Source organism: Mucilaginibacter sp. 21P, assembly GCF_019331605.1.
In the GTDB taxonomy this organism is placed as follows: domain Bacteria; phylum Bacteroidota; class Bacteroidia; order Sphingobacteriales; family Sphingobacteriaceae; genus Mucilaginibacter; species Mucilaginibacter achroorhodeus.
Map to the genome: position 1 here is coordinate 346,029 of NZ_CP063061.1, position 230,686 is coordinate 576,714.

Annotated in this window: 209 protein-coding genes, 2 tRNA genes, 3 rRNA genes and 1 riboswitch (1 of these 215 running past the window's edge); of the genes, 103 read left to right on the forward strand and 111 right to left on the reverse strand. The window is 43.7% G+C overall.

All coding sequences use genetic code 11. From position 1 onward, the window contains the following. Positions 1 to 553: the 5' end (the start) of a DUF5686 family protein gene (locus tag INP83_RS01335; protein ID WP_219126015.1), read on the reverse strand. 1,925 nt of this gene lie to the left of the window's left edge; only the first 553 of its 2,478 coding nucleotides appear in the window; it begins with the start codon at positions 551 to 553; its stop codon lies beyond the left edge, outside the window. A 129-nt stretch (positions 554 to 682) separates the two neighbouring features. Between INP83_RS01335 and kbl the strand changes: the two genes are divergently transcribed. From kbl to INP83_RS01365, 6 genes are read left to right on the forward strand one after another with little or no spacing between them, the layout of a single operon-like run. After that, positions 683 to 1,873, forward strand: a complete 1,191-nt coding sequence (gene kbl / locus INP83_RS01340) for a glycine C-acetyltransferase (protein WP_219126016.1) — start codon at positions 683 to 685, stop codon at positions 1,871 to 1,873. A gap of 42 nt (positions 1,874 to 1,915) precedes the next feature. Then, entirely contained in the window at positions 1,916 to 2,200 is a 285-nt protein-coding gene (locus tag INP83_RS01345) for a DUF6364 family protein (RefSeq protein ID WP_219126017.1), read from the forward strand. Further along, positions 2,190 to 2,603: a PIN domain-containing protein gene (locus INP83_RS01350; protein ID WP_219126018.1), complete on the forward strand. Its 414-nt coding sequence runs from the start codon at positions 2,190 to 2,192 to the stop codon at positions 2,601 to 2,603. The genes INP83_RS01345 and INP83_RS01350 overlap by 11 nt, the downstream gene beginning before the upstream one ends. Further along, complete coding sequence (pheS, locus tag INP83_RS01355; RefSeq protein WP_219126019.1) at positions 2,603 to 3,637, forward strand: phenylalanine--tRNA ligase subunit alpha; 1,035 nt, start codon at positions 2,603 to 2,605, stop codon at positions 3,635 to 3,637. Before INP83_RS01350 ends, pheS begins: the two co-directional genes overlap by 1 nt. Continuing rightward, the gene (locus INP83_RS01360; protein ID WP_219126020.1) at positions 3,638 to 4,051 is read left to right on the forward strand and encodes a hypothetical protein; all 414 of its coding nucleotides are present in this window, start codon (positions 3,638 to 3,640) and stop codon (positions 4,049 to 4,051) included. 3 nt (positions 4,052 to 4,054) lie between these two features. Further along, a complete protein-coding gene (locus INP83_RS01365) occupies positions 4,055 to 4,633 on the forward strand; it encodes a TetR/AcrR family transcriptional regulator (protein WP_146273267.1) in 579 nt (192 codons plus the stop codon). On the opposite strand, the gene INP83_RS01370 is transcribed toward INP83_RS01365, so the two are convergent. After that, positions 4,630 to 5,307 (reverse strand): DUF421 domain-containing protein, encoded by a 678-nt coding sequence (locus tag INP83_RS01370; RefSeq protein WP_255563226.1) that lies wholly within the window; start codon positions 5,305 to 5,307, stop codon positions 4,630 to 4,632. The genes INP83_RS01365 and INP83_RS01370 overlap by 4 nt on opposite strands. A gap of 119 nt (positions 5,308 to 5,426) precedes the next feature. Here INP83_RS01370 and INP83_RS01375 point away from each other — a divergent pair, with 119 nt between their 5' ends. From INP83_RS01375 to rlmD, 6 genes are all read left to right on the forward strand, one after another. Then, positions 5,427 to 6,059 (forward strand): hypothetical protein, encoded by a 633-nt coding sequence (locus tag INP83_RS01375; RefSeq protein WP_219126022.1) that lies wholly within the window; start codon positions 5,427 to 5,429, stop codon positions 6,057 to 6,059. Next, complete coding sequence (locus INP83_RS01380; RefSeq protein WP_233524474.1) at positions 6,056 to 6,355, forward strand: transcriptional regulator; 300 nt, start codon at positions 6,056 to 6,058, stop codon at positions 6,353 to 6,355. Before INP83_RS01375 ends, INP83_RS01380 begins: the two co-directional genes overlap by 4 nt. A 51-nt stretch (positions 6,356 to 6,406) precedes the next feature. Continuing rightward, positions 6,407 to 7,765, forward strand: a complete 1,359-nt coding sequence (gene creD / locus INP83_RS01385; protein ID WP_219126023.1) for a cell envelope integrity protein CreD — start codon at positions 6,407 to 6,409, stop codon at positions 7,763 to 7,765. Between the two features lie 15 nt (positions 7,766 to 7,780). Next, positions 7,781 to 8,512, forward strand: coding sequence for a ferritin-like domain-containing protein (locus tag INP83_RS01390; protein ID WP_219126024.1), 732 nt, complete (start codon positions 7,781 to 7,783; stop codon positions 8,510 to 8,512). A 61-nt stretch (positions 8,513 to 8,573) separates the two neighbouring features. Next, positions 8,574 to 9,002 carry a hypothetical protein gene (locus tag INP83_RS01395; RefSeq protein WP_219126025.1) on the forward strand — a complete coding sequence of 143 codons (429 nt, stop codon included), beginning with the start codon at positions 8,574 to 8,576 and terminating at the stop codon, positions 9,000 to 9,002. A gap of 232 nt (positions 9,003 to 9,234) precedes the next feature. Then, positions 9,235 to 10,662 carry a 23S rRNA (uracil(1939)-C(5))-methyltransferase RlmD gene (rlmD, locus tag INP83_RS01400; RefSeq protein WP_219126026.1) on the forward strand — a complete coding sequence of 476 codons (1,428 nt, stop codon included), beginning with the start codon at positions 9,235 to 9,237 and terminating at the stop codon, positions 10,660 to 10,662. A gap of 66 nt (positions 10,663 to 10,728) precedes the next feature. Here the strand turns inward: rlmD and INP83_RS01405 are convergent, their stop codons facing one another. The 3 genes from INP83_RS01405 to murQ all read right to left on the reverse strand — a co-directional run bounded on the left by INP83_RS01405 (position 10,729) and on the right by murQ (position 12,961). Then, a complete protein-coding gene (locus INP83_RS01405) occupies positions 10,729 to 11,466 on the reverse strand; it encodes a Bax inhibitor-1/YccA family protein (RefSeq protein WP_146273273.1) in 738 nt (245 codons plus the stop codon). A gap of 65 nt (positions 11,467 to 11,531) precedes the next feature. Next, complete coding sequence (locus INP83_RS01410) at positions 11,532 to 12,098, reverse strand: hypothetical protein (RefSeq protein ID WP_146273274.1); 567 nt, start codon at positions 12,096 to 12,098, stop codon at positions 11,532 to 11,534. Between the two features lie 53 nt (positions 12,099 to 12,151). Next, on the reverse strand, positions 12,152 to 12,961 hold the full coding sequence (murQ, locus tag INP83_RS01415) for an N-acetylmuramic acid 6-phosphate etherase (RefSeq protein ID WP_219126027.1): 810 nt from the start codon (positions 12,959 to 12,961) through the stop codon (positions 12,152 to 12,154). A 211-nt stretch (positions 12,962 to 13,172) separates the two neighbouring features. On the opposite strand from murQ, the gene INP83_RS01420 reads away from it, so the two are divergent. Then, the gene (locus INP83_RS01420; RefSeq protein WP_219126028.1) at positions 13,173 to 14,753 is read left to right on the forward strand and encodes a S41 family peptidase; all 1,581 of its coding nucleotides are present in this window, start codon (positions 13,173 to 13,175) and stop codon (positions 14,751 to 14,753) included. Positions 14,754 to 14,762: 9 nt separating this feature from the next. Here the strand turns inward: INP83_RS01420 and INP83_RS01425 are convergent, their stop codons facing one another. Then, positions 14,763 to 16,475, reverse strand: coding sequence for a glycoside hydrolase family 3 protein (locus INP83_RS01425; protein ID WP_219126029.1), 1,713 nt, complete (start codon positions 16,473 to 16,475; stop codon positions 14,763 to 14,765). Between the two features lie 173 nt (positions 16,476 to 16,648). Here INP83_RS01425 and INP83_RS01430 point away from each other — a divergent pair, with 173 nt between their 5' ends. After that, positions 16,649 to 17,335, forward strand: coding sequence for a porin family protein (locus INP83_RS01430; RefSeq protein WP_219126030.1), 687 nt, complete (start codon positions 16,649 to 16,651; stop codon positions 17,333 to 17,335). A gap of 42 nt (positions 17,336 to 17,377) precedes the next feature. Here INP83_RS01430 and INP83_RS01435 read toward each other — a convergent pair whose 3' ends face one another. Genes INP83_RS01435 through INP83_RS01455 form a run of 5 tightly spaced genes read right to left on the reverse strand, consistent with a single transcriptional unit; the run spans position 17,378 to position 22,674 of the window. Continuing rightward, complete coding sequence (locus INP83_RS01435; RefSeq protein ID WP_255563228.1) at positions 17,378 to 18,322, reverse strand: nucleotide-diphospho-sugar transferase; 945 nt, start codon at positions 18,320 to 18,322, stop codon at positions 17,378 to 17,380. Positions 18,323 to 18,337: 15 nt separating this feature from the next. Further along, positions 18,338 to 18,934, reverse strand: coding sequence for a hypothetical protein (locus tag INP83_RS01440; RefSeq protein WP_219126031.1), 597 nt, complete (start codon positions 18,932 to 18,934; stop codon positions 18,338 to 18,340). Between the two features lie 3 nt (positions 18,935 to 18,937). Beyond that, the gene (locus INP83_RS01445) at positions 18,938 to 20,761 is read right to left on the reverse strand and encodes an ABC transporter ATP-binding protein (protein WP_219126032.1); all 1,824 of its coding nucleotides are present in this window, start codon (positions 20,759 to 20,761) and stop codon (positions 18,938 to 18,940) included. A gap of 47 nt (positions 20,762 to 20,808) precedes the next feature. Further along, complete coding sequence (locus INP83_RS01450) at positions 20,809 to 21,948, reverse strand: glycosyltransferase family 9 protein (RefSeq protein ID WP_219126033.1); 1,140 nt, start codon at positions 21,946 to 21,948, stop codon at positions 20,809 to 20,811. A 6-nt stretch (positions 21,949 to 21,954) separates the two neighbouring features. Then, complete coding sequence (locus INP83_RS01455) at positions 21,955 to 22,674, reverse strand: glycosyltransferase family 2 protein (protein ID WP_219126034.1); 720 nt, start codon at positions 22,672 to 22,674, stop codon at positions 21,955 to 21,957. Between the two features lie 69 nt (positions 22,675 to 22,743). Here INP83_RS01455 and INP83_RS01460 point away from each other — a divergent pair, with 69 nt between their 5' ends. Beyond that, a complete protein-coding gene (locus tag INP83_RS01460) occupies positions 22,744 to 23,856 on the forward strand; it encodes a glycosyltransferase family A protein (protein ID WP_219126035.1) in 1,113 nt (370 codons plus the stop codon). Here INP83_RS01460 and INP83_RS01465 read toward each other — a convergent pair. Then, complete coding sequence (locus tag INP83_RS01465; RefSeq protein ID WP_146273285.1) at positions 23,841 to 24,632, reverse strand: glycosyltransferase family 2 protein; 792 nt, start codon at positions 24,630 to 24,632, stop codon at positions 23,841 to 23,843. The two genes, INP83_RS01460 and INP83_RS01465, sit on opposite strands and share 16 nt — an antisense overlap. A gap of 10 nt (positions 24,633 to 24,642) precedes the next feature. Beyond that, entirely contained in the window at positions 24,643 to 25,533 is an 891-nt protein-coding gene (locus tag INP83_RS01470; RefSeq protein ID WP_219126036.1) for a glycosyltransferase family 2 protein, read from the reverse strand. A gap of 96 nt (positions 25,534 to 25,629) precedes the next feature. Between INP83_RS01470 and meaB the strand changes: the two genes are divergently transcribed. Then, the gene (gene meaB / locus INP83_RS01475; protein WP_219126037.1) at positions 25,630 to 26,523 is read left to right on the forward strand and encodes a methylmalonyl Co-A mutase-associated GTPase MeaB; all 894 of its coding nucleotides are present in this window, start codon (positions 25,630 to 25,632) and stop codon (positions 26,521 to 26,523) included. A 40-nt stretch (positions 26,524 to 26,563) separates the two neighbouring features. On the opposite strand, the gene INP83_RS01480 is transcribed toward meaB, so the two are convergent. After that, on the reverse strand, positions 26,564 to 27,856 hold the full coding sequence (locus tag INP83_RS01480) for an aminopeptidase P family protein (RefSeq protein WP_219126038.1): 1,293 nt from the start codon (positions 27,854 to 27,856) through the stop codon (positions 26,564 to 26,566). Positions 27,857 to 28,004: 148 nt separating this feature from the next. On the opposite strand from INP83_RS01480, the gene INP83_RS01485 reads away from it, so the two are divergent. The 10 genes from INP83_RS01485 to INP83_RS01530 all read left to right on the forward strand — a co-directional run bounded on the left by INP83_RS01485 (position 28,005) and on the right by INP83_RS01530 (position 39,601). Continuing rightward, positions 28,005 to 29,375, forward strand: a complete 1,371-nt coding sequence (locus INP83_RS01485; RefSeq protein WP_146273289.1) for an OmpA family protein — start codon at positions 28,005 to 28,007, stop codon at positions 29,373 to 29,375. Positions 29,376 to 29,447: 72 nt separating this feature from the next. Then, positions 29,448 to 29,591 carry a DUF6728 family protein gene (locus INP83_RS01490; protein WP_186458823.1) on the forward strand — a complete coding sequence of 48 codons (144 nt, stop codon included), beginning with the start codon at positions 29,448 to 29,450 and terminating at the stop codon, positions 29,589 to 29,591. An 18-nt stretch (positions 29,592 to 29,609) separates the two neighbouring features. Then, positions 29,610 to 29,990: a RidA family protein gene (locus INP83_RS01495; protein WP_219126039.1), complete on the forward strand. Its 381-nt coding sequence runs from the start codon at positions 29,610 to 29,612 to the stop codon at positions 29,988 to 29,990. 10 nt (positions 29,991 to 30,000) lie between these two features. After that, positions 30,001 to 32,106 carry an ATP-dependent DNA helicase RecG gene (recG, locus tag INP83_RS01500; RefSeq protein ID WP_219126040.1) on the forward strand — a complete coding sequence of 702 codons (2,106 nt, stop codon included), beginning with the start codon at positions 30,001 to 30,003 and terminating at the stop codon, positions 32,104 to 32,106. Positions 32,107 to 32,159: 53 nt separating this feature from the next. After that, a complete protein-coding gene (locus INP83_RS01505) occupies positions 32,160 to 33,542 on the forward strand; it encodes a M20/M25/M40 family metallo-hydrolase (RefSeq protein WP_219126041.1) in 1,383 nt (460 codons plus the stop codon). A 72-nt stretch (positions 33,543 to 33,614) separates the two neighbouring features. After that, positions 33,615 to 34,931: an MFS transporter gene (locus tag INP83_RS01510; protein ID WP_219126042.1), complete on the forward strand. Its 1,317-nt coding sequence runs from the start codon at positions 33,615 to 33,617 to the stop codon at positions 34,929 to 34,931. A 110-nt stretch (positions 34,932 to 35,041) separates the two neighbouring features. Further along, positions 35,042 to 36,826 (forward strand): tetratricopeptide repeat protein, encoded by a 1,785-nt coding sequence (locus INP83_RS01515; RefSeq protein WP_219126043.1) that lies wholly within the window; start codon positions 35,042 to 35,044, stop codon positions 36,824 to 36,826. A gap of 662 nt (positions 36,827 to 37,488) precedes the next feature. Continuing rightward, positions 37,489 to 38,079 carry a TetR/AcrR family transcriptional regulator gene (locus tag INP83_RS01520; RefSeq protein WP_219126044.1) on the forward strand — a complete coding sequence of 197 codons (591 nt, stop codon included), beginning with the start codon at positions 37,489 to 37,491 and terminating at the stop codon, positions 38,077 to 38,079. Between the two features lie 11 nt (positions 38,080 to 38,090). After that, positions 38,091 to 38,315 (forward strand): hypothetical protein, encoded by a 225-nt coding sequence (locus INP83_RS01525; protein ID WP_219126045.1) that lies wholly within the window; start codon positions 38,091 to 38,093, stop codon positions 38,313 to 38,315. A 5-nt stretch (positions 38,316 to 38,320) separates the two neighbouring features. Further along, the gene (locus tag INP83_RS01530) at positions 38,321 to 39,601 is read left to right on the forward strand and encodes an MFS transporter (RefSeq protein ID WP_146273297.1); all 1,281 of its coding nucleotides are present in this window, start codon (positions 38,321 to 38,323) and stop codon (positions 39,599 to 39,601) included. 100 nt (positions 39,602 to 39,701) lie between these two features. Here the strand turns inward: INP83_RS01530 and INP83_RS01535 are convergent, their stop codons facing one another. Then, positions 39,702 to 40,832, reverse strand: coding sequence for a serine hydrolase (locus tag INP83_RS01535; protein WP_219126046.1), 1,131 nt, complete (start codon positions 40,830 to 40,832; stop codon positions 39,702 to 39,704). Positions 40,833 to 41,006: 174 nt separating this feature from the next. Between INP83_RS01535 and INP83_RS01540 the strand changes: the two genes are divergently transcribed. Further along, positions 41,007 to 43,079, forward strand: coding sequence for a prolyl oligopeptidase family protein (locus INP83_RS01540; protein WP_219126047.1), 2,073 nt, complete (start codon positions 41,007 to 41,009; stop codon positions 43,077 to 43,079). A gap of 254 nt (positions 43,080 to 43,333) precedes the next feature. Here the strand turns inward: INP83_RS01540 and INP83_RS01545 are convergent, their stop codons facing one another. Continuing rightward, positions 43,334 to 44,203 carry a PfkB family carbohydrate kinase gene (locus INP83_RS01545; RefSeq protein ID WP_255563229.1) on the reverse strand — a complete coding sequence of 290 codons (870 nt, stop codon included), beginning with the start codon at positions 44,201 to 44,203 and terminating at the stop codon, positions 43,334 to 43,336. A gap of 240 nt (positions 44,204 to 44,443) precedes the next feature. On the opposite strand from INP83_RS01545, the gene INP83_RS01550 reads away from it, so the two are divergent. Both INP83_RS01550 and INP83_RS01555 read left to right on the forward strand, forming a co-directional pair. Beyond that, positions 44,444 to 44,989: a peroxiredoxin gene (locus INP83_RS01550; RefSeq protein WP_146273301.1), complete on the forward strand. Its 546-nt coding sequence runs from the start codon at positions 44,444 to 44,446 to the stop codon at positions 44,987 to 44,989. 105 nt (positions 44,990 to 45,094) lie between these two features. After that, entirely contained in the window at positions 45,095 to 45,679 is a 585-nt protein-coding gene (locus tag INP83_RS01555) for a carboxymuconolactone decarboxylase family protein (RefSeq protein ID WP_219126048.1), read from the forward strand. Between the two features lie 216 nt (positions 45,680 to 45,895). Here INP83_RS01555 and INP83_RS01560 read toward each other — a convergent pair whose 3' ends face one another. From INP83_RS01560 to INP83_RS01575, 4 genes are read right to left on the reverse strand one after another with little or no spacing between them, the layout of a single operon-like run. Beyond that, positions 45,896 to 47,437, reverse strand: coding sequence for a DHA2 family efflux MFS transporter permease subunit (locus INP83_RS01560; protein WP_146273303.1), 1,542 nt, complete (start codon positions 47,435 to 47,437; stop codon positions 45,896 to 45,898). Between the two features lie 4 nt (positions 47,438 to 47,441). Beyond that, positions 47,442 to 48,494, reverse strand: a complete 1,053-nt coding sequence (locus INP83_RS01565; protein ID WP_146273304.1) for an HlyD family secretion protein — start codon at positions 48,492 to 48,494, stop codon at positions 47,442 to 47,444. 11 nt (positions 48,495 to 48,505) lie between these two features. Continuing rightward, the gene (locus INP83_RS01570; protein WP_186458829.1) at positions 48,506 to 49,864 is read right to left on the reverse strand and encodes a TolC family protein; all 1,359 of its coding nucleotides are present in this window, start codon (positions 49,862 to 49,864) and stop codon (positions 48,506 to 48,508) included. Continuing rightward, positions 49,851 to 50,495, reverse strand: a complete 645-nt coding sequence (locus tag INP83_RS01575) for a TetR/AcrR family transcriptional regulator (protein ID WP_219126049.1) — start codon at positions 50,493 to 50,495, stop codon at positions 49,851 to 49,853. Before INP83_RS01575 ends, INP83_RS01570 begins: the two co-directional genes overlap by 14 nt. A 618-nt stretch (positions 50,496 to 51,113) precedes the next feature. Between INP83_RS01575 and INP83_RS01580 the strand changes: the two genes are divergently transcribed. From INP83_RS01580 to INP83_RS01590, 3 genes are all read left to right on the forward strand, one after another. Beyond that, complete coding sequence (locus INP83_RS01580) at positions 51,114 to 52,217, forward strand: sorbosone dehydrogenase family protein (RefSeq protein ID WP_219126050.1); 1,104 nt, start codon at positions 51,114 to 51,116, stop codon at positions 52,215 to 52,217. A gap of 158 nt (positions 52,218 to 52,375) precedes the next feature. After that, positions 52,376 to 54,643 carry an aconitate hydratase gene (locus INP83_RS01585; RefSeq protein WP_219126051.1) on the forward strand — a complete coding sequence of 756 codons (2,268 nt, stop codon included), beginning with the start codon at positions 52,376 to 52,378 and terminating at the stop codon, positions 54,641 to 54,643. Positions 54,644 to 54,825: 182 nt separating this feature from the next. Continuing rightward, complete coding sequence (locus tag INP83_RS01590; protein WP_219126052.1) at positions 54,826 to 55,752, forward strand: energy transducer TonB; 927 nt, start codon at positions 54,826 to 54,828, stop codon at positions 55,750 to 55,752. Between the two features lie 69 nt (positions 55,753 to 55,821). Here INP83_RS01590 and uvrA read toward each other — a convergent pair whose 3' ends face one another. Further along, the gene (uvrA, locus tag INP83_RS01595) at positions 55,822 to 58,713 is read right to left on the reverse strand and encodes an excinuclease ABC subunit UvrA (RefSeq protein ID WP_219126053.1); all 2,892 of its coding nucleotides are present in this window, start codon (positions 58,711 to 58,713) and stop codon (positions 55,822 to 55,824) included. 415 nt (positions 58,714 to 59,128) lie between these two features. Here uvrA and INP83_RS01600 point away from each other — a divergent pair, with 415 nt between their 5' ends. The 4 genes from INP83_RS01600 to recA all read left to right on the forward strand — a co-directional run bounded on the left by INP83_RS01600 (position 59,129) and on the right by recA (position 62,325). Next, the gene (locus tag INP83_RS01600; protein WP_146273309.1) at positions 59,129 to 59,713 is read left to right on the forward strand and encodes an RNA polymerase sigma factor; all 585 of its coding nucleotides are present in this window, start codon (positions 59,129 to 59,131) and stop codon (positions 59,711 to 59,713) included. 225 nt (positions 59,714 to 59,938) lie between these two features. Continuing rightward, entirely contained in the window at positions 59,939 to 60,136 is a 198-nt protein-coding gene (locus INP83_RS01605) for a hypothetical protein (protein WP_219126054.1), read from the forward strand. A 216-nt stretch (positions 60,137 to 60,352) separates the two neighbouring features. Further along, positions 60,353 to 61,114 (forward strand): endonuclease III, encoded by a 762-nt coding sequence (nth, locus tag INP83_RS01610; RefSeq protein ID WP_219126055.1) that lies wholly within the window; start codon positions 60,353 to 60,355, stop codon positions 61,112 to 61,114. Between the two features lie 203 nt (positions 61,115 to 61,317). After that, positions 61,318 to 62,325: a recombinase RecA gene (recA, locus tag INP83_RS01615; RefSeq protein ID WP_146273312.1), complete on the forward strand. Its 1,008-nt coding sequence runs from the start codon at positions 61,318 to 61,320 to the stop codon at positions 62,323 to 62,325. A 185-nt stretch (positions 62,326 to 62,510) separates the two neighbouring features. On the opposite strand, the gene INP83_RS01620 is transcribed toward recA, so the two are convergent. Beyond that, positions 62,511 to 63,368: a transglutaminase-like domain-containing protein gene (locus tag INP83_RS01620; RefSeq protein ID WP_146273313.1), complete on the reverse strand. Its 858-nt coding sequence runs from the start codon at positions 63,366 to 63,368 to the stop codon at positions 62,511 to 62,513. A 44-nt stretch (positions 63,369 to 63,412) separates the two neighbouring features. On the opposite strand from INP83_RS01620, the gene INP83_RS01625 reads away from it, so the two are divergent. Continuing rightward, positions 63,413 to 64,198, forward strand: a complete 786-nt coding sequence (locus INP83_RS01625; protein WP_146273314.1) for an O-methyltransferase — start codon at positions 63,413 to 63,415, stop codon at positions 64,196 to 64,198. On the opposite strand, the gene INP83_RS01630 is transcribed toward INP83_RS01625, so the two are convergent. Together INP83_RS01630 and INP83_RS01635 are read right to left on the reverse strand one after the other, a co-directional pair. After that, positions 64,195 to 64,749 carry a dihydrofolate reductase family protein gene (locus INP83_RS01630; RefSeq protein ID WP_219126056.1) on the reverse strand — a complete coding sequence of 185 codons (555 nt, stop codon included), beginning with the start codon at positions 64,747 to 64,749 and terminating at the stop codon, positions 64,195 to 64,197. The two genes, INP83_RS01625 and INP83_RS01630, sit on opposite strands and share 4 nt — an antisense overlap. A gap of 28 nt (positions 64,750 to 64,777) precedes the next feature. Next, positions 64,778 to 65,344, reverse strand: coding sequence for a dihydrofolate reductase family protein (locus INP83_RS01635; RefSeq protein WP_219126057.1), 567 nt, complete (start codon positions 65,342 to 65,344; stop codon positions 64,778 to 64,780). 147 nt (positions 65,345 to 65,491) lie between these two features. Here INP83_RS01635 and INP83_RS01640 point away from each other — a divergent pair, with 147 nt between their 5' ends. After that, the gene (locus INP83_RS01640) at positions 65,492 to 66,472 is read left to right on the forward strand and encodes a GlxA family transcriptional regulator (RefSeq protein ID WP_146273317.1); all 981 of its coding nucleotides are present in this window, start codon (positions 65,492 to 65,494) and stop codon (positions 66,470 to 66,472) included. A gap of 6 nt (positions 66,473 to 66,478) precedes the next feature. Here the strand turns inward: INP83_RS01640 and INP83_RS01645 are convergent, their stop codons facing one another. Beyond that, positions 66,479 to 67,459: an SDR family NAD(P)-dependent oxidoreductase gene (locus tag INP83_RS01645; RefSeq protein WP_219126058.1), complete on the reverse strand. Its 981-nt coding sequence runs from the start codon at positions 67,457 to 67,459 to the stop codon at positions 66,479 to 66,481. A 176-nt stretch (positions 67,460 to 67,635) separates the two neighbouring features. On the opposite strand from INP83_RS01645, the gene INP83_RS01650 reads away from it, so the two are divergent. The 3 genes from INP83_RS01650 to INP83_RS01660 are packed head-to-tail and all read left to right on the forward strand — an operon-like array spanning position 67,636 to position 71,199. Then, on the forward strand, positions 67,636 to 68,817 hold the full coding sequence (locus INP83_RS01650; RefSeq protein WP_219126059.1) for a formimidoylglutamase: 1,182 nt from the start codon (positions 67,636 to 67,638) through the stop codon (positions 68,815 to 68,817). Positions 68,818 to 68,865: 48 nt separating this feature from the next. Beyond that, a complete protein-coding gene (locus INP83_RS01655; RefSeq protein ID WP_219126060.1) occupies positions 68,866 to 70,038 on the forward strand; it encodes a TlpA disulfide reductase family protein in 1,173 nt (390 codons plus the stop codon). A 45-nt stretch (positions 70,039 to 70,083) separates the two neighbouring features. After that, positions 70,084 to 71,199 (forward strand): TlpA disulfide reductase family protein, encoded by a 1,116-nt coding sequence (locus tag INP83_RS01660; protein ID WP_219126061.1) that lies wholly within the window; start codon positions 70,084 to 70,086, stop codon positions 71,197 to 71,199. Between the two features lie 170 nt (positions 71,200 to 71,369). On the opposite strand, the gene purD is transcribed toward INP83_RS01660, so the two are convergent. Beyond that, positions 71,370 to 72,644, reverse strand: a complete 1,275-nt coding sequence (gene purD, locus INP83_RS01665) for a phosphoribosylamine--glycine ligase (protein ID WP_219126062.1) — start codon at positions 72,642 to 72,644, stop codon at positions 71,370 to 71,372. 193 nt (positions 72,645 to 72,837) lie between these two features. On the opposite strand from purD, the gene secA reads away from it, so the two are divergent. The 5 genes from secA (at position 72,838) to INP83_RS01690 (ending at position 80,320) form a co-directional block, all read left to right on the forward strand. After that, the gene (gene secA / locus INP83_RS01670; RefSeq protein WP_219126063.1) at positions 72,838 to 76,146 is read left to right on the forward strand and encodes a preprotein translocase subunit SecA; all 3,309 of its coding nucleotides are present in this window, start codon (positions 72,838 to 72,840) and stop codon (positions 76,144 to 76,146) included. Positions 76,147 to 76,304: 158 nt separating this feature from the next. Continuing rightward, positions 76,305 to 76,772, forward strand: coding sequence for an SPOR domain-containing protein (locus INP83_RS01675; RefSeq protein WP_219126064.1), 468 nt, complete (start codon positions 76,305 to 76,307; stop codon positions 76,770 to 76,772). After that, positions 76,765 to 77,949, forward strand: coding sequence for a M20 family metallopeptidase (locus INP83_RS01680; protein WP_146273368.1), 1,185 nt, complete (start codon positions 76,765 to 76,767; stop codon positions 77,947 to 77,949). Before INP83_RS01675 ends, INP83_RS01680 begins: the two co-directional genes overlap by 8 nt. A gap of 61 nt (positions 77,950 to 78,010) precedes the next feature. Continuing rightward, on the forward strand, positions 78,011 to 78,964 hold the full coding sequence (locus tag INP83_RS01685) for a hypothetical protein (protein WP_219126065.1): 954 nt from the start codon (positions 78,011 to 78,013) through the stop codon (positions 78,962 to 78,964). 141 nt (positions 78,965 to 79,105) lie between these two features. Further along, the gene (locus INP83_RS01690; RefSeq protein WP_219126066.1) at positions 79,106 to 80,320 is read left to right on the forward strand and encodes an MFS transporter; all 1,215 of its coding nucleotides are present in this window, start codon (positions 79,106 to 79,108) and stop codon (positions 80,318 to 80,320) included. 163 nt (positions 80,321 to 80,483) lie between these two features. Here INP83_RS01690 and INP83_RS01695 read toward each other — a convergent pair whose 3' ends face one another. The 3 genes from INP83_RS01695 to INP83_RS01705 form a co-directional block, all read right to left on the reverse strand. Continuing rightward, complete coding sequence (locus INP83_RS01695; protein ID WP_255563230.1) at positions 80,484 to 80,750, reverse strand: hypothetical protein; 267 nt, start codon at positions 80,748 to 80,750, stop codon at positions 80,484 to 80,486. A 97-nt stretch (positions 80,751 to 80,847) separates the two neighbouring features. Next, the gene (asnS, locus tag INP83_RS01700; protein ID WP_219126067.1) at positions 80,848 to 82,284 is read right to left on the reverse strand and encodes an asparagine--tRNA ligase; all 1,437 of its coding nucleotides are present in this window, start codon (positions 82,282 to 82,284) and stop codon (positions 80,848 to 80,850) included. Positions 82,285 to 82,411: 127 nt separating this feature from the next. Then, positions 82,412 to 82,897, reverse strand: a complete 486-nt coding sequence (locus INP83_RS01705) for a DUF6252 family protein (protein WP_219126068.1) — start codon at positions 82,895 to 82,897, stop codon at positions 82,412 to 82,414. Between the two features lie 479 nt (positions 82,898 to 83,376). Here INP83_RS01705 and dnaG point away from each other — a divergent pair, with 479 nt between their 5' ends. The 14 genes from dnaG to INP83_RS01775 all read left to right on the forward strand — a co-directional run bounded on the left by dnaG (position 83,377) and on the right by INP83_RS01775 (position 98,975). Further along, positions 83,377 to 85,332, forward strand: coding sequence for a DNA primase (gene dnaG, locus INP83_RS01710; RefSeq protein ID WP_219126069.1), 1,956 nt, complete (start codon positions 83,377 to 83,379; stop codon positions 85,330 to 85,332). Next, complete coding sequence (locus tag INP83_RS01715) at positions 85,332 to 85,700, forward strand: YraN family protein (RefSeq protein WP_219126070.1); 369 nt, start codon at positions 85,332 to 85,334, stop codon at positions 85,698 to 85,700. The genes dnaG and INP83_RS01715 overlap by 1 nt, the downstream gene beginning before the upstream one ends. Before the next feature lie 6 nt (positions 85,701 to 85,706). After that, complete coding sequence (locus INP83_RS01720; RefSeq protein ID WP_219126071.1) at positions 85,707 to 86,792, forward strand: glutaminyl-peptide cyclotransferase; 1,086 nt, start codon at positions 85,707 to 85,709, stop codon at positions 86,790 to 86,792. Positions 86,793 to 86,916: 124 nt separating this feature from the next. Beyond that, positions 86,917 to 87,028: riboswitch (SAM riboswitch) on the forward strand. Positions 87,029 to 87,178: 150 nt separating this feature from the next. Beyond that, entirely contained in the window at positions 87,179 to 90,895 is a 3,717-nt protein-coding gene (gene metH, locus INP83_RS01725) for a methionine synthase (protein ID WP_219126072.1), read from the forward strand. 40 nt (positions 90,896 to 90,935) lie between these two features. Continuing rightward, positions 90,936 to 91,292 (forward strand): four helix bundle protein, encoded by a 357-nt coding sequence (locus INP83_RS01730; RefSeq protein ID WP_219126073.1) that lies wholly within the window; start codon positions 90,936 to 90,938, stop codon positions 91,290 to 91,292. A 39-nt stretch (positions 91,293 to 91,331) separates the two neighbouring features. Further along, complete coding sequence (gene metF / locus INP83_RS01735; RefSeq protein WP_146273335.1) at positions 91,332 to 92,288, forward strand: methylenetetrahydrofolate reductase [NAD(P)H]; 957 nt, start codon at positions 91,332 to 91,334, stop codon at positions 92,286 to 92,288. Between the two features lie 208 nt (positions 92,289 to 92,496). Next, positions 92,497 to 92,736 carry a helix-turn-helix domain-containing protein gene (locus tag INP83_RS01740; RefSeq protein ID WP_219126074.1) on the forward strand — a complete coding sequence of 80 codons (240 nt, stop codon included), beginning with the start codon at positions 92,497 to 92,499 and terminating at the stop codon, positions 92,734 to 92,736. Between the two features lie 57 nt (positions 92,737 to 92,793). Further along, entirely contained in the window at positions 92,794 to 93,438 is a 645-nt protein-coding gene (locus INP83_RS01745; protein ID WP_219126075.1) for an HD domain-containing protein, read from the forward strand. A gap of 31 nt (positions 93,439 to 93,469) precedes the next feature. Then, positions 93,470 to 94,792, forward strand: coding sequence for a carbohydrate porin (locus tag INP83_RS01750; protein ID WP_219126076.1), 1,323 nt, complete (start codon positions 93,470 to 93,472; stop codon positions 94,790 to 94,792). Positions 94,793 to 94,825: 33 nt separating this feature from the next. Then, positions 94,826 to 95,350 carry a YceI family protein gene (locus tag INP83_RS01755; RefSeq protein WP_219126077.1) on the forward strand — a complete coding sequence of 175 codons (525 nt, stop codon included), beginning with the start codon at positions 94,826 to 94,828 and terminating at the stop codon, positions 95,348 to 95,350. A gap of 50 nt (positions 95,351 to 95,400) precedes the next feature. Beyond that, positions 95,401 to 96,465 (forward strand): cell wall metabolism sensor histidine kinase WalK, encoded by a 1,065-nt coding sequence (locus tag INP83_RS01760; protein WP_146273340.1) that lies wholly within the window; start codon positions 95,401 to 95,403, stop codon positions 96,463 to 96,465. Between the two features lie 51 nt (positions 96,466 to 96,516). Beyond that, the gene (locus INP83_RS01765; protein WP_146273341.1) at positions 96,517 to 97,167 is read left to right on the forward strand and encodes a DUF47 domain-containing protein; all 651 of its coding nucleotides are present in this window, start codon (positions 96,517 to 96,519) and stop codon (positions 97,165 to 97,167) included. Between the two features lie 4 nt (positions 97,168 to 97,171). Continuing rightward, positions 97,172 to 98,179, forward strand: a complete 1,008-nt coding sequence (locus tag INP83_RS01770) for an inorganic phosphate transporter (protein WP_146273342.1) — start codon at positions 97,172 to 97,174, stop codon at positions 98,177 to 98,179. Positions 98,180 to 98,252: 73 nt separating this feature from the next. After that, a complete protein-coding gene (locus tag INP83_RS01775) occupies positions 98,253 to 98,975 on the forward strand; it encodes a DUF4197 domain-containing protein (RefSeq protein ID WP_219126078.1) in 723 nt (240 codons plus the stop codon). A gap of 229 nt (positions 98,976 to 99,204) precedes the next feature. Here INP83_RS01775 and pyrH read toward each other — a convergent pair whose 3' ends face one another. From pyrH to INP83_RS01815, 8 genes are all read right to left on the reverse strand, one after another. Next, on the reverse strand, positions 99,205 to 99,909 hold the full coding sequence (gene pyrH, locus INP83_RS01780; protein ID WP_146273344.1) for a UMP kinase: 705 nt from the start codon (positions 99,907 to 99,909) through the stop codon (positions 99,205 to 99,207). A gap of 50 nt (positions 99,910 to 99,959) precedes the next feature. Next, positions 99,960 to 101,081: an N-acetylglucosamine-6-phosphate deacetylase gene (gene nagA, locus INP83_RS01785; RefSeq protein ID WP_219126079.1), complete on the reverse strand. Its 1,122-nt coding sequence runs from the start codon at positions 101,079 to 101,081 to the stop codon at positions 99,960 to 99,962. Positions 101,082 to 101,234: 153 nt separating this feature from the next. Next, the gene (gene tsf, locus INP83_RS01790; protein WP_146273346.1) at positions 101,235 to 102,086 is read right to left on the reverse strand and encodes a translation elongation factor Ts; all 852 of its coding nucleotides are present in this window, start codon (positions 102,084 to 102,086) and stop codon (positions 101,235 to 101,237) included. A gap of 93 nt (positions 102,087 to 102,179) precedes the next feature. Further along, the gene (gene rpsB, locus INP83_RS01795; protein WP_146273347.1) at positions 102,180 to 103,016 is read right to left on the reverse strand and encodes a 30S ribosomal protein S2; all 837 of its coding nucleotides are present in this window, start codon (positions 103,014 to 103,016) and stop codon (positions 102,180 to 102,182) included. Between the two features lie 21 nt (positions 103,017 to 103,037). Then, entirely contained in the window at positions 103,038 to 103,424 is a 387-nt protein-coding gene (rpsI, locus tag INP83_RS01800) for a 30S ribosomal protein S9 (RefSeq protein ID WP_146273348.1), read from the reverse strand. A 29-nt stretch (positions 103,425 to 103,453) separates the two neighbouring features. Next, positions 103,454 to 103,891 (reverse strand): 50S ribosomal protein L13, encoded by a 438-nt coding sequence (rplM, locus tag INP83_RS01805; RefSeq protein ID WP_146273349.1) that lies wholly within the window; start codon positions 103,889 to 103,891, stop codon positions 103,454 to 103,456. A 132-nt stretch (positions 103,892 to 104,023) separates the two neighbouring features. Further along, on the reverse strand, positions 104,024 to 104,584 hold the full coding sequence (locus INP83_RS01810) for a hypothetical protein (RefSeq protein WP_219126080.1): 561 nt from the start codon (positions 104,582 to 104,584) through the stop codon (positions 104,024 to 104,026). Positions 104,585 to 104,587: 3 nt separating this feature from the next. Then, a complete protein-coding gene (locus INP83_RS01815) occupies positions 104,588 to 105,607 on the reverse strand; it encodes an aldo/keto reductase (RefSeq protein WP_219126081.1) in 1,020 nt (339 codons plus the stop codon). 115 nt (positions 105,608 to 105,722) lie between these two features. Between INP83_RS01815 and INP83_RS01820 the strand changes: the two genes are divergently transcribed. Continuing rightward, entirely contained in the window at positions 105,723 to 106,049 is a 327-nt protein-coding gene (locus INP83_RS01820; protein ID WP_219126082.1) for a hypothetical protein, read from the forward strand. Between the two features lie 297 nt (positions 106,050 to 106,346). Here the strand turns inward: INP83_RS01820 and INP83_RS01825 are convergent, their stop codons facing one another. Continuing rightward, positions 106,347 to 107,327, reverse strand: coding sequence for an acyl-ACP desaturase (locus INP83_RS01825; RefSeq protein ID WP_146273353.1), 981 nt, complete (start codon positions 107,325 to 107,327; stop codon positions 106,347 to 106,349). A 40-nt stretch (positions 107,328 to 107,367) separates the two neighbouring features. Next, positions 107,368 to 108,513, reverse strand: a complete 1,146-nt coding sequence (locus INP83_RS01830; protein WP_219126083.1) for a glycoside hydrolase family 5 protein — start codon at positions 108,511 to 108,513, stop codon at positions 107,368 to 107,370. A 45-nt stretch (positions 108,514 to 108,558) separates the two neighbouring features. Between INP83_RS01830 and INP83_RS01835 the strand changes: the two genes are divergently transcribed. From INP83_RS01835 to INP83_RS01875, 9 genes are all read left to right on the forward strand, one after another. After that, the gene (locus INP83_RS01835) at positions 108,559 to 109,908 is read left to right on the forward strand and encodes a sensor histidine kinase KdpD (protein ID WP_146273355.1); all 1,350 of its coding nucleotides are present in this window, start codon (positions 108,559 to 108,561) and stop codon (positions 109,906 to 109,908) included. 36 nt (positions 109,909 to 109,944) lie between these two features. Beyond that, positions 109,945 to 112,038: a cellulose biosynthesis cyclic di-GMP-binding regulatory protein BcsB gene (locus INP83_RS01840; protein ID WP_219126084.1), complete on the forward strand. Its 2,094-nt coding sequence runs from the start codon at positions 109,945 to 109,947 to the stop codon at positions 112,036 to 112,038. Positions 112,039 to 112,123: 85 nt separating this feature from the next. Beyond that, positions 112,124 to 113,971, forward strand: a complete 1,848-nt coding sequence (locus INP83_RS01845; RefSeq protein ID WP_219126085.1) for a glycosyltransferase — start codon at positions 112,124 to 112,126, stop codon at positions 113,969 to 113,971. Between the two features lies 1 nt (position 113,972). Beyond that, entirely contained in the window at positions 113,973 to 115,571 is a 1,599-nt protein-coding gene (locus tag INP83_RS01850; RefSeq protein WP_219126086.1) for a hypothetical protein, read from the forward strand. Between the two features lie 458 nt (positions 115,572 to 116,029). Continuing rightward, positions 116,030 to 116,569 (forward strand): ATP-binding protein, encoded by a 540-nt coding sequence (locus tag INP83_RS01855; RefSeq protein ID WP_219126087.1) that lies wholly within the window; start codon positions 116,030 to 116,032, stop codon positions 116,567 to 116,569. A 5-nt stretch (positions 116,570 to 116,574) separates the two neighbouring features. After that, positions 116,575 to 117,630 (forward strand): hypothetical protein, encoded by a 1,056-nt coding sequence (locus INP83_RS01860; protein WP_219126088.1) that lies wholly within the window; start codon positions 116,575 to 116,577, stop codon positions 117,628 to 117,630. Next, on the forward strand, positions 117,627 to 118,037 hold the full coding sequence (locus tag INP83_RS01865; protein WP_219126089.1) for a PIN domain-containing protein: 411 nt from the start codon (positions 117,627 to 117,629) through the stop codon (positions 118,035 to 118,037). Before INP83_RS01860 ends, INP83_RS01865 begins: the two co-directional genes overlap by 4 nt. A gap of 338 nt (positions 118,038 to 118,375) precedes the next feature. After that, positions 118,376 to 119,140: an EVE domain-containing protein gene (locus INP83_RS01870; protein WP_219126090.1), complete on the forward strand. Its 765-nt coding sequence runs from the start codon at positions 118,376 to 118,378 to the stop codon at positions 119,138 to 119,140. After that, complete coding sequence (locus tag INP83_RS01875; RefSeq protein ID WP_219126091.1) at positions 119,118 to 119,498, forward strand: ASCH domain-containing protein; 381 nt, start codon at positions 119,118 to 119,120, stop codon at positions 119,496 to 119,498. The genes INP83_RS01870 and INP83_RS01875 overlap by 23 nt, the downstream gene beginning before the upstream one ends. Before the next feature lie 82 nt (positions 119,499 to 119,580). Here the strand turns inward: INP83_RS01875 and INP83_RS01880 are convergent, their stop codons facing one another. The 7 genes from INP83_RS01880 to INP83_RS01910 form a co-directional block, all read right to left on the reverse strand. Continuing rightward, positions 119,581 to 120,651, reverse strand: a complete 1,071-nt coding sequence (locus tag INP83_RS01880) for an AAA family ATPase (RefSeq protein ID WP_219126092.1) — start codon at positions 120,649 to 120,651, stop codon at positions 119,581 to 119,583. Between the two features lie 239 nt (positions 120,652 to 120,890). Next, positions 120,891 to 122,015, reverse strand: coding sequence for an alpha/beta hydrolase (locus INP83_RS01885; RefSeq protein ID WP_219126093.1), 1,125 nt, complete (start codon positions 122,013 to 122,015; stop codon positions 120,891 to 120,893). Positions 122,016 to 122,150: 135 nt separating this feature from the next. After that, positions 122,151 to 122,262, reverse strand: a 5S ribosomal RNA gene (gene rrf / locus INP83_RS01890). 198 nt (positions 122,263 to 122,460) lie between these two features. Beyond that, positions 122,461 to 125,340, reverse strand: a 23S ribosomal RNA gene (locus tag INP83_RS01895). Positions 125,341 to 125,616: 276 nt separating this feature from the next. Continuing rightward, positions 125,617 to 125,693 (reverse strand) — tRNA-Ala (locus tag INP83_RS01900). Between the two features lie 90 nt (positions 125,694 to 125,783). Further along, positions 125,784 to 125,858, reverse strand: a tRNA-Ile gene (locus INP83_RS01905). Positions 125,859 to 126,011: 153 nt separating this feature from the next. Continuing rightward, positions 126,012 to 127,533: ribosomal RNA gene (locus INP83_RS01910) — 16S ribosomal RNA — on the reverse strand. Together the 16S, 23S and 5S rRNA genes with 2 tRNA genes alongside form the textbook arrangement of a ribosomal RNA operon. An 889-nt stretch (positions 127,534 to 128,422) precedes the next feature. Here INP83_RS01910 and INP83_RS01915 point away from each other — a divergent pair. Continuing rightward, positions 128,423 to 129,796, forward strand: coding sequence for an RsmB/NOP family class I SAM-dependent RNA methyltransferase (locus INP83_RS01915; protein ID WP_219126094.1), 1,374 nt, complete (start codon positions 128,423 to 128,425; stop codon positions 129,794 to 129,796). A 26-nt stretch (positions 129,797 to 129,822) separates the two neighbouring features. Here the strand turns inward: INP83_RS01915 and INP83_RS01920 are convergent, their stop codons facing one another. The 12 genes from INP83_RS01920 to INP83_RS01975 form a co-directional block, all read right to left on the reverse strand. Then, positions 129,823 to 130,224 carry a DUF4476 domain-containing protein gene (locus tag INP83_RS01920; protein WP_219126095.1) on the reverse strand — a complete coding sequence of 134 codons (402 nt, stop codon included), beginning with the start codon at positions 130,222 to 130,224 and terminating at the stop codon, positions 129,823 to 129,825. A 52-nt stretch (positions 130,225 to 130,276) separates the two neighbouring features. After that, positions 130,277 to 130,564 (reverse strand): hypothetical protein, encoded by a 288-nt coding sequence (locus INP83_RS01925; RefSeq protein ID WP_219126096.1) that lies wholly within the window; start codon positions 130,562 to 130,564, stop codon positions 130,277 to 130,279. 50 nt (positions 130,565 to 130,614) lie between these two features. After that, positions 130,615 to 131,388: an HNH endonuclease gene (locus INP83_RS01930; protein ID WP_219126097.1), complete on the reverse strand. Its 774-nt coding sequence runs from the start codon at positions 131,386 to 131,388 to the stop codon at positions 130,615 to 130,617. A gap of 36 nt (positions 131,389 to 131,424) precedes the next feature. Further along, complete coding sequence (locus INP83_RS01935; protein WP_219126098.1) at positions 131,425 to 131,904, reverse strand: nucleoside deaminase; 480 nt, start codon at positions 131,902 to 131,904, stop codon at positions 131,425 to 131,427. Beyond that, positions 131,904 to 132,299 carry an SdpI family protein gene (locus INP83_RS01940; RefSeq protein ID WP_219126099.1) on the reverse strand — a complete coding sequence of 132 codons (396 nt, stop codon included), beginning with the start codon at positions 132,297 to 132,299 and terminating at the stop codon, positions 131,904 to 131,906. Before INP83_RS01940 ends, INP83_RS01935 begins: the two co-directional genes overlap by 1 nt. Further along, the gene (locus INP83_RS01945; RefSeq protein ID WP_219126100.1) at positions 132,280 to 132,615 is read right to left on the reverse strand and encodes a tRNA-binding protein; all 336 of its coding nucleotides are present in this window, start codon (positions 132,613 to 132,615) and stop codon (positions 132,280 to 132,282) included. The genes INP83_RS01940 and INP83_RS01945 overlap by 20 nt, the downstream gene beginning before the upstream one ends. Positions 132,616 to 132,660: 45 nt before the next feature. After that, complete coding sequence (locus tag INP83_RS01950; protein WP_219126101.1) at positions 132,661 to 133,509, reverse strand: neutral zinc metallopeptidase; 849 nt, start codon at positions 133,507 to 133,509, stop codon at positions 132,661 to 132,663. Positions 133,510 to 133,588: 79 nt separating this feature from the next. Then, the gene (locus tag INP83_RS01955) at positions 133,589 to 134,884 is read right to left on the reverse strand and encodes a M20/M25/M40 family metallo-hydrolase (protein ID WP_219126102.1); all 1,296 of its coding nucleotides are present in this window, start codon (positions 134,882 to 134,884) and stop codon (positions 133,589 to 133,591) included. Further along, complete coding sequence (locus INP83_RS01960; RefSeq protein WP_219126103.1) at positions 134,885 to 136,723, reverse strand: M61 family metallopeptidase; 1,839 nt, start codon at positions 136,721 to 136,723, stop codon at positions 134,885 to 134,887. 63 nt (positions 136,724 to 136,786) lie between these two features. Continuing rightward, the gene (locus INP83_RS01965; RefSeq protein WP_146272971.1) at positions 136,787 to 137,134 is read right to left on the reverse strand and encodes a DUF86 domain-containing protein; all 348 of its coding nucleotides are present in this window, start codon (positions 137,132 to 137,134) and stop codon (positions 136,787 to 136,789) included. Continuing rightward, positions 137,124 to 137,417 carry a nucleotidyltransferase family protein gene (locus INP83_RS01970; RefSeq protein ID WP_146272972.1) on the reverse strand — a complete coding sequence of 98 codons (294 nt, stop codon included), beginning with the start codon at positions 137,415 to 137,417 and terminating at the stop codon, positions 137,124 to 137,126. Before INP83_RS01970 ends, INP83_RS01965 begins: the two co-directional genes overlap by 11 nt. A gap of 26 nt (positions 137,418 to 137,443) precedes the next feature. Then, the gene (locus tag INP83_RS01975) at positions 137,444 to 138,562 is read right to left on the reverse strand and encodes a DUF4407 domain-containing protein (RefSeq protein ID WP_219126104.1); all 1,119 of its coding nucleotides are present in this window, start codon (positions 138,560 to 138,562) and stop codon (positions 137,444 to 137,446) included. A gap of 121 nt (positions 138,563 to 138,683) precedes the next feature. Between INP83_RS01975 and INP83_RS01980 the strand changes: the two genes are divergently transcribed. Beyond that, positions 138,684 to 138,998: a rhodanese-like domain-containing protein gene (locus INP83_RS01980; protein WP_146272974.1), complete on the forward strand. Its 315-nt coding sequence runs from the start codon at positions 138,684 to 138,686 to the stop codon at positions 138,996 to 138,998. Position 138,999: 1 nt separating this feature from the next. Beyond that, complete coding sequence (locus tag INP83_RS01985) at positions 139,000 to 139,194, forward strand: DUF6358 family protein (protein WP_146272975.1); 195 nt, start codon at positions 139,000 to 139,002, stop codon at positions 139,192 to 139,194. 35 nt (positions 139,195 to 139,229) lie between these two features. Here the strand turns inward: INP83_RS01985 and INP83_RS01990 are convergent, their stop codons facing one another. Both INP83_RS01990 and INP83_RS01995 read right to left on the reverse strand, forming a co-directional pair. Next, on the reverse strand, positions 139,230 to 140,453 hold the full coding sequence (locus tag INP83_RS01990; protein WP_219126105.1) for a glycoside hydrolase family 5 protein: 1,224 nt from the start codon (positions 140,451 to 140,453) through the stop codon (positions 139,230 to 139,232). A gap of 61 nt (positions 140,454 to 140,514) precedes the next feature. After that, positions 140,515 to 142,341 carry a PAS domain-containing sensor histidine kinase gene (locus INP83_RS01995; protein ID WP_219126106.1) on the reverse strand — a complete coding sequence of 609 codons (1,827 nt, stop codon included), beginning with the start codon at positions 142,339 to 142,341 and terminating at the stop codon, positions 140,515 to 140,517. 207 nt (positions 142,342 to 142,548) lie between these two features. Here INP83_RS01995 and INP83_RS02000 point away from each other — a divergent pair, with 207 nt between their 5' ends. Next, positions 142,549 to 143,421 (forward strand): alpha/beta fold hydrolase, encoded by an 873-nt coding sequence (locus tag INP83_RS02000; RefSeq protein WP_219126107.1) that lies wholly within the window; start codon positions 142,549 to 142,551, stop codon positions 143,419 to 143,421. A gap of 10 nt (positions 143,422 to 143,431) precedes the next feature. Continuing rightward, complete coding sequence (locus INP83_RS02005; protein WP_219126108.1) at positions 143,432 to 144,007, forward strand: pentapeptide repeat-containing protein; 576 nt, start codon at positions 143,432 to 143,434, stop codon at positions 144,005 to 144,007. 7 nt (positions 144,008 to 144,014) lie between these two features. On the opposite strand, the gene INP83_RS02010 is transcribed toward INP83_RS02005, so the two are convergent. Further along, complete coding sequence (locus INP83_RS02010) at positions 144,015 to 144,479, reverse strand: DUF4920 domain-containing protein (RefSeq protein WP_219126109.1); 465 nt, start codon at positions 144,477 to 144,479, stop codon at positions 144,015 to 144,017. Positions 144,480 to 144,577: 98 nt separating this feature from the next. Between INP83_RS02010 and INP83_RS02015 the strand changes: the two genes are divergently transcribed. From INP83_RS02015 to INP83_RS02035, 5 genes are all read left to right on the forward strand, one after another. Next, positions 144,578 to 145,237: a ribonuclease HII gene (locus INP83_RS02015; protein WP_219126110.1), complete on the forward strand. Its 660-nt coding sequence runs from the start codon at positions 144,578 to 144,580 to the stop codon at positions 145,235 to 145,237. Between the two features lie 52 nt (positions 145,238 to 145,289). Next, entirely contained in the window at positions 145,290 to 146,714 is a 1,425-nt protein-coding gene (locus INP83_RS02020; protein ID WP_219126111.1) for a thioredoxin-like domain-containing protein, read from the forward strand. A 150-nt stretch (positions 146,715 to 146,864) separates the two neighbouring features. Next, complete coding sequence (locus INP83_RS02025) at positions 146,865 to 148,061, forward strand: glycosyltransferase family 4 protein (RefSeq protein WP_219126112.1); 1,197 nt, start codon at positions 146,865 to 146,867, stop codon at positions 148,059 to 148,061. Between the two features lie 50 nt (positions 148,062 to 148,111). Further along, positions 148,112 to 149,191, forward strand: coding sequence for a glycine cleavage system aminomethyltransferase GcvT (gene gcvT / locus INP83_RS02030; protein WP_219126113.1), 1,080 nt, complete (start codon positions 148,112 to 148,114; stop codon positions 149,189 to 149,191). A gap of 96 nt (positions 149,192 to 149,287) precedes the next feature. After that, positions 149,288 to 150,007, forward strand: a complete 720-nt coding sequence (locus tag INP83_RS02035; protein WP_219126114.1) for a 2-phosphosulfolactate phosphatase — start codon at positions 149,288 to 149,290, stop codon at positions 150,005 to 150,007. A 5-nt stretch (positions 150,008 to 150,012) separates the two neighbouring features. Here the strand turns inward: INP83_RS02035 and INP83_RS02040 are convergent, their stop codons facing one another. The 29 genes from INP83_RS02040 to INP83_RS02180 all read right to left on the reverse strand — a co-directional run bounded on the left by INP83_RS02040 (position 150,013) and on the right by INP83_RS02180 (position 176,911). Continuing rightward, the gene (locus INP83_RS02040) at positions 150,013 to 150,507 is read right to left on the reverse strand and encodes an acetyl-CoA carboxylase biotin carboxyl carrier protein subunit (protein ID WP_219126115.1); all 495 of its coding nucleotides are present in this window, start codon (positions 150,505 to 150,507) and stop codon (positions 150,013 to 150,015) included. A 33-nt stretch (positions 150,508 to 150,540) separates the two neighbouring features. Next, positions 150,541 to 151,203: a DUF4159 domain-containing protein gene (locus INP83_RS02045; protein ID WP_219126116.1), complete on the reverse strand. Its 663-nt coding sequence runs from the start codon at positions 151,201 to 151,203 to the stop codon at positions 150,541 to 150,543. A gap of 1 nt (position 151,204) precedes the next feature. Further along, the gene (locus tag INP83_RS02050) at positions 151,205 to 151,912 is read right to left on the reverse strand and encodes a 16S rRNA (uracil(1498)-N(3))-methyltransferase (protein WP_219126117.1); all 708 of its coding nucleotides are present in this window, start codon (positions 151,910 to 151,912) and stop codon (positions 151,205 to 151,207) included. A gap of 98 nt (positions 151,913 to 152,010) precedes the next feature. Then, the gene (locus INP83_RS02055; RefSeq protein WP_146272988.1) at positions 152,011 to 153,354 is read right to left on the reverse strand and encodes a hemolysin family protein; all 1,344 of its coding nucleotides are present in this window, start codon (positions 153,352 to 153,354) and stop codon (positions 152,011 to 152,013) included. A gap of 7 nt (positions 153,355 to 153,361) precedes the next feature. Beyond that, on the reverse strand, positions 153,362 to 153,907 hold the full coding sequence (locus INP83_RS02060; protein ID WP_146272989.1) for an inorganic diphosphatase: 546 nt from the start codon (positions 153,905 to 153,907) through the stop codon (positions 153,362 to 153,364). 20 nt (positions 153,908 to 153,927) lie between these two features. Further along, positions 153,928 to 154,566: a DedA family protein gene (locus INP83_RS02065; RefSeq protein WP_219126118.1), complete on the reverse strand. Its 639-nt coding sequence runs from the start codon at positions 154,564 to 154,566 to the stop codon at positions 153,928 to 153,930. Between the two features lie 51 nt (positions 154,567 to 154,617). Next, positions 154,618 to 156,006 (reverse strand): NADH-quinone oxidoreductase subunit N, encoded by a 1,389-nt coding sequence (locus INP83_RS02070; protein WP_219126119.1) that lies wholly within the window; start codon positions 156,004 to 156,006, stop codon positions 154,618 to 154,620. A gap of 9 nt (positions 156,007 to 156,015) precedes the next feature. Further along, positions 156,016 to 157,482 carry a NuoM family protein gene (locus tag INP83_RS02075; protein ID WP_219126120.1) on the reverse strand — a complete coding sequence of 489 codons (1,467 nt, stop codon included), beginning with the start codon at positions 157,480 to 157,482 and terminating at the stop codon, positions 156,016 to 156,018. Between the two features lie 23 nt (positions 157,483 to 157,505). Further along, positions 157,506 to 159,410 (reverse strand): NADH-quinone oxidoreductase subunit L, encoded by a 1,905-nt coding sequence (gene nuoL, locus INP83_RS02080; RefSeq protein ID WP_219126121.1) that lies wholly within the window; start codon positions 159,408 to 159,410, stop codon positions 157,506 to 157,508. Between the two features lie 95 nt (positions 159,411 to 159,505). Further along, entirely contained in the window at positions 159,506 to 159,835 is a 330-nt protein-coding gene (gene nuoK / locus INP83_RS02085) for an NADH-quinone oxidoreductase subunit NuoK (protein WP_146272994.1), read from the reverse strand. Then, positions 159,835 to 160,341 (reverse strand): NADH-quinone oxidoreductase subunit J, encoded by a 507-nt coding sequence (locus tag INP83_RS02090; protein ID WP_146272995.1) that lies wholly within the window; start codon positions 160,339 to 160,341, stop codon positions 159,835 to 159,837. The genes nuoK and INP83_RS02090 overlap by 1 nt, the downstream gene beginning before the upstream one ends. A 59-nt stretch (positions 160,342 to 160,400) precedes the next feature. Continuing rightward, positions 160,401 to 160,898, reverse strand: coding sequence for an NADH-quinone oxidoreductase subunit I (locus tag INP83_RS02095; protein ID WP_146272996.1), 498 nt, complete (start codon positions 160,896 to 160,898; stop codon positions 160,401 to 160,403). Between the two features lie 12 nt (positions 160,899 to 160,910). After that, positions 160,911 to 161,951 carry an NADH-quinone oxidoreductase subunit NuoH gene (gene nuoH, locus INP83_RS02100; RefSeq protein WP_219126122.1) on the reverse strand — a complete coding sequence of 347 codons (1,041 nt, stop codon included), beginning with the start codon at positions 161,949 to 161,951 and terminating at the stop codon, positions 160,911 to 160,913. Next, complete coding sequence (locus INP83_RS02105; protein WP_146272998.1) at positions 161,951 to 162,949, reverse strand: 2Fe-2S iron-sulfur cluster-binding protein; 999 nt, start codon at positions 162,947 to 162,949, stop codon at positions 161,951 to 161,953. The genes nuoH and INP83_RS02105 overlap by 1 nt, the downstream gene beginning before the upstream one ends. Before the next feature lie 148 nt (positions 162,950 to 163,097). After that, positions 163,098 to 164,462, reverse strand: a complete 1,365-nt coding sequence (gene nuoF / locus INP83_RS02110; protein WP_219126123.1) for an NADH-quinone oxidoreductase subunit NuoF — start codon at positions 164,460 to 164,462, stop codon at positions 163,098 to 163,100. Between the two features lies 1 nt (position 164,463). Beyond that, positions 164,464 to 164,988 carry an NAD(P)H-dependent oxidoreductase subunit E gene (gene nuoE, locus INP83_RS02115; RefSeq protein ID WP_219126124.1) on the reverse strand — a complete coding sequence of 175 codons (525 nt, stop codon included), beginning with the start codon at positions 164,986 to 164,988 and terminating at the stop codon, positions 164,464 to 164,466. After that, entirely contained in the window at positions 164,981 to 166,192 is a 1,212-nt protein-coding gene (locus INP83_RS02120) for an NADH-quinone oxidoreductase subunit D (RefSeq protein WP_219126125.1), read from the reverse strand. The genes nuoE and INP83_RS02120 overlap by 8 nt, the downstream gene beginning before the upstream one ends. Before the next feature lie 3 nt (positions 166,193 to 166,195). Continuing rightward, positions 166,196 to 166,699 carry an NADH-quinone oxidoreductase subunit C gene (locus INP83_RS02125; RefSeq protein WP_219126126.1) on the reverse strand — a complete coding sequence of 168 codons (504 nt, stop codon included), beginning with the start codon at positions 166,697 to 166,699 and terminating at the stop codon, positions 166,196 to 166,198. Positions 166,700 to 166,701: 2 nt separating this feature from the next. After that, entirely contained in the window at positions 166,702 to 167,244 is a 543-nt protein-coding gene (locus INP83_RS02130; protein ID WP_219126127.1) for an NADH-quinone oxidoreductase subunit B, read from the reverse strand. 112 nt (positions 167,245 to 167,356) lie between these two features. Next, positions 167,357 to 167,728: an NADH-quinone oxidoreductase subunit A gene (locus INP83_RS02135; protein ID WP_219126128.1), complete on the reverse strand. Its 372-nt coding sequence runs from the start codon at positions 167,726 to 167,728 to the stop codon at positions 167,357 to 167,359. A gap of 81 nt (positions 167,729 to 167,809) precedes the next feature. Next, positions 167,810 to 169,489, reverse strand: a complete 1,680-nt coding sequence (locus INP83_RS02140) for a lipopolysaccharide assembly protein LapB (RefSeq protein WP_255563231.1) — start codon at positions 169,487 to 169,489, stop codon at positions 167,810 to 167,812. Between the two features lie 34 nt (positions 169,490 to 169,523). Continuing rightward, positions 169,524 to 170,447 carry a PstS family phosphate ABC transporter substrate-binding protein gene (locus INP83_RS02145; RefSeq protein WP_219126130.1) on the reverse strand — a complete coding sequence of 308 codons (924 nt, stop codon included), beginning with the start codon at positions 170,445 to 170,447 and terminating at the stop codon, positions 169,524 to 169,526. Between the two features lie 227 nt (positions 170,448 to 170,674). Further along, positions 170,675 to 171,499 (reverse strand): energy transducer TonB, encoded by an 825-nt coding sequence (locus INP83_RS02150; RefSeq protein ID WP_146273008.1) that lies wholly within the window; start codon positions 171,497 to 171,499, stop codon positions 170,675 to 170,677. A 29-nt stretch (positions 171,500 to 171,528) separates the two neighbouring features. After that, the gene (locus INP83_RS02155) at positions 171,529 to 172,062 is read right to left on the reverse strand and encodes a biopolymer transporter ExbD (protein ID WP_146273009.1); all 534 of its coding nucleotides are present in this window, start codon (positions 172,060 to 172,062) and stop codon (positions 171,529 to 171,531) included. A 7-nt stretch (positions 172,063 to 172,069) separates the two neighbouring features. After that, on the reverse strand, positions 172,070 to 172,687 hold the full coding sequence (locus tag INP83_RS02160) for a biopolymer transporter ExbD (protein ID WP_146273010.1): 618 nt from the start codon (positions 172,685 to 172,687) through the stop codon (positions 172,070 to 172,072). Between the two features lie 98 nt (positions 172,688 to 172,785). Further along, positions 172,786 to 173,619, reverse strand: a complete 834-nt coding sequence (locus INP83_RS02165; RefSeq protein ID WP_146273011.1) for a MotA/TolQ/ExbB proton channel family protein — start codon at positions 173,617 to 173,619, stop codon at positions 172,786 to 172,788. A gap of 293 nt (positions 173,620 to 173,912) precedes the next feature. Continuing rightward, positions 173,913 to 175,517 (reverse strand): phosphoenolpyruvate carboxykinase (ATP), encoded by a 1,605-nt coding sequence (gene pckA / locus INP83_RS02170; protein ID WP_219126131.1) that lies wholly within the window; start codon positions 175,515 to 175,517, stop codon positions 173,913 to 173,915. Positions 175,518 to 175,675: 158 nt separating this feature from the next. Continuing rightward, on the reverse strand, positions 175,676 to 176,011 hold the full coding sequence (locus INP83_RS02175; protein ID WP_219126132.1) for a translation initiation factor: 336 nt from the start codon (positions 176,009 to 176,011) through the stop codon (positions 175,676 to 175,678). A 6-nt stretch (positions 176,012 to 176,017) separates the two neighbouring features. Continuing rightward, entirely contained in the window at positions 176,018 to 176,911 is an 894-nt protein-coding gene (locus INP83_RS02180) for a diacylglycerol kinase family protein (RefSeq protein WP_219126133.1), read from the reverse strand. A gap of 212 nt (positions 176,912 to 177,123) precedes the next feature. On the opposite strand from INP83_RS02180, the gene metK reads away from it, so the two are divergent. From metK to INP83_RS02195, 3 genes are all read left to right on the forward strand, one after another. Next, positions 177,124 to 178,374 carry a methionine adenosyltransferase gene (gene metK / locus INP83_RS02185; protein WP_146273015.1) on the forward strand — a complete coding sequence of 417 codons (1,251 nt, stop codon included), beginning with the start codon at positions 177,124 to 177,126 and terminating at the stop codon, positions 178,372 to 178,374. 74 nt (positions 178,375 to 178,448) lie between these two features. Next, positions 178,449 to 179,378, forward strand: a complete 930-nt coding sequence (locus tag INP83_RS02190) for an EamA family transporter (protein ID WP_219126134.1) — start codon at positions 178,449 to 178,451, stop codon at positions 179,376 to 179,378. Positions 179,379 to 179,417: 39 nt separating this feature from the next. Beyond that, a complete protein-coding gene (locus INP83_RS02195) occupies positions 179,418 to 180,275 on the forward strand; it encodes an ROK family protein (protein WP_219126135.1) in 858 nt (285 codons plus the stop codon). A 250-nt stretch (positions 180,276 to 180,525) separates the two neighbouring features. On the opposite strand, the gene INP83_RS02200 is transcribed toward INP83_RS02195, so the two are convergent. The 15 genes from INP83_RS02200 to INP83_RS02270 all read right to left on the reverse strand — a co-directional run bounded on the left by INP83_RS02200 (position 180,526) and on the right by INP83_RS02270 (position 201,962). Beyond that, positions 180,526 to 182,061, reverse strand: coding sequence for a serine hydrolase (locus INP83_RS02200; RefSeq protein WP_219126136.1), 1,536 nt, complete (start codon positions 182,059 to 182,061; stop codon positions 180,526 to 180,528). A gap of 58 nt (positions 182,062 to 182,119) precedes the next feature. Continuing rightward, positions 182,120 to 183,868: a sensor histidine kinase gene (locus INP83_RS02205; protein ID WP_219126137.1), complete on the reverse strand. Its 1,749-nt coding sequence runs from the start codon at positions 183,866 to 183,868 to the stop codon at positions 182,120 to 182,122. Then, a complete protein-coding gene (locus INP83_RS02210; RefSeq protein ID WP_146273020.1) occupies positions 183,865 to 184,998 on the reverse strand; it encodes a sensor protein KdpD in 1,134 nt (377 codons plus the stop codon). Before INP83_RS02210 ends, INP83_RS02205 begins: the two co-directional genes overlap by 4 nt. A 17-nt stretch (positions 184,999 to 185,015) precedes the next feature. Then, positions 185,016 to 186,059 carry a porin gene (locus tag INP83_RS02215; RefSeq protein ID WP_315898400.1) on the reverse strand — a complete coding sequence of 348 codons (1,044 nt, stop codon included), beginning with the start codon at positions 186,057 to 186,059 and terminating at the stop codon, positions 185,016 to 185,018. Positions 186,060 to 186,240: 181 nt separating this feature from the next. After that, positions 186,241 to 186,792 carry a K(+)-transporting ATPase subunit C gene (locus tag INP83_RS02220; protein WP_219126138.1) on the reverse strand — a complete coding sequence of 184 codons (552 nt, stop codon included), beginning with the start codon at positions 186,790 to 186,792 and terminating at the stop codon, positions 186,241 to 186,243. 70 nt (positions 186,793 to 186,862) lie between these two features. After that, complete coding sequence (gene kdpB / locus INP83_RS02225) at positions 186,863 to 188,899, reverse strand: potassium-transporting ATPase subunit KdpB (protein WP_219126139.1); 2,037 nt, start codon at positions 188,897 to 188,899, stop codon at positions 186,863 to 186,865. 46 nt (positions 188,900 to 188,945) lie between these two features. Next, positions 188,946 to 190,664 (reverse strand): potassium-transporting ATPase subunit KdpA, encoded by a 1,719-nt coding sequence (gene kdpA, locus INP83_RS02230; RefSeq protein WP_219126140.1) that lies wholly within the window; start codon positions 190,662 to 190,664, stop codon positions 188,946 to 188,948. 6 nt (positions 190,665 to 190,670) lie between these two features. Next, a complete protein-coding gene (gene kdpF / locus INP83_RS02235; RefSeq protein ID WP_146273224.1) occupies positions 190,671 to 190,748 on the reverse strand; it encodes a K(+)-transporting ATPase subunit F in 78 nt (25 codons plus the stop codon). Between the two features lie 261 nt (positions 190,749 to 191,009). Further along, positions 191,010 to 192,344 (reverse strand): sigma-54 dependent transcriptional regulator, encoded by a 1,335-nt coding sequence (locus tag INP83_RS02240; RefSeq protein ID WP_219126141.1) that lies wholly within the window; start codon positions 192,342 to 192,344, stop codon positions 191,010 to 191,012. Positions 192,345 to 192,446: 102 nt separating this feature from the next. After that, positions 192,447 to 194,441 carry an alpha-L-arabinofuranosidase C-terminal domain-containing protein gene (locus INP83_RS02245; protein WP_146273026.1) on the reverse strand — a complete coding sequence of 665 codons (1,995 nt, stop codon included), beginning with the start codon at positions 194,439 to 194,441 and terminating at the stop codon, positions 192,447 to 192,449. Positions 194,442 to 194,463: 22 nt separating this feature from the next. After that, positions 194,464 to 195,591 (reverse strand): glycoside hydrolase family 43 protein, encoded by a 1,128-nt coding sequence (locus tag INP83_RS02250; RefSeq protein WP_219126142.1) that lies wholly within the window; start codon positions 195,589 to 195,591, stop codon positions 194,464 to 194,466. 201 nt (positions 195,592 to 195,792) lie between these two features. After that, on the reverse strand, positions 195,793 to 196,884 hold the full coding sequence (locus INP83_RS02255; RefSeq protein ID WP_219126143.1) for an efflux RND transporter periplasmic adaptor subunit: 1,092 nt from the start codon (positions 196,882 to 196,884) through the stop codon (positions 195,793 to 195,795). Then, positions 196,874 to 200,131, reverse strand: coding sequence for an efflux RND transporter permease subunit (locus INP83_RS02260; protein WP_219126144.1), 3,258 nt, complete (start codon positions 200,129 to 200,131; stop codon positions 196,874 to 196,876). The genes INP83_RS02255 and INP83_RS02260 overlap by 11 nt, the downstream gene beginning before the upstream one ends. Positions 200,132 to 200,143: 12 nt before the next feature. Further along, a complete protein-coding gene (locus INP83_RS02265; protein ID WP_219126145.1) occupies positions 200,144 to 201,526 on the reverse strand; it encodes a TolC family protein in 1,383 nt (460 codons plus the stop codon). Between the two features lie 67 nt (positions 201,527 to 201,593). Next, positions 201,594 to 201,962: a hypothetical protein gene (locus INP83_RS02270; protein WP_146273031.1), complete on the reverse strand. Its 369-nt coding sequence runs from the start codon at positions 201,960 to 201,962 to the stop codon at positions 201,594 to 201,596. 173 nt (positions 201,963 to 202,135) lie between these two features. Here INP83_RS02270 and INP83_RS02275 point away from each other — a divergent pair, with 173 nt between their 5' ends. The 5 genes from INP83_RS02275 to INP83_RS02295 all read left to right on the forward strand — a co-directional run bounded on the left by INP83_RS02275 (position 202,136) and on the right by INP83_RS02295 (position 207,984). After that, positions 202,136 to 202,555: a DUF2147 domain-containing protein gene (locus tag INP83_RS02275; protein ID WP_146273032.1), complete on the forward strand. Its 420-nt coding sequence runs from the start codon at positions 202,136 to 202,138 to the stop codon at positions 202,553 to 202,555. Positions 202,556 to 202,789: 234 nt separating this feature from the next. Further along, positions 202,790 to 204,757: a KUP/HAK/KT family potassium transporter gene (locus INP83_RS02280; protein ID WP_219126146.1), complete on the forward strand. Its 1,968-nt coding sequence runs from the start codon at positions 202,790 to 202,792 to the stop codon at positions 204,755 to 204,757. A gap of 56 nt (positions 204,758 to 204,813) precedes the next feature. Next, the gene (locus INP83_RS02285) at positions 204,814 to 205,914 is read left to right on the forward strand and encodes a carbohydrate-binding family 9-like protein (protein ID WP_219126147.1); all 1,101 of its coding nucleotides are present in this window, start codon (positions 204,814 to 204,816) and stop codon (positions 205,912 to 205,914) included. A gap of 146 nt (positions 205,915 to 206,060) precedes the next feature. Then, positions 206,061 to 207,107, forward strand: a complete 1,047-nt coding sequence (locus INP83_RS02290) for a YncE family protein (protein WP_219126148.1) — start codon at positions 206,061 to 206,063, stop codon at positions 207,105 to 207,107. A 25-nt stretch (positions 207,108 to 207,132) separates the two neighbouring features. After that, positions 207,133 to 207,984 (forward strand): phosphatase PAP2 family protein, encoded by an 852-nt coding sequence (locus INP83_RS02295; protein ID WP_219126149.1) that lies wholly within the window; start codon positions 207,133 to 207,135, stop codon positions 207,982 to 207,984. An 11-nt stretch (positions 207,985 to 207,995) separates the two neighbouring features. Here INP83_RS02295 and INP83_RS02300 read toward each other — a convergent pair whose 3' ends face one another. The 6 genes from INP83_RS02300 to INP83_RS02325 all read right to left on the reverse strand — a co-directional run bounded on the left by INP83_RS02300 (position 207,996) and on the right by INP83_RS02325 (position 215,816). After that, positions 207,996 to 211,046, reverse strand: coding sequence for an efflux RND transporter permease subunit (locus INP83_RS02300; protein ID WP_219126150.1), 3,051 nt, complete (start codon positions 211,044 to 211,046; stop codon positions 207,996 to 207,998). Further along, the gene (locus tag INP83_RS02305; protein ID WP_219126151.1) at positions 211,047 to 211,979 is read right to left on the reverse strand and encodes an efflux RND transporter periplasmic adaptor subunit; all 933 of its coding nucleotides are present in this window, start codon (positions 211,977 to 211,979) and stop codon (positions 211,047 to 211,049) included. Positions 211,980 to 211,982: 3 nt separating this feature from the next. Next, positions 211,983 to 213,221, reverse strand: a complete 1,239-nt coding sequence (locus INP83_RS02310) for a TolC family protein (RefSeq protein WP_219126152.1) — start codon at positions 213,219 to 213,221, stop codon at positions 211,983 to 211,985. Between the two features lie 160 nt (positions 213,222 to 213,381). After that, complete coding sequence (locus INP83_RS02315) at positions 213,382 to 213,816, reverse strand: PepSY-like domain-containing protein (protein WP_219126153.1); 435 nt, start codon at positions 213,814 to 213,816, stop codon at positions 213,382 to 213,384. A gap of 78 nt (positions 213,817 to 213,894) precedes the next feature. Continuing rightward, positions 213,895 to 215,142 carry a HAMP domain-containing sensor histidine kinase gene (locus INP83_RS02320; protein ID WP_219126154.1) on the reverse strand — a complete coding sequence of 416 codons (1,248 nt, stop codon included), beginning with the start codon at positions 215,140 to 215,142 and terminating at the stop codon, positions 213,895 to 213,897. Further along, positions 215,139 to 215,816, reverse strand: a complete 678-nt coding sequence (locus tag INP83_RS02325) for a response regulator transcription factor (RefSeq protein ID WP_219126155.1) — start codon at positions 215,814 to 215,816, stop codon at positions 215,139 to 215,141. The genes INP83_RS02320 and INP83_RS02325 overlap by 4 nt, the downstream gene beginning before the upstream one ends. A gap of 460 nt (positions 215,817 to 216,276) precedes the next feature. Between INP83_RS02325 and INP83_RS02330 the strand changes: the two genes are divergently transcribed. From INP83_RS02330 to INP83_RS02400, 15 genes are all read left to right on the forward strand, one after another. Further along, positions 216,277 to 217,413 (forward strand): XdhC family protein, encoded by a 1,137-nt coding sequence (locus INP83_RS02330; protein WP_219126156.1) that lies wholly within the window; start codon positions 216,277 to 216,279, stop codon positions 217,411 to 217,413. A gap of 10 nt (positions 217,414 to 217,423) precedes the next feature. Next, complete coding sequence (locus INP83_RS02335; protein ID WP_146273044.1) at positions 217,424 to 218,008, forward strand: NTP transferase domain-containing protein; 585 nt, start codon at positions 217,424 to 217,426, stop codon at positions 218,006 to 218,008. 9 nt (positions 218,009 to 218,017) lie between these two features. Continuing rightward, positions 218,018 to 218,998, forward strand: a complete 981-nt coding sequence (moaA, locus tag INP83_RS02340) for a GTP 3',8-cyclase MoaA (RefSeq protein ID WP_146273045.1) — start codon at positions 218,018 to 218,020, stop codon at positions 218,996 to 218,998. 4 nt (positions 218,999 to 219,002) lie between these two features. Next, positions 219,003 to 220,181: a gephyrin-like molybdotransferase Glp gene (gene glp, locus INP83_RS02345; RefSeq protein WP_219126157.1), complete on the forward strand. Its 1,179-nt coding sequence runs from the start codon at positions 219,003 to 219,005 to the stop codon at positions 220,179 to 220,181. A gap of 5 nt (positions 220,182 to 220,186) precedes the next feature. Next, entirely contained in the window at positions 220,187 to 220,921 is a 735-nt protein-coding gene (locus INP83_RS02350) for a sulfite exporter TauE/SafE family protein (protein WP_219126158.1), read from the forward strand. Then, positions 220,914 to 221,426, forward strand: a complete 513-nt coding sequence (locus tag INP83_RS02355) for a molybdopterin-binding protein (RefSeq protein WP_255563232.1) — start codon at positions 220,914 to 220,916, stop codon at positions 221,424 to 221,426. Before INP83_RS02350 ends, INP83_RS02355 begins: the two co-directional genes overlap by 8 nt. Position 221,427: 1 nt before the next feature. Further along, on the forward strand, positions 221,428 to 221,661 hold the full coding sequence (locus tag INP83_RS02360; RefSeq protein ID WP_146273049.1) for a MoaD/ThiS family protein: 234 nt from the start codon (positions 221,428 to 221,430) through the stop codon (positions 221,659 to 221,661). 12 nt (positions 221,662 to 221,673) lie between these two features. Then, positions 221,674 to 222,771 (forward strand): HesA/MoeB/ThiF family protein, encoded by a 1,098-nt coding sequence (locus tag INP83_RS02365; protein WP_146273050.1) that lies wholly within the window; start codon positions 221,674 to 221,676, stop codon positions 222,769 to 222,771. Positions 222,772 to 222,780: 9 nt separating this feature from the next. Continuing rightward, a complete protein-coding gene (locus tag INP83_RS02370) occupies positions 222,781 to 223,224 on the forward strand; it encodes a molybdenum cofactor biosynthesis protein MoaE (RefSeq protein WP_146273051.1) in 444 nt (147 codons plus the stop codon). Beyond that, positions 223,225 to 224,133: a bifunctional molybdenum cofactor biosynthesis protein MoaC/MoaB gene (moaCB, locus tag INP83_RS02375; RefSeq protein WP_146273052.1), complete on the forward strand. Its 909-nt coding sequence runs from the start codon at positions 223,225 to 223,227 to the stop codon at positions 224,131 to 224,133. It abuts the gene before it with no gap. Positions 224,134 to 224,420: 287 nt separating this feature from the next. Next, complete coding sequence (locus tag INP83_RS02380; protein ID WP_146273053.1) at positions 224,421 to 225,209, forward strand: 2Fe-2S iron-sulfur cluster-binding protein; 789 nt, start codon at positions 224,421 to 224,423, stop codon at positions 225,207 to 225,209. 47 nt (positions 225,210 to 225,256) lie between these two features. Beyond that, positions 225,257 to 226,282 (forward strand): xanthine dehydrogenase family protein subunit M, encoded by a 1,026-nt coding sequence (locus tag INP83_RS02385; protein WP_146273054.1) that lies wholly within the window; start codon positions 225,257 to 225,259, stop codon positions 226,280 to 226,282. A gap of 10 nt (positions 226,283 to 226,292) precedes the next feature. Continuing rightward, the gene (locus tag INP83_RS02390) at positions 226,293 to 228,581 is read left to right on the forward strand and encodes a xanthine dehydrogenase family protein molybdopterin-binding subunit (protein ID WP_146273055.1); all 2,289 of its coding nucleotides are present in this window, start codon (positions 226,293 to 226,295) and stop codon (positions 228,579 to 228,581) included. 418 nt (positions 228,582 to 228,999) lie between these two features. Beyond that, positions 229,000 to 229,284 carry a hypothetical protein gene (locus INP83_RS02395; RefSeq protein WP_186458804.1) on the forward strand — a complete coding sequence of 95 codons (285 nt, stop codon included), beginning with the start codon at positions 229,000 to 229,002 and terminating at the stop codon, positions 229,282 to 229,284. Between the two features lie 24 nt (positions 229,285 to 229,308). Beyond that, a complete protein-coding gene (locus INP83_RS02400; RefSeq protein WP_146273057.1) occupies positions 229,309 to 230,043 on the forward strand; it encodes an AAA family ATPase in 735 nt (244 codons plus the stop codon). Positions 230,044 to 230,686: the final 643 nt, after the last annotated feature.

Sequence of the window (230,686 nt, forward strand, 5' to 3'; positions counted from 1 at the left end):
TAAATTCAGATAAAGATTCCGACTGGTACAAAATCCCCCTGCCCAGCGAATCAAGATCGAGCTGTTTGATGACCGGGCTGCTCATTAACGACTTAGGTGCCTTTGTTAAACGCTGCACACCCTTAATGTAAACCTGGCAGGTGTAGCTTTTAAATTCGTTCATGTGGCGCTCGCGGTTAGCCATTACCTCTCTCATGATGGCCATACCCCGGTCGGTTTTACGGTTGTAAGTTGCAGTATCATCACGACTGAATACTTCTTCGTCTAACTGCACGTTAAGGCGTTCATCCTGGTTAGATATGGCAACAGCGACTACTTTCTCACGGTAGCCCACAAAACGATATACGATATTGTAATTACCCGGCGATAACTTAAATTGATACTGGCCTAACTCGTTGGCTGTAGTGCCATAAGTAGAGTTACGGATATATACTGATGTAAAGCCAACAGGTTCACCTTTATTGCCTGTTATGCGGCCGCTCAGCATAAATTGCTGAGCATCAGCAAGCATTGCGTTTGCACACAGCATCAATAGTAGTAAGTATATTCTCATACAGGGATTTTCCTACATAATATTAAATGCACGTTAAATGTTTGTTTTGCAGCATAAATTATTAAAAGCGATGCACATAACGTCAATTGGTGCGTATTTCCTAATTTTGCAACTTTAAATACATTTATCATGTACAATACACTGCAACCGGTTTTACAAAAAGAACTTGCTGACATTGAAGCAGCTGGCCTATACAAAAAAGAGCGTATTATAACATCGCCTCAAGGTGCCGACATTACGGTACAGGGCGGTAAAGAAGTGATAAACTTCTGCGCTAACAATTACCTGGGCTTATCAGGCAATGCCAAAGTGGTGCAAGCTGCTAAAAATGCTATGGACACGCATGGTTACGGTCTGTCATCAGTGAGGTTCATCTGCGGTACGCAGGATATTCATAAACAACTGGAGCAGAAGATATCTGAGTTTTTAGGCACCGAAGACACCATCCTTTACGCGGCAGCATTTGATGCCAACGGCGGCGTGTTTGAACCTTTATTTAATGATCAGGATGCTATAATATCTGACGAGTTGAACCACGCTTCTATCATAGATGGTGTACGCCTTTGTAAAGCACAGCGCAAACGCTACAAACACGATGATATGGCCGACCTGGAAGAGCAGCTAAAAGCCACTCAGGATCTTCGTCACCGCATTATAGTTACCGATGGTGCTTTCTCTATGGATGGTACCATTGCTCAGCTTGATAAAATTTGTGCACTGGCAGAGCAATACAACGCTTTGGTGATGATAGATGAAAGCCACTGCAGCGGTTTTATGGGCAAAACCGGTCGCGGCACGCATGAGCACCATAACGTAATGGGTAAGATAGATATCATAACCGGCACTTTGGGTAAAGCGTTGGGTGGTGCATCCGGTGGTTTTACATCGGGCCGTAAAGAGATCATCGATATGTTGCGCCAGCGCTCAAGGCCTTACCTGTTCAGTAATACATTGGCCCCCGCCATTACCGGCGCTTCAATTGCTGTGCTGGATATGCTGAGCGAAACAACCGACCTGCGCGACAAACTGGAAACTAACACCAAATACTTCCGCGAAAAAATGACTGCTGCAGGTTTTGATATCAAACCCGGTGTGCATCCTATAGTACCTGTAATGCTTTACGATGCAAAACTGGCGCAGGAGTTTGCCGCTAAAATGTTGGACGAAGGTATTTACGTGATCGGTTTCTATTATCCGGTGGTCCCGCAAGGTAAGGCTCGTATACGTGTGCAAATATCTGCCGCACATGATGTAGCTCACCTGGATAAAGCCATTGCTGCCTTTACCAAGGTTGGTAATGAGTTGGGAGTGTTGAAATAGTTACGTATACTTTTATTATATTTGTACGTATAAATCGATCTTATGGAAAACACTAAGTTAACACTTAATATCAAAGCAGATTCTCTACCGGCTGTGAAAGAATATGCCAAGCGTAAACATACAAGTTTATCCAAAATGGTGCAGCAGTTTTTTGATGATATAGTGAAAAAGGAAGAGGGTTCAGACGCTTTTCTCAACAAGATCAAGCAAGAACCGATTGCTCCTGAAATAGCTGCCCTAAGAGGAATATTGAAAGGGAAGGTGCCTGATGATATTAATTTATGGGATGCCAAATATGAGTATCTAAAAGAGAAGCATGGCCTCTAAAATATTTGTTGACAGCGATGCCCTTTTAGACTTTTTGTTGGAAAGACATCCATTTGTTTATTATAGCCAATCTCTACTTAACAGAGGCAGACAAGGTGCGATAAATTTGTATACGTCAACCTTGATTTTAGCTAACGTTCATTATCTGATTTCTAAGAATATTAATAAGCAGGCCGCTAAAATTGCAATTAAGGAAATTTTAAACTTTGTTAAAATCCTTTCGTTCGACGAAGAGCATGTGAAACTGGCGTTAGGTAACGAACATGTAGATTTTGAAGATACGATACAATATTACATAGCCGATAAAAATAATTGCGACCTCATAATCACGAGAAATACTAAGCACTACAAGCGATTTGACATACCGGTATTAACTGCCGAACATTTTTTGAGACAACTATAATGCAAGAAAAAATAGATAAATATACGGCCGATATTCAAGCTTTTTCGCCGGCTAACGCCGATGAGCTGGAGGCTTTCCGCATAAAGTATTTAGGTACCAAAGGTTTGATAAAAGACCTTTTTGAGGAATTTAAGACTGTTGGCCCCGAAGAAAAACGCGTTTTTGGTAAAGTGCTTAACCAGTTTAAGCAAATGGCCGAAGCCAAATATGCAGAACTAAAAGATTCTCTGAACTCCGGACTCAAGACTCAAGACTTAGGCCTTGACCTTACTTTGCCCGGTGATGGTTTCGAAGTAGGCTCGCGCCACCCGCTGTCATTAGTGCGAAACGAGATCATCGATATTTTCAAACGTCTTGGTTTCGTAGTGGCCGAAGGCCCTGAGATCGAAGACGACTGGCATAACTTCTCGGCGCTTAACTTCCCGCAGGAACACCCGGCGCGCGATATGCAGGACACCTTTTTTATCCGCAAAGGGGATGGCAGCGATGATATTGCCTTGCGTACGCATACCTCATCGGTACAGGTGCGTATGATGGAGAATGGCAAACCGCCATTCCGCGCTATTATGCCGGGCCGTGTTTACCGTAACGAGGCTATTTCGGCACGCGCACATTGTTTCTTCCACCAGGTAGAAGGTTTGTATGTGGATGAGAACGTTTCTTTTGCAGATCTTAAACAAACGCTTTTCCACTTTGTGCAGGAGCTTTACGGCGAGGGTACCAAAGTGCGTTTCCGTCCGTCATACTTCCCGTTCACCGAGCCATCTGCAGAAATGGACATCTCTTGCACTATATGCAAAGGCGCCGGCTGTAACATGTGTAAATACACCGGTTGGGTAGAAATTTTAGGTTGCGGCATGGTTGACCCTAACGTGTTAGAGAATTGTGGCATCGATAGTAAAAAATATACCGGCTTTGCCTTTGGTATGGGTATAGAGCGTATCACTAACCTTAAATATGTGATCCGCGACCTGCGCTTGTTCTCTGAGAACGATGTGCGTTTCTTGAAACAATTCCAAACTGATATAATATAAATGAAGCAAGCGCTGATACTGGTTTTTACAAGCATACTTCTGTTTTCATGCGCTAAAAACGGCAGCGTGGTACCCAGTGTACCGGTAAACTTCAGGATAACAAAAACTGACCCTCGGGTGCAGGCTCTTACTGCAGCCGGAGGGGCGGTTACTATATCCGGCGTGGGTGTGGCAGGTATTATTATCTACCGCAGGTTTGATGGCGCCTATGTAGCTTATGACCGTTGCAGCAGTTATCAGCCCGAAAAATTATGTGCAGTAAACTTTGATGATAACGGCCTTACCGCTACCGACCCATGCAGCGGTTCTAAATTTTCTTTGGAAGATGGCAGCCCGGTAAAGGCCCCCGCGAGTAAATACCTGCGCTCATATCTTGTAAATACCACGCAATTTGAGATATTTGTTTCAAACTGATTAATGGAAGCAGACAAAATTAAAGATAGCATTAAGCGCGCCTCGCAGGATCTGTTCCGTAAGTTCGGTTACCATAAAACAAGTGTAAACGAAATTGCCAAGCGGGCAAAAATTGCCAAAGCCACCATCTACAAATATTTTGATAGCAAAGAAGCGGTATTGCACGTATTGCTAATGGACTATATTAAGGTAAGTGTTGATGAGCTTTTGGCGACAACTGCCGAGGTTGACGAGGAAACCCACCTCAGCAACCTCATCATGAAAACCTGCCGCTTGTCTTATACTGTGTGCAACGAATTTATCGGCTGGGATTTTATTCGTGAAAGTACTAACTCGCAGGAATTTTTGAAGAACCTGTCTAACGAGTTGGAAGAACTATTGGTACATTCCTTTACCGAAGGCCCCGGCATCCGCCCCAGTGAAAACTATCAGCAACGGATCCGTTTCCTTATCAAATGCAGCAAGAACATCGTGTTCAGCTTCGCGTTCACCTCTGTAAGTGACAGCGACGTGCGCAAAAATTTTGTTTCCTTCCAGAAGGAGATATTGCCATATCTGGTGAAGGCGGCTATACAGGTTTAAGAAACCCTAAGGGTGTTAATAGCCTGTAGCCACTCATTCTTATTACAGCGCCCGCATGTGCTGCTTGTTCCTTTTATAAACGTTACTTTACCACAGTATGTACAGGCATACTCGCCTTCGGCCTTAATTACGGTGCTTTTTTGGGCGTAAACCTTTGGCAGCACCGGCATACCGGGCTTTACATCTTCATCGCTGTAATAAAAAAGGCTAACGTTGCCGGTAGTTTCTAAAATACCAATGCGCACCTGGCCAAGGTGCTCAATGCTTTGCTGGCGAAGTTCTGCCAGGAATTCATCTTTTGCAAAGTTCAGGTTGTCATCATCAAGCACAAACATGCCGTCTTCTATCACATATTGCGGCTGGCCTTCCAAAATAGATTCGAAACGCTCATTTTTTGCAGCAAACCAGGTTACACTACGGTACAAGAGCAATATAGTTACCAGTACAATAACTGAGGGCACAATGGCAACATCTTTAACAAACATCGGGTCGCCGGCTGCAGAGCCAAACCCTATGATAATGGCCACCTCAAATATTGAAAGCTGCCTTACGCCCTTTTTCCCTGTCAAGCGAAGGATAACCAGGATAAGTGTGAACATGATCAATGTACGCACAACTATCTCAATAGCAAATCTAAAATCAAGATCCTTCAGGAAAACATCATACCAGCTCATATGCATTAATTAAGCTAATCAATGGGGTAAATGTTTTGGCTGATTTTATCGCATTTTTTTAAGAAATATTTGGAAGCTAATTATTTAATCACTTACTTTGAATATCAAAGTACTTTTAAGTGAAAGAAAACGATATTCAAAACGACCTGACCTCTATCCGCAGCATGATGGAGCGTTCGTCAAAATTTATTTCGCTGAGCGGCCTCTCTGGCGTGCTGGCGGGTATTTATGCGCTGATTGGTGCAGCTTGGGCTTATACCATTGTTTATGGCACAGGCGGCTTTCTCAGTTACCGGGAATATGTATTTGAAAACGCACCGACTTCTTCTGAGCGTTTGATCAAGCTCATCTGCATTGCCCTGGGCGTTTTGGTTGCATCGATATTGACAGGAATTATCCTAACGCTGCGCAAAGCCAAACAAAAAGGCCAAAACGTTTGGGGGCGCACCAGCAGGCAATTGCTATATAACATGTGTGTACCGTTGTTTACCGGCGGGGCGCTGATCCTGATACTGATCTGGCGCGGGTATTTTGGTGTGGTTGCACCGGCTTCGCTTATTTTTTACGGGCTTGCACTAATAAATGCCAGCAGTATCACTTTCAAGGATATTCATTATTTAGGTATCTCTGATATATTGTTAGGTTTGCTGGCTGCAATTATGCCGGGATACGGCTTAATATTTTGGGTGATTGGGTTTGGTTTGCTGCACATTGTTTACGGCAGCATTATGTACTTTAAATACGACCGGTGAAACTTCCATTTGAAAAACTCGATAAAGCGTTTGAGAACCGCCTGCGTTTGCAAATTATGAGCATATTGGTGGTTAACGAGCGCTACGACTTTAACTCGCTTAAAGAACTGCTGGACGTTACCGATGGTAACCTGGCATCGCACCTTAAGGCGTTAGAGAAAGAACAATATATAACTGTGCACAAATCATTTTTAGGCCGAAAGCCCAACACTAACTACGCCGCCAGCGAGCAGGGGAAGCTTGCATTTAAGCAGCATTTGGATGCCTTAGAGCAAATTATAAAACAGCAGAAATAAAGTAACTATTTTTTTGTCCTTTAACTTTGAAATACAAAGTACTTTTTAAATATGATCAACGAAGAACAACCATCCGCATTTAGGGGATTTATGAACTGGCTCCAGGAGTCGGTCACAGTTAAATTAATTTTTATTGGGTTTTTGATACTGGTGCTGTTGATACCATCAGCCTTGATAAATGATCTGATATTTGAGCGCTCGGCCAGGCAATCACAAGTGGTAAAGGAGATCGCCGATAGCTGGTCGGGCGACCAAACCATTAAAGGTCCGGTACTCGTGGTGCCTTACAAAAGGTATTTCAAAGCCATCGATAATGATAAGAAAGAGGTCACTAAAGAAGTAACGGAAAACCTTTATCTGCTGCCCGAGAACCTGAAGATGGACGCCGCTGTAAAAACTGATAAACTGCACCGGGGCATGTTTGATGCGGTGGTTTACAATTCGCAGGTTAAAGTGAGCGGAAACTTTGGCAAGCCCTATCTGGCCGCATTATCTTTAACACCCGATCAACTACTATGGGATAAGGCCCGTTTGGAATTCAGCATTTCAGACCTGAAGGGTTTAAAGAATAATCCGGTGATCAATGCGGCCGGCCAGCATCTCACTGCCGAGCCATCTTTTACCGCCCACCCTGTTTTTGATAGTGGTTTACAGGCCAACTTAAACCTTGCTACCGTTAAGGAGGCCGGTTTCACCTTCGATTTCACCCTTGATCTTAAAGGCAGCCAGGAACTTCACTTTATGCACCTGGGTAAAACTACCGATGTATCTGTAAAAGGGAACTGGAGCACCCCAAGCTTTGACGGCCGTTACCTGCCCGATGAGCGCCATATGGATAGCGCCGGGTTTAAGGCCAACTGGCGGATGCTGTATTATAACCGCCCCTATCCGCAGCAATGGGTGGTTGATAACAACCTTTTGAATGATAAGAACAAGCTGACCAATGCATCTTTCGGTTTAAAGCTTCGCTTGCCGGTAGATCAGTACCAGAAGATCACCCGCACCAGTAAATATGCCATCTTAATTGTGCTGCTTACTTTTGTTTCGCTATTCCTCACCGAAGTTATCCGCAAGCAAAGGATCCATCCGTTTAATTATGCTTTGATAGGTGCCGCATTGGTTATATACTATACGTTACTGCTTTCTTTTTCAGAGCAAATGGGATATAACCTGGCCTATATCATAGCCTCTGTCGCCACAATCGGGCTGGTGTCGGTATTTATTTCGTCACTGCTCAAGAATAAAGCCGCTGCCGCGCTGTTCGCGGTCATTCTATCAATCATTTATGTATTCATTTTCGTGATCATTCAATTAGAAGACCTCGCGCTGATGATCGGCAGTATTGCCTTGTTTATCATCGTTGCCCTGCTGATGTATTTCTCAAGGAAGATCAACTGGGATAAACATTAAAATCACACCACACCTATGCATACAAGCAATTACTGGATAAGGCATTTCAAGGAAAACGCCCGACACCAAAGAATAAACTGGGCTTTAACGCCAACCATGACTAAGGATGAGATTGCGGAAATACTGCCCTCGTTACAAGCCTGGCAGCTCGGCGAAACATCAGAAGGAGAGCACCTCATTGCGGCATCAACCAGATACGCCTATGCTTTGGGCGATCCTGATTACGTGGACGCCGTACGCCTGTTTATTAAAGAAGAGCAGAAGCATGGTAATAACCTTGGTCGTTACATTGATAAGATTGGCGAGCAACGGATAAAGAAGGACTGGGGTGATACACTGTTCCGCAAGGTGCGTTACCTCAACACCAGCATGGAGATCTGGACACTGGCCGTGATAGTGGTGGAGAGCATCGCACAGATATTTTACCAGGCCTTAAAAGATGCTACCCAATGCCGCCTGCTGAAACAGATCTGTACCGATATCCTGATAGATGAAGCACCGCACATCACCTTCCAAACCGAGCGGCTGGCCATCATCTTCGACAACAAAAGTACTTTTTCAAAAGCATGGCGTAAGGTGGTGTACAGATGGTTCTTTTACGGAGTATCGGCGCTCGTATGGTTCGGCCACAAGCGCCTATTCAAAGCCGGCGGGTTAACATTTGAACGTTATGTGCACAAGATGCGCTATAAATATTATAAAACAGTAAAGGCCATTACTGCGCCTTTAGTTGTAGAGTTTGCCTAAACCAATCACCAAGGTGCCCCCGTTAGCCATTAGCGGGGCGCCTTTTAAAAAAATAAATTTTATGATAACTCAATTAAATGCCCTTAGTTATAGTTTAAAGATCTGGCTGAGTAGTGTATTTGTCGGACCGGCTATATTCTTTATCATAGATTACTTGCGCCATGGTGGTACCAGCGCATTTAGAAATGGTATGCTTGATATTTATTTCTTGTTCGTGATATTTGGCGGGTTATTTTCGTTTGTTACATGGATAACATTCCACTTTTTAATGAGGATAGTCATAACGGCCTTTGTCAGCAGGGTCAGTAATGTCAAATATCTTATTGCTTTTTTAGGTGCATCACTTACGGTCGTAACGTTTTTGATAGTTCCTCATGATCTTATAGGTTCTGATGTTATCACAATTGCCATATCTTACGCGTTAACGATAGCCGCAGGTTCACTCATCTACAATTTTGACATTGAGTATGAGCCTGAAACAAATCTTTAACAATTATTTAATCAAAATACCAATTTGGTTTTTGGTATAAATTTATTATGTTTGCATAGTAAATTATATCAGCCATGAGTAAGGAATTAAAAGACTTTTCAGAATTGATAGATAGGCAATTCGATATTGAGATGGATATCCAGGTGGACAGTTTCTGGCAAAAGCTGCTTGATTTTTTCATTTAAAAGCAGGCGCGCTCAAAAAATCTTAAAATACTTACCTTTGCAGCCTCATGAGTAGATCTGTAAAGAAGCCAAAGTTTTTTGAGAACGTTAGCGTTATTGATATTGCCGAAGAAGGCAAAGGTGTGGGCAAAGCCGACGAGTTGGTATTGTTTATTGAGAAAGCAGTACCAGGTGATGTTGCCGATGTTGAGGTCTACCGCAGTAAAAAGAACTTCGGCGAGGCAAAGATCACTAAACTCATTACGCCATCTAAGCACCGTACGCCCGCGTTTTGCGAGCACTTTGGTACTTGCGGCGGTTGCAAATGGCAACACATGACTTACGAAGCGCAACTGCAGTTCAAACAAAAAGCTGTGCGCGATGCGCTTACCCGTTTGGCTAAAATTGAAGTTGGCCACATGGACCCCATCGTTCCCTCACCCGCAGACCGCTACTATCGCAACAAGTTGGAATTTACCTTCTCAAACAAACGCTGGTTGTTTGATGGCGAGAACCGTGATGACGAAAAATTGGATATGAACGCCCTGGGCTTTCACATTCCCGGCCGTTTTGATAAGATCCTGAACATTAATCACTGCTACCTGCAGACCGAGCCCTCAAACGATCTGCGCAACAGCATCAACGCTTTTGCCAAAGAAAATTGTATCAGCTATTATGATGTTCGCCAGCATACCGGCGCGCTGCGTAACCTCATCATCCGCACGGCATCAACCGGCGAGATCATGGTTATCGTTGTGTTTGCTCATGCTACCCAGGATGAGATAGACCTGCTGATGAACTATGTGGATGCAGCCTTCCCTCAGATCACCTCCCTGCTGTATATCGTTAACACAAAAATGAACGATACCATTTTTGACCAGGACGTAAAGGCATGGCGCGGCCCGGAGTTTATCCACGAGGAAATGCCAACGGCAAACGGTAACGTGGTACGTTTTAGGGTAGGTCCTAAATCGTTCTATCAAACCAACTCTGTACAGGCGCTGAAGCTTTATGAAATAACACGCGATTTTGCCGGCTTTAAAGGCGATGAACTGATCTATGACCTTTACACCGGTGCAGGTACCATTGCCAACTTTGTGGCAGGCCATGTGCGCGAGGTGGTTGGTGTAGAGTATGTGCCATCTGCAATTGAAGATGCCAAGGTAAACTCACAGATCAATAACATCACCAATACCAAATTCTACGCCGGTGATATGAAGGACGTGCTAACGCCAGAATTTGTAGCGGAAAACGGCAAGCCAGATGTGATCATCACCGACCCGCCACGCGCCGGTATGCACGCCGACGTAGTTGCCCGCCTCATGGAGATTGAGGCCGAGAAGATAGTTTACGTAAGCTGCAACGCCGCCACCCAGGCACGCGACCTGCTTATCCTGAAAGAAAAATACGATACCGTTAAGATACAACCTGTAGATATGTTCCCGCATACGCAACACGTAGAAAACGTTGTGTTGCTTAAGTTGAGAAGCAACTAAGTATCGATAAACAAAAAACGCCGCTGTGAAAATCACACCGGCGTTTTTTGTTAAATATGCTTTTGGTTATCTTCTGTTGCCGCCAAATATGCGCAGCAGCATCAGGAACAGGTTTACAAAATCAAGGTAAAGTGTTAGCGCACCCATTAAGGCCACTTTGCTTTTGGTAGCGCCATCAACTTCGCCGCTTGCACCAATGCGTTTTAACTTTTGCACGTCGTATGCTGTAAGGCCGGTAAACACCGCAACGCCGATGTAGCTAATGATCAGATCCATCCCGCTGCTGCGGAAAATAAGTAAATTAAGCACAGATGCTACCACAATGCCAATAAGCAGCATGATCATTATCCCGCCAAATTTGGTCAGGTCCTGATGAGTTATGTATCCACCGATGGCCATAGCACCAAAAACTACTGATGTAGTGATAAATACACCGCTGATAGTGGTAATTGGGTAAAAATAAAATATGTTACTAAGGCTGATACCCATAGCTGCTGAGAACCCGATGAATACCAGGGCAAGGGCGAAATAACTACCGCGCGAAAAAACAGCGCTTGAAACAAACACGAAAACAAGCGGTAAAAACATCGCTACGGTACCAAAAATGGTGTTCTGGCGTGTTTCACTATCGCGTAGCAAAGACGACAGTTGCGGGTTAGCGGCAAATAAAAATGCGAATGCAGCAGAGATACCCAATGCCACAAACATCCAGGCAAAAACCTTTGCAATAAACTTACGTGATGCGTCTGCATCTTCTATCTGGATAACGTTATCGTAAACGTAATCGGTTGATTTGGTTTCCATTTATAATGATATGTTAATTGTACTAATGTATAATTTTTTATTAGAATGCAACTGTTGCCAAACGTTTAATTCAAACGCCGTTGTAACTGTTCTTCAACCTTTTTAAATACCTGCAGCGGTTTTAACGAACGCCAGTTAAAATCGTCCAGTTCGCCGCCAAAATTAATATAGTAGTCGATGTTAGCATCCCTGAATTCATTGATCACATGCTCCCTAAAGTTTACTCCGGCTATCCAGCCGTCTTCCACTTCCTGAAACCACTCTTCATAATAACTGTCATCAGAGTAGTGAAAGTTGAGCACGTTCTCGCCTATCAGCACAAACTTGTTAATGCCCTGGTCTACCATCAGGTCATATAACTCGCGCTTCATCAGCATAATGTCGTTGCTAATAGCGTCGTTCCATTCGCCGATAAACTCAATTATACAGTATCCGCGGTCATAGTCAACAAATAATATCTTCAAGTACAGCGTGCTCGACCCAAACGAGTCCCATTGCGGGTGCAGCAAATAATTATACACCTGCTTATCAAACTCAAATTCGCTGTATTCAGTATTGTAAAACGGTGAATTCTCGTCCTCGGCGGCAATATAATCGTCGCGCCAGCGGTAATATGGTTCTATATCGTGCATTGTTAATATTCAAAAGTAAAAAGTAAAAATTCAAAAAGCTTAGCTATCAAATTTTACTTGTGGCTGTGCGCATCAACCGCTTTGCGTACGCTGCCGTATTGTTTCAATAGTTCCGCTGCCTCTCCTTCGGGCAGGCCGGTTTCGGCCATTACCATGCGGATACCACGATGAACCAGTTTGTTATTTGATAACTGCATATCCACCATTTTATTACCCTTTATGCGGCCCAGTTTGATCATCACACTGGTGCTTAACATGTTCAAAACAAGTTTTTGAGCTGTGCCCGCTTTCATACGCGTGCTGCCGGTAACAAACTCCGGGCCTGTTACCACCTCAACCGGGAACTGAGCCTCCGCTGCTACCGGGCTACCCGCATTGCAAACAATACAACCGGTTGCAAGTCCGTTGGCATTGGCTGCCTGCAAACCGCCTATCACATAAGGCGTAGTACCCGATGCCGCAATGCCTACCACAACATCGCCTTCGTTAATGTCAAATGCCTGCAGATCTTTCCAGGCTTGTTCCCTGTCATCCTCGGCAAACTCTACAGCTTTGCGTATGGCGGTATCGCCGCCTGCAATAATGCCAACCACCCAATCAAACGGAACGCCAAAGGTGGGCGGGCATTCTGATGCATCCACTACACCTAAGCGGCCGCTGGTACCGGCACCGATATAAAATAAGCGTCCACCATTTTGCATACGGTCGGCAACAATGTCAACCAGCTTTTCTATCTGCGGTAATGCTTTTTCCACAGCAAGCGGAACGGTCTTGTCCTCGTTATTGATATTGCGCAGCAACTCGCCTGCAGACATGTTTTCCAAGCCGTTATATCTGGAGTCTTTCTCGGTACTTATTTCCATTGTAATGTTTTATGAGGGCCTCAACCTGCCCTCTCCAAAGGAGAGGGTTCTTAAGAGCTCGTTCCAAGTCCTCTCCTTTAGAGAGGATTTAGGTGAGGCTTTTATGCCAACAATTTCACCACAAAATTGATTAAAAAACATTAAAGGAAAGAAGCGCAGATAAATTATTGCTGATGACGGCTAATTATTAGATTTGCGTGTTAAAATTTCAATGAAGCACACTGCGGGTATCATCTTCCGGACCATCCTACTTTTAACTATCGGCGCTTTAATAGGCATTTTTTTAAGCGATGGCAACCTTGGCGGCCGCAGGATGGGTTTAAGCGGTACCAACAAGATAAACCGCGTGCTCGATCTGGTGCAGAACCAATACGTAGATTCTGTTAACATCGATAGCATGGAGGGCGTTACCATTAACGACCTGCTGCAAAACCTCGACCCGCATTCGCTGTACCTGCCTGTACAGCAAGCCCGTAATATCAACGAAAAGCTGGAAGGAGGTTTCACCGGCATCGGTCTGGAATACCAGCTATTGCGCGATACATTGGTGGTTACACAGGTTACCGCAGGCGGGCCGTCTGCAAAGGCCGGTATAATGGTTGGCGATAAGGTTATTAAGGTAGATAACGCACCTTTTGCAGGGACCAAGCTTAAAACATCACGCATCAGCAAATTATTTCGTGGCGAAAAGGACACTTTCATCACGCTTAACATCCAACGCGATAACAATGCCAAGCTAAAAGATTTTAAGGTGAAGCGCGATAGGGTTACCGTAAGCAGTATTGATGCCGCTTACGTTACCGATGGCGTTGGTTACATCAAGATCAGCAAGTTTGGCACATCTACAGACACTGATTTCAGAAAGGCGCTTACCAACTTAAAGGTTGATGGCATGGAGAAACTGGTGTTAGACCTTAGAGGTAACGGCGGCGGATACCTGAACACTGCAACTGCCCTGGCTGATGAATTTTTACCAAAAGGAAAACTGATCGTTTACACTAAAGGCGTGCATGAACCGCGCACAGATTATTTTGCAACGGATTCAGGCAGTTATCAAAATGGCAAGCTTACGGTTATGATCGATGAGTATTCGGCATCGGCAAGCGAAATATTGGCCGGAGCGATGCAGGACCTGGACAGGGGTACAATTGTTGGCCGCCGTTCATTCGGAAAGGGTTTAGTGCAGCAACAGTATCCGTTTGGTGATGGAAGTGCCATCAACCTTACGGTGGCAAGATATTACACACCATCGGGCAGGTCTATCCAAAAATCTTACAAGAATGGCATAGCCAGTTATCATGACGAATTAGCGAACCGCATACGCAAAGGTGAATTGTTAAACGCAGGAAGTAATTTAAGTGATAGCGCTTTTATCGGCAGCTCGGCATTCCACACGCTTAAAGGCCGGAAGGTATTTAGTCGCGGAGGCATTATGCCTGACATTTTTATACCGGCAGATACCATCCAGAGCAACCAGTTGGTAAGCGACCTTAGCGATCACCTGCTATTTAGCGCCTATGTGATTGATAAGATGCAGCCCAGACTGGCTAAATATGCCACTGCGGATAATTTTATCAAACAATACAACATTAGCGACACCGAGCTAACAGATTTTATTTTATACGCATACCAAACCATCCCAAAAATGGACGCGCGGGAACTTTTAATATCAAAGGTTACCGTTAAAAACCTTTTGAAAGCTACGGCAGCCCGTTTGAAGTGGGGCAACAACGCCTACTTTAGAGTGGTAAACGGTATCGATGAAACTTTTAAAGTTGCGGCTAAGCAATAACAGAGGTTCCTAAAACCTCATTCCCATCCCGGTTGTAAAAAACGTGTTAATGGTTACCGGTAATTTGCCCGTAGGCTTCAACACACCTGTAATTACTTTTATCGCAGACCGTTGCATCGCATCATCCTTTTGATAACCTACAAGTAGGCCTGCACTTTTTTCAATACCCGGTAAGCCCGCAATGGTGTAAGGGTTGGCAAATACGCTGGTAACCACATTAGGCCTGGCTGCGAGCTCCGCGATCAACAATTTAACATCGCTGCTGTAATCCAGCTTACTTTGCGGGCGGGTACGCGTATCATGTATGCTCACAAAAGTTTGGTCGAACTTTTTAAGGGAGGCCAGTACCTGGCGTATCTGTGCGATAGGGGTGTTTTTGCCTACCAGGTATATCATACTGTTAGGGTACCACTTAGATAGCTCGGTCTCAAAAACCGTTGGCCTGTCAACTCCAATGCTGATGATCGCTGTTTTGCGCAAAGGGTTCTGCCTTAAAGTCGCCGCATCGCCTTTTACAACCGTTATAGCAGCATCGCACAATTGCTGTATCAACTCTGCGGCTGCAGGCCGGTTAATATCGCCTATGATTCCATAAGGTGATGTTGGCTTATATTTATCAAGCCCGGCCCAATATTTTGCGGCCAGCAACTTTTTTATTTTAGCCTCAAATTCTTCCTTGCTGATCTTGCCCTTGCGGATAGCTTTAAGAATAAGTTTGGCAGATAACTGCGAGTTTTCAGACAGCTCAATCAGATCATTACCGGCCAAAAATGCCCTTAAGTCCGCCTCTCCTTTTGGGAAGTACTTGGTAACGCCTTTCATCTCCATGGCATCAGAGGCAACAATGCCTTTAAAGCCTAACGAATCCTTAAGCAGCCCGGTTACTATCGGCCTCGATAAGGTTGATGGCAGATTTTTAGTACTGTCCAGTGCCGGGATATTAAGGTGTGCTATCATTACACCACTGATCCCAGCAGCTATGGCCTGTTTGAACGGATATTCTTCCAACGAATCTAAACGGCTGCGGCTGAATGGCAATTGCGGCAGATCAAAATGCGAATCGACGTTGGTGTCGCCATGGCCCGGGAAGTGCTTGGCAAATACAATAACACCTGCATCCTGCATGCCTTTGGCGTAAAAGATTCCCTTTTGCGCCACATTGTATTTATTATCTCCAAAAGAGCGGTAATTGATAACCGGATTATTTGGATTGTTGTTGATATCCATATCGGGCGCAAAGTTGATATGCAGGCCCAATCGTTTAAAATCATAGGCAACCATCTGCCCCATTTTATAAATGAGGTTGTTATCCTGTATGGCGCCTAAGGTCATTTGGTAGGGATATGAAACGGCCGAATCTAACCGCATGCCCAAGCCCCACTCGCCATCCATAGCCACAAGCAAGGGCACTTTAGATAGCTTTTGATAATTGTTGATGAGGTTGGCGTGCCTTACCGGCCCGCCCTGGAAAAACACCAAGCCGCCGATATGCTCGTCCTGTATCACTTTGCCTACCGAATCTTCATAGACGTGGCCCTTATTAGTATGCGCACGCACATAAAAAAGCTGCCCGATACGCTCTCTGCGGCTCATTTTTTTATAAACCGAATCAACCCATTTGTTTTGGCTGGTGATGGTTTCGATAAAACCCTGCCGCTGCGCAAAGGCCGTGCCCGATATTAAAAGCGAAAAAACGAAGGCTGAGATGTGTTTCGGTTTCATTACAGTTCAAATGTAGTTTAAAACCAATTAAGGTTAAATGGTTTTAAACAATACAAAATATAAAACCATCAACAAATAAACCTTTTGTTGCTTTTGCGTTCTATAGGATATTATTAACAATATGCTGCCCACCGGCATTTAGCCGTTAGGTTATCAACTTTAGATATGCAACCATGAAAAAACTACTATTTATTGCACTATGCCTTTTTATGGCCGGCGAAGTAAGTGCCCAGTACTACCCGCAACCACGCCGCCGCGTTGTTAGGCGTATGCCGCCACCACAGCGCTACGAGCGCCGCCAGGTTTACAACGATTACATGCGCCCATCAATTGGTGTGGCAGTGGGTGCCAACTTCTCAAATACGGTAGACTCTTACAATGCCGATTTTAGCACAAGCACCATAGCGGGCTGGCACGTGGGTTTAACATCTAACATCCCTATTTCTTACTCATTTGCCTTTGCGCCGGAGCTGTTGTTTTCGCAAAAAGGTTACCAGGCAGAAACTACAGATGGCAACTTTAAACAGCGCACCAACTACATCGATATCCCTTTATTGGCAAAGTTTAAGGTAGTGCCGGGCTTTAACTTTTTGATTGGCCCGCAGTTAACCTTCCAAACATCAACCAAAAACATTTATGATGATGGCTTTAACCGCGTGGTAGAAAATGAGTATGACAACCGCGGCGATAAGAGTTATGTTGCCGGTGTAATAGGTATAAGTGTTGATCTTAACCGCAATTTAGAACTACGCGGCCGTTACAATATTGACCTTAGCCGTAACCGCACCGATGGTGTTTCATTACTGCCTGATTACAGGAACCAGGTATTTCAACTCGGCTTAGGGTTTAAGTTTAATTAATTGCCAATCCGTTATATAAGAACAAAGCGCCCTGAAGATAAATCAGGGCGCTTGTTTTTTAAATAAGTTTTTAACCCAGCGTTTAAAACGGCGCTTGGGTTTATTATACCTTCTTCTTCGCGCCAGTACGTTAAAATCATAGATCAGCGTAGCCTCATCAGCTTTTTTCTGAGGTACCATGTATTTAGGATGGACGATATCGCCCAATGGGAGCGCAGGTACGTTGGCGTTTCTATCTTCAGCGTTGTGCGTATGTGTTGAGCTAACACCGAAGCCGATGTTGGTTATTAGATTCACATTAGGTATCACCGAAAGGCTATTATTGAAAAAATTCATGATACCTAACTGGTAATCCCAGGTATCTATTTTACCCGCCTTTACCTGCTTAAAAATGTCAACCCAGGTATCAACAATAAATGTATCCTCAAAAATATTCTCAAACTGAGATCTTACCTCTTCGGGCTCGTACCTGCTTAGCTCTTTATCGTAATGCTTCCAAACCCGGCGCCACCCTGCCCAACCCCATACATGGGTCATGTTGGAGAAATAATAACTGGCATCTCCCCATTTTTTACCAAATTGTAAATTAGCACCGCCTATGTGCCTAACGCGTTCGTCAAAACGATATCGCTCCAGCATTTCGTCCGTAAATCTGAAAAAATCGTTATTGGGTAGGCAGTCATCCTCCAGTATAATGCCTTCCTCCTCCTGTTCAAAAAACCACGTAATGGCAGATGATACCGCTTCTTTACAACCAAGGTTATGATCACGGTAAAGCGTTTTCACTTCGCAGGGCCAATTGACGTTTTGCGCTATTGCTCGGGTGTCATCACATAACTCACGCTCTCTTTCTTTATCAGCGCGAGGGCCATCTGCTGCTATGTACAATCTGGCCGGCTTCGCTTCCGCAATACATTCAAATACCCGGGCTGTTGTGTCAGGCCGGTTAAAGACAATGAATAATACTGCCGATCTGGTTTGGTACATATGCAGATGTAGTTTTTATGCGTAAAATATTTTTTCAGAATTAGCGCCCTGGTGAGCCATAATCCCTAAGCGATCTATCTCGATGTGATTATCGCGAACCATCAAAAACTCTTTAAAATCCCATTCGATGGGGCGGTTATTAGCGTCGTTAAGATCAATGCTCTCAATTACATCCAGCAGCAATCCTTTTTTAGCGTAATATAAAAAGGTATGGTATCCGTTGCCAACGTAAACATCGTTATCATTCTTAAACATACTATCATAGTCTGCCTGAAATTCAATAACCCTGTCAAAAAAGTAGCTGTCTGTCAATAAGTATTTCCCTGATATTTTAATGATAGAAATGTTATCCGGCAGTCCCGACTGTTGTAAGAAAGCTTTAAGATGGCTCACTTCATTATGGCCCTTATCATGATAAGGGTTACCAAGTTCGCTATAGTAGGTATTATAGTTGTCCAGGTAATCTTCATGATCTGAAACACATTCCAGCACCGTATACGAATCAAAATAATGGCGATAAGAAAGGCATCTCTCAATAGATTCTATATACTGCCCGCGCCGCTTATCGTACGCATCGGCAATATTGGCCGTTGTTATAATAACATGCACCATACTTTATTCGCCAAAGGTTTGCATATCTATTAGTTTACGGTACAGGCCGTTGTTACCCATTAGTTGTTGGTGGGTGCCCTGCTCAACAACCTGGCCGCTTTCTAATACTGCAATAATATCGGCGTTTTGGATGGTGCTTAAACGGTGTGCTATTACTAACGATGTACGGTTTTTCATTAAATTATTAAGGGCATCCTGTACAAGCTTTTCAGATTCGGTATCCAGGGCCGATGTAGCTTCGTCCAATAACATCAATGGCGGATTATTCAGTACTGCCCTGGCAATACAGATACGCTGCCGTTGCCCGCCCGATAGTTTTGTACCCCTGTCGCCCACGTTGGTTTCGTAACCATTTTCTGTTTCGCTGATAAAATTGTGGGCATTGGCAATGCGGGCTGCAGCTTCTACCTCTTGTTTGGTCACCCCGGTTTTACCAAAAGCTATATTATTGAATATGGTATCGTTAAAAAGGATAGATTCCTGGTTTACAATGCCCATCAGGCTCCTTAGCGATGTAGCAGTAACTTGTTTTATGTCTTTATCATCAACCGTTATTTTGCCAGATTTGGGATCCATAAAACGCGGGATAAGATCCATCATGGTTGATTTACCACCACCTGACGGACCAACTAAAGCCACGGTTTTACCTTTGGGTATGTTAAGGTTTATATTTTTTAGTACTGTTTTGTCCTGGTAGGCAAAGCTCACATCCTCAAATCTGATAGCATCGTTAAAGTTTTTAAGTTCAACAGCATCCGGAGCATCATTGATGGCAGGTTTCTCATCAATCAAGCTCAGCACACGTTCGCCCGCTGCAATACCCGAGTGGATATTGCTAAAAGAATCTGAAATAGCTTTAGCCGGGCGCATAACCTGCGAGAACAGTGCTATGAAAGTTACAAACTCGGGAGGTGTTAAGGCAGATGATTTATTCAGCACCAGATGACCGCCGTACAAAACGATACAAGCCACCATGGTAACCCCAAAAAACTCTGACACCGGCGAAGCCAATTGCTGCCTGCGAGCCATGGATTGTGTGATGCGCGAATATTTCTTATTCTCCTGATCGAACCTGTTTTTGATAAAGCCGGTTGCGTTAAATGCCTTTACTATCTTAATACCTGATAGCGCTTCATCCAGGTAACTGATCATGTTACCATAGGTTTGCTGCGAGGCAATAGCCTGGGCTTTAAGCCGTTTTACTATTTTTGATATCACAAACGCCGAAATAGGGATAACGAGGAAGGAGTATAAAGTTAAGCTTGGCGATATTAAAAACAGCGTAATCAGGTAGGCAATTAAGGTTAACGGCTCTTTAAAAATTACCTGTAAAGTTCCGGTAACAGAATATTGAACTACCTGTACATCTGATGCTATCTTGGAGATGATATCCCCCTTGCGTTCATTACTAAAAAAGCCAAGGTGAAGATTCATCACATTATCAAACACAGTGCGGCGCAGGTTAAGCAGCGTATGCACCCGCAGGTTCTCCATAGTGCGTTGCGATAAGTATCGAAATAGATTGCCTAATAACGCTGAAATTACGATAGTACCGCATACAAATTGCAAGGCTACCCATGTGCCATAGGTATTTATAGCATAGCCGATATAATAGCGAAAGCTTGCCATTACATCGTACCAGTGAGGTTCTACCTTTACTTCTTTAGTAACGCTGCTGTGTTCTGCAAATAACGTGGTAAGTAACGGCGCCAGCAACGCAATATTAAGCGTACTGAATATGATAGAAAGTACGGTTGTTATAATATAAGGTATTGCAAATTTTTCAATTGGTTTTGCAAAGGATAACAACCTGAAATATGTCTTCATTCAAAAAATTAATAAATACAAAGTTAACGGTTATTAGCCAATAACTATTATAGGGCTAAAAACGGCTTTACGGCCTGCCATACCTTTTCTACTTCTATGGCAGCAATGCAAGGATAATTATCAGGCTTCTGCGGCTTGTAGATACAATCCCAATTACAGTAGTAACAAGGCATTTTTTCAAAAACGCATAGTGGTGCAGGGTTAATATCTTGAGGATAGGGAGCAAAGCGTTCGAAATGCCCACCACCCAAGACACAAACCGAAGGTGTTTTTGTAGCTACCGCGATATGGGTAGCCCCTGTTTCATTAGAGATAAGTAACCTGCAAGCTGCAATGGTTTCTATCAGTTGTGGCAAGGTAGTAGTGTTGATAAGATTAACCACACTACCAGCAGGCAAATTTGCGTGCAGGTAATCGCCATCATCCTTTTCGCCGGGGCCTCCAATTAAGTAGACCGGTTCATCTGAAACCGCAATAAGCCTTTCAATTAATTGCAGAAACTTTTGCCTCTCCCAACCCCTGCGGTATTCGCCGGCACCGGGCAGTATGGCAATCCCTTTTTTTGCAACAGCTTGTATATCAATATATGGCTGTTTGATCTGCAATGGCTGCCCTAATACCATTTCGAAAAAGAATTTATTGCGATGAAACTCGAAGTAAACACCAGCAGGTAATTCTATTTTTTTGGTGTAAAACCTATCAGTTTTTGACTTATATCGTGGGGCAATCCCCTCATTATCGCTTATATATCCTACAATCTCCCTGGCAGCAGTCAGGGCTGCAAAACCGTCTGTGATAAAGGTGCGCGTGTAAGTTGGCTGTAACACCGTATCATAGTTATTCAGAAATAATCGCCAGCCAAAACGAAGCGTTTTCAGCGGAGCTTCATAAAAAGAATTGGGTTTAACAAAGTAGGTTTGATAAAGAAATTGCGCATCCCACGTGGCAGTTACACCATGCCATAATTGATTACCTATCAGGTCGATCTTGTAACCTTTATATTTTTCAGATTTAGCCGTTAGCTCAATAAAATTTCTGAAGAGGATATAATCGCCAATTGCATCTATTTTTATAATGAGCAGCCGTTTGGCCGGTTTACGAAAGCGTGCAAAGAATGCGAACAGCTTTGGCAGCTGTAATAAAACAAAACGAGTTAAGCGAAATAAATTGCGATTTTGGATGTGCATTGGCAGTTAAAAGAAATTGCTATCCGTTTTACGTTGTTCTTTATTCCGTTTGTAAAGAAACCTTAAATACATCAACCAACCCATGCTCTTACGAATTATAAGAGGTTTTTCTTTTTTGAATAAGTCGTCTTTGTTAGAGGCAGAGAAACCTGTAAGATCATATCTAACAATTTTTACAGGGATATATTTTTTTCTAATTGTAGCATCGCCCCAAACGATAAGATTGAGTGCATAGTCTGCAAATACTTTGTAACGGAGATTGTAAGTATGCTTTTCGAATACCTTGGCGGGATAGAAAATGGTTTGGTGGTTGATGCTGTATTTAGCCAGCCTGTATTTGGTAAAAGTACCTTTCAGCATATATCCCTCGGCCTCAGCATCGCCATAATAAAGCGTATTAGCATCAGTAAGCTGCCTGGCCATTTCACTGAAACCCGGTAATAGCCTGTCGTCTGCGCCCATAAAATACAGCCATTTGCCAGAAGCCCTTTTAACGCCTTTATTCATGGCATCGTATATACCATTGTCGGGTTCTTGAATTAATATTGTGATTATACTTTTATATCGCTCAAATATTAAAGATGTCCCGTCGGTACTCCCGCCATCAACAATTATCAGTTCTACATCTTTGTGTTGCTGGTTTTTAATTGATACTAAGGCCTGCTCTAAAACTTTTTCGGAATTAAATACCGGCATTATAATACTTATCAACGGACGCTTCTCCATAGGCTGAAGCAAAGATAAACAGATTAATTGCACCTTTCATTGTTGTGTTTTATAAGCTACTTTTGCCACATGGGTAAAAGTATTGATGTTGTTATACCATCATTCAGGCTGGATGAGCAGTATCTTTTACCTATTTTAAAACTTATTAAGCCAGCAGGTTTCGAAGTTAATTTTTACCTGGTAGCTGATAATCCCCATGCTCAACTAACGCCAACACTGCTTGCAGAGAGCGAAAGGGACGATGTACATGTTATCATCAATCAACAAAATCTCGGGTTTTCTGCTACCCGGAACAAAGGCATAGATGCGGGATGTGGCGACTGGATATTGTTGCTCGATGACGACATTACACCTAAAGACGATCTGCTTGAAGCCTATTCAAACGCCATTTCAATAAATAACGACGCCTTGGGCTTTATTGGTGTAACAAATTTCCCGCCGGTTATTAATGCTGTGACGAAAGCGCTTGAAATCAATGGTGTATCTACGCATTTTCAATTAGCGTTACATGAGCCGGAGATGTATTGGTCTGCCACTGCAAACATTATGCTCAACAGGAAGCTGTTATCATCCAGAGGATTTTTAGTTGAGTTGAAAAAAAGCACCGAGGATATGGAGTTGCTTTTCAGGAACGCGTTTGAAAATAATTTACAAAAATACATTGCTGTACCCTCTGCTGTGGTAAACCATCCGTGGTGGGATAATGGTAAAATGCAAACCAAGCGAATGTTCAGGTACGGTGCCGGTGCCGCCGAAGCGGCAAGATTGTACCCTTTAAAATTGTACACTTTTTACGACTTCACTAATACCACAGAAACACTGCTGCTCTTGGCTTTGGCTGCAATACCAGGTGCGTTCTTAAAATTACCTGTCGCAATATTTTTGGCAGCAATTATAGCCCAAGTATTGGCAGAATACCTCACTAACTATTATAAAGCTTTTAAAGTAGGTAAAACCTTAGATCCGGTTGTGGCTTTGCAAATGATGTGGCATAAAAATGTAATGGAAGCAGGCAAGCTTACCTCGGTACTATTAAACCTTCATTTTACTGATTTTAGCAAGCGAATAGACGGCAGTTTTCGCAAACAAAATCCGCAGCCTTACAGGCTAAACAGGTGGAAGATCATTAAGCTGATACTATTTGTAATAATCTTTGCTATCACACTTTACACCTGCGCATAACCATCATCGCAATAAACCAGTTTTTCATCTACTGTTCTGCGATAGATCACCTCGTTTGGATAATAATTAGCCCTTGATGTTTGCTTGTGAAACAGATGATAACATATTGCTACCATCTTTATCCTTTTTTTGTGAACGCCCAAATTGATAAGCCGCGCTGCAAATTCGTAATCCTCCCAACCCCAACCTTTAAAATCATTGTAGTAACCGTTTACTTTAATATAATCTTGCCGCCAAAAGGCCAGGTTACATCCTTTAACGTTCATGGGGTCTAACGGCTTGTTATTGTAAAATTTTGCTAAAGCCGGAACCCGATAAGCGTTAAATCGTGTATATAATCCCCTTGAAAGTGAATTGAGATTTACATCCTTTTCTCTGATCATTTGGTTTGTTTTTACCTCATTGATCATTGCGCGGCTGCCTTGTACAAAATAGCCGGTTTGTGCTTGCGAAATATGGTCTGCAATAAATCGCCTGTCCAAAACAATATCGCCATCTATTTCAATGATATAATCAGCATTAGAAAGTTTAACCGCTTTGTTTAGCACAATGCTCTTTCTAAAGCCATTATCCTCATGCCAGGCGTGCTTTACCGGTATTTTAAACTTTTCTTTGTAGCGTTCTATCAATTCAATCGTTTCCTTGCCCGAACCATCATCGGCAATCAATATCTCATCGGGCATTACAGTTTGTTTAAGCAAACTTAAAAACACAAGTTCCAGTGCACCCGGCCAGTTGTAAGTTGAAACAAGAACACCAACTGTAAAACTATTCATATCCTTAAACCTATTTCTTAATCAACGTATAATTCCTGTACTCACTTACCCGCCAGCCGGTAAGGTCTTCAATTTTTTGCAGCACTTTACGTCTAAAGGTCATTTGATTGCTCAGGGCATCAAGGTCTATGTCCAATGTCCAGTTCATGGCGTTTACGCGCTTTTGCATAACAGCCGGGTGCGTACCCTCAAAATGTACTAACCTGTCAGGATTTTTTTGGCTGTAGTCAAATGCAAAAGTTTCGGGGAGATTTTCCTGCATCCACGTATCATCGTGATAAAAATGATTAAAGTTGCGCAGCTTATTAGTTAACCCGGCCGGTGGCTTTACCCAGCCATAGTGGTATATATACGCATCAATAAGTTTTACATTTATTTTGCGGTTATCAGCCCACCTAAAGCCCTGCGCGTCCCGATAAGAGCGGATACCTTTGTTATTCCTAACTATCCTTATTTCCCTGCGGTACCAACGGCGCGAATGGCCGTAGTAATCATAAGAGCCATAAAAGTGCAGGTATTTGAAAAGCAAACCATCGATATTACTATCGGCAAGGTTATCCTCCATTTCCTTTTTAATAGTAGGCAGATATTTCTCATGTACACACTCGTCGCCTTGTATATAAAACGCCCAGTCGGCATCAGGCGATATGGCGTCAAATGCTTTATCGGTTTCTTTTGCGAATACTGATCCTCCCTCACGTAAGCCTTCGTCCCAAACGGTTTTAACAACACGTATTTTGGGTGAGTTGATGCCTTTTATTAATTGCTCGGTTTCATCATCGCTGTTTCCCAGTGCAACTACAAACTCATCACATACAGGGAGGATGGATGTGATGGCCTCAACTATCGGGTAATCATTTTTTACCGCATTGCGAATAAATGTAAAACCGGCAACTTTCATTTGGTGACAAAGATATACCTTTTTATAAGCTTTAACTCGTGATGCACCTTTACCCTCCTAACGTAGTGATGCATTTTTACTACATTTACCATCATCATGCCCGCACCGCTAAACATAAACATCAACCCAGCTTCGGGCTTCCGCGAAATTGCCCGGGCACTTACCGTGGTTGAGAATGAGCTTACCGGTTACGATGATCTCCTTAAAAATTTACCATATAGCCATACGCCTATTACCGGCATCACCGGCCCGCCTGGCGCGGGGAAAAGTACGCTGGTTAATGCAATCATATCCGGGTTGTTGGAGAAAGGCAATAAGATAGCCGTCCTTGCTATTGACCCAACATCGCCGTTTAACTTTGGTTCATTACTGGGCGATAGGATCCGGATGGCAACGCACTTTAACCATCCCAATGTTTTTATACGCTCATTGGCTACCAGGGGGTCTTTAGGTGGATTATCGGCAAAAACCATAGAGATGACCGAGGTGCTGAGGTCTGCAGGGTTTGACCATATTATTGTGGAGACTGTTGGTGTAGGCCAATCTGAAGTGGAGATAGCCGGTTTGGCCGACCAAACTTTTGTAACATTGGTACCCGAGGCCGGGGATGAAATACAGAACATCAAATCGGGGTTAATGGAAATTGCCGACGCCTTTATAATCAACAAGGCCGACCGGGATGGCGCCGACCTGTTTATCAATAACCTTAAAAAAATATTACATCACGATAGTAGCCGTAACATACCTATATTAAAAACGGTAGCTTCAAAAAACGAAGGCATTGCTGCCGTTGTTAACCTGATGTTAGCTACACCTCGCCAACAAAAAAAAAGGAAAGAACTACTGCTTACCGAAAGAGTTTACCAAATTATCCGGCAGCGCCGGATGGCTGGCATCGACAAAAAAAAGCTCCGGCAACAAATTGCCGAAGCGTTAAAAAGCGATAGCTTTAATTTGTACAAATTTGCATCAGCTTACGAAAATCAATAAGCAATAAATTCCTGATCATTGATTCCCGGTCAACTAATCTCTAATTCGAATTCATCAACTCTTCTATCTCCTCTGCTTCAATAGGTATGTGTGCCATCAGGTCGCGGTTACCATCAGCAGTTATTAAAATGTCATTTTCTAAACGTATGCCTAAACCTTCCTCCGGGATATAAATGCCTGGTTCGCAGGTAAGGATGTTACCAACTTCAAATGCCTTATAGCGGCTGGCAAAGTCATGAACATCTAAGCCCAGGTGATGCGAGGTGCCGTGCATAAAATACTTTTTATACAAAGGCATTTTAGGGTCCTGCTTTTCCACCTCGTGCTTCTTAAGCAAACTAAGGCCAATAAGCTCACTTTCCATAATACGGCCTACCTCATCCTGGTACTCTGTAAGTATGGCTCCGGCAACTATCATTTTTGAGGCCGCCCTAAATACGCGTAAAACAGCATCATAAACATCGCGCTGGCGTTTGGTAAACCTGCCGTTCACCGGTATTGAGCGGCTCATGTCTGCATTGTAATTAGCATACTCAGCAGCCCAATCAAATAAAACCACGTCGCCATCATTGCAAACCTGGTTGTTATCTATATAATGCAGCACGTTTGCGTTCTTGCCCGATGCTATAATGGGGCTGTAAGCATGCCCTGTGGCGCGCTGCCTTAAAAATTCATGGGTTATCTCAGCTTCTATCTCATATTCTGTAACGCCGGGCTTTACAAATTTCAATGTTCTTATAAAGGCATCACGGGTAATGTCACAAGCTTTTTGGGTAAGTGCTATCTCTATTTCCGACTTCACCACACGCAAGTCGCGCAGTAACGGCGCAGCACGTTCGTAATGATGTAAGGGATAACGCTCTTTAAGATCCTTTAGCATGCGCAGATCGCGGTACGGAACGCTATGCGCGTAACGGTCATTTTCGTTTGTATTGATATATATATTATCTGCGTAGTTGATAATCGTATGCAATATGGTATCATACTCGTGCAGCCAAAATATTTGTTTTATGCCTGATGCTTTGCGAGCTTCTTCCTTAGTGTACTTATGACCCTCCCATACGGCAATATGCTCACTGGTTTGTCTTAAAAATAGTACTTCTCTGTATAGTGGATTAGGACAATCGGGGTACAAAATAAGTACACTCTGTTCCTGATCTATCCCTGTCAGGTAAAAAAAATCAGGGTTTTGTTTAAAAATGAAAGTCTGGTCGCCATTACGCGGATACTCATCATTCGAGTGAAAAATAGCTATTGAGTTCGATTTTAGTCGCTGAACGAAATTTTTTCTATTAATTGTAAATAACTGTTCGTCAACAGGAAGATATTTCATAAACTAAAAAATATTGAATTTTAGAAAAACAAACTATTTGAAAGTTTGTAATAGATATTGTAAAAATTGGAACAGGATTTGGTATCCGTTTCAAACATAATTACTAATTTTGACAAAAATCACAATTAAATCGTTTAATCTTAAAACTATGAATTATTCTACATTACGAAAATCAGTAGCATTATCATTCGCTTCTCTGCTGGTTGCTGGTGTAGTTAGTGCGCAAACGGATTCTACCGCTACCACTACAACTACAACCACAATGAGCACAGACACAACAATGTCGTCTACACCCACTAACGCTAAGGTATTTGGCGGTAGAGGTCAGTACAGAACCTGGAGCATTGGCTTAAACGCTGGTGTTACTTCTCCAACAATGGCAACCGGTGGTAGCCTTAACGATTACCGTAACAACAAAGTACAATTAGGTTACGGTATCTCTTTCCGCGATCAATTAGGTCACAACTTTGGCTTACAATTAGACGTTCGCGGTGGTAAAGTTGCTGGTGACAACGCTCCGGCTACTGGTAGCTACTCAACCCGTTTCTACCAAGCTACTTTAAGCGGTGTTGTTAACGTTGCAACTATCGACTTCATCCGTCGTAAAAACTCTGTTAACTTCTTCATCAACGCTGGTGCTGGTTTGGCTATGTACAACCCAACTGGTGTTCTTCCAAACGGTCAAACTTTTAACTTCAAAGATGGTGGCCAGGCAAACGCTGGTACTGGCGAGTGGGTTAAAGAATACGTTATCCCGGTAGGTGCTGGTGTTAAGTTCCGCTTAAGCGAAGCAGTTGCTTTAAACTTAGGTTACACTCAAAACTTTATTGATGGTGGTAACTTTGACGGCCGTACAACTGGTAACAACAAAAAAGACCACTACTCTTACGGTTACGGTGGTTTAGAGTTCACCCTTGGCTCAAGCTCAAAACCAAGCTTAGAGTGGGTTAACCCAGTTGCTATGATGTATGACGAACTTTACGATGCAGCTCTTCGTCAAGAAGTTGAAGCTCTTAAAGGCCGTGTAACTAACGTTGAAAACGCTGTTAACGATCTTAAGAAAGATTCTGACGGTGACGGTGTATCTGATCAATTTGACAAATGCCCTAACACTCCTGCTGGTAGCGTTGTTGACGGTTCTGGTTGTGTTATCGTATTCCCTAAAGCAGATTCAACTGCTGCAACTGCTGGTGTAGCTTACTCTAACATCCAGTTCGAATTCGATAGCTCAGTATTACGTACTTCAGCTTACCCAGCATTAGATGCTACTTCAGCTGACCTACGTTCATCTGGTAAAACTGTTGAGATCCAAGGTTACGCTTCATCTGAAGGTACTGCAGCTCACAACATGACTTTATCTCGCGACCGTGCTAACTCTGTAAAAACTTACTTAGTTAACTCTGGTGTATCTGCTTCTAAATTGAAAGTTAAAGCTTTTGGTGAAACTAACCCAATCGCTGATAACTCAACTGAAGAAGGCCGTATCGCTAACCGTCGTGTTGCTTTCAAACAAAGATAATTTCGATTAAATAATCTTTAAGAAGCCCCCCGAATAACTCGGGGGGCTTTCTTTTTTTATTAACTTTGTGATATGTACTTTTTTAGAAAGAAAGACCCAAACAGGCCAACCAGCTTTAACCTGAAGGTAATGCATACCATCAATGCCATTGCCATCATCATGTTTTTAGCAGGTATTATCTACAAGATTGCGCAGTGGTTATTTTTCTCTAAGTAAAACACTTTCACATCGTTTATGAAAACCATCATTAAAACTGATAAAGCACCGGCACCTATAGGCCCGTATAACCAGGCCGTTACAGCAAACGGATTATTATTTGTATCTGGCCAGATCCCGGCAGACCCTTCAACCGGCGACATTGTAACTACCGGTATTACCGACGAAGCTAAGTTGGTGATGGAAAACCTTAAAGCCATTTTAACCGAAGCCGGTTTAGGCTTTGATGCAGTAGTAAAGTCAACCATTTTTTTAACCGATATGCAAACCTTTGCCCAGGTTAATGAGGTGTATGGCTCATACTTTTCTGCCGATTTCCCTGCCCGCGAAACCGTACAGGTGGCAGCCCTGCCTAAAGGTGTAAATGTTGAGATATCCGTAATTGCATTAAAGGACTGAGTAATTTGCCTTGAATAGTCAGCATCTCCAAACTCCAATTGAATATTTAAAAGGGGTAGGCCTCTCTCGCGCCGAGGTGCTTAAGAAAGAGCTGCAGATCTACACCTTTGAAGATCTGCTGAGGCATATCCCTTACAAGTATATTGACCGTACCCGCTTTTATAAGGTAAAGGACGTACAGCCCGATATGCCTTATGTACAGGTATTAGCCCGTGTTTTCAGTAAAGAAATAATGGGCGAAAAGCACACCAAGCGCCTGATAGTGCAGGCTAAGGACGATACCGGCGTTATTGAACTCGCCTGGTTCCAGGGCATAAAATGGGTGGAGAAGACAATTCAGATCGGAAAGGTTTACGTATTATTTGGTAAACCGGGTTTCTTTAACGGCAAAACCCAAATGTCGCATCCCGAGCTGGAGCTTTACGTACCCGGCGCACGCCAAAAAGGCAACCTTACCCTGCAACCGGCTTACAACTCTACAGAAAAATTAAAACAGTTTACTTTAGATAGCAAGGGCATTCAAAAACTTGTTGCTTCGATGCTTGAGCAGCATAGCCGCGACATTGAAGAAAACCTGCCTGCATATATCTTAAACCGTTTTAAGTTAATGGCCCGTGCAGAGGCCTATCGTTGTATCCATTTTCCCGGGGATGCTAACCAGTTAAAAGAAGCAGAGTACCGCTTAAAGTTTGAAGAGCTATTTTTTCTGCAGCTCAAACTTTTAAAGAATAAACTGCTGAATACGCAAAAGTTTAAGGGTAATGTTTTTGATAAGGTAGGCGATTACTTTAACGATTTCTTCCATCATAAACTCCCCTTCCCGCTAACCAACGCGCAAAAACGGGTATTAAAGGAGATCCGTTTGGACACCCAGCGTGGTGTACAAATGAACCGTTTATTACAGGGGGATGTGGGTAGCGGCAAAACCGTTGTAGCGCTGATGTGCATGTTGCTGGCAATAGATAACGGCTTTCAAACCTGCATAATGGCACCTACCGAGATTTTGGCTACACAGCATTATGAAACCATTAAAAGCCTGGTTGGCGAAGGTTTTGTTGATGTGGCCCTGCTCACCGGTTCTGTTCCGCAAAAACTACGCAAAGGTATTCATGAACGCCTGGAAGATGGCCGGCTGCACATTTTAGTAGGTACACATGCTTTAATTGAAGATAAGGTACAGTACAAAAACCTGGGACTGGTAGTTATTGATGAGCAACACCGTTTTGGTGTTGAACAAAGATCAAAACTCTGGAAGAAAGCCACTGTACCACCGCACATGCTGGTGATGACGGCTACCCCTATCCCCCGCACCCTGGCCATGACCATGTATGGTGACCTGGATATTTCTGTAATTGATGAGTTACCTGCCAACAGAAAGCCCATACAAACGCATCATTATTATGAAGCACAGCGCCTGCGTATGTTCGGTTTCATGAAACAGGAAATAGCTAAGGGGCGGCAGATCTATGTGGTTTACCCGTTGATACAGGAAAGTGAAAAACTTGACCTGAAGAACCTGCAGGATGGTGTAGAGATCATGTCGCGCGAGTTTCCGTTACCGCAATACCGCATAAGTATTGTACACGGTAAACTTAAAGCCGCCGAAAAAGATTTTGAGATGCAGCGCTTTATTAAAGGCGAAACGCAGATAATGGTGGCTACCACAGTGATAGAGGTTGGCGTAAATGTACCAAACGCATCAGTAATGATCATTGAAAATGCCGAACGCTTTGGCCTGTCGCAATTGCACCAGTTACGTGGCAGAGTTGGGCGCGGTGCCGAGCAGTCTTACTGTATTTTGATGAGTAAAGAAAAGCTAAGCAATGATGGCCGCATAAGACTGAATACCATGGTGAAAACTAACAACGGGTTTGAGATAGCGGAAATAGATATGCAGCTACGCGGCCCAGGCGATATTGCAGGTACGCAGCAAAGCGGCGTGCTCGATCTTAAGGTTGCAGATCTTACAACAGACCAGGAAGTACTGCAGCAGGCACGCAACATGGTGATAGAAATCTTTGACAAGGACCCACAGCTTGCAGCGCCCGAAAACCAAATACTCAACAGGGCATTCAATCAAAAAAAAGACGGTTTAACCTGGGATAAGATCTCCTGAGGATTGGCATTTGCGCCTGCAAATATTACATTTGCTTAAACACTCATCTTATCATGAAGAGATATTTACTGTTAGCCGCCTTGTTTTTTTCTGCAACTGCTTCTCAGGCGCAAGACTCACTATTCATCCGCAAAATTTACGACGAAGCGCTGGTTAACGGCCAGGCTTATGATAACCTTCGCTATCTGTGTAAGAACATCGGTCAGCGTTTAAGCGGGTCTGCCGGTGCAGAGAAAGCTGTTACCTGGAGCAAAAAGCTGATGGATGGTTATGGTTTTGATAAGGTGTACCTGCAAGAAGTGATGGTGCCGCATTGGGTACGCGGTGCAAAAGAGCAGGCTTACATTATTGACGGCAACAAGAAGATCGCCGTGCCTATAGCGGCTTTAGGCTCATCTGCAGCAACGCCGGCAAACGGTATAACCGCTAATATTATTGAAGTAAAAAGCATTAAAGAACTCGAAACGCTTGGTGAGAGCGTGATAAAAGGTAAAATAGTATTCTTTAACGGTGCATTTGATCAACGCTTTATTGAAACGGGTGCAGGTTACGGCGCGGCAGGCGTTCAGCGCTTTGCAGGACCATCGGCGGCTGCTAAATACGGTGCTGTTGGCGCAATAGTACGCTCCATTACGCCTGCGCTGGATGATTACCCGCATACCGGCGGTACAGTTTACGTAGACGGGGTTACAAAAATCCCGGCGGCGGCCATATCAACCCTTGCTGCCAATAAACTGAGCAATATGCTGAGGTTACGTAAGCTCCCGCTAATCAAATTTTACTTTAAACAAAACTGCCAAACCCTCCCCGATGTAAGATCATACAACGTTATCGGAGAGATAAAGGGTAGCGAGAATCCGAATAAATTTATCACAGTAGGCGGACACTTAGACTCGTGGGACCTTGCAGAGGGCGCGCATGATGATGGCACAGGGGTTATGCAATCTGTAGAGGTGCTGCGCATTTTAAAAACCACCGGTTATAAGCCAAAGAATTCCATCCGCGCAGTATTTTTTATGAATGAAGAGAACGGCCATAAAGGCGGTATCAAATATGCAGAACAAGCCGCTGCCGATAAGGAAGAGCATATTGCGGCTATTGAAACTGATGAGGGCGGTTTTACTCCACGCGGTTTCAGCTTTGAGGGTGCCTCTCCTGCTTTTATTAAACAGGTAAACGCAAAATTTAAGAACTTGCTTGAGCCTTACGAAGCCGACAGGCTGGTAGAAGGCGGAGGCGGTACAGACATCGGCCCGCTTAAAGAGACCGTACCCGCTATCAAATTGATCGGCTTCAGGCCCGATTCGCAGCGTTATTTTGACATTCACCACACCGCGAACGATGTGTTTGAAAATGTAAACAAGCGCGAATTACATTTAGGAGCTGCAGCCATTGCCAGCATGGTTTACCTGATAGACCAGCACGGCTTAAACTAATAAAAGTTTTACAATCAAACGTTTTGCACCGCGGGTAAGCTATCGTAACTTGCAGCCTTTAATCACATCATCGTGTCAACAGACGACTCCGCCCCCCAGAAAGTAGATTCATTTGCCGCATTACGCTATAAAGATTTTCGGTCGTACATCGGCATGCGCTTCTTTTTCACGTTTGCATATCAAATGCAAACCACGGTGCTGGGTTTCTACATTTACCAGCTAACGCACAGCAAAATAGCTATTGCGTTTATCGGCCTTGCCGAAGCTATACCTGCTGTAGGCATCGCCCTATATGGCGGGTATATTGCCGATAAATATGAAAAGCGAAAAATGCTGCTCATTATTTTTGCCGGCGTATTTGTGGCCGCGCTGGCCATGTTCACAGTGACGCTTGATAGTTTAAAAGTCTACATCCATCACGCCTGGATACTGCCAACCCTGTATGCCATGATTTTTTGCAACGGACTTGCCCGTGCATTTTATGGCCCTGCAACATTTGTGATATACGCCAATAGCATTCCAAAGGAATTGTACCCCAACGGCAGCACCTGGAGCAGTTCCAGCTGGCAGGTAGCATCTATATTGGGCCCGCTAACAGGCGGTGCTATTTACGGTTTTGCAGGGCATATCATTCCAGGCTTAAGCGGTATCACGGCTACCTTTGTAATTATCCTGGCATTTTTGCTGGTAGCTTTAGTGTTAGTTTACCTGCTGAGGAAATTCCCGCCTGTATTTGTGCCAAAAGAGAACATCTGGAAAAGCTTAAAAGAAGGCCTCGACTTTGTTTTCACCAACAAGATCATGTTTTACGCCATGAGCCTTGACCTATTTTCTGTTTTCTTCGGCGGCGTGGTAGCTTTGCTTCCGGTATTTGCTTTAGATATTCTTAAGGTTGGGCCCGAAGGTTTGGGCATCATGCGTATGGCAACATCATTAGGTGCAGCCCTCACCATGATAACGATGGTACGCTTCTCTCCCATGAACCGGCCATGGCGCAATTTGCTCATTGCAGTAGCGGGGTTTGGTTTAGCGATAATTGGCTTCGGTTTATCGAGGGTATTCTACCTATCGCTTGTATTCTTATTCTTGCAGGGTGCTTTTGATAGTGTAAGTGTTATCATCAGGGGTACGTTAATGCAGTTGTTAACTCCTGACCACATGCGCGGGCGCGTGTCAGCAGTTAACTCTATGTTCATCGGTTCTTCAAATGAAATAGGCGATTTTGAATCGGGTGTGGCAGCAAAACTTATGGGTACGGTCCCTGCTGTGATCTTTGGTGGCAGCATGACTATTTTGATCGTTACACTCACTTTCCTGAAAACTAAAAAATTGCTGCCGCTTTCGCTCACAGAGATACACACACCGCAAGCGGGCGAAAAAGTGGCTTAATCAGGGCGAAAAGCACTTAAATAATAGGTGAAAATCTTTTTTCGGTAATCTACACTGGTTTATTACCTTAGCGGGATAATCCCCCTGCTTAAATAAATAACTTAAACCCAGTGACCAAAAAGAGATTGCACATCTTAAAGGTCTGTATGTTTAGCGTGGCCATGCTGTGGCTGCTGCTTTACATCCCGACATTTTGCAAAGCCCAAAAGCTACTTCAAACACAAACTTATCGCCCCGGAATTTTTGAAACCCTAAAAGACTCATCTTTAGACAGGAGAGTTGAAGCTGCGCGCAAACTGAGCCGCCCTGCCAGAAAAATGACCGAGGTTGATGCCATGCGCACCATTGATGATCTCAATAAGATCGCCATCAAACTTAATGACATCCCGCTTCAATGCGCGGTATATGATCTTCGGGCCGATTATTACTCCGTTAACAATGGCTACAATGAGCTAAGCACCAAATATTACAAACAGGCCATCTCCCTTGCCGAAGAAAAAAAAGACCAAATGCTGGCCGGCATTTATCAGCATCGTATAGCCAACTACTTTGCGCTCTACAAGCAAAATATTGAGGCCGCCAAATATTATCTCCTATCCGATCGTAATTTACGGGAGGTTGGTTACAGCAAGGTACCCGGTATGGGTAATCTGTTCTCAGAGACGTCGAACTTTTATTACTCACTCGGCGATTATGAAGATGCCCGGGAAAACCTAAAAAATGCCCTTACGTATCAGCCCGAAGCATCGCGCACCCGTGTTAACGTCTTAAATACGATAGGGCTTACCTACCGCAACAGCAACAACTACCCGCTGGCCCTTAATTATTTTGACAAAGCCCTAAAACTTGCCGAGCAACTCCGGGATAGTATATGGATAGCCTTGGCAAAAGGTAATATAGGCTCGGTTTACGTTATGCAAAAACGGTATAAAGAAGCTTTACCGCTGGTTAGGGAAGATTATGAGCAATCTGTAAAGTACGATGAAGGTGGAAACTGTGCTATTGCCATGCTCAGGCTTGCGAAAATAAGCCTTCATTTTAATAACGTGAAACTTGCGGCGGGCCAGCTTGATACCGCCAACCGGGTTTTATTAACTACTAAAGAGAACGTGCTTAAAGAGCGCATTGAATATTTTGAGTTACTGGCACAGGTTAAAGAACGATCAAACAACACTACCCTTGCCGAACATTACCGACTCTTATCTGAGCAACTAAAAGATACCCTTGCCGAACGGGATAACGTTACTGCAATTGAACGCGTAAGACTTAAGTGGACAAAAGAGAAAAGTTTTGAAGATTACAAGGACCTGCAGAAAACTGCAGAATTAAATTCTTACAAACAATACACCGTCATCTTAGGCTTAATACTGATCATCATCATCGGGGTGTTCATATTTAACCACCAATGGTTAAAAACGCAAAAAGATAAAGAATTATTAGCATCTGAATTGCGACGTATTGAAGAGGAACACAAAAACGCGGAAGACGCCTTGAGCGGCTACACTGAAAACCTGAAGCAGAAAAACGAGATCATCGAAGAATTTAAAACTGAGCTCGAAAAGCTGCAAAGCAACGTAATCGACCGCGACTTTGCAGCCAACATTGAAAAGCTGATGCAGGCCCACATCATGACAGATGATAGCTGGGAGGATTTTAAAAAATTATTTATCAAGGTACACCCTGATTTTTTATACAACGTACGGCATAATCACCAGGGATTATCTGATACAGATATACGGCTGCTTGCCTTGATCAAGCTAAAACTTAATAATAAAGAAATGGCCGGCATGCTGGGCATAACGGTAGATGGAGTAAAGAAAGCTAAACAACGCCTTCGTAAAAAAATGAACCTGGATGAAGGTGATGAGATAGAAAATGTGGTAAATAAACTCTAAAAAGAACCTTTTGCTATATAAAAACGCATTTGTCGCGATTTTGTCCACCCCAAAAAATCTACAAAAATCAGTTTTACGCTGATATTTGTAATTAAATAAGCTGTTCCCCCAAATTAAATAATAGCTCTGCCATTAACACTTGATTAATAGCGGAGGTAACTTTTAAGAGTTATACGAAATAACGTATATAGAAGGTTACAAAAATATTGAATAAACTAAAAATTTTTTAAACGTTTACTGTACCCCTTATGCAGACCAAACAAACAAAGAAATGCCCGCACTGTGAGCGGGGGCGCCTATCCTTCCGGGTTAAAAGACAACCCTTAGTTAAAACACTTTTGTTTTGGCTTCCTATTAAACGCTACGAATGTAATTTGTGCCAAAGGGCCACAAATGTGTACGGTAGCGTTTGGGAAAAATCAGAAAATAAAAAGACACTAATTAATACGATTTAGAAGGGGGATTTTCTGAATCAATTGTGTGCATCATTACCTATCGGGCATTTTGCCCGATAGTGTACATGGTGCTCGCTACCCAATCGTATATCAAAATATTTCCATAACCAATAACTACCCCTACAAAGCGCAACCTCTCGGTGCGCTTTTTTTTATTTGAAAACATTTTATAAATAAATGAATATTCATTTATATTTGTAACGAAATATGCGTACAAGAGATAATAATAAAGTTGAACTGGTAAAAAAAACCGCGATAGAGCTGATCGTAAAAGACGGCCTGGAAGGGTTTAGCATGAACAAGCTGGCCCGTGCCTGCAACATATCTGTGGCAACACTTTACATTTATTATAAAGACAGGGACGACTTGATCGTCAATATAGCCAAGGAAGAAGGCCGGGGCATGAGTGATACCATTACAAAGGACTTTGATGCTTCGATGTCTTTTGAAGAAGGTTTGCGTGTGCAATGGCGTAACAGGTACCAGTACGTTAGAGATAACCCGATGATGAACGGTTTTTTTGAGCAGTTACGGAGCTCGAGCTACCAGCAGGAATTTTTGGAAAGCTTTCTTGCAGATTTTAAACTGGCCATGGGGTCGTTTATGAACAATGCTGTTGCACGCGGCGAACTGGAAGAAATGCCTTTTGAAACCTACTGGTCTATAGCTTACGGCCCGCTGTACTCGCTCATCCGCTTTGACCAGGAAGGCAAGAGCATGGGTGGCCGTCCCTTTAAAATGACGGATGAGATCTTATGGACAACGTTTGACCTGGTAATAAAGGCATTTAAGAAATAACATCAAAACTTATGGAAGGCTTTGAACATATATTACTTTTTAAAACCAACATCAACTGTGATAGCGATAAACAGTTGCTGCACACCCTGCTGGACAATGACCATGATATAGACAGTTGGAGTATAGATATGGAAGATGAAGACTGCGTGTTACGTATCATATCACCAACCATCGGCCATCGCCAAATTATTCAGTTATTAAACAAACACGGCCACCAGTGCTGTGAACTAACCTAAACAAAATGAGATCAGAACAATCGGTTCCCCTATCGGGATACCAAAAATTTGTAATATTCATCCTGGCTATCACCCAGTTTACCGTAATACTTGATTTTATGGTAATGTCGCCTCTTGGCGATATGCTGATGAAAGCACTTTCGCTTAAACCATCTGCCTTTGGGGTAGCTGTATCCGGTTATGCCATAAGCGCAGGCATCAGCGGCCTGCTAACCGCAGCATTCGCCGATAAATTTGACCGCAAAAAGCTGCTGCTTTTCTTTTATTGCGGCTTTATTGTAGGCACTATATTTTGCGGCCTCGCACATAGCTATGCGGCATTGGTGGCTGCACGTATTGTTACCGGTTTATTCGGCGGCGTTATCGGATCAATATCAATGGCTATTATTACCGATGTATTTCCGTTAGAGAAACGCGGCCAGGTAATGAGCTTTATACAAATGGGCTTTGGCGCCAGCCAGGTATTGGGTGTACCTATCGGGATATACATAGCAACGCTTTGGCAATGGGAAGCGCCGTTTTGGATGGTTGCCGGCTTAAGTATCTTAATTGCAATCACTATTGCCATGTATCTTAAACCACTTACTGCACACCTTGCCCTGCAAAAGGGTACATCGGCATTTGCGCACCTGGGTAAAACACTATCAAACAGCAACTACCGTATAGCATTTACATCAACTGCGTTACTATCTATAGGTGGTTTTATGATGATGCCGTTCGGCAGCACGTTTGCCGTTAATAACCTCGGCGTAAACTACAACCAGCTAACCATGCTGCTTATGGTATCAGGCATCAGCTCATTGGTAGTAATGCCGTTTGTAGGTAAGCTGAGCGATAAAATAGATAAGTTTAAAATATTTGTTGCAGCCTCTGTGTGGATGATGATAACCTGCGTGCTGTACACCAATTTGGGTGTAACACCTTTACCGCTAATAATGGTGTTCAACATTATGATGATGATAGGTGTAATGAGCAGGATGATCCCATCATCGGCCCTTACAAGTGCTATACCTGATGCCGCCGACCGCGGGGCCTTCATGAGTATCAACTCATCGTTACAGCAAATTGCCGGTGGTATTGCGGCAATAGCTGCGGGTAAAATAGTTACGCAGGCGGCTAAAGGCGCACCGTTACAGCATTACAATATCGTAGGCTATGTAATTGTAGTAATTTCTATTATCAGTATAGGTTTAATGTGGCGGGTTGACAAAATGACCAAAAGAAAAATGGAAGGTAGTAAGCCAAATGCTATACCCGAAGATGCCTTTTTGCCGGAAGGGGCTTAACTTAACAGGCTTTAAAATTTAACATCTGTTTTATTAATTTAAAACAGATGTTAATACTTGTCATGCTGTTGCTACCCGCACTTCTTTACCAATGATCAGTTTAGGGCTTGATTATGTTGTCGGCCAAATTGATCAAGGCGCCTTGCGCGGCTGGGTCTGCCTCATTGGTAAGCAATACTATCCCAGTCTTTTTATCCGGGTAGAAAACGATGTAACTGCTAAAGCCTAAACTTCCGCCAGTATGAGAAAACTTGCGTATGCCTTTGTCCGTCATATTTACTTTCCAATTTAATGCGATAGCGCCTTTATCCGGCGTTCCGTTAGTCGGCTGATGACTAAGCAACACATCAGGGTTTTTTTCATCCATTTGGTATGCCATATATTTTAACATATCATTAGCGGTTGAAGCAAGGCTTGCCGCCACCCGCAGATCGTCCCAAACAACAAATGGCATAATTCTTCCCTTGCCGTCGTACCCCGTTGCCAGGTTGGCCGGAAGTCTGCCTTCAGACAAAAAGGTACTGTTTTTCATCTTCAGTGGCTTTGCAAAGTACTGCTCAAACAATTTATCTATAGGGGCACCATACACACGTTCCATGACATACCCAAGTAACTGGGCTGCGGTATTACAATGCCTTGTGACCGCGCCGGGAACGGTATCCAGTTTTACGCTATGGAGGTCGCGGTAAAGCTGTGCACGGCTGTACTTCTTATGTATAGCATCCAGGATATCCGCAATAGAATCCGGGTTGGCCTTACTGAAAAGGTCTTTGTTATCGGGCATCCAATTGGGCAAGCCCGAAGTAAGATTAGCTAAATTAACCAGTTTAATGGGTATACCATTGTATGCTAAGTTGGGATATTTTCCGTCTAAATACAGCCTGATATCATCGTTAAGCTTTACCTTTTTATCTATAATTGCTTTTGCAAGCAAGGCCGAGCTGAATGTCTTAGTTATAGAGGCCAATTCATAAACTGAATTACCGGCTGGGAGTTGCTTTTTCCCTTTTACCGTTGTACCATAATTGTAAATAAGGGAGCTGCCATCTTTGATGATCCCAATGGAAATACCAACTCGTGGGCCGGCATTCATAAACGCCGAAACAAAGTTATCAACCACCGAGTCGAACTTGGTAGTCATTTTATTATCGGTAAGTTTTTCTTTGGCATTTTGGGCACTACAGGTAAATCCGAATAATACCATAAATAATACAGTGGCAACTTTTTTCATACTGCGTAGGTTTGTTTAGTAGATGATAGAAAGGCCGTAAAGGTTGCGCTGTTTATGAAATATAGTTGTGTAGATGAACATACGTGGTCTTTTATATCTTATCAATAATGGGCTGCTGTTGCCACCAACAACTTCTTTGTATATATTTAGCTCATTATCCTTATCGATATCGCAATGAAAAAAGGCCTGCTACTTACCCTAATTACTACCGCCGCTATGGCTGCACAAGCTCAAGTAAAATTCGATCCGCCAAAAACAAAATCCAAACCCGTTGTTGATACCCTGCATGGGGTCCAGCTTACCGATTACTATCGTTGGCTGGAGGATAAGAAAGACCCTGATGTAATTGAGTGGACCAAAAAGCAGCACGACTATGGTGTTGAGTATCTGAACAAGACCCAAAAAACACACCCTGATCTTAAAGCCGGCATCTCGGCATACCTGAACATGGATTACGAAGGTCCGCTTAATAATGTGGGCAAACGTGTTTTCCAAACGGTGAAAAAGAAAGGCGATAAGCAATATAAAACCTACACCATTATTGATGGTAAAAAGATATTGATATGGGATCCGGTAACGCTCGATCCTGATGGAAAGATATCTACCAGTGGCATTTCTTATACCTACGATGGCGAACGCGCTGCCATAAGCGCCCAAAAAAGCGGTGCCGAAGTAAACACAGTTTATTTTATTGATACCCGCACCGGCAAACAGATCCACGAACCATTGACCGGCACCAGCGGTTTTCAATGGTGTAAAGATCAGCAGCATGCCTATGTAACCCTGCGCACGCAGGAGGATGTGGATAAGCAGCGTCCGCTTAAAACTTACTACATAAAGGTTGGCGACCCTATTGAAAAGGCAACATTTGTAGGCACAACGGCCGATGCCAAGAACAGTTTCTTTATTTATGATAACCGCTACAGTGACGTAACTTTTAGCGGCGAGGGCGATTTTTACTCAAACAGTTTAAAGATGCGCCCGACCGGCAGCCTTAAAGATGGCAAGCTGATCTATAACAGTAAAAAATTCCAGGCCTACCCGGAAGCCATTGGCGATAAGCTTTATATCAAAACCAACGATAATGCGCCGAACAGCCGCTTAATGGTGGCTGATAAGCTTCATCCTAATTATAAGAACTGGAAAGTGCTTATCCCGGAGAGCAGCACCGTAATGGAAGATTTTGTGGTAACCAAAGGCAATAACATTATTGTACAGGATAAGAAGGACATACAAAGCCGCCTCACCATTTACGACATTAAAGGGAAGAAGCTTCGCCCGGTACCATTGCCGGAGGAAGGCAGCATTGGCAGCATGAGTTATGACCGTGAAGAGGATAAGCTTTACATTTCGCTGGTTACCTTCACCTCTACCCCAAAAACCTACGTTTGCTCGCCAAAGGATTATAAGTGGAAGCTGTTTTACCAGCGCCAACTACCGGTTGATATGAGCGACATTACCGGTGAGATCAAATTCTACACTTCCAAAGATGGCAGCCGTGTACCGGTATTTGTGGTGCACCGTAAGGACATCAAGATGGACGGCAAAAACCCGGTGTTGTTGACAGCCTATGGTGGTTTCCAGTCGGGCATTAAGCCGGGGTATCATGGTTTTTATGCGCCGTTCATCAAAGCCGGTGGTGTAGTTGTACAGCCCGGCATCCGTGGTGGCGACGAGTTTGGCGAAAAATGGCACCTGGATGGGATGCTGGCCAAAAAGCAAAACAGCTTTGACGATTTCTATGCCTGCGCAGAGTGGTTGATAAAAGAAAAATACACTACTGAAAGTAAGATTGTAGCCCTTGGTGGCAGCAACGGCGGCTTATTAATGGGTGCCGCTGCAACCCAACGCCCCGATCTGTTTAAAGCTATTGTATGTGAAGTACCATTGCTGGATATGCTGCGTTACCACAAATTCCTTATAGCACGTTACTGGATACCCGAGTATGGTTCATCAGAAGATGCAGAGCAGTTCCGCTGGTTGCTGCGTTACTCACCTTACCAAAACATCCGCATGGGTGTAAACGTGCCACCGATGCTGGTAACCGCCGGTGCCAACGATACCCGCGTGGACCCGATGAACGCCAAAAAGTTTGTAGCGGCATTGCAGAAAAACCCCGGCCAAACCAGCCCTATCATCCTCCACATGGATTTTGACAGCGGCCACGGCAGCGGCCAAAGCACCCAGCAATCCATAGATAACTGGACATTTATTTTTGAGTATGTAATGAACCAGTTAGCGATGTAAAAAACTGTGTCATTGCGAGGAACATAGCGACGCGGCAATCTCATCGCGTTTGCTTACAAGCGACGAGATTGCCACGCATCGCTCGCAATGACATATTTATAAAACGGCTCTGTATTGTTCGTAGATTGCCCCCTCACTGGTCGAAGTTTCCAACTTCGACCTAAAATGACGTAAGCTGGAAGCTTACCCAAGCAGGGTACTTGCTTGTTTCGGGGCCAGGTTACCCTGCGACAAACCTGAATCGGTTCATTCTTTTACCTCTTCATCATCGCCAGCACATCTTCCTCAGTACCCTCAAAAGGGCCGGAGGTTTCTATTTTTAAACCCGCCATGGCGGCGGCAAATTCGCCTGCTTGTTGTATATCGATGCCTTTAACGCGTTTGTAGAGGTAGCCTGCCATGTAAGTATCGCCGCAACCGGTAGCATCTACTACTTCGGTAGGTTTGTAGGCCGGTATGGTGTAAAAAATATTATCGTTAAGGATAACGGAGCCCATGCTGCCCAGCGTTACCACTACTTCTTTAACGCCCCATTCTGCTAATACTTTAGCACCTTCTTTAATATCACTGTGGCCGGTAAGTACTTCCAGTTCGTGCTCGTTTACTTTTAGTATGTCTACATATTGCAGTGCTTCGCGTTTATCGGCCCAGTCAATGGCGTGTACCTGTTGGTTCACCACCTCGCGCAGGTAACCCTGGGCATCAACAGAAACATTACCCCGCTGAAATAATGACTTGATAAAGTCGGTCGACATATCATCTGCCAACAACGCGCCCAAGTGGAAGATCACGGCTTCGGTATCCTGCAGGTCTTGGGTGGTGAACGCATCTGCCTTTTGCAAAACCCGCTGCGTACGGTTATCCTGATTATCGCCGTAAATATTTTCAAAATATACGCTATTCGCGCTCGGAACAGCTTTTACCTCGATGCCCTTATCAGTAAGCTTTTTTACGCTTGGCAATTCACTTTCGGCAACGGCGGTAACCAATTTGTATTTCACATCCATGTTGCGGATGGCATTGGAGAAATAAAAAGCAGTTCCTCCGGCCATGTGCTTCTCGGCCCTGGGGGTAACAACTTTATCGAGGGTGATATGCCCAATACAACAGATATCGTACAACATTAAAAGGATATGAATTAAATGTTACGCGGGGATACAAATGTAGCATTAAGTAGAATATTTACAATTGGTGTTTTAAACCGGCAATAAATATTGACAAAAAGCTACCGGTAAACCATAAACCTTTACAATACAAACAGTTAATATCTATAGAAAATCTTTATATCAAATAGATATTTCCAATGCGTACCCAACAGCTCAAAAAAGTATCTTTGTTGCAGTAATTTTAATAATACATCCATTATGTTAACGATAGGACAAAAATTTCCTGCTTTTAGTAAAACTGCCGTTGTTTCTTTAGAGAAAGGTAAAGAGTTTGAAACCATTACATCAGACTACCTTACGAATGATGATAACGTTTGGACAGTAATGTTCTGGTGGCCAAAAGATTTCACTTTTGTATGCCCTACAGAGATTGCTGAGTTCAACAAAAACTTCGGCGAGTTCCGCGACCGCGAGACCCGTTTGATCGGCGCTTCTACCGACAGCGAGTTTGTTCATGCTGCCTGGAGAACCCACCACGATGATCTTCGCGACCTTAAATTCCCGATGCTTGCCGATACTTCAAAATCATTGGCAGAAGACCTGGGCATTTTAGAGCCAAACGAAAAGATCGCTTACCGCGCTACTTTCATCATCGACCCACAAGGTATTATCCGTTGGGTATCAGTTAACGACCTTAATGTTGGCCGTAATGTTAAAGAAGTATTACGCGTGTTAGACGGTTTACAAACAGACGAGCTTTGCCCTTGCAACTGGGAAAAAGGCCAGGAAACTCTAACTGCATAATTATATAAATAAGTAATTATCTGATGTGCAAATTTCAGATGTGCAGATGTGCAAGTTAGTACCATCTGAGCATCCGGAGTTTGCACATTTTTATATCTACATACCATGAGCGAAAGCACCGAATTGATACAGGAAATATTAGGCAGCATTGGCCAACCGGCAGATTACCGTACGGATGCGCTGCAACTTTTAGAAACAGGCGAAAGCCGTTACCTGCGCGATTTTAAACTTAACTTCAGCAGCACACTTACATCAGAGCACGTAAGCGCTAAAGAATGCGCCCTGCTTGGTTTAAGCACCGCGGTTAACAACCAGAACAAACCGCTTATACAGTATTATACTACGGTTGCCAAACAAAACGAAGCAACCGATGCCGAAGTTGCCGAGGCTGTTGGCTGTGCATCTTTACTGGCATCAAACAACATTTTCTACCGTTTCAGGCATTTTACTCAAAAAGAAAAATATTCTCAGATACCGGCACGTATCCGCATGCAATTAATGATGAAGCCGGTGACCGGTAAAGAATTTTTTGAGCTGATGAGCCTTGCCATATCTGCAGTAAATGGCTGCGAGATGTGTGTAAACGCACATGAAGACTCGCTTATAAAATTAGGCACAACCGAAGAACGTATCTTTGATGCCGTAAGAATTGCATCATTGGTAACAGCTACGGGGAAAGTAATTTTCTAAATAATAAAAAATGTGCAAAACTATTAGCTGCACTTATTTGGCATTGTCAACAAAAAAGGCTTAATTTTAAGCCTTTAAGATAGTAATCTCCCAATGTTATACTGCTTTGTAGTAAACTTATAAAGGCAGTAGCCTCAAAGGGTTAATACAAAATTTAATTGTTGATTTTTTGGAAAAGAAGCCGTTCTGTTGAAAAACAGAACGGCTTTGTTTTTATTAGTGTGCATCTGTAACGGCTTTCAGTTTTTTGAAAGGCTGCAGGTACAATAAAGGTATTGAGAAAAGCATGATCAAACCTGATACCCAATAAGCATCATCGTAAGTAAGCAACATTGTTTGCCTTACAACCGCACCCTCAATGGCTGCATATGCCATATGGGTAGCATCAAGCATCGATTTGCCTTTTGCCATAAACCCATGCATCAGCAAATTAAAACGCTCTGTATAAGCCGGATTGTAAGGGTTGATGTTGGTGATAAGGTTTGAGCGGTGAAGGCCCTGCCTGATGTGTATTAAGGTTGTTAAAGCCGCAATACCGAATGAACCACCTAACTGCCTCATCATGTTATTTAAGCCGGATCCCTGGCCTATCTCCGGCCCTTTAAGGTCGGCCATAGCCAATGTGGTTAACGGTACAAATAACAGTGCCATACCCACACCGCGGATAAGCAAAGGTACCAGCACATCGTTCTCGCCGGTTGCCAGGGTAGAGTTGCTCAGCATCCACGTAAACACAAAGAACAGGAACATACCACCGGTAGCCAAAAATTGAGCCGGCACACCTTTATTTAGCATTTTACCTATAAACGGCATCATGGCAATGGTACATAAACCACCGGGAAATAAAAGCTCGCCGGTTTGCTGGGCGTTAAAGCCTAACAGGTTTTGACAGAACACCGGGAACACGAAGACCGAGCCGTACAAACCAAAACCAAGTATAAACGACGTAAACATCCCCACCGAAAAACTTCGGTGCCGCATAATGCTGAAGTTCACGATCGGGTGATCGGTGCTCAGCTCTCTCCATATAAACAATATAAAGCCCAGCACCGCAGCTACTGTTAACACAATGATGTATGTTTTAGCAAACCAGTCTTCAGATTCTCCTTTTTCAAGGATGGTTTGCAAACTGCCTACAGCTACAGCCAGCAGGATAATACCCCACCAGTCGATAGGTTTCTTGGCTTCTTTAGGCGTCTCATTAATATATGTATACGTAAGGAAGGCAGCCAGTGCACCAACAGGAAGGTTCACATAAAATATCCATGGCCATGAGTAATTCTCTGTTATCCAGCCGCCGATGGTTGGGCCCACTGTTGGGCCTACCACCGCACCTAAACCGAATAACGCCGTAGCCGTACCGATCTGTTCACGCGGCCAGGTTTCAAGCAGGATGGTTTGGCCCGTTGAGATCAAACCACCACCTGCAACACCCTGCAGGATCCTGAACAGCACCAGCTCATCAAGAGATGTGGCGTTACCACACAGGAACGAGGCAATAGTAAATATGATGATAGATGTAAGGAAGTAGTTTTTACGGCCGAAACGCCCGCCCAACCAGCCCGACATAGGCAGGATGATAACGTTTGCAACGGCATAACCGGTAACCACCCATGCAATATCCTCAAGGGTTGCACCAAGGTTACCTTGTATGTGTGGTATAGCTACGTTTACAATGGTCGTGTCAATCAGCTCCAGGAGCGATGCCATGATCACCGTAATGGTAATTATCCACTTTTTAAAGCCAGTTTCAGCCATTTTATTAGTCTTTTATTATTACAGAAACATCTACGCTCATACCAGGGCGTAATTTTGCGATATCTTCTTTGCTACCGCTTAGTTTAATTTTTACCGGGATACGTTGTACTACTTTAACAAAGTTACCTGTAGCGTTATCTGGTGGCAGCAATGAGAATTTAGCACCTGTTGCAGGCGAAAAATTGTATACCTGTCCATCAATTTTAAGATCAGGATAAGCATCAACTTTAACATCTACCTTTTGGCCGTTACGGATGTGCTCTAACTGCGTTTCTTTAAAGTTTGCAGTAATGTATAAGCTGTTATCGTTAACTACAGAGAACAAGGTTTGGCCTGCCTGTACCAACTGGCCAACCTGCACATTCTTTTTAGCAGCTAAACCACTTGCAGGCGATTTGATGTTGGTATAAGATAGTTGCAGTTTAGCAAAGTCAACCTCGGCCTGGCGTGCAGTAACACCTGTATTAGTTACCTTTAACTGGCTGCGGGTGGTGCCAACCTGTTGTTGTGCAGCTTTATATTGGTCAAGCGCTGCCTGGTAGTTAGCTTGTGCTACCTGCAGGTCGGCTTTGGCCTGGTCAAATTGCTGGCGGGTTACAGAACCGTCTTGAACCAGATTAGCATAACGGGCATAATCTTTACGTACTTTTTCTAAACGTGCCTTTGCAGATTCTGCCTCTGCTTTTGCACTTGCCGAGTTAGCAGCAGTGCTATAGATCTGAGATTGGCCTACGTTGATACCGGCGCTTGCACCTTGTTGTGCAGCTATCGCCTGCTCAACCTTCACTTTATAATCGCGGTCGTCAATTTTTACCAATAACTGGTCTTTTTTAACATGCGTATTTTCTTCAAAAAAGATAGAATCAACGTAACCGCCAACACGTGCTACAACCGGGCTAATGTCGCCATCTATCTGGGCATCGTCCGTATCAACGTGTTTGCTGAAGTATATATATTCTTTTATACCAAAAATAACACCGCCAATAAGTATGATCCCTAAAATGATGGGGATAACTTTATTCGGTTTCTTTTTAGTTTCGGTTTCCTGAGTTGCCATTGTGTTGTGTATTATTTGTTAAGTTTTCCTGTTGATTTTAATAATGTATAGTAAGCAAGGCCGGCATCGGCTTTTGCCAGTTCCAGGTTTATCTCTGCCTGGTAAAGTAAGGTTTGCGCATCAGCACGATCAATTGATGACGATATGTTGCTGCGGTATTTATTTTCGAGGATGCGGTTGTTCTCCTGCGCCTGGTTGATAGAGGTTTGTAATAAATTGATCTTATCAACCGCTGTTTTGTAATTCTGGTAATTCTGGTTTACCTCATTACGGATGTTGTCGCTATCGATACTTTTATTGATCGTAACTTCCTCACGTTCTAATTTGGCTTGCTTTACTTTGTTCTTATTGGTCCAAAGGGCGCCAAAATCCCACCCAAGCGTTAACCCTAATGATATAGGCGTAATAAAATTGCCGCTTTTAGGGATAGGGTTGCCTGATATGCCTACATAATAAGCGCTGCCTGATGCAGATAAACTTGGTGACAAATTAGCCTGGATGCTTTTTACATTGTAATCGGCAACCTTAGCTCTCACGTCAGCCTGCCTTAGCTCCGGGCGATTAGCCATTGCGGTGTCCAGGTAATTGGCAAGCGGCGCTACATCCCTTGTACTGTTATCTATCTGGGCAATGTTAAGCTCGGTAGTTTCAGGTAAACCAAGCAAAATATTCATGTTGTAGTTGATGATCTTGCGGTTGTTTTCCAGGTCGATACCGTTCAGCTGGATATTTGAGCGCTGTAATTGAAAACGCAGCACATCGTTCTTGGTAACCAGGCCCTGGTCAAAAAAGCGCTGGGCTTGTTTTATCTGTGCATCAATGGTAGCCAAATTCTGGTCAACCACTTTTTTGCTTTGCAGCACCTTGTACAGGTTATAGTAAGCACTGATAACTGCGTAAGCGATCTGGTCTTTGTCGTTCTCAGCATCAAGACGTGCTACCTGTGTTAACAACTCTGTGCTTTTTTGAGCATACCTTAATTTACCACCAGCCCAAATAGTTTGGTTCAATGATAGTGTACCTAACCATGCATTGGCGCTGGTTGGCAGGGTAAGGTTCTCTTCGCCAAGCTTTAAGTTGTTGGCAGGTATTTGTGCGCGGTTGTAACCAAAGCTGGCCTTACCGGTAGGCAACGCACGATCTTTAGCCTGCTCATACTGTGATACGGCCTGGTCTATACGTGATTGCGACAACTTAAGCACCTTGCTGTTTTGGATGCCAAGTTTAAGGGCCTCATCTAACGTAATGGCCCTGTCTTGCGCAAATGCGGTTGTGGCAGCCAACGTAGCCAGCATAAGCAGGGCAAAACGTGCGGCAGCCTTTAGCGCACTGCTAAATAAAGGTTTCGGAGATATGTTATTTGTTGTCATTTTCATTCATTAAATAAGCTTTAAGGAGGGTTTTCATGTAGTTTTTCAATCTTGGTTTTAGTTTATCTTCCTGCATTTTGGTATCCATTACATCATAACCCAATATGGCCGATGAGATATGCGGCGTGTTCACGATGTAGTTTTTGGTACCAAACATGGTAGCTATCAGCAATTCCTGGTCGGCATCTTTACTAAAGGCGCCTGTTTTAATGCCATCTTCAATAATGTCTTTGAAAACATGAACATTTCTCATGATGATGGTTGTAATTTTATCTGTAAGCTCGGTCTTTTTAGACTTCGATACTTCGCGGTTAAGCATAATGTGGAAACAGTTATTGTTGATCACTTTATCTAAATACTTGTCAACAAACTGGGATAACCTGGCCCATGGGTCAAGGCCGCTATCATTACTTATTCCTAAAAGGGTACTTTGAAAAGCTGATATCCTGCGCTCGAAAATGGCCAGGAAAACACCCTCTTTAGAGCCAAAATAATAGTTAAGCATAGCCATGTTTACACCAGCCTCGCCGGATATCATACGGGTTGATGCGCCATCGTATCCCTGCTCAGCAAAAACACGCTCGGCAACGTCAAGTATGTGGTCTTTTTTATCTATCTTCTCTTTTTCCATTTTCCTTTGTCCCGCACAAAATTAATCAAGCGATTGATTAATGTCGTCATCTTTTTGTCATACGTGCATAATGCACTGATTAACAGACATAAAAAATTAATCGATTGATTAAATAGTACAGTGTAAGATGTACACAGGGGCAGGGTTTCAGAAAGCAATTATTGAACCAAAATCCGGATAAACAAAAAGCCGCATCGCGCGGCTTTTTGTATCAGAGCTTATTCCAATAACACAACTGATATTACTATATTAAAACTTACTTGCACTATAAGTTTGCTATAGCCTATTATAATAAGGTTTAGATAGTTCAAATCTAAAGCAGCAGATCGGTTAAAAACCACGTAAAAACACGTGATTTTCATTTTGTTTGTTTGAACATTGTTTACAGCCACTAAACATCGAAGTATTGAAAATTGAATGTGCTGACATTTTCCCGTCAGCGTTCACGGTGTTCACGAGTGTTCATGGCGTGAACGTGAACACCTCTTATAAGCGGCTATCAGTAAGTGTATATTAAAAAAGTAAGCCATAGTAAGGGCATACTAAGCCAAAGTAGAGCCGCAAACAATATAAACCGGTTTGCGGTTACTTATATAACACCCACACAAAATCAACTTTATGAAAAAACTAACCACTTTGGCAGCACTGGTGGGTGCACTGCTATTAACCAACTGTAGTAAAGACAAGCCGTCAACAGGAAACCAACCCACTACCCCGGCAACGTTAACCGACCGTGTATTAACTGAAAACCTCACCCTGCCCTGGGAAATACTCTGGGGGCCTGATAACCAGCTTTGGATAACCGAGCGCAACGGCAAAATAAGCCGGATAGATCCTGCTACCGGGAGAGCAACAGCATTGCTTACCATAAGCGAGGTGGTTTCCCGCGGTGAGGGCGGCTTATTGGGAATGGTGTTGCACCCTGATTTTGCCACCACGCCGGAAGTATTTGTAGCCTATAACTACCTTAACGGCAACAACTATCTTAAAAAGGTGGTTAAGTATACCTCCCGTAATAATGCTTTAAGCAACCCGGTTACGCTCATTAATAATATCCCTGCTAACAATACCCACAACGGAACCAGGCTGGCCATATCGCCAGACAGGAAACTGTACATCACCAGCGGCGATGCAGCAGACGCATCCAGGGCGCAGGATAAGAACAGCCTTGCGGGCAAAATACAACGCATCAACCTTGACGGCTCCATACCCGGCGACAATCCCATTGCCGGCAGTACGCTTTGGAGCTTTGGGCACCGCAATCCGCAAGGATTGGTATTTGTGGGCGATCGCCTTTACAGTTCCGAGCACGGCAACGCTACCGACGACGAAGTGAACATCATAGAAAAAGGACGCAATTTTGGCTGGCCCAATGTTGAGGGCTATTGCAATACCGCAAACGAGCAAACCTTCTGCGGCGCTAACAACGTTGCCCAGCCCATACAAGCCTGGACACCAACCATCGCGCCATCTGGCATCGATTACTATAATAACAATGCCATCCCCCAATGGAAAAACTCTTTACTACTGGCCGTACTTAAGGACAGTGAATTATTGCAACTGCAACTTAACGCCGCCGGTACCGATGTAGAAAAGGTGAATGCATTTTTAAAGGGCAAGTATGGCCGCATGCGTGATGTAGCTATTTCGCCTGAGGGAAAGGTTTATATCATCACCAGCAATGGGAATAATGACAAGGTCATCGAAGTGAGCGGGAAGTAAGCTGGCAGATTGAAAACGGGCAAAGTCTTATTTAGAATATATCCAAATAGTATTTGTACAAACCCCTGACTGTGAATAAAGTTTATAATTTGTAAATTCGCGGCTGTTGGCCCAGAACGGGTTACAACATCTTTTTACCTCATAAAGATCAATTTATTATGGCCTTTGATATAGACATGATCAAAAAGGTTTATGATCGCTACAGCACCCGTGTGGATGCTGCCCGCAAAGCGACCGGTAAACCTCTTACTTTAACCGAAAAAATATTATACGCCCACTTATCAGAGGGAGACGCTAAAAAAGCATTTGAACGCGGTACAGACTATGTAGATTTTGCACCAGACCGTGTTGCCATGCAGGATGCAACTGCACAAATGGCGCTTTTACAATTTATGCAGGCTGGTCGCCCGCAGGTTGCAGTACCTTCTACCGTACATTGCGATCACTTGATACAAGCAAAAGTAGGCGCTACTGCCGACTTAAATACAGCTGTTGATGTTAACCGCGAGGTTTACGATTTCCTTTCATCAGTATCAGATAAATACGGTATCGGTTTCTGGAAAGCCGGTGCAGGTATCATCCACCAGGTAGTGTTAGAGAACTACGCTTTCCCGGGTGGTATGATGATAGGTACCGATTCACACACACCTAACGCAGGTGGCTTGGGTATGGTTGCCATTGGTGTTGGCGGTGCCGATGCCTGTGACGTTATGGCCGGCCTACCTTGGGAGCTAAAATTCCCTAAACTGCTGGGTGTTAAGCTAACCGGTAAATTATCTGGCTGGTCATCAGCTAAAGACGTTATTCTGCGTGTTGCAGGTATCCTTACCGTAAAAGGTGGTACCGGTTTCATTGTTGAGTATTTTGGCGAAGGCGCACGTTCATTATCTGCTACAGGTAAAGCTACTATCTGTAACATGGGTGCCGAGATAGGTGCTACTACTTCTATCTTCGGTTACGATGAAAAAGCCGGTGTTTATTTGCGCGGCACCAAACGTGCTGACATTGCTGACCTTGCTGACGACATTGCCGAGCACTTAACAGGCGATGATGAGGTTTACGCTAACCCTGAGCAATACTTTGACCAGGTTATTGAAATTAACTTAGACGAGCTTGAACCGCATGTGAATGGCCCGTTCACTCCTGACTTGGCATGGCCTATCTCTAAATTTGCACAAGCGGTTAAAGAAAACAACTGGCCTGCAATTCTTGAGGTTGGTTTGATAGGTTCATGTACCAACTCATCTTATGAGGATATTACTCGCTCTGCATCAATTGCACAGCAGGCTGTAGATAAAAACCTGAAAACCAAAGCCGAGTTCACCATCACTCCGGGTTCAGAGCAGGTACGTTATACAGTTGATCGCGATGGTTACTTAGATACTTTCGCAAAAATGGGTGGCGTTGTATTGGCTAATGCTTGCGGACCATGTATCGGCCAGTGGGCACGTCATACTGATGATCCTACACGCAAAAACTCTATTATCACTTCGTTTAACCGTAACTTCGCTAAACGCCAGGATGGTAACCCTAATACCCACGCTTTCGTAGCATCACCGGAGATCGTTACAGCATTTGCTATTGCAGGTGACTTAACTTTTAACCCGCTTACTGATACCCTAACTAATGCCAACGGCGAACAAGTAAAACTTGACGAGCCACAAGGTATTGAAATGCCTATAAACGGTTATGCGGTTGAGGATGCCGGTTACCAGGCACCTGCCGAAGATGGCAGCCAGGTACAGGTTATTGTTAGTCCGGAGTCTTCCCGTCTGCAGTTGTTGGCACCATTCTCTCCTTGGGAAGGTACCGATCTTAGCGGCTTAAAGCTCCTTATTAAAGCTAAAGGTAAATGTACTACCGACCATATTTCTATGGCAGGCCCATGGTTAAAGTTCCGTGGTCACTTAGATAACATTTCAAACAACATGCTTATCGGTGCTATCAACTACTTTAACAACACTGCAGATAGCGTTAAAAACCAACTAACCGGCGAATACGGCCCGGTACCTGCTACCCAACGCGATTACAAAGCTGCCGGCATTGGTACTGTTGTAGTTGGTGACGAGAACTACGGTGAAGGTTCATCACGCGAGCACGCGGCGATGGAACCACGCCACCTGGGTGTACGTGTTATATTGGTAAAATCGTTTGCCCGTATCCACGAAACCAACCTTAAAAAACAAGGTATGTTGGGTATCACCTTTGCTGATTCTAACGATTACGATAAAATTCAGGAAGATGATATCTTCGATATTGTAGGCCTAACTTCTTTTGCCCCTGGTAAACAGCTTACCGTTGTATTACATCATTCAAATGGCACAACAGAAAGCTTCCAGGTAAACCACACTTACAATGCACAGCAAATTGAGTGGTTTAAAGCAGGTGGTGCGCTAAACATCATCCGTAAGCAAATGGCTTCATAATAAGTAAAAAGTCAAAATTAAAAATTCAAAAAGCCTTTCCGTTTGGAGAGGCTTTTTTTGTTGGCTGCTCACCAATCCCTATTCAAAGGAGAGGGTCTTAAACACCGCATCATTGCGAGGTACGAAGCTATGACGCTTTTAGTGTAAGATTTTCCTATCTTGGCTAAGCCATTAACACTCCCATGAAAACCCTTACCGCCGTTTCATTACTCATACTTTCAGCAACCACTCTCTTTGCCCAAACCAATAAAAAACTGGCGGTTGAGATAGCCGCCATTGGCAAGGCCGATCAGCAGTACCGGGTTGCTGCTATTGCCGAAGCTAAAAAGCATGGAACAGGCTCTGAACAAGACAAGGCTTTAATGGCAAAGCAGTCGGCGGCGGATGTGGCCAATCTGGCCAAGGTAGCGCGTATCATAACCGATTATGGCTATCCGGGCAAAACACTTGTAGGCCAAAACTTGAGCGATGTTGCCTTTAACGTTATACAGCATAATGATCTGGAGGCGCAGGAAAAATATCTTCCTGTAATTATTGAGGCTGCAGATAAAGGCGAACTTTCGCCGTCGCTGATACCTTTAATGGTAGATAGGGTGCGGATAACGCAGAACCAACCACAGGTTTACGGTACACAACTGCATGAGTCAAAAAAAGGCATATTTCAATTATACCCAATTAGTGATGAAGCTTTCGTGAACGACAGGCGCAAAAAAGCAGGGTTATCTTCCTTGCAATCTTATCTCAAAAAGTGGGGAATTGACTATAAACCTGTAAGCAGCACTGCAAATCTTAATCCACCTAACCTTTACTATAAGGTAACCGAGGAAGAGCTGCCGGCCATTGAACCTGTGGGAGGCAATAAAGCCATCTACAGTCAACTTGCTTATCCGGAGCAGGCTAAGGCCGCCAACATTAATGGCTTCGTAACAGTACAACTTACCGTTACCGGATCCGGTAGCACAAAAGATATTACGGTTGTAAAAGGCTTAGGGTACGGGTGCGACGAAGAAGCCGTGCGCGTACTTAAGGAAGCCAAATTTACTAACAAAGCTGGTGAGGACAGCGAGATCAGGATGAGGTTACCGTTTCCTTATAAAGGACAAGAATAATTTCTAAAATACAAACAAAGGCGATGATAACTCATCGCCTTTGTTACATGCCTCAAAGAGGTTGTTGGGTTACTCGAATCGCTCTTTCAAAAATTTACCGGTGTAGTTATCTTTTTTCTTGATCAGATCTTCGGGTACGCCTTCAAAAACTACGTTACCGCCGCGTTCGCCTCCTTCGGGGCCAATGTCGATAACCCAGTCGGCACATTTGATCACGTCCATGTTATGTTCAATCACCAGGATGGTGTTGCCATTTTCAATCAAGGCATCAAATGATTTCAGGAGCTTTTTGATATCTGCAAAATGCAAACCAGTAGTAGGTTCATCAAATATGAACATGGTTTTGTGGGTGTTGTTCCCCTTCACCAAAAAGCTTGCGAGTTTAATACGCTGTGCCTCACCTCCTGATAGTGTGTTAGATGATTGCCCCAACTGTACATAACCCAAACCTACATCAACCAGTGGCTTTATCTTAGCGAGTATTTTTGTTTCCTTGGCGAAGAACTCTACGGCTTCATCAATGGTCATATCCAATACTTCAGATACATTCTTATCATTATAAGTAATGTCCAGAATGTGCTGTTTAAAACGCTTGCCACCGCAGGCTTCGCAGGTAAGAAAGATATCGGCCATAAACTGCATCTCTATCTTCACCTCACCCTCGCCCTGGCAAACATCACAACGGCCGCCTTCAACGTTAAAAGAGAATGCCGAAGGCTTTAAACCCCCTGCCTTTGCTGCCGGCAGTGCAGCAAACAAATTGCGGATCTCATCCCACGCTTTAACATAGGTAACAGGGTTTGAGCGTGATGAACGACCGATAGGGTTTTGATCTACTAATTCAACCTGCTCAATTTTATTGTAATCACCTTCAATGCTGTCAAACGAACCGCTTTGGTCGCCGGTGTAATTACCTAATGTTTTTTGCAGTGCAGGCGCCAGAATACGTTTAACCAAACTGGTTTTACCCGAACCGGATACGCCGGTAACTACCGTAAGCACACCTAAAGGAAACTTAGCCGAGGCATGTTTTAAGTTATTCTCCCGCGCACCTTTTATCTCGATATAGTCGTGCCATTTACGGCGGCTTTTAGGGATGGCGATCTCCTCGCGACCACTAAGATATTTACCGGTAAGGCTATCATCATCAACAATGATCTGGTCATACGTACCGGTGAAGATGAGGTTACCTCCATGGGTCCCTGCTTCCGGGCCTATATCGATAATATGGTCGGCGGCTTTCATTATCTCTTCCTCGTGTTCTACCACCAACACCGTGTTACCTACATCGCGCAGCGAACGTAAAACGGAGATCAACCTTTCGGTATCGCGCGGGTGTAAGCCAATGCTTGGCTCATCCAATACGTAAACCGAACCAACCAGGCTACTACCTAACGAGGTTGCCAGGTTGATACGCTGTGATTCTCCGCCCGACAACGTGTTAGATAAGCGGTTCAACGTCAGATAGCTCAAACCCACATCGTTAAGGAAACGCAGGCGACTGGTTATCTCCATTAACAGGCGTTTACCAATTTTTTCTTCCGTTTCGTTAAGTTTCAGCGTACTAAAAAATTCAGAAGCGGTATCAAGCGGCATCAGCACCACATCGGTTATTGATCTGCCATCTATTTTCACATAAGAAGCATCCTTACGCAGTCGGCTACCTTTGCACTCGGGGCAGGTAGTTTTTCCGCGGTAGCGTGATAACAGAACACGGTACTGGATCTTGTAGGTCTGCTCCTCCATCTCTTTAAAAAAAGCATCCAGCCCGCGAAAGTACTGGTTACCTGTCCACAGTAAACGCTGCTCCTTTTCTGTTAGCTGATTATATTGGCGGTGTATCGGGAAGTCAAACTTAAGCGCATTTTTAACCAGCACATCGTTCCACTCGCGCATCTTTTCGCCGCGCCAAGGGGCAATCGCGCCTTCGTATACGGTCTTGCTTTTATCAGGTATAACCAGGTCCTCATCAATCCCTATCACCTTACCGTAACCTTCGCAACGTTTACAAGCACCATAAGGGTTGTTAAAGCTAAAGAAGTTTGGCGTAGGCTCTTCAAAACGCATCCCGTCAAGTTCAAAGCGGTCGCAGAAGAAACGTTCGGTTTCGGAAACCGCCTCTAAATCTCCACCTTCGGGAGAGGCTTGATTATAGCGAACATAACAATCACCTTTACCTTCAAAAAAGGCGGTTTGTACAGAGTCTGCCAAACGGCTGATCGTTTCGTCTTCCATGTTCTTGGTAACACGATCGATCACAATGCGCACGTGCTCATTATAACCGTCAGACTGTTCATGGTCTTCACTGGCTTTTTTCTTTTTCTTTTCCTTAACCTCCGTATCGGCAGCAATGCTTTCGTCCTCAAGCAGGCTTTCAATACGAGCTAACTTTCCGTCTAACTCTACCCGCACAAAACCTTTTTGCATCAGCACAGCCAGTTCCTCTTTAAGGCTTCGGTTATTGTGCGGATGCAACGGACATAGGATAGTCACCTGTGTTTCATCAGGCAAGGCGGAAATAAAATTCACTACATCGGTAACCGTATCGCGTTTTACCACCTCGCCTGATACGGGCGAAATGGTTTTACCTATACGAGAGAACAGTAATTTTAAATAATCGTATATCTCGGTTGATGTACCTACCGTAGAGCGCGGGTTGCTGGTGATCACTTTTTGCTCAATGGCAATTGCGGGCGCTATACCTTTTATATAGTCAACGTCGGGCTTGTTCATACGGCCCAAAAACTGGCGGGCATATGATGATAAGCTCTCCACGTAACGACGCTGACCTTCGGCGTAGAGCGTATCAAATGCCAATGACGATTTGCCGGAACCCGACATACCGGTTACCACCACCAGTTTATTTTTGGGTATGGCTACATCAAGGTTCTTAAGATTATGAACCCTTGCACCCTTTATGATTATATGTTTCTGCGGATCTTTATCTGCTTCTTTGATCATAATTTTTAGTTCGTAGTTGATGGTTGATAGATCATGGCAGAAATTTGCATGGTGCGTTAAACCTCAAAGAAAACATGTAGTCTAACAGATAGTTTTTGTTATGAACTATGATCTATCAACCATCAACTTTTTGAGACTGCAAAAATCCTAAAATTTTTAGCCTTTTGCAAATGAGTTTAGGTTTTGAATATGATTATTAAGCAGTTATTTAAACGCTTAATTAATGGTAAGCAAACAATATTTGGCAAAACGCAACTCTCCCTGCTAAAAAATATTTGCTTTTATTTTTTAAGATGATTATATTTGAGGATAGATTATTTGATTCACCCCCTAAAACGAACGCTATAGATAGAACTCTACTTTTATTAAGTTAATAACGAACGAGAATTTAATTTAGTTTATCAGTAGTAATTCTATGGATTTTCAATTGAAAAGTGATCAGGATCTAATCCATCTCTATATTGGCGGCGAAGAAGCAGGGCTTGTTGAGTTGATACGCCGTTACCAGGCCAAAATTTACACTTCTATTTACTTACTGGTTAAAGACGAGGCGCTTGCCGAGGATATCTTCCAGGATACTTTTATCAAAGTAATTAACACCCTAAAGGCCGGCAAATACAACGAGGAAGGTAAGTTTTTACCGTGGGTTACCCGTATAGGCCATAACCTGGTTATTGACCATTTCCGCCGTGAAAAACGTGCGCCGATGGTTAGCGGCGGCGACGACTTTGACATCTTTGAAGTGCTTGGCCACTATGACGAAAGCGCCGAAGACCGCATGGTTCGCGAGCAAACTCACAAAGATCTTAAAGCTTTGATACAACTTTTACCTGCTGAGCAAAAGGAGGTTTTAATTATGCGCCACTTTGGTGATATGAGCTTTAAAGAAATAGCCGATGTTACTGATGTGAGCATCAATACCGCCCTTGGCCGTATGCGCTACGCCTTAAATAACCTGCGTAAAATGATGCAGAATAAAGAACTGAGCTTAAAAAATTAGGTTGTTAACGACAGGTTGGTTCGCTTTTCGTTAAACTAAAATATTTTATAAAATAAAAGCCTCCGGTATATAATATATCGGGGGCTTTTTAGTTTAATGGATGTTAGTTTAAACGATTTTGGAGAGGCAAAAATCAACATGAAAAAAATTTCATTTAATTTTCATCTTTCTAAAATATTAGTGAAAAACTATCGTTAATTTTATAATTATAAACTTAAAAAGCTTATGGGTGAAACCTTTACATCAACACTTAATGCGTTCACTAATAAAGCACAGGTGAAAGAATCTGATCTACATGAAAATTTAGAAGCGGACGATGTGATATTTTATCACTCCATCCGGGCGGAACTTGATCTTCTGAAGAAAAAGCCGAATCCGCAGACCATTCATCAGATACTTGATTATTCAAAAAGCCTGCGTTAATTAGTACGCAAACCACGTAACTGGTTCATAGTTCAAAACACGGATAGCGATATCTTACTTTTGAGGTATGAACCTTTCTATTTTATATAGGGTTCATTTGTTCACAGGTTCATTAGTTTATTGGTGAATAGTTTGATAATTTTACATGCAGTTTGTTGTTCTACAAATGCTCAGTACTAATGAACAACTCAACTAATGAACCATTGAACTAACCAAATGCTCAAAAAAGAACGCTACAAGCATTTTGTAGAATATTTCTCAAAGAACCAACCCAATGCAGTTACCGAACTGCATTATAATAACCCCTATCAGCTGCTTGTTGCCGTAGTGCTATCTGCCCAGTGTACTGATAAGCGTATTAACCAAGTCACCCCTGCATTATTTGAACGTTTTCCCGATGCTTTTGCCCTGGCTGCTTCTGATGCTGATGAGATATTTAATTATATCCGCAGCGTAAGCTACCCTAATAATAAGGCAAAGCACCTGGCCGGCTTGGGCAAAATGCTGGTAGAAAAATTCGACGGCGAAGTGCCATCAGGTATGGCCGACTTGCAGCAGTTGCCCGGCGTTGGCCGCAAAACAGCTAATGTGATCACCTCGGTTGTGTTTGATGCGCCGGCCATTGCGGTAGATACGCACGTTTTTAGGGTGGCCAACCGCATTGGCTTAACCAACAGGGCTACAACGCCATTGGCCGTTGAAAAACAACTGGTTGAGAATCTGCCGCAAAACACCTTATCCATTGCGCATCATTGGCTGATATTGCATGGCAGATACATCTGCGTAGCCCGGACACCCAAATGTGACATATGTCCGCTTACTTGGTTCTGCAAGTACTACGAACAGCACAATACAGAAAAAGCGCTTCTTAAAGCAGAAGCTGCACGGATAAAAAAGGCAGAAGCTGCTAAAAAGAAACGCACGCTCAACAGCATCAGCAAGGAGTTGAAGAAACGTAGTGTTGATAAGAATAGTTGATGGATTAGGGATGGTTGGGTAAGTTTACCCAACCAATATGTCATTGCGAGCTATAGCGCGGCAATCTCATCGCATGCAAACAAACGCGAAGAGATTGCCGCGTCGCTCCGCTCCTCGCAATGACAATAAACCAATAAAAAATATTTACTAAAAAAATTAGCATTTAATAAAACTTTATTATATTTGTTTCACATTAGATTAAGATGAGCAACACAGATAAATTGAAAGCATTACAGCTTACGCTTGATAAGCTGGAAAAATCATATGGTAAAGGTACCATTATGAAACTGGGCGATTCGGTTATTGAACAAACCGAAACCATTTCTACCGGTTCATTGGGCCTTGATATTGCCTTAGGTGTTAATGGTTTGCCAAAAGGCAGGGTCATCGAGATCTATGGCCCGGAATCATCTGGTAAAACCACGTTGGCTATCCATGCCATTGCAGAGTCGCAAAAGAAAGGCGGCATTGCTGCTTTTATCGATGCGGAGCACGCTTTCGACCGTTTCTACGCTAAAAAGTTAGGTGTTGATGTAGAGAACCTATTGATCTCTCAGCCGGATAACGGGGAGCAGGCTTTGGAAATTGCCGACAACCTGATCCGTTCAGGAGCTATTGATATCCTGGTTATCGACTCTGTTGCTGCCCTTGTACCAAAGGCAGAGATAGAAGGCGAAATGGGCGATTCTAAAATGGGTTTGCACGCACGTTTAATGTCGCAGGCATTGCGTAAGCTTACCGGTACCATCAGCAAAACCGGATGTTGCTGTATCTTTATTAACCAGTTGCGCGATAAGATCGGTGTAATGTTTGGTAACCCTGAAACAACTACCGGTGGTAATGCACTAAAATTCTACGCTTCGGTACGTTTGGATGTTCGCCGTATATCGCAAATTAAAGATACCGACGAAGTGTCTGGTAACCGCGTTAAGGTGAAGATCGTTAAAAATAAAGTAGCACCTCCATTCCGTGTCGCAGAGTTCGATATCATGTTTGGCGAGGGTATCTCTAAAGCCGGCGAGATCATTGACCTGGGTGTTGAATACAACATCATCAAGAAAGCAGGCTCATGGTTCAGCTATGGCGAAACCCGCCTGGGCCAGGGCCGCGATGCAGTTAAACAGCTGATAATGGACAACCCCGAACTTGCGGACGAACTTGAAGCAAAAATAAAAGCTACCGTAACCGGTGATTCATTGGTTGAGGAATAAGCCCTCGCCGGCGTGACATGGTTAGCTTATCAAACCATTATCGCACGCACAGGTCTTCGACAAGCTCAGACTGACAATATTGTTTTGTCATGGTGAGCCGGTCGAACCATAAACGAGCCATTACTTTAAATCTTTTAATAGATGGGCCTCTCCTAACGGAGAGGCTTTTTTGTTTTTGAATGGAATTATTCTAATATCTGCAGCAACTCGTTCAGCTCATCAACCTTTTCTGATGACCCTAAATGCTCATAAGCGCTGATGAGGTTACGGATAACGCGCTTAATGATGTCAGTATTAGAGCATGGCTCATAAAATTGTTTATCATATTGCAGGTTCAACTGCTTTAAAAACATATCTACATCCCTGCGGCCAAACACCATCCCTTTATTAAAGGCATTGATGTAAAAAAGTATGCCACCGTCAAATTCGCTCTCGCGGCTTTCATCAAGATAAGCCAATATGAAATGCTGCGGAAGATTTACGCCATAAACCGGAATATCCAGCTTTTGAGCAATAATAGAATAAATAATAGCTAAAGATATTTGATTGCCCTTTTTGGTTTCTAATACCTGGCTGATGTAACTATTCTGCGGATCGCGGTGATTTGTTGTATTACCGCTAAACCCATGGATGCTGTAAAGGATATGATTGATCAGTTTTATCTGTTCTACCGGGCTGCCTTCGTTGCTCATCTGTATCCATATATCCCGCTTAATAGCTTCTATCTGGTTAATAACCTTCTGTTCGTCCAGATCAGGGTATTGATAACGGTTAATAATAAGGATTCCCTGCAGCAAGTCAAAGGCGCCACCTTGATACCATAGCTCAAGATCTTTCTTTAAAGAAGTAAATTGTATCTCGTGCACCAGGTTGGCAATACGCTCCTGCAGTACGGGGTCAAACGCCTCGCCAAAGGCGTTTTCTAAATATTCTATCGCTTCGGCACCATATGAGAACAACTTTTTTTGAACATGCTCGTATACCTCTGCATCGGGGTCATCAAGCAGGCTGATAAGAGATCGTATTTCAATAGGATCAATCATACTGTGTATACTAAAATAATAAACGTTTTCATACTTTTACGGCTATGTCCAATATAACGATTGCAAGGGATTTTCTGTTGCACCGCTTCACGTCAAAAAACCGTCATGGTTTGCACTCTCCCTTCATTTACAAGTTGGTGGACGAGGTTATTTACGATAAAACAGACAAACCTGCATACTTTACTATTGAACAGGAACGCGACAAACTACTTATTAATGACAACTATATAACCGTTACCGATTTGGGTGCCGGCTCACATGTAAACAACAATAAGCAGAAAAAAGTTAGCGACATTACCATAAATGCGCTTAAACCGCCACGTTTGGCTAAGTTATTATATCGCCTGGCAGCATTTGTAAAGCCAAAAAATATCATTGAATTAGGCACTTGTTTAGGTATAACCACGCTGTACCTGAAAGCGGCGGCACCAACCGCACGGGTATACACGCTTGAAGGCTGCCCGCAAACGGCAGGTGTAGCTAAAAACGTATTTGCTGAAGCCGGCGTTAATGATATCAACGTGATCACCGGGAATTTTGACGATACGCTTCCGGGTGTGTTAAACGGTGAGCCCACGCTTGATTTTGTTTATATCGACGGCAACCATCAATATGATGCCACTATCAGGTATTTTAACTGGTGCCTGCCCAAAGTGCATGAAGGCAGCATGTTAATATTTGATGACATTTACTGGAGCAATGGCATGAAAAAAGCCTGGGCGGAGATCAAAAATCACCCAAGCGTAACAGCAACTGTTGATATGTTCTGGATAGGATTGGTATTCTTTAATCCCGGGCAGGCAAAAGAACATTTTAAGATCCGTTTTTAAACAGACCGATAGCACATCAGCACTACCCCATTCTGAAACCTTTTTGAATACGATAAACGTATGTTTGGAGCCGTGATAAAACTTCCGAACAAAGGCCTGCCTTTTTGTATAGCCACAGGATGCAGCCATAAGCGGTATTCGTCTATCAGGTTTAACTTGGCCAGTGTTGCTACCAATTTGCCACTGCCATAAACCAGCATTTCTTTGCCATCAGCAGCTTTTAAAGCGCTTATTTCTTTGCTTAGGTTTCGGCTGGCCAGGCGGCAATTACTCCAGCCACCGGCACGGGTAAGCGTGCGCGAGAATATAACTTTCTCATGCCTAAGCATCAGATCGCTAAAATCCGCATCAAGCCTGGGCGGGTTTACGTTTTGTGCCATACTTTGCCAGTAAGGCGCCATTGCCTCATACGTTTTGCGGCCTAATAGCAACGTATCTGCATCGGCCAGTTGCAATGTGAAAGCGCGGGCTAACTCATCATCCCAAAAATCGGTATGCCAGGCCATGTCGCCATTACTGGCGGCCATAAAGCCATTAAGCGTTAAATTCATGGATACCACAAGCCGCCGCATCATCAACTTATTTTTGTGTGGATTTATAACGCAGTACGGTAACCCCGCAATCAAACTGCCTGGCTTCTTCGAGAGTTAATGACAGTCTATCTTCAATCGAGCCGAAAATTGCCATGCCCTTGCCTATAGCCGCAGGATTAATGAACAAATGGTACTCATCTATCAGGTTATGCTTGATCAATGACGATACAAAACCTGCACCGCCGTAAACGATGATGTCTTTTCCCTCACCTGATTTAATTTTATTCACTTCCTCTGCAAGATCGCCGGTTGCTAATTCGGTAAACTCCCAGGGGCTATCGGCAAGTGTTTTAGTAAATACATGCTTAGGCGTTTCAACCATGGTGCGGGCAAAGTCGGCCATTTGAGGGTCGGCAAGCCGTTCCTTCCAAACCGGGATAAAACCTTCGGCCAGTTTACGGCCCATTATAATGGTATCTATCGAAGCAGTAAGTTCGCCTACATAGCTCTTCAACTCATCATCCCAATTCCAGGTCAGCCAGTCCATCTCACCGTTCGGCCCGGCAACAAAGCCGTCAACACTTAGCTGCATCTGCAATTTTACCTTTTTCATATTCGCTTATGTTTAATAGTACAAAGGTAAACGCACTGCCGGCATAGCATAAGGTGTAAAAAGGACTTTTTAGGGGTTGTTTACGACTTGCTATTGTTTTGCGATAATGGTAACCCTATCTTGCAATATAAACCGGCACCCACCACCATGAAACACATCTCAATACTGATAACCAACGAAGCTGTTTTGGCCAGCATTGCCGACCCGCGCATTATGTTTACGGGTGTTAACGACTTTTTAGAAGCCGCCGGCAAGCCTGCGTTATTTAATGTTCAATTGGTTGGCCTGCAAAAGGAGGTAAAATTGCATGGTGGGTTATTCTCGGTACATACGGATGCACTGATAAGTGATGTTAAGAAGACCGATCTGATCATTATCCCTGCCATATCCGGCGATATCAAAACAACGCTTAAGCATAACGAGGCGTTTTTACCCTGGATAATAGAACAGCACCATAAAGGAGCCGAAGCTGCGAGCCTTTGTATTGGCGCCTTTATGCTGGCTGCTACCGGCCTGTTGGATGGCAAGGAGTGCAGCAGTCACTGGCGCACAGCTAACGAATTCAGGGAGATGTTCCCCAAAGTTACCCTGGTTGACGACCGTATTGTTACCGAACAAAAAGGTTTATACAGCAGTGGTGGTGCAACATCATATTGGAATTTGCTTTTGTACCTGGTGGAGAAATACGCGGGACGTGATATGTCGATAATGGCGGCCAAGGTTTTTGCCCTGGAGATAGACCGTAAGAGCCAGTCGCCGTTTATTATGTTCAACGGACAAAAAACACACGAGGACGAGCCGATAAAAAAAGCACAGGAATTTATTGAGGCCAACATTGCCGAACGTATCTCTGTTGAGGACCTGGCCATGAAATATGCCATAGGCAAGCGCCACTTCGAGCGCCGTTTTAAAAAGGCCACCAACAACAGCCCTTTAGAATATATTCAGCGCGTTAAAATAGAAGCTGCAAAGAAACAACTGGAAAGCAGCCGCAAAAACGTGAATGAAGTGATGTACGATGTTGGCTATTCTGATACCAAAGCCTTCCGTGCTGTATTTAAAAAGATCACCGGTTTATCTCCTGTAGAGTATCGCAACAAATACAATACGGCAAATCAGCCTGCTTAGTGCGGGTTATTTCCCGGCCTGCGCAGTCAGTGCAGCACAAACTTCTTTGATGGTTTCGCTGATGGGCCTGAATTGATAACCTATAGCCTCTTTGATTTTGCTGGTATCAAAAACACGGGTTACCGATGCCGCCTTTGCACTGGTTTTATCAATAGCCGGGTCGCTGCCGGTTAGCGCGCCCCAAAAAGATGCGCCCCGCCAGGCTACTTCCATCATCCAGGGTTTGGCAAGTTTACTTGGCGCTTCAACATGCATGCAATTAGCTATCTCTTCAAAAAGCTGTTTATAAGCCCTGTTCTCTCCGTTAATAATATAGCGCTCGCCGCTGATGTCGCTTTCCATCAGGGCTATCATACACTTAGCAACGTCCTGCACATCTACAAAACCCATGGTTCCCTGCGTGTAATATTTGAGGCCTTTACGCACGGTCTCAAATATTTGTCCGCTACCTGCAGTGCCCGCACTGGCTCCAATTATAATGGTTGGGTTAACAATTACGGCATCCAAACCTTCGGCAATGCCGCGCCAAACTTCCATCTCACTCTCAAGTTTCGAAATAGCATAACCATCCGTTTCTGTTGTTGGGTCGAGGTGATGTTTTTCAGTGATCTGCTCACCGGCAGGCGCTTCGCCCACCGCCGCTACCGAACTGGTATGCACCACCCGGATGCCGCGGTCATTACAAAGGTCAACCATGTTGGCCGTGCCGGTAACATTTGTGCGGATCATGGCATCCTTATCAGCCGCCTTCAGCGACACAAACGCAGCGCAATTGTATACATGTGTAACGCCTTCAAGGGCCTCCTCAAGTGCATCTGCATCCATCAGATCGGCAGTTACCCATTCTATCTTATCGCTGTAAGGTTGCAACAGCGCCGGCAAATTTGATGAAGCCCTTTTACTGCACCTGATATGGTTACCTCGAAGCACCAACTCCTTTGCAACTTCTGCACCTAAAAAACCTGTTGCCCCGGTTACAAGTATCATGTTATATTTTGAAGATTTAAAAATGAGCCGATTTGAAAATGTAAAGGTGCACAAAAGTAGAGTAAATGTGCGGATATGAGTATGGGCATAAGTGCAAATTGAAAAACGAATGATGGTTCAACATCAACCAAAATCTGCATATTTGCATATCTGCACACCTGCACATCCAAAACAATATGTCCTTAGCTGATTTTTTTTCACCCATCGATATTAAAAAGATAATGCCTAAGAACGGTTATTTCACCAGCCAGTTGGGTAGTAAGATAGAGCACTACTCTGTTGATTTCCCATCGATGGAAGATAAGGTTGATATTGCAATTATTGGTGTGCTTGATGATCGTAACGCTATAAATAACCCGGGTTGCGCCCTCGCACCCGATTATGTGCGCGAGAAACTTTACCAGCTTCATGAGGGGAGCTATAATACCAAAATAGTAGACCTCGGCAATATCACCCGCGGCGAAACTGTGGTTGATACCTACTACGCCTTAAAGACCGTGATTGAGGAGTTGATGAAAAAAGATATTGTTCCCGTGATCATTGGCGGCGGGCAAGATCTTACCTACGCGCAATACCTGGGCTACGAGCATCTTGAACAAAAAGTTGACCTGCTGGTAGTAGATTCTCAGTTCGACCTGGAGGATGACGCCCATCCGGAAACCATAGAGGCCACATCTGCTTCTTACCTCAGCAAAATATTCCTGCACGAACCTAACTATTTGTTCAATTACAGCAACATGGGTTATCAAACCTATTTTGCCAGCCAGGATAGTTTGCGGGTAATGGATAAACTTTATTTTGATGTACACCGCCTTGGCGAGTTAACCCAAAATATTGCGGTAGCAGAACCCATTATACGCAATGCAAACATGCTAAGCTTTGATGTAAGCGCTATACGCTCATCTGATGCTGCGGCCAATGCGAATGCCAAACCTAACGGTTTTTACGGCGAGGAAGCATGCCAGATCTGCAGGTATGCCGGCTTTAGCGATAAACTAAGTTCGATCGGCTTTTACGAATTTAATCCTGCTTACGATACCAACGGTCAAACAGCCATGTTACTGTCGCAGATGGTGTGGTATTTTATCGATGGCTTTTATAACCGCAAAAAGGATTTCCCGCTTAACCCTAAATCGCAATACCTCATCTACAAAACAAGCTTAAAGCATGATGACCACGAACTGGTATTTGTGAAAAGCAAAAAAAGCGACCGCTGGTGGATGCAGGTACCATACCCTACAGGTGGCTCTAAAAACGAGCGTTTCCATCTGGTGCCCTGCCGTTATGAAGACTACCGCACGGCCACATCCGGCGAGATGCCCGATCTTTGGTGGCGCACCTATCAAAAGTTAAATTAAACGGCAATTAACCAGCCTTTTACACGTTATTAATACTTTAGTAAATTAATGAAAAAACTATTGTTCCCCGTCCTGGCATTGCTGCCTGTACTTTCTTTCGCCCAAACCGCAAAAGATTTCTCTATAAAAGGCAAGGTTGCCAATGCCACTACGCCAACCAAAGTTTACCTGGTTTACAACGTAGGATCAAACAACGTTACCGATTCATCAACCGTAATTAACGGCGATTTCACCTTTAAAGGCGCTGTTGCAGAACCTGTTACCGCCACCCTGTTTTTAGACAGAAAGAATCTCGGCTTCGGCAAATACGTTGATATCAATTTCCCGGACGGTCGCCCATCTACCTCCGCAGATGGCCTGGCGTTTTTCCTGGAGCAGGGCAACATGAATATCGCCATCAAAGACTCAGTTGCCAAAGCTGATATTACCGGCTCACAGCTCAATGTAGACAATAAAACCCTAAAGGCACAACTACAAACAATTACCGATAAAGCCCGCGCGCTTACTACGGAAGCAAAAAAGGCTTCACCCGAACAACAACGCTCGCCGGCCTTTCAAAACGCCATGCAGGTTAAATACAAAGCCTTGCAGGCCGAACAAAAAGGTATACTTAAAAATTTTATAACCACTCATCCTGACAGCTATTTAAGCTTGCTGGCGTTATCCAGTTATGGTGGCCCTTCACCGGATGTAAATGACCTGGAACCGCTGTACAACGGTCTTTCTGATAAATTGAAAGTTTCTGACGGCGGTCGTGCAATGAAAGCCGGGCTGGATGGCCTTAAGGTTACCGCCATTGGCGCAACAGCGCCGGATTTCACACAAAATGATGTGAACGGCAAACCTGTAAGCCTGTCATCTTTTAAAGGGAAATACGTGCTGCTTGATTTCTGGGCATCTTGGTGTCCTCCGTGCCGCCAGGAAAACCCTAACGTGGTTAAGCTTTATAATAAATACAAAGGCAAAAACTTCACTGTGCTGGGCGTATCGCTCGATAAAAATACAGGCAGGGCAGATTGGCTGGCAGCTATTAAAAATGATGGCCTAACCTGGACACAGGTATCAGACCTGCAATACTGGAACAACCTGGCCGCAAAGCTTTATAACGTGCAGTCTATCCCGGCGAACTTCCTGATAGACCCGCAAGGCAAGATCGTAGCCAGGGACCTACGGGGCGATGACCTGGATGCCGCTTTAGAGAAATATCTTGGCAAGATTTGATTTATGCGGTTTTAGCCGCATATTGCAGTCCTAACTTTACTAACAATGAAAAAACTACTTTTAAGTGCAGTTGCCATATTACCTGCCCTTGCTTTTGCCCAAACCGGCAAATTTACTATACAGGGTAAATTGAGTAAAATAAACGCCCCGGCTAAAGCATATCTGCAATACCGCAAAGATGGCAAGATAGCCATTGACTCTACGATTGTTAATAACGGCCAGTTTACCTTTACAGGTGATGCTGGTGCGGTACCAATGAGCGGGTATCTTATCCTTAACCAAAAGGGGGATGGCATGCGTAAATCCAAAGATTATCATCCAATCTTCGTTGAAGCAGGTACCATTACGGTTACGTCGCCGGATACATTGGCTAATGCATTGATAACCGGTACAAAAACTAACAAAGAGAGTGCAGAGTTACAAGCTTCTCTGAAACCTGTTAACGATGCATACACGGCTCTTGAGGAAAAGCAAAAAAATGCAACTACCGATGCGCAAAAAGAAGCTGTAACCAAAGAGGAAAAGGCGATTGAAAAGCAGGAATCTGCCATCAACAAAAAATTCATTAAAACGCATCCTGACTCTTACCTTGCCTTAAGTGCATTGCAATCTTATGCTTACAGTGCAGACTACCCTGAGCTTGCAGAATTATACGGTGGCTTGTCTCCGGCATTAAAAGCTACCGAAAGCGGCAAACAATTTGGAGAGCTATTGCCAAAATTGAAAAACGTTGCACTTGGTGCTACAGCGCCTGAGTTTGCCGAGGCTGATACAGCAGGCAAAACAGTTGCTTTATCATCATTCCGCGGAAAGTATTTATTGGTTGATTTCTGGGCATCATGGTGCGGCCCATGCCGTCACGAAAATCCTAATGTGGTTAAAGCCTTCAATAAATATAAAGGCAAAAACTTTACCATCTTAGGTGTATCGTTAGACAGGCCTGATGCTAAAGCTGCTTGGTTGGGTGCTATCCACAAAGATGGTTTGACCTGGACACAGGTATCAGACCTGCAATTCTGGAAAAGTAAAACTGCAGATCTGTATGCAGTGCGTGCCATTCCGCAAAACTTCCTGATCGATCCTAACGGTAAGATCATCGCTAAAAACCTTACCGGCCAGGACCTGGAAAATAAACTGGCAGAGATATTCGGTAAGATATAGTCTTTAGTCGGAAAGTCCGAAAAGACAGAAGTCCGAAAGTAGAAGCTTATCAGCTGAAACTTTCGGACTTTTTCTTTTGATTTCATCTTACGGACTTTCCGTCGTTTCGACTTCCGGTCTATTGTTATTCGTCTTCCGTACTTTCAGACATCCGACTTCCGGACTTAAAACTAAAGCAGATCAAAACCGATGTCTTTCCTGAAATAAACGCCATCGTAATAGATACGTGCAGCGTCGGCTGTGGCTTGTTGCAGCGCATTAAACATATCATCCTGCAAGCTGCTTACGGCTAACACACGTCCGCCGGTTGCCTGTACTTCATCGCCAACCTGCGTGGTGCCGGCATGGAAAACATGCGAGTCGCGAACGTTCTCAATACCTGCTATGGCTTTATTTTTCAGATATTCGCCAGGATAACCACCAGCTACGCAAACTACCGTAGCAGCAGTTTTGGGAGAAATGATCAATTTCTTCTCGTGCAGGTTACCTTCGGCCACTCCTTCCAGCAGATCAACAAAGTCACTTTCAATACGCAGCATTACGCTTTCTGTTTCAGGGTCACCCATACGGCAGTTGTATTCAATAACCCATGGCTCACCGTGGGTATTCATCAGGCCGATAAAGATGAAGCCTTTATAAGGAATGCCCTCCTTTTTTAAACCTTCAATAGTTGGGATGATCACCTTCTGCTCAACCTTTTGCATAAATGCTTCGTCGGCAAATGGCACAGGGGAAATAGAACCCATGCCGCCCGTGTTAAGGCCGGTATCACCCTCTCCTATGCGTTTGTAATCTTTAGCTTCAGGTAAAATTTTGTAGCTGTTACCATCCGTCATTACAAAAACCGAAAGCTCTATGCCCTGTAAAAACTGTTCTACCACCACCTTTGAGCTGGCATCGCCAAATTTGGCTTCGGCAAGCATAGCGTTCAGTTCCTGCTTGGCTTCCTCAAGGCTTAGGCATATCAGTACACCTTTGCCTGCGGCAAGTCCGTCGGCTTTTAAAACGATGGGGAGGCCTGCAGTTGCCAGGTAATCCATGCCTTCTTGTAAAGTATCGCGGGTAAAGGTTTTTGATGCAGCGGTAGGCACACCGTTACGCTGCATAAATTCTTTAGAGAAATCCTTACTACCTTCCAACTGCGCCGCCTCTTGTTGCGGGCCAACAACAGGGATATTTTTCAACTCCTCATCAGCCAAAAAGAAATCATGAATACCTTTTACCAGCGGCTCCTCGGGGCCAACCAGCACCAGGTTAATATCATTTGCCAAAGCAAAGGCCTTAATACCTTCAAAATCTGTAACCTTAAGGTTTACATTGGTGCCGTAAGCGCCGGTGCCTGCATTGCCCGGCGCAATATACAAGTTAGTGCATTTGGGGCTTTGGGCAATCTTCCAGGCGAAGGCACTTTCCCTTCCACCCGAACCAAGGATCAGGATATTCATGCGGGCAAAGATAACATTTTGGGTAGTATCAAGTATTTAGTATCAGGTATCACGAGTTTTTATGTCAACCGGGCGTTGTACTTACTACTTGATACCTGCTACTTGATACTATTTTCTTACCTTTGCCTGTCAAAATGACTTTATAATTGCATTGGCTTAATTGTTGAGTTGGGTGCACCATATATAAATTGATATGTTAGATTTTTTCAGTAAGCTTTTTGGAAGTAAATCGGAGCGTGATGTTAAAGGGATAACGCCTATAGTTGAGAAAATAAAGGCTGCTTATGCCAAGCTTGACCAATTGAGCAACGATGACCTTCGGGCTAAAACCATAGAATTTAAAGAGACCATTGCCACCGGCCTTTCCGGCATCGATAGCGAGATAAAAGCTATTAAAGACCGTACCGAGAACGAGCCAGGTATGGATGTAAACGAGAAAGTAAACTTGTTTACCCAATTAGATAAGCTGGAAAAAGACCGTAATAAAGAGTTGGAGGAGATATTGATGAATATCCTTCCTGAAGCTTTTGCGGTGGTTAAAGAAACTGCCCGCCGTTTTAGCGGCAGCCCAACCATTGAGGTTACTGCTACAGAGTTTGACCGCCAGTTGGCTTCGCGCAAAAACAACGTTATTATAAAAGGCGATAAAGCCATACACCATAATACCTGGCTTGCTGCAGGCAATGAGGTTACCTGGAACATGGTACATTATGATGTGCAGCTGATAGGCGGTATTGTATTGCACCAGGGTAAGATTGCCGAGATGGCAACGGGTGAGGGTAAAACATTAGTAGCTACCTTGCCTGCATACCTTAACGCATTGGCCGGCCAGGGTGTACATATTGTAACCGTGAACGATTACCTTGCCCGCCGTGATAGCGAGTGGATGGGCCCGTTGTACGAATTCCACGGTTTATCTGTTGATTGTATTGATAAACACGAGCCAAATTCTGAAGAGCGCCGCCAGGCTTATTTGTCCGACATTACTTTTGGTACCAACAACGAGTTTGGTTTCGACTACCTGCGTGACAACATGACACGTAGCCCTGAAGAATTAGTACAGCGCAAGCTGCATTATGCCATGGTGGATGAGGTTGACTCCGTATTGGTGGATGATGCCCGTACCCCATTGATCATCTCCGGCCCTATCCCGCGTGGTGACGAGCATGAGTTTTATGAACTGAAACCACGCATAGAGCGTTTGGTTAACGCTCAGAAAGCTTACGTAAATACCGTATTAAACGAAGCTAAAAAAGCTATTAACGACGGCAAGACGGGCGTTGATGATGGTGGTTTAGCTTTGATACGTGCACACCGTGCGTTGCCTAAGAACAAAGCTTTAATTAAATTCCTGAGTGAGGGTGCTAACCGTACCGTGCTCCAAAAAACTGAGAACTACTACATGCAGGATCAGGGCAAGGAAATGCCTAAGGTTGATTCTGAATTGTTCTTTATCATCGATGAGAAAAGCAATTCGGTAGAGTTATCAGAAAAAGGTATCGAGTTGATCACCGCATCAGGCGAGGATCCAAACTTCTTTGTGATGCCGGATGTGGGTACAGAGATAGCCAAGATCGAAAAATCAGACCTGCCAGCCGACGAAAAACTGGCAAGGAAAGATGAACTGATGCGCGATTTCTCCATCAAATCAGAACGTATCCACTCTGTTAACCAATTGCTTAAAGCTTATACTTTATTTGAAAAAGATACCGAGTATATTCTTGATGATGGCAAGGTTAAGATAGTTGACGAGCAAACAGGCCGTGTATTGGATGGCCGCCGTTATTCTGATGGTTTGCACCAGGCTATTGAGGCTAAAGAGAACGTTAAGGTTGAGGATGCTACCCAAACATTTGCTACCGTTACCCTGCAAAACTACTTTAGGATGTACCACAAACTTTGTGGTATGACCGGTACTGCAGTTACTGAAGCAGGCGAGTTATGGCAGATCTATAAACTGGATGTGGTAGAGATACCAACCAATACCCCAACTGCCCGCGAAGACAGGCAAGACCTTGTTTACCGTACCGTACGTGAGAAATACAATGCGGTTGCTGCCGAGATAGAAGAATTGACCAAGGCCGGCAGACCGGTGTTGGTGGGTACTACATCGGTAGAGATTTCAGAATTATTGAGCCGCATGCTTAAACTGCGCGGCATTAAACACAACGTACTGAACGCTAAACTTCACCAGAAAGAGGCAGACATTGTTGCCGAAGCTGGTAAAGCCGGCACGGTAACCATTGCTACCAACATGGCGGGCCGTGGTACCGATATTAAATTGGGCACAGGTGTCAAAGAGGCCGGCGGTTTAGCCATCATCGGTACTGAGCGCCATGAGTCGCGCCGTGTTGACAGGCAATTGCGCGGTCGTGCTGGTCGCCAGGGTGATACCGGTTCTTCGCAGTTCTTTGTATCGCTTGAGGATAACCTGATGCGTTTATTTGGTTCGGAGCGTATATCTAACCTGATGGTGCGTATGGGTATTGAGGAAGGTGAAGTGATCCAACACTCCATGATCTCAAAATCTATTGAGCGTGCACAGAAGAAAGTAGAAGAAAACAACTTCGGTATCCGTAAGCGTTTGCTTGAGTATGACGACGTGATGAACTCACAGCGTACAGTTATCTACGCAAAACGTAAGAACGCACTGTTTGGTGATCGTTTGGACGTAGATATCAGCAACACCATTTTCGATGTTATTGAGGATATCGTAACCGAATATAAAGAGAGCAACAATTTTGAAGGCTTCCAGTTAGAGATCATCCGTATCTTCTCTGTTGATACCGAGATCACTGCCGAAGAGTTTGCTAACACCCCGCTGCCAAAGCTGGTTGATAGCACCTTTATTGAGGTAAGCGAATTTTACAAACGTAAAGCCGAAGCCGTAGCGCAGCAAGCTTACCCTGTTATAAAAGATGTTTACGATACCCGCGGCCAGTATGTAGAGAACATTGTTGTTCCGTTTACCGATGGTGTACATGGCATGCAGGTAGCTGTACCGTTGAAAAAAGCGGTAGAGAATCACGGCCAGGAAGTATTTAAATCTTTTGAGAAAAACGTAACCCTTTCATTGATAGACGATGCCTGGAAAGAGCACCTGCGTGAGATGGATGAGTTGAAACAATCGGTACAAAACGCCGTTTACGAACAAAAGGATCCGCTTTTGGTGTACAAGTTTGAAGCATTCGAACTTTTCCGCCAGATGCTTGCCAGCGTGAACAAAGAGTTGATGAGCTTCCTGTTCAGAGGTGGTATTGCCGTACAGCAGGCACCAGAACAAGTGCGCGAAGCAGCACCGGCCCCTAAAACAGATATGCGCCAGATGCGTACCTCAAAACCGGAGATGGTAGACCAAAGCGGTTTACCGGTTGAGGAGATGCAGCAGGAGATACAAAAGCCCAGCCCGGTAAAGGTTGAGCAAAAAATTGGCAGGAACGATCCTTGCCCGTGCGGAAGCGGCAAAAAATTCAAAAATTGCCACGGTATAGGGCAGAATTAAGAGCCTCACCCAAACCCTCTCCTGAAGGAGAGGGCTAAATAAATAAAAACCACGCGTCATTGCGAGGAACGAAGCAATCTCTACACAGGCAAGTCTGCCCTGTATAGTTCGGAGATTGCTTCGTTCCTTGCAATGACGGTTAAAGGAATAATATAACTATGAAGAAAGCAATATTTGATCATAAAGCTATTCTGGCAGGTATCAAATATTGCTTTTTGCTTTTACTGCTTTCTGCATCGGTAAAAAGCTTTGGGCAAACCAGGGGAAAGGTACAGGTTGTAGCACCTCCGTTATTTGATACCCTGCTTGCCAAACGCGCTGCGCTTAATAGCGGCAAGGCAGGCGGTTCTCCGCGATATTCGTCGTCTTACGGCTATCGTGTGCAGATCTACAGCGGCACTAACCGTTCTGCTGCATTTAATGCCCAGGCAAAATGCAATAAAGAATTTCCTGAGCTGCGTACTTACATTGTTTACCGCGAACCAAACTTTAAGATCCGCGCAGGTGATTTCCGTACGCGGATAGAAGCCGAACGCTTTAAGCAACAGCTATCGGCCTATTTTACTTCGCTATTTATCATATCGGAGAAGATAAACCCACCCAAAATAACTACCAGTGATGATTAAAGAGAAGATACAGCAATTAGCTAAAGAGATATTTGATGATGTTGTTGCTAACCGCAGGCACTTACACGCCCACCCGGAGCTGTCTTTCCACGAAGTGGAAACTTCTGTTTTTGTAGCCCGCAAGCTGGAAGAACTGGGTATCGAATATCATAAAATGGCTGATACGGGTTTGGTTGCTCTTATAAAAGGCGATAAGCCCGGAGATAAGGTAGTTGCCCTGCGTGCAGATATGGATGCACTGCCAATTTTAGAGGCCAACGATGTTTCCTACAGATCGCAAAACGAGGGCGTAATGCACGCTTGTGGTCATGATGTACATACGTCGTCACTGTTAGGTGTAGCCAAAATACTTACGGAGATCAAAAGCGAATTTGGCGGCACGGTAAAATTCATCTTTCAACCTGCGGAAGAAAAATTGCCGGGCGGTGCCAGCCTCATGATCAAAGAAGGTGTATTAGAAAACCCGAAGCCATCAGCCGTAATCGGTCAGCATGTTATGCCGCTGATAGATGCCGGCAAGGTGGGTTTCCGCGCGGGCAAATATATGGCCAGCACGGATGAGTTATATGTTACTGTAAAAGGCAAAGGCGGCCACGGCGCGCAGCCACAACAAAATGTTGACCCGGTGATCATCACCGCCCACATATTAACAGCCCTGCAACAGGTGATAAGCCGCTTTGCAGATCCTAAAAGCCCGTCGGTGCTATCATTTGGTAAGGTTATCGCCAACGGTGCAACCAATGTTATCCCTAACGAGGTTTATCTTGAAGGGACCTTCCGTACCATGGACGAGCAATGGCGTAATGAAGCGCATGTTAAGATGAAGAAAATGGCCGAAGGTATTGCCGAAAGCATGGGCGGCAGCTGCGATTTTAACATCATGAAGGGTTATCCTTTCCTTATTAACGAAGAAAAACTCACTGCAAAGGTACGCGGCTTTGCCGAAGATTTTTTGGGTAAAGAGAACGTGCTGGACCTGGACATATGGATGGCCGCTGAAGATTTTGCTTATTACTCGCAAGTGGCTAATTCGTGCTTTTACCGCTTAGGTACACGTAACGAGGCACGGGGTATAACCTCATCAGTACATACCCCAACCTTTGATGTTGAGGAAAGTGCGTTGGAACAGAGTGTTGGTCTGATGGCTTACATTGCTGTTAAGCAATTAGGTAATTAGTTGGTTGATTGTTCATAGTTGATAGCCAGTGGCTGCTACTGTGAACTAATATCCATAAACCATGAACAAAAAAATACTCATCGTCTTCTGCCTGATCATTGCTGCCTTTACCTCAAAGGCGCAGCAGATCCAGCGTTTTAATCCTGACACCATCCGCACCATCGTTATCGATTCTGCAGTTAACATCGTTTCTCACCGGTTGCGTGCGCAGGATTTTATTGACGCAGTAGTGAGTGACACCAGCTTTTACAGGGCTTTCCAGAATATGAAGCGGTACGCCTTTACCGCCGAGAACCGCATTTACACCTACGACAAGAAGAACAAAGTTAATGGCAAGATCTACCGTAAAATACGGCACGACTTTTTGAACGGTAAACGCCAGACCACCTATCTGATCAATCAGGATACCGGCGCCGTTAAGAAAAAGAATGGCAAATACGATTTATACACCGTAGAGATGTTTGATTACATCTTTATGAATGCTTACAATTCTGATTTTACCAGCGGTTCGGCATCTTCTGCGCCGGGCAAAGGGAAAAACGCGGGCTACAAAGCTAAGTTAAAGGCGGTGGTATTTACACCGGGCAGGCGTATATCTGGCATACCTTTTATCAGTGGTAAAACAGAGATCTTTGGGCCGGAGTTACGCCAGTATTACAACTACGAATTTGCCCGCGGTACGTACATGGACAGTATCCCTGTCTATCGCTTTAAAGTGATTAAAAAGCCCAGCACAGCTGATGATGATACCATGATCAAAGAGATGACCACCATCTTTGACATGAACACCTTCCAGATATTGGGCCGCTACATCGATATGAAGTTCAGCAACATGTTTGTTGATTTTAATGTGCAGATGAATATTGAGCTTAACCGCTTCAACGGCGAACTACTACCTACAAAAATCACTTACCAAGGAAATTGGGATATTCCGTTCCACAAAGAAGAATGCGCAAGCTTTTTAATTGTGCATAAGGACTACGCCCCACAGGCACCTAAGGCGGCAGCAAAATAATGCTTCAGCTACCTAAGTTATTATTTTCCCTTTATCACCCCAATGAAATATTAATACGATAAGGGTGCATCTCTAAGCTAAAATACCCCTGCATTAAAATTAGTTTCTAATTTTGCCGCTCTACCAAACGGAGCAAGCAAAATGAGACGCGTTACAGATAGCAACAGGAACATCAGCGCGATACTGGCATTTATCCTTATCCCTATATCGGGTTTTGCGATGGATGTTTACGTGCCATCGTTCCCGGCCATGGTGCATGACCTGGGTACATCGGTTTCTAATGTGCGCCTCACCATGACTATCTTTCTCATCAGCTACGGTTTATCGCAATTATTTGTGGGCAGCATTATAGATAGCTATGGCCGTTACAAACTGGGCCTGGCCTCGTTGGCTGCTTTTATTGTCACTAACCTGGTAATTGTAAGTACCCGCAGCATCGAGCTGATATTTGTGATGCGGGCATTGCAGGGCTTCCTCATTTCCATCATTATGGTATCTAAGCGATCCTTATTTATCGATGTGTTTGAGGGCGATAAACAAAAGCACTACACCAGCTTATTGTCGGTAGTGTGGTCGGCTGCTCCGGTTATAGCACCCTTTTTAGGTGGATATCTGCAACACGCTTTTGCCTGGCGGGCAAACTTTTACTTCCTGGCCATCTATGCCTTTGTGATGCTGTTGCTGGAACTCCGCTATAGTGGTGAGACGCTACCCCGTACAAAACCGTTCCACTTGGGCTCGATAGTAAACACATACAAAAAGATGATTACCGCACCGGATTTTGCCTACGGCATTGTTATCCTGGGCTTAAGCTACTCCATGGCGATCATCTTTGGTATGTCGGCACCCTTTTTTATTGAGAATGTGTTTCATTACTCGCCGGTAGTTACAGGTTATGCGGCTTTAAGTTCGGGTATTGCATTGCTGCTGGGCGGGATGTTGAGCAAATCCATGATAGCGCGTAATTTTATGGTGAAGCTTACTACGGCTAATTTATTGCAAGCTGCATTTGCTGTAGCCATGTTTGTTACCGCAAGCTGGTTCAGCAGCATTTATGCCATCATGTTCTTTGTGATAAGTCTGCATTTTTTAATGGGTTTTATGTACAACATCTACTTTACCTACTGCCTAACCCGCTTCCCGGAGAATGCAGGTGTTTCGGGCGGCATCACCAGCGGCGGGGGTTACATTGTAACATCTTTTTTCAGTTACCTGCTGGCCAATACACTTAACATCCATAACCAGCAAACCTTTGCCATCAGCTATATGATATTGATTGTACTGATCGGAATTATGCTTTTGTTTTTAAGAGCGTACTTGAACAAACCAAAAGCGGTAAATACTTTCAAGGAGTAGATCAGATTTTGGAGATCGGCTCGTGGGATACCGAAATAAATTCGGCATGACGGTCAGTTGTTAATTTTCTCCGCCTCAGCTTTTATCACCCCATTCCGGATGATTAATAGCCTTTTCATGTAATGCTTAACAAACAGGAAATCTGCCAACTTGCCTAACACCCCTAACGGTGATCGATAATCAAACAATCAACAAAGTACTCAGGGAACTTAAATTCCGTGATCTTTGAAGTCAGGTTCTGCCATATCCCAAAATGTTTGGCCCGCCAGGTAACGCTTTCTCCCAAACCTATCAAGCCGCTAGTACGGCCGGCAATTGCGCGTTCACCGGTATGAACAGTAGATGCGATGTGGATATCGATATCCCTGGAAATATCGAAGCAGCGCTCCACAGGCGCATTGATGATTGTTGTCAGAGTGATGACTGGCATTGATCAAAAATAAAAAACGCCGACCATAAAGGTCAGCGTTATCATAAAATCATTATTTATCAATGTAATCAACCAAGATCGGTGAAATCCACCAATATTAAAACTCAGCGTTCTTAGGGAAACGAGGGAAAGGTATCACATCGCGGATGTTACCCATGCCGGTAACAAACAGCACTAAACGCTCAAAACCCAAACCAAAGCCTGCGTGCGGGCAGCCACCAAAACGGCGGGTATCCAGGTACCACCAAAGCTCATCTTTAGGAATTCCTATCTCGTCCATGCGTTGTTCCAGTCTGTCCAAACGCTCCTCACGTTGCGAGCCACCAACTATCTCGCCGATGCCCGGGAAAAGGATATCCATAGCGGCAACGGTTTTGCCGTCGTCGTTCTGGCGCATGTAGAATGATTTGATCTCTTTTGGGTAATCCGTAAGGATAACCGGTTTTTTAAAGTGTTTCTCAACCAGGTAACGCTCATGCTCCGATTGCAGATCGGTACCCCAACCTTCAACCAGGTACTGGAATTTCTTTTTCTTGTTCGGGGTCGAATCCTTAAGGATATCGATAGCCTCGGTATAAGTTAAACGCTCGAAATCATTAGCCAGGCAGAACTGAAGTTTCTCTATCAGCGTCATTTCAGAGCGCTCGTTCTGCGGCTTCTGTTTCTCTTCCTCTAATAAACGCTGGGTTAAAAACTCAATATCATCCTTGTTCTTATCCAACGCGTAGGTGATCACATATTTCAGTAACGCTTCGGCAAGGTCGGCGTTATCTTTGGCGTCATAGAAAGCCATCTCCGGCTCTATCATCCAGAACTCGGCCAGGTGGCGGGTGGTATTTGAATTTTCGGCACGGAATGTAGGGCCAAAGGTATAAATATCGCTCATGCCCATTGCACCCAGTTCGCCCTCTAACTGGCCGGATACCGTCAGGTTAGTAGCACGACCAAAGAAATCCTGCTTGTAATCTATCTCGCCGGTCTCTGTTTTTGGCGGGTTGGCAATATCAAAGTTAGTAACGTGGAAAGTTTCGCCGGCACCCTCCGCATCAGATGCCGTGATGATAGGCGTATGCAGGTAAATAAAACCGCGTTCCTGGAAAAACTGGTGAACCGCAAATGCCAGCGTGTTACGCACACGGAACACTGCGCCAAACGTATTGGTACGGAAACGCAGGTGGGCTATCTCACGTAAAAACTCCAGGCTGTGTTTTTTAGGCTGTAAAGGATATTTCTCCGGGTCGCTGTCGCCTAAAATTTCTATGGTAGTAGCCTTAACCTCTACCGACTGGCCTTTGCCCAACGAGGCAACAAGTTTACCTGTAGCGCTAATAGCAGCGCCGGTAGTGATACGTTTAAGCAGGGCAGGGTCTGTATTCTCAAAATCAACAATAACCTGCAGGGTATTATTGGTTGAGCCATCATTTAAAGCTATGAACTGATTGTTACGGAAGGTGCGTACCCATCCTTTTACTGTTACATCAATGTCTGTCTTACCGCTCTCGAGCAGTGCTTTAATTTTTGTACGTTGGCTCATATAAAAAGTATTATCGGGCAGCAAAAATACAATTATTTGCCAAAAAAGCCCCGCTCTTCGGCCGCCTTTTAAGCAGGGCCATGAGCGGGGCTTTTCTAAGTATAAACAGGGTTACGCGCTTGAAAAATTATCTCGGCAAGGCAATAACAAACTGCCCTTTGGTAAATTTAACACTATCCGGATATATGCTTGATGTTGCCGGGAACGTGCGTTTTAATTTGATGGTAAATGTTCCGCCGATAACCTTGTTGATAGAGTCCAGCGCAACAATCTGAACTTTACTGCCGGTATCTAAACCAACATTGTAACGGCTTACCGTATCCTTGCCCAAAAGCTGGTAATATTTTGCCTGGTTACCGGTAAGTGCATAAGTGCCCTTGCCGGCATATTTAAAATTCATGCGCAGACCGGCATCATTGCTTCTGCCTGATACCTGTATAGAATCAGTGCCAACTTTTGCAGAGAACGGAACAGCATAAACAGCAAGGCCATTTTTTTCTGCAACAAAATAAGGGTCGTAGTAAAAGCCGGTGTTGTTGTTATTATCGTTCTTAAAGCAGGAAGAAAATAAAACTGTCGCCAGCGCTAAAAGGGTAAATGTGTACTTTTTCATTTTAGTGTTATTAATAGTGTACTTATCCTTTACGTTAAAAATTTTAAGAGTGCTACAATGGGGATGAGAATTTTTTAGAGGCCTCTCCCCCAACCCCTCTCTGAGGAAGAGGGGCTTCTAACAAGTCTACCCTAACGGGCGAGATTTAGAGGGGGCTGAATACGGCGAGGAATAGCCTTTCCCCCAACCTCTCTCCGAGGGAGAAGGGCTTATAATAAGTCTCCCCTATCGGGGGAGATTAAGAGGGGGCTGAATGCGACAATGAGGACTCATCCCGTCCCGATTGCTATCGGGATGCGCGACACTCACTGCTCCGCAAAGAGGGTAAGAAAAAATAACCTTCTTTTCGCGCAGCGAAGAGAGGGTGGTCGAGCGTAGCAAAGACCGGGTGAGTAAACTCAATTACTTATATTTTTCTATCTTTATAAAAGCCCAAAACGCTACTTTTGTAGCCCGCAATTTTTTGTCCTCAACACAGCATGATCACCAAAACAACCATCGACCGTATAATGGAAGCCACAGATATTGTGGAGGTGATAGGCGAATTTGTGCAGTTGAAGAAACGCGGGGCTAATTTCATAGGCCTCTCCCCTTTTGTGAACGAGAAAACACCTTCGTTCACGGTGTCGCCGGCAAAGGGCATTTTTAAAGATTTCTCATCGGGCAAGGGTGGCAGTGCAGTTACCTTTTTGATGGAGCTGGAGAAATTCACCTATCCCGAAGCCCTTAAATGGCTGGCAAAAAAGTACAGCATCGAGATTGAGGAAACGGTTGAGAGCAAAGAGAACCGCGAGGAAGATAACCGCCGCGAAAGCCTCATGATCGTATCGGCATATGCGGCTAAATTTTTCCATGAAAGTTTATTGGATACCGATGAAGGCCAAAGCATAGGGCTAAGCTATTTTAAGGAACGCGGCTTTAGCACCGAGACCATTAAAAAGTTTGAGCTGGGTTACTCACCCGACCAGTGGGAAGCTTTTACCGGGCAGGCACTTAAAGAAGGCTACCAGGAAGAGTTTTTAGTAGATAGCGGGCTATCTGTAAAACGTGACAACGGCAGTTTGTACGATCGTTACCGTGGCAGAGTGATGTTTCCCATCCATAGTTTTACGGGAAGGGTTATTGCGTTTGGGGGGCGTACACTAAAAAAAGACAAGAACGTACCGAAATACGTTAATTCGCCCGAGTCTGAGATCTACCATAAGTCAAACGTACTATATGGCCTCTATTTTGCCAAGCGTGCCATTCGTGATGAGGATAACTGCTACCTGGTAGAGGGCTATGCCGACGTAATATCCGTGCACCAGGCCGGTATCGAAAACGTGGTTGCCTCATCCGGAACTTCACTTACCGTTGAACAGATTCGCCTTATCGGTCGCCTCACCAAAAATATCACCATTTTATACGATGGGGATGCGGCGGGTATTAAGGCGTCCCTCCGGGGGCTGGATATGATACTGGAAGAAGGGCTTAACGTAAAAGTGGTGCTCTTTCCTGATGGACACGACCCGGATTCGTTTGTGCAGCAGTTTGGCACCAGCGTTTTCAAAAAACATATTGAGGATAATAAAAAGGATTTCATCCTCTATAAAACTGATATCCTGCTTAAGGATGCCGGTAATGATCCGATTAAAAAAGCTACTGTCATACGCGAGATAGTTGAGAGCATCTCTAAAATACCTGATTCTATAAAGGCATCGGTATTTATCAAGGAGTGCAGTATGCAGCTACAGATAGATGAGCGCGCACTGCTATCAGAGCTGAACAAGATGCGCCAGGCCAAGGCCAAAAAGGATCACGAGAAAAGCGAAAAGACCACTACCTATCGCCCTGAACTATCCCCGGAAGATGCTGCCTTGTTTGGCGAACAACCCGAGGTTGCTGAAGCTGCACCACAACCGGAAAAAGAATCAGACACACAGGAAAAAGAGATCATCCGCCTGTTATTGCTGTACGGTAACAAAATGATAGACTGGGATGGCATTGCCAATACCTACATCGGCCCGTTTATGGTAGCCGAGTTGAGCGATGTTGAATTTGAGCAGCCGGTTTGCAAGGAGTTTCTGGAAATCTACCGCCAGGAAGTAGAGAACGGCGTATTGCCTGATGAACAATTCTTTATTCATTCGCAGGATAAAAACCTGGTCGACCTTACTGTTAACCTTTTAGCCAACAAGTATATGCTGAGCGAGAATTGGCTGGAGATGCATAAGATCTTCGTACCAGATGAACAGGCCAACATGAAGGCGACCATCCTTGGGGCTATCTTTCACCTTAAAAAGCAAAAGGTTGGCAAAATACTGGAGAGCCTGCGTAAACAACTGCAAACTACTTTAGAAGCCGCCGACCAGGAAATACTGCTTAACCAGTACATGCACATGAAAAAGGTAGAGAAACATATATCGGATTACTTAGGATCTGTTATACTCAAATAATGGCCCTTCACAACGATCTCGGTAAACAAGGCGAAACACTTGCCAAAGCTTTTTTGGAAGCTGCCGGCTACGAGATATTGGACGAAAACTGGGTTTTCGGCAAAGCAGAGATAGACTTAATTGCTTATAAAAACAAGGTGATTATATTTACCGAAGTTAAAGCGCGTAGCGGCACGGGCTTTGGCCTGCCCGAGGATTTTGTAGATACCCGCAAGCAAAACCTGCTGGCCCATGCTGCAGATGAATACATTTATTTAATGAACCATAACGGCGAAGTGCGGTTTGACATAATATCTGTGCTTTTTAACCGTAATAATACCCATACCATAAAACATATTGAAGATGCCTTTTGGCCTTCTGCCACCTAACACAAAATGAATAAAAAATTAGTGCTCCTGGCCTTTGCGGCTTCCCTGCTTGCTTACGGCTGCCATACTGATACCGATAATGCCCAGCAAGACCTTACCGTTAGCCCTGATGCCGGCACCACTTACAAGGCAGGTCAGCAGGTTGAAATAAAAGTAAATTTCCCGAAGGATGCCAAGATAGATTCTGTAGTGTACCTGGTTGATAGCACCCGCATCGGTTCAAAAAAAGACCAGACCGGCGTTACGCTAAAAACCGACAGCCTCAGTTTAGGTGCACGCACCATTACCGCCAAGGTTTACCAACCCGGCGCCGCTGCGCAGGATGTTACCACCAACATCGTATTGTTGCCCGCAAAAGCACCGGAGGAGCTAACGTTTACTGTAGAAAAGGTTTTTCCGCATGATACCAGTCTTTACACCGAAGGCTTGATATATGACAACAACGGCTTTTATGAAAGCAGCGGTGGTTATGCCCAACCTCCAGCCGGTGTGCCTGCCGATGGCCAGTCTAAACTGGTAAAAACGACCCTGCCAAGTGGTAAAATTGTTCAGCAGAAAATGATCGACCCTAAGGTGTTTGGCGAAGGAATTGTGGTTATCGGCGATAAGATAATGATGCTTACCTGGAAAGAAAAGATAGGCTACGTTTTTGACCGCAAGACGTTCGATCTGAAAAACACCTTTAATAACAACGTGGGTGTTGAAGGCTGGGGCACGACCTACGATGGTAATAAGATCTACATGGATGATAGCACCAACCGCATCTGGTTCCTGAATAAAGACACTTACCAGCAAACCGGCTATATTGATGTTTATGATGATAAAGGGCCTGTTAACGAGATCAACGAGTTGGAATATATTGATGGTAAGATCTACGCCAATGTTTACAAAACCGAAAACATCCTGGTGATAGACCCAAAAACAGGTGCAGTACTGCAGCGTGCTAACATGGCTGATATGTACCCGGCAAGCAAGCGTAATATTGAGGCTGATGTGCTTAATGGCATCGCTTATGACAAAGCCACCAAGCGCATATTTGTTACCGGCAAAAAATGGGATAAGCTGTTCCAGGTTAAGTTCAGCAAAAAATAATAAAAGAGGCAGCCATCGGGCTGCCTTTTACGTTCATTAGGATTCGCAGCATGAACGTAAATATAGTTGTGAGATGCAACCCCGTTTCATTTGCACTTTACAACATTATTATTCATCTTTGCACTGCTTATGGAGAAAGACGGAGGGATTAGACCCTGCGATGTCTTAGCAACCTGTTACTTAACAAGGTGCTACATTCTACCCGGACCAGCAATACTGCCCGGGACAGATAAGTGAAAGTCAACCGTTAACACCCCGACTTTTCGAAATAAGTCTTCGTAGTATTAAGTAATTAGTATCAAGTATCAGGATTTTTTCTTGTGCAAGATATGATATGGTATCCATGCGGTACTTGCTACTTGATACTCGCTACTTGATACCGAAAAATGGACATTAGAAAAGAACTACAGAAACGCATCCTGGTAATTGACGGGGCAATGGGCACCATGATACAGCGGTACGAACTAACGGAAGCTGATTTTCGTGGGGAGCGTTTCCGTGATCATCCGTCAGACCTTAAGGGCAACAATGACCTGTTGAACCTTACCCGTCCGGATGTGATCAAGGCTATACATAAAGAGTACCTGGAGGCCGGTGCCGATATCATCGAAACCAATACTTTCAGCACTCAGCGCATTTCCCTGGCTGATTATCACATGGAAGATCTGGGCTACGAGCTAAGCTACGAGGGTGCCCGCCTTGCCCGTGAAGCTGCTGATGAATATACTGCCCTTACGCCTGATAAACCGCGCTTTGTGGCCGGTGCAGTTGGCCCTACCAACCGTACGGCATCGTTATCACCTGATGTAAACGACCCGGGTTACCGTGCTGTTACCTTTGATGACCTGGCCGAGGCTTACTATGAGCAGGTACGCGGTTTGGTTGATGGCGGATCGGACGTATTATTGGTTGAAACCATTTTTGATACGTTGAATGCCAAAGCGGCACTATTTGCAATAGATAGATATAAACAGGAATGTTTGGCTGCCGGTAAAGATTACGCAGCTTTCCGCCCTACGGGTGGAATCATGATCTCCGGAACGATTACCGATGCATCAGGCCGTACGTTATCAGGCCAAACAGTTGAGGCTTTCTGGAACTCCGTTAGTCATGCTAATTTATTGTCGGTTGGTTTAAATTGTGCCTTGGGTGCCCGCGAAATGCGCCCGCACTTAGAGGAGTTATCTGAAAAGGCTGGTGTGTTTATTTCAGCCTACCCTAACGCAGGTTTGCCTAACGAGTTTGGTGCCTATGATGAAACCCCGCACGAAACCGCCCACCAGGTTGACGATTTCATAAAAGCCGGCCTGGTGAATATCGTTGGTGGTTGTTGTGGTACCACGCCAGATCATATCAAATGTATTGCTGATAAAGCGGCGAAATATCCGCCCCGCGCTATTCCGGAGATAAAGCCTTATTTGCGCCTAAGCGGCTTAGAAGCTGTTACGCTAACGCCGGAGACCAACTTTGTAAACATTGGTGAGCGTACCAACATCACCGGTTCGCCAAAATTCTCTAAACTCATCCTTGCCGAAAATTACGAGGAAGCCCTTTCTGTTGCTTTACAGCAGGTAGAAGGCGGTGCCCAGGTTATCGATATTAACATGGACGAGGGGATGATCGACTCTGAAGCCGTAATGGTGAAATTCCTGAACCTGGTTGCCAGCGAGCCGGATATTGCCAAACTGCCCATCATGGTCGATTCATCAAAATGGAGCGTACTGGAAGCTGGTTTAAAATGTTTACAGGGCAAGGGAATTGTAAACTCCATCTCCCTTAAAGAAGGCGAGGAAAAGTTTAAAGAATATGCCCGCAAGATATTAAGCTATGGCGCTGCCACGGTGGTGATGGCCTTTGATGAGACCGGTCAGGCCGATTCACTGGAGCGCCGTAAAGAGATCTGCGAACGCAGCTACCGTATCCTGGTTGATGAGGTTGGTTTCCCGCCGCAGGATATTATTTTCGACCCCAACATCCTTACCGTTGCAACCGGTTTGGAAGAACATAACAATTACGCGGTAGACTTTATTGAGGCTACCCGCTGGATAAAACAAAACCTGCCACATGCCAAGGTAAGCGGTGGGGTGAGTAACATTTCCTTCTCGTTCCGCGGTAATAACGTGGTGCGCGAAGCCATGCACTCGGCCTTCCTTTACCATGCCATAAAAGCCGGCCTGGATATGGGTATTGTTAACGCCGGTATGCTGGAGGTGTACGAGCAGATCCCGAAAGACCTGTTAGAGCTGGTTGAGGATGTATTGCTTAACCGCCGCCCCGATGCTACTGAGCGCCTGGTTGAATTTGCCGATACTATCAAAAGCAAAGGTAAAGAGGTGGTGCGCGATGAAGAGTGGCGTAAAGGTTCTGTTGAAGAACGCTTGTCGCACTCGCTGGTAAAAGGTATTGTTGAATACCTGGATGCCGATGTGGAAGAAGCCCGGCAGAAATATGCCCGCCCGTTGGAAGTGATTGAAGGCCCGCTGATGGATGGCATGAACATCGTTGGCGACCTGTTTGGTGCCGGTAAAATGTTTTTACCGCAGGTGGTAAAGTCGGCCCGTGTAATGAAGAAGGCGGTGGCTTACCTGCTGCCGTTTATCGAAGCCGAAAAGCAACGCATGATCGATGCCGGCGGCGATAGCAGCGGTGTCCGTGCAAATGCAGGCAAAGTGCTGATGGCTACCGTAAAAGGCGATGTGCACGATATTGGTAAAAACATTGTTGGCGTGGTATTGGCCTGTAACAACTTCGAGATCATTGATCTTGGGGTGATGGTACCAGCGCAAAAAATCATCGAAGAAGCTAAGAAACAGGATGTAGATATCATAGGCCTCAGCGGCTTGATCACCCCATCATTAGATGAGATGGTGCATTTTGCCAAGGAGATGGAACGCGAAGGTTTTACCATTCCGTTGATATTGGGTGGAGCCACTACATCGCGTATCCATGCAGCTGTTAAGGTTGCGCCGCATTATTCGGGCGCTGCTATCCACGTGCTGGATGCATCGCGCAGTGTAACGGTTTGCAGCAGCCTGATGAACAAGGACACCCGCGATAGCTACATCCAGGGTATAAAAGATGAATATGCTAAAGCCCGCGAAGCCCATGCCAACAAGAAAAGCGACAAGCGTTTTGTAAGCATTGAGGAAGCACGCGCGCAGAGATTTCAGATAGATGTGAACGCCGTGGCACCTGCGCCAGGCTTTTTGGGTACAAAAGTATTTGAGTCCTTCCCGCTTGAGGAATTGGTGCCGTATATCGACTGGACACCGTTCTTCCATACCTGGGAGTTGCGTGGCAGCTATCCAAGGATATTCGAAGATAAGTTTGTAGGCGATGAAGCCAAAAAACTATTCGACGATGCGCAGGCATTGCTGAATAAAATAGTAGATGAGAAGTTGCTCCGTGCAGATGGTGTTATCGGTTTCTGGCCGGCTAACAGCGTGGGTGATGATATCGAGATCTATACAGATGATAGCCGCCAGCATTTGTTAACGAGGATCCATACGCTTCGCCAGCAAAACGAGAAAGTAAAGGGCGAGCCTTATTATGCCCTGTCGGATTTTATTGCCCCAAAAGAAAGCGGCGTGGCCGATTACTGGGGAGGATTTGCAGTGACTGCCGGCCTGGGTTGTGATGAACTGGTTGCCGAATTTGAACGCGACCACGACGATTACAACAGCATAATGGCCAAAGCCCTTGCCGATCGTTTGGCTGAGGCCTTTGCTGAAAAAATGCACGAACTGGTACGTAAAGAGTACTGGGGTTATGCCAAAACCGAGGAGTTAAGCAATACCGATCTGATCAAAGAAGAGTACCAGGGTATCCGCCCGGCACCGGGTTACCCCGCCTGCCCGGACCATACCGAAAAGATAAGCTTATTCGAGATCCTGAAAGCTGAAGAAAACGCGCACATGCACTTAACAGAAAGCCTGGCCATGACACCGGCAGCATCAGTAAGCGGTTTCTACTTCGCGCATCCGCAATCAAGGTACTTTGGTCTGAATAAGATCAGCAAAGATCAGATTGAAGATTATGCAGTGAGAAAGAACATGAGCGTGGACACTGTAGAACGCTGGTTAGGGCCTAATTTGAATTATTAGAGTAGTATCAGGTAGTTAGTACCAAGTATCAAGACAGAAAATGCACAATTTCAAAGAATTAAAAGTTTGGAAGGCAGGAATCGAGATCAACAAAGCCATCTTTCAACTGACTAAAGTATTCCCGTCTGACGAAAGGTACGGCTTGATATCTCAAATGAATAGGGCGGCGGTTTCTATTCCATCGAATATTGCAGAAGGCTGTGGTCGTAAATCGAATAAAGAATTACATCAATTTTTAAATATTTCATTGGGTTCAGCTTTTGAACTTGAAACTCAATGTATAATTGCAAAGGAGTTTGGTTATATCAACGATAATCAACTTGAAGAAATAACAACAATGTTAGTTGAAGTGCAAAAGATGATCTACGGCTTGCAGAAAAGCTTAGCAACTCAATAAATTCATCTTGATACTTGATACTAACTACTTGATACTGAAATGAAGATAACCGAACACATCCAGAACGCTAACGGCAAAACACTATTCTCATTCGAGTTGATACCGCCTTTAAAAGGCCACAGCATACAGGGCATTTATGATGCTATTGACCCGCTGATGGAGTTTAAGCCGCCATTTATAGATGTAACTTCCTTACGTGAAGATTTTATTTATAAAGAGCAGGAGAACGGTTTGCTGCAAAAGCTGGCTTACCGTAAGCGCCCTGGCACTATTGCCATTTGCGCGGCAATCATGAACAAGTACAAGGTTGATACCGTGCCGCATTTGCTTTGCGGTGGTTTCACCAAAGACGAGACCGAGAACGGTTTGATAGACCTGCATTTCTTAGGCATTGAGAACGTATTGGTGCTCCGTGGCGATGCACGCAAAGGTGATTCGTCATTTGTGCCTACGCCAAATGGCCACTGCTATGCTACAGACCTGTTGCAGCAGGTAGTAAACATGAACAATGGTGTTTACCTGCACGAGCATTATGACAACATGCTTCGAACTGATTTTTGCATTGGCGTGGCAGGGTATCCCGAGAAACATTTCGAGGCACCCAACCTTAAAACCGACTTTAAATACCTGAAACAAAAGGTAGATATGGGCGCAGGTTTCATTGTAACGCAGATGTTTTTTGATAACCAGCGTTATTTTGATTTTGTGAACGGTTGCCGCGCGGCAGGTATTAATGTACCCATCATTCCGGGGCTTAAACCGGTCACGGCTTCAAAGCAACTGATATCGCTTGCTAAAACATTCCATATAGATATCCCGGAAGATCTGTCTGACGCCATCCACGACGCAAAATCTGAAAAAGATGTAAAGGAGATCGGTATCGAGTGGATGATAAATCAGTGCAAAGAGCTGGTAAAATTCGGTGCGCCGGTGCTGCACTTTTATACCATGGGCAATCCGGGGCCAACAAAGCGCATTGCCGAAGCAATATTTTAGATAATAAAAGAAGGCCGCTTGATGCGGCCTTTTTCTTTTCATCCGCTACATTAACAACCTTTGCCATAATTAAATTTTAACGATAACGCTAACCGCGCGTGAGTTAATAATTAAAAACTTAACCAAGAAAATATTTTAACCTAAAATGTATTTTTTTTAAATCCGTGCAAAAAAAAATCTCGTTAGTATCAGGAATTGCACAATTTTTATGAATACTACGCTGAATCAAAAGGTAAAAGCCGTTGCGATGAATATACGCAAAAGGCGGGAAGATTTAAATTACACACAGGAGTACCTGGCTGCAAAGCTTAATATTTCGCAGAACGCTTATAGCAAAATTGAGCTTGGGTACACCAAAATTACGGTAGAGCGGTTGTTCCAGATCGCAGATATCCTTGATATCGATCTTACAAATCTCATCAACACCAATAAAGCTGTTGCTGCTTAATTATAGTCTTAACACAGAAAACTTGTTGTCTATATTTGCATCCTAACAGATGCAGATATGGAACACAGGGAGATCATTGAACTTACCGTAACCTTCGTAAAGGAAACCCTTAAGAATGCTGAAGGCGGCCACGACTGGTGGCATATTAACCGCGTTTGGACCAACGCCAAACACATTGCCCGGCATGAGAACTGCGACCTCCTCACCGTTGAACTTGCCGCATTGTTACATGATATTGCCGATAGTAAGTTTCACAACGGCGACGAAGAAATAGGCCCGGCCACCGCATCAAAATTTCTTAAAAGCATTGATGTGGACCAGGCGGTCACAGACCATGTAGCGGCTATAATTAGGCACATATCGTTCAAGGCAAGCTTTGATAAGGCCGGTTTTCACTCTCCCGAACTTGCCGTTGTGCAGGATGCCGACCGTTTAGATGCCATTGGCGCCATAGGTATTGCCCGTGCCTTTACCTACGGCGGGCACAAGGGCCGCGAGATCTACAACCCGGAGATTAAGCCGCAACTGAACATGACCAAAGAGCAGTACAAGAATACCACTGCTCCCACCATCAATCATTTTTACGAAAAATTGCTTTTGCTAAAAGACAAAATGAACACCAATACCGGCCGCGAAATGGCCTTGCAGCGCCACGCTTTTATGGAGCATTTTCTTAAGCAGTTTTACGGCGAAGTATCGTAATTTAGCCCAAATTTTTACGATCACAGTCAACATGAAGAAAACCCTGCTGTTAGCAGCAATACCCCTGCTTTTCAATATCGTGTCTAAAGCGCAGGATACCACCAAAACGCAAAACGTTAACCTGCACTTCCAGCAAACGGTTATCACGCAATATAAACCTGCATTTAGCGCAAAATACAGCGGCGATAATAGCTTGCAAACCGGCGAAGAAACCCAAACATCACTAACCACCACACTCTTTGGCGGGGCGAGGTTATGGAAAGGCATGGAAGGTTACTTCAACACCGAAATGTCGGGAGGATCGGGCCTAAGCAAAACGCTTGGTATAGCCGGTTTCCCAAATGGCGAAACCTTTAGGGTAGGCGCTGCCGAACCTAAAATTTACATCGCCCGCCTATACTTTACCCAAAACTTTGAGTGGGGTGATGATAAGGAATTTCTACCCGATGATGTTAACCAACTGGCCGGCTGGAAAAGCAAACGCTATTTCAGGGTTACCGTTGGTAAATTTGGCATGGCGGATTTTTTCGATGGTAACGAATTCAGTCACGACCCGCGTTCACAGTTCATGAACTGGAGCTTGATGGACAATGCCGCCTGGGATTACCCCGCCAACACCCGCGGTTATGTATTTGGTGCGGTAGCAGAGTTGGGCCAGCCAACCTGGGCACTGCGTTTTGGCTACACCATGACCACCACTACCGCTAACGGCTCCATCTGGGACGAGCGCCTTGGCCGTGCCAATACCCAAACCCTCGAGTACGAAAAACGCTATACCCTGGGCGGTGCGGATTATAAAAAAGGTACTGTTCGGCTATTAGCCTTCCGCAACAATGGTAAAATGGGTATCTACCGCGATGCTTTGAATAATCCAGTGGGCGGCACGCCAAATGTCGATGCTGTACAGGCTTACGGCCACCACAAATACGGTTTCGGTATCAGCGCAGATCAATACCTTACCAAAGATTTCGGCGTGTTTGCAAAAGCCAGCTATAACGATGGCAAAACCGAAACTTGGGCTTTTACGGAGATAGACAGGTCTATCAGCTTTGGCGCTACCCTACGCGGCAACTCATGGCACCGTGCAGATGACGAACTGGGCCTTGCCTTTGTAGGCAACGGCATATCTAAAGACCACCGCTATTACCTGGCTGCAGGCGGTTACGGTTTCATCATTGGCGATGGGGCACTTAACTACGGTACTGAGATGATCGCCGAGCTTTATTATAAAGTTAACGCTTACAAGCACATGGTTTGGCTATCGCCGGATTACCAATTTATAGCAAACCCGGCCTACAACCGCGACCGTGGCTCGGTTAACGTATTTTCACTACGTGCGCACGTAGAGTTTTAAACCATTGGCAAACTGCTAAGTCAATACCTGCAGATGAAAAAGATATTTAGAATAGTTGTTTTAATGCTGGCTTGCGTGGGCGCTTACGCACAAGCTGATCTTACCAGATCAAAGATCAGCTTTGAGATCAAGAACATGGGTATCAAAACAGGCGGCACCATTGACAAGGCACAGGCCAATGTTCAGTTTGATCCGGCGCAATTGGGGAGCAGCAAAATTGAAGCAGTTGCCGAGGCGGCTTCCATCAATACAGACAACACCATGCGCGATAACCACCTCAAGAACGAGGATTATTTTGATGTGGCTAAATATCCTAAGATCAGCATGACATCAACCTCTTTCAAGAAAAAAGGAAGCGGTTTTGTAGGCATCTTTAATCTTACTATTAAAGATAAGACCAAGCCTGTAGAAGTTCCATTTACTTATACATCGCTAAGCAGCGGCCACCTGTTCAAAGGCAGCTTTAAAATAAACCGCCGCGATTTTGGCGTAGGCGGCAGCAGCATGACCATGGGCGACGATGTAACCATTAATGTTGAAGCAGAAACTGCTAAATAATAACGATTTTTTAACACTGTAACGCGCAGTTTTGTAGTAACTTTAAAGCTATGAAATTGCGCGTTCTCATTTTGATAAACGCTGCCGCAGTTGCCATCACCTTATCGGCAGTAAATTATTATTTTCAGCACAAATGGTATGATATGATGATAACCTTCCTGGTTACATTCATTACCAGCTATTTGGTGTTTTATTACCTGATAGAGAAATACATCTACTCAAAAATAAAGATCATTTATAAGCTTATACACAACCTTAAGCTTGGCCGCGACCTGCGCGACGCCCTCGGCGAACACATCAGCGCCGACCCTATTAACGACGTTGAGAAAGAGGTTAAAGAATGGGCCCGTTTAAAGAAAAGTGAGATCGACGAATTGAAAAAACAGGAGAAGTTCCGCCGCGATTTCCTTTCCAATATCTCACATGAGTTTAAAACGCCACTATTTGCTATACAGGGTTATATAGAGGCTTTACAGGATGATGGCTTTGAAGACCCGGAAATGGCGACTCAATTTTTAGAAAAAGCATCCAAGAACGTAGACCGCCTGAGTTATCTGATCAATGACCTGGATGAGATCTCGAAACTGGAAAGCGGTGAGATACCTATCAACTACACCAAATTTAAGATCAACGACCTGATCAAAGAGGTTTTTGAATCGCTGGAGCTGAAGAGCAAGCAGCACAATATTAAATTAACGTTTAAACAAAAATACGACGACCCGATATTTGTAAACGCCGACCGTGAGAAAATACGGCAGGTTTTGGTGAACCTTATTGATAACTCGTTTAAGTACGGCAAAGAGGGCGGCAACACGGCAGTGAGCCTTTTTACCCTGCATGACCAGGTATTGATAGAAGTTACTGACGATGGAATAGGCATTGAAGAAAAGTACCTGCCACGCTTATTTGAGCGTTTTTTCCGTACGGATAGCAGCCGCTCAAGGCAAATTGGCGGTTCCGGTTTGGGTTTAGCCATTGTTAAGCATATTATTGAGGCACATCAGCAAACCATCAGCGTACGCAGTACTGAAACGCTGGGCTCTACATTTGGGTTTACACTGGAAATGGCGAAACAAACTTTACCTTTCCCCAATATACCAGTGTTAAAAAGTTAACATTAACTTAACATACTTAACGTACCTTTACTGAAATTTTAAGAAGTAAAAATGTCACTTAACAGTATTTTCCAGTACTTTGTACCAAAGGACAAAAAAACCTTTTTCCCCTTATTTGAACAGGCAGCAAGCAACGTGGTGGCAATGTCTACCGTTTTGGTTGAGGCGGTTAACTCAAATAACCCTGCTACCCGCGAAGAGCTTTTCAGGCAGATAGATAAACTGGAGAACAAAGGCGATGAGCTAACTCACCAGGTTTATCTTGAATTAGGAAAAAACTTTATTACCCCTTTTGATCGCGAGGACATCCATACCCTGGCCACTGCCATTGATGATATTGCAGATTACATACACGGTGCTGCCAACCGCATGAACCTGTATAAAATTGACGATTACAACGAGCACATCAAAAAACTTTCTGAATTGATACTACAGGCAGCAAACGATCTTGAAAAAGCAGTTCGTGAGCTTAAAGACCTGCGTAATGTGCGTGCCATAGCCGATTCTTGTATCCGCATTAACAGCGTAGAGAACCAGGCCGATTATGTATTTGACCGTGCCGTTGCAGACCTGTTCCTGTATGAAACAGATGCTATCCGTTTAATAAAATACAAGGAGATACTTTCTGCGTTAGAAACCGCTACCGATATGTGCGAGGATGCTGCTAACGTAATGGAATCAATATTAATCAAAAACGCGTAAGCTAATGGTTACTACCCTACTTGTTGCTGTAGTTGTACTTGCGCTTTTATTTGATTACACCAACGGTTTTCACGATGCGGCCAACTCTATTGCAACCATCGTATCAACAAAGGTGCTAACACCTTTCCAGGCGGTGTTACTTGCCGCAGTATTTAACTTTGCAGCGTATTTTTTTATTAAAGACCATAAGGTAGCAAACACGGTTGCCAAAACCGTGCATGAGGAGTTTATAACGCTTCACGTGGTACTTGCGGGCCTTATAGCAGCCATCAGCTGGAACCTGATCACCTGGTGGTTTGGTATACCTTCCAGTTCGTCGCACACACTAATTGGCGGGTTTGCGGGTGCAGGTATTACCAACGCACTGTTTTTAGGTAAACATGCTTTTGAAGCCATCAACTCACACTACGTATTAACCATTATCGCCTACATTGTACTGGCACCCTTTATAGGTTTGTTTATAGCGTATGTGATCACCATTATCATATTGCACATTTGTAAAAGGGCAAAACCTGCTGCTGCCGAGCGTTGGTTTAAACGCTTGCAATTGATATCAGCAGCCGCCTTAAGCTTTGCACATGGTACCAATGACGCGCAAAAGGTAATGGGTATTTTATACGTAAGCCTTATTGCTGCCAAAGTTATTGGCAGCGGTGCAGAAATGCCGGACTGGATCCCGTTGGCTTGTTACTCTGCTATATCTTTAGGTACCATGTCTGGCGGTTGGAAGATCGTAAAAACCATGGGTTCTAAGATCACCAAAATAACGCCGCTTGAAGGGGTTGCTGCGGAGTCGGCCGGTGCAGTTACCCTTTTTATTACCGAGCACTTTGCTATACCGGTATCAACAACGCACACCATTACCGGTTCAATTATTGGTGTTGGGTTAACCAAGCGTGTATCAGCCGTACGTTGGGGCGTAACCATTAACTTGGTTTGGGCATGGATAATTACCATCCCGGTATCAGCGCTTATTGCCGGTTTGGTTTTCTGCCTGGTAAGGCATATTTAAACGCACACACTCAAATTAAACATAGCTGATTGCTGCCCCTTGTTGGCAGCAATTTTGCTTTTATACCATCACCATGAAAAAAATCCTTTTACTTATCCCTTTCCTTTTTGCAGGCCTTAGCAGTTGCGATACCCTTAACCAGGTTGCACAAACTACTATACAGCAATATGGCAACCCTTCCCAGTTAGAAATGAGCAACGGCCTAAAGCAGGCCCTTGAAATAGGTACTGCCCAAAGTGCTGATCAGCTATCTGCCGTTGATGGTTTCTTTAAAAATGCAGCGGTGAAGATCCTGTTTCCGCCGGAGGCGCAAAAAGTTGAAAGTACCTTACGCAGCATAGGTTTAGGCAAACTGGCCGATAACGTTATCCTGTCGCTTAACCGTGCCGCAGAAGATGCCGCATCGCAGGCTAAGCCCATCTTTGTAAACGCCATTAAACAGATGACCATACAGGATGTAACCAACATCTTGTTAGGCCAGCAGGATGCCGCTACACAATACTTCAGGCGCACTACAACCGCGCAACTGGCAGCTAATTTCAGGCCGGTTATCCAAACCAGTTTAAACAAAGTAGGCGCTACCAAATATTACGGTGATGCAGCTGCTGCCTACAACAGGATACCGCTGGTTACCAAGATAAACCCAAACATTACTGATTACGTTACCCAAAAGGCTATCGATGGCCTTTTTGTAGTTATTGCCAAGGAAGAGTTAAATATCCGCCAAAACATCTCTGCACGCACCACGCCGTTGCTGCAAAAGGTATTTGGGTACTATGATAGGAATAAACGATAGGCGATTTGTTACGGTGAGCCTGTCGAACCGCTCTTGAACGGTAGGTCTTCGACAAGCTCAGACTGACAATTGAACGTTACTGTGAGGATCCGATGCATATCGAGAGACGGGACAATCTCGTCGAATGTTTATAAACGAGAAGATATTGTCACGCTACGCTCGCAATGACGGGAGTATAAACAAGAAAGCCTCTGTAATACAGAGGCTTTCTTGTTGTGTATTTTAGCAACTACTTCACCAAAGTACCGATCGGGTTACCTTCGGCTATTTTCATAAAGTTGCCTTCTTTATTCATGTCAAATACGATGATAGGCAATTTGTTTTCCTGGCAAAGGGTAATGGCGGTCATGTCCATCACGTTTAAGCCTTTATCGTAAACTTCCTGGAAGCTTATCTCATCAAAACGTGTAGCTGTCGGGTCTTTCTCCGGGTCGGCGGTGTATATGCCATCAACGCGGGTTCCTTTCAGTACCACATCGGCTTTGATCTCGATAGCGCGAAGCGAAGCTGCTGTATCTGTAGTAAAATAAGGGTTACCTGTACCGGCACCAAATATTACTATCTTACCGCACTCCAGGTGGTGCATTGCACGGCGGCGGATGTAGGGCTCGCAGATCTGCTCCATTTTTATGGCCGATTGCAGGCGTGTTTCAACACCAATGCTTTCTAAAGCATTTTGCAGCGCCATACAATTGATAACCGTGGCAAGCATACCCATGTAATCGGCTTGCGCACGCTCCATTCCGGATTTTTCAGCACTTAGTCCGCGGAAGATGTTGCCACCGCCAACTACAATTGCTATCTCAATTCCCTGATCTTTTACGGCTTTAATGTCCTGCGCGTATTGCAGAACCTGCTTGTTATCAATACCATACTGGCGCTCACCCATAAGTGATTCGCCGCTAAGCTTTAGAAGGACTCTATTGTATCTCATTTAAATGGAAGATTTGCCAAAAATAGATAATTAATGGTATTGTTAAAATTTTATGTGTTAATGGTTAAGTATTTACCTTGAAGGATAGTTGCAAGTGCTTTAAAATCAGCATCAAAAACTACCAGATCGGCATCAAAACCCGCGCGGATGATTCCTTTAGTTTCTTTTTTAGCTAACTGCGCCGGATAAAGCGAAGCCATATTTACTGCCTCTGCCAAACCGATTCCCACTTTCTCCACGCAGTTCTGTACGGCCTTCAGCATGGTAAGGCTGGAGCCTGATAAAGTGCCATCGGGCATTACGTATTTATCTCCCTCCAGGCGGTGCTGGTAAGCACCTTCCGTAGCGGCAGTAACAGCATCGGTTATCAGGAATAGCTTATCGCCCAGTTCGCGCTTTGCCAGTCGTATCATAGGCCAGTCTACATGGTTACCGTCAGCAACTATGCTGGTATACGGGCGTTCCTCAAAAATAGCGGGGATATAGCCCGGTTCGCGATGGTGCATCTGCGGCATTGCATTGAACAAATGCGTTACCGCCGGGATAGGTTTGTTTAAGAAACCTTTTCCTTGCTCATAAGTAGCGTTACTATGGCCGGATGATATTATAATGCCTTGTTCGTGCAGGTAGTCTATCATTTCCTCGTCCTGCAACTCCGGCGCTATCGTTATCATGGTGATCACACCTTCTGCCCGCTCTATCCAGCCCTTAACCTCTGCCAAAGTTGCTTTCTTGATATATTTTTCAGGATGTGCACCCCGCTTTGCAGCGTTTAGATATGGCCCCTCGAGGTGTACGCCCCAAAAGTTGCCGCGTGCTTTGCTGCGGTATGCCTTTGCGGCATCTATACCCGCCTCTACAATATCATTAGTATTTGTACCGATAGTAGCAAAGAAACCTGTGGTGCCCTGGTTAAACAGGTCATCTTCCATTCGTAACAGCGCCGCTTCTTCCGGCTTGCCGGCAAAAAGTTTACCGCCGCTTCCATAGATCTGCAGATCAATAAAACCGGGTGCAAGGTAAGCGCAATTCAGATCTTGCTTTGAAGCATCAGCAGGGATGGCCTGCTCATCTATAATAGCCTTTATCTTGCTGCCCTCGATAAGGACAGCCTTGCCTGCGGTAACGGTACCGTTGGTGATGAGTTGAAGATTGTGAAGTGCTGTGATCATGGGTAGATAGCCCCCTCTAAATCTCCCCCGTTAGGGGAGACTTTTGTTTTTAATTGTGAATGTCCCTTTTACAACAAAGCCCTCCCTACCGGGGAGGGTTGGGTGGGGCAAACAAAAAAAATCCCCCTCGGTAAGCCGAGGGGGATAATATGATTAAGCTCCTAAAGCAACTCGCTTAAATGCGGTAACAGTAAGGCCTTTTTCAACAGTATCAAGGAACTGGCTAACATTCTTAGAAGAATCTTTAACAAATTCCTGGTTTAATAAAGTTGAGTCTTTGTAGAACTTGTTCAGTTTACCCGCAGCAATTTTCTCAACCATTTCTTCCGGTTTACCTTCTGCACGGATCTGATCTTTAGCGATAGCCAACTCACGCTCAATAGTAGTTGAGTCAACACCGTCTTTATCAACAGCAACCGGGCTCATTGCAGCAATTTGCATTGCAACATCTTTACCGGCTTCATCAACACCATTAGCGTTTTTGTTTAATGCTACCAATACAGCTAAACGGAAGTTACCGTGGATGTAAGCAACAACTTTTTCGCCTTCTAAAACCTCGTATTTAGATACACCGATCTTCTCGCCGATCTTGCCTGTTTTGTCAACAGTAGCATCACCAATTTTAACACGGGCGTTCTCAACATCAATTTCTAAAGCGTTAAGCTCTTCAAGTGATTTTGGGTTACCTTGTACAGCAGCGTTAGCTATCTCGTTACCAAAAGCAACAAATTCAGCGTTTTTAGCTACGAAATCGGTTTCGCAGTTAAGCTCGATGATAACACCACGTTTGCCATCTTCTGAAGTACGCGCAATAACAACACCTTCGTTTGACTCACGGTCCTGGCGGCTTGCAGCAACTTTAGCGCCTTTTTTTCTTAAGTAATCAATTGCAGCTTCAAAATCACCGTTGGTTTCAGTTAAAGCTTTTTTGCAATCCATCATACCTGCACCGGTTTGCTGGCGCAGTTTATTTACGTCTGATGCAGAAATTTGTACTGTAGACATTTTATTTTATGTTAAATGTTATAAAGTTGAAAGGTTACAAGGTTGAAACATTAAAACATTCCAACCTTGCAACCTTACAACATTAAATAAATATTACTCTTCTGTAGATTCAGCAGTTGGAGTACCGGCCTCAGCTTCTTCGGCTACTCTTTTTGCGCCACGGCCACCTGAAGTTGTTTCAGGAGCGTCAGCTTTCGCTTTAGCAGCAGCTGCTTCTTTTTCAGTTTCGTCTTCTTTTTCGCGTTTGCGCTCATCCAAACCTTCTTCGATAGCTTTGATGATGATACCGGTGATCAATGAAATTGATTTTGTAGCGTCATCGTTAGCCGGGATAGGGAAGTCGATGTTAGATGGGTCAGAGTTAGTATCAACCATCGCAAAAGTTGGGATGTTAAGCTTTAAAGCTTCAGATACTGCAATGTGCTCTTTCTTAACGTCGATCAAGAATAATGCTGCAGGTAAACGGTTCAAATCAGCGATACCACCTAAAAGGGTCTCTAATTTAATACGCTCACGTTGTATCATTAAACGCTCTTTCTTAGAAAGGATAGCGTAAGTACCGTCTTTGGTCAATTTATCGATGTTTGACATCTTTTTGATCGACTTGCGTACGGTTGCAAAGTTAGTTAACATACCACCTAGCCAACGCTCGGTTACGAACGGCATGTTCACGCTCTTAGCTTGTTCGGCAACAATATCCTTAGCTTGTTTTTTAGTAGCTACGAATAATACTTTGCGGCCTGATTTTACTATTTGTTTGATAGCAGCAGCGGCTTCTTCAACCTTTGCTAATGTTTTATTTAAATCGATAATGTGGATACCGTTACGCTCCATGAAAATGTACTGAGACATTTTCGGATCCCATTTGCGGGTAAGGTGACCAAAGTGTACACCTGCATCCAGTAAATCCTGATATGTTGTTCTTGCCATTGTTTGTTTCCTCCTTTGAAATTAACGTTTACTGAATTGGAATTTTCTACGAGCTTTTCTACGACCTGGTTTCTTACGCTCAACCATACGGTCATCACGTGTCATTAAACCTTTAGCGCGCAGAGCTGGCTTTTTCTCAGCATCCAGTTCAACAATGGCTTTAGCGATAGCTAAACGAACGGCTTCTGCCTGTCCTTTTACACCACCACCTGCTACGTTTACAACAACATCAAATTTACCAGTTGAGCCAGAAACTTCTGTAGACTGGGTAACGATGTATTGTAAAGGCAATGTAGGGAAGTACTCTTTGTAATCTTTACCGTTAACGGTAATGGCACCGTTGCCCTCGCTTAAGTAGATGCGGGCAACAGCTGTTTTTCTTCTGCCTGAAGTGTTAGTTGTTGGCATTGTGTTTTTTCTCCTTTGAAAATAAAAAGTTAAACGGTTTTAGGATTTTGAGCTGCGTGTGGATGCTCGGCACCAGCGTAAACATGCAGGTTGCCATAGATAGCACGGCCCAAACGGTTTTTAGGTAACATACCACGAACTGCTTTTTCAATTACACGTTCCGGATGTTTTGCCATTAACTCCTTAGGAGAAATGAAACGCTGACCACCTGGGTAACCAGTGTAAGAAACGTATTGCTTGGTAGCAAATTTGTCTCCGGTCAGTTTTACCTTGTCTGCATTAATAACGATAACGTTATCACCGCAGTCTACGTTCGGGGTGAACCCTGGCTTATGTTTACCTCTGATCATCATAGCGATCTTAGTACACAAGCGCCCCAAAATCTCATTGTTTGCATCAACAACAACCCATTCTTTATTAACGGTTTTCTTGTTGGCTGAGACAGTTTTGTAACTTAACGTATTCACTTGCTTTAAATTAAATAATTAAACGTTTTTGTAAACCCCGCATTTTCGGGACTGCAAAGATACGCTTAATTGTTTAATTTACAAGTGGGTTGTAATTTATTTTGGAGGGACGGTATAACCTTACTCAACCAACTACATTTGCTTGATGAGCTTATTAATTTCAGTCATATTGGGATAAACAACACCAACAATTATATCTTCCCGAACCGGACTGTAATTTTTATTACCCATACTGAACCAGACAAGCCCTTCTCCTTCCTGTGTTAAATAAACAAGTCTTTCCTTTGCCGAAGACCCAATTATATAAGTGCGAAACTTAAAATCTTCCCTAACGGATATCTTGGGTTTAACAATTTGCGGATCTTTTTTAATCGTATCGATGTATACCTCTTTATTTGCTAAAAGCGTATCTACATACGATATACTTTCTATTTGATAGAGATATTGTTTGGCTTTGCTATTATACCATCTACTAATCACGTGGTTATTAATTTTGCGCTTGGAAAACTTATAACCATTTAAATCAAGAGAAGCGTATCGATCAAAAGCCCTAAGTTTTATTATGGCATCCCTCTCCAAATACACGCCATGATCTTTTAGTCTTCTCCTGTCATTTTTCAAGTCATTCTTCAGAGCAAGTTTATCAACGCCGAAGAATATTATCATGAACCATATCAGTGATATTCTTGCCATACTCTACCGCTTCTCCACCTTATCATAAAACCCGCCGAACGAATTCATCTTCACGGCATCTTCATTAAAGAAATCGCCGGGGAAGCCTAATTCTATTTTGCTGGCTTCGTCGAGTTTGGCAATGTGCTGTTCCGTGAGAGTTACATCTACGGTTTTAAGGTTATCTTTAAGCTGGTCAACTTTGGTGGCACCTACAATTGGGATGCATTGAAAACCTTTACTCATGGTCCATTGCAGCGCAACGTGGCTTTCTGATACGCCTAACTCCTGTGCTATTTCCATTACCACACGGGTTATTTTTTCGGCCTGATCGTTAAGGCGTTTGCTGTCGGGTTTAATGCGTCCTTTTTCGCCTTTAAGGTACTTGCCAGTCAGCGCACCGCCGGCAAGTGGTGCCCATGGTGTAACCGTCATACCGAAGTGTTTGGCCATTGGGATGAGTTCGCGCTCGGCAGTGCGTGCAAGCAGACTATATTCTACCTGTAAAGCAATAAACTGACTCCATCCCATCAGTTCGGCGAGGGTGTTGCCCTTTGCCACTACCCATGCTGGTGTGTCGCTTATGGCGGCGTAATTTACCTTTCCCTGTCTTATCAGGTCGTCCATACCACGCAGCACCTCGTCAATAGGTGTAATATCATCCCAAATGTGCAGGTAAAGCACATCTATAAAATCGGTTTTTAAACGTTTAAGGCTTTCCTCAACGCTGCGCATCATGTTTTTGCGGTTGTTGCCGCTGGCGTTAACATTGGTTTGGTTATCCTTAAGGGTATATTTTGTAGCAACCACAAAGTGGTCGCGATCGTGGTTGCTCAGGTAATCGCCTATGATCTTTTCGCTGGTGCCTAATTTGTAAATATTGGCTGTGTCCAGGAAATTGCCACCTGCTTCGGCATAGGCATCCATTATTTTAAAACTGGTATCAGCATCCGCGCCCCAGCCTCCCTCGGTGCCAAAGCCCATGGTGCCTAAACAAAGTTCGGATACTTTAAGGCCCGAGCGGCCCAGCAATTTGTATTTCATAGCATTAGTATTTATAAGTTAACGGCATCGCAAAGCTGCTGTTTTAAAACTTTAAATAAAAGGTGCCTTAAACAATCACGGCTGGCCGCTTGTAACTAATAAAACGCATGAACAAATGAAGACCATCACCCTGCATAAACCGATAGCAATAGAAAAGCTGTATAACCATATTAAAGACCAGCTTAACCCGCTGTTTCGTAAACAGCGCCAAAGCGATCTGGAATTTCTGGTTGAAAACACGCCTGAAGGCATCAAGATTCTCCAGCCGGAGTTTTACGACGGCCCTTTATACACCATTGCCGTGCAGGATGATGAGCTATGGATAACCCGCAACGAAAATTATGTTGATGATGTAAATTCAGTAACCATTGAATCTATCCTCAATTTGCTTTTTGATGATATCTCAGGGAAATTAGGGACAGACCTGGTGGAGGAAGGGTAATATTGGGTAGCTCCTACGGAGCAAATAAATACCGCTGATTGATTTGCTACAAAGCGGCGGCTCCTACGGAGCAAAAACAAAACTGTAAACTAATACAGGACGATCGTTAAGCAAGGTAAGTTTTAATATGTCCCATCGGGGCTACCGCTTCGTAGAACCGCTAAATAGAAGTCGTGTGCCTTTTTATAGGCTACCATGAAAGAAGAAGCGAGATCCATGACACAATAAAGCCCTCTTTGCTAACAAAGAGGGCTTTACAATATCTATGATAACTTCAGACTAAAGACTCAAGACTTATTATCCGTCTATCCAGCTGAACTTATATTCCAGCATTGGGTTTTTCATACGTTCGGCAACGCGTAATAACCTGTCCGGCAAGGCCATAATGTAATCGCGGGCTTTTTCACCGTCTTCTTTAAGGTCGGTAACGCTGGCAATGTGCCAATCTGTTATCAGCTCTTTAAGTATATCAACATAATCAATAGCGGTGTAAACGCCCAAACGTTGTGCTGCATCGGTAAAGTGGCCAAAGGTTTGGCCTATTTTTAAACCTACTTCTCTAAGGAAGTGAGCCGGCATTACAATCTTCTTGCGCATCATATCCTCAAAGGCCAGCATGGCTTCGTTGGCATCAACCTCAAAAGTACGCTCAATAAAATATTTATAGGCTTTGGCATGGCGTGCTTCGTCACTGGCTATTACACCACACATTTTTGATAACAAGGTATCGCCTGCCTTTTTAGCATGAGATGCCACCCTGCGGTGAGATACGTTGGTTGCCAATTCCTGGAAAGATGTGTAGATGAAGTTACGATATGGATCGTGCCCGGTGCCAATATCAAAACCATCAGCAATTAAGTACTGGGTTGATACCTCCATGGCGCGCATATTAACGCGGCCGCTCAAATAAAGGTATTTGTTCAGCAGGTCACCGTGGCGGTTTTCTTCGGCAGTCCAGTGGCGGGTCCATTTCATCCAACCACCTTCTTCGTCATCGCTAACCCCTTCAACCATGGTTAACCACGATTCGTAAGTAGGCAAAGCTTCTTCGGTGATGGTATCACCAATTAACACAGCAACCAGATCATATGACAGGCCTTGCGCACTTTCCTGCAATTCTTTTATTTCGCTAAAAAAAGTCTCACGCGATGCATCAGGCAAAAAGTCTGATGGCTGCCAAATGGTATCGATGGGCTTTAAGTACTCGTTCATCTTTTCAAGCATGAACTTTTCTATATGCTTCATCACCTCGCGTCGTTTTTCTTCGAAAAATTTCATAAATACTTATTGGTGTGCAAAGGTACGTAATTTACCCTATTTATTTAGAACCATTATAACCTATTGCTTGTTTCATACAATCGGGTAAATTTTCTAAAGATGGCTCACCGTTAAAGATACTAAAGTTGCTGTTATAATCCCATAAAAGCCCCGGTATACCCATCGCCTTAAGGTTTTGCCGTACCGCTTTTATGTACCGACAACGGCTGTCCAGGTCGGCATATTTGTTATAAACACCATACTCTCCGCAAATTATAGGCACATAATATTTATCGGCCCAGTTTTTTGCTATTTGCAGTTTATCATGTATGGCCTGTTCATTACCATCCTTTAAGTATTGGTTATAGTTTGTTTCGCCCCAGGTACCGGCAACCCTGGGGTTCATGGGCGGGTAAGTTGATGCATTGTAAGGGAAAGGTATGCCGGTGGTGGCCATTTGCGCCCCAACCCAATCTGCCCCCTGGTGCGTAAACAGGAAAGGCTCGTAAAAATGAAAGGTGTAAATAATATTTTCATCGGCCAGGCGCTCCATGCGGCTCAATTCATATATACTGTTAAAGTTTGATGCTCCAATAATAAGCGTACGCCGCTTATCTACCTTGCGTATAGCGGTTACTATGTTATAAGCGGCATCATGCCACACTTTGGGGTCCATGTGGGGCGGCTCATTATAAAGCTCAAAGAAAACCTTATCCGGATCTTCGCGTATAAAATGTGTTGCTATTTTTAACCAAAGGTCAATTATTTTTGGTGTTTCGGTTGAATAGTTATTATCTGTAAGTTTACCGTAGTGAAAATCTATGATGAGGTTAAAGCCGTATTTCTTGCATTGTTCCAAAACTTCATCAATGTGTGCAAATACTTTCTCATTTGGTACGCCTGCATCTTTAAAGTATTCAAAAGCCACAGGCAGCCTTATGGTTTTGATGTTTAATTTTCTTAAAAGTTCAAAACCGGAGGTTTTAAGTGGGTTTTCATCCCAAACCTTGGCGTTCCAGGTTTGTTCAAACCATGATATACTTATGCCATTGTTAAGGCTGCCGGCACGCCTAAACGCTATCTGCCGCGTGCTTTGGGGCATTGGTTTGTTTTTTGCAATAACTGGGGTCGTACTTATCACAGTTAAAAATAAAGTGCCGGCCAATACTACGTTTGGGATGGTATTTTTACATGATTTGATTTTCACACTTTCTTAATAGTTATTAGGATAGATATACAAATAAGCTTGCAAATGTTTGTACAAATTACGAAAGAAGAGTATAAAAAAGAGATACAAAAAAAAGCCTGGTATCAAACCAACAACATCATCTGGACGATCATCTTCCTATACCCGATCTTCAGCGTTGTTGATTACATATTTGCACCAAATATCTGGCTTCAGTTTTTTATAGTCCGTATCATTTCCATATTGATCATTTATGGATTGTATACCTGGTTCCAGTTAAGAAAGTACAATTACCGCACGCTGCTGCATATTTGCTTTTTTATACTTTCGGCCACATGCGCGGTTCTTTGTAATGTGGTAAGCATCCAACAATCAACTACTTATTATTTGATATACGCAGTAGTTATACTGTTTTTTAACCTGCAGGTTTTTTGGGAACCTATCAACTCTATAGCTCAGGGATTAATAGCCCTTTTACTGCTTGCTGTTTTTTACAACATTTTTAGTGAGTACACGCTTGAGCTTGTTATCAACAACGGCGGCTCCATGTTCTTTATTATCGCCTTTTTATCGTGCCTTATTCCCAACGCACGCTACAAGGTAATTGTTCGCGAGGTTCGCTCTCAACTGCTTATCGAAAAATCAAACGAGCAGCTTAAAGATCAGAACCAGAACATCAACGAAAAAAACAACATCATCGATCGCCAATACGAACAACTCCGCAAGCTCGACGATCAGAAAAACAACTTCATCAACATTGCCGGCCACGATCTTAAGAACCTTATCGGACAGGTTATTATGAGCAATAACCTGCTTAAAGACGAGGATTACCGCTTAAGCAACGATCAGAAAGAATATATCCACTTTATATCAGAGGCCTCTGAAAAGATGCAGTATATGCTTAACAAACTAATGGATGTTAAGGAGATAGAGTCGCCTGATATGAAGTTTAACATGGAGATATTTGATATTAATCACGAGGTTACCCATGTGTTTAAGGGTTTGCAGGAAACTGCTAACATGAAGAACATTCACCTGGTTGATAATATTTTGAAACTGCCCTTAAATGTTAAGCTTGATAAGGTTTTTGTGGGCCAGGTATTCCAAAATCTTTTATCAAATGCCATTAAGTTTTCGCAAACCAATAACAGCATCCGCGTGGTTACCAGCCTGCAACGCCAAAAATTTGTTTTTGAGATAATTGACGAAGGCGTACCTATTGGCCAGGATGAACTGGACATGATGTTCAATAAATTAAAAACCCTTAACGATGCATCCGGCGGGCCGGGCGAAAGCAGGCTGGGTTTAGGCTTATCAATAGCTAAACTGATGACGCAGGAGCTTGGCGGCGAACTCACTTACCGCAGCAACGATAACGGAAACTATTTTAGAGTAGAATTTTACGTAATAAACTAATACACGCTTATAATCTGTAACTAACGCTATAATCTGATGAAAAGAATTTTCACCCTTTTAGCCTTCATCCTTACTACCACTTTTGCTTTTGGGCAAGCTCAAAAAATGATCTCGTTCAAAGCCATGGGGCATGATGATGATACCCCCATCTTTGGTATGAGTGGTGCGGTGTCATTTTACTTTAAGATCACCCCTCAATATGAAATGACCGGCAGCAAGCTTACCCTTTTTATTGAAGCTTCGCAGGCCCTAATACGCGAAAAATCTTACATCAACTTATTTATTGGCACTAAGCCGGTTTACAGCGGCCGTTTAACTAAGGATTCTATCCAGCGCATTCAGCTTAATCTGAGCCGTGCGGATGTGCCTGCCGATAACTACTTAAAGATACAGGTTAAAACTGCGTTGACCATTACAGATGACCAGTGCCGCGACCTTGATAACCCTGCAATGTGGGTTAAGGTGAAGAACTACTCTTACCTGTCGCTTACCAAAAGCACCAAGAATTTCTTTAACAATGTAAACATCAGCAACTGTTTTGATACCAAAACTGCGGTTGTTTACAATACCAACCCTACCCTGCATGATCTTAAGGCGGTGGCATGGGCTTATGCTCGTTTAAAGAAAACCCAGCAAAGAAATATCGGTGTTTACCAGGTAGACCAGCTGCCTGATAGCGTGAGGAACTACATTATGGTTGGTGCGGTTAATACTTTACCGGCAGCAAAACGCAGCCTGATAAAAGTTACCCCGCAAAGCAGCCAGGGTTTACTATACCTTAACAAATCGGTTTCAACCATTACGGATACCATCACCAATATGGTGAACATCAACGGTAAGTTTGTGCCAACCCGTTCTGTTGCGCAGGAAACCGTACCATCGGAAGTGTTGTTTGTAACCGGTGGCGATGATGCAGGTTACGAGAAAACCATTACCGCCCTGGGTAACATGAACGTGCTTAACTCAACCTTTGGCGATTATTTGCTGATAAACAAAGCACAAAATACCTTCTTTAAAACCATCGACGAAAACCGCTCTAAACTAACTTTAAAGCAAATTGGCGGTACCAGCGATTTCCTTTCAGGTATCGGTTCGTTAAAAAGCTCATTCAATTTCAAAAACTCCGATTTCAGCTTTACACCAAAAGAGGTTGAGATACGTGTAGTAGCTAACTACAGCAGCTTAAACCCCGGCGACCGCGGTTTCTTCAACATCTATTTAAATGGTCTGTTGATAAGCAGCGAAAAGCTTGATGCATCAGGTAAGTTAAATACAGCTGTTACCATTAACAGGTATCAGCACCACAAATACAATACGCTGGAGTGCGAGTTCCGTTTTTACCCTAACAGTGGTAACTGTAAAAACAGCTTCACCAACTTCTTTGCCGAAATTGACGTTGACAAATCATACCTGGAATCGAAAAACCCGTTCATCACCAGCGACCTGAGCTTCTACCAGTATCCGGAAGCATTCAACCGCGGTACAACCCGCATTGTGGTATCGAAACCATATGCACGTTACGCTGCAGGTGCCATGGGCGAGATCATCTATGAGTTGAACAACAATATCAACGCTAATAACTTCCCTGAGTTTTCTTACTCTGACGAGTTAGCTTCAAACGATCTTAAAAAGAACAACATCATCGCCCTTTTATCAAAGGATGACGAGATGTTCAAAAACGGTGAATTCCCTGATGCGCCTATCAAATTTGACAAGAACTTCAGGTTATACAATACAGATAACAACTCGGTGGTGTACTCACTGTCTGATACCACATCAAACGGTTTGGCGCAGATCTTCTACGGCCGCAGCAATAATGCTACGCTGGTGTTAACTGCAACCGGTAAACATTTGGCAGAGGCGTTCCTGGCGGCATCAAAATCTATTACCGAGCAGTTGTCAACCCTTTCAAGTAACGTTTGTATCTCTGATGTTAACAACAACAAATACCTGTTCAACATCAATAAATCAAGCGATAACCTGGAGTATATTGATACCAAGAGCGCTTTAACCCGTTTCTGGGATAATTACAACCTGTATATCCTGTTGGGTATCCTGGTGTTGATCCTGTTATCGTTCCTGTACATACGTTCGAGGGTACAAAAATCACAGGAGTTATTTAACGACTAATTTCTCTCAATTGCGGGGATATGAACAGCAGCAACAAATGCTGCTGTTCATAAGGTTTAAATTTTTTTGACAGAGAAACTTATTCATGAGTATATCCATTCCTGATCTATTGGTTAACGACGGCTTTTTAACCGCTGCCGAGCGCGATGGCATCCTTGCCTACGCCGAGGAGTCGGGCTTGTCGTTTATCAAAATTGCGCTCACTTCGGGGTATATCTCACGCAAAAATTACGACCGCTCCCTTATCAACGCCGGCTTCACCATCAATGAACATCCGCGCGAAGAAGCCTACGATCAGGAGATCCTAAATAAAATAGATCTGCCCTTTGCTCACGAGCGCATGGCCCTGCCCCTGCGCGTGGAGAACGGCAAAGTGGTTACCCTGATGGCCGCGCCAGACGACCAGCTGGTACTCGATTTCATCCGCTTCACCTATGATATGGAGGCCGAGGTGGTACTAACATCAGACCTTGATATTACCTGGCTAAGCAACAAACTACTTGGCGAACCTTACGTAAAGGCATCTGTGTTTGAGCTGGTAAAGCGCGACCCGGACAGCTCGGCGGTAATTACTTTTTCCACTGCGCAACTTATTGTAATTTTTGTGCTGATAGCTTTAACGGCTATCGGGCTGGTGCTTAGCTTTAAGAATACATCCATCATTATCAACGTGCTCATCAGTTCATTCTTTTTGGTGGCAATTATATTTAAGCTGTTTTTGGCACTGGTAGGCTCAAGGTTTGAGTTGCACCAGGCCGTAACCCGCGAAGACCTGCGCCATGTTGATGACGACGGCCTGCCTATCTACACCATCCTGCTGCCGGTGTACAAGGAAGATAAGCTGATCAAAAAACTGATCTGGAATCTGCAATCAATAGATTATCCGCGCCACAAGCTGGATGTAAAGCTGCTGATAGAGGAAGACGATGATAAAACCTTCAACGCGGTAAAAAACCTTGATTTCCCTGCGATATTTGAGGTGATTGTAGTGCCCTTCCACATGCCTAAGACCAAACCCAAGGCATGTAACTACGGACTGCACTTTGCGCGCGGCAAATACCTCACCATTTACGATGCGGAGGATATCCCCGATACCGACCAGCTGAAGAAAGTGGTAACGCTGTTTAACAAACTGCCTGAGGAATACATCTGCATACAAAGTGCCTTAAACTACTTTAACCGTAACGAGAACTTTCTCACCCGTATGTTTACCCTCGAGTATTCGTACTGGTTTGATTATATGCTGCCCGGGCTGGATACGCTTGATATCCCCATCCCGTTAGGTGGTACCAGTAACCACTTTAAACTGCAGGAACTGGTTGACCTTGGCGCCTGGGACCCATTTAACGTAACCGAAGATGCCGACCTGGGTGTGCGCGCTTATGCAAAGGGCCACAAAATAGCCATCATCAACTCCACCACTTACGAGGAAGCCAACAACGAACCCATTAACTGGATCCGCCAGCGCAGCCGCTGGATAAAAGGCTACATGCAAACCTACCTGGTACACATGCGTAACCCGGCCAACCTGGTGCGCGAGATAGGCTGGAAAGGTTTCCTGGGCTTCAACTTCTTTATCGGGGCAACCCCAATAACCTTTTTGGTTTACCCGCTGCTGCTGCTGATATTTATCTGCTACGTGGTGTTCGATCTTTCAACCATCCGCAGTTTGTTTCCTGATTGGGTGCTTTTCATGTCTATCTTTAACCTCATGGTGGGTAATATCCTCATGATCTACGTGAACATGATAGCCGTATTTAAGCGCCGCTATTACGAACTGATATTATTTGCCATCGCCAACCCTATATACTGGTTAATGCACTCCATATCGGCTTACAAAGGCCTTTATCAGCTCATCGTGAAACCATTCTACTGGGAAAAAACAAATCACGGTTTAAGTAAAGTTAACAACCCAACAAACCTTGTAAAATAACATGAAGATATCCGGTGCAGTATATTTAGCTATTATTACACTATTCCTGGTGGTTTACTACCTGGTATGCGCCGTGTATTTAAACAAGCTCGATTACTACAATCTCGAGTCGTTGTTTTATATCGAGAAGGCAAAGATCGTTTTCGAAGGTGTGGGCAACCGCTTAAAAACCATGGGCCTAACGGCACCGCTTATCCCGTTCTATGCTACGTTTTTGTTCACCCCGGTAAGTTATACGCTGGCACCGGTACTGGCATCGGCTGTAGGCACAGCCATATTGTTCTACATTATTGCCAGCAACGTGGTAAAACGCCTGCACGATAATGGTTACGTGCTGCTGCTGCTGGCCCTGTTCCTGTTCCACCCGGGTATCATCTACACGGCAGCATCCGGCAAAAGCATTTATTTAATACTCATCTGCTTTTTCCTGTTCTTCCTTAACCTGTTCAAGTTCTATCGCTCCAATACCACCTTCCACCTGTCTATCGCCAGTTTAAGTTTGGTGGGGTTGATCTTTTGCGATTACAAGTTTGTATGGCTTACGCTGTTCTTTTTACCGCTGATACTCATCATCACCATCAACAGCTTAAACCTAAGCGAGCAGGAATCCATCTTCAGGCTGTTCATGAGCTTCAACAGCCCGTCGTTAAGGCGTAAGCTGGTAAACAAAACCTTTGCACTGTACATCATCATGTTCAGCCTGCCGCTGGTAGCCGTGCTTTGCTACAAGCTGCTTAACCTTACCCACGCCAGTGACCTTAACTACTTTGCCGAAAGCCCGTACGCCACCTGGAACGTGCTGATAGATAAACTGAGCTTTGACCAGCTAACCACCAACACGCAATATAAAATACCCGAAGTTTCGCTGCTGCTATCGGCGCGCGTGCTGCTGTTCGCCCCCATGATACTGGTGGCCGTGTACCTCTTCCGCGAGAGTACCTACCGGGTGCTTACCATACTTATCCCTTTTGCCTTTATCGAGTTTTTGCACATTAAGTACGATAAGGTGTTTTTGGCCTACCAGTACTATCTGATGTTTTTGATACTGGCTTACCTGGCCATTATACTCAAAGCGCAAACCGTAAAAAACCAGGGACTATTTAAACTGGGCCTGCTGGCGCTGGTGCTGGTGCAGCTATACGTTGGCTGGTACTACCTGCGCACATCAAACATTGCCGAAGAGCGCAACTTTACCAAGGTACTGGTTGACCGTACCGAGGACGCTATTGACAGGCAGCACATTGATGTGGCCAACTACCTTAACAGCCTGCCCAGCGATGCGCACGTACTGGTTGATGATGCCATTGCCTACCCCATTGTAGCGTTTACTACTGATATAAAGCCGCTGATTATGCCTTACGAAGGCAGTTTCCTGAGCGCGCTGGAGTCGCCGGATAAGTATGTAGATTACGTGATAGTGGCCAATGCCCGCAATACCGAGGCCGGTTACACGCAGCTGAACAACAAGTACATCACCTTTATCCGCAAAACCATATCAGACCTTAACTTCCGCAAGGTTTACGAAACCGACGACTGGACAGTGTACCGTGTGATCACCAACGCCAGCGGCTCCGAATTTGGCCGCATGACAGGCAGGTAAATTCAATATTTTTTCAGTAAACCTCATTGCTGTGCTTTGTAGGAGCCGGTAGCCCCGCTATGCACTCATACGCCTGCAGGCCTTACGCTCGAAAGCCGGTATCCGTTGCTATCGGGTTTATTACACCCAAGTCATGCCTAATTTACTTCGGCATCCCACAAGCAGAGCCATAGCAAGTAGGCTCCTGAAACCAGTTCAAGACGACGAGTAAGCCAACTTATAATTAAGTCATGGTGAGCCCCGTCGAACCATTTGTCGCATTGATAAGTCTTCGACAAGCTTAGACTAACAATCTTCTCGACGAATGAAGCACACGTGGCACGCGTGCGCCAGCGAGGGGGGCGGCATCCGCTGCTATCGGGCTTAGAGAATTTTAAGAACCACGTATAACTACCTGTTTTTGAAATAAATGGGGCTAATATTTCTATTTAGATATATATTTAGATAAAAGTATTAATATGTTCAATAATATTGCTTTTGTTGGCGGAATTCATGGTGTAGGCAAAAGCACTATGTGTAAAAGAATATGTGCAGATCTTAATATTAATTACCTCTCCGCTAGCGATGTCTTACAGTGGGCAAACATTAAATTAAATCACAAAGATAAGAAGGTTGATGATATTGGCTTAACGCAAGATCGGCTAATAAACGGCTTAAGAGATGTAATTGATTTGGATGAGTATTATTTATTAGATGGACATTTTTGTTTATTAAATAAAAACAACGAAATTTTTAATATTCCGATAGAAACTTTTAAAGCTATAGACCCCACGTCATTAACTGTGGTTATCGGGGTCATCGAAGATATAAAGGATAGATTAGAAACCAGAGACAAAATACAGTATTCAATTTCGTTGTTACAAGACATGCAAAATAGCGAAGTTGAACATGCTACAACGTTATCAAAGTTGCTGAAGAAACCCATCACAATAGGTTCTCAAAATGATTACCTATCGATGTTAACCGCTATTAAAGTAAGTTTAAAAGGCAAGTTGTAAATTTCATGAAAAATACCTTTTATGTATGCAGTGATCAGAATCTTGAAATTAAGAGATTTCATATTTGCTCTTGGGAGTTTAAAACAGCCCTCTCTCTATTAGAATTTGGCTGTGAAATCGATAGCGCTTCGGTAAATGCAATTCCTGGCGATAATTTAAACCTTAGTTTATATATACCCTTGTTAGATAAAGATTCAAAAGTAATCGATCTATATAAACAGCTAAGTGATTCTGAAAACAGTAGGTTTATATTTAACGACTCTATAAATGGCAGTGACTTTCTAGATAACGGAACGAACAAAGCAGGTGTTGTACATAAATTTCAAGATCGAGAGCCGCTATGTATTTTACCTATCAAACCCCCTCTTCTATCAGAAAATAAAATAGAAATTCATGTTGATTTAAAACTGTATAAGTCTCATGACTATGGAAATATAAACGTGTATTTCAGATTTTGCATTAATCTCAAAGATTTATATATATCGACAAGGAAACCTGGTATTAACAAATCAACCATTATTTATGATATAAAAATTAACGAAAAAAGAAATATCCCTGCAGATCAATTAAACGAATTCAGACTTAAGAACTTTTGTATTATACATAGTTGTTTCTGTTTTAATATCCTTCCGAGCAGTTATGATATGACATTCCCGGATGAATCTTTAAAAAATGTAAGAACTCTTGAATATCCTTCTTTTAATCATTACCTAGGTGGAATCATAGACATTCCCAAAGATGAACTAATGGTTGTTTTTAATAAAAAGTCAACAGGTTTTACGTTTTTTTCAATATACACTCAAGAAAGAATTGGCCCAGCACAATTTGCTGCTGCAGTGTTAATAAACATTGTTTGTGGCATTCTTTTATTTATCCCTTCCTATAGAAAAACGTTTAAACCTGAAATATCTTTAACAGCAATTTGGAATAAATTACCTATTGAAATTTACATCTCTTTTTTGATTGTGATAATTACTGTAGGATGCTTTTTTTGGCCGAACTTGATAGCTTATACAAAACGAGTAGTATTTGATAAATTTAAAAGACATGGAGTTAAATGAAAGCGCTGCTAGACACAAACATTATAATTCATCGAGAAGCAGGCCGAGCTTCGAACCAAGATATAGGCATTTTATTCAAATGGCTCGATAAAGCTCAGTATAAAAAATACATTCATCCAGCTACGATTAAGGAAATAAACAAAAATCCAAATAAATCTACCGTTGAAGCATTTAATATCAAGATGGATAGTTACGAACTAATGCTGACAACTGCTCCAATGGCTCCACAAGTGAAAACTGTTTCAAACAAGTATGATTCGAATGAAAATGATGTAATTGATTCAATTTTATTAAATGAAGTTTATAATGACCGTGTAGATTTGTTAATATCAGAAGATAAAAAATCCATAGGAAAGCATTTGAATTATCTATCGCCGATAAAGTTTATACAATTAATTCATTTTTAGAAAAGATCTATGCTGAAAATCCCGAATTAGTTGAATATAAAATATTAAGCGTTGAGCAAAAATATTTCGGCGAATTAGATTTAACAGACCCTTTTTTGATACACTTAGGGAAGATTATCATGGCTTCAATAGATGGTTCAATAGAAAAGCTGACGAAAGAGCCTACGTAACGTTCAACAAGGAGAACAATAAACTTTTATCTTTTCTTTATATAAAAAAAAGAAGACGAGAGAGAATTGTATTCAGATATAACTCCAATATTCAAACCAAAAAAAAAAAGATTAAAAGTTGGCACATTTAAAGTCGTAAGTAACGGAGTTAGACTTGGCGAGAGGTTTTTGAAAATCATATTTGATAATGCTCTTGCGCAAAAAGTGGAGGAAATTTACGTAACTATATTTGAGACAAGAGATGAGCAACGACGATTAATTACACTATTAGAAGAGTGGGGATTTCAACATTTTGGTTATAAAAGTCCAAGTGGCGAACTGGTATATGTCAGAGACTTCAAACCGCATTTCAATTTAAAAAATTTAAAATCTACTTACCCGTACATTGGATTAGGAAAGAATATTTTTCTGGTGCCAATTTATCCTGAATACCACACGGAGTTGATGCCGGATTCTATATTGCATACGGAATCAAAAGCGAATTTCATCGACCATGAACCTCACAGAAATTCGATAGGTAAAGTATATATATCAAGATCCTGGGAAAAAGATATTAACGCTGGAGATATTATTGTGTTTTATCGAACTGGTGGGTATTATAAAAGTGTTGTAACTACTATTGGAATAATAGACAAAGTTTATTTTAACTTTGAAAATGAAGCAGACTTTGTTAACAAATGTAGAAAAAGAAGTGTTTTTACAGATGAAAAACTAAAGGAATACTGGAATTTCAATAGTAAGAATCGACCATTTTTAGTAAATTTTTTATACGTTTATTCATTCCCTAATCGTATAAATTTAAAAAGACTAATTGAATTAGAAGTCATTAAAGATCTGGAAAATGTGCCGCGAGGATTTCAGAGAATATCAAAAGAAATGCTTATCAAAATAATAAAAGACACAAACAGTGATGAAAGTATTATTATCGATTAAACCAGAATACGCATTTAAAATATTTGACGGAACAAAAAGATTTGAATTCAGAAAAATCAGGTTTAAAAATCCAAATGTTAAAACTGTTGTAGTTTATGCATCATCACCAGTGCAACAGGTCATCGGAGAATTCGAAATTGACGACATCTTAAGCTTTGATCCGAAGAGCATTTGGAACTTAACAAAAAAATATTCTGGTATATCCGAAGATTTCTTTTATAAATATTTTGCAGATCGCGAGATCGCTCACGCAATAAAAATAAAAAGTACGACTATTTATCCTAAGCCACTTTCTATTCGTGATGATTTCAATGCCTTTCCGCCTCAATCTTTCTTGTATTTGAAAGCTGCCGTTTAGTTTAGTCAAAACACGTCTGTGACTTGATATTTCGGATTACAATATGATACCTTTTTCCTTTGGATCGTAAATCCGCAATCAGTTACATCTTCATCAACTTATTCACCATCCCCAAAGAAATACCCAGCTCCTTACTGATCTGCCGCTGGCTGTAACCCCGGGCGGCTAACTCGGGCACCTGGGTTGCCAATGCTTTCTGGTTATAAGTGCGGGAGGAAAGGTGCGGGCGCTCGGGGCTGTGGCCTTCAAAGTCCATCTGCAGAAAGTTGTGGGGCTTTGTAATGCGGCAGAGGCATACGTTATCTCCGCCGTATAGCTGCGCGCTGCTGCGTTGCTTTATCTGCTTAAGGTAGCGCAGGCCGGGTTGAGTAGCGCTTGTACCAATGGCAAAGGCACTATCGGCCAGGTTTATCATCAGCTTGCTGCCCAGCATATCATCGGCCGAGATGGGCGCACAAGGGTTGCGGCGCTTAGGCGTATGGGCCAGCACCAGGATAGAGAGGTTATAGTCGGCCTGCAGCGTTTTCAGTTTCTTCATTAAATTAAGCGCAGCGGTGGCATTCTCCATGCCGGCACGCAGGCAGGTAATATTGTCAATAATGAGTACGGTGGTCTTTAATTCCATCACCCAAAATTCTATGGCATCAATGATCTGCTCTTCCCGGTAATCTATTCCGTTAGCTAACAGGCGCTCGGGCGTAAACTGCGCCCTTAAAAAGTTGTTGTTAAAATTATAGTCGGCACCGGCTTGAGTGTAACGCTTGTAAAACTGCCGGGTTCCCAATTCAAAATCCACGTAAAGCACTTTAGCGGGGTCGGCATCCATGCTAAATGGCGCAATGGGCCGCCCCTCGGCTATGCTGTTGGCAATTTGCACGGCCAGTACCGATTTGCCAACGTTGGTATCAGCAAACAGGATAGCTATTTCGCCCTCGTGCCAAAACTCCCCGAAAAGCATTTTGAGTACCGGTTCCTGTTCGCCCAGGTCCATCCAGCGTTTGCCGGTTGCCGGGTGAAACAGGTAACGGTAAATGGGGTCTTCTTTAGCAGGTTCAGGATCGGGCGGAGGCGTAGGGCAGTAGATCATGCCGCGTGATTCGGCCCGTATCCGGTCGATCTTCTCCGGCCGGCCGGTAGGATAGTAATATTCCATCAAATTAATTTTCTAATACAACATGGCACGGCAGAAACACCGTGCAAACCAAAGCCGCAGAACGCAGCCATGACAAATATACCCAACAAAGCCACAGCAAATGGTGACACAATGCTGTCAGCGTTCACGGGCGTTCACGATGTTCACCAGCGTTCATGCCGTGAACGTGAACACCCACTTTTAGGGTTGTTTGGTTACAAGTGAGTGGAAAAAGTAAGTCAAAGTAAGGCCATACTAAGCTACTTTGGGCCCAAGGCAGCCATAAAGCGCAGCACCGCGTAGGTAGACAGCTGGCCACCCGGCCCATCAATGTTATAATCGAAGCCATGAGTAGCCCAGGGTAGTTTAAGCCAGTAATGCGGCACCCCTGCCCGCTGTAATTTCTCGTTAAGGCGGCGACTGTGCTCGTAAGCCACCAGGGCATCATTAGCCCCATGGATGATAAGCGTAGGCGGCACCGAGCCATCCACAAATGTCAACGGCGAGCTGTTCACATATTGTTGAGGCACTTTGGCATACGTACCACCAAGGTACCGCTCCATCACCTTCCGCGAGTCCATTATCAACTTACTGGACGGTACCGAATAACCCCACACCATATCGGCAGGGCCGTAAAAGTCTATTACCCCTGCAATGTGTTGGTTCTTCAGCGTATACCCTGCCACCAACGCTATCTGCCCCCCCGCCGAACGGCCAAGCAAAACAAACCGGTTGGTATCGATGGAAAGGTCGGCAGCATGGGCACGCAGGTATTTAAGGACATTCTCTACGTCTTCAACAGGTGCCGGGCTTTTCCACCTCGGCGCCATCCGATAATTGATGGACGCCACGTTGTAACCATTGGCAGCCAGGATATTATTAAGCTCAGGCAACTGCTGCGAGTCGCCACTGCTCCATGATCCGCCGTGGATAACGATAACGCAAGGTCGTGGTGCTTTGATCTTACTTGGGTAGAAATCCAGGGTTAGTGCTGTGTCTGCGTAGTTGATGTATGTGCGTGTGGAGTGGCCTATAGGTGGTGTTTTAGAAAAAAGCTTTAACAACGAAAATGGCTTTGCTGCCTCGGAGCTATTTTTAGCAGGAAATGCTTTATCAAGATCCTTTCCCAATTTGTCGGAAATCTGGCTTGCCTGAAAAAGCGGAAGAATAAATATCAGGAAAGCTATGGCACTAATAATACTAACGATGATAAAGCTTTTGCCGCCCCGTTGCCCCGCACCCAACACGACCAACGCCATCAGTGCAAGCACCCAGCAGTACTCGCCGGAAATAACTGCAAGCAGCCAAAGATGATATTCGGGTGCAGGAAACAGAATGAGCAAGGCTGTTAAAAGAAGGAGGAAGCTAAAGATGAATCGGATCATTTTTTGAAGCTAATGGCTGCAATTTAATCAAATTACAATATCCCGACTCCAGCTCTGTAATCTTCGCTCCAACAAGCAAAAATTGCCTAAACGCAAAAAAGCCTTCTCCTGTTTCCAGTGAAGGCTTCTAATAAAGGTTGGCACCGACCTACTCTCCCACATTTTACTGCAGTACCATCGGCTCTGGCGGGCTTAACTTCTCTGTTCGGAATGGGAAGAGGTGGACACCGCCGATATAGGCACCTGAAGATCCTTTGTTAGTATTTAGTAGTTAGTATCAGGTATCAAGACCTTTACCAACACTGCTAACAAGATTTTATATGTTTATGATTTTCGCATGCTTTGTATCTATATACTTGATACTATATACTCGCTACTATCATCAAACAATGACATATTATTGAAAGAAGTAATTTTTAGAGAAAACAACAGCAATTTCTTCTGTTAGAGAAAGCTTCGGATAATTAGTATTACTCGACTTTGATGTCACCACCTTTATATCTGTAACCTATCAACGTAGTAGTCTGCTACGATCCTATAAGGAAGTCTCATCTCGTGGCTAGTTTCGCACTTAGATGCTTTCAGCGCTTATCTATTCCCAACGTAGCTACTCTGCAGTACACCTGGCGGCATAACAGATTCACCAGAGGTTAGTCCAACCCGGTCCTCTCGTACTAAGGTCAGCCCCACTCAAACTTCCAACGCCCACAACAGATAGGGACCGAACTGTCTCGCGACGTTCTGAACCCAGCTCGCGTGCCACTTTAATGAGCGAACAGCTCAACCCTTGGGACCTTCTCCAGCCCCAGGATGTGACGAGCCGACATCGAGGTGCCAAACCTCCCCGTCGATATGAGCTCTTGGGGGAGATCAGCCTGTTATCCCCAGCGTACCTTTTATCCTTTGAGCGATGGCCCTTCCATGCAGAACCACCGGATCACTATATCCGTCTTTCGACCCAGCTCGACTTGTCTGTCTCACTGTCAAGCAAGCTTATGCTATTGCACTCCGCGTACGGTTACCAAGCGTACTGAGCTTACCTTTGAAAGCCTCCGTTACCTTTTTGGAGGCGACCACCCCAGTCAAACTACCCGCCAAACAATGTCCCCGACATGATCGGGTTAGACACCAAATACAGAAAGGGTGGTATTTCAACGTTGGCTAACCTACTCCTAGCGAAGCAGGATCACAGCCTCCCACCTATCCTACACATCCTGTATCCGATATCAATGTTAAGTTGTAGTGAAGGTGCATGGGGTCTTTCCGTCCCGTTGCGGGTAACCGGCGTCTTCACCGATACCACAATTTCACCGAGCTCATGGCTGAGACAGCGCCCAGATCGTTACACCATTCGTGCAGGTCGGAACTTACCCGACAAGGAATTTCGCTACCTTAGGACCGTTATAGTTACGGCCGCCGTTTACTGGGGCTTCGATTCAATGCTTCGCCTTGCGACTAACATCCCCTCTTAACCTTCCAGCACCGGGCAGGTGTCAGGCCTTATACGTCATCTTTCGATTTTGCAAAGCCATGTGTTTTTGTTAAACAGTCGCCTGGGCCTTTTCACTGCGGCTGACATTGCTGCCAGCGCCCCTTCTCCCGAAGTTACAGGGCCATTTTGCCGAGTTCCTTAGCCATGATTCACTCGAGCACCTTAGGATTCTCTCCTCGACTACCTGTGTCGGTTTACGGTACGGGTTTTTATAACCTGAAGCTTAGCGGGTTTTCTTGGAAGTCTGATTACCTGAACTATCCCGTCCCCCGAAGGTTCTGAGTACTATCAGCTTTCAGCAAGGTCTGCGTACTTAACTACAAACCCTATACCTACGGCCTTTAACGAACTATTCCGTCAGTTCGCGTCAGTTTCACTACTCCGTCACCGCATCGCAGTTATAAAAAGTACTGGAATATTAACCAGTTGTCCATCGGCTACGCCCTTCGGCTTCACCTTAGGCCCCGACTAACCCTGATCCGATTAGCGTTGATCAGGAAACCTTAGTCTTTCGGTGGGCGGGTTTCTCTCCCGCCTTATCGTTACTTATGCCTACATTTGCTTTTCTATAACCTCCACAGTCAGTTGTCCTTCCTGCTTCACCGGCATATAGAATGCTCCCCTACCAGATACATTACTGTAAATCCATAGCTTCGGTATAACGCTTAATGCCCGTTTATTATCCATGCCCGATCGCTCGACTAGTGAGCTGTTACGCACTCTTTAAATGAATGGCTGCTTCCAAGCCAACATCCTAGCTGTCTGTGCAATCGGACCTCGTTAGTTCAACTTAGCGTTAATTTGGGGACCTTAGCTGATGGTCTGGGTTCTTTCCCTCTCGGCCATGGACCTTAGCACCCATAGCCTCACTGCAGTGTATATTAAATAGCATTCGGAGTTTGTCTGGATTTGGTAGGATTTGACTCCCCCGCACCCAATCAGTAGCTCTACCTCTATCTAACTTTACCACCACGCTGTTCCTAAAAACATTTCGGGGAGTACGAGCTATTTCCCAGTTTGATTAGCCTTTCACCCCTACCCACAGATCATCCGGAAACTTTTCAACGTTTATCGGTTCGGTCCTCCAGTACCTGTTACGGCACCTTCAACCTGTCCATGGGTAGATCACAAGGTTTCGCGTCTACCCCCTCTGACTATACGCCCTATTCAGACTCGCTTTCGCTTCGGCTGCGTGGCTTAACCACTTAACCTTGCCAGAGAGGAGTAACTCGTAGGCTCATTATGCAAAAGGCACGCCGTCACGGAACAAGTCCGCTCCGACCGCTTGTAAGTACACGGTTTCAGGTTCTATTTCACTCCCCTGTTCGGGGTTCTTTTCACCTTTCCCTCACGGTACTGGTTCACTATCGGTCTCTCAGGAGTATTTAGCCTTACCGGATGGTGCCGGCAAATTCCCACAAGGCGTCTCCAACCTCGCGGTACTCAGGATACCACTATCTTACTATTACTTACCCGTACGCAGCTATCATGCTCTATGGCAGGGTTTCCCACCCCTTTCCGGTTCATTTTAGTAGTCATATTGTGGTCCTATAACCCCGGCTATGCCGTAACATAGCCGGTTTGGGCTTCTTCCATTTCGCTCGCCACTACTCTGGAAATCACTGTTGTTTTCTCTTCCTCTGCTTACTTAGATGTTTCAGTTCAGCAGGTTTGCGCATTTATGCAACTATTCTTCAAATAGTTAGGTTTCCCCATTCGGAAATCACCGGATCAATTCATATTTGCTGATCCCCGGTGCTTATCGCAGCTTATCACGTCCTTCATCGCCTCTGAGAGCCAAGGCATCCCCCGTGTACCCTTTCTTACTTTCTTCTAATATCATTGCTGCTTTTGCTCAGCACGATACGATTTTATTATTTCGAGTCGCTTTTCTTGAGTAAAGATCTTTTGATTAAGGACAAAGGACCAAAGTCTTTTATCTTTTATCTTTTTTTCTTTCATCTCTGAAAAGACGTCCCTACTGTTGTCTTCTCTTCAATTTACTTCTTCCAATATGTCAAAGAACGTTTTGCTTTAGTATCAAGCCGCTAGTATCAGGTATCAAGACTAATCTTGCTACTATATACTTGCTACTTGTTACACTTAGCATGGTGGAGAATAACGGATTCGAACCGTTGACCCCCTGCGTGCAAGGCAGGTGCTCTAGCCAGCTGAGCTAATCCCCCTTTCAGATGTTTTTAGTATCAAGTCGTTAGTATTTAGTATCAAGACGTTTTCTTGCTACTTTATACCTGCTACTTGCTACCTTCACCTCGTAGTCCCGAGCAGATTTGAACTGCTGACCCCTACATTATCAGTGTAGTGCTCTAACCAAGCTGAGCTACAGGACTGTGTGTTGTGTACAATCTTGCCACTTTTAATGGTTTTACCACCACTGATGGCTTCATCTTCCGGGTTTGTGTTTCATTATAATAAGAAAAGATAATGCAGGTAACAGCAGTGCTGTTATGTTTAACAAAGTAGTTAGCGGGATAATGCTCCAGAAAGGAGGTATTCCAGCCACACCTTCCGGTACGGCTACCTTGTTACGACTTAGCCCCAGTTACCGACTTTACCCTAGGCGGCTCCTTGCGGTTACCGACTTCAGGTACTTCCAGCTTCCATGGCTTGACGGGCGGTGTGTACAAGGCCCGGGAACGTATTCACCGCGTCATTGCTGATACGCGATTACTAGCGAATCCAACTTCACGGGGTCGAGTTGCAGACCCCGATCCGAACTGTGAATGGCTTTAAGAGATTGGCATCCTGTTGCCAGGTAGCAGCCCTCTGTACCATCCATTGTAGCACGTGTGTAGCCCCGGACGTAAGGGCCATGATGACTTGACGTCGTCCCCTCCTTCCTCTCTATTTGCATAGGCAGTCTGTTTAGAGTCCCCATCATTACATGCTGGCAACTAAACATAGGGGTTGCGCTCGTTGCGGGACTTAACCCAACACCTCACGGCACGAGCTGACGACAGCCATGCAGCACCTAGTTTCGTGTCCCGAAGGACTGAGACGTCTCTGTCTCATTCACTAACTTTCAAGCCCGGGTAAGGTTCCTCGCGTATCATCGAATTAAACCACATGCTCCTCCGCTTGTGCGGGCCCCCGTCAATTCCTTTGAGTTTCACCCTTGCGGGCGTACTCCCCAGGTGGAACACTTAACGCTTTCGCTTAGACGCTGACCGTATATCGCCAACATCGAGTGTTCATCGTTTAGGGCGTGGACTACCAGGGTATCTAATCCTGTTTGATCCCCACGCTTTCGTGCCTCAGTGTCAATGACACCATAGTAAGCTGCCTTCGCAATTGGTGTTCTGTGACATATCTATGCATTTCACCGCTACTTGTCACATTCCGCCTACCTCTAGTGTATTCAAGCCCATCAGTATCAAAGGCACTGCGATAGTTGAGCTACCGTCTTTCACCCCTGACTTAATAGGCCACCTACGCACCCTTTAAACCCAATAAATCCGGATAACGCTTGGATCCTCCGTATTACCGCGGCTGCTGGCACGGAGTTAGCCGATCCTTATTCTTACCGTACATTCAGCTTCGTATACATACAAAGGTTTATTCCGGTACAAAAGCAGTTTACAACCCGTAGGGCCGTCTTCCTGCACGCGGCATGGCTGGTTCAGGCTTGCGCCCATTGACCAATATTCCTTACTGCTGCCTCCCGTAGGAGTCTGGTCCGTGTCTCAGTACCAGTGTGGGGGGTCATCCTCTCAGATCCCCTAAACATCGTAGCCTTGGTAAGCCGTTACCTTACCAACTAGCTAATGTTCCGCATGCCCATCTTAATCCTATAAATATTTGATCATTCTATGATGCCATAAATTGATTTTATGCGGTGTTAATCTCTCTTTCGAGAGGCTATCCCCCTGATTAAGGTAGGTTACATACGTGTTACGCACCCGTGCGCCACTCTCATGAAAAGCAAGCTTCTCAATCCCGTCCGACTTGCATGTATTAGGCCTGCCGCTAGCGTTCATCCTGAGCCAGGATCAAACTCTCCATTGTAAAATGTGTTGTTTGTATCCAGACCCTATTAACTCAATCAATAGAAATCTGTAAAAATATTATTCTCTTACATTATCCCTATCTACTTTCATCTCAGCTTCCGAAACCTTGGGTTCGTTCTTCCGCTGTTACGCTGCATTCTTTATCTTTTCTATTACCTTTAAGAACTTATCGCTTCACCTCACGGATCCGCTTTCTATATTTTCAGCCGTTGCGGCCTCAACATTTCAATCTTTTATTCTTAGAAAACCCTTGTGGCTTTCTCCTTTCTTTGTTTTTCTTCGTTTCCGAAGCGGCTGCAAAGGTACAACCTTTTTTCTCTTTCGCAAATATTATTTTAAAATAATTTTTGCTCCTTTTTCAATCCTACTCGAGGTCTTTTCCCTCTTTCGCGGGCTGCAAAGATGCGAACTTTTTACCATTCGCGTCAAGTACTATTTTCAACTTTTTTTAAAGCTTATCTTATACCCCCTCTTTACATCCATTACCCTCAAAAAACAACCGCCATCACTCTCGTTCTTGCGGGCTGCAAAGGTAGCAAATTAAGTTTATCTGTCAAGTGAAATAATCACTTTATTTAAAATCTTTTTATTTGCCTTAGTCTTCAAAAAACAACCGTCCTTCGTTTTGGACGGGATACAAATGTACGCCGAAATAGTTCTTGCCTCCAAAGAAAATTTCAAATAATTTCAATCGTGGCATAACTATTTAAAATACAATAAGTAACAAGCCTGCTTAACGGTTTATTTATACCATATTTACCGTAAAAGCACATTCACGGTTGATCAAAAATCGTCTCAAAAATGCGTGAAAGCGACTTTTTTATTGTTCGGCATGAAATAAACAGACCATAAAGCCCTTCAAATTTTCTGTACTTTTGATCATATATATGGCAAATCACACTTTCCCGGATGGGTTTTTAGATAATCTGACATCAGAACCGGGCTTCGATAAAGAGAATTTCATCAATGCACACGCATCAGAAAGCTCACCAACATCCATCCGGCTTAATCCTTTCAAAGCATCAAACATAAAAACAGATACACGAGTGCCATGGTGTGCTGAGGGTTTTTATCTGAATGAGCGACCTTCTTTCACGTTCGACCCATTGTTTCATGCAGGTGTATACTATGTTCAGGAAGCATCGTCAATGTTCATCAGCCATATATTATATAGTATAAGGAATAGCGATACCGACCCGCTGCGTGTTTTAGACCTTTGCGCAGCGCCGGGTGGCAAAAGCACCTTACTTAATTCGGCCCTGCAAAATACCGATCTATTGGTTGCGAACGAGATCATCAAAACGCGTGTCCCCATATTAATGGATAACCTTAACCGCTGGGGAACATCAAATACCATTGTCACCAACAACGATCCACGCGACTTTGCCGCACTGAAGGATTTTTTTGATGTTGTGCTGGTTGATGCGCCATGTTCGGGATCGGGCATGTTTCGTAAAGACCCTGATGCTATGAACGAGTGGAGCGAAGCCAACGTTAAACTTTGCCATCAGCGCCAGGAGCGGATATTGGCTGATATTTACCCGGCACTTGCTGAAGATGGTTACCTTATATATAGTACCTGCTCTTACTCGCACCAGGAAAACGAGGATATTTTGGATTGGCTGTGCAGTACTTTTGATATGGAAAGCATAAGGATACCTTTACAAGATGATTGGGGTGTGGTTGAAAGTCAGTCGGCCGGGGCTAAGGCCTGGGGTTACCGTTTTTACCCAGGAAAAGTAAAAGGCGAAGGTTTGTTTGCGGCTTGCCTGCGCAAGCGCAAGAACAGCGGACAAAGCAATTATAAAAGCAACGCGCAACAAAAACTGTCTGCTAAAGAGCTGGATATTGTGAAAACGTATGTTCATAACGCCGACGATTTTTACTTTTTTAAGGTAAATGATGACTGGCTGGCCATAAACCGCGAGCATAAGGAAAGCCTGAACGCATTGCACAGGCACCTGTACATTAAAAAATCGGGCGTGCGTATTGGCAAACTTGCCGGCAATGATCTGATACCCGACCATGAACTGGCCCTGAGCAATATTATTAATAAAGATGCGGTATTAGTTACCGACCTAACCAAAGACCAGGCGATACAATATCTGCGCCGCGACAACATTGATATTAACCCGACAGGCAAAGGCTGGAGCCTGATGAGTTATGAAGGTCTCGCGCTGGGATGGGCCAAATTACTACCTAATCGTGTAAATAATTATTATCCGAAGGAGATAAGGATTTTCTCCCAGAAACCGGAGTAAGGATTAAAGAAAAAAGACACTCTTTACTATTTATTCTTCTTGTAGAAATCCTCCAAAGCATCCTTGTACTCCTCACGCGAAAAAATATCGCAGATACGCAGGAATGATTTGTAGTTGGTAGTATAGGGAAAGGCAAACTTTGCAGCCTCAATCTTTGAATCGTCCGTATTGAACTGGTTAAGCAGCGTAAGCAGTTGATCGATGGTGATACCTTTATCTTTAACACCGGCCTTAAGTACATTCACTTTATCCGCATCTGTACTTTGCTGCTGCATCTCGCGTAGAATAGCCTTAGCTTCTGATGCCTCCATGGCTTTTTCAGGATGTTTTGTTTTCTGGATGAACGAAGCTGGAGCGGGTTTAATAGTAGATGCGTTTAAGGTTGCAGCGGCTAAAGCTAAAAGGATAAGGGTGGATAGTTTTTTCATGCGGGGTGATTAAATGGTTGAAGATAGCAAGAAGTTGCAAAACTGACAATACTCATAACTTATTGAGAAATGAAGAAATATCATTTTCGCCGATTTCCGTCGTGATAGCTACCGATTCAAACTCATGCCATGATGGGTCTTGTATGGATATTTGTTGGTCTAACAAAGTAGGTAAGCCCCATTGCTCAGCGTAGAACCAAGTATCGTCGATTAGCTTCGTTCTTATTTCTTTATCAATGTATGATAAGCTTAAGGATAGCGTATTGCTGAAAATTACATATCCAAAGATTTTATAGTTTCCACTATCTCGATAAAGATAATTGAATCTGACGTTTTGCACTTAGCCAAAATAAGCTTTGTCCAATATCATGTCAATCGGATATAAGTGAATTACGAACGAAAGCGCTCGTTATGGACTTTCAAGAATTCAACATCAGGAAAAAATTTCTTTGGTTCGATGAGGTCTCTACCATCATAAGCTTCGAAATTAGATTGAATACCCGGAATGCTTTTATCTTTAAGTAATAAAGGAGATATCTTGATTTTTAAATCTGTTGTTATAGTAACTAATCCTCGTTCGAAAGCTTTATCGTGAAGCGCATTTAATGCTAAGCCGTTCCTTGGGTTAAGGCGATTACCAGCATCTTTGCTCCATGGCAAGATATGGCTGGCTATCAGTAGCTCGGGTTGATTAATACCAGTTATACAACAACAATCATCGAAATTACTTAAAACCATTCTTCTAAAGGCTGTTTGATCTAAGCGCATTAACACTTTCCTTGTTGCTTCACGTCCAAACATATCTTTAGGTTCATCAAGATCTAAAGGGTTTAAGCTTTCAAGCGATGTATGCTTTTTTTGAGCAAGCAGTTTTTCGCTTTCTATGAATTGCTCATCCCAATTATCCATATACTCCCGCCAAATTTGCTTATCCAACTTGCTTGTATTCTCTAATCCCTTTATACCACGAGCCTGTAAGGTCGGATCGAAACTGGCGAAGTTACCAAGTTTGCGGGCAACTGCACTTGGCGTTCGACCCATAATTGCGGCTAATTCTTGAACGTCTTTATTGCTGGCGTGCATTTGCCCAAACCGTATTTTGCTGTACAGATTTATAGCAAGAATTAATTGCTCACGAGTCCAAAGAGATTGACCGGCTTTCATGCCGTTAAGTTAGCTTATTTAAAGAAAACATCCTCCTTACTTCCCCCTCTTCCCCTTAAAAAAGTCTTTGATCAACTGGGAGCATTCGTTTTCGTGAATGCCGGAGGTGATAAGGGTTTTGGGGTGGGTAATGCTTTGATTAAGTCGGCCGAAGCCCATGCGGGTGTCGTAGGCGCCAAATACAATGCGCCCGATCTGGAACCAATAACTGGCTCCGGCGCACATTACGCAAGGCTCAAGTGTTACATAAAGTGTACATTCGGGCAGGTATTTGCCGCCCATATAGTTGGCGGCAGCGGTTAGGGCCTGCATTTCAGCATGGGCAGATACATCATTAAGGCGCTCGGTGAGATTATGGCCACGCCCGATGATCTTGCCTTTGCATACCACAACTGCGCCGATAGGTATCTCATCCTCGGCCAATGCCTGGCGGGCTTCTTTAAGGGCCTCGTTCATAAAAAACTCATCGGGAGATATGGCAGGCTGTTCGTCGTCGCCAAAATTGAAGTATCGCATTACGCTTTTGTATCTGTTGTTTTTTCTAAATGTCGTTCGGTAGAAGTTAATAATATCACAACCGAGCCCATGGCACCGGCTACTATTAAACCTGTTTTGATGAGCATCTGCGCATCTAAACCCATCGGAATTAATGAAATCAGTGGCGTTAATATCAATCCCACAACGAGCAGGAAAAATCCCAACTTTAACATTAGCTTGGTTGAGTACCTGTTACCTTCGTCCCAGTTCTGCTGGTTCTTCATGGATAGCGGTGTGCGGTAGCCATACAAGCTATTGATTTTTTTAGGAGGAAATTGCTTTTGAATTAAAGCCGCTAAAATAAAAATAGCGCCTACCAATTGCGGACCTATCAACCAGTTGACTAATGCTGTATCAGATAAGTCTGCTGCCATTGGGTACAGGTTTATCTACCGCAGCCAGCACAATATCGCCATTTTCATCAGCAAGGCCGGTCGCCAAAAACTCCGACATAAAGTTAGCGATCTGTTTTTTAGGAAAGTTGACCACGCCGAGTATCTGCCTACCAATCAACTCGTCCTTAGTATAATGTTTGGTTATCTGCGCACTGCTTTGCTTAATGCCCAACTCGCCGAAATCAACTTTTACTTTGTAAGCGGGCTTGCGTGCTTCGGGGAAGTCTGCAACTTCCAGTATCGTACCAACGCGCAGTTCTACTTTCTCAAAATCGTTCCAGTTGATTATGTCCATGTAAGCAAAGGTAAAACCTTGCGCTTAATTTCAAACCTTTAAACGTTATTGCAAATCGGCAGCAGCAAAGGTATTGCCTTGTTTAGGGTCGCCGGTCTCGAAGCCTTTCTTAAACCAATACATCCGCTGGGCACTGGTACCATGGGTAAAGCTATCCGGATGTACCTCACCCTGAAATTCCTTTTGTAAACGGTCGTCGCCGATCTGGTGTGCGGCATTAAGAGCCTCTTCTATGTCGCCTGGGTCAAGCACGTTCTTTACGTTCTTTTCATAATATGCCCATACACCTGCGTAAAAATCGGCCTGTAGCTCAAGCTTTACAGAAAGTTTGTTGTATTCTTCTTTGCTTAAGCGCTGCCTTGCTTCATCCATTTTTTGCGATACACCTAACAGGTACTGCACATGATGACCAACCTCATGCGCTATTACGTAAGCCTGGGCAAAATCACCGGCAGCACCAAACTTATCTGACAATTCTTTGAAAAAAGAAAGATCAAGGTAAACCTTCTGGTCGCCCGGGCAATAGAACGGCCCGACCTCGGCACCTGCAGTACCACATGCGGTGCTCACGGCTTCCTGGTAAAAATGCAATACGGGTTCCTGGTAGGTACGACCATTCTGCTGAAAAAGCTTGTTCCAAACATCTTCTGTATCTGCAAATACCACCTTGGCAAATTTTTTCTCTTTGGTGTCGGCAACAACTTCTTTGTTGTTACCCTGCTGGCCGCTTTGCTGATTTACGCCGTTAAGCACAGCAGATGGATCGATACCTGTAAAGTAATATATTGCTGCGGCAATAATGCCTATTACACCACCGCCAAGGGCAAAGCCCCTGCCGCCGCTTGCACTGCCATCTTCGGTGTTACTGCTTTCGCGCCTGCCAAACCATTGCATAGTTTATCTTTTTTGTTTGCTGATAAACGCCGAAGCCCAAACGTTTGTTTGGGCTTCGGTGACAGTATGTTATCGCTGCTTAGTTTTCGAGCTTAGGGATACGCGTTGGCGTATCTTTACCCGATACGATACTGCGCGAGCTTAACGCAATTGCACGTATGGTTGCCGTGATGTTAGCCGCATCAAGTGAACTAAATTCATCTTTTACAGTATGATACAATTTATCCGTTGGGATCTGATCTGTTGAGATGGTATGCGCAGGCACACCTACTGCTGCAAGTGAAGCATTGTCGCTACGGTAGAACAGGTTCTGCTCAGGATATGGATCGGGATAGAACTTAAATGCCGTACCCTCAAGGTTACGCTGCAGGATAGGGCCAAAATCAGACCTCTCAAAACCGGTAATGAAAGCAGAATTCTCACCAAATTTAGATGCTTTGCCTATCATTTCGATATTGAACAAAGCAATCACCTGATCCGGATTAACCTTGGTGGCAAAATATCTTGATCCGAAACCACCGATCTCCTCTGCGGTAAAAGCTACAAAGATGAGCGTACGCTGATTGTTATTAAGCTTTTTGTAGTATTTGGCCAGTTCAATTACGGCTGTTGTGCCAGATGCATCATCATCAGCGCCATTGGCAATGCTATCCCCTTGCATAGGTTTGATTATACCCAGGTGATCATAATGGCCGCCAAAAACCACATATTCGTTAGGTTTGGTTTTGCCCGGTATTACACCCACGATATTGCTCAGAGATAATTTTTCTTCACTTACCTCACAGCTTGCGTCAAAAGATTTGGGCTCGCTCGCGCCTAAAACGTAAACTATCTGCTGTGATGACGTACCATCACTTATCATGCCTTTAACAGCCCTGTCTCGCACCCTTTTAAAAACATCTGCCAGCGATGCGTCAAATATGATCAAAAGCTTTTTGCCGCTACGCATTGCAGTACCCAGCTGCTTCCTAAAGTTAGCTTCATCAGTAAGTTTAGTAACCTTTACAGTGGTATCACTTTTCCAGTTAAATGCCATGTTGGTGTTCACCGCTACCTTTTCATCAGGGATAGCTACACCATCAAATATCACTTTTGGATTTACCGGCTTAATGCGTGTTTGATAAAAAGTTTGCCTATAGCCCTGGTTACCTTCCATAGGCTTTAAACCTGCAGCTTTAAATTCACCCTCAATAAAATTGGCAGCCTTTTCAATACCCGGCGTAAATGTACCGCGGCCCTGCATGTCATCGGCGCTAAGCGTTTTTATAACACGCTCAACATCGGTTTGTACGATCATCTTATTAACGTCCTGGCAAAAGCCGGCAACGGGGGCTACAAGCAAAGCTGCCGCAGCTATAAATAGTTTACTCTTCATTTATTTCACTTTTGATGATAACCATGCCGCACGAAAATCTTTCTGCTGCTGGCTAAGTTCTTTACCTGCTTTTTCAAATGTTATTACCTGGTAGGCAGGGCTTTCTTCTAAAACAACGTTAGCTTCATGGTCGCCAAGGCGGTTATGGTAATTGATCACTACTTTATCTCCCGGCTTTTTATCCTTAACCGCCTCTGCCAGTGCCGATGTTTCTTTAGCCTCTTTGCCATCTATCTTCATGATAACATCGTCGCCATCTAACCCGGCTTTGTATAACGGAGAGTTAGATGCCGTTGAGCCAATAATTAACAAACCACCATTTGCCGGCCTTGCAGATACGCGGCCCATCCAGCCTTTGCCCGGCATAGCCTTTTGCATTATAAAGCCCGCTTTAGCTAACAGTTCTGTGTAATCATTCTTTTTAACGCCGTATATGTAATCGTCAAAAAATGATTTGGCAAACTTGGCATTAGTTAGTTTGGCTAAGGTATTCTGCAGATCAGGAATAGTGTACGGCTTGCCGGTTTTGCCGTAAGCTAACCAAACCTGGCGCATGTAATCATCAAGTGTGAGCTTAAACTCGCTGCGCAAACGCAGATCGAGTGCAAGGGCAGTTGCACCGCCATACACGTAATAGCTGGTGAACATATTAGTGTAATTGGTAGCATCAACAGCCACGCCCGCATCAACAAACACCGCATCGCGGCTCATTTGCGTTGGCGGATATTTAGCAGGAGCCGGATTAGCCAATACTGAATTGATGAGCCCAGCCATGGTAAAAGTATAGTCGTCTACAGAGTTGAAACCCGCCCTTACCAATAACATTTCGCCGTAGTATTGCGTAAAGCCTTCGGCAAACCAAAGCTCGCTGCTCATGTTGGCATGCTCAAAATTAAATGGCTCTAATGATTTTGGGCGAATACGCTCAACATTCCAGCTATGGAAAAACTCGTGTGAGAAAGTGCCTAACAGATCACCTTCGTTACCGGCAATTTTTGGAGCCCTGTCAACAATGCATGTTGAGTTACGGTGCTCCATACCATCGCCAAAGTTATTTGGATGCACATCATCCAAAAAGGTATAGCTGCCGTAATCATAATCGGGCTGCTCGCCAAAAACGGCCTTTTCTTCGAGTACCACCTTTTGTACCATCTTGGTAAAATTATCAACGGTTGCCTGGTCATCATCAGAGTGAACCGCAACAGCCATTTTCTGCTTTTTGCCGTTGGTGTTAACCACGTCCCATGTACTCACTTTTACGTTGGCCAGTTCTGTAGGGCTATCCATCATGTATTGCAGATCAGGGGCGCTATATACATTGTCACCTTCGTGTTTTAACTGCGTAGCAACCTTCCAGCCATATTTATCCAGGTCGTTAAATTCAAATTTAACAGGGCGCTTGTCCATCCCCAATACCCACATAAATGCGGCAGGCATATTAAGGTGAGCATGACTGGCATCAATACCCACATACGTTCCATCAGCGTGGTTACCAAATAAGGTATAGCTTACCTTCACTGCATCTGGGTGTTCTGCAATCTCATAAACATCACCCTCTATCTGTGTAATGATTAACGGCTTGCCGCTAACATCAGTAGCTTTAACGTTATAGATATTCTTACCAAATTCATGCGTTGCGTAACGGCCCGGTGATGAGCGGCTCATTCTTACTTTGAGCTTGCCAGCAGGTGCATCAGGAATGGTCATGGTAACTTCTGCCTCGTGGTGGATGGCATTGGGGAACGACATGCTGTAAAAGATAGGCTTGGTATTGCCTGATTGTGCAAACGCGCCAAAACTGCACAACGCCGCCGCCGTTAGGGTAATTATTTTCTTCATGTGAGGTCGGTAATAAGGCGATGAAGTTAGCATATTATCAGCTAACTTTTCATATCATTATTATTACGAAAGGCTATTTAAAACATCATTTATTTTCTGCTTAAGCTCGGGCAGGTCTTGTATGATCACTTGCCATATTAAATGAAAATCAACCCCGAAATACTCATGTACAAGAATGTGGCGCATACCAGTTATCTGTCGCCACTCTATATCTGAAAAAAGAGCCTTTGTTTCAGCTGAAATATAGTTTGCGGCCTCACCAATTATCTCTATCTGTTTTATACAAGCGAAACGCATCATTGAATTTTGAAGGAATAATTGCAGATCGATATTTGCGGTATAACTATCTATTTCGGTGATAGCATCGATAATATGCAATAATCTTTGACGATCTCCAATTTTACCTCTCATAGATGAGTTGCTTTTCTTTATCGATAAAAGGCATGATATGGGATGATACGCCATTAGATGATACGAGATCGATATTTTTCTTAAGAATAGACTTCAAATCTTCCTGCATTTGAAAGAAGCCCAATCCTATGTGATGCGAATAATCCAGATCGACTAATATATCTATGTCGCTATTTTCATCCGCCTCATTACGGGAATACGACCCGAACAGATAAGCCTTTACAACAGGTTTATCAGCAAAATACTTTTTAACGGTATTTATATCGCCAGGCGTTAACTGCATAATCAAATATAACAATTATTAATCTATCAATCGTAGCTATGCCTGCTTAGGTCAAATTCCGATTGGTTGCTAATGATCTGCTTTCGCCGGCCAATATCTACGTCCAGGTTGTGGTCGTAAGTTTTATCAGTAACATTAATATCACGTTCCTTATCACGTTCAGCGGCGTGGATATTTGCTTCAGCAATCTTAGCTATAGCCGTATCATAAGGCCCTTTGGGCGACATCAACTTTACAAACACGGGCAAACACTCGAACAAGATGAAAAGGTAGCCGATGAAAGACATCGCCATATAAGTATCCAGATCGCGAGAGCCGTCAACATTATAAGACAATTGTCCCAACGCCCAGTTACGGTCTGCAAAGCCGGCCACGTTTGCCAGGCTATCCAACTGTTTATCGGTAAACAATCGCGTTGACGTAACACCCTCAAAATCCTTGCGCCTACTCAGGTAATCCTCGTTTTGGCCCAGGTTGTCAGTAACAGATTTCAAGCGGTCCTGCTTTTCTTTAAGTACCTCTTCCTTTCGCTTGGCATAAGTGCCATACCCCATTATGCCTGAGGTTTGATTGGTTTTGTCACCAAACACCTCCTGGTTAAGTTCGTAACGTGAGCGGTTGATGTCGCGCTCCAGAGAATCTTTCTCCTTTTTAAGATCTTTCTCTTTACCAAGCTCCTGGGCATATTTTTGGTTGTAAGTACGTTGCAGGCTATCAATTTTTGTATGTTGTCCTTTCAAATAGGCTGTTTTCAGCTTTTCGCGGATTTCTTTGTCAAATATCTTTAGCTCTAAGGGGCGAGAGATCACCAAACCTATCATGATCGCTAAAAGTATACGCGGGGTAGCCTGTAAAATTTGTTGATTGGTACTACCCTCTTTATTGATGCTTGATACGATGTATCGGTCCATATTAAAGATGGCAGTGCCCCAAAGCACCCCGAACAATATGGCAAAGCCTACGGCGAAGGCACTTCCACTAAAAACAAAGTACATAGCGTACCCGCCGGATAGCGCAGCAAAAACTGCCGTGAAGAATATGGTAGCACCAATGCCAACATACTTATTATGTTCTATAGAGTATTTCCTCAGCGTGTCCACGTGTGCACCTGAACAGAACCAAAAAAACCTGGTTATTTTTTTCATTAAACTATAAGGGTAAAATAATGCGTTTACATTAAAACGCGCTTAGGTAGTGATTGTTACAAAACGCTTATAATTATTTGGTACAGAAAATCCTACCTTTGAAGCCATAATTCTATTTAAAATGAAAGAGATAACCGCACAAGAACTAAAGGAGAAATTAGATAAGGGTGAAGATTTTCAACTGATTGACGTACGCGAAGATTTTGAGTACGAAACCTCAAATATTGGTGGCCAACTGATACCCCTTGGCGGCATTTTAATTGAGACCGACAAAATATCGCATGATAAACCGGTTGTGGTAATGTGCCGCAGCGGTAAACGCAGCGCTGCAGCTATCATGCAATTAGAGCAACAGGGTTACACCAACCTTTACAACCTGCAAGGCGGCATTTTAGCCTGGAAAGCAGAGATAGACCCAGAACTTAACGTGTACTAATATGCGCTCCAAGTTATTCTTAAACATCTTTTACAACATTGTTATATTTGTTTGCGCGGCTGGTGCCTACACTTCGCTTCAAAACAGCAGGTGGATCTGGTTGACAAGCTTCCTGATGTTAGGCGCGTTGTTCATCATAGCCAAAATAAAGTTGATAAAAGAAGTAAGAGCATTACAAAACAATCAGAAGAAATAAAAAAGGAAGGGCCTCAAATTGAGGCCCTTCCTTTTTTATTTGGCCGGCACTTTTAAGCCCAGCGCTTGTATGTAACCTTTCTGGGGGATGCAGTTAGTAAACTTGCTGCTTTCTAAGAATGCCCAAAGCACTTTCCTGATCTTTTCCCTGTCTGCAGGTGCAGCTTTGCGGATCTCCTCAAAACTGCCGCGTGGCTTCTCAGTATATTCTATTATCTCGTCGTAACCCTCGGGTGCCTTAAAGCTCATAAAGCCTTTCTCATTATCGGCCTTTTTGTATGGCCAGTAATGCCAGCCAATGTTGTTCTTTTCGCAAAGTAACCTGAAATCATGAACCCATTGATCAGTGTTTTCGCCGGTTTCGCCAACGTAAATAGGCACATTATACTTATCCCTATAGTCGATATATTCTTGTATCACTTCCTCTTTCACATCCGTCCAGTATTTGTGGAAGGTGTAAACGCTTTTGCTATCGAATGGACGCCCGAACACTTTAAAATTGCTGTCCCATTGTGCACCACCAATAAAAACAATGTGGTTCTTATTTACAGAACGTACTGCTGCTGTTATCTGCTTATAAGTTGGCTCCAGATGCGGGTTTATCTTCGCCACATCAAAGTAGTGTGCGATAGGCTCATTTAGCAAGTCGTAACCCATAATGGTGGTTTCGTTCTTGTAATGATTCGCTATTTTTCGCCATATATCCGCAGTCAACTTTCTGCTTGCAGGGCTGGTAAACAAGAAGGGATAACCGTTTCCATCGTCTATATTGTCGCCGGTTTGGCCACCAGGTGCACAGTGCATATCCAGTATCACATAAAGGTTAGCCTTTTTGCACCAGCCTACAACGCGGTCTAACAGCTCAAAACCCCGGTTTGGGTTGTTTTGGCCCATATAATCTTCGTAGGTGAACAGCTTATAGTTGAATGGGATGCGTATTGAGTTGATGCCGGAAGCTTTTAGAAACTGGATATCTGCTTCAGTGATGTAAGTATCCTGGAACGCTTTCCAGAAAAGTTTCATTTCTTCGGGACCAACCAATTCCGTCAAAGCTTCATTGATAAGTCTTTGAGAATTTACCTTTTTAAACTTGAACATGTAACCCTCCGGCACCAGCCAGTTACCCAGGTTGGTTCCGCGGATCAAAAATGGCTTACCGTCAGGGCCAATGATGTTTTTCCCTTTTGTACCGATAAATTTTTGTGCCCCGGCGCTAAAGCAAACCGCGGCAAATAACAGCGTGATCAATAACTTTTTCATAAGTGGTAAGCATAAGCCGAGGGTAAGCGGCTATTAATTGGTTAAGCCAATATTACAAAATTTAGTTTGATATGTTAGCTGCTGCCAACACCTCTGCAAGCCATTTTTCAGCGTCTTCGGTGCGCTCAAATGTTCGTATATTGATGTCGACGACCTGTAAGTTTGCAATAGTAAAATCCGTTGAGAGGCGACTAAAGGTACTTGTTGAGTATACCCAGGCAACATGCGTTACCCCACTATCCCGCAACATCGGGAAAAAGGTGGTTGACACCCACTCTACCGCATCGTTCCAGGTGCCGGCGACGCCGGTATTGTCGTTCAGCAAAAGTCTGGCTTTGTTGTTAGTCAATTTGGATATGATGCGCAAACACCCTGTCTTAGCCGTGTGCGTGGTATGGAAACCCTGCCAGTTGGCTACTACAATTTGTCTGTTATGCAGATCACTTATTTCTAAGCCTGGTGCTTCGTAGTGAGTAAAATCTGTAGTTCCTGCTTGTTTAAACACGGCAATGTTTGACATTGGCAAACGCATACTGAAAGTTGAACCAACACCCGGCTGGCTTTCAACCCACACATCGCCATTGTGACGATGGGCTACGCTTAAAACTTTAGACAGCCCGCTACCTAATTCACCAGCCATCTTTTTGTTATTAAAGCTGATGAAGATGCGGTTTAGCAAATGCTTATCCATACCAAAATCCTTGACAGATAAAATGGCGTTATGCTGCACAATATCAAGGCAAACCTCCACGATTTCGGCATCCGGAGAAAATTTTACGGCATTATCAATAAGCCTGTGCAGTGCGGTAGCTATGCTATTTTTATTGCCGTAAAGCAAAACCTCGGCGTTGTGTTTAATCACTATCTGATGACTGGCATGAAATGCAGAGGCCTCAATAACCACTTCTTCTAAAAGCTTGTCTAAAGAAAAATTTTGTATCTCGTAATGGATACTTGTGGATATCTCATCGTTTACCTTATTATTGATGCGCCTAATAACGGCATCCAGTTCGCGGCTGCATTCTAATATTTGGGCAGCAACAGTCTTATACTCTTTGCCTTTGATAAGGTTTTGATTGATAAGACTGCTAAGGCCGAGCAAGCTGGCAACCGGTTTACGTATGTAATGCGAATTTAGATAAGATATCTCCTTTAGCTGTTCTATCTTGTCCAGCAACTGCTCCTCGTACAGCTTGGTCTCAGTAATATCCCTAAAGTGTATCACCAGTTCATCCTCTATAAAGTAAATGATGATAGCGAACCATTTTTGCAGCGGCCAGAAGTATGATTCAAACTCCGTGTTCTCGCGCTTTGTAATAGCTTCCTGGTATTTTACATAAAAGTTGGTATCAATTGCCTCGGGGAACACCTCCCACAAATTTTTACCGATCAGATATTTGCGGTTGTAACCTATCATTTCCTCGGCGGCCCGGTTCCAATAAGTGATGATCGATTGATTATTTACCTGGAAAAAACCTATGCTCGTTGTTTCAAGCATACGGTTAAGTTTGCTTTGGGTAATTTCCAGCTGCCCGGCCATCTTCTTTTTCTCTTCAATGTTTTGGGTTACCACCAACCGCGCCTCTTTGCCTTCAAAGTCTATCGGGTACGACATCACCTCCACGTGAAAAACATGGCCTGCTTTATTTTTATGCCTAAACTCTCGCAGGTAAGTTTTACACGTACGGATCTCTGACACCAGAAGCTTAACCTTTTCCACGTCCTCTGCCGGGCGAAGGTCTGATATGGTTTTTGCCAGAAACTCCTGCTTGCTGTAACCGTAAGCTTCTACCGCCGCGTTGTTCACCTCCAGTATCTCCAGGGTTATGATATCAAAAACCCACATAGGGTTATGCGACTGATAAAAGAGAATGTCAAAATTTTGCATCTGATGTGATCGGGGAAATAATTATGGCTTACTTCGATTTACAGGGAACGGGGATCGGGATAAAATTTTTAGGTACCGGAAACGCTAAAATATAAATATAAGATTAACCATCTACAATTATCTGCCAATAATTTACTGGTCTGCATGGCTAAAAGGCGCTACGCTTACTCGTCACTTTTAGGTGGGATTTATTTAGCTTTACCCGCCATGAAAAGATTTAAGCAGATTGTAGCAGACCTCAAGGCTGATATAGCCGATCCGGAACTCGAAGATCTGACTCCGTTGCTTTGGCAATTTATATGCTACCCGCCCAAGATACCGCTCAGATTACATCAGCAGCAACTTCTTGATAAGGCACAAACATTCGTTGTAACTATTGATGACCCTTACTTTACCAACATAACGCTAAATATCAATGGGTTTAAATGGGGCAGCGGTAAAAACAAAATACTACTAAGCCATGGCTGGGGATCAAAAGCGGCCGACTTTACTGAACTCATCAATGCATTGCTTGAATTGCCAAACACGGAAATAATAGCTTTTGACGCGCCGGCAAATGGTAGCTCTGATGGCGACCTATCTAATTTACTGCTTTTTGTTGGGGCGGTTAAATCAGTAATAATGAAAACCGGCAAACCGGATGTTGTGATAGGTCATTCATTTGGTGCTATGGCTAATGTTGTTGGGTTGCACGAACTTGCCATACAACCAAAATTATTGGTAAGCATTGCGCCGTTTATTTTGTTACAGGAGAACTTTATCAAAAACATGACTGCTGTTGGTGTGCCCGCCGCTGCCCAACAAGCTTTTCTTGATGATTTTAAGAAACAGTATGGCATTTATCCTTCATACTATAACATGCCCGATCTTTACGGGTTCGATGCATCGCTAAACCATTGGCTGGCTTATGACGATGCTGATATGATGTTGCCAAACACCTATTTGCAAAATTTTCTAAGTGCCCATCCGTCTATCCGCACCAAAAATTTTAGCGGAGCAGGCCACGAACGGATAATAAAGCTGTCAGCGGTGATCGAAGACGTTACGGTGGAGATCAAAGCCGCCCTCAATATCTCTTAAAAATCTGAATATGATTAATAAACTGGTTTACGAAGACGAGGTATTTGAAAAGCTTAACCTTGCAGGTAATAGTTATAACCGCATTGAGTTTCAAAGTTGCACGTTTAAAAATTGCGATCTGGGTGACGCAAATTTGATGCGCTGTCGTTTTCTGGATTGCCGGTTTGAAGATTGCAATCTATCGATGGCCAAGCTGGAAGGTGCAACGCTAAATGATGTATCATTTAAAGGCTGTAAGCTAATGGGAGTTAATTTCAGCAAATGCGATGACTTTTTATTTAGCGTTGCCTTTGAAAATTGCACGCTGGATTATGCCTCATTTGCCGGAAAGAAGATGATCAAAACCTCGTTCAATAAGTCATCTGTTAAAGAAGTAAGTTTCACCGACGCTACTCTTACAGGTTCTGTTTTCGGCGATTGCGATCTCGAAAATGCCGTTTTCAGCAAAACTGATCTGTCGTCTGTAAACTTTTCAACTGCTTATAATTTTATTATCGACCCGGAGCTGAACACCCTGAAAAAAGCGGTTTTTGCCATTACAGGATTAGAGAACCTGCTAACAAGGCACGGGATAAGAGTAATTTAAGCGCTGCTTATTTATCAACCATCAAACCCTGCACCTCAAAAGTTAATCTTTCTTTAGGATTAACCTTTACCTCGTGTTGCTTTTTACCTACTGCGGTATCGCCGGCAAGATGCTGCGAGTCGTCTGCTATTAGCTGGCGTTGGGCTACACCTTCAATAATAACTGTGCGGCCAGCAATTGCTTTAGGCAGCGTAACGTCATAATTTGCAAAGTGCGCCTCAATGATGCGGCTGTTGCCCGCGTCCATGTTAAACCAGCCGCCCTTCTCTTTGGTCACTTTAATTATCTTGCCTTCAATGGCTGTTGTTTGTCTTATTTTACCACCCATCAGGGTCTCCAACTTGTTGGCCGGCACAGGCGCTATATCTTTTGGTTTTGTACCAAACACCATCCCATGTGGCAGCGCATTACGCTTTTGCGCAAATACCTGTACGCTGCAAATCATCAATAACAACAAGGCAAGCTTTTTCATCGTTTAATTAACACCGGCGCAGCCTATTGGTTTAAACTCTTTTATTTTTTAACCCATACTTGCAGGCCAGCTAATGGTTTTTGATATTTGTATAATACATGAAAAAGGTACAGCAGACGAAGGTAAAGATTGTGCAGGAGCGCAGAACGTTATTAGCCAGATACCAGTACGAATTGTTAGAGGCCGGCTGTGACGAAGCCGGCAGGGGTTGCCTTGCAGGGCCGGTGTTTGCGGCAGCTGTTATCCTGCCTCACAACTTTGACCACCACCTGCTTAACGACTCCAAACAACTTACAGAGGAAGTACGCTATCAGCTTCGTTTAGAGATTGAAGAAAAAGCCATTGCTCATGCCGTTGCCTGGTGCGATAACCACGAGATAGACCAGATCAATATCCTTAATGCATCGTTCCTGGCTATGCACCGTGCCGTTGAAAAACTACATCTCAAACCTGAGTTTCTTATCATCGATGGCAACCGGTTCAATAAATATTCCGACTTACCCCACCAATGTATTGTAGAAGGCGATGCCAAATATTTCAGCATAGCCGCAGCTTCTATTTTAGCCAAAACCTACCGGGATGATTACATGAAGCAGATAGCGGAAGAACATCCCGAGTATAACTGGCACTCTAATAAAGGCTACCCAACCATTAGTCACCGCAAAATGGTTTTAGAAATGGGGCACACGCCATATCATCGTAAAAGTTTTAAGGTAACCAATCCGCAATTATCGTTTTTTGATGAAACGCTTATTTAAAGATCATGACAATTACTTCAATATAACTAACCGGCAACCTAAAATCTTAATCATGACAAAACCCCTTAAACCTTTACTTTTTAGTATAACTCTTTTATTGTTATATATATTAATTCCAACGATCTGTTTAGCTCAGGCTAAAAATCCTGGCAGCACCGCTGACAGTTCAACAAGATCTTCCATCACAATAATTCTACCACCCAAACAAACCCTTGAGCTGGTTTCAAATTACGTGGATTTGATATCTTTTAAAAATGATGACGATTTGGTTAAAAAAGTCACGATTCGGTTCTCTTTTAACAAAGTGAAAGAACTGAGGACAGGTTATTGGAAACTATCTCAAACGGTATTGCTGTTTCCCAATAGCCATCCCGAGTTTATGGTGGTCAATTATAAACTAATTGCAAATAACACTGCAGCAAAACAAGCTATCCTTCCGGATGATATTGGTCACACCGGCCGTATATATTCTTTGCTTATGGATCAAAAATACAGCAAATTGGACACTGCAGCGAGTGCTGCTTTTTTAAAAGACCGGGAAAAGGAATTGAATGAGGATAGCATAAAAATAAAACAGATGGTAAACAGTGGGGAATGGACGGCAAACACCGGAACATCTTGGCAGTTACTGCGCGAAATCACCGATATACCGGTAATTTTTAATGCTGTCAAAAACACTTGGTTAAATAAACACCGAAAAGACATATATGAGCATTATTATGCTAAATTGAGCGAAATAAGCAAAATTTCGGGCCCAAGTGCAACATTAGCAACTTCGAGTTTAGCATTATATTGGGAAGAAATTAATAGAAACAATCCATCTTTAAGCTGGGTGGACTTTTATCTTCAGAACCAAGCCTTGATCGGCAAAGAAATTATCGACCAGCAGTTTCGCAATGCAGTAAAAAATATAACCAGCAGTTATAAAATGACCCGACTATATAAAAGTGATTTACAAAAAATAATGCTGTATGCAAAAGCTAATGACTCTTCGCTTTATAATTTGATCACCAGGAGAAAAGATGAAATTATCCCAAATCTGCAAAATGTGTTATTACAGGACAAAACAGGCCATTTTCAAAACCTGGCATCAATTTTTAATAAGACCAACAAAAAATACATTTTTATAGATTTTTGGGCCAGCTGGTGTGCGCCTTGCAGGGAAGCATTACCTGATATAAAAAAACTAAAGCCCGAACTTTATAATAATGATATTGCAATAATATCAATTAGTGTCGATCAGCAGGTGGGCCCATGGCAAACAGCTATGGCACAAGAAGGCTTAAAGCAGGATGTTTTCCAGTACAGGCTTGTAAACAGCGCAACTAAGCCTCATGCTTTGACTAATTTTTTTGACCTATCACGTGTTCCCCGTTATGCTGTTGTCGCAAAAGATGGTAAAGTGCTTATCCGCGAAACAGATTATTCCCCACGCGACAAGGAATTCAGAAACGAAATAATCAGTTCAACCAAATAATTCTTACCAAAGCAATAATTTAGGTAAATAGCTTTGTAAAGTTCTCTCCCTCAATTTAACAAAAGTTTTAAGCGATACTGTAGCAATGGTTTGCTTGAAATTTATGTAAGGTTTAATAACTTTACAGCATACCAGCTGACCTTTTATATTTTGAGGATACTTATTTTAACCCATCGCGCACCGTTTCCGCAAAACGGCGGATACCCCATTGTGGTAGGTAATACCATAAAAGGGCTGGTGGGCCTTGGTCACCAGGTTACCTTGTTATCACTCAACGTAAAAAAACATTCAACCCAATACGAACGCGATATACTGCTGGATCAGATCACTTACACCGAGTATGATATTGATACCCGCGTTACTATGGTTGAGGCAGTGAGCAACCTATTCACCAAAAACTCATATAATATTGAAAAGTATTACAACGCAGGTTTTGAGCGGCTGCTGATCAAAAACCTGGTAGATCACCAGTACGACATTATTCAATTAGAAGGAATTTTTGTTGCCCCCTATCTAAGCGCTATCCGCAAAAATTCTAAGGCAAAGGTCATATTCCGGGCGCATAATATCGAGCATCAGGTTTGGGAGAAATTGGCCCAGCAGAAGAGTGACCCGTTTAAAAAATGGTATTTGCACTTGCTGGCTAAAAGAATAAAAAACTACGAACTAAGCCTGCTTAACTCTTTTGATGGCATAGTTGCCTTTACCGGGCAGGACAAACAATCTTTAATCTCATTTGGTGCACGTACGCCAATTACAGTATTGCCCATTGGTGTTGATCTGTCGCTTTACCAACCCGACTTTAACAAAACAGATTTCTCGAGTGTCTTCTTCCTGGGTTCTTTAGACTGGCTGCCTAATCGCGAGGGTGTTGAGTGGTTTATGGATAATTTTCACAAAGAGATAACAGATGGTGACCTGAAGTGCAAACTCTACGTAGCCGGCCATAATATCCCGGAGGATTATGATGACTACGAAGTGTTAGGCAAAGTATTTATACACGGCGAAGTTGATGATGCGCTTGAGTTTGTAAACAGCAAGGCTATTATGATAGTTCCACTGTTATCTGGTGGTGGTATGCGAGTAAAAATTATTGAGGGGATGGCCATGCAGAAATGCATCATCTCCACATCATTGGGTGCCGAGGGAATAAACATTGAACACGGAACTAATATCATTATTGCTAATAACACTGATGAATTTCATGAAGCGCTAAAGAAATGCCTATTAGATGAGCACAACTGCCGCCGTATTGGCGAAAACGCGCGTAAACTAACGGAAGAACAACACGATGTAAATTTGATAACACCTAAACTTATTGAATTTTACGAATCTGCTTTGAAATAGCCCGCCGCTGCTGCTATTTTTCCTATTTTTGGCGCAGTTAATTTTTGTTAATGAAAAATACAGCGCTAACACCCGTACACACACAATTGGGTGCCAAAATGGTACCGTTTGCAGGTTATAATATGCCCGTGCAATATGCAGGCGTAAATGTTGAACATGATACCGTACGCAAAGGCGTAGGCGTTTTTGATGTGAGCCACATGGGCGAATTTATCCTGAAGGGTGAGAACGCGCTTGACCTGATACAACGCGTAACCAGTAACGATGCCGCCAAACTTTATGATGGCAAAGTGCAATACTCTTGCCTGCCTAACGAAGACGGCGGCATTGTTGATGACCTGTTAGTTTATCGCATTGATGAGAAAACATACATGCTGGTAGTTAACGCATCAAATATTGAGAAGGACTGGAACTGGATATCTAAATACAACACCAAGGGCGTTGATATGAAGAATATATCAGACCGCACTTCGCTGCTTGCGGTGCAGGGCCCAAAAGCAGCAGATGCCCTACAAAGCCTCACCGATATCGACCTCGGTTCGATGGAGTACTATACGTTTACCAAAGGCAAGTTTGCCGGTATTGATAATATTGTAGTTTCTGCAACAGGTTATACCGGCGCAGGTGGCTTTGAGTTGTATTTTGACAACGAACATGCCGACCATATCTGGAAAGAAGTTTTTAAGGCCGGTGAACCTTTTGGGATTAAACCGATAGGGCTGGCCGCGCGCGACACCCTGCGTTTAGAAATGGGTTTCTGCCTTTACGGTAATGATATTGATGATACTACTTCTCCGTTGGAAGCAGGCTTGGGTTGGGTAACCAAATTCAATAAAGAATTTACTAATTCAGAAAAATTACAACAGCAGAAACAAGCAGGCGTGAGCCGTAAACTGGTAGGCTTTGAAATGATAGACCGTGGTATTCCCCGCCATGACTACGCTATTGTTGATGCTGATGGCAATAATATTGGCAAAGTAACATCTGGCACTCAATCGCCATCACTACAGAAAGCTATTGGCCTGGGTTATGTAGATGCTGCATTTGCCAAAGAAGGCACCGAGATATTCATCAGCATTCGTGATAATAAAGTGAAAGCCAAGGTGGTAAAACCGCCGTTTTATAAATAGGCGGGTAGCGCCGTCATTATATCATTGGGTCATTGAGTCATTATTTTGACTGGGTGACCCAATGCTTTTTCAATGACCTAATGACTCAAAGACCCAATGAGTAAATCCCTCGACGTTTGCCTTACTCCCGCGCTTATTCCTTTATATAATGTGCCGGATTACATAGTTGTAGTGATAGATATTTTCCGTGCTACCTCATCTATTTCTTATGGGATAGAGAACGGTGCCGAAGCCATCATCCCGGTTGCGGAGGTTGAAGAATGTGCCGCCTACCGCGAAAAAGGAGTTGATTACCTTTTAGCTGCAGAACGGAACGGCGAGGTGGTTGATGGTTTTGATTTTGGCAACTCACCTTTTTCTTACACTAAGGATAAAGTTGCCGGTAAAACCATTGTACTAACTACTACAAACGGCACGCATGCCCTGCATTTATCGCGCAGCGCAAAAAAAGTTGTTATAGGATCATTCTTTAACCTAACAGCACTTTGCAATTGGCTTAAAACTCAGCAGCAGAACATATTACTGGTATGCTCCGGATGGAAAAATAATTTTAACCTGGAAGATTCGCTTTTTGCAGGTGCAGTGGTTGAACAATTAAAATCAGAAGGATTTAAACTTGATGACCCGGCTATTGCTGCAAATGACCTTTACCAATTAGGCAAAAATGATATAGGCCAATACCTCAGCAAAACTTCACACGGCGAGCGCCTAAAAAAACTGGGCATTGAAAAAGATATTGAATTTTGCCTGCAGATCGATCTAACTACTGCCATACCTGTATTGGAAGGCGAGCGACTGGTAAAGCTGGTGAAGTAAGCAGATCAAAACAGCATCAGTACCTGTCCTTTTTCAACTTTATCACCAGGCTGCATTTTTATCGTTTGAATAGTAACATCTGCCGGAGATTTGATGATGTTCTCCATCTTCATTGCCTCAAGGATAAACAAGCTTTCGCCTTTTTTTACTTCGGCACCTTCTTCAACCAATACTTTTAAAACCAGGCCGGGCATCGGGGCTTTTATGTCGCTTACTTTGGCAGCCATCAGGTTGCTCAGGCCCATTTGGTCGAGCAGTTGGTCAAACTCGTCTTTGGCACTAACAGTGTACAGGTTGTTGTTAACCTTTATTTCTGCAGTTTTGGTTTGAGGGTCGAAACTCACCATCTCGGCGTTATAAGAGCCTCTGTTTTTAATGATATGGTAAAGATTATCGTTAAGCTGCCTTACATCGGCTGCAATATCATGTCCGTTCAACTGCAGTTGGTCGGCGTTACGTTGCAATTCAAAATCGTGCTGATTAACCTTTATTTTATACATTCCGATGCTCTTTGATAACGAATATAGGAAATACTATTTTGTAAAGATGTACTGAACAAGGTTCGCGCCCATTTTAAGTGCCTTTAGGCGGCTCTCCTGCGTATCACCGGCATAGGTACCATAATCTTCCCAGCCATTGCCCAGGTCACACTCATAGGTATAGAAACAAACCAACCGCCCCTTGTAGATCAATCCAAAGCCCTGCGCCCGTTTACCATCATGCTCATGTATTTTGGGCAACCCTGCCGGGAAATCATACTTTTGGTGATAAATAGCATAGTTTACTGGCAGCTCAATGAAATCCAGCTCCGGGAAAACCTTTTTCATCTGTGGGCGGATGAACTGATCCAAGCCGTAATTATCGTCAATATGCAGAAAGCCCCCGCCGGTAAGGTATTTGCGTAGGTTACGCGCTTCCTGATCGCTGAAGATCACATTACCGTGGCCGGTCATGAAAACAAAGGGATAATTGAAAAGCTGTTCGCTGCCAACTTCAACTACATCCTCTTCGGGCTCAAAACTTGTCTTTAAATTTTGGTTACAGAATTTAATGAGGTTGATTAGTGCAGTGCGATCGCCGTACCAATCGCCGCCACCGTTGTATTTAAGCCGCGCCATTTTGTAAGATGGCGGTGCAAAGCTGCTTATGCCTATTAGCACAAATAAAATCGCCGTTACATACGCAAGCTTACTCATATCAGCGGTTTAAAAAATTCACTTCAAAACAGGCCTCCAAAGCCGCCGTTTCTGTACGCAGGCGGCTCTCGCCCAGCGTAAGCGCACGGAAGCCGTTTTTAGTCGCCATTTCTACCTCCGCAGGTGTAAAATCACCTTCCGGGCCTATCATGATCATATAACGCCCATGCTTTTTGAAAGATTGTGCCAGGTCGGCTTTCTCGCCATGGGCACAATGGGCGATATATTTGTCACCTTCAAACCCTTGCTGAACAAACTGGTTGAAAGCAACCGGCGCATTTAATTTGGGATGATATGCTTTTATAGATTGTTTGATAGCCGATGTTATGATTTTATCCAAGCGTTCTATCTTGGCTTCCTTACGTTCTGATCGTTGGCATATCACGAGCGATATCTCGTCTATTCCAATTTCGGTAGCCTTTTCCAGGAACCACTCTATCCTATCCAGATTTTTGGTTGGGGCAATGGCTATATGCAAAAAATGATTGCGTTTTTGGTATTCCTGTGTAATGGAATTTATTTGCAGAATAGTGCGCTTAGGATGTGCATCATTAATTTCAGCTTTGTATAAGCCGCCCTTACCGTCAATAAGGGTAACTTCATCGCCAATATTCAAGCGCAGTACACGTACGGCATGTTTGCTTTCTTCCTCGCTCAAAAAGTATTGAGACAGTTTGGGGTCGATATCGGGCGTATAAAAAAGCTGCATTTGTAAAGTATCAAGTAGCTGGTATCAAGTATCAAGATCATCTATCCAGTAGTAGAACATAGCTTAATACTAACTACTTGATACCTGATATTAAGCGGCTAATGTAAATCTACCGCGTCTTCTTCGTTGATGAGTAACTCCAGTTTTACCGATTCGATGTTCTGGTCAGACTTTTTAAGTACGGTGATGTTGTACCCGTTACTTTCTTTTTGTTCGCCCACATCAGGTATTTTACCGAAGATGTGGCCTAACCAACCAGATACGGTATCAAAGTCACCATCTTCCGGCAGGTCGTGTGGCAGGTGTTCATTAACATCGTAAATGGGTGCAAGAGCATTCACCACAAACTCACGTTCGTTCAGTTTCTCAACTATTGGTTTTTCCTCGTCGTACTCATCCTGTATCTCGCCAACCAGTTCCTCTACAATATCCTCCAAAGTAACCATACCAGCGGTACCACCAAACTCATCAGAAACAATGGCTATCTGAATGCGTTTTTGCTGCAATTCTGCCATCAGATCATTGATCTTTTTAGTCTCAGGCACAAAATAAGGTTTGCGGATAATATCTTTTAAAACTACTTCCTGACCACGGGCGAGCAAAGGAAGGATGTCTTTTGCATGTACAATACCGATGATCTTATCTATCACCTCATCATATACTGGCATACGGGAGTAACCTTCTTCTATCAGGGTATCTAACAGCTCTTCTTTGGTGGCATCTATTTCAATACCCTGTATTTTGGTACGTGGCACCATGATGTTTTTCACCACACGCTCGTTAAAATCGAAAACGTTCTGTATCAGCTCGTGCTCGTTAGAATCGATAGCGCCCGTTTCTTTACCTTGTTCAAGCAGGTACTGCAACTCCTCTGATGAGTGGTGGGTTTCGCCGCCTTCTATGCTGGTAATGCCAATTGCTTTCAAGATAAAATTGGCAAAGCCATTTAATACCCAGATGAACGGTTTGAATACGATAAAGAAAAATCTTAGCGGCCAAGATACCGCCAGTACCGTACGTACCGATTTTTGTATAGCAAGTGATTTTGGAGCTAATTCACCAAAAACAATATGTAATACCGTAATAACAACAAACGACAAAATGTGAGCTGTAGTAATAAGGCCGGGGGCAATGGTAATGCCTACTGCCAAAAATCCTCTAACAACTACGTTGGTAACCACTTCTTCGCCCACAACACCAAGTGCCAGCGAAGCAATGGTGATACCCAGCTGTGTTGCAGCCAGGTAACCATCTAAATTGTGTAAAATACCGCGTGCTATTTTAGCAACCCCGCTGCCTGATTTGGCTTTAATCTCGATCTGAGAGCCTCTTACCCTTACCATGGCAAACTCTGCGGCTACAAAGAAACCGTTGAGCAAAACCAGGAAAATGGTTGCAAATATGTAAAAAGCGCTTATTTCGTATTGATGCCCGGGGTCCATTTATAGTTTATTGGTGATTGGGAAAGGTGGTTTTATAAAGCTCAAGGCTTTCTTCGATCACCTTGTGTGCGTAACGTACGCCTAACAGATGTTCAATGGTAACGTTTTTACCTTCAAGTATTTTGTAATCACTAAAGAAACGTACTATCTCTTTCATAAAATGCGGAGGTAGTTCGTTAAGGTCATTGATGTAGTTTACAGACATGTCGTTCTTGGCAACAGCGATGATCTTGTCATCTTGTTCGCCGTTATCAACCATGTGCATTACGCCTACAACCTTTGCCTCGATGATAGACATCGGGTAAACATCAGTAGAACAAAGTACCAGGATATCCAGAGGGTCTTTATCATCACAATAGGTTTGCGGTATAAAGCCGTAGTTGGCAGGGTACATAACTGAAGAAAATAAAACGCGGTCGAGCTTTAATAAGCCCGATTCTTTATCGATCTCGTATTTTCCTTTTGATCCTTTAGGGATCTCGATGATAGCATTTACTATAGCGGGTGTGTTATCGCCCGGTGAAACCTGGTGCCAGGGATGCTGTGTGCTCATTTATTCTAATATAATTTATTTTAACTTTCCTGTTGATCGTTTAAGCGCCTTCTCACATAAGCAACAATCAGCGGAATTGTTGTAATAATTATTAATCCGAGTACTACGTACTGCAAATAATCCTTTAATTGCGGAAAACGCCTTCCTAAAAAATAGCCTGCCAGGGTTAACGTTGTTACCCAGGCAATGCCGCCTACAAAGTTGTAAAGGCTAAACTTCTTTAAATCAACCTTTACAATGCCTGCAAATATAGGGGCAAATGTCCTAACTATCGGGAAAAATCTCCCTAAAATAAGCGATGTGCCACCGTACTTGGCGTAAAACTCCTCGGCAACGGTAACATAGCGTTTCTTAAAAAACCATGAATCTTTTCGTTTAAACAGCATTGGGCCCGTTCGGTAACCAAACCAGTAACCGGTAAAGTTGCCCAGCACGGCTGCTAAAATTAAAGAGGGGACAAGTATGTAAATAGGCACATGTATGATACCTGCTGCCGTTAAAATGCCTGCTAAAAATAACAGATAATCGCCGGGCAAAAAGAAACCGAAGAATAACCCGGTTTCTGCATAAACTACCAGCAACAATAGCGCAAAGCCACCATTACTCAGTATTGATTTTGCATCCGTCAGATTTTGCAGGTATTCCCAAAAATTTTCCATCAACGATATCCGTAAAACTACAAATATAAAATCAATTTGTAGTGAGCGCCTCTATTTAATAAGGCCGGATATAACTGTAGGATAAACGCCTACCACAATAGTTGCCAATGCCGAAAAACCTAATACAAATTTGTAGTAAGCCGGTACTTCTACCTGCTCGCGGTCGGCATTGCGGAAATACATGGCTACAATAACGCGGAAGTAGTAGAAAATGCTGATGATAGCATTAACAACTGCTACAATAACCAGCCATAAGCGATATTGTGACAACGCACCCGAGAACATGTAAAACTTACCGATAAAGCCTGCAGTTAGCGGTATACCTGCCAATGATAACATGGCAACGGTAAGCACCAGTGCAAGGAATGGATTTTTATTTGCCAGCCCGTTAAAGCCCTCAAAGCCATCGGTCCCGGTTTGCTGACGAACAAGTATTAATCCGCCAAACGCAATAATAGATGCTATTGAGTATGCCGTTGCGTACATAAATATCGCGTTTGCCGACGCAGCACCAATTGCTACAATAGCAAACATCAGATAACCTGCATGTGATATACTTGAAAAGGCCATCATCCTTTTAAAGCTTTGTTGGTAAAGCGCGGTAATGTTTCCCACAAACAGCGTAATGATGGTGATAACCAATAGCACCGGTGTCCAGAACTGTGCAATAGGCAGGAAACATGCTGAGAACAAACGCAGGAATGCTGCAAAACCTGCCACTTTAACCACGGTTGACATAAACAGGGTTATCAATGAAGGCGCACCTTCGTAAACGTCTGGTGTCCAGAAATGAAACGGCGCGGCACCAACTTTAAAACAAAGGCCTACGATAATAAGCATAACACCGGTGTAGAACAAGGGATCTATCTTACGGGGACTGTTCAACAACCAGTCACGAATGCCATCAATATCAAATGTACCGGTAGCGCCATAGATGAGGGCTATACCAAACAACAGGAAACCTGTTGAGAAAGCGCCCATCAGAAAGTACTTTAGAGCGGCCTCATTTGAAGCAAAATCATTTTTGCGGATACCTGCCAGTATATATAAACTTACCGACATGATCTCGATACCGATAAACATCATGGTAAGGTTATGGAACGAAACCATTACGATAATACCTGCGAGTGAGAACAATATGATAGCGTAGTACTCCGCAATGTGATTGCTTATCTTTTCAAAATATCCCTTTGATAACAGCAGGATGAGAATTGTTGATATAATGCTGATAACCGAGAAAGCCACAGAGAAGTTGTTGTACAACAACATGCCATTGTAAATTGGCTGTGCCTCGTCAAGAATTGTCCACTGCAGTACAGATGTTACTAATGCAGCTAACAAGCCAAGTACAGCAACAGGCAATAATGCTTTTTGTGCCTTATATAAACCCAGGTACAAAAGTACGATGGGTAAAATAGATATGATAATTATGGAAGTCATGTATCTATATTAAAACTTGGTGGCTGTAAATTTAGCCGAAACAGTTTGAATCAAATTGGTAACAGATGCTTCTGATAAATGCAGCAACGGCTGCGGATAAACACCGATGATGATGATAAGTGCGCAAATGATACCTAACACCAATCGTTCGGAGCCTTTAATATCTGTAAAGGTTGCTGTAAGTTCGTTCAGTTCCCCTTGCATTACATTTTTATACATCCTTAGCATATAAACCGCGCCGAAAATGATGGTTAAACCTGCCACTGCCGCAAACACGATGGTGTAATTATAGACACCCTTCAAAAGCAGGAATTCTCCAACGAAACCGTTTGTAAGTGGTAATGCAACGGTTCCTAAAACGATGATCAAAAATGCAATTGAAAATTTAGGTGCCACCTTGGCAATACCACCCATGAGGCTGATATCGCGTGTACCTAAACGGCGACTAATGATATCCCAGATAAAGAACATACCAACCACATTGATACCGTGACTGATCATCTGTATCATGGCTCCCTGTACACCTTGTACACTCCAGGCAAATATACCCGCAGCTATGAGGCCTACGTGCGCTATTGATGAATACGCAACCAAGCGCTTGCCGTCTTTCTGTCTGAAGGCGATCACTGATCCGTAAACTATACCAATTACTGAAAGTATTAATGCGTAATAACCCCAATAAGCAAATGCATTAGGCGCGTTAGGTATTAACCAGCGGATAACACCATAGATACCCATTTTAAGCATGATACCTGATAACATCATGGTGCCCGCTGTTGGTGCTTCGGTGTAAGTATCCGGTTGCCAGGTATGGAACGGGAATACCGGCATTTTTATAGCAAAGGCTATAAAGAAACCCCAAAAGATCCAGTTCTGTTGTTTAAGGCTCAGGCTTAATTCGTAAAACGAATGTATATCGTAAAGTTTACTTGGCGTTTGCAGGTACAGGTAGATGATAGCTACCAGCATAAACAATGATCCGGCAAAGGTGTAAATGAAGAACTTGATATTTACACGAATGCGGTTCTCACCTCCCCACAATGCACAAATGAAATAAATTGGTATCAGGGCTGCTTCCCAACCCACGTAGAATAAGAAACCATCCAATGCAGTGAACACAGTTAATAAACCGGCCTGCATAAACAATATCAGCGCATATAATGCCTTGCCGTTCTTGTATTGGTGTTCGTAGGTGCTCAGGATAATAAGTGGTACCAAAACAGTAGTCAATAACACCATTACCATGCTAATACCATCAATACCGGCACTAAAGTATATGCCAAATTGCGGAATCCATGGCAGATCAACTAAATACTGTACTGATGCATTTGGTACAAATCCCGTAACAAATGATATGGCAATGCCAAGCTCAACAAGGGCAAAGAACAATGCAGCGTGTTTGGCCACCTCATTCTTAAAAAATAGCGTTAAAACTGCTGCTACTACCGGTAAAAAAAGTAAAATGCTAACCGTCATTTTATATCGTAAACGCTAAGCGCTTAAATTTTAACTAAACTGTAAATCAAAATGCCGATGATACCAACTACCATCATAAAAATATAGAAACCAACGTTACCGGTTTGCAGTAACCTAAGGCCTTTACTTGTATCCATTGTGCCCTGGCCCAAGCCGTTAACAAAGCCATCGATACCCATTTTCTCAACCACACGGTATAAGAAGGTTGATAGCGCATCAAGTGGTTTACGGATGATCTTATCATACAATTCATCTATGTAGAACTTGTTATATGACAGGTTGACCAATGCCGGGCGTTCTTCTTCGTCTGAAACCGGAACACTTGAACCCGATACATACTTGCTGTAAGCATAACCCATTGCTGCCAAAGCGATCAATACCGATGTGCCCATCAATATCCACTCTGTGCTGTGGCTTAGCTCATGCTCGCCTAATAACTTGGTAGATCCCTCAAATACCGGGGCAAGGAATGCACCTAATTCATGATGGCCACCCAGTACCGCGGGCACGCCGATAGCTCCGGCGATAGCCGAAAGTACAGCCAATATGATCAATGGGATGGTCATGTTAGCTGGCGACTCGTGCAAGTGGTATTCCTGCTCATGCGTACCGCGGAATTTACCCCAGAAGGTTAAATACATCATCCTGAACATATAGAATGAAGTTAAACCCGCAGTAATCACCCCTACAACATAGAATATGGTACTGTGAGCAAATGCCGCAGCTAAAATTTCGTCTTTAGAGAAGAAGCCGGAAAACGGCGGGATACCTGCGATGGCAATTGTGCCAACCAGCATGGTGATAAAAGTAGTCTTGATCTTCCCTTTTAAGCCGCCCATTTTGCGCATATCCTGCTCACCGCTCATGGCGTGGATAACAGAACCTGCACCAAGGAATAATAAGGCCTTAAAGAAAGCATGCGTTAGTACGTGGAAGAAAGCACCAGTGTAAGCGCCAACACCTAAACCAAGGAACATATAACCCAACTGAGATACGGTTGAGTAAGCCAGTACCTTTTTGATATCTGTTTGTGTTAGTGCTATTAAAGCTGCGAATGCCGCTGTAGCCAAACCTACAATGGAAATTACTTCCATGGTAGTTGGGGCTAAAGTAAACAAGATGTTTGAACGAGCGATCATGTAGATACCTGCTGTAACCATGGTTGCAGCGTGTATCAAAGCAGATACCGGTGTTGGGCCGGCCATCGCATCGGGCAGCCATGTAAACAATGGTAACTGTGCCGATTTACCAACTGCACCAACAAATAACAACATAGTTATTAGTACAATAGGAGCACCGTGAGATACTGCGCCTACAGCTTTAGGGAAGATATCGGCATAAGCAACACTGCCAAATTGATCCATTAATAAGAATATACCTAAAAGGAAACCTAAGTCGCCTATACGGTTCATGATAAAAGCTTTCTTGGCGGCATCGGCATAACTTGGGTTGGTATACCAGAAACCGATAAGCAGGTATGAACATAAACCAACGCCTTCCCAACCAATAAACATTACCACGTAGTTACTGCCCATTACCAGCAGCAGCATAAAGAACACGAACAGATTCAAATAAGCAAAAAACTTACCGAAACCGGCATCGTCATGCATATATCCTACCGAGTACAGGTGAATTAAGAAACCGACACCGGTGATGATCAGCAGCATAATGGAACTTAACTGATCTACCAGGAAAGCCATCTGAATATGGAAATCGCCAACGCTTATCCAATCAAATAGATTAACGTTTACAGGTACCCCTGTCGATTTAACCTGGAAAAATGTAGCAACGCTTATACCAAATGACGCCAAAACAAGCAAACTGCCGATCGCGCCAATAATACCTTTGGATAAGGTATTTCGCCCGAGGCCGTTAATAATAAAACCGGCTAAGGGTAGTACAGGAATAAGCCAGATAAGTTTGTCCATTTTATACTTTAGTTCTTACTTGTCATGCTGAACGTAGTGAAGCATCTGATCGGAGATAGATTCTTCGCGCTCGCTCAGAATGACACTTTATTAGTTTACCACTTCAACCTGTTCAATACGTTGATGTCTATTGAATTGGTGTTACGGTATATCATTACTATAATAGCCAGGCCTACTGCAACTTCTGCTGCGGCAAGTGCCATAATAAAAAATACAAAAACCTGCCCTGCTGCATCGCCACGGTAAACCGAAAATGCTGTAAGCAACAGGTTAACCGAGTTAAGCATCAGCTCAACCGACATAAATATCACGATGGCATTACGACGCAGTAGTACGCCCATAACACCTATCGAAAAAATGATAGCGCTTAAAAATATGTAGTGATTAAGCGGAACCGCTTGAATGGTACTGGTTAAACTTTCCATCAGATGGTTGCTTTTGTTTCTTTTTCTTTAGTTGCCAGCAATACTGCGCCTACCATTGCAGATAACAGCAGTACCGACGATATTTCAAAAGGCAATAAAAATTCGTTGAATAATACCTTACCAAGGTTTTTAACCAAGCCGAGATTGGGGTTCTTTAAAACCACAGGGTCTGATACGCCTAATGACTTTAACGATGATATCAGCGCCACCGCCAATATACCGCCGCCAAACACAGCAGATATCTTCACCATGAAAGGCTTAACCGGTTCAGCTTCTTTGTTGAGGTTAATGAGCATTAGCGTGTACAGGAACAATACCAATATAGCACCCATGTAAACAATAAAGTTTACTACTGCTAAAAACTGCGCATTAAGCAAAATGTAGTGAACAGTAAAGGTAAAAAAGGTAATTACAAGGTACAGGATACTATGCACCGGGTTTTTTGCAGAAATAACCAGTATTGAGAAGAATATGGATAAAAACGCAATGAAGTAAAATGTACTCATGGTTGATATTTACAAATACCCGCGCCCGTTTAAAGCTGGGCAAAGGTATAAAACTTTGGTTATTGATTTAAAGGTGCCTCTACTAATTTGTCTTTACCGTATATAAAATCCTTACGCAGGTAATCAGATGGAACGATATCGCCGTCCAGATAGATCGCCTCTTTAGGGCAAGCTTCTTCGCATAATCCACAGAAAATGCAACGCAGCATATTTATCTCGTAAACTGCAGCATATTTTTCTTCACGATATAGGTTCTCTTCACCTTTCTGGCGCTCAGCAGCTTGCATAGTAATTGCTTCTGCCGGGCAAGATAATGCGCATAGCCCGCAAGCTGTGCAACGTTCGCGGCCCTGCTCATCACGTTTAAGTGAGTGCATGCCGCGGAAGTTTTCAGAGAACTCGCGTTTTTCTTCGGGATACTTAATGGTCACCGGCTTTTTAAAAAAGTGGCTCATAGTGATAGAAAGTCCCTTAGCTATAGCAGGTAGGTAAGCACGCTCCCAAAAATTGAGCGGCTTTACTTCTAATTGCTTCTTTTTATTACTTAATGATTCCATTAAAGTCTTTCTCTATTTAAAAATAGTCATAAATATACCGGTTAACACAATGTTGGCAATTGCCAGCGGGATAAGTGTTTTCCAGCCAAGGTCCATCAACTGGTCATAACGGAAACGCGGGATGGTCCAGCGTACCCACATAAAGAAGAAGATGAATAGGAATATTTTAGCAAACAACGCCACTACACCTAATATGGCAACCAGGTTTGGTGAGTGTATCATATCCATGAAAGGGAAGTTGTAGCCGCCAAAGTAAAGGGTAGCCATAACTGCCGATGATATGAACATGTTAATATATTCTGCAAACAGGTAAAAACCCAGTTTCATTGATGAGTACTCTGTGTGATAGCCACCCACCAGTTCGGTCTCACACTCCGGTAAGTCAAACGGTGAACGGTTAGTTTCCGCAAAGGCACAAACAATGAATAACAGGAAGCCCAGAGGCTGTTTAAATACGTTCCAGCTAAAATAGCCATCAGCCCAGAAACCGTGCTGTTGTTTAGCAATTTCGCCAAGGCTTAAAGTGCCTGTTACCATCAGCAAAGCAATGATAGATAGCCCCATTGAAATTTCGTAGCTAATGTTTTGAGATGCAGCGCGAATGGCACCTAACAAGGAGTATTTATTGTTTGATGCCCAACCACCTATCATGATACCGTATACGCCTAATGATACAACACCAAAGATGTACAGGATGCCCACGTTAATATCGGTAACCTGCAACGGGATAACACGGCCGCCAATTTCCAGGTTTTGTCCCCATGGAATAACTGCCGAACCGATACAAGCCGTTAATATAGCCAGCGACGGGCCTACAATGAACAGGAAGCCTGTTGCATTGGTTGGGATGATCTCTTCCTTCAAAAACATTTTACCACCATCGGCAAGGGGTTGTAAAATACCCCATGGACCTGCGCGGTTTGGGCCTACCCTGTCCTGGAAAAATGCCGCGATCTTACGCTCAGCATAGGTAGAATACATGGCTACTACCAAGCTTATCGCGAATATTACAACGATGAGTGCAATCTTAATTAGCAGGTCTATCAGTTCCATTACAGGCGTGTCTCCCTTTCAAATTGTTCTTTATTAGCTTCCTGCAACAGCGGGTTGGTTTTAACAACCGGAAGCGGTTTAAGCGTTTCGTAGTGGTTAGAGCTGATAACCGATTTGTTTGAAACCTTGCGTGGGCCTTCAATAACCCAATCGGCAGTTTTCTTTTTGTCAAAGCGGCAGGTGTTGCAGATAAATTCTTCTACTTCACCGTACTCATCTTTACGGCCGGTTACCCGGATAACATCCTCACCTTTGTACCAAAGGGTTACCTTGCCGCAGCAGCCTTCTGTTTCGCAATCGCGGTGCGCTTCAACCGGTTTGGTGAACCAAACGCGATTTTTAAAGCGGAAGGTTTTATCAGTTAATGCACCTACCGGGCAAACGTCAATTACGTTGCCGCTAAAGTCGTTATCAACGGCTTTTTGTATGTAAGTTGAAATCTCTGAATGGTCACCACGGTTCAAGATACCATGTATCCGGTGATCTGTTATCTGATCGGCAGTGAAAACACAACGGTAGCACAAGATACAACGAGTCATATGCAATTGTATCTTATCGCCAATGTCTATCTTCTCAAATGTACGGCGGTCAAACTCGTAACGGGTTTTGGCAGCACCATGCTCGTAACCTAAATCTTGCAGGTGGCATTCGCCGGCCTGGTCGCACACAGGGCAGTCAAGCGGGTGGTTGATCAAAAGCATCTCCACTACGCCTTTACGCGCCTCAATTACTTCGGGAGAGGTGATGTTTTGCACCACCATGCCATCCATAACGGTAGTACGGCAGCTTGCAACCAGTTTAGGCATAGGGCGAGGGTCTTTCTCAGAACCCTGACTAACCTTTACCAAACAAGTACGGCATTTACCGCCACTACCCTGTAGTTTAGAGTAATAGCACATAGCAGGCGGAACGATGTCACCACCTATCATCCTTGCGGCATTAAGGATGGTGGTCCCGGCTTCTACTTCTATTGATATGTTATCAATTGTAACCTTCATTGACTTGCGTCCTCTATTTTCTTTTCGTCTTTCGACGATTTAATTCTTTTGTCGTTGCGATCCGCCAATTGGCGGAGGCAATTTTAGCATATCCGATTGTCCTATGAGATTGCTTCGTTTCTCGCAATGACATAGTTTATCAGGATTATTATGCTTCAGCAGCTTCCAGCTTCGGAAGCGGATCTGCATAGTTGGCTAAACCATAATTGCTTGTTAAAGCAATCGATGGGTTAGTTACATGCCACTCAAACTCATCCCTGAAATGACGGATGGCACTGGCTACCGGCCAAGCCGCCGCATCACCCAGCGGACAAATCGTATTACCTTCTATTTTCTTGCTTACATCAACCAGCAGGTCCATGTCGCTCATTTTACCGTGACCGTACTCAAGGCGGTGAAGCACTTTCTCCATCCATCCTGTACCTTCACGGCATGGCGAACACTGTCCACAGCTTTCGTGGTGATAGAAACGGGCAAAGTTCCACGTGTTGCGAACAATACACTGGTCTTCGTCATAAGCGATGAAACCTCCCGAACCCAACATGGTACCGGTTGCAAAGCCACCATCAGCTAATGATTCATAGCTCATTAAACGGTTCTCATTGTTGATGGTCTTCAGGATCAGATTAGCAGGCAGGATGGGTACTGATGAACCACCTGCAACTACTGCCTTCAAGCGCTTGCCATTGGCTATACCCTGGCAATAATCATCGCCATAAATAAAATCCTCAACGCTAACACCTAATTCTATTTCATAAACACCCGGGCGCTTAAGGTTACCACCTGCTGATATCAGCTTAGTACCTGTACTGCGGCCGATGCCTATTTTAGCATATTCTTCGCCACCTTCGTTAATGATCGGCACTACTGCAGCTATCGATTCAACATTGTTTACCACAGTAGGGCAACCATACAAACCCGCAATAGCCGGGAATGGTGGTTTAATACGCGGGTTACCACGTTTACCTTCCAATGATTCTAACAAGGCAGTCTCTTCACCACAGATATAGGCACCACCGCCAGGCTGTACATACAGCTCAAGATCGTAACCTGTACCTAATATATTTCTACCCAAAAAGCCTGCATTCTTCGCTTCAGCGATAGCCTTTTCCAGGATACGGATCTGCGGCATCATCTCACCACGCAGGTAGATGTATGACGTTTTTGCACCCAAAGCGTAGCTGGCTACTATCATACCCTCAATAAGTAAGTGAGGGATGTGGGTCATTAAATAACGATCTTTAAAAGTACCGGGTTCAGATTCGTCACCATTACAAACCAGGTAACGTGGTACGCCTTCAGGCTTAGCCAAAAAGCTCCACTTCATCCCGGTTGGGAAACCAGCACCACCACGGCCGCGCAAGCCCGATTTTTTAACCTCTTCCACCACATCATCGGGCGAAAGGGTTTTCAGGGCTTTCTCTACCGATGCATAGCCGCCTTTAGAGCGGTAAACATCAAAGGTGTTGATGCCGGGTACGTTTATATGTTCAAGTAAAAGTTTGCGTCCCATTTTAATTGTTCGCCTTTCCTTTTAAATCACTAATGAGCTTATCAACCGACTCATTGGTCAGGTTTTCATAGAAAGTGTATTCAGGGCCAATTTGCAGTACCGGGCCGTAACCGCAGGCAGCAAGGCATTCAACACCTCTCCAGCTAAATAATCCATCCGGGGTAACATCACCTTCTTTTACACCAAGTGTTCTCTCAATGTGTTCCATTATTGGCGTGGCGCCAACAATTTCGCAAGGGCCTGTGCGGCAAACCTCCAACATGTATTTGCCTTGCGGTTTTAAAAAATACATGGTGTAAAACGTTGCCACCTCGTAAACCTCAATTGGCTCAATTTTTAAATACTCGGCAACCTTATCCATTGCAGGTGCGCTAACCCAGCCCAATTCGGCTTGCACCAGGTGCAAGATCGGTAATAGCGCCGACTTTTGCTTTCCTTCCGGATAGCGGCTAACTACATCGGCAAATTTGCCAAGCAGTTCCGGCGTAAAAGTTACCGGTGCGTCGGTATTTTGTACACTAAGCATCTAATTCTCCTGCTATAATGTTTAAACTACTCATATTAATAATCGCATCAGACAGCAGCATGCCGCGGCTCATTGGCGCATACATCTGGTAATTGATGAAGCTCGGTCTGCGGAAATGCAAACGGTAAGGGGAGCGGCCGCCATCATTCACTAAATAAAACCCAAGCTCACCGTTTGCGCCTTCTACGGCGTGGTAAACTTCCGCCGTTGGTGTTTCCACCTCGCCCATCACTATTTTAAAGTGATAGATCAACGCTTCCATGTTGTTGTACACTTCCTCTTTCGGAGGCAGGTAAAACGCCGGCACATCAGCATGGAATATATCTGACGGTTCTTTCTCTATCTTGGTCAAAGCCTGCTCAATTAAGCGAAGGCTTTGCCACATTTCTTCGTTACGTACCAGGAAACGGTTATAAACATCGCCGTTTTCACCTACCGGTACTTCAAAATCAAACTCATCATAAGATGAATACGGCTCCATTGCGCGCACATCATAATCAATACCGGCAGCGCGCAAAAGCGGGCCGCTCCAGCTGTAGCTTAAAGCATCCTCTGCAGATACAGGCGCCACGCCTCGGGTACGATCAACAAATATCCGGTTACGATTAAATAACGCTTCAAACTCTTTTAATACAGGCGGGAATTTCTTGATGAATTTCCTGATCTTGTCAAAAGCTATCTGGTTAAAGTTACGCTCAAAACCACCTATACGGCCTATGTTAGTTGTTAAACGCGAACCGCAGATCTCCTCATAAATTTCGTAGATCTCTTCGCGATACTCCATCATGTACAGGAAGCCGGTGAAAGCACCTGTATCTACACCCAAAACGCCATTACAAATAATATGGTCGGCAATGCGTGCCAGCTCCATGATAATGATGCGCATGTAATCAACGCGCTTAGGGGTAGTGATATTTAAAAGCTTCTCAACCGTCATGTGCCAGCCCATGTTGTTGATGGGCGATGAACAGTAGTTCAAACGGTCGGTAAGTGGTGTTATCTGGTAAAATGGGCGGTGCTCTGCAATTTTTTCAAATGCACGGTGTATGTAACCAATAGTAGATACGCCGCTTACAATACGCTCGCCATCCAGTTGCAAAACATTTTGGAACACACCATGGGTTGCAGGGTGGGTTGGGCCCAGGTTTAGCGTAGAATATTCACTCTGCGGATCGGTATCGATATATACGGGATGGTTCTGCATATGTTATCTTCCGAAAAAATAATCTTTTTTATCAACGCGGTTAGGGTCTTCTAAAGGATACTCGCGGCGCATCGGGAACACGGTCATGTCATCAACATTCAGTATCCGGCGCAGATCCGGGTGGCCGTCAAAGATCACCCCAAAGAAATCGTATGTTTCACGCTCCATCCAGTTTGCACCGTCCCATATGGTTGATGCCGTAGGGATGTGCAGGTTATCTAATGATAAGAAAACCTTGAGCCTGATGCGTGTATTTGTAGTAAGGCTGTGCAGGTGATAGATAACACCTATCTGCTTCTCCTGTTCAGGATAGTGAATGGCGGTGATATCCGTAAGAAAAATAAACTTTAGCGCTGCATCAGTTTTAAGGAATGTTAGTACCTCTGTGATAATATCGGCATCAACTTCTACGGTAAGCAGCCCAAAATCAGCACCGGTTTCTTTTACTTTACCGGCGAAGTTTTCATCAAGTCTTTTTAAGAGCTCCTCGTTAGCTATCTTACCCATTATTATTGTATTCCGTATTTAGCAAGTAATTCCTGGTACTTTGGCTCGTTACGGCGGCGTAACGATTCTGTTTTAACCAGTTGTTGTATACCCATAAAGCCATCAATAATAGCTTCGGGGCGTGGAGGACAACCCGGCACGTAAACATCAACCGGTATAACCTCGTCAATACCCTGTAGTACTGAGTAAGTGTCAAATATACCACCGCTTGATGCGCATGCGCCCACCGCCATAACCCAGCGCGGCTCGGCCATTTGCAGGTACACCTGGCGAAGCACAGGACCCATCTTTTTAGAAATAGTACCCATTACCATCAATAGATCGGCCTGGCGTGGCGAAAAGCTTAACCGTTCGGCACCAAAGCGCGACAAATCGTAGTGCGAGCCCATGGTAGCCATAAACTCGATACCGCAGCAAGATGTAGCAAATGGAAGAGGCCATAAAGAATTGGCACGCGCCAAGCCTATCGCCTTATCAAGTGAAGTAGCAAAAAACCCCGATCCCTCAACTCCCGCAGGGGCTTCAACTATTTGTATATCGCTCATTATTTTCTGTAATGAAATTATTATCAGCTAACACTGATTGGCAAATTTACAACAAAGTGCTGTAAGAAGTACACAATGAACCTTTGCCAGATATATTTAGAATCAGTCTAAACTAATCCCAGTCTAATGCTTTCTTCTTGATAACGTAGATGAAACCGGCAAGGAGTGTAGCCATAAAGATGAACATCTCTATCATTCCGGTTTTGCCCATCTCGCGGAAATTTACCGCCCACGGGTACATAAAGATAACCTCAACATCAAACAGCACAAACAAGATAGCTACCAGGAAGTATTTGATGGATGCAGGGGTACGTGCATTACCCACTACCTCAATACCCGACTCAAACGGGGTCAGTTTATCCTTGGTTTGGCGCTTAGGGCCAATTCTATGGGTAACAAACATGGTTGTAACCACAAAACCAATGGCAACCAGCATCTGGAAAATGATGGGCAAATAATTAACCGGTAAACTTTGTGCTTCCATGCTGCAAATATACAAATGTGTTAACAATAAAAAAGCCCCTGCTGTTTGGCAGGGACTTTTTAAGATTTATCCTATTAAGCGTTACTTGCCTTTTGCGGCTCCACCCTTTTTGGAGAAGAAATTGACCACCTGTTTATTGGTTGGGTCCATATCTCTTGCCTTGGTAAAGTAATCGGTTGCCTTGGCATTATCTTTTTCTTTATACTCAGCAAATGTTCCTAAGTATGCGTAAGCCTCTGCAAGGTCTTTTTTCGCCTTATCTGCAGGTGCGCCCTTTGCTAAGGTAACCTCAATGAATTTCTCGTAAAACGGCTTTGCTAAACCAGTGATATCATCACGATTCTTCTCTTTTAAGTCATTAACACGAGCACGATATAAGTACGCATCAGCTGTGGTTGGGCTTTTTTGAGCAACATAGCTGAACGCTGAATCCGCTTTTACTAACAATGAGTCAGAACCGGCCTTCTTAGGATCATAGCCGTAGTAATAGCTAATACCTTCGTAGTAGTGGTCTAATAACTTAGCGTTTCTGCTCTTTTTAGAATAGACGGCATAGGCATCACCAGCTTCAACGTATTTCTTTTGACCGAACAAAGCTTTACCAATTTCCGCATAAGCCTCTACCTGAGTAGTATCTAAAGTGGCGGCTTTACGTAACGAAGCGATACCTAATGAATCTTGTTTAGAAGCGATCTGCAAGCGGCCTAAATAGATATAGTCACGTGGGATAATACGTTTTGGATCCGCCTTTGTGATCCAGGTGTTCATTGCCTGTAAACCTGCAGGATAATCTTTGTTCTCGTATGCAGCGTAAGCTAAATAACGGTAAACTTTAAGATTGTTAGCAGCATCTTTTGATAAAGCCTGCGCTTCTGTTTGCAAAGTTTTGTAATCACCTGATAACAAAAGGAAGTCGGCGTAACGTAAGCGAGAATCCAGAGAAAGATCTGTTAACGACAGATACTTTTTGTATTGCTCAGTAGCTTCTTTAATTTTTGCTGATGCCATTCTTGGATCGCTGAATGCCCAACGTACGTCGGTCTCAGCCCACTCACGGTAAGCGGGACCGTAGTTTGGATCGATCGCCAAAGCTGCCTTATACTCAGCCTCAGATGATTCAAAGTTGTTAGCATATTTCCAAATAACACCGGTTGCTACTTTGGCATGGGCCAATTTTGGATCAAGGTCCAAAGCTGCCTGGTAGCTGCTTAACGCTTCAGTGTTTTTCAATTGCGTGCGGTATGCATCACCCAAAGCCACTAAAATCTCAGCGTCTTTAGGGTTTACCGCTTTGCCTTTGTTCAATGCTGCGATAGCGGCATTTGCATCGGCGGCAGGCACTTTACCATCCACATCATTTAACAGGTAAGCTTTACCAACATATAGGTAAGGCTTGCTGTCTTTACCGGCTAAACTTAACGCCTGGTTAAAGTTTGTAGTTGCGCCATTTTTGTCTTTATCCAAAACTGCAACTGCACCTAAACCTGCGTAGTTAAGAGCAGATTTTGGGTTAACAGCAAGGCCTTTCTGAAAAATAGCCTTTGCAGAATCCGGATACTCTTGTAGTACGTAAACCCAGCCATAGTAAAAGAAATTTTCATCTTTATTAGCCTGAGTTACGGTCAAGTTTTTTAGCATCGTTTTAGCCTTCTGATACTGCTCAGCGTCTATCGCCTTTTTAGCATCAGCTAAACTTTGTGCGAAAGCTGACGAGCCAACAATACTCAGCGCCAGTACGATCTTACTTATTTTACTGATCATTTTCATTCTTAGTTTATTGTATATAAAAATATAGTTAGTGTACAATGTTAATCTCCCTTGGCGGAAGTGAATCAGGCAACAATCCCGATTTTAATATGATCCGCTGGCCACGCTCGCTGGCCAAAAATGAAGCGAAACCGGCTCCCAGTCCCTTGCGGCCTGTGCAATCTATAATATACAAAGATCTGCTTAACGGATACGATTGTTCGACAAGCGTAGTCTGTGATGGTTTAAAATACTCATTAGGTGCTGTTTTACTACTTTCGTCCTTTACACCCATAATTTTAACCTTATCTACAGCTGCCGCATAGTCCTGATCCGGATCGTTAAGCCAACTAAAGCCAGTGATGCCAATGGCATCAGTATGTGTACTTACATACTTAATAACCTCTTTGTTTGAGCTTAAAGCATAGATATTCTTCTGTTTAAACTCAGTTGTGCCAGCCAAAGCTTTCAAATACCTTACCAAACTGGAGTTAGGATTATCAAACACAATACTCTTGTTTGCCTTTGCTTCGCCCCTCAACATTTGTTTTATCTCATTTACCGAGATGGTAGTATCATTTGACGCCTGATTGACAATTAATGCAACAGCATCAATTGCAAATTTGTTTACATCAGGAACAAGTTCTCTGCGTTTTAAAACGCCGCTCTCTGTTGTATCCAGTGTACGTGATAATATAGCTACCCTGGTTTTATCATTAAGCAGATCGCTTATCACCCCTGTTTCAGGCTTGTAAGTGATGACCGGGTTAGCATCCCTAAATATCCCCCTGAATACGAAAAGCTCTTCGTTTACGATGGGCGAAAAAGACTCATCGGCCGAAAAATTAGCAGTGCCGGTTACAAAACCATCTAACTGCTTTTTATCTTGTTTTTTATCCCCGCCGGCACCACAACCTTGCGATAGCAGGCTCACAGCAATAGCACAAATAAACAGGCCGGTGTTAATTTTCATTAGGGTTCTTCCTTAAATAACGTGAAAAACGCAGTATAGCGTATAATAAAATTACAGATCCGAATATTGTTCTCCTCGATTGGGGCATATCCAGCGGAAACTTATCCCAAAAAATGATAAGCAAACCCAGCGCAATGAAACAAATGAATGCGATAACGCCTAAAATAAGCAAAAACCGCCTTTTGGGCGATTTTTGCTGGTTTTTGCTATTTTCTAACATTAAACTTTTATTCTTCTGCCAATGCGAAGTTTACAGGGATACTGTATTGTACACGCACCGGACGACCGTTTTGGATACCTGGCTTCCATTTTGGAGAAGATTTAAGCACACGAACCGCTTCTTCATCACAACCGCTGCCGATACCTCTAACAACTTTAATGTCAGTTAAAGATCCGTCGCGCTCAACTACGAAGGTTAAGATTACACGGCCTTGTACGTTATTCTCCCTTGCAACTGCAGGGTAACGGATATTTTTACCTAAATATTTACCGAAAGCTGCATCACCACCAGGGAATGCCGGCGCTTGCTCTACCGCGGTAAAGATCTGGTTAGGGTTTTCTTCTACCACTTGCTTAACGTCTGAGTTACCAACAGGCTCCTCAATACGAATATCAGCGTTAGGGTCACCTTTTTGATCCTTAGGCCCCGGGTCTGCAACCTCAAGGTCTTTAACGGTTGGCGGTTCTTTCTCACGCACCTCGTTATCCGGTTTTACTACTGGAGGTGGGAAACGTACCTGGTCAACCTTTGGTTTAGGTGGTTCCGGTGGTGGCGGAGGTGGTTTTTGTTGTTCATTCACCGGTGGTGGCGGCAAAACAACTTCGGTCACCTTCACTTTTTCAGGTGCCTTAGGGATGATACCCTCAATGGCATTCAGAATTGTTTTCAAGGAAATAAGGAAAACAAATAGTACTACACCTATTAAAAGGGCCCTGTTGGTATGGCGAGGGTTATCCTTTCTAAGTTCGTAAGCACCGTAAGCTTTGTTACGTCCTGTAAAAACAACGTCGATCCACTGCTGGTTTAATATGTCTAATTTTGATCCGAACATTGTTATAACGTTAAATAGTTAATTGTCAATTAGTAGTTGCCATCACGTTTAAGCAATTCAACCTCCAACGGTAAAATATCTACAATTGCGTATGATTGTACCTTAGTGATATTCATCTCGTCCAAAACGTCAACCAAATTTTTATAGTTTGATTTTACGCTTGGTTTGATCAGCACTGTCATGTACTTACCTGTTGATTGTTGTATTTTCTCACTGTTGTCAATAAGAACTTTACGTAAACCGTCTTTACCATAAGAGGTAGTTTCTGGTGGGGTTTTACCCGGCTCACCTACAAACCACTCTATCTTATTGTTGGCACCTAACAGGATGGTCATGGAGCGTGAAGCAGCTACATCTAACTGATCTTTCACTTTCTCATCCTTATCTGGCATGGTAACATCCATCGCCTTAGGCTTAGCCAACGTTGTAGTTAACATAAAGAAAGTGATCAGCAAGAACGCAAGGTCAACCATCGCGGTTAAGTCAACACGCGTTGAAGCCTTTTTACTTCTAACCTTACCGCCTTTTTTCCCCCCGCCGGAGGAGGTGTCTAATTCTGCCATTTCTTAATTATTTTTTAGGCGCAGCACGCAGCGTCGTTACTAAGTTAAATTTGTTAATTTTCTGTTTCTGCAAAACAGTGATCACGTCTTTGATAACAGGATATTCCTCTTTGTTATCGCCTTTGATAGAGATACGCAACGCTTTGTTGTGTAAAGAAACATCAGCACGGCGAGCTTCACGGATCCAGTCTGACAACTCGTTGTTGTTTGTTGTATCGCGCGGTATACCCGGCTGTTTAAATTCCTTTTTCTGATCTGCATCAAGCGCAAGGAAGCTTTTCAACTGTGCGATCGGCACACCGAATATCGGCAAACCAGCAAATTTAGTTTGCTCATCAGGGGTGAAATTGATCTTATATTTTTCACCCATCTGGATAAGCGTTTGCTTGCGGATATCATTACCATCAACACTAAAGAACACCTTGTTCTGACCAACGGTTAGCATTAACACGTTATCATCAGGAATAGGCTGCTCAATTGAAGAGGCAGGAATATCAACCGGCACCGGATCCTCTGTTCTCGGTTTTGCAGTTAATATAAAGAAAGTAAGCAGCAGGAAAGCTACGTCGCACATGGCGGTCATATCTATCGAAGTGCTCTTTCTTGCAACTTTTACTCTTGGCATTTTTCCTTTGTTTATTTAATAATATAAAATTAAAGACTTTAAATTTAATAACCAAATTTTATTTTGTTAAAATTGATTATGCAAGAACTTAATTTTAATTATTTGTTTTTGTGTGATGCTGCAAATGTTTGAACGATGCTGAAACCAGTTTCGTCGATAGCGTAAGTCAACTTGTCAATTTTAGATGTAAATACGTTGTACATTACAATTGATACAGCTGAAGTACCGATACCCAATGCAGTGTTGATAAGTGCCTCAGAGATGTGAGAAGATAGTTCTGCCTGGTTTGGAGCACCTGATGCTGCCAATGTAGCGAACGCACCGATCATACCGATTACCGTACCTAATAGACCGGTTAATGTACCGATAGATACCAACGTAGCGATGATGGTTAAGTTTTGCTCTAACATAGGCATCTCTAAAGCAGTTGCTTCTTCAATGTCTTTTTGGATAGCCAAAGTTTTTTGGTCAACGTCAAGGTTTGGCTCAATTTCCATTTCACGGTATTTTTTCAAACCTGATTTGATAACGTTAGCTACAGAACCTTTTTGTTTGTCGCACTCAGCGTCAGCTGCTGCGATGTTACCAGCGTTTAATGAAGATTGCACTTTTCTTACGAAAGCGTCAACGTTACCTGTACCAGAAGCTTTGCCGATTACTACGAACCTCTCAAGAGAGAATACAATTACCATTAACAGGTAAGACATGATCAGAGGTACGATAACACCACCTTTGTGTACAGTACCGTAGATATCAACAGGCTCGTTTGCTGGATCGCCGCCTTTATAGTGACTTGGGTGACCTAAGATAAACATGTAAATCAAAACAGCCACTACAATACAAAGTGGAATAGTCAAAGTCGCAAATGCGCCCGATGCACTTGAGCTTTCTTTTTTTACAGGAGTAGTTGGTTTTGTTGGTGCGTTTGCCATTACTTTTTAATTTTTAGTTTTCGTTTTGTTTATAATATAAGTTAAATAAAATGTGTGCGCATTTAGCGAAAAACAAAATTAGAATTTCTATGAAATAAAAAAACTATTTCTGTGATTCTTTATAATAATTTAATATTCAGCAAAAAGCGTTTTGCAAATTGGTTTTTACATAACGCTATTAAACACAAAAATTGTCTGTTAGCGAGACAATTTTTTACAATAAAACCGATAATTTTTAATAATCGCAAGTTATAACACATAAAAAGTATGTAACTAAACTGATATAGTGCAGTCTAAAATACTGCCGAAACTATATTTGGGCCTGCTTTTATTAGGTTCATCGGGCTTGTTGCCGTATATTTTTCAAAATTATTAACAAAGGCTAAAGCAAGGTTGTTTGACTGGTGCTCATAGCTGTCTTTATCTGCCCAGGTATTGGCAGGCTGCAGTATCTCTGCAGGTATGTTAGGGCAAGCTGCAGGTATTTTCAAATTAAAAATTGGATCAGTATTGTAGCTCACATCATCCAGTTCACCATTAAGTACCGCATTAATCATGGCACGGGTATAGGTTAAGCTTATCCTGCTGCCGGTGCCGTAAGGGCCGCCTGTCCAGCCGGTATTTATTAACCAAACGTTTACCTGCTGCTGTTCTATCTTATTACCCAACAGTGCAGCATACTTGACCGGGTTAAGCGGCAGAAACGCTTCGCCAAAGCAAGCCGAAAACGTTGTTACCGGTTCATTTATGCCAGCCTCTGTACCCGCAACCTTTGCGGTATAGCCTGAAATAAAATAATACATCGCTTGTTCTGCGGTTAATTTTGCTATCGGGGGTAGTACACCAAATGCATCAGCTGTTAAGAAAAAGATATTTTTAGGGGCTTTACCAATAGAAGGTATCAAAGCATTACTGATATAATTTACCGGATATGCCACGCGGGTATTCTCAGTTTTGGCGATGTTATCGAAATCAACCTTATCCGTACCCTCAAAAAAGTTAATGTTCTCAAGCAACGCACCTTGTTTAATAGCATTAAATATCTGAGGTTCTTTTTCAGCAGTTAAACCCACGCATTTTGCATAGCAGCCACCTTCAAAGTTAAAGATACTGTCGTTGCTCCAACCGTGCTCGTCGTCACCGATCAGCATGCGGTTAGGGTCCGCAGATAAGGTAGTTTTACCGGTGCCAGACAGACCAAAGAAAATAGCGGTATCACCATCAGCGCCAACATTGGCAGAGCAATGCATTGGCAATACATTATAATAATGTGGTAAAACAAAATTGAGGACAGAGAAGATGCCCTTTTTTATTTCGCCAGTGTAACCTGTTCCACCTATTAATATAGTACGCTTACTAAAGCTGATTACGGTAAAGTTTTTTTGGCGGGTACCATCAGTCTCAGGGTTGGCTTCAAAACCTGGAGCTGCTATAACTGTCCACTCCGGCTCATCATTAATACTGTTAGCCGCCTGGCGCATAAAAAGGTGGCAGGCAAATAAATTCTGGTAAGCGGTTTCGGTTATAACCCTAACATTCATACGGTATTTTTCATCCGCACAAACAGTGCTGTCGCGCACAAACAAATCGCGGCCATTTAGATAGGCAATCATCTTTTTGTGAAGGCCCTTAAAATGCGCACCGTCCATTTTATAGTTTACTTTGCCCCACCAAACATTATCATGAGTGATATGGTCGTCTACAATAAAACGGTCCTTTGGAGAACGGCCGGTAAATGTACCGGTATCAATGGCAAGTGCTCCGGTATCGCTCAAAACGCCTTCTTTGCGTTGCAGTGCGGAAGCTATTAACTCGTCGGGCGAAAGCTGGTAAAATATATTTGACTGTTGAAGGCCCAAATCGGCCAACGGGGATGTAAGGGTAGATACGCTTTTCATTTGTGTGTAAATGTTAAATGTTTACCCCAAACTTAGTATTCGGCCAAGCGAGCACCCAAGCGATTAAAACCAATAATTTACAAGATGTACTTTTTACACCATATTTAATAAATTGACAAACAGCGATTTATAATATAATAAAAATTATTGCTGATACACTATCCGCCAGCTTTCTTAACCCTATAGCCATCAGTTTGCAGCATGGCAAGCACTTTATCCCGAAAATCTCCTTGTAAAAGGATCTCTCCGTCCTTTACGGATCCGCCTACACCGCACTTACTTTTCAGCTTTTTGCCTATGGCATCAAGGTCGTTATCGGAACCAACAAAGCCGTTTATGCGCGTTACAAGTTTATTGCCCTTAATCCTATCAAGAAATATCTTTAAATTCTGTTGCTGAGGCGGTAGGGTTTGCTGGTGGCCGCTCCCTTCTTCCTGGTACTGAAAGTCAGGGTCGGTAGAATACATGATGCCGGTAAAGTTTTTTTTTGCCATAACTGCTTAGTTATTATGATAAGAATCTCCAACTAAAACCTTTAGTGCAGATGGCACAACGTCAATATTAATATCAATATCTGCCGATTGCGGTTCGCCATCCAGGTGTATTGGCCCCGGCTGCACACGTGTAATATGTACATGCTTACCTTTTATGATCTCAACATACTTAGATTTATCAGCCGTTTTAAAAAACATCCTTAAGCCCATCTCCGGAAAGCGCCAAAGCGGGAAGGGTTTTATCACACATACATCAAGCAGGCCATCCTGTACAGATGCCGTTGGTGATACGTGTGCATTATTACCGTATTGGGAGGAATTGGCAATGCTAAGCATAAAAGCTTCGCGATCCAATTCCTTTCCATCAACTTCAATATGATATTCCTGTGAGCGGTATTGCGAGATCTCCTGTACAGAAGATTTAAAATAATTAACAAATCCGCGCTTATCTCCGCCCTGCGCAAAAACATGACTGATATGGGCATCAAAACCCATCCCCGCCATATTAAAAAACCATTGATCGTTCATTTTGCCTGCATCTATCACAATGCTTCGGCCGGTATTCATGTTTTTGATAGCACCAACGGTATCCATCGGTATACCCAGAAAGCGCGCCAGGCCATTGCCGGAACCAAATGGGATAACTGCCAGTTCGGTTTCCGTCTTTACTATGCCTGATGCTATTTCGTTAACGGTACCGTCGCCACCAACAGCTACGATGGTATCGTACTCACCTACGGCGGCAACAGCGAGGTCATGCGCGTGAAAAATACCAGTGGTAAATTCAAAGTCATATTCAAATACAGATGGATCAAGGTGTTCCTTTACCATCCCCGGCACGTTATCCTTTTTCTTTCCGCCTGATACAGGGTTGATGATAAATAAAGCTTTCCTTTTCAACTATCTATGTTTGAGCGGGCAAAAGTAAATGTTTTTCGGCTTTGTGGAAAATTGTTTTATTTTTGCCACCCGAAAGTGGACTGATTTAATGCTTTTGCAGCTTTGCAAATGCTGGATTGCAACCACGTAAAAAAGTGCTAACCCTGCTCTCCTTTTACAGCGTTTCAAATAAATCTCTTACCTTTCAGCTTTAACGTTTTATACATTATTATATGTCATATTTATTTACATCGGAGTCTGTTTCAGAAGGGCATCCGGATAAAGTTGCAGACCAGATATCTGACGCGTTAATTGATAATTTCCTGGCCTTTGATCCTGAATCAAAAGTGGCCTGCGAAACTTTGGTAACTACCGGCCAAGTGATACTTGCCGGCGAGGTAAAATCAAAAACCTACTTAGACGTTCAAAAAATCGCCCGTGATGTGATCAACCGCATTGGCTACACCAAAGGCGAGTATATGTTTGATGGTAACTCTTGTGGTGTACTATCTGCCATCCACGAGCAATCGCCTGATATTAACCAGGGTGTTGACCGCACAAGCAAAGAAGAGCAAGGTGCCGGCGATCAGGGTATGATGTTTGGCTACGCTACAAGCGAAACTGATAACTACATGCCGCTTGCATTGGATATTGCACACGCTTTATTGCGCGAACTTGCTGCTATCCGCCGTGAAAATACCGACATTAAATACCTCCGCCCTGATGCAAAATCTCAGGTAACTCTGGAGTATAACAACGACAACCAGCCGCAGCGTATCGATGCCATTGTAATATCAACCCAGCATGATGATTTTGCTGAAGAGAAAGAAATGTTAGAGAAGATCAAAAACGATATCATCAGCATTTTGATCCCTCGTGTTAAAGCTAAATACCCAAAATACGCACACTTCTTTAACAACGATATTAAATACCACATTAACCCAACCGGTAAATTTGTTATTGGTGGGCCGCACGGTGATACCGGTTTAACAGGCCGCAAGATCATTGTAGACACTTACGGTGGTAAAGGCGCACATGGTGGTGGCGCATTCTCTGGTAAAGACCCGTCAAAGGTTGACCGCTCTGCAGCTTATGCAACCCGCCACATCGCTAAAAATCTGGTTGCTGCCGGCGTTTGCGGCGAAGTATTGGTACAGGTGTCGTACGCTATAGGTGTTGCACAGCCAATGGGTATTTACGTAAATACTTACGGAACTGCTAAAGTTGGTTTAACCGATGGCGAGATCGCTAAAAAGGTTGAAGCTATCTTTAACATGACCCCATACGCTATCGAAACCCGCTTTAAACTGCGTAACCCTATCTACAGCGAAACTGCAGCTTACGGTCACTTCGGTCGCCCTAACGAAACGGTTACCAAATCATTTAACGCACACGATGGCAGCGTAGTTACCCGGGAAGTAGAACTATTTACATGGGAAAAGCTCGATTACGTAGATAAAGTAAAAAGCGCCTTTGGTTTGTAGTAACCAAAACTAATAAACATTATTAAAGGCGTACCCAATCAGCGGTGCGCCTTTTTTATTACAATAGAAATCTCATGACTAATAAAACCCCATCACCATTACTGGTAGCATTTGCTTTCTTCGCAATTTATGTGGTGTGGGGTGCTACATATCTGGCGGTTATTTACGGATTAAAAACCATACCACCGTTTATATTGGTGGGCTTGCGTTATGCTGCCGCCGGGCTGATATTGTTGGCATGGTGCAAGCTCAAAAAAGAGAAACTCCCCGAGTGGAAATACCTTTGGCGGCATGCCCTCAGCGGCACTATGATGCTGGTGGGCGGCACGGGCATGATAGCCTGGGCTGAACAATACATCAGCTCAGGGCAGGCAGCTATACTGGTCGCTACCGAGCCGCTGATCTTCTTACTGGTTGATAAAAAACGCTGGCCTGAATATTTTTCCAACAAATACATTTTGAGCGGACTGGCCATAGGCTTTACCGGCATATTCCTTTTTCTGAAACTTGGCGTCACCGAAACCAGCACCTCATCAATGGCTGTTATTGCAAGCATAGTAGTTATTACCAGTGCGCTTATCTGGGTACTCGGTTCACTGATCACTAAAGATGCTAAAGGGAATAGCTCAACCACCATGAATGCCTCGGTGCAATTGATTGCCGGAGGAATAGCCTGTGCTATAGTTGTATTACTAAAGGGCGAATACGTGGGCTTCTCGTTTGATAAGGTAAGTGCTGAAAGCTGGGGCGGGCTGCTTTTCCTTATCGTGATGGGATCGTTGGTTGCTTACCTCTCGTTTATCTGGCTTATCACCATTAAACCGCCAGCCATTGTAAGTACGCATACCTATGTTAACCCAGTTGTAGCAGTACTGCTGGGCTGGTTATTCATAAACGAACCCGTAAACATGCAGCAGCTATTGTGCCTTATTATTATCCTTGTGGGGATATTAATGGTTAACCTGCCTGCTTACATGAAAAAGAAAGCCGAAACGCCTACCTGATATATCTCATTAGCAAATTATTTCTTGCATCTTTAAGCTATGAACGATCTTAACATCATCGGCGTAGACCTTGGAGCAACAAATATTCGCGGAGCCATTGTTACCAACGGAAAACTATCCACTATCTCTTCATCGCCTATCCAAAGCCAGGGCAGCGAAGATGATGTGTTAGGTGACATTTGCAAAATTATTGACCAACTATTAATGCAACAACCTGCTGAAGCCATAGGTATTGGTGTACCCAGCATGGTTGATGTTAAAGATGGCATTGTTTACGATGTGCAAAATATACCATCTTGGAAAGAGGTGCATTTAAAGAAATACCTGGAAGACAAATACCAAATACCGGTTTATGTAAACAACGATGCCAATTGCTTTGCCATTGGCGAATATTATTATGGCAAAGGCAAAGGCCAAAAGAATATCGTGGGACTTACCCTTGGTACGGGCCTGGGTGCCGGAGTTATTGTGAACAGGCACCTTTACAGCGGCCGCAATTGCGGGGCGGGCGAATTTGGTTTACTGCCTTACAAAGACAGCGTTTTAGATTTTTATGCCGGAGGTTCTTTCTTTACCATTACAAACGGAATAGACGGCAAAGAAGTCTACAAAAAGGCTTTTGAAAATGATGAGAAAGCCCTTTTCCTGTATGCCGAATACGGTACAAACTTAGGCTATGCGATAAAGGCAGTGATGTATACCTACGACCCTGAGCTGATTGTTGTAGGCGGATCGGTAAGCAAGTCCTTCCCTTTTTTTGAAAGAACCATGTGGGATGAGATCAAAACCCTGGCCTACCCCCGAGCAGTTGAAAATCTACGCGTCGAAGTATCTGAGCTGGACAATAGCGGCATATTGGGAGCAGCAGCGCTTTATTTAGATTCGGCAGGTATATAAAAACGAAATCCCCCTACGCTCGCCGTCGGGGGATTTCAACCTAAACCTTATCACAATTACCCGGCAAGGATGCCGGTATAATGAACTGCAAAGTAATAACTAAAATTTATCTTTACAGCGTTTTAATGAAAATCTAATTTCATAAAGTAAAATAATATCAGACTACTCTAAATCCCTCTAAAAATGCGTTTGTTTTATTATGGATAAGTTTAAATAATATGCAAAACATATCCATAATAATATTAATTATTTATAAGCTTACACCCGTTAACAGATCCTCTTTACCCTTTTCAAAACTATTAGCGTGGTGAATGGTAAGCTGGTTATTATTAAAGTTGCAAATAAATGTTTCCGTATGCGGGCTCTCGATATATCGCAGTGTAAGTTGCAACGTGTGGTCGTCTTTCCAAATATAGCTGCCTGCCACCTTAGCCGGTGATAGCATCGTTCTTATTTCCCTGAGTGCACCAGTTAATGACGGACCAGGCTTATTTGTTTTACCCAGGTGCCATGCGCCGTTTCCAAATCCCAGAGCATAATTTGCGGTATCGCCTTTAATTGCTACAAGGCATTCGCCGTTTGAATCAGTAAAGTTAATGCTACTAAATTTTAACCTGTTAGCCTTGAGTGAATAGCTTTTACCGTTGATGGTTTTAAAGAAACTATTGTCACTTTTCGTTGCCGGTTTTAACGCGAGTGCATCAATAGTTTTTTTCAATTCTGTATCAACCAATTTATTCTGCACAAGTTTACCAGGCTTCATGGCAGGCAACAGGTGTTTCCAAACCAGGTTTATCTCTTCCTGCATATCGGTTGTTTCTGCAGTTACCGCCAACACCGCGTCCTGATCCGGCATCACAATCATGTACTGACCAAAAGCGCCATCGCCCCGGTAAGCATTATTTCGGCAGCGCCACATCTGATAGCAATAACCTTGTTCCCAATCGCTTGAATCTCGTTTCGCCTTGGGCATATCAGGATGCTGAATGATCTTAACGCTGCTTGCCTCTTCCACCCAGCCCTTCGGTAAAAGTTGTTTGCCGTTCCACTTGCCTTTTTGCAGAAACAATTGTGCAAACTTAGCCATATCTTCCGTCTTTACACGTAATCCCCAGCCACCGGTATTTATGCCTTTAGGATCGGTTTCCCAATCTATTCCTGTGATGCCAAGTGGTTCAAACAAACGTGGCTTTAAATATTGCAGCACGGTTTGCCCGGTAACATTTTGTACAATAGCAGAAAGCATGTAAGTACCTACTGAGTTATACAGGAAAACGGCACCCGGTTTATGCACAATAGGGGCGGCTAAAAATCCTCTTACCCAATTGGTATCCATCCCAACCCAAATAGGTTCCGGGTCTTGCCCATCTGCCATCATTAGTACATCCTTAACGGTTAGTGCAGCTAAATTGTCGCTTACCTTGGCTGGTAACTGATCAGGGAAGAATGAGATAACTTTATCTGTGAGCTTCAATTTGTTCTCCCCAATGGCAAAACCTACGGCAGTAGCTGTAAAACTTTTACTGCACGAGTATAGCGTATGCCTCAGATCGGGGCGGTATGGGTTCCACCACGCCTCGGCAACCACTTTGCCATGCCTAAGCAGCATAAAGCTGTGGAATTCTGTTTTGCTGGTTTTAGTAGCATTTACAAAGTTGAGTATTCCCTGCGGATCTACGCCTTCAGCCTCAGGAGAACTATGAGGTAAATGCTGTGCGCTCAGCGAAAATACGGTAGCAACCTGCAGCGTTGCAAGGCAAACGGTAGCTCGTAAAAATGATAGCATAACGGTTGATGTTGGTTTACTAAATTACACAATCAACGGTATACCTCAAAGCCACAACTTACACAGGCAAGCTAAACGCAAACGTGCTGCCCTCACCTATGGCACTCTTCAGCCATATTTTGCCATTCTGCGCTTCTATAAAATCTTTAGATATAGCCAGGCCCAATCCTGAGCCTGATTTATTCTGTCCGTCAGTAGGCACTTGGAAATATCTGTCGAACAAGCGTTTTTGATACTTTTCCTCTATACCTTTACCGGTATCAGTTACGGAGAACTCCACCTCTGCCCCTTTATTTTTAACAGCAATTACCACCTTTGACCGCTCTGAACTATACCTTAGCGCGTTTGATAAAAAGTTGACCAACACCCATGCGGTCTTTTCTACATCGGCATTTACATCTGGGAGGTTGTCGTCTTTTACCACTTCCAGCTTAACACCTTTTTGCTCGGCCTGGAAGTTTACTGATTCAATGGCGTAATCAACTATTTTAGTAGGATCAACAGGTATAAAGTTCAATTGGATGTTACCGGTCTCTACCTGCGATAGCTCCAGCAACTCGCTGGTTATTTTTAGCAGGCGGTCGCTGTCATCATTAATGTGCTCCAGTAACTGCTGCTGCTCGGCGTTCATCTGGCCAACGCGCTCATCCTTCATCAGCTTTAAGCTCATCTTAATTGATGAGATTGGCGTTTTTAATTCGTGCGAGATGGTGGCGATAAAATTTGTTTTTGCCTCATCACGTTCCTTAAATTCGGTGATGTTGCGTAGGATGTAAACCTTACCGGCAGATGTTTTGGCGATATTAAGCGGCCTTGATATATTGCTTTCCATATTAGGTACATGGATCTCGCGTGTTTCTAACTGGAAATAAGAATCCTTTCCGTCAACTACTATCTTAAACGGCTTTCCGGCTTTGCTGTCATTGATGATGGATTTGAACAGGTCGTTATCTCTTGAGATGGAAGCAACGGTACCCGAGACAATTTTATCGCTATTAATGCTGAGTATTTTCTTAGCCGCGGTATTAATGAACAGTATCTCCTGCTTTTCGTTTATACCGATGATGGCATCGTGCATCTGCTCAATAATGGTTTCGATACGCAGCTTTTCAGACATGATCCTGGAAAGGTTGCTGTTCTCCCACTCATTTAAGCGCTCGGCCATTTCGTTGAAGGCGTTACCCACTTCGGCAAACTCATCATCTTTATTAAAGTGTATGCGTTCTTTGTAGTTACGCGGACCAATAGCTCGTATACCAGTTAGCAACCTGTTTAACGGATTGATGATAAAGCCCGGGAAATTTACCGCAAATGTGAAAAGGATAACGAACGCCAGCAAACTGGCAAAACCTAATACGGTAAGCGATTCGTCTACAGATGTCCGCGCCATATCGTTCTTACGCACAATTGCGTTCATGTTAATTACTTCAACTACGCGCAGATATTTTCTTACGTGCTTTACCGCAGTATCTATCTTCGAATCAGAACCGCCAGATGCCTGCAAAACATTGTAAGTCGCGCTTAAGCTATCGGCGGCTTGTCGTTCGCCTTTTTCGGTGATATTGTGCTGCTCTTTTAAAAGCGCCGCCTTAAACTTTGTATCTAACGCGGGTGCAAGCGGCAGGGAATTATCGTCAAGCAAACTTCGCATTTCGCGGCAGTAGCTTAAACTTTCATAGTTATCCTTAAGAATGCCTTTGGCGCTGTTGGATATCTGGTTGATGTAGAACAGTGATGAAGCACCAAAAAACATCACCACCAAAAACAGAAAGCCGAAGCCTAACCGTAGTTTATTTTTTACTCTCATGATAGTATTACTAAATCAGTTTCTCTGGCTGCTATATTTTTCAGCAGCTCGTTAAATACCGTTGTTTTCAGGATAACCTGCCACAAGTTTAGGTGTGGTTTACCAATGCAAATGGTGGTGATGTCCCGCTCTTCTGCAACCTGTATAATGGTTTGGGTAATACGGTCACTTTTTAGTTTTATTACCTCTGCTCCCAACTCTATTGCCAGCTTAAAATTATTAATTAAATGGCGCTGCTTATCTAGTTTTATGCGTTCCATACTTTCACTGCTCTGCTGTACATATAGCACTATCCACGGCGAACGATAATATGAGGCCAGCCTGGCTGTTTTACGTATAACGATCTTGGCGGTTTCGGCATTGGTTGATATGCAGGCCAGGAAACGCTCGGGCCTCAGTTTTATCTGCCGCGGAACTTCGATATCTATCTTACGCTCTAGGTAGTGTGCAACTTCCTTTAAGGCTATCTCGCGCAGTTGTAAGATCTTATCATTTTGGAAAAAATTCTCTAAAGCCCGCTTTATTTTGCTGCTATCGTAGATCTTACCATCCTTTAATCGATCTATCAACTCATCGGCGGTAAGATCGATATTTACAATTTCGTCAGCCGTTTCCAGTATTTTATCCGGTATACGTTCTGTAATAGGGATGCCGGTTATTTCTTCAATCTCTTCATTTAGGCTCTCTAAATGCTGAATGTTTACCGCCGTGATAACACTTATCCCGGCCTCTAAAATATCAAATACATCCTGCCAGCGCTTGCTATTCTTGCTGCCCTCGATGTTGCTGTGAGCCAGCTCGTCGACAACCACAACCTCGGGGTGACTGTTCAGAATAGCTTGCAGGTCCATTTCCTCAAGCTCTTTGCCCTTGTAAAATATCTTACGCCTTTCAATAACACTGAGACCCGCCAGCAATGCGTGGGTCTCAGTGCGGTTATGTGTTTCAACAAAACCAATTTGTACGCCTATGCCATTGCGTTTTAACGCATGGGCCTCCTGCAGCATTCGGTAGGTTTTACCCACACCGGCGCTCATGCCAATATAAACCTTGAGCTTGCCCCGGCGCGATTTCTTAACCAGATCTATAAAATCCTTTACCGAATTACCATTGCTTGGGTCTTGTGGCATTTTCTGTTTGTTAACTGTTAAAAAGATACAGCAAAACTTGCGGTTATTAACGGACTATGGGTGGTTAAACCTGTTTGTTTTACAAATATCTGGTCTTTACTATCGTAAATTTTTCCTTCTAAACGGATCAGCGCATTTTTGATTGGCGCATAATCTACGTTAAGCGAATAACCTTTGGTATCAAAGCCGTTTGTTGTCCCGGTGGCTATAAAAATTCCATTTTTATCCTTGTAGTACTCAAATCTGCCGGCAACTGCCCATTTATCTGCAAGCTGATAACGCGCAATGGCAACCGGCGAAATGATGTGATTATAATCGTCACTGCCTTTGGCTTTTTGCTGCATACCATAATCAAACCCGGCAGTGATGCCAAATTTGTTGGTTAGCTGAAATATACCATAAAAGTTATGATAGATACGGCGTACACCTACTGAGTCGGCACCTTCAATACCTACATAATTACTGTAATTAAGCGTGATGTTATCCGCAGCTTTATAAGTCACCTGCAAACCACCTGCTGGCTTGCTGTTGCCATCCTGCCGGTTTATGCGCTGCCATCCGTTTAAGTAAAGGCCGGTTAATGTAAGCTTACCATCATTGGTGGTGTAAGTCAATTTAGCCCCTGTTTCATAGTAAGGCGTGTTTTCTGATGCGATGTTCCGTGTTAGCACCCAGCAGTCTTTAGATATTGCACTTTCAAAGCCAATGTGCGATGCGAAAATACCTGCATCTAACCATAAGTTAGCAGATTTGGATAGCTTGATACCCGCGTTGGCTTCAAACACATTCTTAAATACCCCCTGCTCTGCAGCCAGGTTTGCGTTAGCATAAGTACCGGCCATGAGCGCTACGTTAGCGCGAATACTGCCGTTATCGTAATTGGCTTTGATAAAGCCCAAGTTGAGATTTACCTCGTTGTGGCGATTATGCGAATACACAAAGCTCGGGCGTGTATTGTTAGCCGGCTTATTAAAATCGTAGCCATAGTACAGTTCGGCGTAACCACTGATAGTAAGGTTACCACCTGTTTTTACAGAATCCTGTGCAAATAATGATGTCATACACAAGGCGAGAATACACGTAGATATAAGTTTTTTCATCGAATTAGTTCTTGATACGCATTGCGCTAAGTATTACTCAGCACAATGCGCAGGCAGACGCGTATCTGCCGATGTCATTAATAAGCGTGCACTCCGAAACAAAGCCCGGACAACGCCACTGTAATTTTGATAAGGTTATTGATTATTTCAGTTCATCTAAAGCTACATTCAGCTTTAGCACGTTCACTTTGGCAGGGCCAAACATTGGCTTTTCAGTATGTTCTTTTACCAATGCAGCTACCTTCTGTTCGTCTAACTTGCGGACAGCAGCAATGCGATTAATTTGTATGCTTGCCCCTGCAGGAGAAATATCCGGATCCAAACCACTGCCCGATGCAGTAACCATATCAGCAGGGATATCGCTGCGTTTGATACCCGGGTTGTATTTAAGCAAGGTATCGATACGATTGCTTACCTCTTTTAGATAGTCAGGATTTGACGGGCCTTTGTTTGAGCCCGCGGAACCGGCTGCGTTATAACCTACTGCTGATGGGCGACTCCAGAAATACTGTGGCTTATCAAACTTTTGGCCTAACAGCGCATAGCCAACAACTTTGCCGTTCACGGTGATTGTTTCACCGTTGCCTTTGCCTTTTGCCAGTTTACTGGCGAAAGAAATAAACACAGGATATATAACACATAACAATGCAGTTAACACCAAGGTTAATCTGATAGATTGTACGAGCGTTTTCATTTTTTTGAGATTTATTGATTTCCATCTGAGTAAGCCTCGCTTTGCGGTGCTTGCTCAGATGGGTAAAAATTTATTTTATAAACAGCGCTATTGCCAGGTCAATTAATTTGATACCGATGAACGGAACAATTACACCACCTAAACCATATATCATTAAATTACGGCGTAACAATGCGCTTGCCCCAATAGGTTTGTAAGCAACACCTTTTAATGCCAATGGGATAAGCAATGGAATAATGATGGCATTGAAGATCACTGCCGATAGTATTGCACTCTCAGGACTGTGCAGATGCATGATATTGATGGCCTGTAAAGCAGGTATAGAAGCAATAAACAAAGCCGGTACGATAGCGAAATACTTGGCCACATCATTAGCGATGGAGAAAGTGGTTAGCGTACCGCGGGTGATGAGTAACTGCTTACCTATCTCTACGATCTCGATAAGCTTGGTTGGGTCATTATCCAGATCCACCATGTTACCTGCTTCTTTGGCTGCCTGGGTACCGCTGTTCATGGCTACGCCAACATCTGCCTGGGCAAGTGCAGGGGCGTCATTTGTACCATCACCCATCATGGCTACCAGTTTACCGGCAGCTTGTTCGGCTTTGATGTAACGCATCTTATCTTCAGGTTTAGCTTCGGCGATAAAGTCGTCAACACCGGCTTTTTCAGCAATAAATTTTGCAGTCAAAGGGTTATCACCGGTAACCATTACGGTTTTGATACCCATTTTACGAAGGCGCTCAAAACGCTCAGCAATGTCAGGTTTAATAATGTCCTGCAATTCTATCACACCAACAACTTCTTCGTTCTTAGCAACTACCAGTGGGGTACCGCCTTTAGAAGAAATGGTTTTTACGCGTTCTTCGATCTCGTTATCAAATTTATTACCGGCATTAATGGCCAGGTTGCGAATAGAGTCAAATGCACCTTTGCGGATACGTGTACCATCAGGCGTGTTAATACCGCTTGCCCTTGTTTCTGCAGAAAATTTGATAAACTCAGAATCTTTTGGCGCAGTTAGCGCAAACTGACTAACGCTTTGCTGTGCAAGCTCAATGATAGATTTACCTTCCGGAGTTTCATCAGCCAATGATGATAGCACACAAGCCCTTACAAAATCATCCTGGGCTACGCCCGGTGCCGGCCAAAAATGAGTTGCTTTACGGTTACCTATGGTGATGGTGCCTGTTTTATCAAGCAGCAACACGTCGATATCGCCTGCAGTTTCTACCGCTTTACCAGATTTTGTGATCACGTTTGCACGCAAAGCCCTATCCATACCTGCAATACCAATTGCCGATAACAAACCGCCGATAGTGGTTGGTATCAAACAAACAAATAAGGAGATCAGCGCTGCAATAGTGATGGTTGTATTAGCATAGGCAGCAAAGGGCTGCAGGGTTACACACACGATTATAAAAACCAGTGTAAAGCTTGCCAAAAGAATTGTTAAAGCGATCTCGTTAGGTGTTTTTTGGCGCGATGCACCTTCAACCAATGCGATCATCTTGTCCAGGAAGCTTTCGCCCGGCTGGGTGGTTACCACCACTTTAATATTGTCTGATAATACTTTGGTACCACCGGTAACCGATGACTTATCGCCGCCTGCTTCGCGGATAACCGGGGCAGATTCGCCAGTAATGGCAGATTCGTCTATTGTAGCCAAACCTTCGATGATCTCACCGTCGGTTGGGATGGTATCACCCGCCTCGCAAACAAACACATCACCTTTAAGCAACTGGTTTGATGAGCGGGTTACGATAGAGCCATCGTCCTGTAGCACTTTTGCAGGTGTGTCCTCACGGGTCTTGCGCAAGCTATCTGCCTGTGCCTTACCACGCGCTTCGGCAATAGCCTCGGCAAAATTGGCAAACAACAGGGTTAGCAACAGTATGATGAAGATGCTTAAGTTGTAAGCGAACGAACCCTGACCAGCATGTGTGAAACTATAGAAAGTAACATAAAGCATGATAACGGTACCAACTTCCACCGTGAACATCACGGGGTTGCGCATCATGGTTTTGGGGTTAAGTTTTATGAACGATTCTTTTAATGCGCTTTGCACTAAAGCCGGTTCAAATAATTTATTGGATGAAGTTTTCATTTTCCGTTTTCAGATAAACCCTCCCTCACGAGAGGGTAAAGGGATATTATTTAAGCATTGTAAAATGTTCGGCAATAGGCCCCAGAACCAAAGCCGGGAAGTACGACAGGGCATTAAGTACCAGTATAACCGCGAAGGTCATGATGCCGAAGGTTACCGTATCCGTCCTTAACGTACCGGCAGATTCCGGAATGTATTTCTTTTGAGCCAGCAAGCCGGCTATTGCAACCGGACCAATGATTGGCAGGAAGCGACCAAGCAGGATAATAATACCTGTAGATACATTCCAGAATATGTTGTTATCGCCCAAACCTTCAAAGCCCGAACCGTTGTTGGCGTTAGATGATGTATTCTCATATAACATCTCAGAGAAACCATGGTAGCTTGGGTTATTTAACCATGCTGACGGTTTTACCGCCCAGTTAGCAGCACCGTAGTTAGTGAATACATAACTCGCCAATGCGGTACCTGCCAATATTAAAAATGGACTAAGCAGTGTGATCAAAGCAGCGATCTTAACCTCCCGAGCCTCTACTTTATGTCCAAGGAATTCCGGCGTGCGGCCAACCATCAAACCGGAAATGAATACTGCTATGATGATGTAGATGAGGTAGTTTAATACACCTACACCACAACCACCAAAGAAGGCGTTGATCATCATGCCTAACATTTGCCATAAGCCGGTCAATGGCATGGTACTATCGTGCATACCATTTACGGAACCAGTTGATACGATAGTTGTTAAGGTACTCCAGTAACCTGTTGCCATCGGGCCAACCCGAACTTCTTTACCTTCCATAGCACCTGTTGATTGGCTTATTCCCATTTTGGCGATTGCGGGATTGCCACCCAACTCGCTAAATATCGTCGGGATCATCAGCATCAGCATACCAATGGTCATCACACCGAATATTACCCAACCCATTTTCTTCCTCCGGGTAAAATATCCAAAAGCCAGTACCATTGCAATCGGGACTAACATTTGTGCTACTATTTCTGCAATGTTGGTGGTGTAGTTAGGGTTCTCTAACGGATGCGCTGAGTTGGCACCAAACCAACCGCCGCCATTTGTGCCCAGGTGTTTTATAGCGATAAATTGTGCAGCCGGGCCGCGCGATACGTTAACAGTATCGCCCTGCATCGATATAAATTGATCTTTGCCGGCGTAGCTTGCGGGCGTACCATTAAACGCAAGTATTAAAGCAAGTACAATTGATAAGGGCAGCAACAAACGGGTTACCGAACGTACCAGGTACACCCAAAAGTTACCTACATCGTTGGTTGTTTTATCGCGTAATGCTTTAAACACTGCAACAGCACAAGCTATACCGGTAGCAGCACTTGTAAATTGCAGAAACATAAAGATGAAGTGCTGTATAAGATAAGTAGCACCGCTTTCGCCGCTGTAATGCTGCAGGTTTGTATTAGCCACAAAGCTGATGATAGAGTTGAAAGCCAAATCGGCGGTCATACCCGGGTTGCCATCTGGGTTAAGCGGAAGCTTGTCCTGGAACATCAGCATAAAAAAGCCGTAAACCAACCATAATGAGTTAATGGTGATCATGGCTTTAAGAAACTGTTTCCAGTTCATGGGCTGGGATGGGCTTATACCTGAGAGTTTATAGATAAGGTTTTCGATGGGCTTCATAAAATCAGTCCATACCTTTTCGCCTGCAAACATCCTGGCCAGGTATTTACCAAGTGGTATTGCAATAAGCAATGTGATAGCGAACGAGATCAATATCCCGGAAAGTTCAGTATTCATTTTATGTTAAAATTTTTCGGGTTTAAGCAGTACATACACCATGTATGCGAACACTGCAAGTGAAATGATAAATAGTGCGATCATGATACTTTAGATTTTTTCGAACCAATCAATAGATTTAAAGAATAGCCGACAGCATACAAGCAGGGTCAGCAAAAGAATTATAGTGATCATTTTATTAAATGTTTGAACACCATAGGCAACCGATATGCCAGCAATTATAAAATATTGATTTACAGAATATTAGGATATTTTTAGAAAATACGCCAACAAAAAACCCTACCAAAATGGAAGGGTTCAATATCATTTTGAGAAGATTAAGCTTCGTTGTTCTCTTAAGAATAGTTATTGAGCAATCTTATACTCGTCAAGCTTGCGGTATAGCGTAGTTACGCCAATGCCAAGGAGTCGCGCGGTTTCAGCTTTGTTGCCGTGGGTTCGGGCAAGTATTTTCTGGATGTGATGGCGTTCAATGGTTGCCAGGTCTACCGCGTTAGAATCCGTATTAGCGTATTTAAAATCCGGCGGGAGCAGATCAGCAGTGAGGATATCGTTATCGGCGAGTATCATCACCCGCTCTATCACGTTCTTTAACTCGCGTATATTACCTTTCCAATTGTGATGGTTAAGCAAGGTTAAAAACTCATCATTCATTTTAGGCTGATGTTTACCTGCCTGTGTTGCAAAATCTTTAAGGAAGTAATTAGCTAATAGTTCGATGTCCCCTTTTCGCTCGTTCAATGACGGGAGTTCAAGTGTGAAAACCGATAAGCGGTAATATAGATCAAGCCTGAAATGACCTGCTTCTGCCTCTTTTTGCAAATTGCGGTTGGTAGCCGCAATAATGCGGATGTTGACTTTGGTCTGTTGCGTATCACCAACCCTGATGAACGTTTTATTTTCCAGCACACGTAGTAACTTGGCCTGCAGATCAAGGCTCATCTCCCCTATCTCATCCAGGAAAATTGTTCCGTGCTGCCCTTCTTCAAGCAAGCCTTTTTTGTCTTTCACCGCTCCGGTGAATGCTCCGGCTTTGTAACCAAAAAGTTCACTCTCTAACAGCTCTGCAGTGAAGCTGCTGCAATTAATGGCCACGAACGGCATTTGCCTGCGTTCGCTCTCGTTATGTATAGCAGCAGCAAAAACCTCCTTGCCCGTACCGGTTTCACCAAGTAACAAGACAGTAGTATTGGTTACAGCCACACGGCGGGCAAGCGAAACGACCTCTTGTATCTGTTTTGAATTGCCAATAACGCTTGAGAAACCAAGTTTTGCCCCTGTTTTCTTTTTTTCATCAAAGGTGCGCTTTTGAGCAACGGCCTTTTCTATAGCCTGGTTAACAAGCGGTATTATCTTGTCGTTATCATCGCCTTTGGTGATGTAATTAAATGCGCCGTTTTGAATGGCCCTTACCCCATCGGCAATGGTGCCATAAGCCGTAAGGTTGATCACCTCAACGTAGGGCTTTTTCTCTTTGATTACCTTAACCAGGTCTACCCCGTTGTAATCAGGTAGCTTAACATCGCTTAATACCAGTAAAACATCCTCTTGCTGCAATAGCTTTAAGCCATCTTTTCCGGTAAAGGCCTGCAATACCCTAAACCCCTCTAAACCAATGATCCGCGAAAGCAGGTCATTCAATTTTTTTTCGTCGTCGATAATGAGGATCGTGTGTTGCATTTTAAATGCAATACTATGATTAATAATTTAATTTGCTTAAGCGCAAAAATAAATAGTATCAGGCACTACCATTACATATAGCTTTAAAACAACAAAACTGCTTTACTTTGTTTTTCTTAGCGTAAGCGTTATCACATTTACCGACAGCGGTTCGATGTTTACAGGCTTGTTAGCTACCCACTTTACACTGCGAATTACAGGTTTAATGGCGTCCGGATTATCAACGCTGTTAAATGCAAGCTTATCTTTGTCGCTTAACTGCATCCACTGCATATCCTTACCAGATACTGTAGCACCCTGCAGATCAAAACTTACCTGTTTGGCCGTTAGTGAGGTGTTAACTACTTTGATTATTAATTTACCGTTTTCCCTATCAATGGTAGAACTGCTATATAAACTATCCTGGCCGGTTAATGCCTTGCCATTATCGGTAACGGGCACCACCTCCGATCCTTTGTTTGCAGAGAATGCTTGCTGTACATAATAATTGGGGGTAGCAACCGAACGTAGGTTATCAAACCAGATAAGGTCTGGTCGCCACTGCCATGCATCAACGTGGGCAAGCAGCGGTGCATATGAGGCCATGTTCACCACATCGGCATTGCGCTCCAGGCCGGTCATGAATGCAGCTTCGCAGAGTGCCGCCCACCAGGTGTTATGGCTTTCGGCATGCTTATCTTTCTGCGCATCATCTTTTATGTGTGCTGCATATTCTCCCGCGAAGATCTTTGTCTTATCTCGGCTGTATTTGTCGTAGCGGTTTGCATTACGCAAAAACCACTCGGGCGGCGCATAATAGTGCTCATCTATTAAACCGGCATTTTCTGCACGTAACGCCTTGTTCAGGTAATCGAAAAGTTCACCACCGGAGAACGGCCCTGCACTGGTAACCATAGCAACCTCGGGATGTTTATTGTGGATAGCTGCGGCGAAAAGCTTGTAGCGTTCAAGGTATTGCTCGCCCCATTGTTCGTTACCTATACCAATAGTTTTTAAATTGAACGGCGCAGGGTGGCCCATATCGGCACGTAACCTGCCCCATTTGGTATTTAAACCACCGTTGGCAAATTCAATCAGATCAAGTGCATCTTGTATGAATGGGTCTAATTGATTGATTGAAATCACCTCGCCGCTGTTAAATTGGCAAGCCATGCCGCAATTTAAAATAGGTAATGGGGCTGCACCGATGTCTTCGCATAATTGAAAATAGTCAAAGAAGCCTAAGCCAAACGACTGAAAATAATCCGGAGCCGAACGGTAGCTGAACTCAGTGTTCCAGCGGTTGATGATCAATTGCCTGTCGCTTACATTGCCAACGGTCTTTTTCCACTGATAGCGGTTGGCCAGATCGCGACCCTCAACAATACACCCACCGGGGAAACGCATAAAACCGGGGTGAAGATCAGCCAGCTTTTGGGCAAGGTCAGCTCGCAAGCCATTTTTGCGGTGCTTAAATGTATTCTCAGGAAACAAGGAGATCATATCAACCTGCACACGACCTGTACCAGTGAAAATGAGTTTAAGGCTACCCTTCGCGGCATTTTGCGTACATTTCAGTTTTGCAGTAAGCGTTTTCCAATCTTTGGTAAATGGTTCAACGGCAGTTTGTGCTATTACCGCGCCGGCCTCGTTGACAGCCTGGATCTGCAGGTTGATGTTGCCTGTGCCCACCTTAGCCATCATGGATAGATTGTAATCTTCTCCACTTTTAAAACCCATCCCGCGGAACCCTTCGTTTATAAATTCAAATGTGCCTTTGTTATTCTCCAGGTTGATATCTGCGTAGCGCTGGTTACCGGTATTTAGCAAATTTCTGTTTACAACCAAAATGTTTCCTTTACCACCGTTTACTTCTTTCAGGTCCCAACCCATCAGCGGGTCGGCAAACTCAAATGAGCGATTTTTTACCATCTCGGCATACAACCCACCATCCGCGGCAAAATTGATATCCTCAAAAAATATCCCCCACATGGTTGGCGATATTTCAATTCCCGGCTTATCCACCTGTATGGTCAGTTTGGTTTGCGCCTGCAAAGCATTTATACCTAAAAGGCTTACCGCTGCTGTCAGGATGATATGTAAAAATTTTTTGTTCATATGCTCTAAACTTGGATATATCTCATTTAAAAACGCTAAGGTCCCAGCTATCTGACCAGTTGATCTCGATATCATTCCCCTTGAAGGCGATAGGCAACCATAAATACCGTCCGTCTATTGCATTCTTATGCTCCCACTTATCGGCCATAAAAATAAATGCATCCTTTTTACCGCTCACAGGCAGTATGTAGGTGCTTTGGCCACCGTAAGTTTTATCGCTACCTTCTCCTTTACACGGATTGCCATGAAATGTCCATGGGCCAAACATCGATCTTGAAGTGAACCAGCGCGCAGCATTTGGCGCCCAGCCTGTACAGCCGGAGCCGATCATGTAATAAAGTCCATTGCGTTTAAATACTGCAGGCGCTTCGGTTTGATGGCCAATATAAACCCTTGAAAACTTGCCCGTATGCCCGGTGTAATCATCGGTAAGTTCTGCAACCTGTATGGTGTTGTTCTCTTCGGATGAATAAACATGGTAAGCTTTGCCATCATCATCAACAAATACGGTCATATCGCGCGCCATTTGGCCACCGGGCAGGTCGCGACAAAAGAACTGGTCGCTTTCGTTTTTCGGGCGCGAACAATCTACCATTTCGTCTGCAGGCGTACCTGCCGGGTAAAAAGGCAAACTATTTGGATTTGGGCGATAGCTTTTAAGGAACTTATACGGACCGGTAGGTTTCTTGCTTACAGCAACGCCCGCACGTGCTGCGCTGTAACCTTTGCCTTTTAACTCCAGATGGAACCACATTACATACATTTTGCTCTTGCGGTTATAAACTACTTTTGGTCTTTCCAAAATGCAACCCTGCGCAATGTCACTGGTGCTATCAGCAGACACAGGCAGAGCAATTCCTTCGTCTTTCCAGTTATAAAGATCTTTTGATGAATAACAATGCACGCCTACCATAGCGCTGTTACCCCGCTCTCCGGCAACTTTGTGTTCGCCAAACCAATAATACATGCCTTTGTCATAAAGCAAGCCTCCGCCATGGGCATTGATGTGCACACCTTTGTTATCGGGCCATATAGCACCCGGTGTAAATTTTAAAAAAGTTTTCTTGCTATTGGTTTGGGTGTAGCCTTTGCCTGCTGTAAGTATAAAAGCTGCAAAAAAAACTACTATGGCTAATGCTTTGCTTCTCATCTTTAAGTTTTAAATCCTTTACAAATAGTACGGATATATCATAGTTAGCGCAGGTAGTAAAAGTAACAGAAAAAACCTGGGATAAATTGCCATAAATTAACCCATATTGGCAAGGATTTAGCATCGCTACGCCTATTTAAAAACCAAGCGCCGACCGTTTCAACGATCAGCGCCGGGGAATATCGACTGTTAAGCGCTACGCTATTTGATTTCAGTCCCTTCCTTTAATTCATCGCCTGCATGAAGCACCACTTTTTCACCGGCCTTTATATTCCCGAAAACTTCTGTAAAATCACCGGAGCTGATACCCTCTTTAACATCTGAAAATACTGCTTTACCATCTTTAACGAGTATTACGTATTGTCGCTCGGTAGATTGGACGATGGCATTGCTGGGCACTAACAAAGATTTTGCACCCGAGCGAAGCGGTATCTTAACTTCGCTGTACATACCCGGTTTAAGCGAGCCATCTTCGTTGATCACATCTATCTCAATAGCCTCAGAACGTAACGAGCCCAAAGCATTTGCCGACCTGCTGATGTAAGCACTGTTTTGTTTGCCCGGCAAAGCATTAAATACAAAGTCTACCTTTTGCTTCAAGTCAACTTTATCTACATAGTTTTCAGGGATCATCACCTCTAAACGCAGCTTTTGGTTGTCCTGCAGTATAAGCATGGGCTGGTCTCCGGCCTTGCCGGGACCGACCAATGCACCCGCAGAAACATTACGTTGTACGATGGTTCCATTAAATGGGGCGCGGATATTCAGGTAATCCTGCACATCTTTCATTGAAGCTACGTTTGACCTTTCTGATGACGCAACTGCCTCATCGGCTTTCATTTTTGCCAGGGCGTTATCCAGGTCGAGGGGAGATACTGCTCCTGCTTCTTTTGAGGCTTCTTTTAAACGGCGATATTTTTCTCGACTTGCACCGGCGCTTTCCTGGGCTTGCAATAAACGGCCATTAGCAGCTTGTAATTGCGAGGTCATTTCAGGAGCTTCCAATACGGCTAATAATTGTCCTTTGTGTACTACCGAACCCCTGTCAACATAGATCTGTTTTACAAAGCTGTTTATCTTGGCAAATATATTTACCTCGTTAAAGGGCTTTAGCTGCCCCGGCAACCTTACATAGCTGGACAAGGCCTTCTCGACGACTATGCCTGTCTCAAACTTATTTGAATTACTGGATTTTGTATTATCTGTTTTAGTCATATCAACCGGCTTTTGAGAGCCACCGCAACCGGCTGCTAATGCTGCAATAGCAGCCAGTATTATTAATTTATATTTCATTGTAGTGTGGTTCGTTAAGTTGCAATTGTGTTTCAGCATCATCTGGCATCAGCGAAGGCGATTGGTAGGTGGTTTTATTTTGTACCCAGGCAAATACCAGCGGCAGAATAAATAATGCTGCGATAGTAGAGGCGATAAGCCCGCCGATAACCGCGCGGCCAAGCGGTGCAGATTGTTCGCCGGCCTCGCCCAAGCCCGATGCCATCGGTATCATACCGGCTATCATGGCCAAACTGGTCATTAAAATCGGCCTTAAGCGTATGGATGCACTGGTTACTGATGCACGGGTGGCATCCTGATAGTCAAGTCTAAGTTTCTCTGCATTGGTTACGATGAGGATAGCGTTGGCCACGGATACGCCGGTAGACATGATCATGCCCATATATGATTGCAGGTTAAGCGTTGATCCGGTACATAACAGCATCAGCAGCGAACCCAATATTACAGCCGGAACGGTTGAAAGCACGGTAAGGGAAAGTTTCAACGACTGGTAATTGGCTGCCAGCAATAAGAAAATAACCAATACTGCAACCAGCAATCCGTTTTGCAAACTGGTCAATGTTTCCGTTAACAGGTTTGACATCCCTTCCGTACGTACCACAAGCCCTTTTGGCGGCGTGCCTAAATCTTTAATTGCTTTTTGCACAGCGGTCGTGGCTGTTCCTAAATCTTTATGGCTGATATTGGCACTTACGGTTAAGTAACGCCGTGGTCCGCGACGGTCGTACTCGCCGGGGACGTACCTTGTTGTAAAATCAGCAACGTCGCCCAAAACCGGGCTGCTCTGGCCTTTTACCAGGGGTATCTCCCGCAGTTCATCCATAGTATTCATCACAAACTCGGGCACCTGCACCTGCACCTGGTATGTATAAGCTGATTTTTCATCAAGCCAGAGATTTTTTTCGGTAAAGCGGCTTGAGGAGGTGCTTGCCGTTACAGATCGCGCTATCTCTGAAACACTTAAACCCATTTGTGCAATCTTCAATCGATCGAGTTTAATATCGATAATAGGAAAATGCAGAGGCTGGTTTATTTGCACATCCCGGAGATAATTGACCTTTTGCAGCCTGCTCACCAGCTTATCACTGTAAGCTTGCAACTGCCCCATATCCCGGCCGGCAACGGTAACTTCTATTGGGGTTGATGCACCCTGGCTCATGATCTTTTCTGTCATGTCAATTGGCTCAAAGGTAATTCGCATCTCCGGCAAGGCATAGACAATGTTCCTGCGCAGCGCTTCTTTAAAGTCATCCATATTAACATGGTAATCTTCGTCAAGATTAACCTGCATAACAGCCTCATGTGTCCCGGTATTAAACACGTACAGATTGCTTACCCCGTAACTACTCGGTATCAGTCCCACAAAGCCTGAGCTTATGGCAACGTGATGGTTGGAGGTACTATCGATAATGTTAAGCACCTGTTTAAATTTGGCTTCGGTGCGTTCCAAACGGGTGCCGTCTGGCTCCTTTATCCTTATCTGAAACTGGCCGTTGTTCAACTTGGGCATCATATCTTTGCCGATAAGCACAAAGCAAATACCGGCCAATAAGAACACGCCTACAATGTAACCCGGAACAATTGCCTTTTTACGAGGCATCCATTTACTGATGATGCCGATGAAACGCATCTTAACGCGTTCAAACATGTCATTCTGCTCAGGATGCTTGTTTTCCTCTTTTAAATGGGCGTCCACCTGGATGCGTTCCTCAGCATCAAGCCCTTCACCTGCATGTGCATGAACCTCATCATGGTGATAGTGCTGATACTGTTCCGCCTTGATCATCCAGTTACTTAGGATAGGTACCAGCGTTTGAGCAATAATGTATGAAACGATCATGGTTAAACCGATAGATAGCGACAGCGGCAAAAACATGGCCTTGGGCACGCCGCTCATCATAAACGACGGCGCAAAAACAGCAAGTATACAAAGCAGGATAAGCAACAGCGGGAAAGATATTTCCTCGCAGGCATCATATATGGCTAATCGCTTTGGTTTACCCATTTCCAGGTGCTGGTGTATGTTCTCAATGGTAACCGTAGCCTGATCCACGAGGATACCGATAGCCAGCGCCAATCCGCTCAACGTCATAATGTTGATGGTTTGGTGAAAAATACCCAACAGCATCAGCCCGATCAGGATAGAAACCGGAATGGTGATCACAACAATAAGGCTGCTGCGCCAGTCGCGCAGAAAGAGCAACACCATCAAACCGGTTAATAAGGCACCTAAACCGCCCTCGGTCATGAGGCTTTTTACAGCGTTTATCACAAATACGGATTGGTCAAACTCATATGATACCTTTACGTCATCGGGCAATAAACTTTGTATGTCGGGCAGCTTTGCCTTCAGTGCCTGCAATACTGACCACGTAGACGCATCTGCTGTTTTTACCACCGGTATGTAAACAGATCTTTTGCCGTTTATGAGCGCATAACTAACGGTAACATCGGCACCGTCTGATACCCTTGCAACATCTTTGATAAAAACCGGGGTACCCTTTTTTGTAATTACCGGTATGTTGCCAAAATTGTCTACACTTTTTATCAGCGTGTTCATGGTGGTAACAAACATGGTATTGTTCATGCGCAGGTTACCTGATGGCGACATTACATTGTATTTAGCCATAGCTTCTACCACCTCATCTGGTGTTAAGCTGTAGCTGCGCAGTTTATTTGGGTCGACATTAATGATAACCGAGCGGGAATTAGCGCCGAAAGGCGGCGGCGCCGAAAGGCCGGGTACAGATGAGAACGTTGGCCGTACACGTGTTGATGCAAGATCATATATCTCTTTTAAGCTTCTTGTTTTTGATGACAGCACCAATTGGCCAACCGGCAGTGATGATGCATCAAACCTTACCACCTGTGGCGGGAGAGCACCCGGCGGAAATGCCTTCATTACCCGGTTTACCTGCAAGGCCACCTGGGCAGATGCTTCGGCCATGTCTGTGCCTTCATAAAAGCTAAGCTTAAGCAGGGTTAGGCCCTGTATATTTTTACTGGTGATACTTTTAATACCATTTACATACAGAAATTGATCCTGCATGCTGGATGAGAAAAACCCTTCCATTTGTTGCGGCGACATGCCCCCGTAAGATTCAATTACATAAATAGTGGGCATGTTCAGTTGAGGAAAGATATCTATGGGGATTTTTATTGCGCTTAGCACTGAAAATATCAGCAGGCTTACCACAATAATAACCGCGGTAACCGGTCGCTTAAGCGCTGATGTAACCATTGACATATTTTTATCTTGTTATTTTAAAAGATTTAAGATGGCGCTTACCTGGTTCTCTACTACAGCTTTCTGAAACAGCGCGCGGCTGTAGCTGAATTTTGCCGACGTGTAATCTGTTTCTGCGCGATAAAGCAGGTTAAGCGCAGCGTTAAGCTCGATGATATCTGTAAGGCCGTTTTTATACAGCGCAAATTTTTGGCGGTATGCGGCGTTGGCTGCCTTTAACTGCTTAGGTATTTCCTGCAACCTATCAAGCGCAGATGCTACATTGGCATCTGCCTGGCTGCTTCCTGCGGCTATCAGCGCTTTTTGCTCCTGGAGTTTTTTTTCGGCATAAAGGGTGCTCGCCTTTTGGGTATTTAACTTAAGGCGGCGCTTATTAACGTTAAACAAATTGTAGCTTACACCTACCCCAACCAGGTAGTTACCTCTGTCAAAACCCCAACCGTTACCTAACGGTCCAAAGTGGTCATTGGCGTCAACACTTGCAGCACGGCCCCATGCAGCTGCCTCTAACATAATTTTTGGAGAATAGCTTTTTCTAACCAAGTTTTCTTTCTGCAAACTACTGTTATAAATTGAGCGGTAGTAGTTTATAATCGGGTGGTTAAGCGTATCAGCGTTGAACAAACTAAATTCGGCGGCGTTCCTGGCCAGTGATTGTTGTGTTGTGGTGTCAGCGACAATATCGTTGGCCGGTATGCCGCTAACGGCAGATAATTTTATCTGTATCTGTTTAGCCTGGTTAAGCAGATCGATATACGTTAACCTCGACTTCGAGATCTCGGCCTCGGCAATACTGGTGTCCACACCAGCGCGTATGCCGCTACGGGCAAGCGCTTGTATAGACCGCCTTATCTCCTGGTTGCGTTTAATATTTCGCTCCTGAATGGTAAGAAGATCCTGCAGTAAGCCTAACTGAAGATAATTATCAATGGTAGCAGCGGTAAGCGCATACTTTGATTGCTCAAATTGCCGTTGCTCTACATCTACGTCGGCGGCGGCAGCCTTGTTGGCAGCGCCATACGCACCGAAATTATAAACCTCCCAATCAAGCGCGGCGATACCCAAATTTACTAAGGTGGCCGATGTGTTGCTTTCCGTACGCACGCCACGCGAGTTAGATGGCACTATACCGAAAGCGAAGTATGGACCAGCTACGTTGTTGTTAGTACCTACATCTGCCTGGTAATTTAAATTTAATGACGGCAACCAGTTGCTTTTTATGTCGCTGGCCTGTGCCTGCTTTACTTTTATAGCGGCTGCGTCGGCAATCAGGGCGGGCGCGTTATTATTCACTTTATCTAAGAGTGCATTTAAGCCGATGCTTTTGTTGTTTTGCGCGCAAACAGTAGCCGGCAGCATATATAAAAGCAGCCAGCATTTTTTTATACTGAACATTGTTGAATTTGAAATGAATGATTAAACCATTAAACCCTTGCCATTAGGCAATGATCGTAGCAATCATTCAGATCGAAAGATGACGGGTAGTGAGGTAAACCGGCTGCGAGGGCACAAGCGGTTGAAGGGAGAAATAGTTAAATGCGAAAGTTTTTTGAAGCAGCTTAAAGCGACCAAATAAGAGGCTCAATAATGCTGCGATCCCAAATGCAAATGGAAGCAATGCCTGCGGAGTAAGGTCGCCGGTAACGTCTTTACAAAACTCTGTGTCGTTAAGGCTATCTAATCGGTACTTGGTGAAGCTTTTTACCAATATGGTTGGATGCTCGTCAATAGATGAAAGCCGTGCATGCAAAACAAAACCAATAAAGGGCTTGGCGACAAAAAATATTGCTGCCAGCACAAATATTAGTTTAAAATATGTTTTGCGATTCATGTATGTTCCTCAACGCAAATCTCAACAAACAAAACATCACAATGTATATGCGTAACACGAATGTTGCAATTTATAAAAAATGTGCCTTTATAGAGCCGTGGGCTATAAGTTAGTGGCTATCAAGCGAAACCATATCGCTTCAAATCTCTTCATACTTTAACAATTATCTAATTATGAAAAAGTATCTATCATTACTACTGCTTATAATACTTTACATTCCTCTAAAAGCGCAAAACCTGTCTTATAATAATCCCGGCGACACCATTTTGGGTGTGTGGCAAACGGCAGATCAGAAAGCGCAGATCACTATTACCAAAAAAGACAGTTTGTACTTCGGCAAGCTGAGCAATGCCACTTTAAGCATTGACAAGAAAGTAAACTTACATTTGCCGACAAGTTTATTAGGCATTTACATTTTGCAGGATTTCAAATTCTCAGGTGATAACAGATGGGACGGCATGATCTTCGACCCCAAGAGCAAAAAAACTTATAAATGCTATCTCAAGATCGAGGATGACGGCACTATGAAGGTGAGAGGCTATAAGGGCATCTCGCTATTTGGCAAATCTCAGTATTGGACGAGGGTGAGGTGACCTTAGCAACGCAGGGTCAATCGTCTTTAGTGAAAATGCCAACCATTCTTCGGAAATACTTCTCATTGATTATCGTGCTATTCGATGTTTACAATAAATAATCATCTCAACAATGAGAAAAAGCTGAAGTAAAAACATAACCGGTCTTTTTTTATTTACAGTTAAAATGATGCGGAGATTTGCAAACACATCATTTTCAGATAAATTCGCAGAAATTTTACGATCAGGTATTAAATGCAAACCCCACATTTCACTAAGCTGTCTGCAGCAGGCGTATTAATCACATTAGGTATCGTTTTCGGCGATATCGGCACATCTCCGCTTTACACCTTTCAAACCATTATTAAAGAGGGAGGGCGGGCCGATGCTTTTCTCGTACTTGGTGCAATATCGTGCGTATTTTGGACGCTTACGTTACAAACAACTTTTAAGTACATCCTGATAACATTACAGGCCGACAATAGAGGCGAGGGTGGTATCTTCTCCCTATATGCGCTTGTCCGCAGATATGGTAAGCGCCTTGCCATACCTGCCATTATTGGCGCCGGCACCTTGTTAGCCGACGGTATAATAACACCGCCAATTTCGGTTACGTCGGCTATTGAAGGTTTAGGACTAGTACCTGCGCTTTCTAAAGACTTCGTCCCCGGCCATGACCTAATTATTGGTATTGTCATAGGCATCATATTACTATTATTCTTTTTCCAGCAGTTTGGCACCAACGTAGTTGGGGCGGCATTTGGTCCCGTCATGCTTATCTGGTTTTTAATGCTTGGCGTATTAGGCTTTATACAGGTAGCGCACTATCCTATAATTATTAAAGCGCTTAATCCAATGTATGCGTGGGATCTGTTAAGCCAGCATCCCAAAGGCTTCTGGTTATTGGGTGCGGTGTTTTTGTGTACTACGGGTGCCGAAGCTTTGTACAGCGACCTTGGCCATTGCGGGCGTAAAAACATCCAGGCCAGCTGGATATTAGTGAAACTAACTCTTGTTCTGAATTACCTGGGCCAGGGTGCCTGGGTACTTACAAGGCCCCAGGGATATGACTTTAATGCCATAAATCCTTTTTTTGCCATTGTTCCGCACGCCATGTTGCTGCCGGCTATTGGCATAGCAACCTTGGCAACAATTATCGCAAGCCAGGCATTGATCAGTGGCTCGTTTACGTTGATCAGTGAAGCGATCAGTATGAGCTTTTGGCCAAGGGTAACGGTTAAATTCCCTTCAAACATTCGCGGTCAGATCTATATACCCAGTATCAATTGGCTGCTTTGCTTGGGTTGTATTGCGGTAACCCTGTATTTCAAAACATCAGAAGCCATGACAGCGGCTTACGGCTTTTCCATCACCGTAGCTATGCTCATGACAACCTACCTGATGTACTACTTTATGCGGTACAAAAAACACTGGCCCCTATGGATAGTGGTGATTATCATTTGTGTTTTTGTTACCGTTGAAGGATCATTCTTTGTTACCAATGCTGTAAAACTGTTAAAACGTTTGTTCTTCCTGGTGTTCGAGGTGGGATTGATATTTACCATGTATATCTGGTACCGCGCGAGGAAAATAACCAATCGCTATCTCAATTTTGTAAACCTGCAGGATTACATGCCTATGCTTAAGGCAGTAAGTTCTGACCAGGGCATACCCAAGTTCTCAACCCATCTCATCTATCTCACCAAAGCCAATAACAGCAAACAGATAGAAGAACGGATAATCCATTCCATTTTGAGCCGCAAGCCAAAACGTGCCGACGTTTATTGGTTCATTCATATCGAGCGCACAGATGCTCCTTATACTATGGAATATGCTGTTGAGAAGTTAGAAGACGGCAAAGTAATACGCCTTGAATTCCGAATAGGTTTTAGGATCCCGCCAAAAGTGAATGTGCTATTCCGCAAAGCTGTTGAGGAAATGATAGAACGTAAAGAAATTGATATTACCAGTAAGTATGAGTCTTTAGGCAATTTTAAGTTACCTGCTGATTTCCAGTTTGTGCTGATAGAGCGCTTCCTGTCTTATAACAATATCTTAAGTAAGGTTGAGAGTTTTATTCTCAGCAGTTATTTCACCATAAGTGATCTGGCACTAAGCGATGCCAAGGCATTTGGATTAGATACCAGCGAAACAAGAATTGAAAAGATCCCGCTGATCGTAAATCCTTTGACAAACGTACATCTTGAACGGGTTGATATGTAAAGCCGTTATTGAGATTTATAAACCCAGCTTAATTACGTGATTGCTATATTTAGAGCGTGGCTACTAAAAGAATTCTTTTCGCCGGTCTGCTTTCTATGACCGGATATTGTGCAGAGGCTCAAGATGCGTTTAAGAAAATGCCGCATCTTTTTACAACACCTAAAAATTACGTGGTTACTTACACCACCACAGTGCCAAAAATTGATGGCAATATCAATGACTTAGTATGGCAGCAAGCCGCCTGGACAGATGAGTTTGTTGATATTGAGGGCGATTTAAAGCCCAAGCCAAATTTAAGCACTAAAATGAAAATGCTTTGGGGCGATAGCTGCCTTTACCTTGCCGTAAAAATGCAGGAGCCGCACTTATGGGCAAATCTCACCGGGCATGACCAGGTAATTTTTCAGGATAATGATTTTGAGATCTTTATTGATCCGGACAATGATGCCCGCAATTACTTTGAGATAGAAATTAATCAGCGTAACAAGATATTCGACTTATTCCTCCCAAAGCCGTATCGCGATAAGGGCGATGCACTAATAAGCTGGGATGCAAACGGTATGCAAAACGCGGTACAGCTCCAGGGCACGCTGAATAACCCAAACGATAAAGACACAGGCTGGACTGCCGAGTTTAAAATTCCTTTCAGCAACATCAAGATGGGCTTTGGCAACGGCACACCAGCCGAAGGTACATTGTGGCGCGTCAATTTTTCGCGGGTAGAGTGGGATACCTATGTAAAGAACGGCAAGTACGTAAAGCAGAAAGACGCCAAAGGTAATAAGTTGCCCGAGCGAAATTGGGTATGGTCGGCACCCGGCATTATAAACATGCACGCGCCCGAACGCTGGGGATATCTCCAATTTACAAAGAACAAATCAGCTAACGACCTAAAGTCTGAAGTGCCCTATGCCGATCTCCAAAAACAGTATCTCTGGCTAATTTATTATAACCAGCAAAAATACCGGCAGCAGTATAACACATATGCAAATAGTCTTGCAGATTTGGGCATAACATCTTCCGATGCAATAGTAGAAGGCATTAAAAATACATTATCTGTTGAGGGTTCAAAACATCAATACCTTGCCACCATTACTGATGCCAACGGAAAAACATGGACAATAAATAACGACGGCTTACTTCGTATGCAGAAGTAGTGCGATTAAAATGGCAGTTTTGATTAAAACAAAAAACTTATCGACATTCTGTCTCACTTTTATTGGATTTACTTCGGTCATGACCCGTTATTAAACTTCTGAAGAAGATTACTCCAACATTCCTACAGAATGCTATTGTATATAGCATGAAATTTTTTATCATGCTAAAATCTAATATTGCCAAAGCATTTTCAGCGCTTGGTATAGTGCTTACAGCGTTGAGTGCATCAGCACAAAATAAAACAGGTTTACATATTCTCAAAAAACATCCTATTAAAAGTAGCGGCGGTTGGGATTATATTACGGTTGATGCTGCAGAGAAAAAGATCTACGTATCTCACGGTACGCAGGTAAATATTTTAAGCACAGTTACCGGCGACTCCATAGGGGTTATTCCAAATACAAACGGCGTTCACGGGATTGCATTGGTTAAAACGTTGGGGAAAGGTTATACCAGCAACGGTCGCGATAATTCATGCACCATATTTGATCTTAAAACCAATACCGAACTGGGAAGGGTAGCTGTTGGCACCAATCCCGACGCGATATTTTATGATGACTTTTCTAAAAAAGTATATGCCTTTAATGGTCGCAGTAATGATGCCTCTGTAATAGACCCTGCAACTGATAAGGTTGTGGCGACTATCCCCTTAGGGGGTAAACCAGAAACCGGAGTTTCTGATGGCAAAGGCAGGATATTTGTGAATTCTGAAACTACCAATGAGGTGGTGGTAATTAATGCCAGCACATACAAAGTTATAGATCGTTACAAAATAAACGGAGGCGATGAACCATCAGGATTAGCCATAGATAGGGTTACCAGGCGCTTATTTGTTGGTTGCGGGGGCAATGCCACACTTGTAGTTATGGATGCTACTAATGGCCTAAATCTTGTAAAATTTAAAATTGGCGATTGCGATGGTGCAGCATTTGACCCGGCACTAAAAATGATCTATGTCTCTAACGGAGATGGTAATATGTCCGTTATCAAGGAGGTTAGCGCCAATAAATTTGTTTTCGTTGAGAATGTACCTACGGAAAAGAGTGCACGTACTATCGGCATAGATACTATTACCCATCACCTATTTTTGCCTGCTGCACAAATGGAGGCCACGCCACCAACGACAGAGAATCCTCACCCACGGCCGCACATGCTGCCGGGTACTTTCCACGTAATTGAAATAGGTAAATAGTTTTACATTTAATGCCCACTACCTCTTGAAAAGTATATTAACACTCCTACTTTGCTGTATTATCAGTTTTAAAGCTTTTTCGCAGCAAACACAAACTGATACCGGTAAAAAAATAAATATTGCAGATACCTTAAAGAAAAATCTTTTTACTGCGCCTGATACCGTTAAACATCTGCGAAGCAAAGCTTGGGCGCTTGTCCCCCCGGCAGCACTGGTGGCTTATGGCACCAGCAACTTTTTTTTAAAGCCAGTACGCAGGCTTGATGTTAGTATCTACAATGACATTAATGAGGATGCACCAAACTTTAAACATCATCCCGAAAATTATTTCCAATATACACCCGTTGCCCTGGTTTACGCCTTAAACCTTGTTGGCATACATGGTAAAAATACTTTTGTAGACCGTTCTCTTATTTTTGTGATGGCCGAGGGCATGATGGGTTTAACCACTTTCGGCTTAAAGAAGGTTACACACAGGTTACGCCCGGATGGTTCTGATTACAACTCGTTCCCGTCTGGCCATACGGCTAACGCTTTTTTGGGTGCCGAATTTATGGCGCAGGAGTTAGGCGATAAATCAATAGGGTACAGTGTTATTGGTTATGGTTTTGCTACTGCTACGGGCATTTTACGCATGTATAATCGCGACCATTGGTTTAGCGATGTAGTAGCCGGTGCAGGTTTCGGCATACTATCTGCCAAAGCGGCTTATCTGCTTTACCCTTATATCCGCAACCGATTGTTTAAAGCCGGTAGGGAAAAAGAAGACAACCGCAACATACCTGATGAATTAAAAAAACAACCCAAAACAAGTTCTATTATAATGCCTTCTTATAATAATGGGATAGTAGGGTTAAATTTCGCTATGCAGTTTTAAACTCCAAGCAGCTATTTTTTAGGGAATACATAATTGCGGTAAAATATCCGCAGCATGCTTGGCAAAACTATCAGCAACAATGGCAACGCTGCTAAAAAGCCGCCTATCACTGCTATAGCTAACGGTTGGTGCAATTGCGCACCGGCACCAATACCCAATGCTAAAGGCATTAGGGCTATTATAGCGCCGAGCGCCGTCATTAATTTGGGGCGTAAACGGGTAGATATAGAATAAACGATCGCATCATCTATCGTACTTTCCCTGGCGCTCTCTCTGAACTGCCAAAAGGTAAAAATGGCATTTTCTCCTATTATACCCACTATCATGATCAAGCCTGTATAACTACCCACATTTAAAGGCGTGTTAGTGAGATATAGGGCCAGCAGGCTGCCTCCGATACCTAAAACAGCTATGATCAATATCAACAATGCAATCCTGAATTGTTTAAACAAGAACAATATCACCCCAAAAACCAGCAGGCTTGCTGTTATTAATATCGTCAACAGTTCCTTAAAGCTTTGTTGCTGCTCGGCATAGGCGCCACCATACGCTATGTGATAACCGGATGGCAGGTTTATTTTTTCGGCTATACCTTTTTGTATGGCGGGGATAACGCTTCCAAGGTCGCTATTCTCTAAGCGAGCGCTTACAACGCCCATAGCTTGTAAGTTCTCGCGCTCAACTTCCGCGTCGCCGGGGTGCAAATTTACTGTAGCCAATTGTGTAATAGGCAAAAGCCTGCCATCGGGTAAAAACAAGCTCAGCTTTTTTATACCCGCCACATCTTGCACACGATTGTCCGGGTAAACCATACGAATAGGCGACTGCTGTTCGCGCTCAAATAAATTGCCTATCACATTTCCCTCTAAGGCTGACTGTACTTGCGACTGCAGCGCCGCGGGTGTAATGTTGTATTGAGCAAGCTTGCTATAATCTGGTATTATATCTACTGAGGGGCCGGCGATAACAATACCATCAAACACATCAGCGGTCCCCTTAACAGCGGTTACGACAGCGGCAACCTGCTTAGATAGTTGCTGTAACTTAGCCTGATCATTGCCAAAAACCTTTATTTCTATTGGTTGCGTTGATGTCATCAGGTCACCAAGCATATCACCTATTACCTGCCCAAAATCTACACGCAACGCCGGCTGGGTTTCTTCGATATGCGCACGCAGATCACTAATTACCTCTTCTGATGTTTTCTTGTGGCCTTTTTTTAGCTGTATAAGATAATCGCCGGTATTGGGCTCTGTTATGAAAAAACCCATCTGCGTTCCGGTTCGGCGCGAATATGCTGCAACATCCGGCTCTTTGATGATCACCTTTTCTATCTCTCGCAGCATACGATCGGTCTCTTCAAGCGAAGTTCCGGGCGGCGAAGTATAATCTAATACAATGCTACCTTCATCCATATCCGGCAGGAAACCCGTTCCCAATTTACCGGGCACAAATATTATCACGGTAATAAGCACTAAAATTAAAACGATGCTTACTACTGGTCGCATAATAAAAAATGATACCCAACGCTGCCTCTTTACCTCATGCGCCACTTCTTTTTTACCTACATTATTTATTTCAGAATTTTTGGTAAGCAGCAGATAAATCACCGGTAAACCTATCCACGTAACAAAAAAGGAAGATACAAGGGTGATGATCATCGTATCTGTCATCACCTTAAAATAAGCGCCGGCAACTCCCGTCATCAGCAAAAAGGGAATAAAGATAACTATAGTACTTACCGACGAACCTACCATAGCGGGGAAAAGATAGTTGATAGCTTTTTGTAAAAGCGTTACGGTAGGTTCTTCAGGATGCTCCTCATGTGTTCGGTGAATCTGTTCCACCACAACAATGGCATCATCAATTATTAAACCGATGGCTGCGGCTATAGCACCTAACGTCATGATGTTTAAGGTGTAGCCAATAGCATATAAAATAACAAGCGTAAGGCCAAGAGTAACAGGTATAGTTATCAATATAGTGGCACTTGCTTTAACCGACCTAAGGAAAACTATAGCTACAATGATCGCCAGCACAAGGCCTATCCACAAACTATCACTTACGCTTTTTACCGATTCGTTTACAAAATCTGCCTGTACGTAGTAAGGTTTTATTGTTACACCTTTGGGCAGCACTTTTTGCAACTCGGCCACTTTGGTCGTCATTGCTGCAGAGATGTCCACAAGGTTAGCATTCGGCTGTTTGATAACCGCGATCAGTACACCCTCGTGACCGTTGGCGTTAATTTTAGTATATTCTATCCCGGGGTTAATCTGTATTTCGGCAATATCCTTTAGCTGAACAATGCGCTTCCGGTTGTTACTCAACACCAGGTTTTTCAATTGCTCGCTGGTGTTTACGCTGGCATCTGTGACCGTTAAGTACAGCATTTTAAAATCAGACAAATAGCCGTTTGATTTGATGAATGCTGTTTGCGCAAGCGTGTTAGTGATCATATCAGGCGTTAAACCAAGTGCGCTCATTTTTTGGCGGTTAAGCACCAGCCAATATTCCTTTGTTTTACCACCGATAACCCTTATTTCTGATACGCCATCAACCTGCGACAGAAAGGGTTTTACCGTATATGTAGCCAGCTGCTTTAATTCGATTGGTGACAGGTTATGGCTCTCAAGCGTATACCCGCTTACCGGCAAAATGGAGGGGTTCATCTTTTCCACCGTGACGTTAACTTCGGGCGGAAGGTTATTTTTTATTTGCGCAATGCGCGATTCGATGCGTTGCTGGCTCAGGTCGATATCGGCATTCCAATTCATATAGGCTGATATCTCGCAGCTTCCACGGCTGGTAGTACTGCGTACATAGTGCAGGTATGGCACTTGTTTAACAGCATTTTCCAAAGGCTTGGTAACCGTAACCATCATTTTGTTTACAGGTTGCAGGCCTGCATCTGCAATGATCTTTATTTTAGGAAAAGTGATCTCCGGAAAAAGGGAAGTTTGCAGCCGTGAGTAAGCAAAACCACCACTCAACATCAAAATAAAAAGCACCAGGCTGATGGGCTTTTTATGCGTGATGAAAAAATTGTTAAGGTTATTCATTTATTTGACAATTTTAACCTTCGCAGTATCGGCTAAGCCATAATTTCCGGTCACAATCACGCGGTCGGCCGGTTTAAAGGCGGGTGCTAATATTTCTATTCTCCCACCAGATTCGATACCTTTTCTTATAGCCGTTTTTATTGCAGTGGTATCGTTTATGAGCTTCATTACCCAAAACTCCGTTTGTGTTTCGTTTGATAACACTGCCGATTTGGGTAACGATGGCGCGCTACTTTTTGCGGTTTTTATAATGGTTGCCTTAGCCACCAGGTTCTCGGGTATAGGATGAGTATTATTCACTTTAATTACAATACCTTGTGTTTGGGAAAGGGTATCAACCGATGGCATTAGCGAAGCAATGTGGCCATTAAGTTTCTCACCATCGGGCAGCGTAAGCATAAGGTTTTGGTTGCCCGGAATAACACCTCGCAATTCGTAAGGCAATTGCAGCACAAAGGCAAAGCTTTCGCGGTCGCTAATTATAGCTAATTGCTGGCCGTCCTGCACGTAATCGCCAACCTGGTGCAGCAACTGCGTTACATAGCCGCTGCGTGAGGCCTTAATCTTGTTAACACCCGAAAACTTAAAAGTAGTATCAAGCACATTGATGGTGTTACCAATACTTTGCGCCTCTTTGGTCTTTAAGGTAAACATAAGCTGGCCTTTTTGAACGTAATGCCCGGGTTGCACATTTACTTTTGTTATATAGCCAATAGCGTTAGCGCTTACATAATTTTTTTGCAGGAATAATGATGTTGCGTTCAGCTCAACAGAATCGGCCAAGGCACTGTTACCTACGGTAGCAACTGTAACCGGTGTTTGCGATTGTACTACTGTATCCTCATCGGCAGGAGCATTGCCCTTGCAAGAGCAAATTGCAATAATGCTAACACAGGCAAGTAATATGTTTATTGGCGTGTAATATCGGTTCATATATTATCGGCTCCAGTAATTAAGTTGATTAACAAGTTGCAGCTTGCTGATGATATTTTGCGTAAGCAGGTTTTTTATACTGAGGTAATTATTAACTGCCAGTATCAGGTCGGCAATTTTAAGATCACCAGTTTGTAGTAGCTTGGTGTCAACTTTTATCAAGCTTTCCGAATATTTAAGTTGATCGGTGATCTCGGCTACCAATTTATCGTAATCGTTTATCTGCTGGTTTAGCTGGTTTATCTGCTGGGTGTACTGGTTATTAAAAAAGGCTTTATAACTCTTGCTGGTTTCTTGCTCAAGCAATAATTTTTTATAAAGTAATTTACGCTGCCCGCCATCGTACAATGGCATACTTACGGTAAAGCCTATACTGGTGCCAAAATTTCTGTAATACTGCGCTGTAAGATCGGAGTTGTAACCACCATCGGCAAAAACACTTAACCTTGGGCGGTAACTATAATCTATAAGTTTACGGCTATTGGCAAGGCGGACACTGTCTAACTGGTATTGTTTGAAAAAGATACTTGTGCTGCGGTCCGTAACGGCTACATTCCGTTGCAGCTCGGGTTTGGCTATTTCAAAAATAGTAGTATCGGCTATGCCGGATAAATAATTGAGCGTAGCGTAATCCGTTTTGTACTGCAAGCGCGATTGTGATAGTTGTAATCGCGCTTGTTTTAGCGTAACCAAAAAAGTAAGATAGTCACTTTGGCGGTACACGTTGCTGCGTGTAAGGCGCTTAAGCAGGTTTTCCTCCTTACTTAACAGGTCTACTACTTCCTGGTTAAAACGCTGTTGCTGCAGGCTGCCATAAGCAGTTATGTACTGGCCGATGATGGTACGACGAAGATCTTGTTCGGATAAATTGATGCTATTACGCAAAGAGTCGTTTTGAATACCAAGAGCTGCGAATTGCGCATTTAAATATCCTTTACCAACAAAAGCCTTACTAACCGTTATCAACCCATTTAAGAATTGGCCGTTAGTAATAGCCGAAGAATAGCCATAACCCTTTATAACAGGCGCGTATAAACCTGCGCTGCTTGCAGTAACCTGCGGCTTAAAACCTGCCCGTATGCGTACACTATCTAATCGCGCAGAGAGGATCTGATTGTTAAGATCCTTTATAAGCGGGCTGTTTTTGATGGCATGCTGCAAATAATCATCCAGCGTTTTACTTTGGCCAAAACAAGTTGTGCTAAATAAAAAGATCAGAAAAAAATTGATAACACGCCTCATGGGGTACGTTAGCTATTGGCTATTAAGTTAAATTTTTCAACTGTAAATCTCCCACTAAATTCTGTAGACATTTTGTGGAATAAAAAATGCTGTGGCGACAGTCCACAGCATAAATAACCGACTCTATACCGGTTAAATAATTACAAACTGGAAGGGGGTTTTAATCCTCCGCTATCTTTATAAATTTGCCCGCGGCGTCAAATAAGAGGTCTCTGCCTTTTACTTCTGCCTCATAGTTAACGTCGCCGGTGGCGGTTTTTGTAATTTTGGCGGCTTCTTTAATATCAGCAGTTTTGTAATGCTCTTTTATGTAAGCAATAACACTTGCCGGCAGTGCTGTGGCGCTTATACCCGTTTCAGCCTCAAGCTGGGTGCCGTCAGCTTTAAAAGTTGTCGACATTTGGGTTCTGCCCTGTTTAAATTCAGCCTCAAAATCGCCCTTTTCCTTTTCCCATTTAACCACTTTTACCGCCGGATAGGATTTTATAAAGGATGCTTTAACTGCCGGCGGAATTTGGATTGAGCGTTGAGCCATAACTGTTATGGCCGTTGAGGCTGCTATTAATATAGCCGCTGTTGTTTTAATCGATTTCATTAGCCTGGTGATTTTTATACTAATGTATCAGCTCAATCTGTACGCAATTTGGATTAGTATTGTAGGAATTTGGGATAATTAAAATAGTACAGAAAAAATGTGACTATCCTTGTCTCTCTGATATTGCAACTTAAAGCCGTACCTATCGCAGATCTGTTTACAAAGCGTTAAGCCCAGCCCTATACCTTCAGAACCGTCTGACTTGTGGAACCGTTTAAGCACCTGTTCAAAATTAAACGCATGCTTTCCGGTGTTTATGATGGATAACTTATCAGCATCCAGCAATACCGATAAACTGCCTGCCTGGTAATTGTGCCTGATGGCATTGCTGATCAGGTTATTAACTAATATCTCCATAAGCGACCTATTAGCGTTGATCTGCTTGTTACCGAGTTTGGTTTTCAAAGTAATGCCCAATTGAAGGATCATTTCCTCGTGTTGGTAAATACTATCCTCTAAAACTTCTCTCACATTAACCTGCTGGATATCCTGTATCAGCCCATTCTCAATTTTGGCCAATAAAAGCATAGATTTATTTAAGCGGGTTAACCTGGTAACGGTGCCGTAAATATCGTTTAGTAATTTGCTTTGCTTGTCGGTAAAATCATCGGTTTGAACCAGGGTATCCAGTTTGGAGTTGATCACAGAGATTGGCGTCATCAACTCATGAGAGGCGTTCTCCGTAAATACTTTTAAATTCTTATAGTCGTTTTTTACCCTATCAGCCATACTTGTAACGGCGTGGTCAAGTTCAGTAAATTCATCAATTGCTGATGGCGTGCTATTAACTGAAGCATTATCAACAAGGCTAAAATCTTTTAATTGGGATAATACCTTGTAAAATGGCTTCCAAATACTTTTAAGAATTATTCGGTTTAACAGTAATAAAACCAGCAGCAATATAACTATAACACCTATGGTGATTAAGAAAACTACCTGGATCAGGTCTTCAGTCTCTACTTTAGACTGCGTAACCAAGATGCTGTAGTTTTGCCCAGATACATTTACGGAACTAATTAACGCCCTGCCAGCTTCCATGTCTTTCTCATCCAGGTCATGATAAACGGTATCTACAAAGCGTCTTTTAACCTTTCCGCTTCCCAGCTTCATAAAAGCAATTTGCTGGTGGTTGCTTTCATAAACATCAGGAAGATGATGATTTTTGGATACATAGCTAAACACCTCGTTTTCTTCAAGCACAAGGTCTTTGTCTATCTGATTAGTTAAAATATGGCTGATGGTGTAATAGTAAATTATGCCGGTAACCAGCATAATTATTACTGTTACTGCTACATTGATCCTGTTGTATTTGGTTAGCAGTTTCATGCAACTATAAATTTATAGCCCATGCCGTACGCTGCTTGTATGTAATCTTTAGCGCCTGCCTCAACCAGTTTTTTGCGTATGTTTTTAATATGCGAATAAATAAAATCGAAGTTATCAGCGATATCTATACTATCACCCCAAAGGTGCTCAGCTATGGCGCTCTTCGAAACCACTTTGCCTTTGTTGGCTATAAAATAAAGCAATAGGGAATATTCTTTACGGGTAAATTTTACAGCGGTGCCATTTACCTTTACCGCTTTTGCGTCCAGGTCAATGTCTATCTCGTTGAACTTAAGATTATTGCTACCGTTAAAAGCCCTGCGCCTTACAATTGCCATAACCCGCGACCTCAGTTCAGATAAATGGAACGGCTTAGTCAAATAATCATCAGCGCCAAGGTCAAGCCCGGTAAGGCGGTCATCCAGCGAGTTTTTTGCGGAGATGATAAGCACACCATCATCCCGCCCATTTTCTTTTAAATGCCTTACTATATCAAGTCCATTTCCCTGCGGCAAAGTTAGATCGAGTATAACGCAATCGTAGCGGTAAACACTCACCTTTGCCAATGCTGACGAGAAATCGGCCGCTGTTTCGCATATACTATCACTGCCTGTAAAATAAGCTTCAATACTATCTCGCAAGCCTGTTTCGTCTTCTATTACTAAGATTTTCACTACATAAAATTAATACTTAAAGTTGGAGAAATACTGTTGGAGCTTTTTTAAAGATGATTGTAATCTAAAAACCAATTAAACCTCTTTATATATTAGGTATATATTGTCCAGTTGGTTTATTGCGACTTTGAATCACTACATCATTGATCATATTTGCAATATACATCGGAGTATCCGCTGGTCAACTTCATACTAAAACGGGCCCAGGATTGCGTTTATTGAGAACGGAGATGATTGGGCCTTTTAAAATGGGATTTGCAGTTTTAACCCCACATTATATTTTTTGACAGCTACTGTAATCTGATCAACGCTCTGAAGGTCCGGAAAACTTAACGCCATTTAAAGTTGAATATCCGAATGACTGGCCGCTTTGCCGCAGCATGAACAAATGCTATATTTGATCTTATCGGTAAACATATCAGAAAACTACCGTTTGGCTTAATAAACATAAAGCAGATAATTGAAAGAACTGAAAGATATTGTAAAAGCTTACGACCAAGCACAAAGTGAAGGAAAGGAAACTGCCTTAGCTACCGTTGTACACGTTGAAGGCTCTTCTTACCGAAGGGCCGGCGCACGTATGCTGATCACAGAAGATGGGAAGCTTACCGGTGCCATCAGCGGCGGCTGCCTGGAAGGTGACGCTTTGCGGAAGGCGAGGTTAGCCATGGCAGAACAAAAACCGATGCTGGTAACATATGATACCACGGATGAGGACGATGCGAAATTTGGCGTAGGCCTGGGCTGTAATGGGATCATTCAAATACTAATAGAGCCGCTCCGGGTAGAAAATAATCTTGTCAGTTTCTTTAGACCTTTTTTGAGCAAGCGAGAACGCGCTGTTTTGGTTACTGTCTTCAATATGGCCGACCGGCACGCTACTCAATATGGTACCTGCATATTTATTGAGAAGAATGGGCAGGTAACAGGAGATATACCGGACAAGAATTTCGCAGAATTAGTTCTTAGCGACAGTTTGGATGTCTTAGAACATGGTAAACGACCTCAAAAAATCTACAGGAAACACGAAGAGTTCACCTATTTCATAGAATTACTGGAGCCCGAAGTTTCATTGATCATCGCTGGTGCCGGTAACGACGCCATGCCGTTGGTGCAAATAGCCAAGGTTTTAGGATGGTCTGTAACGCTGGCTGATGGCAGGGCAAACTACAACACTGCCGAACGTTTTCCATTAGCGGATCGGCTGATCATTGCCAAGCCTGAAGATGTGATGCGGCAAATAACGGTAGATAGCCGAACCGTTTTTATGCTGATGACCCATAATTACAATTACGACATGGCCCTACTCAAGGAATTGTTGCCGATCGACTTGCCCTATATTGGTGTACTCGGCCCGAAAAAGCGGTTGTTACGCATGTTGGAGGAAATAACAGGATCAACGATCAGTGAACCCTTAGAGTCTGAAAATGTTTATGGCCCCGCCGGTTTAGACATAGGTTCTGAAAACGCAGAAGAGATCGCTATTGCTATTATTGCCGAGATACAATCGGTTTTAAACCAGCGCGATCCGGCACCATTAAAAGCAAAACAATACATTCATGAGCGCGCCGAAACAATGGTTCAAAGACAACGTTAATTAATAAAAAATGATAAACGCCGTGATCCTTGCTGCCGGTTCCTCAAGCAGGCTTGGCCGTCCTAAACAGAACCTGGAATATCGTGGCCGTACCTTATTGCAGCAAGCTATTGCCTGTGCAGGAAATATTGCCGAAAAAGTGCTGGTGGTGTTGGGTGCTAATGAAGACCTTATCGCGGCAACCTTTGATAATGCTGGTGCTGAGATAATCTCAAACCCTGGTTGGCAGGAAGGCATGGCATCCTCTATCCGGGTTGCGATCACATATTTAGAAAAGAAATATCCGGTTACGAGCCATGTAATTTTGATGGTTTGCGACCAGCCATTTGTTAGTGCTGATTTTTTGGAAGAACTCAAAAGCACGGCGATGAACACAGGAAAAGGGATCACCGCAACCGCCTATGGTGATACCGTGGGCGTGCCCGTTATTTTTTCATCCGCTTATTTTTCTGCCTTACGGGAACTAACAGGTGATGAAGGTGCTAAGGCGATTTTGAAGATCAATTATCATGACCTGGTACAGGTGACGTTTAAGCAGGCATTAATTGATATTGATACAGAGACAGACTATCAGCATTTGCTTGGTAGTGAATAAAAGAAATATATGATCGAAGATTCTTTCGGACGGGTACATGACTACTTGCGGATATCGCTTACTGATAACTGTAACTTTCGGTGCTTTTATTGCATGCCTGATGAAGAATACGATTTTACGCCGGCATCGCGATTGATGCAGGCCAATGAGATTGTTACCCTTGCGGAAATATTTGTGGCAGAGGGTGTGAAAAAGATCAGGTTAACCGGCGGGGAGCCGCTTGTGCGGAAAGATGCTGCCCTCATCATTGCAGAATTAGGTAAATTGCCGGTAGAGTTGACCATGACCACTAACGGCAGTCGCCTGCACGACATGTTGCCTGCTTTGCTAAGTGCCAATATCCGTTCGGTCAATATTAGTCTGGATACCCTACAGGAAGAAAAATTTCTGCTCGCCACCCGCAGTAGATCCTTTAAACAGGTTTTAAGTAACATTGAATTACTGTTAGATCATGGCATTGCCGTAAAGGTCAATATGGTGTTGATGAAGGGCTTTAACGATAGCGAGATCAATGACTTTATTGCCTGGACCAAGTTCAAACCGCTTCAGATCCGCTTTATCGAATTTATGCCATTTAGCGGTAACCGTTGGACGAGTAATAAGGTCTTTTCTCAGCAGGAGATCCTGGACGTCATCAGCAGAGAATACATCTACCATGCAGTGGCTTCTAAGCCCAATGATACAGCAAGGCATTTTAAACTACCGGATCACTTTGGGTCTTTTGCTATTATCAGTACCATGACCGCCCCATTTTGTGATACCTGTAACCGCATGCGTTTAACGGCGGACGGTAAACTGAAAAATTGCCTATTTTCAAACGGGGAGACAGATCTGCTTACTGTGTTACGCTCCGGAGGTGACGTGTTGCCGGTCATAAAGACCTGTATCTGGCAAAAAGAAAAAGAACTTGGCGGGCAGTTGGGCAGAAACTTTGAAACGTTAAATGCTGAAATGTTGAATAACCGCAGTATGATCACTATAGGGGGATAAGAAATTGATCAGTGTAGAAGAAGCCAAAGCCCTTGTAATAAAAAATATAACCGCATTACCACCGGTAACTATCCCACTTTCGGAAGCCGCCGGCCACGTATTAGCCGCCGATATATTTGCCATTTGTGATATTCCGGCCTTCCGGCAATCATCAATGGATGGGTATGCGCTCAGGTATAGTGATAAGAATGTGGCATTACCAATTAAAGGTGAGATGTATGCAGGAGTGCCGGAACCTTTCACCATAGAACCTGGAGAAGCTTGCCGCATTTTTACAGGCGGCCCTTTGCCCGAGGGTGCTGACACCGTAGTTATGCAGGAAAACGTATCTGTTTCGGATGGGCGGCTAAAAATTGTTTCCGACGGCCTAAATCCCGGCGACAACGTAAGAAAGAAAGGTGCGGAGATACGATCGGGTGAACTGGCTATGCAAAAAGGAACCTATCTGACGCCGGCCGCCATTGGTTTCCTGGCAGGAACCGGAATATGTGAGGTCAGCGTTTACCCGTCCCCAAAAGTTGCCGTCATTCTAACAGGTAAAGAATTACAGCAGCCTGGCCATCCCTTAGCATTCGGCCAGGTATATGACTCAAATTCATATTCGCTAAGTGCTGCCCTCAAACTTGTTGGAGTTAAAACCATAATTTATTACTATGTCGATGACAATTTGATGGAGTTGAAAGACACTTTAGCAAAAGCGATAACAGATAACGATATGGTATTGCTTACCGGCGGCGTGAGTGTTGGTGATTACGATTTTGTAGTTAAAGCTGCAGACCTTTGCGGTGTCGCTCAAATATTTCATAAGGTTAAACAAAAACCCGGCAAGCCACTTTATTTCGGCAAGATGAACGATAAGGTGATATTCGGCTTGCCAGGTAATCCATCTTCTGTTTTGAGTTGTTTTTATAATTATGTTTCTTTGGCAATAGCAGGGCTGTCGCAACAACCGGATAAGGTAAAATTCTTGACTGCAACACTTGGCCATGCTATTAAAAAACCTGCAGGGTTAACTCATTTTTTAAAGGGCACCTATACTGATGGAGTAGCGGCATCTTTGGGCGCGCAGGAATCTTTCCGCCTAAGTTCTTTCGCCCATGCCAACTGTCTTATCAGGTTAGCTGAATCACAGGATAGTTTTGCGCAAGGTGATGCAGTTAGTGTACTTTTATTACCTGAATAGTTATTATGCCACTTGATCCAATTTTTTTCTTTTTGCTGTTGTTTATGGTTGCGTTTTTATACGCTTCAGTGGGTCACGGTGGGGCAAGCGGTTACCTGGCATTAATGGCCCTTTTCAGTATTTCACCGGATGTGATGAAACCCACAGCACTTTTGTTGAACCTGTTTGTCTCTTCCACTGCATTTATCCAGTTTTATCGTGGTGGTCATTTCAGGCTTAAAACATTTCTACCTTTTGCCCTTGCTTCGATACCCATGTCATTCATTGGTGGTACAATGGCTATTGATGGTCTTTGGTATAAAAAGATATTAGGTTTACTGTTGCTTATTCCGGTCGTGCGTTTTTTCTTTTTTAAAAACGCCGATCCTAAAGAATTAAAAGAAACGAAAGTAGGATTATCGGTGATTATCGGGGCTGTTATCGGGCTGCTTTCAGGTATGATCGGTATAGGCGGCGGCATCATACTGTCTCCGGTATTGCTTCTCCTGAAATGGGCCGACCAAAAACAGGCAGCGGCTTTAAGCGCTGCATTTATTTTCGTAAATTCGGTAGCAGGGCTCTGCGGCCAACTTATTAAAGGATTCACCTTTAATACGGACATGCTTAGTTATGTACTGGTGGCTTTTACAGGCGGACTTTGCGGGGCTTATTTTGGTGCGCTCAAATTCAGACAAACCGTTTTAAAGAATGTACTCGCCGTTGTGCTTGCACTCGCCGCTTATAAATTAATCTATGCATAGAAACATCAAATTAACTGTTTTAGTACTGCTGTTCATCGGTATATCAAATGCCCGCGCGCAGCAGAGCGAAAACTTTGTGGTCACCGGTAAGGTGTCAAATGAGCTGAAAGTGAATATGACAATGCTAAATGCTTATAAGAGCTTTAGTATTGATAGCCTTGTTATTTATAATCACCTTATGGCTAAAAAAAGCGTCCTTAAACACATAAAGGGCGTTTTATTAAAAGATGTGATCGCTAGTTCAGGGATCGCCTCTGAATCGCCAAAAGTATTAAGTGAATATTATATTATTTGTAAGGCAACAGATGGCTATAAGATCGTTTATTCCTGGAATGAATTGTTTAATTCAAGCGCTGGGGATCAAACGTTGATCCTGACGTCTTACGACACGGAACCGGCAAAGACAGAAAAAGGAAACATCGCCATTGTTACACCGACAGACAAGGCGACCGGACGGAGATTTTTAAAGGGTTTAACAAGTGTAACGGTTTCGCGGGTAGATTGATATGGAAATAGATATAATCACATTTGGAAAGATCAGCGAAATCATACCAAACGGCATCATGTCTTTTGCAGCAGTAACAGATACTGATGAGTTAAAAGCCATATTGGAACAGAGATATCCGCAACTTGCCGGCATTAAATATAAATTAGCACTGAACAAAACTTTGATACAGGAGAATAAGCCGGTTACCGATGGCGTAACAGTAGCTATTATGCCTCCGTTCTCGGGTGGTTAAGAAGATGCTTATATGAGTGAAAGGTATAGCAGGCAAATCGTCTTACAGGTTTTTGGCGTTAACGGGCAAAATAAACTGTCAAAGGCAAGCGTATTGGTGATCGGTGCAGGCGGATTAGGCTGCGCGGCGTTGCAATATTTGACCGGCGCCGGAATTGGGCGTATTGGAGTGGTAGATGGTGATAGCGTTAGTTTAAGCAATCTTCATCGCCAGGTGCTTTACAGCACAGCAGACGTGGGGAAATTAAAAGCAGTTATTGCTTCGCAAAAGCTGACGGCCGCTAATCCTGAAATTGCGATTAAAGCTTTTCCTTGCATGATCAACGAAGATAACTCTTTGGACCTGCTGAAAAAATACGATGTGATCATGGATTGCAGCGATAACTTTGGTACCAGGTACCTTTTAAATGATGCTTGCGCCATGCTAAACAAGCCGCTGATATTTGCCGCAGTTTCTGGTTGGGAGGGGCAAATTGCAGTGTTTGATAACAATGAGCACGGCGTAAGGACCAATTACCGCGATATTTTTCAAAACCAGCCCGGCAACAGTGAGATACCCAATTGTGAGGAAAATGGCGTGATCGGCGTACTCCCGGGCATCATGGGAACCATGCAAGCTGCAGAAGCAATTAAACTGATCGCGGGATCAGGGCAGCCGCTGATCAACCAGTTATTAAATTATAACCTGCTTGATCAAAGCGTTTATACTGTTCATATTTTGCCTGCTCCTGCAGGATCTTACAAACTTCCAATAAGTTATGACGAATTTAAAGCAATACATTATCATCCAATTTCATTGGGGTATAATAAAGACGTGGAAGAGATTGATTTTGAAAAAATCCATGATCTGATCGATAAGGTTCCCACCCTGGTGATAGACGTCAGGGAAATTCATGAAAGGCCTTCGCTTTCCATTAAACATATACAGATACCGATGTCAGTATTTGATTTTTCACTTCCTCAAGAAATAGACGAGCAAAACATCGTGTTGGTTTGCCAACATGGCATCAGGAGTTTGGCGGCAGCTGAGAAACTAAGATCGAGGTTACCTGATCAAAAGAATATTTATAGTTTGGCAGGTGGTGTCGTGCGGTGGTACGGCCAATTATAAAAAGGAAAAATGAGCGATAAGAAAATAAAAAACATATTTATACAAGGCCCGGTTCCGCCATCGTTTATTGCGGAAAGCATCGGTAAACACAGTTCAAGAACTTCAATTGGTGCCCATCAGATTTTTTTGGGCCAGGTCAGGGGCGATGAAGTCAGCGGCAAAGTTGTTACAGCCATTGAATATACTGCATTTGAGGATCTGGCGCTTGAAAAAATGCACGTCATCCGTGAAGACTTATTTGGCAAATACCCGCTTACCTGCATGCATATATATCACAGCCTTGGCTTGGTTAAAACGGGCGAATTGTGTTTGTTTGTGTTCACTTCATCTGCTCACAGAGAGGCAGCAACCCAGGCGTGTGCCGAAGTTGTTGAACGTATAAAAGGAGAATTACCAATTTGGGGTAAGGAGCTGTTTGATGACAGCACCCACCAATGGAAGGAAAACAAATAGATGGTAGATATCACACAAAAATCAAACTCGTTACGCATTGCTATCGCTACTGCAACGGTCACCGTCTCCAAACCGGACACCATTGAAGCTATAGAGCAGCGCAAAGTGCCTAAAGGCGATGTTTTTGAATTTTCAAGGGCAGCCGGACTTTTTGGAGTGAAACGTACCAGCGATATGATTCCTGACTGCCATCCATTGCCTGTTGAATATACATCCATCACGCACCGCATAGAAGGACTAAATATTATCATTACAGTAGAGGTACATACTATTTATAAAACAGGGGTGGAGGTTGAAGCCATGCACGGTGCTTCGATAACTGCGCTTACCATGTACGATATGTTAAAGCCGATAGATAAACAGGTAGAAATACAGTCTATCAGGCTTGTGAAAAAATCAGGCGGTAAATCTGATTTTAAGGTAGCCGATTATGAACACATTAAGGCGGCAGTGATAGTATGCTCTGATAGCATCTCCGCCGGCAATGGCGAGGATGTTTCCGGCAGAACGATCATATCAAATTTGGATCAATTTGGTATCGAAACTCTAAAATATGAAGTCATTTCTGATGAATTTGAACGCATACAGTCGATAGCAAGATCTTTGCCTGCTGAAGGTATTAAACTGTTGATATTTACCGGTGGAACGGGTTTGTCTCCCAGAGATGTTACGGTTGATGCCATAAAGCCATTGATAGAAAAACCTATCGATGGTTTGATGGAAACATCAAGGCGCTATGGGCAAGACCGCATGCCATTTGCCATGCTTTCCCGCGGTGTTGCAGGTTTAATCGGTGAAACTTTGGTTTTAACTTTCCCCGGTTCGGTGAAGGGTGTAAAAGAAAGCATGGATGCGCTGTTCCCACAAGTCCTTCATGTTTTTAAGGTGATGCAGGGCAGCAGGCATTAATGGCTACTTTTTAATACTTCGTTACATTTCTCTAAAGTAAATTAAGTACGATGGGCGCTACCAGCTCACTATCTAAGAGGCTTGTTTAAACATAGCCTGCTGATGTCATTACTTTATGCCTGCTCTGGTCGAATGCTTAACTGCGGGTTCTGTTTATCATAGCTATACGCTCTTAAGTAAATGATCAAAAAGCCCATTACACTTAAAAAACATTCTTCGTTGATAAGTGTTTAATTAGTTGTAACTTACCATGCACTCTACCCCAGGCTTGCCCTTAAATTTACGTTATGGAAGAACAACCTCTATTTTCTGACCTTTCGGAAGCAGAACGTAAGGCATTGGAAGAATTGATGCCCGATGAAATGGGTGAGATCATGTCCTCAGGAATCAAACGCCGGCATTTCTTAAAATTATTTGCCGTTACAGGTACAAGCCTGCTGGCAGCAAATCTTTTAGGTATCGAGCAATTAATGGCGCGCAGCATTCCGATCGAAGAACAGCCGCCAGTGCTGATCGAAAATGGGATAAATGTTTCGTTCCAGGTTAATGGCAGTACTCAAAAACTGATGGTGGATTCCAGAATGACGCTGCTTGATACCCTTCGGGAGCGTTTAGGCCTTACCGGTTCAAAAAAGGGTTGTGATCACGGCCAATGCGGGGCGTGTACAGTTATTGTAGATGACAAACGCGTACTGTCTTGTCTTACGCTTGCCGCTACCTGTGAGGATAAGAAGGTTACCACTATTGAAGGGTTGGCTACGGGCAATGAACTACATCCTATGCAAACCTCCTTCATTAAACACGATGGCTTTCAGTGCGGTTATTGCACACCAGGCCAGATCTGCTCAGCTGTAGCATTAATGGGTGAAGCAAAAAATGGCGATGCCAGTTATGTAACCGCAAATGTGCGGGAGAAGAAAAAAGCTGTTGAACTTTCAAACGAAGAGATCAGGGAACGTATGTCCGGCAATATCTGCCGCTGCGGTGCTTATCCAAATATTGTGAGCGCGATCAGAGAAGTGCATGGCGATAAAGCCGTAGCTCAGGTTTGGCAGTTCGCCGAAGGCACCATTTAACCTGTTATTTAACGAAGTTTCTTTTATTTTCAAATAAAGCGTCTGATATGAGGCCATTTAAATACTCAAATGCATCCGAAACCGCTGCGGCTATCAATGCTGTTGTGGTTAATCCTACAGCCAGGTTCCTTGGTGGTGGCACCAACCTGGTTGACCTGATGAAGGAAGACGTGATGCGCCCATCTGAATTGGTAAACGTGACCCGTTTAAAATTTTCGGCAGTTGAGAAAAAAGAAAACGGATTATCTATCGGCGGAACGGCAACTAATGCAGTTACCGCTAACCATGAGCTGGTCCGCGAAAATTATCCTTTACTTTCAATGGCGATATTGGCAGGAGCCAGTGCCCAGATCAGGAATATGGCGACCAATGCGGGTAACCTTAATCAACGCACGCGGTGTACTTATTTCTACGATGTAAACATGCCCTGCAACAAACGCGAACCAGGCAGCGGTTGCGGCGCATTACATGGCGTCAATAAAAATCATGCAATTTTAGGATGGTCGGAAAAGTGTGTAGCAACATACCCTTCTGATATGGCGGTGGCCCTGGCGGCACTTAATGCGGTAGTACATGTTGAAGGATCAGACAGCACTAAGCGGAGCATCCCATTTTCGGATTTCCACCGTTTGCCCGGAGACCATCCGGAAATTGATAATACCCTGAAACACGGAGAGTTTATTACATCGATAGACCTGCCGGCAAACAGGCTTGCTGAGAAATCTTATTATTTAAAGATCCGCGAACGGTCGTCTTATGCTTTTGCGCTGGTGTCCGTTGCGGCAGCTTTAGAAACAAGCGGTAACAGGATCAAAGATGTAAGAATTGCCCTCGGAGGCGTGGCTCATAAACCCTGGCGTGCCAGGATAGCTGAACAGTGGCTTACGGGCAAAGAAGCTACGGAGGCAAACTTTAAGGCAGCGGCATTAGCCGAATTAAAGAACGCGAAACCCTTAGAGCAAAATAAATATAAAGTAGGCATGGCCGCTAAGGCAATTGTACGTGCGCTTGAGGGTGCCATGCAGGGCGGTAATTATGGTGCTATGGAAGCGGATTTAACAACCACTAATTAAAATCAAGATCATGAGTGAAACCGGTAAACCCATTAGCCGCATTGATGGCCGTATGAAAGTTAGTGGCAAGGCGACGTATGCTGCGGAGTTTAATCAGCCAAACATGGCATATGCATTTCCTGTACGTGCATCAATAGCAAAAGGAAAGATCGCGTCGATCAATGATGACATTATCCGGAAGGAAGCCGGTGTAATAGCGGTGATCAGTTATAAGAACGCTTATAAGTTAAAACCACTGGATATGCAGGCGCAGATGAAAGCAGGTGCGGGTTTCCTCGGCGAAAATCTTCCGCCTTTGCAGGATAATACGGTACATTATCCCGGACAGTTTGTAGCGGTGATAGTTGCTGAAACTTATGAACAGGCACGCGCAGCGGCTTATAAACTGCAGGTGAAGTATATTGCAGATAAGGCCGCAGTTGATCTGAAAACGGAACTTCCAAAAAGCACCAAACCAAAAATGTTCATGGGCGAAGAGGCACAGGTGAATGAAGGTAAAGCCGCCGGTCCGCTCGCGGCCTCAGCCAAAAAGGTAGATCATACCTATTCGACACCGGTTGAACATCATCACCCTATGGAACCCCATGCAACAGTTGCAGTGTGGGAAGGTACTGATAAGCTAACTTTATATGATGCTACTCAGGGCGTGGGCCTTACCAGTGCAATAGCTGCCTATTTCTTTGGTCTGAAACAGGAGAATGTACGCGTTATGGCACCGTTTGTTGGCGGAGGCTTTGGCTCTAAGGGCCTTTGGCTGCACACCTTGTTGGTTGCTATGGCTGCAAAGGCGGCAAACCGGCCGGTAAAGCTGGCGCTTACAAGGCAAATGATGCAGACCAATGTTGGTCATCGCGCAGCAACTATCCAGCGTGTTGGTGTGGGCACTGATGCAGGCGGGCAACTGAATGTGCTACGCCATCACACAAACACTTATAATAATCTTACTCAGTTCTTTGAGCCAAGCGGGAAACAAACCCTGGTCTTGTATAAGGCCCGACTTAGAGAGGTCACTTATAATGTGGCGCATCTGGACCGCAGCACCCCAACTTTTATGCGCGCGCCGGGCGAAACCCCCGGAACTTTCGCATTGGAGTGTGCCATGGACGAGATGGCTTATCAGTTAAAAATGGACCCGGTAGAATTCAGGATCAAAAATCACACGACCAAAGACCCGGTAAAAGGCCATGACTTTTCGAGTGAGTTCCTGGTAGACTGTTACCGGACCGGCGCGAAACGTTTCGGCTGGGCAAGCCGCAGTATCGAACCAAGGCAAAAACGCCAGGGAAAATATTTAGTGGGATACGGGATGGCTACTGCAACCTATCCGGGTGGCCGAAGTGCAGCCTCCGTAAAGGTATTGATGAACAATAAAGGCGATGTAACGGTAATGACCGCATCTATTGATATCGGTACCGGAACTTACACCGTACTGGCCCAAACAGCAGCTGATGCGCTTGGTATACCTGTGGAAAAAATTGACGTAAAGATCGGTGATTCCAGCCTTCCGCCGGCACCATTGGCAGGGGGTTCGCAAACTACGGCAAGTATCCATCCAGCGGCTTTAGATGCCTGCGTATTGCTGCGAAAAGAACTTATCTCGATGGCCATTGCCGATCCGGGTTCGAAATTAAATGGCAGTAAACCTGACGATATCGATTTTGCCAACGGTAAGCTTTTTGTGAAAGGTAATAAAGACAAATCGGATACCTATTTAGATATTCTGAACAGGGCAAAACGCAACGAGATCGAAGCATGTGCAACAACTTTGCCCGTTTCAGGTGCGGGCCTTACGGTTCCCAGTGCACTTTGTACTCCAAGTCAAACCCCTGCTGAACAAAACAGCGATATCAAACAATATGCCTTTCATTCATTCGGTGCTCAGTTTGCAGAGGTTTGGGTTGATGAAGATCTTGGCACTATACGAGTTAAAAGGGTCACCAGCGTGCAGGATGTGGGCCGGATCATGAATGAGAAAACGGCAAGGTCGCAGATCATCGGTGGAGTTATTTTCGGTATAGGCGCCGCACTGATGGAAGCAACTGAATATGATAAACGCTGGGGCAACCCTGTTACCCGCACACTTGCTGACTATCATGTACCCGTGCACCTGGATGTTCCGCCTATTGATGTTCATTTCATCGGTAAACCTGATCCGCACATATCCCCTATCGGTGCCCGCGGCATAGGAGAGATCGGAATTACCGGAGTTTCGGCAGCAATAGCAAATGCGGTATTCAACGCAACAGGTAAAAGACTGCGGGACCTCCCATTAACGCCTGAAAAGTTTTTTGAGTCATAAATTAAGAAGTTTATCAGGCTTTTAACAAACGTCTAAGTCTGCCTTTTCAAACATCTTTGATACGCAGAAAGAGACGCTCTGCAAATAAGAAATTGTGAAAGGGCGGCTTTTCGATGCTGGTGTTTGAATTTTGCATAAGTCTATTTCAGCTTCATTCCGCGTCATTCGATTTCATAAAAATTTTACTAATTACGCGCCCCATCAAAAAAACGGAACCCCTTTTTAAAATACGACACAACTATCTTATTCGATTAATAAAGATTTTTTTAAGGATAACAGAGAAGTTGTTACATCGTATTCAAAAAGGTCTCATTGGCGACGAGCAGAAAAAGATACTTTTATCCTTGATTATCGCGTAACATTTTCTGCACACGATCAACTTAAATCTGCATCTTTCATAAAATATGAAAGAGACTTGATGCTTCACTGTGAGATTGATGATATAAAATCAGATGCCGTTCAAATAATTAAATTAAAGTCCAGAATGCATCGTTTCTTAGAAGACTTTATCGAGCAGAACAGTTTAGGATATTTTGAAAAATTAAATCTAAAACCAGTCGTGCTTCCTGAAGATCAAGTAGCGAGAGAAATTGAACAATTTGGTTTTCTTAAATACAAAAATAACTTTGAAAATCAGACGAAAGAAGATAAGGAATTGGAAAATTGGCTTGGGTATCAACAATTGAAAATTTATATAAAGTAACGAACTAATCTTAAATAAAGAATATTGCAGACGAAGCCCTATTTATCAAAAGTTGAAATACGCAAAGATCGTATCGTTTCATTTACTAAATTTCCTTTTAACATTCCGGCCATTAAAAATTTCTCTGAAATTAAGTTTCACGAGGATGTAACATTTCTTGTAGGAGAAAACGGTTCTGGAAAATCCACATTCCTTGAAGGATTGTCAGAATGGCTCGGGATATCACAAGAGGGTGGATCAAGGGGTACTCCTTCAAATATGGCACCATCGTTATTGTCAGAATTTATATATGGTTTGAAAAACCATAAAAAGCCTTCAGATTATTTTTTTTTACGAGCAGAGAACTTTTATAATTTTGTAACGTACTTGGATGAAAGATACGTTGAAGATCGTGACCTCTTTTATAGAACATATGGCCTGGATTCACTCCACGATTGTTCACACGGTGAAGCTTTCCTTACAATTTTGTCCCAAAGGCTTGGCAGGAATGGGTTGTATTTATTTGACGAGCCTGAAGCCGCCCTTTCACCGACGAGGTTACTTACTGCATTGTCATTGATTGACAATTTGGTCAAACAAGGCTCACAATTAATTATTGCAACGCATTCGCCTATATTATTAGCTTACCCCAATGCAGTAATTTACCAATTTGACGAAGAAGGCGTTAAAGAAATTACTTATGAGCAGTCACAAGCTTACATTATCACCAAGTCTTTTGTAAACAACTATAAAGGCATGATTGAGCTATTACTTCATTAATTGAGAGGTTAATTGAATTAGTTGTTCAAACAAATAAAAAATTAAATACTAACAACCTGCTGCGGCAGTGATCGCGTAATATCCGTTGCTCGGCTGTGGGCATAAAGCTTGGCCGCACCAATCCATTCAGCAATATTGTGCAAAGCCATGTAAGTTATCCTAACCAAATCATTGTTATTCAACATAAGCTGAAAGATAATTTTCGTCATTGAATAGAAGCAAGTCTACAATCGTTCGGGCCTTTTCGTAATTCGCACCAAGGATACGTACTCTAAAACTGCCCCCTTCTTCCATTGCCTTTTGTAACCTATCCGCAACAGCATTGTCTGAAACGTAGTCCGCAGCAGTAAAACTGATAAAGTCACCATTGTTAGGAACATACAGAGCATCAACAATGGCTATAAATGTTTTACCATTATGCCCATTTGGGGAAAATTCGTATTCTTAGTTAAAATGCAATCTTAGGGTTAAATTCATCACCTGGTTTTTAACACAATTTAGCGTTTATTTTAAAAACTGAATAAATGTATTCACACTCCTTTTAAAGAATTACACCGTATTGTGAGATTCTTTAGGTAAATGTCTTGCAAACCAGCTCAAATCTCTTTCAGTCATAATCTCGTGCCCATTTTAGCGGATTGGT

What these genes read in the sequence shown, in the direction of transcription:
- nuoH (WP_219126122.1), bottom strand. Translation starts at nt 161,951, where the DNA reads ATGGAACTGATAGACCTGCTAATTAAGATTGCACTCATCGTTGTAATA.
- INP83_RS01915 (WP_219126094.1), top strand. Translation starts at nt 128,423, where the DNA reads ATGGCAAATCACACTTTCCCGGATGGGTTTTTAGATAATCTGACATCA.
- INP83_RS01535 (WP_219126046.1), bottom strand. Translation starts at nt 40,832, where the DNA reads ATGAAAAAAGTTGCCACTGTATTATTTATGGTATTATTCGGATTTACC.
- metH (WP_219126072.1), top strand. Translation starts at nt 87,179, where the DNA reads ATGGACATTAGAAAAGAACTACAGAAACGCATCCTGGTAATTGACGGG.
- murQ (WP_219126027.1), bottom strand. Translation starts at nt 12,961, where the DNA reads ATGGAAATAAGTACCGAGAAAGACTCCAGATATAACGGCTTGGAAAAC.
- purD (WP_219126062.1), bottom strand. Translation starts at nt 72,644, where the DNA reads ATGAATATCCTGATCCTTGGTTCGGGTGGAAGGGAAAGTGCCTTCGCC.
- INP83_RS02045 (WP_219126116.1), bottom strand. Translation starts at nt 151,203, where the DNA reads ATGAGTAAGCTTGCGTATGTAACGGCGATTTTATTTGTGCTAATAGGC.
- INP83_RS02120 (WP_219126125.1), bottom strand. Translation starts at nt 166,192, where the DNA reads ATGCAGAACCATCCCGTATATATCGATACCGATCCGCAGAGTGAATAT.
- INP83_RS01885 (WP_219126093.1), bottom strand. Translation starts at nt 122,015, where the DNA reads ATGATCCGATTCATCTTTAGCTTCCTCCTTCTTTTAACAGCCTTGCTC.
- asnS (WP_219126067.1), bottom strand. Translation starts at nt 82,284, where the DNA reads ATGAGCCAACGTACAAAAATTAAAGCACTGCTCGAGAGCGGTAAGACA.
- INP83_RS02380 (WP_146273053.1), top strand. Translation starts at nt 224,421, where the DNA reads ATGGAAGAACAACCTCTATTTTCTGACCTTTCGGAAGCAGAACGTAAG.
- metK (WP_146273015.1), top strand. Translation starts at nt 177,124, where the DNA reads ATGTCATATTTATTTACATCGGAGTCTGTTTCAGAAGGGCATCCGGAT.
- INP83_RS01605 (WP_219126054.1), top strand. Translation starts at nt 59,939, where the DNA reads ATGGGTGAAACCTTTACATCAACACTTAATGCGTTCACTAATAAAGCA.
- nuoL (WP_219126121.1), bottom strand. Translation starts at nt 159,410, where the DNA reads ATGGACAAACTTATCTGGCTTATTCCTGTACTACCCTTAGCCGGTTTT.
- INP83_RS02165 (WP_146273011.1), bottom strand. Translation starts at nt 173,619, where the DNA reads ATGGCAAACGCACCAACAAAACCAACTACTCCTGTAAAAAAAGAAAGC.
- INP83_RS01405 (WP_146273273.1), bottom strand. Translation starts at nt 11,466, where the DNA reads ATGGAAACCAAATCAACCGATTACGTTTACGATAACGTTATCCAGATA.
- INP83_RS01955 (WP_219126102.1), bottom strand. Translation starts at nt 134,884, where the DNA reads ATGAAGAGTAAACTATTTATAGCTGCGGCAGCTTTGCTTGTAGCCCCC.
- INP83_RS01620 (WP_146273313.1), bottom strand. Translation starts at nt 63,368, where the DNA reads ATGATTGATCCTATTGAAATACGATCTCTTATCAGCCTGCTTGATGAC.
- INP83_RS01625 (WP_146273314.1), top strand. Translation starts at nt 63,413, where the DNA reads ATGTCCAATATAACGATTGCAAGGGATTTTCTGTTGCACCGCTTCACG.
- INP83_RS01655 (WP_219126060.1), top strand. Translation starts at nt 68,866, where the DNA reads ATGAAAAAACTATTGTTCCCCGTCCTGGCATTGCTGCCTGTACTTTCT.
- INP83_RS01740 (WP_219126074.1), top strand. Translation starts at nt 92,497, where the DNA reads ATGAATACTACGCTGAATCAAAAGGTAAAAGCCGTTGCGATGAATATA.
- nuoE (WP_219126124.1), bottom strand. Translation starts at nt 164,988, where the DNA reads ATGCTTAGTGTACAAAATACCGACGCACCGGTAACTTTTACGCCGGAA.
- INP83_RS02370 (WP_146273051.1), top strand. Translation starts at nt 222,781, where the DNA reads ATGAGCGATAAGAAAATAAAAAACATATTTATACAAGGCCCGGTTCCG.
- INP83_RS02000 (WP_219126107.1), top strand. Translation starts at nt 142,549, where the DNA reads ATGAAAAGATTTAAGCAGATTGTAGCAGACCTCAAGGCTGATATAGCC.
- INP83_RS01730 (WP_219126073.1), top strand. Translation starts at nt 90,936, where the DNA reads ATGCACAATTTCAAAGAATTAAAAGTTTGGAAGGCAGGAATCGAGATC.
- kdpB (WP_219126139.1), bottom strand. Translation starts at nt 188,899, where the DNA reads ATGAAAACTTCATCCAATAAATTATTTGAACCGGCTTTAGTGCAAAGC.
- INP83_RS01560 (WP_146273303.1), bottom strand. Translation starts at nt 47,437, where the DNA reads ATGGCTGAAACTGGCTTTAAAAAGTGGATAATTACCATTACGGTGATC.
- INP83_RS01470 (WP_219126036.1), bottom strand. Translation starts at nt 25,533, where the DNA reads ATGAAAGTTGCCGGTTTTACATTTATTCGCAATGCGGTAAAAAATGAT.
- INP83_RS01845 (WP_219126085.1), top strand. Translation starts at nt 112,124, where the DNA reads ATGAGTATATCCATTCCTGATCTATTGGTTAACGACGGCTTTTTAACC.
- dnaG (WP_219126069.1), top strand. Translation starts at nt 83,377, where the DNA reads ATGATCACCAAAACAACCATCGACCGTATAATGGAAGCCACAGATATT.
- INP83_RS01685 (WP_219126065.1), top strand. Translation starts at nt 78,011, where the DNA reads ATGAACAAAAAAATACTCATCGTCTTCTGCCTGATCATTGCTGCCTTT.
- INP83_RS01865 (WP_219126089.1), top strand. Translation starts at nt 117,627, where the DNA reads ATGAAAGCGCTGCTAGACACAAACATTATAATTCATCGAGAAGCAGGC.
- INP83_RS01770 (WP_146273342.1), top strand. Translation starts at nt 97,172, where the DNA reads ATGGTTACTACCCTACTTGTTGCTGTAGTTGTACTTGCGCTTTTATTT.
- INP83_RS01565 (WP_146273304.1), bottom strand. Translation starts at nt 48,494, where the DNA reads ATGGCAACTCAGGAAACCGAAACTAAAAAGAAACCGAATAAAGTTATC.
- recA (WP_146273312.1), top strand. Translation starts at nt 61,318, where the DNA reads ATGAGCAACACAGATAAATTGAAAGCATTACAGCTTACGCTTGATAAG.
- INP83_RS02260 (WP_219126144.1), bottom strand. Translation starts at nt 200,131, where the DNA reads ATGTCAATGGTTACATCAGCGCTTAAGCGACCGGTTACCGCGGTTATT.
- INP83_RS01970 (WP_146272972.1), bottom strand. Translation starts at nt 137,417, where the DNA reads ATGCAGTTAACGCCTGGCGATATAAATACCGTTAAAAAGTATTTTGCT.
- meaB (WP_219126037.1), top strand. Translation starts at nt 25,630, where the DNA reads ATGCCCGCACCGCTAAACATAAACATCAACCCAGCTTCGGGCTTCCGC.
- INP83_RS01775 (WP_219126078.1), top strand. Translation starts at nt 98,253, where the DNA reads ATGAAAAAAATCCTTTTACTTATCCCTTTCCTTTTTGCAGGCCTTAGC.
- INP83_RS02020 (WP_219126111.1), top strand. Translation starts at nt 145,290, where the DNA reads ATGACAAAACCCCTTAAACCTTTACTTTTTAGTATAACTCTTTTATTG.
- INP83_RS02205 (WP_219126137.1), bottom strand. Translation starts at nt 183,868, where the DNA reads ATGAGAGTAAAAAATAAACTACGGTTAGGCTTCGGCTTTCTGTTTTTG.
- INP83_RS02015 (WP_219126110.1), top strand. Translation starts at nt 144,578, where the DNA reads ATGAAAAAGGTACAGCAGACGAAGGTAAAGATTGTGCAGGAGCGCAGA.
- INP83_RS02355 (WP_255563232.1), top strand. Translation starts at nt 220,914, where the DNA reads ATGCATAGAAACATCAAATTAACTGTTTTAGTACTGCTGTTCATCGGT.
- INP83_RS01840 (WP_219126084.1), top strand. Translation starts at nt 109,945, where the DNA reads ATGAAAAGAATTTTCACCCTTTTAGCCTTCATCCTTACTACCACTTTT.
- INP83_RS02300 (WP_219126150.1), bottom strand. Translation starts at nt 211,046, where the DNA reads ATGAATAACCTTAACAATTTTTTCATCACGCATAAAAAGCCCATCAGC.
- INP83_RS02245 (WP_146273026.1), bottom strand. Translation starts at nt 194,441, where the DNA reads ATGAACAAAAAATTTTTACATATCATCCTGACAGCAGCGGTAAGCCTT.
- INP83_RS01660 (WP_219126061.1), top strand. Translation starts at nt 70,084, where the DNA reads ATGAAAAAACTACTTTTAAGTGCAGTTGCCATATTACCTGCCCTTGCT.
- uvrA (WP_219126053.1), bottom strand. Translation starts at nt 58,713, where the DNA reads ATGATCAAAGAAGCAGATAAAGATCCGCAGAAACATATAATCATAAAG.
- secA (WP_219126063.1), top strand. Translation starts at nt 72,838, where the DNA reads ATGTTAGATTTTTTCAGTAAGCTTTTTGGAAGTAAATCGGAGCGTGAT.
- INP83_RS01695 (WP_255563230.1), bottom strand. Translation starts at nt 80,750, where the DNA reads ATGCCAGTCATCACTCTGACAACAATCATCAATGCGCCTGTGGAGCGC.
- INP83_RS02360 (WP_146273049.1), top strand. Translation starts at nt 221,428, where the DNA reads ATGGAAATAGATATAATCACATTTGGAAAGATCAGCGAAATCATACCA.
- INP83_RS01495 (WP_219126039.1), top strand. Translation starts at nt 29,610, where the DNA reads ATGAAAACCATCATTAAAACTGATAAAGCACCGGCACCTATAGGCCCG.
- INP83_RS01950 (WP_219126101.1), bottom strand. Translation starts at nt 133,509, where the DNA reads ATGCAATGGTTTGGCAGGCGCGAAAGCAGTAACACCGAAGATGGCAGT.
- kdpA (WP_219126140.1), bottom strand. Translation starts at nt 190,664, where the DNA reads ATGAATACTGAACTTTCCGGGATATTGATCTCGTTCGCTATCACATTG.
- moaCB (WP_146273052.1), top strand. Translation starts at nt 223,225, where the DNA reads ATGGTAGATATCACACAAAAATCAAACTCGTTACGCATTGCTATCGCT.
- nth (WP_219126055.1), top strand. Translation starts at nt 60,353, where the DNA reads ATGCTCAAAAAAGAACGCTACAAGCATTTTGTAGAATATTTCTCAAAG.
- INP83_RS01960 (WP_219126103.1), bottom strand. Translation starts at nt 136,723, where the DNA reads ATGAAGAAAATAATTACCCTAACGGCGGCGGCGTTGTGCAGTTTTGGC.
- INP83_RS02350 (WP_219126158.1), top strand. Translation starts at nt 220,187, where the DNA reads ATGCCACTTGATCCAATTTTTTTCTTTTTGCTGTTGTTTATGGTTGCG.
- INP83_RS01720 (WP_219126071.1), top strand. Translation starts at nt 85,707, where the DNA reads ATGAATAAAAAATTAGTGCTCCTGGCCTTTGCGGCTTCCCTGCTTGCT.
- INP83_RS02275 (WP_146273032.1), top strand. Translation starts at nt 202,136, where the DNA reads ATGAAAAAGTATCTATCATTACTACTGCTTATAATACTTTACATTCCT.
- INP83_RS02090 (WP_146272995.1), bottom strand. Translation starts at nt 160,341, where the DNA reads ATGAGTACATTTTACTTCATTGCGTTTTTATCCATATTCTTCTCAATA.
- INP83_RS01490 (WP_186458823.1), top strand. Translation starts at nt 29,448, where the DNA reads ATGTACTTTTTTAGAAAGAAAGACCCAAACAGGCCAACCAGCTTTAAC.
- INP83_RS01835 (WP_146273355.1), top strand. Translation starts at nt 108,559, where the DNA reads ATGTTTGTACAAATTACGAAAGAAGAGTATAAAAAAGAGATACAAAAA.
- INP83_RS01530 (WP_146273297.1), top strand. Translation starts at nt 38,321, where the DNA reads ATGAGATCAGAACAATCGGTTCCCCTATCGGGATACCAAAAATTTGTA.
- kdpF (WP_146273224.1), bottom strand. Translation starts at nt 190,748, where the DNA reads ATGATCGCACTATTTATCATTTCACTTGCAGTGTTCGCATACATGGTG.
- INP83_RS01390 (WP_219126024.1), top strand. Translation starts at nt 7,781, where the DNA reads ATGCATACAAGCAATTACTGGATAAGGCATTTCAAGGAAAACGCCCGA.
- INP83_RS01370 (WP_255563226.1), bottom strand. Translation starts at nt 5,307, where the DNA reads ATGAGCTGGTATGATGTTTTCCTGAAGGATCTTGATTTTAGATTTGCT.
- INP83_RS01820 (WP_219126082.1), top strand. Translation starts at nt 105,723, where the DNA reads ATGAAGACCATCACCCTGCATAAACCGATAGCAATAGAAAAGCTGTAT.
- INP83_RS02075 (WP_219126120.1), bottom strand. Translation starts at nt 157,482, where the DNA reads ATGACGGTTAGCATTTTACTTTTTTTACCGGTAGTAGCAGCAGTTTTA.
- moaA (WP_146273045.1), top strand. Translation starts at nt 218,018, where the DNA reads ATGATCGAAGATTCTTTCGGACGGGTACATGACTACTTGCGGATATCG.
- INP83_RS02265 (WP_219126145.1), bottom strand. Translation starts at nt 201,526, where the DNA reads ATGTTCAGTATAAAAAAATGCTGGCTGCTTTTATATATGCTGCCGGCT.
- INP83_RS01850 (WP_219126086.1), top strand. Translation starts at nt 113,973, where the DNA reads ATGAAGATATCCGGTGCAGTATATTTAGCTATTATTACACTATTCCTG.
- INP83_RS02255 (WP_219126143.1), bottom strand. Translation starts at nt 196,884, where the DNA reads ATGAAATATAAATTAATAATACTGGCTGCTATTGCAGCATTAGCAGCC.
- creD (WP_219126023.1), top strand. Translation starts at nt 6,407, where the DNA reads ATGATCAACGAAGAACAACCATCCGCATTTAGGGGATTTATGAACTGG.
- nagA (WP_219126079.1), bottom strand. Translation starts at nt 101,081, where the DNA reads ATGATCACAGCACTTCACAATCTTCAACTCATCACCAACGGTACCGTT.
- INP83_RS01975 (WP_219126104.1), bottom strand. Translation starts at nt 138,562, where the DNA reads ATGAAAAAAATAACCAGGTTTTTTTGGTTCTGTTCAGGTGCACACGTG.
- INP83_RS01480 (WP_219126038.1), bottom strand. Translation starts at nt 27,856, where the DNA reads ATGAAATATCTTCCTGTTGACGAACAGTTATTTACAATTAATAGAAAA.
- kbl (WP_219126016.1), top strand. Translation starts at nt 683, where the DNA reads ATGTACAATACACTGCAACCGGTTTTACAAAAAGAACTTGCTGACATT.
- INP83_RS01930 (WP_219126097.1), bottom strand. Translation starts at nt 131,388, where the DNA reads ATGAAAGCCGGTCAATCTCTTTGGACTCGTGAGCAATTAATTCTTGCT.
- INP83_RS02010 (WP_219126109.1), bottom strand. Translation starts at nt 144,479, where the DNA reads ATGAAAAAGCTTGCCTTGTTGTTATTGATGATTTGCAGCGTACAGGTA.
- INP83_RS01485 (WP_146273289.1), top strand. Translation starts at nt 28,005, where the DNA reads ATGAATTATTCTACATTACGAAAATCAGTAGCATTATCATTCGCTTCT.
- INP83_RS01570 (WP_186458829.1), bottom strand. Translation starts at nt 49,864, where the DNA reads ATGACAACAAATAACATATCTCCGAAACCTTTATTTAGCAGTGCGCTA.
- INP83_RS02280 (WP_219126146.1), top strand. Translation starts at nt 202,790, where the DNA reads ATGCAAACCCCACATTTCACTAAGCTGTCTGCAGCAGGCGTATTAATC.
- INP83_RS02125 (WP_219126126.1), bottom strand. Translation starts at nt 166,699, where the DNA reads ATGGGTAAGATAGCTAACGAGGAGCTCTTAAAAAGACTTGATGAAAAC.
- pckA (WP_219126131.1), bottom strand. Translation starts at nt 175,517, where the DNA reads ATGAAAAGCGTATCTACCCTTACATCCCCGTTGGCCGATTTGGGCCTT.
- INP83_RS01745 (WP_219126075.1), top strand. Translation starts at nt 92,794, where the DNA reads ATGGAACACAGGGAGATCATTGAACTTACCGTAACCTTCGTAAAGGAA.
- INP83_RS02160 (WP_146273010.1), bottom strand. Translation starts at nt 172,687, where the DNA reads ATGCCAAGAGTAAAAGTTGCAAGAAAGAGCACTTCGATAGATATGACC.
- INP83_RS01455 (WP_219126034.1), bottom strand. Translation starts at nt 22,674, where the DNA reads ATGGAGAAGCGTCCGTTGATAAGTATTATAATGCCGGTATTTAATTCC.
- INP83_RS02320 (WP_219126154.1), bottom strand. Translation starts at nt 215,142, where the DNA reads ATGAAACTGCTAACCAAATACAACAGGATCAATGTAGCAGTAACAGTA.
- INP83_RS01675 (WP_219126064.1), top strand. Translation starts at nt 76,305, where the DNA reads ATGAAGAAAGCAATATTTGATCATAAAGCTATTCTGGCAGGTATCAAA.
- INP83_RS02140 (WP_255563231.1), bottom strand. Translation starts at nt 169,489, where the DNA reads ATGATCAGTAAAATAAGTAAGATCGTACTGGCGCTGAGTATTGTTGGC.
- INP83_RS01980 (WP_146272974.1), top strand. Translation starts at nt 138,684, where the DNA reads ATGAAAGAGATAACCGCACAAGAACTAAAGGAGAAATTAGATAAGGGT.
- INP83_RS01555 (WP_219126048.1), top strand. Translation starts at nt 45,095, where the DNA reads ATGAGCGAAAGCACCGAATTGATACAGGAAATATTAGGCAGCATTGGC.
- INP83_RS01920 (WP_219126095.1), bottom strand. Translation starts at nt 130,224, where the DNA reads ATGAAAAAACTATCCACCCTTATCCTTTTAGCTTTAGCCGCTGCAACC.
- INP83_RS01460 (WP_219126035.1), top strand. Translation starts at nt 22,744, where the DNA reads ATGGGTAAAAGTATTGATGTTGTTATACCATCATTCAGGCTGGATGAG.
- pheS (WP_219126019.1), top strand. Translation starts at nt 2,603, where the DNA reads ATGCAAGAAAAAATAGATAAATATACGGCCGATATTCAAGCTTTTTCG.
- INP83_RS01440 (WP_219126031.1), bottom strand. Translation starts at nt 18,934, where the DNA reads ATGGTGCATGTTATTATAACAACGGCCAATATTGCCGATGCGTACGAT.
- INP83_RS02310 (WP_219126152.1), bottom strand. Translation starts at nt 213,221, where the DNA reads ATGAGGCGTGTTATCAATTTTTTTCTGATCTTTTTATTTAGCACAACT.
- INP83_RS02305 (WP_219126151.1), bottom strand. Translation starts at nt 211,979, where the DNA reads ATGAACCGATATTACACGCCAATAAACATATTACTTGCCTGTGTTAGC.
- INP83_RS01945 (WP_219126100.1), bottom strand. Translation starts at nt 132,615, where the DNA reads ATGGACATAATCAACTGGAACGATTTTGAGAAAGTAGAACTGCGCGTT.
- INP83_RS01640 (WP_146273317.1), top strand. Translation starts at nt 65,492, where the DNA reads ATGAAACACATCTCAATACTGATAACCAACGAAGCTGTTTTGGCCAGC.
- INP83_RS01410 (WP_146273274.1), bottom strand. Translation starts at nt 12,098, where the DNA reads ATGCACGATATAGAACCATATTACCGCTGGCGCGACGATTATATTGCC.
- INP83_RS01360 (WP_219126020.1), top strand. Translation starts at nt 3,638, where the DNA reads ATGAAGCAAGCGCTGATACTGGTTTTTACAAGCATACTTCTGTTTTCA.
- INP83_RS01630 (WP_219126056.1), bottom strand. Translation starts at nt 64,749, where the DNA reads ATGAATTTAACGCTTAATGGCTTTATGGCCGCCAGTAATGGCGACATG.
- INP83_RS02220 (WP_219126138.1), bottom strand. Translation starts at nt 186,792, where the DNA reads ATGAAAACGCTCGTACAATCTATCAGATTAACCTTGGTGTTAACTGCA.
- INP83_RS02215 (WP_315898400.1), bottom strand. Translation starts at nt 186,059, where the DNA reads ATGACATCATTATTTGCACAGGATTCTGTAAAAACAGGTGGTAACCTT.
- INP83_RS01880 (WP_219126092.1), bottom strand. Translation starts at nt 120,651, where the DNA reads ATGGAATATTACTATCCTACCGGCCGGCCGGAGAAGATCGACCGGATA.
- INP83_RS02365 (WP_146273050.1), top strand. Translation starts at nt 221,674, where the DNA reads ATGAGTGAAAGGTATAGCAGGCAAATCGTCTTACAGGTTTTTGGCGTT.
- INP83_RS01505 (WP_219126041.1), top strand. Translation starts at nt 32,160, where the DNA reads ATGAAGAGATATTTACTGTTAGCCGCCTTGTTTTTTTCTGCAACTGCT.
- INP83_RS01985 (WP_146272975.1), top strand. Translation starts at nt 139,000, where the DNA reads ATGCGCTCCAAGTTATTCTTAAACATCTTTTACAACATTGTTATATTT.
- INP83_RS02390 (WP_146273055.1), top strand. Translation starts at nt 226,293, where the DNA reads ATGAGTGAAACCGGTAAACCCATTAGCCGCATTGATGGCCGTATGAAA.
- INP83_RS02250 (WP_219126142.1), bottom strand. Translation starts at nt 195,591, where the DNA reads ATGAGAAGCAAAGCATTAGCCATAGTAGTTTTTTTTGCAGCTTTTATA.
- INP83_RS01650 (WP_219126059.1), top strand. Translation starts at nt 67,636, where the DNA reads ATGTCCTTAGCTGATTTTTTTTCACCCATCGATATTAAAAAGATAATG.
- INP83_RS02130 (WP_219126127.1), bottom strand. Translation starts at nt 167,244, where the DNA reads ATGAGCGATATACAAATAGTTGAAGCCCCTGCGGGAGTTGAGGGATCG.
- INP83_RS01545 (WP_255563229.1), bottom strand. Translation starts at nt 44,203, where the DNA reads ATGTTGTACGATATCTGTTGTATTGGGCATATCACCCTCGATAAAGTT.
- gcvT (WP_219126113.1), top strand. Translation starts at nt 148,112, where the DNA reads ATGAAAAATACAGCGCTAACACCCGTACACACACAATTGGGTGCCAAA.
- INP83_RS01825 (WP_146273353.1), bottom strand. Translation starts at nt 107,327, where the DNA reads ATGAAATTTTTCGAAGAAAAACGACGCGAGGTGATGAAGCATATAGAA.
- INP83_RS02105 (WP_146272998.1), bottom strand. Translation starts at nt 162,949, where the DNA reads ATGAAGGTTACAATTGATAACATATCAATAGAAGTAGAAGCCGGGACC.
- INP83_RS01425 (WP_219126029.1), bottom strand. Translation starts at nt 16,475, where the DNA reads ATGAAACCGAAACACATCTCAGCCTTCGTTTTTTCGCTTTTAATATCG.
- INP83_RS01705 (WP_219126068.1), bottom strand. Translation starts at nt 82,897, where the DNA reads ATGAAAAAGTACACATTTACCCTTTTAGCGCTGGCGACAGTTTTATTT.
- INP83_RS01860 (WP_219126088.1), top strand. Translation starts at nt 116,575, where the DNA reads ATGAAAAATACCTTTTATGTATGCAGTGATCAGAATCTTGAAATTAAG.
- pyrH (WP_146273344.1), bottom strand. Translation starts at nt 99,909, where the DNA reads ATGAGATACAATAGAGTCCTTCTAAAGCTTAGCGGCGAATCACTTATG.
- INP83_RS01540 (WP_219126047.1), top strand. Translation starts at nt 41,007, where the DNA reads ATGAAAAAAGGCCTGCTACTTACCCTAATTACTACCGCCGCTATGGCT.
- INP83_RS02395 (WP_186458804.1), top strand. Translation starts at nt 229,000, where the DNA reads ATGCTTCACTGTGAGATTGATGATATAAAATCAGATGCCGTTCAAATA.
- INP83_RS01585 (WP_219126051.1), top strand. Translation starts at nt 52,376, where the DNA reads ATGGCCTTTGATATAGACATGATCAAAAAGGTTTATGATCGCTACAGC.
- INP83_RS01995 (WP_219126106.1), bottom strand. Translation starts at nt 142,341, where the DNA reads ATGCAAAATTTTGACATTCTCTTTTATCAGTCGCATAACCCTATGTGG.
- INP83_RS02240 (WP_219126141.1), bottom strand. Translation starts at nt 192,344, where the DNA reads ATGCAACACACGATCCTCATTATCGACGACGAAAAAAAATTGAATGAC.
- INP83_RS02290 (WP_219126148.1), top strand. Translation starts at nt 206,061, where the DNA reads ATGAAATTTTTTATCATGCTAAAATCTAATATTGCCAAAGCATTTTCA.
- INP83_RS01465 (WP_146273285.1), bottom strand. Translation starts at nt 24,632, where the DNA reads ATGAATAGTTTTACAGTTGGTGTTCTTGTTTCAACTTACAACTGGCCG.
- INP83_RS02190 (WP_219126134.1), top strand. Translation starts at nt 178,449, where the DNA reads ATGACTAATAAAACCCCATCACCATTACTGGTAGCATTTGCTTTCTTC.
- INP83_RS01645 (WP_219126058.1), bottom strand. Translation starts at nt 67,459, where the DNA reads ATGATACTTGTAACCGGGGCAACAGGTTTTTTAGGTGCAGAAGTTGCA.
- INP83_RS02040 (WP_219126115.1), bottom strand. Translation starts at nt 150,507, where the DNA reads ATGTATAAAATAAAGGTTAATCAGCACGATTTTGAATTGCAACGTAAC.
- INP83_RS01690 (WP_219126066.1), top strand. Translation starts at nt 79,106, where the DNA reads ATGAGACGCGTTACAGATAGCAACAGGAACATCAGCGCGATACTGGCA.
- INP83_RS01420 (WP_219126028.1), top strand. Translation starts at nt 13,173, where the DNA reads ATGAAGCACACTGCGGGTATCATCTTCCGGACCATCCTACTTTTAACT.
- INP83_RS02065 (WP_219126118.1), bottom strand. Translation starts at nt 154,566, where the DNA reads ATGGAAAATTTTTGGGAATACCTGCAAAATCTGACGGATGCAAAATCA.
- INP83_RS01635 (WP_219126057.1), bottom strand. Translation starts at nt 65,344, where the DNA reads ATGAAAAAGGTAAAATTGCAGATGCAGCTAAGTGTTGACGGCTTTGTT.
- INP83_RS01445 (WP_219126032.1), bottom strand. Translation starts at nt 20,761, where the DNA reads ATGAAGACATATTTCAGGTTGTTATCCTTTGCAAAACCAATTGAAAAA.
- rlmD (WP_219126026.1), top strand. Translation starts at nt 9,235, where the DNA reads ATGAGTAGATCTGTAAAGAAGCCAAAGTTTTTTGAGAACGTTAGCGTT.
- nuoF (WP_219126123.1), bottom strand. Translation starts at nt 164,462, where the DNA reads ATGGGACGCAAACTTTTACTTGAACATATAAACGTACCCGGCATCAAC.
- INP83_RS01345 (WP_219126017.1), top strand. Translation starts at nt 1,916, where the DNA reads ATGGAAAACACTAAGTTAACACTTAATATCAAAGCAGATTCTCTACCG.
- INP83_RS01765 (WP_146273341.1), top strand. Translation starts at nt 96,517, where the DNA reads ATGTCACTTAACAGTATTTTCCAGTACTTTGTACCAAAGGACAAAAAA.
- INP83_RS01580 (WP_219126050.1), top strand. Translation starts at nt 51,114, where the DNA reads ATGAAAAAACTAACCACTTTGGCAGCACTGGTGGGTGCACTGCTATTA.
- INP83_RS01590 (WP_219126052.1), top strand. Translation starts at nt 54,826, where the DNA reads ATGAAAACCCTTACCGCCGTTTCATTACTCATACTTTCAGCAACCACT.
- INP83_RS01855 (WP_219126087.1), top strand. Translation starts at nt 116,030, where the DNA reads ATGTTCAATAATATTGCTTTTGTTGGCGGAATTCATGGTGTAGGCAAA.
- INP83_RS01600 (WP_146273309.1), top strand. Translation starts at nt 59,129, where the DNA reads ATGGATTTTCAATTGAAAAGTGATCAGGATCTAATCCATCTCTATATT.
- INP83_RS01525 (WP_219126045.1), top strand. Translation starts at nt 38,091, where the DNA reads ATGGAAGGCTTTGAACATATATTACTTTTTAAAACCAACATCAACTGT.
- INP83_RS01935 (WP_219126098.1), bottom strand. Translation starts at nt 131,904, where the DNA reads ATGCGATACTTCAATTTTGGCGACGACGAACAGCCTGCCATATCTCCC.
- INP83_RS02145 (WP_219126130.1), bottom strand. Translation starts at nt 170,447, where the DNA reads ATGAAAATTAACACCGGCCTGTTTATTTGTGCTATTGCTGTGAGCCTG.
- INP83_RS02155 (WP_146273009.1), bottom strand. Translation starts at nt 172,062, where the DNA reads ATGGCAGAATTAGACACCTCCTCCGGCGGGGGGAAAAAAGGCGGTAAG.
- INP83_RS02315 (WP_219126153.1), bottom strand. Translation starts at nt 213,816, where the DNA reads ATGAAATCGATTAAAACAACAGCGGCTATATTAATAGCAGCCTCAACG.
- INP83_RS02005 (WP_219126108.1), top strand. Translation starts at nt 143,432, where the DNA reads ATGATTAATAAACTGGTTTACGAAGACGAGGTATTTGAAAAGCTTAAC.
- INP83_RS01760 (WP_146273340.1), top strand. Translation starts at nt 95,401, where the DNA reads ATGAAATTGCGCGTTCTCATTTTGATAAACGCTGCCGCAGTTGCCATC.
- INP83_RS02135 (WP_219126128.1), bottom strand. Translation starts at nt 167,728, where the DNA reads ATGGAAGCACAAAGTTTACCGGTTAATTATTTGCCCATCATTTTCCAG.
- rpsI (WP_146273348.1), bottom strand. Translation starts at nt 103,424, where the DNA reads ATGCCAACAACTAACACTTCAGGCAGAAGAAAAACAGCTGTTGCCCGC.
- INP83_RS02175 (WP_219126132.1), bottom strand. Translation starts at nt 176,011, where the DNA reads ATGGCAAAAAAAAACTTTACCGGCATCATGTATTCTACCGACCCTGAC.
- INP83_RS01875 (WP_219126091.1), top strand. Translation starts at nt 119,118, where the DNA reads ATGAAAGTATTATTATCGATTAAACCAGAATACGCATTTAAAATATTT.
- metF (WP_146273335.1), top strand. Translation starts at nt 91,332, where the DNA reads ATGAAGATAACCGAACACATCCAGAACGCTAACGGCAAAACACTATTC.
- INP83_RS01550 (WP_146273301.1), top strand. Translation starts at nt 44,444, where the DNA reads ATGTTAACGATAGGACAAAAATTTCCTGCTTTTAGTAAAACTGCCGTT.
- INP83_RS02270 (WP_146273031.1), bottom strand. Translation starts at nt 201,962, where the DNA reads ATGAATCGCAAAACATATTTTAAACTAATATTTGTGCTGGCAGCAATA.
- INP83_RS01365 (WP_146273267.1), top strand. Translation starts at nt 4,055, where the DNA reads ATGGAAGCAGACAAAATTAAAGATAGCATTAAGCGCGCCTCGCAGGAT.
- INP83_RS02385 (WP_146273054.1), top strand. Translation starts at nt 225,257, where the DNA reads ATGAGGCCATTTAAATACTCAAATGCATCCGAAACCGCTGCGGCTATC.
- INP83_RS02200 (WP_219126136.1), bottom strand. Translation starts at nt 182,061, where the DNA reads ATGCTATCATTTTTACGAGCTACCGTTTGCCTTGCAACGCTGCAGGTT.
- INP83_RS01680 (WP_146273368.1), top strand. Translation starts at nt 76,765, where the DNA reads ATGATTAAAGAGAAGATACAGCAATTAGCTAAAGAGATATTTGATGAT.
- nuoK (WP_146272994.1), bottom strand. Translation starts at nt 159,835, where the DNA reads ATGGAAAGTTTAACCAGTACCATTCAAGCGGTTCCGCTTAATCACTAC.
- rpsB (WP_146273347.1), bottom strand. Translation starts at nt 103,016, where the DNA reads ATGGCAAGAACAACATATCAGGATTTACTGGATGCAGGTGTACACTTT.
- INP83_RS01575 (WP_219126049.1), bottom strand. Translation starts at nt 50,495, where the DNA reads ATGGAAAAAGAGAAGATAGATAAAAAAGACCACATACTTGACGTTGCC.
- INP83_RS01715 (WP_219126070.1), top strand. Translation starts at nt 85,332, where the DNA reads ATGGCCCTTCACAACGATCTCGGTAAACAAGGCGAAACACTTGCCAAA.
- INP83_RS01395 (WP_219126025.1), top strand. Translation starts at nt 8,574, where the DNA reads ATGATAACTCAATTAAATGCCCTTAGTTATAGTTTAAAGATCTGGCTG.
- INP83_RS02070 (WP_219126119.1), bottom strand. Translation starts at nt 156,006, where the DNA reads ATGACTTCCATAATTATCATATCTATTTTACCCATCGTACTTTTGTAC.
- INP83_RS02055 (WP_146272988.1), bottom strand. Translation starts at nt 153,354, where the DNA reads ATGGACCCCGGGCATCAATACGAAATAAGCGCTTTTTACATATTTGCA.
- INP83_RS02035 (WP_219126114.1), top strand. Translation starts at nt 149,288, where the DNA reads ATGAGTAAATCCCTCGACGTTTGCCTTACTCCCGCGCTTATTCCTTTA.
- INP83_RS02210 (WP_146273020.1), bottom strand. Translation starts at nt 184,998, where the DNA reads ATGCCACAAGACCCAAGCAATGGTAATTCGGTAAAGGATTTTATAGAT.
- INP83_RS01450 (WP_219126033.1), bottom strand. Translation starts at nt 21,948, where the DNA reads ATGCACATCCAAAATCGCAATTTATTTCGCTTAACTCGTTTTGTTTTA.
- INP83_RS02060 (WP_146272989.1), bottom strand. Translation starts at nt 153,907, where the DNA reads ATGAGCACACAGCATCCCTGGCACCAGGTTTCACCGGGCGATAACACA.
- INP83_RS01965 (WP_146272971.1), bottom strand. Translation starts at nt 137,134, where the DNA reads ATGAGAGGTAAAATTGGAGATCGTCAAAGATTATTGCATATTATCGAT.
- INP83_RS01940 (WP_219126099.1), bottom strand. Translation starts at nt 132,299, where the DNA reads ATGGCAGCAGACTTATCTGATACAGCATTAGTCAACTGGTTGATAGGT.
- INP83_RS01520 (WP_219126044.1), top strand. Translation starts at nt 37,489, where the DNA reads ATGCGTACAAGAGATAATAATAAAGTTGAACTGGTAAAAAAAACCGCG.
- INP83_RS01815 (WP_219126081.1), bottom strand. Translation starts at nt 105,607, where the DNA reads ATGAAATACAAATTGCTGGGCCGCTCGGGCCTTAAAGTATCCGAACTT.
- INP83_RS01350 (WP_219126018.1), top strand. Translation starts at nt 2,190, where the DNA reads ATGGCCTCTAAAATATTTGTTGACAGCGATGCCCTTTTAGACTTTTTG.
- INP83_RS01810 (WP_219126080.1), bottom strand. Translation starts at nt 104,584, where the DNA reads ATGGCAAGAATATCACTGATATGGTTCATGATAATATTCTTCGGCGTT.
- INP83_RS01755 (WP_219126077.1), top strand. Translation starts at nt 94,826, where the DNA reads ATGAAAAAGATATTTAGAATAGTTGTTTTAATGCTGGCTTGCGTGGGC.
- INP83_RS02095 (WP_146272996.1), bottom strand. Translation starts at nt 160,898, where the DNA reads ATGGAATCATTAAGTAATAAAAAGAAGCAATTAGAAGTAAAGCCGCTC.
- INP83_RS01430 (WP_219126030.1), top strand. Translation starts at nt 16,649, where the DNA reads ATGAAAAAACTACTATTTATTGCACTATGCCTTTTTATGGCCGGCGAA.
- INP83_RS01990 (WP_219126105.1), bottom strand. Translation starts at nt 140,453, where the DNA reads ATGAAAAAGTTATTGATCACGCTGTTATTTGCCGCGGTTTGCTTTAGC.
- INP83_RS02050 (WP_219126117.1), bottom strand. Translation starts at nt 151,912, where the DNA reads ATGCAGCTTTTTTATACGCCCGATATCGACCCCAAACTGTCTCAATAC.
- INP83_RS01435 (WP_255563228.1), bottom strand. Translation starts at nt 18,322, where the DNA reads ATGTACCAAACCAGATCGGCAGTATTATTCATTGTCTTTAACCGGCCT.
- INP83_RS02150 (WP_146273008.1), bottom strand. Translation starts at nt 171,499, where the DNA reads ATGTTCGGATCAAAATTAGACATATTAAACCAGCAGTGGATCGACGTT.
- tsf (WP_146273346.1), bottom strand. Translation starts at nt 102,086, where the DNA reads ATGTCTACAGTACAAATTTCTGCATCAGACGTAAATAAACTGCGCCAG.
- INP83_RS02195 (WP_219126135.1), top strand. Translation starts at nt 179,418, where the DNA reads ATGAACGATCTTAACATCATCGGCGTAGACCTTGGAGCAACAAATATT.
- INP83_RS01750 (WP_219126076.1), top strand. Translation starts at nt 93,470, where the DNA reads ATGAAGAAAACCCTGCTGTTAGCAGCAATACCCCTGCTTTTCAATATC.
- INP83_RS02335 (WP_146273044.1), top strand. Translation starts at nt 217,424, where the DNA reads ATGATAAACGCCGTGATCCTTGCTGCCGGTTCCTCAAGCAGGCTTGGC.